Here is a 224779-nt window from a genome sequence, read left to right on the forward strand (position 1 = left end):
GTTGATAGGCCGGATCTGGAAGCCAGGTAACTGGTGGAGGTGACCGGTACTAATAGGCCGAGGGCTTGTCCTCATTTGCTCGCGTCCACTGTGTTGGTTCTGAAACCACGAACAGCCCCGTTTAACAGCGGTCTGGTTGTCTGTTTCATAGTGTTTCGGTGGTCATAGCGTGAGGGAAACGCCCGGTTACATTCCGAACCCGGAAGCTAAGCCTCACAGCGCCGATGGTACTGCAGGGGGGACCCTGTGGGAGAGTAGGACGCCGCCGAACTCCTTTTTAGAGCTCTGGCTCTTGGGCTGCATGCCCAAGAGCCAGAGCTTTTTTGCGTTGAGGTAAGGTCAGGGGGCAAAGTTGCTCGTTTCCCACCACAGGAGGCCCCCGGGTGGAGGTCCAGGAGACCCGCGTCCAGACGGATCGGGTACTCACCATCCCGAACATCCTCAGCATGGCGCGTCTCGTCGGCGTACCCGTCTTCCTGTGGCTGATCCTGAGGCCCGAGTTCGGCGGGCCCAAGAGCGACGGCTGGGCCCTGCTGGTGCTCCTCTTCAGCGGCGTCAGCGACTACCTGGACGGCAAGCTGGCCCGGCGCTGGAACCAGATCAGCAGCCTCGGCCGGCTCCTCGACCCTGCCGCGGACCGGCTCTACGTCCTGTCGACGCTGCTGGGCCTCACCTGGCGCGAGATCCTGCCGCTCTGGTTGACGGCCGCGCTCCTGCTGCGCGAACTGATGCTGCTGGTGATGGTGGGCATCCTTCGACGGCACGGCTACCCCCCGCCCCAGGTGAACTTCCTGGGCAAGGCCGCCACCTTCAATCTCATGTACGCGTTCCCGCTCCTGCTGCTCAGTGACGGTACCGGCTGGATCTCGTCACTCGCTGCAGTTTTCGGATGGGCGTTCGCCGGATGGGGTACAACCCTCTATTGGTGGGCAGGAGTGCTTTACGTGGTGCAGGTCCGCCGTCTGGTTCGTGCGGACGCCACAGCCGATTGAGCTCGGCGATTGTCCGGACGTAGTGGCTCTCGATTCCTCTCGATGGCCCGCAGCGCAAAAGTGCGGGACAATCTTGACGGGTGAAGTCGGCTAGACCGTCATCTCTTAGAGGAGGACGCTTCCGACATGAAGGCCGTCGTGATGGCCGGTGGTGAAGGCACACGCCTTCGCCCCATGACCTCCAGCATGCCCAAGCCGCTCCTTCCGGTCGTCAACCGGCCGATCATGGAGCACGTGCTGCGGCTGCTCAAAAGGCATGGGCTCACCGAGACCGTGGTCACCGTGCAGTTCCTGGCATCGTTGGTCAAGAACTACTTCGGTGACGGCGAAGAGCTCGGCATGGAGCTCACCTATGCCAACGAGGAGAAGCCACTCGGTACCGCCGGAAGTGTCAAGAACGCCGAAGAGGCGTTGAAGGACGATGCTTTCCTTGTCATCTCCGGCGATGCACTGACCGACTTCGACCTCACCGAACTGATCAACTTCCACAAGGCGAAGGGCGCGCTCGTCACGGTGTGCCTGACGCGTGTGCCCAATCCACTGGAATTCGGCATCACCATCGTCGACGAGGAAGGCAAGGTCGAGCGCTTCCTGGAGAAGCCGACCTGGGGCCAGGTCTTCTCCGACACGGTGAACACGGGCATCTACGTGATGGAACCCGAGGTGTTCGACTACGTCGAGGCCGACGTTCCCGTCGACTGGTCCGGCGACGTCTTCCCGCAGCTGATGAAGGAAGGCAAGCCGATCTACGGCTACGTCGCCGAGGGCTACTGGGAGGACGTCGGCACGCACGAGTCGTACGTGAAGGCGCAGGCCGACGTCCTGGAGGGCAAGGTCGACGTCGACATCGACGGCTTCGAGATATCGCCCGGCGTCTGGGTCGCCGAGGGTGCCGAGGTGCATGCCGACGCCGAACTGCGCGGGCCGCTCTACATCGGCGACTACGCCAAGGTGGAGGCCGGCGCCGAGCTCCGGGAACACACCGTCGTCGGATCCAACGTCGTCGTCAAGAGCGGTGCCTTCCTGCACCGGGCCGTCGTCCACGACAACGTGTACGTCGGGCAGCACAGCAATCTGCGGGGCTGCGTCGTCGGCAAGAATACCGACATCATGCGGGCCGCCCGGATCGAGGACGGGGCGGTGATCGGTGACGAGTGCCTGATCGGCGAAGAATCGATCGTTCAGGGCAACGTCCGGGTCTATCCGTTCAAGACCATCGAAGCCGGCGCGTTCGTCAACACGTCGGTGATCTGGGAGTCGCGCGGGCAGGCGCATCTGTTCGGCGCCCGCGGTGTCTCAGGGATCCTGAACGTCGAGATCACGCCCGAACTGGCCGTGCGGCTGGCCGGCGCGTACGCGACGACCCTGAAGAAGGGCTCCACCGTCACGACGGCCCGTGACCACTCCCGTGGCGCCCGCGCGCTCAAGCGGGCGGTCATCTCGGCGCTCCAGGCCAGTGCCATCGACGTACGGGACCTGGAGAACGTGCCACTGCCCGTGGCGCGGCAGCAGACCGCCAGGGGCAGCGCGGGTGGCATCATGATCCGGACCTCGCCCGGGGTACCGGACTCCGTCGACATCATGTTCTTCGACGGCGCGGGCGCGGACCTGTCGCAGGCCAGCCAGCGCAAACTGGACCGGATCTTCGCGCGGCAGGAGTACCGGCGCGCGTTCCCCGGTGAGATCGGCGACCTGTACTTCCCGGCCAGCGTCTTCGACTCGTACACGGGCGCGCTGCTGCGGAACGTCGACACGACCGGGATCCTGGAATCGGGCCTCAAGGTCGTCGTGGACGCCTCCAACGGCAGCGCGGGCCTCGTCCTGCCCAGCCTGCTCGGCAAGCTCGGGGTCGACTCGCTGACCATCAACCCCGGTCTCAACGAGGCCAGGCCCACCGAGACGGCCGAACAGCGGCGAGCCGGTATGGTGCGCCTCGGTGAGATCGTGGCGTCCTCCGGAGCCGCGTTCGGGGTGCGGTTCGACCCGGTCGGCGAGCGGCTGTCCCTGGTGGACGAAAAGGGCCGCATCATCGAGGACGACCGGGCACTGCTGGTGATGCTGGACCTGGTCGCCGCCGAGCGGCGCAGCGGCCGGGTGGCGCTCCCGGTCACCACGACCCGCATCGCCGAGCAGGTGGCCGCCTACCACGGCACCCAGGTGGAGTGGACGACGACCTCTCCGGACGACCTCACGCGCGTGGGCGGTGAGGAAGGCACCATCTTCGGTGGTGACGGCAAGGGCGGGTTCATCGTCCCCGAGTTCAGCAGTGTCTACGACGGTACGGCGGCCTTCGTACGCCTCATCGGTCTGGTGGCGCGGACACAGCTCACACTCAGCCAGATCGACGCGCGTATCCCGCGGGCGCACGTCCTCAAGCGGGACCTGGCGACGCCGTGGGCTGTCAAGGGCCTGGTCATGCGGCGTGTCGTCGAGGCGGCCGGTGACCGGTTCGTGGACACCACGGACGGCGTGCGGGTCGTCGAGACCGACGGGCGCTGGGTGATGGTGCTGCCCGACCCGGCCGAGGCGGTCACCCACCTGTGGGCGGAGGGGCCCGACGACGCCTCCGCGCAGGCCCTGTTGGACGAGTGGGCGGCGATCGTGGACAGCGCCGGACGGTAGAGCGGCCGCACGCGCGCGTGCCGGACAAGTGTCCCCAAGGGGGCCTGTCCGGCACGTCGGTGGGGCCGTTCGGAGGTACTGGTCGCGACATGCGACGATGTGCGGCATGCCGCAGCAACCCCCCGTTCGGAGCAGCGTCCCCCGGCCGCAGCGCCCGGACGCCTCCATGTCGTTGATCACCAACGTCATGGATCACAGCCTCGACGACGGTTACGCCGAGGCGGCGGCCCGGAAGCGGGCCCGCGGGGAGGGCGCCGGTATGCCCAGGACCCTCCGGGCCAGGCTGGGGCTCGCGGGCGGTCTCGTGCTGGCGGCGCTCGTGGTGACCGTGGGAGCGGCGCAGGCGCGGGTGACGGCGCCCGTCGTGGCCAAGGAGCGCCAGGAGCTCATCGACCGCATCGACCGTGAGACGGCGGCCGCGGACAAGCTGGAGAGCGACGTCGACGCGTTGCGGGACGACGTCAGCTCCCGGCAGCGGTCGGCACTGAAGGCCAGCGGTGGCAGCGGGCAGGCGGACCTGGTGGGCGTCCTGTCGGGCGCCACCGCCGTGCACGGCCCCGGTGTGAAGCTGGTCGTGAACGACGCCAAGGAAGCCTCGTCGGGGGGCGACGCCGGCAATCCCCGGGAGACCTCCGGGTTCTCCGACACCGGCCGGGTACGCGACCACGACCTGCAGCGGGTCGTGAACGGGCTGTGGGCCTCCGGTGCCGAGGCGATCGCCGTGAACGGTCAGCGGTTGACCGCCCTGTCCGCGATCAGGGCCGCCGGGGACGCGATACTGGTCGACAACAGGCCGCTTGTGCCGCCGTACACGGTGCTGGCGGTGGGGGACGGGAAAAGGCTCGGCTCCAGGTTCCAGGACAGTCCGGACGGGCTGTATCTGCATGCCCTGGAGGACAACTTCGACATCCGGGCGACCATCGCCACGGAGGGCGACGTCCGGCTTCCGGCCGCACCGAGCGTGATCGTACGTACTGCACAGCCGTACACCGAGAAGACTGAGAAGGGCACATCGTGATCGCCGTACTTGGCCTCGTCGTGGGCATCGTGGCCGGACTGCTGGTCCGTCCTGAGGTTCCGGCGGTCGTCGAGCCGTATCTGCCGATCGCCGTCGTCGCGGCGCTCGACGCCGTCTTCGGTGGTCTGCGGGCCATGCTCGACGGGATCTTCGACGACAAGGTCTTCGTGGTGTCGTTCCTGTCCAACGTGGTGGTGGCCGCGCTGATCGTCTTCCTGGGCGACAAGCTGGGCGTCGGCTCGCAGCTGTCCACGGGTGTCGTGGTGGTGCTCGGCATCCGCATCTTCTCCAACGCCGCGGCGATCCGACGGCATGTCTTCCGGGCGTGAGCGGCATGGGTGAACACGAGGAACGGCCGGAGCACCGGCTGCGCAGGGAACTTCCCGCTGAGATGCCCCCGGCGGAGCCGGTGGCCGGACCGGCCACCGAGCCGGAGCCGGAGACCGGGCTGACCGGTCGGCAGCGGCTGGTCCAGGGGCTGTGGCCGCCACGGGTCAGCCGGGCCCAACTGATCGTCGCGCTGCTGCTGTTCGGGCTCGGATTCGGGCTCGCCGTGCAGGTGGCGTCGAACAGCGACAGCGACAGCGCGCTGCGCGGGGCCCGGCAGGAAGATCTTGTCCGCATCCTCGATGAACTGGATGACCGCACGCAGCGTCTTGAGGACGAGAAGACAGGACTCGAAAAGCAGCGGCAGGAGTTGCAGAGCAGCTCCGACCAGGCCGCGGAGGCCCGTCGGCAGACGGCCGAGAAGGAGAAGCAACTCGGCATTCTGGCGGGGACCGTGGCTGCGCAGGGTCCTGGCATCACGATGACGGTCGACGACCCGAAGGGGACGGTACAGGCGGACATGCTGCTCGACGCGATACAGGAGCTGCGCGCGGCCGGTGCGGAGGCGATCCAGGTCAACGGGGTCCGGGTGGTCGCGGGCACCTACCTCACGGACTCCGGCAAGAGTGTCAGCGTCGACGGGAACAAGATCACCCAGCCCTTCGTTTTCAAGGTGATCGGTAAACCGCAGGACCTCGAACCGGCTCTCAACATCCCCGGAGGCGTGGTGCAGACCCTGGAGAAGGAACAGGCGACTGTCAGCGTCGAGCGGTCGTCCGGGATCGTCGTGGACGCCTTGCGACCGGCGAAGCAGCCTGACTACGCTCGGTCGTCCTCACAGTGAACCAGTGGTGCATGGGGGACGTCCGGCGAGGGCATGAGGATGCGGGGGGTCGGCGCACCGGGGAGCCGGTGCGTGGTGGAAACTGTTTGGTGGATACGGACGTTGTGAGGTTGTCCGGGTCGGCCGGTTCATTCAGTCAGGGTTCGTCCTGCCCCACGGGCGGGTCTGTTTCGGTCAAGGGGAATCGCCCGTGAAGTTGTTTGCGAAGTTGTTCGGCAAGAGCGCGCGAGAGGGCGGCGAAAACGCGACCGCCCGCCATCGCGCACAGCCCGACGCGGAGGGTCAGCGTCCTCTGTTCCGGGACCAGGTGACTGGTCCGGCGGGTGACATTTCGGGAGGTCAGGGCGCGCCGTCAGTTGACCCGTCCCAGTCCGGCGGCATAGGTTTCGGGCAACCGTCAACCTCAGGTGCGGGTGGAGGGTTCTCCTCCGGCCCGTACGCGTCCAACGCCCCGGCGGGGCAGCCGCGGCAGGAGGATCCGTCCATGTCGGCCCTGGTTTGTACGAGGTGCGGTAACCGCAACGCGGAGAACGCGCGGTTCTGTTCCAACTGCGGTGCCCCGCTGCGCGCGGGTGCCGTTCCCGAGCGTGCGTCCGAGACGACGTCCACGATCTCGATCTCCGGTCTGGAGGCCTACGACGCCGAGGTCACCGGTCAGACCCAGGTGCCGGCGCTCTCACCCGAGGCGCAGGCGGCCGTCGACGCGCTGCCGCTCGGTTCCGCGCTGCTGGTGGTGCGCCGTGGCCCCAACTCCGGCAGCCGGTTCCTGCTGGACAGTGACCTGACCACGGCCGGCCGGCACCCGCAGAGCGACATCTTCCTGGACGACGTGACGGTCTCGCGCCGCCATGTGGAGTTCCGCCGTCACCAGGACGGTTCGTTCACGGTGGCCGACGTGGGCAGCCTCAACGGCACGTACGTCAACCGGGAGCGGATCGACCAGGTCGCCCTGGCCAACGGCGACGAGGTCCAGATCGGCAAGTACCGGCTGGTCTTCTACGCGAGCCGGCAGGCCGTCTGACCCGCCGGACCTCGGCTGGGGGACCCCAGGGAAGAAGGTCCATGCCGCACACACCGAGCGGCGGTGCCGGACAGGGCGCCGCCGCCACGGAAACCGGGCTGATGAGCATCGGCACGGTGCTGAACGTGCTGCGCGACGAGTTCCCCGAAGTCACCATCTCCAAGATCCGCTTCCTGGAGTCGGAGGGGCTCATCGAGCCGCGACGGACTCCCTCCGGGTACCGCAAGTTCAGTGCCGGGGACGTGGAGCGCCTCGGACACGTCCTGCGGATGCAGCGGGACCACTATCTGCCGCTCAAGGTCATCCGGGAGCACCTGGACGCCATGGAGCGCGGGGAGGCCGTACACCTTCCCGTGCTGGGGCGGCAGCGTGACGGCGAGGCGGTGCCGATGGTGCCTGAGGCGCCCACGGTGGCGCGGATCGGCCGCGAGGAGCTGCTCGCGGCCGCCGGGATCGACGAGGACTGCCTCGCGGAGTGGGAGTCGTACGGGCTGATCGCTCCTCTGGAGGACGGTGTCTACGACGCGGAGACGGTCACGGTGGCCTCGCTCGTGGCCGAGCTGGGGCGGTTCGGGATCGAACCGCGCCATCTGCGGCTGATGAAGGCGGCCGCCGAGCGTGAGGCGGGTCTGGTGGACCAGGTGGTGGCCCCGCTCCGGCGCCACCGCAATCCGCAGACCAGGGTCCATGCCGAGGCCCGGACGAAGGAGCTGGCGGCGCTGACGGTGAAGCTGCACGCCGCGCTGGTGCAGATCGCACTCGGGGTGCGGCTGCCGTGACCGAAGTGACAGGCCCCGGGCGGAGGCCGGATCGGGCGCGCGTTGTCGGCCCGACTACCCAAACATCCCGGGCACGGCCTAGGGTTGCTGTGTGAACGAGCTCGATGTCGTAGGTGTCCGGGTGGAAATGCCCTCCAACCAACCGATCGTGCTCCTGCGCGAAGTGGGAGGCGACCGTTACCTCCCCATCTGGATCGGGCCGGGGGAAGCGACGGCGATCGCCTTCGCCCAGCAGGGCATGGCCCCCGCGCGACCGCTGACCCACGACCTTTTCAAGGACGTGCTGGAGGCCGTCGGCCAGGAGCTCACCGAAGTACGCATCACGGACCTGCGTGAGGGCGTCTTCTACGCGGAGCTGGTCTTCGCCAGCGGCGTCGAGGTGAGCGCCCGTCCGTCCGACGCCATAGCGCTGGCGCTGCGCACCGGGACGCCGATCTTCGGCAGTGACACGGTGCTGGACGACGCGGGGATCGCGATCCCGGACGAGCAGGAGGACGAGGTGGAGAAGTTCCGCGAGTTCCTCGACCAGATCTCCCCCGAGGACTTCGGCACCAGCAGTCAGTGAGAACAGGTCGGCGAGAACAGGTCGGCCCGTCGCCTGCCGGAAGGCCGGTGGCGGGCCCGCCCACGGCCCGGCGCGGCCGAACTCACGGGCAATTGCCAGCGGCCACTGAGAGCGTCCTACGGCCTTGCGCCAGAGCATTCGGCTAGCCTTTCCCCGCGGTGGGGCACGGGAAACCACTCCTAGGGTGATTATCACTCGGCGTGCCGAGTGTGGCGATCGTTGACGCACCCCTGGTGACTGCCTACCGTCGAGAAGGCAGGTCAAGGACGGAGGTCGGCGTGAGAAGCAGCGGCGACGGTACGGCTGGGGGTGCCCCCGGACACGGTTTCGGGGAGAGCGGTCCATACCCGCTTCACAGCAGCGCAGCCGGTCACGCCCCGCAGCGGCCGACGGCAGTGCCGAGCGGCGGAGGGGCGGCGTCCATGGCCACCGAGGAGATCGGCTACCGCGGGCCCACGGCCTGCGCCGCGGCCGGCATCACCTACCGGCAACTCGACTACTGGGCCCGCACCGGCCTGGTCGAGCCCAGTGTCCGGCCCGCCTACGGATCGGGCACGCAGCGGCTGTACAGCTTCCGGGACGTCGTCGTCCTGAAGATCGTCAAGCGGTTCCTGGACACGGGGGTCTCCCTCCAGAACATCCGCAGCGCGGTCCAGCACCTCAGGGAACGCGGTTTCCGCGACCTGGAGCGCATGACGCTCATGAGCGACGGCGCCACGGTCTACGAGTGCACCTCGTCGGACGAGGTGCACGCCCTGCTCCAGGGCGGTCAGGGCATCTTCGGGATCGCGGTCGGCGTGGTCTGGCGGGACGTGGAAAGCGCGCTCTCCCAGCTGCACGGTGAGCGCGTCGACACCGGCGAGACCCTCGTCGGGCACAATCCCGCCGACGAACTGGCCAGGCGGCGCAACAAGGCGGTCTGACCTCCCGGCGCGTTGTCAGTGCCGTGGTGCAGCATCGGAGATGTGAGAAACGCGCCCACGATCCTCCATCTCGACATGGATGCCTTCTACGCCTCGGTGGAGCAGGCGTCCAAGCCGAGTCTGCGCGGGAAGGCCGTGGTCGTGGGCGGGCTCGGACCACGGGGTGTGGTGGCCACCGCGTCGTACGAGGCGCGGGTGTTCGGGGTGCACTCCGCGATGCCGATGGCGCAGGCACGCAGGCTGGCGCCGAACGCCGCGTACCTGGTGCCGCGGTTCACGCTGTACCGGTCGATCAGCGAGCAGGTCATGGCGCTGCTGCACGAGCTGTCGCCGCTGGTGGAGCCGCTCAGCCTGGACGAGGCGTTCGTGGACCTGGAGGCCGGTGGGACGGCCTGGGACGCGGCGTCGGCACAGTTGGCCGGGGAGCGGCTGCGCGCGGACATACGGGCCGCCACCGGGCTCTGCGGGTCCGTCGGGCTCGCCGCGTCCAAGATGCTCGCGAAGATCGCCTCCGAGCAGGCGAAGCCGGACGGGCTGGTGCTGATCGAGCCCGGCACGGAGCGGGCGCTGCTCGGGCCGATGCCGGTGCGCACCCTGCCGGGGGTGGGGCCGGCGACGGGGGACCATCTGCGGCGGGCCGGGATCACCACGGTCGACGAGATCGCCGAGGCAGGTGAGGACGAACTGGTGCGGCTGCTCGGCAAGGCCCATGGGCACGCGCTGTACGCGATGGCGCTCGCCCACGACGAGCGGCCTGTGGTGGCCGAGCGCGAGACCAAGTCGGTGTCGGTCGAGGACACCTACGACGTGGACATCCACGACCGGCTGAGAGTGGGGACGGAGGTGCGGCGGCTGGCGGACCGGTGCGTGCGGCGGCTGCGGGAAGCCGGGCTGTCCGGGCGGACCATCGTCCTGAAGGTGCGGCGGTACGACTTCTCGACGCTGACCCGCTCGGAGACGCTCAGGGGACCGACCGACGACCCGGCGGTCGTGCGGGAGGCCGCCGCACGGCTGCTGGACTCGGTGGACACGACAGGGGGCGTGCGGCTGCTGGGGGTGGGGGTGACGGGGCTGGCCGACTACACCCAGGAGGACCTGTTCGCGCAGGCGGCGGGCGAGGCGGCGGAGACGGTCCCGGCCGAGGACGACGTCGCGGCGCCGTCGGCGCCGCAGGAGACGGTCACCGAGCGGCGGTGGCCCGCGGGACACGACGTGCGGCACGCGGAGTACGGACACGGATGGGTGCAGGGCAGCGGGCTCGGCAGGGTGACGGTGCGGTTCGAGACGCCGGGGGCGGTGGCGGCGGGGCGGGTGCGGACCTTCCGGATCGACGACCCCGAGCTGGAGCCGGCGGATCCGCTGCCGCTGGTGGAGGGAGGACGGGGCGTGCGGGTGGACAGGGCCGGCGGATGACCGGGGCGAGGGCGGGGCGAGGGCTGGGCGGGGCGTGGTGGCCGGTCGGCGCCACCGGGCCGGGCGCTATGCCCCGGCGTCCTCCGTGCCCGCCAGCTTGCCGAAGTCGTGGTCCGGGTGGGGGCGCGGCGGGACAGGGGTGTCCAGGCCGTAGTGGTGGTAGAGCTGGAGCTCCTGCTCGGGCGACAGATGGCGGCCCACGCCGAAGTCCGGGGCGTCCTTGATCAACGCCCGGTCGAAGGGGACGTGCAGGGTTCCCTCGACCAGTTCGCTGGGCTCCAGGGGCACGAACGCGTCCCGGGAGAACAGGCCGGTGCGTATGGCCGCCCACTCCGGCACGCCCGTCGCGTCGTCGAGGTACACCTCGTCGATCGTGCCGATCTTCGTACCGTTGCGGTCGAACGCCTTGCGGCCGATCAGGTTGCGCGGATCGATGTCGGTCTGCACGGGCCCTCCTCTTGGTCGCACCTCATCCGTAAGCACTACAAAAGAGCACATTCAATGCGGCGGCCACTCGAAGACCCGTGCGCTGCCCCCGCTGGTAGGCTGGCAAGCGGCTGCTGACCCCGTGCGGGAGAGTCCTTCGGGCAAACCGGAGGCGCCGAAGGAGCAAATCCTCCCCGGAATCTCTCAGGCCCACGTACCGCACGGACGAGGTCACTCTGGAAAGCAGGGCGGACGTCGACGGTGTCCGCCCTCACCGACGGTGCAAGCCGGAGCCCTCGGGCGTCCGGCGAAGCTCTCAGGTTGAGATGACAGAGGGGGAGGCCGTCGGGGTACCCGTGCCGGGGTGCCCCTCGAAGGTCGCGTCAGACCAGGAGGCCTCCGCAATGACCGCCCACCGCCCCACGCTCTCCGAACTCGAACAGGGGATTCCCTTCGAGCAGCGTCACATCGGGCCCGACCAGGAGGCGCGGGCCAAGATGCTCGCGCAGGTCGGCTACGGCTCGCTGGACGAGCTGACGGCAGCCGCCGTGCCGGACGTGATCAAGAACGCCGACCGCCTGGAGCTGCCCGGTGCCCGCACCGAGGCCGAGGTGCTGGCCGAGCTGCGCTCGCTCGCCGACCGCAACCAGGTGCTCGGCTCGATGATCGGCCTGGGCTACTACGGCACCTTCACCCCGCCCGTCATCCTGCGCAACGTGATGGAGAACCCCGCCTGGTACACGGCCTACACGCCGTACCAGCCGGAGATCTCCCAGGGCCGGCTGGAAGCCCTGCTGAACTTCCAGACCGCGGTCGCCGACCTCACCGGGCTGCCCACCTCCGGCGCCTCGCTGCTCGACGAGGGCACGGCCGCCGCCGAGGCCGTGGCCCTGTCGCTGCGCATGGGCAAGAACAAGAAGGGCGTCTACGTCGTCGACGCGGACGCGCTGCCGCAGACCATCGCCGTGATCCGGACCCGGGCCGAGCCGACGGGCCTGGAGGTCGTGGTCGCCGACCTCGCCGACGGCATCCCGGCGGACCTCGCCGCGCGTGAGATCAACGGCGTGCTCGTCCAGTACCCCGGCGCCTCCGGTGCCGTACGCGACATCAAGCCCGTCATCGAGCAGGCGCACGAGCTCGGCGCGCTCGTCACCGTCGCCGCCGACCTGCTCGCGCTGACCCTGCTGGCCTCGCCGGGCGAGCTGGGTGCCGACATCGCCGTCGGCACCACCCAGCGGTTCGGCGTGCCGATGGGCTTCGGCGGGCCGCACGCCGGCTACATGGCCGTCCGCGAGAAGTTCGCGCGCAGCCTGCCCGGCCGCCTCGTGGGCGTGTCCGTGGACGCCGACGGGAACAAGGCCTACCGGCTCGCGCTGCAGACCCGTGAGCAGCACATCCGCCGGGAGAAGGCCACCAGCAACATCTGCACCGCCCAGGTGCTGCTCGCGGTGATGGCCGGCATGTACGCGGTCTACCACGGCCCCGAGGGGCTCAGGGCCATCGCCCGGCGCACCCACCGGTACGCCACCGTCCTCGCCGCCGGGCTCACGGCAGGCGGTGTCGAGATCGTGCACGGCGCCTACTTCGACACCCTCACCGCCCGGGTGCCCGGCAAGGCCGCCGAGATCGTCGCCGCCGCCCGCGAGAACGGTGTCAACCTGCGGCTCGTCGACGCCGACCACGTCTCCATGGCCTGTGACGAGACCACCACGCGCGCCCAGCTGGCCGCCGTCTGGGCCGCCTTCGGAGTCGAGGGCGACGTCGAGGCGCTCGACGCGGTCGCCGAGGACACGCTGCCCGAGGCACTGCTGCGCACCGAGGGCTACCTCACCCATCCCGTCTTCCACGACCACCGTTCCGAGACCGCGATGCTCCGCTACCTGCGCAGGCTCGCCGACCGGGACTACGCGCTGGACCGGGGCATGATCCCGTTGGGCTCCTGCACCATGAAGCTCAACGCGACCACCGAGATGGAGCCGGTCACCTGGCCCGAGTTCGGCCAGCTGCACCCCTTCGCCCCCGCCGAGCAGGCACAGGGCTATCTGACGCTCATCCGGGAACTGGAGGAGCGGCTCGCCGAGGTCACCGGGTACGACAAGGTGTCCCTGCAGCCCAACGCCGGGTCGCAGGGCGAGCTCGCCGGGCTGCTCGCCGTACGCGCCTACCACCGGGCCAACGGCGACGCGCAGCGGACCGTCTGCCTGATCCCGTCGTCCGCGCACGGCACCAACGCCGCCAGCGCCGTGATGGCCGGGATGAAGGTCGTCGTCGTGAAGACCGCCGGGGACGGCGAGATCGACGTCGAGGACCTGCGGGCGAAGATCGAGCAGCACCGGGACGAGCTCGCGGTGCTGATGATCACCTACCCGTCCACCCACGGTGTGTTCGAGGAGCACGTCGCCGACATCTGCGGCCAGGTCCACGAGGCCGGCGGCCAGGTCTACGTCGACGGCGCCAACCTGAACGCCCTGGTCGGGCTCGCCAAGCCGGGGCACTTCGGCGGCGACGTGTCCCACCTGAACCTGCACAAGACCTTCTGCATCCCGCACGGTGGCGGCGGCCCGGGCGTCGGTCCGGTGGCGGTACGGGCCCACCTGGCGCCGTACCTGCCGAACCACCCGCTCCAGCCGGCCGCCGGGCCCGCGACCGGGGTCGGGCCGATCTCGGCCGCGCCCTGGGGCTCCGCGGGGATCCTGCCGATCTCGTGGGCGTACGTCCGGCTCATGGGCGGCGAGGGACTGAAGCGGGCCACCCAGGTGGCCGTGCTCAGCGCCAACTACGTCGCCAAGCGCCTCGAGCCGCACTTCCCCGTGCTCTACACCGGCCCCGGCGGACTGGTCGCGCACGAGTGCATCATCGATCTGCGGCCGCTGACCAAGGCGACCGGGGTGAGCGTCGACGACGTCGCCAAGCGGTTGATCGACTACGGGTTCCACGCACCCACGATGTCGTTCCCCGTCGCGGGCACGCTCATGATCGAGCCGACCGAGTCCGAGGACCTCGGCGAGCTGGACCGGTTCTGCGACGCGATGATCGCCATCCGCGCGGAGATCGACAAGGTCGGGGCGGGACAGTGGCCCGCCGACGACAACCCGCTGCGGGGCGCTCCGCACACGGCCGCCGCGCTCGGCGGGGAGTGGGAGCACGCCTACTCCCGGGCTGAGGCGGTGTTCCCGGCCGGGGTGTCGCCCGCCGACAAGTACTGGCCGCCGGTGCGCCGCATCGACCAGGCCTTCGGCGACCGGAACCTGGTGTGCTCGTGCCCGCCGCTGGACGCGTACGAGGACTGACGCACAGGGTGTGAGGAAGGCCCCGCTTCGGCGGGGCCTTCCGCGTTCACGCCGGGTACGCGTGCGTCTGGCTCGCCTTGACCGTGGCCCAGACCGCGGCTCCCGGATGCAGGTCGAGTTCGGCCGCCGAGACCGTGGTGAGGTCGGCGGCCAGGGGGAGTCCGCCGGTCAGTCCGGCGCGGATCTGGTCGCCGTGCGTCTCCAGGCCGGAGACTTCGCAGCGCCAGAGGTTGCGGGCGCTGGTGCCCGTGGGGCGGTCCCGGAAGAGGGTCACCGCGCTCGGCGGGAACGCGACGAAGACGTCACCGGTCAGCTCCTCGGCGATGGTGATCGCGGGGCCGTTCGCGGTCTTCACGGTGTGGCCCTCGGCCCGGCCCCGGTAGAGGTTGAGGCCGACCAGGTGGGCGATGTAGTCGGTGCGCGGGTGACGGGCGATGTCGGCCGGGCTGCCCTGCTGGACGACCCTGCCGTCCTCGATCACGATCAGGCGGTCGGCCAGCACCATGGCGTCCAGCGGGTCGTGCGTCACCAGAACCGCCACGGCCTCGAACTCGGCGAGATGCCGGCGGAGCTGGGAGCGTACGTCCAGGCGGGTGCGGGCGTCGAGGGCCGCGAGGGGTTCGTCGAGGAGGAGCAGCCGCGGGCGGGTGGCCAGTGCGCGGGCCAGGGCGACACGCTGGGCCTGGCCGCCGGAGAGGCGGCGGGGTTTGGTCCCGGCGTGGTCGGCGAGCCCCATCCGGTCCAGCCAGGCGGCCGCCAGCGCGCGGGACTCGGCCTTCGTCGCACCCTGGCAGCGCGGACCGAAGGCCACGTTGTCCAGGGCCGTGAGGTGGGGGAAGAGGAGGTAGTCCTGGAAGACGACGCCCACCGGACGGGATTCGGGGGAGGTGCGGTCCAGCCGCTCACCGTCCAGGCGGAGATGGCCGGCGGTGAGGTCGGTGAGACCGGCCAGGGCGCGCAGGGCGGTGGTCTTGCCCGCTCCGTTGGGGCCGAGGAGGGCGACGACCTCGCCGGGGGCGGCGGTGAGGGTGATGTCCAGGTGGAAGGCGGGGCGGGTGACGACGAGGTGGGCGTCTAGACCGGTGTCGGCCGCGGGCCGCGGCGGAGTGGTCATGGTGCTGTCATCCAACGGTCGCGCAGGCCCGCCAGGACCGCGATCGACACCGCCAGCAGGACCAGGCTGAGGGCGATCGCCGCGTCGGGGTCGTTCTGGAGGGCCAGGTAGACCGCCAGGGGCATGGTCTGGGTGCGGCCCGGGAAGTTGCCCGCAAAGGTGATCGTCGCTCCGAACTCGCCCAGCGCGCGTGCCCAGGCCAGGACCGCGCCCGCCGCGATGCCGGGCGCGACGAGCGGGAGCGTGACCCGGCGGAACGCGGTGAAGCGGGACGCGCCCAGGGTGGTCGCCGCCTCCTCGTAGCGCGGGTCGGCGGCGCGGAGCGTGCCCTCCACGCTGATCACCAGGAACGGCATGGCCACGAAGGACTCGGCGATCACCACCGCGGTCGTCGTGAACGGGAGCGTGATGCCGAACCAGGCGTCCAGCCACTGGCCGACGACCCCGTTGCGACCGAGTGCCAGGAGGAGGGCCACACCGCCGACGACCGGGGGCAGGACCAGAGGGAGGGTGACCAGCGCTCGGACGAGACCCCGGCCGGGGAACCGCGTACGGGCCAGCAGCCAGGCCAATGGCACGCCGAGGACCAGGCTCACCCCCGTCGCCGCCGTCGCGCTGAACAACGAGAGCTGGAGGGCCTGCCAGACGTCGGGGCTGGTCAGCAGGGCGGGGAGGCTGCTCCAGGGGGCACGGAGCAGGAGCGCCACCAGGGGCAGCAGGAGGAACGCCAGGGCCACCGCTCCGGGGAGGAGGAGCGGTAGCGGTACGGCGGTGCGGACGCGTCGGCTCCGCGGGCGGCCGGTTCGGGGGCCGACCGCGGCACCGGACTCGTCGGCCCTCGTCACGGCTTGAGGAACCCGGCCTGGTTCAGGACCTGCCGGCCCTCGGCGGAACGCACCAGTGCGATGAACGCCTGGGCCACCGACGGGTTCGGGGCGTTCTTCAGCAGGGCGATCGGATAGTCGTTGATCGTGCTCGCGGACTCCGGGAACTCCACGCCCTGCACCTTGCTGCCCGCGGCCCGCACGTCGGTCTTGTAGACGACGGCCGCGTCGGCCTCCTTGAGCACCACCTTGTTGAGGGCGGACTTGACGTCCTCCTCGTAGGAGACCGGGGTGAGCTTGAGCTTGCTTGCGGCCAGGGCCTTCTGGGCGGCGGCTCCGCAGGGCACCGTCCGGTCGCAGAGCACGACCTTGAGACCGGACCTCGTGAGGTCCTTGAGGGAGGAGACCCGGTCGGGGTTGCCCGGCAGGGTGGCGATCTCCAGCTGGTTGCGGACGAAGGTGGCCGGCGTGGTGGCGGTGTCCTTCTTGTCCGTCACGATCGCCATGGTCTTGGTGCTCGCGGCGGCGAACACGTCGGCGGGCGCGCCGCTGGTGATCTGTGCGGCGAGGGTGTCGCTGCCGCCGAAACTGAAGTTGACCGTGGTACCCGGGTGGGCCTTCTCGAAGTCGGCCTTCAGTGTCGTGAAGCTCTCCTTGAGGGAGGCCGCCGCGAACACGGTGATCGAACCCGACAGCTTGGGCGACGCCGACGACGAGGTGTCCGACGTGGTCGTCGCGGACGAGTCGGCGGCGGAGGTGGAGCAGGCGCTCAGGGTCAGCAGGGCCGCGATCGAGACACCGGCCACCCGGAAGATCCGCCGGGTCCGTCGCGCGGAACGGGTCATCACGAGTGAACTCCTCTGAGTCTTGTGAGAGCACTGTCGCGCCCTGCTGCGACCGGCCGAGGCCGCGTGATGATGATACTGCCGCATGTGCCAGGCGTAAGTCCCCTGTCGCATCGCATGAGCTGCACATCTCTGTCCTGTGCCTGGCATGTGCGTTCGTACGGGGGTGCGGTGCCCGGCGGCCGCCCGGACCGCGCGTGGGGCCGGTCAGACGCGGTCGATGTGCACGTTCGTCGACTTCACCCGGGCGGTGGCCTCCATGCCGACCTCCAGGCCGAGTTCCTCCACGGCCTCCCGGGTGAGCAGGGAGACCAGCCGGTGCGGGCCGGCCTGGATCTCGACCTGGGCGGCGACGTCACCGAGCTTGATCGCGGTGACGATGCCGGGGAACGCGTTGCGGACCGAGGTGTGGGAGGCGTCCTCCTCGCCGGCGCCCGCCTTGGCCAGCTCCACGGAGAACGCCGCGAGGTCCGTGCCGTCGATGAGCCGCCGGCCGCCCTCGTCGCGATGGGTGGCCATCCGGCCCGCGTCGGCCCAGCGGCGGGCGGTGTCCGGGCTGACGCCGAGCAGCCGTGCCGCCTGGCCGATCGTGTAGGAAGGCATGCGCTCACCATAGGGCCGGGTGGCGGGGGGTGCGGACGAGGGGCGGCGGTCAGCCGAGCCCGGACGCCTCCAGGACCGCGCGGGCGTTCGTGTCGTCGATCTCGTGGCCGAGGCGAGCCAGCACCTCGGTGCCCCGGCGCAGGGTGCCGCGCTCCAGGGAGCGCCGGACACCGGTGTCGAGCTCGTGCCAGAGCAGGGGGTTGGCGTGCAGGACACCCGGGTCGAGTTCCAGCCGGTTGCCCAGGGTGTCGCGCAGGACCAGATGCGCGGCGACGTCGCCGTACTGGCCCACGGAGACGAGGGAGTCGGTGCGGACCGTACGGCGGCGCAGCGGGCCGCGAACCGCGAGCCAGCCGGGCCCCGCGGTGACGCGGGCCGGCAGCAGCATGCCGAGGACGGTGGCCGAGAGGGTCACCCAGAGCAGCGCGCGGGCCGGGGTGAGGCTGCCGGCGTCCCAGTCCACCCCGACCGTGAGGCCGCCGAAGCCCGCGGCACAGCAGACGGCCAGGCGTGCGCTGCCGCGCCAGGTGCGGTCACCGGTCGCCCGGCCACCGGGTCCTCTGTCCTCCATGAGGCCGACGGTAGGGGCCGGTGGGCGCGGCGGAGCGACCGCTGACGGGGTTCTTATGCGGACTGACCGGTTATTGACGGGATTCTTACGACCTGGGGCGGGGGAGCCGGGGTGCCGGCAGGGAGCGGGTCAGCCCGTGTGGACGCGCGGGCGTCGGGCGCGGTCCGGCTCGGCCTCGCGCAGCACCTCCCGGGTGACCGGGGCGACCTCGCCCTGGCCGAAGAGGAAGAAGCGCAGGAAGTTCGCGAACGGGCCGCCCTCGGTCCACTCGAAGTAGATGTGCGGGATGACGCCGGTCGTGTCGCGGACGTGCAGCAGCAGGGCGGCCAGGGCGTTGGGGATGGAGGCCGACTCCAGGGTCAGCACGCGGTAGCGGCCGTGCAGGACCTCGCCCCGGACGGTGAGACTCGCCTCGAACTCGGAGGGGTCGGTGACGGTGACCTCGACGAAGACGAAGTCCTCCTGTTCGGGCATGTCGTTGTCGGCCCGGATCTGGTCGATCTTGTCGCGGTACTCGGCCTTGTCACGGGCGTCCGGCTCGTTGGCGATGAACCGGATCCTGCGGCTGGCCATGTCCCTGATGAACCGCTCCGCCATGTCGTCGAGGGTCACGCTCGTCACGCGCAGCTCGAAGGCCCGGGCCAGCCGCGACAGCAGCGACACCAGGATGATGCCGACGATGAAGCAGGCGCCGATCTTCACGCCGTCCGGGCGCTCGATGACGTTCACGACCGTCGTGTACAGGAACACCGCCGAGATCACCGCGAAGGCGACGGCCCACTTGTGCTGTCCGGCCTTGCGGGCGGCGATGGTCACCGCGATGGCCGCGGAGCTGATCAGGACCAGCACGCCGGTGGCGTAGGCGCCGCCCTGCGCGTCCACGCTGGCGTCGAAGATCCAGGTGACCAGGAAGGCGATCAGAGTGAAGACGATGACCATCGGACGCACGGCGCGGGCCCAGTGCGGGGCCATGCCGTAGCGGGGCAGGTAGCGGGGCATGAGGTTGAGCAGCCCGGCCATGGCGGAGGCGCCGGCGAACCACAGGATGCAGATCGTGGAGACGTCGTAGACCGTGCCGAAGGCGCCGCCCAGGTACTGGTGCGCGAGGTAGGCGAGGGCACGGCCGTTGGCGGCGCCGCCCGGCTTGAACTCGTTCTCCGGGATCAGCAGCGTGGTGATGAAGCTGGTCGCGATCAGGAAGACGCTCATGATCAGGGCGGCCGTGGTGAGCAGCTTCTTGGTGTCCCGGATCCGGCCGGTGGGCTGCTCCTCGGTGTCGCCCGGGTCGCCCTTGACGTGTGGCATGACGGCGACACCGGTCTCGAACCCGGACAGGCCGAGGGCGAGCTTCGGGAAGACGATCAGGGCGACGCCGACCATGACGAAGACGTTGCCGTGTTCCGCGGTGAGGGCGCTGGTCCAGTCGGTGACGACGTGCTCGGCGGTGACGACGTGCCAGAAGCCGACGATCACCACCACGACGTTCAGCGCGAGGTAGACCCCGACCAGGGCGACCGCGACGCCGATCGCCTCCAGGAAGCCCTTGAGGAACACCGCGCCCAGCAGAGCCACCAGGAACAGCGTGATGATCATCTGCTTGCCGTGCAGGAAGTCGGTCAGGTGCGGGTTCTCCACCAGGTGGGTGGAGGCGTCGGCGGCCGAGAGCGTGATCGTGATCAGGAAGTCGGTGGCGGCGAAGCCGAGCAGGGTCAGCACGAACAGCTTGCCCTGCCAGAAGGAGAGCAGGCGCTCCAGCATGGCGATGGAACCCTCGCCGTGCGGACTCTCCTCGGCGACGCGCCGGTAGACCGGCAGGGCGCCGGCCAGCGTGACGATCACGAGCACGATGGTCGCGATCGGCGAGAGCAGGCCGGCCGCGAGGGCGGCGATGCCCGGCTGGTAGCCGAGGGTCGAGAAGTAGTCGACACCGGTCAGACACATCACCCGCCACCAGCGCTGGCCCTGGTGCGGGGGTTCGGGCTGCGCGTGGGGGCCCGTGTGGCCGCCGCCCTTGCCCATGTCGGACAGCCCCTCCAGCATCCAGGCGCGCAGGCGGCTGGGAGAGGGGTGCTCGGTCGTGGCCATCGGGCGGGCTCCTGGGGTCCGGCGCGGTGTGGTGCGGGGGGCGGTTCGATTTCCGGCCATCACGCGGACGGCGGCACCAGCGTATGCAGAGAGTGACGCGTGGGCCCACGGATCAGTGGTGCCTGAGGCGTCAAGCTTGCGTTAAGAATGGCCTGGCGGGCGGGGGTGGGCAGCAGGAAAGGGGTGCCCGGAGGCCGGAACGGCACGTTCGGCTGTACGGGGGGCGGCGGCCGGGCGCGCGGGGCCGGACACCGAGCGTTATCCGTACGACTACGACACCTGCTTCGAACTCAGCGGGAGGTGCCAGCTGTTGCGCCGGTGTGCGGCCGCCAACGTGCGCTCCAGGGGCGAGGGCGGGACGGCCAGGACGGGGCAGCGCGCGTGGCGGAGGCAGTAGGCGGCCACCCGGCCCGAGAAGGCCCGGCGCCAGCCGCGCCTCCCGGTGCCGACGACCAGTACGTCCTCGTCCCGGCCGGCCAGCTCCACCAGGGCCGGCCCCGGGGCGCCGCGTACGACGAGGCCGTGCACCGGTGCGCCGGGGCCGGCGTCGCCGAAGACGTCCGACAGCACTGTGCGCAACCGGTGCCGGGCCAGCCGGTCCCACTCGTCGACCAGCAGTGTCGAGGCCGCGGACCGCCGCGCCGCCAGTTCGCCGCCCGGCGGCTCCCAGGCCAGTACCGGCCACAGCTCCGCGCCACGGCGCCGGGCCTCCGCCGCCGCCCGGCACAGGGCTGTGACGCTGCCCAGCGAACCGCTCACTCCGACCACGACCCGACCGGGCCCATGGGCGTGGTCACGGGACATGGACTCCACCGTTCCTCCACAGCTGCCCCGGGCTTCTCCCAGCGGAAGGTCGGGTACCCCGGCCCGTGATCCGTCACACTCCCCGTCAGATCCCCGTGGAGGTCGCCGCGTTCGGCGCGTTCGGTGCGGAACATCGGAGGGCTGCAGCCTCTCTCGTAAAGTTCGCCAATCTTGCCGAAACTTTCGGCATAAGGGTTCGACGGGTCCCGTCGACCGCGCGATGGTTCCCGCCCGCGCGGCACGACTTCGCCCGCCGCCCTCCCGTGCGCCGCTGCGGGCGCCCGCCGCCGATGCGTCCGCCCGGCTTCTCGCGGTCGAGACGTCCGACGGCTTCGTCCGGCAGGTCGGACGGGACGGTCCATCCGTCCGTCGAGGTGGCGGGCGCCTCCACCAGCCGGGCCGTCGCCACGGGCGCCGCCGGGGGCCGGGCCGCCCCCGGCTGGTTCGCCCACATGCCCATCAGCTGTTGCGCGACACCTTGACGCTCCTGATCCGCCTTTCTAGAGTCGCCGTTCGGAACGTTCGAGGAATATGCCGAATGTTTCGAAGATGCAGGGCGGGCACGGCCTCCAAAAGTTTCGAAGTTCCAGAGAACCATCGAACCAGGACGGCGTCGGTCGTCCCGTACCCCGAGGAGCGCATCATGGGCGACCCGGCACTGTCCCGTCGCGGTTTCCTGGCGGCCACCGCGGCTGCCGGCCTGGGTATGACCGCCCTCAGCGGCTGTGGCTCAGGCGCGGACGGAGGGTCGTCGGGGACCACCACCATCGAGTGGTGGAACATCTCCACGACCAGCCCGACGAAAGGCGTGTGGGCGGCCCTCGCCAAGAAGTTCGAGGCGCAGAACCCCAAGGTCAAGGTAAAGATCGTCCAGCTGGAGAACGACGCCTACAAGTCGAAGATGACCGCGCTGACCGCCTCGGGCAAGCTCCCCGACATCTTCCACACCTGGGGCGGCGGGGTCCTCCAGCAGCAGGTCGCCGCGGGGCTCGTGAAGGACCTCACCGACGCCACCAAGCCCTGGGCCGGCGGGCTGCTCCCGGTTGCCAAGGAGCCGTACCTCATGGACGGCAAGACCTACGGCATCCCGTTCGACATCGGCATGATCGGCTTCTGGTACAACAGGGCGCTCTTCAAGCAGGCCGGGATCAGCGCACCTCCCACCACCTGGAGCGCTTTCCTGGACGCCGTGAAGAAGCTGAAGGCCGCCGGTGTCACCCCGCTCGCCCTGGCCGGCAAGGAGAGTTGGACCGGCATGTACTACTGGGCGTACCTCGCCATGCGGACCGCGGGGATCGACGCCCTCAAAAAGGCCAACGACGACAAGGACTTCACCGGCGCCGGGCTCGTGCAGGCCGGACAGCACCTGAAGGACCTGGTCCAACTCCAGCCGTTCCAGAAGGGGTTCCTCGGCGCCGCGTACTCCAGCCCGACCGGCCAGGCCGCCACCGTCGGCAACGGCAAGGCCGCGATGGAGCTGATGGGCCAGTGGGCGCCGGTCGTGGAGGCCGACGCGGGCAAGGGCATCGGCGCGAACCTCGGGTTCTTCCCGTTCCCGGCCGTCGAGGGCGGCAAGGGCAGCATCACGGAGGTCTTCGGCGGCGGCGGCGCACACGCGCTGCGTGCCGGTGCCCCGCAGGCCGCCGTCGACTTCCTGAAGTTCTTCGCCTCCGAGGCCACGGACACGGAGCTGGTCAAGAAGACCGGCGTGATACCCGTCGTACCCGCTGCCGAGAGCGCGCTGACCGACCCCAACCTCAAGCTCGTACAGGCCCAGTTGAAGGCCGCCACCGGCTTCCAGCTCTACCTCGACCAGGCCTACGCACCCGCCGTGGGCCAGCAGGTCAACGACAGCGTGGCCGGCCTGATCGCCGGGTCCAAGTCGCCCGAGGACGTCACCCAGGCGATCACCAAGGCCGCGAAGGAAGAGCAGTAGGCCACCCGATGACCTCGACCTACCTGCCGGACATGAGGTCCGGACCGGACGCCGCGCCGCAGTCCCGGGTGACACCGGCCCGGGCGCGCTCCCGGCGGCGGCTGCTGCACTGGCTCACGGCGATGGGCTTCCAACTACCCGCCCTGGCGCTGTTCGGCGTCCTCGTCCTGCTGCCGATCCTGTTCGCGCTGTACGCCTCGTTCTTCCGCTGGGGCGGGTTCGGGATGCCCTCCGACTACACGGGCACCGACAACTTCACCCGGCTCTTCCAGGACGACGTCTTCCTCGGCGACCTCTGGCGCTGCCTGCTGCTGGTCCTGCTCTCGCTGGCGCTGCAACTGCCGTTCGCGCTCGCCATGGCGGTTCTGCTCAACCAGAGGATCCGCGGCCGTGCCGTCTACCGGATGCTGTTCTTCGCGCCCTACGTGCTCTCCGAGGCCATCACCGGTGTCCTGTTCGGCATGATCTTCGCCCCGGACCAGGGGCTCGCCGACCACGTGCTGGGCGCGATCGGACTGGACGGGCTCGGCGGGGAGTGGTTCTCCGACCCCTCCACCGTCATGGCCACCCTGTTCCTGGTCATGACCTGGAAGTACTTCGGCTTCCACATGATGCTCTACCTGGCCGGGCTCCAGTCCATCCCGGCCGAGCTGACGGAGGCCGCGACCGTCGACGGCGCCTCGCCCTGGCAGCGCTTCCGGCACGTCACCCTGCCGCTGCTCGCGCCCACCCTGCGGATCAGCGTCTTCCTGTCGGTGATCGGCGCCATCCAGCTCTTCGACCTGGTGTGGGTGGTCACCGCGGGCGGCCCCGACCACCACTCGGAGACCATGGCCGTGACGATGTTCCAGTACGGGTTCAAGCGATACCAGGTCGGCTACGCCAGTGCCATCAGCGTGGTCATGTTCGCCATCAGCCTCGTCTTCGGCCTCGCCTACCAGCGTTTCGTGCTCCGCCGCGACCTGGCGGGCGCCACCACGAACATGCGGGGGGACGGCGCATGAGCGACAGCCGCAAGACCGTACGCACACTTCCGCTGCACCTGGTCCTCGTCGTGGTCGGCGCCCTGATGGTCGTACCCCTGCTGTACGCCCTGCTGTCCGGGTTCAAGACGACGAGTGAGCTGTCCCGCAACCCGGTCGGGCTGCCCGAGTCCTGGGTCACCTCCAACTACACCGGCATCCTCGGCTCCGGCGCGTTCTGGCGGCTGGTCGGCAACAGCACGCTGATCGCGGTCGCCACCACCGTGCTCGTGGTCGCGGTGTCGGCGCTGGCCGCCTTCTCCTTCGCGCGGTTCGCGTTCCGCGGGCGGGAAGTGCTGTTCACCGTGTTCACGATGGGCCTGATGTTCCCCTTCGCGGTGGCCGCCCTGCCCCTCTTCCTGCTGCTGCGCTCGATGCACCTGCTGGACAACCCGCTGGGCGTGATCCTGCCGCAGGCCGCGTTCGGGCTGCCGATGACCATCATCATCCTGCGCGGCTTCTTCCGGGAGATCCCCGGGGAGCTGGAGGAGGCGGCCACCCTCGACGGCTGTGGGCCGTTCGCCTTCTTCTGGCGGATCCTGCTGCCGATGGCCCGGCCGGCCCTGGGCACGGTCTCCGTGCTCGCGGTCGTCACCAGCTGGAACAACTTCTTCCTGCCCCTGCTGGTCTTCACCGACTCCACGTGGTGGACCGTCCCCATCGGCGTGCAGCAGTTCCAGGGCCAGTACGCCACGGACTACGCCCGTGTGTTCGCTTACCTGGTCCTCGCCATGGTGCCCGCCCTGGCCTTCTACTCGGTCGCCGAACGCCAGCTGGTCGGCGGCCTCACCGCCGGCGCCACCAAAGGCTGAACACCCCTTCCACCCACAGGAGTCGTACGATGTCACGCACACGTCTCAGACTCGCCGGTGCCCTCGCGGCCGTGCTCGTGGCGGCCGGGATCGCCACCGGACCCGCCGCCCAGGCCCACGACCGGCAGCCCACCCTCGCCGAGCTGGCCCAGCGCCACGGCCGTTACTTCGGCAGCGCCACCGACAACCCCGAACTCACCGACACCGCCTACACCAGGCTGCTCGGCTCCGAGTTCGACATGATCACGCCAGGCAACGGCATGAAGTGGTACGCCACGGAGCCCCAGCAGGGCGTCTTCGACTGGACCGACGGCGACCAGATCGTGAACCTCGCCCGCGAGCACCACCAGCGGGTCCGCGCCCACACCCTGGTCTGGCACAGCCAGCTGCCCGACTGGCTCACCTCCCGCACCTGGACCGCCCCCGCACTGCGGGCGGTGCTGAAGAAGCACATCCAGACCGAGGTACGGCACTATCGGGGCAAGGTCTACTCCTGGGACGTCGTGAACGAGGCGTTCAACGAGGACGGCAGCTACCGCGAGACCATCTGGTACAAGACCCTCGGCCCCGGCTACATCGCCGACGCGCTGCGCTGGGCCCACCAGGCCGACCCGGGCGCCAAGCTGTACCTCAACGACTACAACATCGAGGCCGTCGGTCCGAAGAGCGACGCCTACTACACGCTCGCCCGCGAATTGAAGGCCAAGCACGTGCCGTTGGACGGCGTCGGCTTCCAGGCCCACCTCGCCCTCCAGTACGGCTATCCCGGCACGCTGGAGGAGAACCTGCGCCGTTTCGCCCGCCTCGGCCTGGACACCGCGCTCACCGAGGTGGACATCCGGATGCAACTGCCCGCGACCGACGAGAAGCTGGCCGAGCAGGCGACCTGGTACGCGGACCTGACCACGGCGTGCCTGGCGGTACGGCGGTGCGTGGGGATCACGATCTGGGACTGGACGGACAAGTACTCGTGGATCCCGGCCGTCTTCCCGGGAGAGGGTGCGGCCCTGCCCTGGGACGAGCAACTCGCCCCCAAGCCCGCCTACTTCGCGCTGCGCGCAGCACTCGGCCACAGGGAGTGACGGACCCCGGACGCACGTCGGGGCCGGTGCGCACCAGGTGTGCGTCCGGCCCCTTCATTGTCACCGGGCGGAGCGGCGGGGCCGCCCGGGGGTGGTGCGGTGTTCGCTCAGGCCGCGGTCATCACGCTGCCGGCACCGAGCGGGCGGTGCGGGGCGATGATCTGGCCGTCGGGCAGGAGCTCACCGGTGTCCTCGAAGAGGAGAACGCCGTTGCACAGCAGGCTCCAGCCCTGCTCCGGGTGGTGCGCCGTGAGGCGGGCGGACTCCCGGTCGGCGGATTCGGCGGTCGGACACGGCGGTTGGTGCTGGCACATGGGTGGGGTCTCTCGCTTTGTCGTGGTCATGTCGGTCCCCCGTGGTGACGAGTCGGTCGTGAACCAGTGTTGCCCTCCGGGCGTTGTTCCGCAGGGATTTCGCGGCACCGCTTCTCACAGGTTTCAGACGCGTCACCCGGCCGGACGGTTCATCTCCACCGGCTTGTCCCTTCGGATGGTTTTCCATGGCCGGATGGGGCTAGTTCTTCTCTTGCGAGCGGTGAATTGCTCGTACGAGCAATTCACCGCTCGCAAGAGAGGCGGTCTCTCAGGCCGGTGTGATGAGCAGGGGTGCCGGGGTGACGCGGTCGGTGAGCACCGGCAGCAGTTCGGCCACCAGGTGGGGCCGGTGGGCCGCGATGCCGGGCGGGGCGGGTGCCAGCGGGACGAGCAGGTCGGTGTCGGCCGGGTGGCCTTCGGCGCCGTCCGCCGTGCAGTCGCCGTGCAGCCACAGGGTGAGCATGTACAGGCCGGGTAGGGACAGCAGACGGGGCTGGTACGTCCCCGGCAGGGCCTCCGCCTGGTGCAGGGCCCGCTCGGTGGAGGTGATGTAGGGCCCCTCGAAGAAGTGCGAGAAGGCCCAGCCGTCAGGGGTGAGCATCGTCTCGGCCGCGGCCACCGCCCGGTCGCCGCAGCGGATCAGGAAGCGCCAGCCGGCCAGCCGGGTGGCGGACATGCCCTCCGGGGTGATCCGGTCCAGTACATGCACGGGCAGCGGCAGTTCGGGGGTCACGGGACCCTGGGCGGTGCGCAGGGAGGGGGTGCGGGCCTCGTCGACCGCGGTGGGGGAACCGAGGGCGGTGAGAACGGAACGCAGTGCGGGCGCGGGGGCAGGAGGGACTAGCAACGGCATGGTGGGTCGCCTCTCATTCGACAGGCGCGGTGGCGCGAGGGCGGGGGCGGACGGCGCTGTCAGCTCACAGGGGGTCAGAGAGGCGGCGGCCCGGTTCGGTGAAAAGAGGTGCGGACGGTGCCGGCCGCACGCGCTCGGACGGCAGGAACCAGGACCGTGGGCGCCAGCCTTCTGCCTTGTTCGCGGAGTTTATACGACACGTGTTCAGGTGGTGTTTCACCAGGCGGTTGCGCAGAACAGAACAAGGTGCAATTCGGTCATTGATTCGTGGGGAATCCTCCCGATTTACCGCCTGCCGCGACCCCGCTGGCCTCGGAATCCGAGGCTCTCGCGGTCGGCCGAATGTCGTCGGCGTTTTTCACGAGGAGAACGGGGAACCCGCAGTTGCGTGATGCCCCATGCCGCGTGAATGTGCCGCAGGACACATTCCAACAGAGTAGCGGGTGTCCGTCCTGCGCGCGACGTTATCGATCGCCCGGGCTGGGCATCATCCCACCTGGACCCGGGACACCGGCGGCCGGAACTCGGTCCGCCCATTCGAGGAGGGACACTTCGATGGGGGAGAAGGTCGTGGCGGGCCGGTTCGACCTGTCCGATCGCCAGCGCTACCGCGAAAAGCTCCAGGACTGTCTGTCGGGGCTGGAGCGGCTGCTGGTGGAGAAGCAGTTCGACCGCCCCAAGAACCTCATGGGTGTCGAGATCGAATTGAATCTCGCCGGTGCCGACGGTATGCCGAGAATGCTGAACGGGCAGGTGCTCGAACGCATCGCGAGCCGTGATTTCCAAACAGAACTCGCCATGTTCAATCTGGAAGTCAACATCGCTCCACACCGGCTCGGCGGCCGGGTATTCGACCGGCTCGCGGAGGAACTCCGCACCTCCCTCGCGTACGCGGACCGCAAGGCGCGCGAGGTGGACGCCGGCATCGTGATGATCGGCATCCTGCCGACGCTGGAGCGGGACGACCTGGTCTCCGCGAACCTCTCCGAGGTCGACCGTTACACCCTCCTCAACGACCAGATCGTGGCCGCCCGCGGGGAGGACTTCCGGCTCGACATCGAGGGCGTCGAGCATCTCGTGTGCACGTCCAAGTCGATCGTCCCGGAGGCCGCGTGCACGTCCGTGCAGCTGCACCTCCAGGTCACCCCGGGCCGCTTCGCGGACGTGTGGAACGCGGCGCAGGCGGCCGTCGCCCCGCAGATCGCCGTGGGCGCCAACTCCCCCTTCCTCTTCGGCCGCGAACTGTGGCGGGAGTCGCGGCCCCCGCTGTTCCTCCAGGCCACCGACACCCGCCCGCCCGAACTCCAGGCACAGGGCGTACGGCCGCGCACCTGGTTCGGTGAACGTTGGATCAGCTCCGCGTACGAACTGTTCGAGGAGAACCTGCGCTTCTTCCCGGCGCTCCTGCCGATCTGCGACGAGGAGGACCCGCTGGCCGTGCTCGACGCGGGCGGGGTGCCCAAGCTCGCCGAACTCGTCCTGCACAACGGCACGGTGTACCGCTGGAACCGGCCCGTCTACGGCATCGCCGACGGCGTCCCCCACCTCCGGGTCGAGAACCGGGTCCTGCCCGCCGGCCCCACCATCACCGACGTCGTCGCCAACGCGGCGTTCTACTACGGTCTGGTCCGCGCGCTCGCCGAGGAGTCCCGCCCGGTGTGGACGCGGATGCCGTTCTCCGTCGCCGAGGCCAACTTCGACGCGGCGTGCCGGGACGGGATCGACGCCCGGCTGGTCTGGCCGCGCCGGGCGCGGTACGGCGGCGGTACGGCGGAGGTGGACGCGGTCACCCTGGTCCGCGACGAGTTGCTGCCGCTGGCGGCGGCGGGGCTCGACGGGTGGGGGGTGGAGCCGGCCGACCGGGACTTCTACCTGGGTGTGATCGAGGAGCGTTGCCGACGGCGGGTCAACGGGGCCTCCTGGCAGGCGGCGACCTTCCACCGGGCGCTGGAGCGGGGACTGCCGAGGGATGTGGCGCTGGCCGGGATGACGCGGCGCTATGCCGAGCTGATGAACGCGGGGGAGCCCGTGCACACGTGGCCGGTGGGGTTATTGGAACCGGCGCTGACGGTGTGAGCGGTACGCGGACACCGTGACGGGCCCGCTTTCCGTGACGGGCCCCCTCCCTCCAGGGGGCCGCCCGTGCCTCCTCGGTCTCCATCGGGCAAGCTGTGACGACCCACGGCGTGGGATTTGCTCGACTGGAGGCAGGTGTGCAGGTGGAGGCGGGTTCAGTGGCCGGTTCTTACCCCGTGGAACGGCCCTCGCAGCGCATGTTCAGGGACGAGACGCTGCTGGTGCTGGGGCTGTCTCTCGGGGCGAGCGGCGTGTCGGCGCTGATCAGCTTCATCGGGTCGGTCACCAAACCGGGCGGGCTCAAGGACCAGGCGGCGACCCTCAACGCGTCCGCCGCGCCCGGCCGCCCCTGGCTGGACCTCGCCTGGCAGCTGTTCGGCATCGCCAGCGCGCTGGTCCCCGTCCTCCTGGTGGCCCACCTGCTGCTCCGTGAGGGCGCGAGCCTGCGCACCCTCGGCTTCGACCGGACCCGCCCCTGGCCCGACCTCGGGCGCGGCGCGGGCGTCGCGGCGGTGATCGGCAGCACCGGAATCGCCTTCTACCTGGCCGCACGCGGACTCGGGTTCAACCTCACGGTGGTGCCCGAGGCGCTGCCCGGCGTGTGGTGGAAGTACCCCGTACTGATCCTGTCCGCGATGCAGAACGCCATCCTCGAAGAGGTCATCGTCGTCGGCTATCTGCTGCGCCGCCTGGACCAGTTGGGGTGGACCGCCGGTACGGCGCTGGTGGCCAGCGCCGTTCTGCGCGGGTCGTACCACCTGTACCAGGGGATCGGCGGCTTCATCGGCAACATGGTGATGGGCGTCGTCTTCGTCTACCTGTACCGGCGGTGGGGCCGGGTCGGCCCCCTGGTGGTGGCGCACTCGCTGCTCGACATCGGCGCGTTCGTGGGGTACGCGCTGCTCGCCGGCAAGGTGGGCTGGCTGCCTACGGCGTGAGCAGTTCCCCGTCGATGACGGTGACCGCGCGCCCGGTGAGCAGGACGCGGTCACCGCGCAGGCCGGTGCGGACGAGTCCGGTACGGCGGGAGGCCTGCAGCCCGGTCAGGTCGTCGCTGCCGAGCCGGGCCGACCAGTGCGGCGCGAGGGCGGTGTGCGCGCTCCCGGTCACCGGGTCCTCGTCGATGCCGACGTTGGGGAAGAAGCAGCGGGAGACGTAGTCGTAGCCCCCGGCCGGGTCCCCGGCCCGTGCGGTGGCGATGATCCCGCGCTCCGAGTAGGCGCCGAGGGCCCGGTGGTCGGGGGAGAGCCCCAGCACCGTCTTCTCGTCGGCGAGTTCCACGAGCAGGTCCCCCACGTTCGGGCCGGTGTCGAACACGGCGACCGGTTCGGAGCCGAGCGCCTCGGCGACCCCGTCGGGGGTGTCGACGCGGGTGAGCGGTGCGGTGGGGAAGTCCAGGGTGATCGAGCCGTCCGCGCCGGGGGTCGCGATCAGCACGCCGCTTCGGGTGGCGAAGCGCACGGCTCCCGGGTGCGCCCCGGTCGTGCTCAGCACATGGGCGGTGGCGAGCGTGGCGTGACCGCACATCGCGACCTCCGTGACGGGGGTGAACCATCGCAGCGCCCAGTCGGCGTCCGCGCCCTCGGGCAACGGGTGCGCGAAGGCGGTCTCGGCGTGGTTCACCTCCATGGCGACGTTCTGCATCCAGCCGTCGTCGGGGAAGGTGTCCAGGAGGACGACCCCGGCCGGGTTCCCCGCGAAGACCCGCTCGGCAAAGGCATCGACGATTCGAATCCGCATGCCCCAGACGCTAGGCCCGCTGCCCTGCGGCCACCCAAGGCCAATTCACGGCTCCTGGCCCGATTCCCCCCAGGAGGCCGAACCGGTTCACCCGGCCGGGTCGGTGCGGGGCTTTCGGGGCGGGGATTGTTTCGTGGTTCCTCCGGCAGGCTTCGGCCGGGGCACCGCCAGCACCCCAGACCGCGACGGTGCTTCGTGGGCAGCGCCGGGGATCGCGCGGCGACCCACGACGGTGCCGCGGTGGGCACTCGGTCGCCTGGCACGACGGCGCTTCGCGGGGGCGCGGGGAACTGTGCGGGCACGCACGGCGGTGCCGCACCCGACGCCCGACCCTCCGCCCGCAGCCCCTGTCGCCCGCGCCGCCGGACCTGGAAGAAGGGCCGACCCCCTGAGGAGTCGGCCCTTCTCGAACGTGTCGCTCAGTCCGTGCCCAGCTCCATGGCGGCCCGGTCCAGCAGCTCGTCGGCGTCCGGCGCCGCCTCCCCGCGGGACGCGATCGCCTCGGCGCCGCCCTCCGGCATGGTGCCGATGAGACCGGTCGCCGCGGCCTGTGCGGCCCCGATCGCCGGGTTGGCGGAGCCGATCAGACCGAGCCCCGCGTACTGCTCCAGCTTCGCGCGGGAATCGGCGATGTCGAGGTTGCGCATCGTGAGCTGGCCGATCCGGTCCACCGGACCGAACGCGGCGTCCTCGGTGCGCTCCATCGAGAGCTTGTCGGGGTGGTAGCTGAAGGCCGGCCCCGTCGTGTCGAGGATCGAGTAGTCCTCGCCGCGCCGCAGCCGCAGCGTCACCTCACCGGTGACCGCCGCGCCGACCCACCGCTGGAGCGACTCCCGGATCATCAGCGCCTGCGGGTCCAGCCACCGGCCCTCGTACATGAGGCGTCCGAGCCGCCGGCCCTCGTTGTGGTACTGCGCGAGGGTGTCCTCGTTGTGAATCGCGTTGACCAGCCGCTCGTAGGCGGCGTGCAGCAGCGCCATGCCCGGCGCCTCGTAGATCCCGCGGCTCTTCGCCTCGATGATCCGGTTCTCGATCTGGTCCGACATGCCGAGCCCGTGCCGGCCGCCGATCGCGTTCGCCTCCATGACCAGCTCGACGGCGGTCCCGAACTCCTTGCCGTTGATCGTCACCGGCCGGCCCTGGTCGAAGCCGATGGTCACGTCCTCGGGCAGGATCTCGACCTCGGGGTCCCAGAACCGCACGCCCATGATGGGGTCGACGGTCTCGATGCCGTTGTCCAGGTGCTCCAGGGTCTTCGCCTCGTGCGTGGCGCCCCAGATGTTGGCGTCCGTGGAGTACGCCTTCTCCGTGCTGTCCCGGTACGGCAGCCCGTGCGCGAGCAGCCACTCGGACATCTCCTTGCGGCCGCCGAGCTCGGTCACGAAGTCCGCGTCCAGCCAGGGCTTGTAGATCCGCAGGTGCGGGTTGGCGAGCAGCCCGTACCGGTAGAACCGCTCGATGTCGTTGCCCTTGAAGGTCGAGCCGTCGCCCCAGATCTGGACGTCGTCCTCCAGCATCGCCCGCACCAGCAGGGTGCCGGTGACCGCCCGGCCCAGCGGGGTGGTGTTGAAGTACGCCCGCCCGCCCGAGCGGATGTGGAACGCACCGCAGGTCAGCGCGGCCAGGCCCTCCTCGACCAGCGCGGCCCGGCAGTCGACCAGGCGCGCGATCTCGGCACCGTAGGTGTGCGCACGGCCGGGCACCGACGCGATGTCGGGCTCGTCGTACTGACCGATGTCGGCGGTGTAGGTGCACGGGACGGCGCCCTTGTCGCGCATCCACGCGACCGCGACCGAGGTGTCGAGCCCGCCGGAGAAGGCGATGCCGACGCGCTCGCCGGCGGGAAGGGAGGTGAGGACCTTGGACATAGGAAGAGTATGCATGAGACCGCATGGTCATGCAACGTCCCTGTTGGGGCTGCTGCCGTCAGTCGGCAGGGGTTGTCAGGCGAGCGGTTGCGATATATCGTTGAGGCATCGCGAACGATACGCGACAGATCAACGATGGAATGGAGTGATTCCCATGCGTTCCCACGGATTCGAGCGTGGACACGGACACGGACGCGACGACCGCCGCGCGGCGTTCGGGCCCTTCGGTCCCGGCGGTCCCGGCTTCGGCCCCGGTGGGCCCGGTTTCGGGCCGGGCCACTGGGGGCCGCGAGGGCGCGGCGGACCCAGGGGGAGGGCGCGGCGCGGTGACGTACGGGCCTCGATCCTGGCCCTGCTGAAGGATCGCCCGATGCACGGCTACGAGATGATCCAGGAGATCGCCGAGCGAAGTGGCGGTGCGTGGAAGCCCAGCCCCGGCTCGGTCTACCCCACCCTCCAGTTGCTGGAGGACGAGGGTCTGATCGCCAGTGAGAGCGAGGGCGGCAAGAAGCTGTTCTCCCTCACCGACAGCGGCCGAACCGCCGCCGACGAGGGCCCGGAAGCCCCCTGGGAAGAGGCGTCCCGCGGGGTCGACTTCGAGGCGCTCGGGGAGATCCGCCAGGCCGGCTTCGGCCTGATGGAGGCCTTCGGGCAGGTCTGGAAGACCGGCACCAAGGAACAGCGCGAGAAGGCGCTGGCCGTCATCAACGAGACCCGCAAGAAGCTGTACCTCATCCTCGCCGACGAGGACTGACCGGCAGCGGGCCGGCGGCGCACCGGGCGCCCCGCGGACCTCCGCGGGGCGCCCCGCGCGTGCGGAGGCGACGTGTGCGGCCCGGCTCAGGCCACCAGGGTGCCCAGCTTGCGCAGCGACTCGTTCAGCGCCGCCGTCGCCGAGTCCTTGAGCTTGCCCGCCATCAGCGACACGGCCGCGCCCGTGAACTCGCCGTCGATCCGCACCCCCGTAGCCTCCCCGTCCGGGGTCAGTGTGTAGCGCGTCGCGACGGTCACCGCCATCGGGCCCTTGCCGCGGATCGCCAGCACCCGGGCCGGCTCCAGTTCCTCGATGGTCCACTCGACCTCCGCCGGGAAGCCCATCAGCTTCATGTTCTCCTGGAAGGTGCCGCCCACCGCCAGGGTCTCGGGGCCGCCCTTGGGGAAATTCGTGTGGGTCGTGTTCCACTCTCCGTACGCCGGCCAGTCGGTGAGCTGGGCCCACACCTTCTCGGCCGGTGCCTGGATGCGTGCCTCCGCGCTGACTTCGGCCATGGGGCCACCCCTTCGTGTCGGGCTACGGTGCGCGGAACGTAGCCGCAGGACCTCGAACATTCAATACTGATGAACCGTCAGAAAATGTCGCGGTCGCGGGTGCGGTCGTGTCCGAACCGGCCTGATCTCATCCGTAAGGAGGAGATTCCGGCGCCCGCCGTCCACTCTGCGTGGGACGCGAGAATGCTTCCCCCCGAGGATGACGCGGACGCCCGGGATTGATGAGGTGGAGGAGTGCAACCCCGTATTCCCCGCCAGCCCGCACAGGACCATGGCGGCATCCACGCGGACGACGACGCCGGACTCGGTGCCGAACTGGCAGCGGTGGTCGCCGGTGCGCGGCGCCGGGCCGTACGGGACGGGGACCGCCAGGTCGACACCGCCCACCTGCTGCACTCCCTGATCGAGAACGACCCCGAGGTCCGCGGCGTCATCGGCGACGCGCAACTCGCCCGGCTGCTCGGCTACCTGGTCCAGCGCAGCATCGGCTACGGCCTGCGCTGGCAGGGCGGGATCGAGGACTCCGGCGCGCTGCCGGCCCTCACGTCACCCGAAGGCAAGGGGGACGGCGGCTGGTCCCCGGTGGCGGCGGCCGCCGTCGAGTACGCCCGCAGCCGCGCCCGGCGCCGGGGCGGCGTCCGCGCCCACGGCGTCGACCTCCTCGCGGGCCTGGTGGGCGACCCGCGGTCGCGGGCCGTCGAGGTCCTGGAGCGGGCCGGGGTGGCCGCCCGGGAGCTGGCCGTGCGGATCGACGGGGACGACGGGCTGCGGGACCCCAGGCTGGAGAACCGCACGTCCAGCCGTTGAGACAGGTGCCACAGGGGGTGACGCTCATGTCGCCCCCTGGCATCATGTGCCGGTGCGGACCACTGACAGCAGCCACCACGGAAAGAGCCTCGGCCTCTTCCTCGCCTTCGGTTCGGCGCTCTCCTTCGGCGGCTCGGGCGTCGCGGCCAAGCCCCTGATCGAGGCCGGGCTCACGCCGCTGCACGTGGTGTGGCTCCGGGTGGCCGGTGCCGCCCTGGTGATGCTTCCGCTCGCCGTCCGTCACCGTGACCTGCCGCGCCACCGGCCCGCGCTGCTCGCCGGGTTCGGCCTGCTGGCCGTCGCGGGCGTCCAGGCCTGCTACTTCGCCGCGATCTCCCGGATACCCGTGGGGGTGGCGCTGCTCGTGGAGTACCTCGCTCCCGCGCTGGTGCTCGGCTGGGTCCGGTTCGTGCAGCGGCGGCCGGTCACCCGCGCCGCCGCGCTCGGTGCGGTCCTCGCGGCGGGCGGCCTGGCGTGCGTCGTGGAGGTGTGGTCCGGGCTGCGCTTCGACGCGCTGGGACTGGCGCTGGCGCTGGGCGCGGCCTGCTGCCAGGTGGGGTACTTCGTGCTCGCCGACCACGGTGGGGGCGACGGGGTGGACGCGCTGGGCGTGATCGCGTACGGCCTGCTGGTCGGCGCGGGGCTGCTCACCGTGGTGGCCCGGCCCTGGGAGATGGACTGGTCGGTGCTGGGCGGCTCCGCGCGCATGAACGGGGTGGCCGTGCCGGCGGTGGCGCTGCTGGGATGGATCGTGCTGGTCGCGACGGTCGTCGCGTACGCCACCGGTGTGCTGTCGGTACGGCGGTTGTCCCCGCAGGTGGCGGGGGTGGTCGCCTGCCTGGAGGCGGTGGTGGCGACCGTGCTGGCCTGGGTGCTGCTGGGGGAGCGGCTGGCGGTGCCGCAGGTGGTGGGAGGGGTGGTCGTGCTGACCGGGGCTTTCATCGCGCAGTCGTCGGCTCCCGTACCCGAACCGGTGGTGGGTCCGGTCGCCGCCGGCGTGGAGGTGCGGGCGCGTGGGGGCTTGGCGCGCCCACGCGGCGGTGACCGCAGGTCCGACACGGTCCCGCGCCCCTGAAGGGGGCGCGTCGACCCACTGCTGCCCGGATCAGGCGTTGTTCAGGTACGACGGGACCGCGACGTCCGCCGGCAGGTCGTCGTTGGCGATCGGTGCGTCGTAGCCCTTGCGCAGCGGCACCACGCCCGCCCAGTACGGGAGGCCCAGGTCCTCGGGATCGTCGTTGGCGCCGCCCGTCCGGGTCTTCGCGGAGACCTCGGTCAGGTCCAGGCGGATCACCGCGGTCGCGGCCAGTTCCTTCCTGTTCGCCGGGCGGGAGTCGGCGGATCGCCCCGCCACGACGTGGTCGACCAGGGCGTCCAGGGCGAGGCGCCGCTCCTCTGGGTCGGTCACCTGGTGGGCGATGCCGTGCACCACCACCGAGCGGTAGTTGATCGAGTGGTGGAAGGCCGAACGGGCCAGCACCAGACCGTCGACGTGGGTGACCGTCACGCACACCGGGAGCCCGGGGTCGGTCTCCCCGGCCATACGCAGCGGGCGCGAGCCCGTCGACCCGTGCAGGTACAGCACCTCGCCGACCCGCCCGTAGAGCGTCGGCAGCACCACCGGCGCGCCGTCGCGCACGAAGCCGAGGTGGCAGAGGTAGCCCTCGTCGAGGATCGAGTGCACGAGCTCCCTGTCGTACGACGCCCGGTCCGCGGAGCGGGTGGGAACGGTGCGGTCGGTCCTGGGGTAGGCGGCGGGCTGGTGCGGCACGGTTCCCTGGGCGGCGGTCTCCATTGCGCTCCTTCATTGTACTAGTGCATAATCTGCTTTGTGCTAGGAGAATATCCGATCGAAGGGCGTGGCGCAGCGGAGATTGCGGCCAGCGTCGAGCGCGCGGTGGGTGCCGGGGCGCTGGAACCGGGGCAACTGCTGCCCCCGATGCGGGAGTTGGCGTCCCGCCTCGGGGTGAATCCCAATACGGTGGCGGCCGCGTACCGCATCCTGCGCGAGCGCGGGGTCATCGAGACCTCCGGCCGACGCGGCAGCCGGGTCCGGCCCAAGCCGGCCACCACCGGCCGCGACCAGATCGGCGCGGACCTGCCGGCCGGGGTGCGTGACCTGTCCTCCGGCAACCCCGACCCCGCGCTGCTGCCCGCCCTCGCGCCGGCCCTGGCGGCCGTGGCGGCGGAGAGCGACCGTGCGCCGGTCCTCTACGGCGCCGACCCGGTCGAGCCGGAGCTGGAGCGGATGTCGCGTGCCGCGTTCGCCGCCGACGGCGTGCCCTATGGCCCGGTCACCGTCGCTTCGGGCTCCCTCGACGCCGTCGAGCGTGCGCTGCTGGCCCACCTCAAGCCGGGGGACGCGGTCGCCGTCGAGGACCCCGGCTGGGCCCGCATCCTCGATCTCGTTCCCGCGCTGGGCCTGCGGGCCGTCCCGGTGGCGGTGGACGACGAGGGGCCGCGTCCCGACGGACTGCGCCAGGCGCTGGCTTCGGGGGCCCGGGCCCTGATCGTCACGGCGCGGGCCCAGAACCCGACCGGCGCCGCGGTGAGCGCCCCCCGCGCGCGTGCCCTCCGTGCCCTCCTGCGAGAACACCCGCACACCCTGCTGATCGAGGACGACCACGGGCACGGCATCGTCGACCTCCCCCCGCACCCCCTGGTGGGCGGCACCCACCACTGGGTCTTCCTCCGCTCGGTCGCCAAGGCCTACGGCCCCGACCTGCGCCTGGCCGTCATGACCGGCGACGAGGTCACGGTCGACCGGGTGCGGGGCCGACAGCGCCTGGGGCCGGGCTGGGTGAGCCACCTGCTGCAGCGCACGGTGGTCCGGATGTGGGCCGACGGCGCGATGGACGGGCCGGAGGTGGCGGCGGCCTACCGGGCCCGCCGGGAACTGCTCGTCGACGCTCTCGCGGACCACGGCATCGAGGCCCACGGCCGCAGCGGCATGAACGTCTGGGTCCCGGTTCCGGACGAGACGGGGGCGGTGGCCCGGCTGCTGCACGAGGGGTGGGGGGTGTCCCCGGGGGCGCGCTACCGGATGGCGACCCCGCCGGGCATCCGCATCACCGTCTCCACGCTGACCCCCGCGGAGACCGGACGCCTGGCGGCGGCGGTGGCGGCGGCGGTGGAACCGGGGAGGGGGCGGGTGCTGGCCTAGCTACTGTAGGGCGTGTTGCGAAAGTCCCGTCTGCCGCGCGACGCCATGCACGCTCCCCCAGCCTCCGGCCGGGGGGACCCCCGGAGCACGCACCTGACGCCGCGCGGCCCGCCCTCCGGGCGGACGACGGGGCTTTCGCAACACGCCCTGGCGGCCGCCCTCCTCAGGAGACCCTCCCCTTGGGGCGCATCTGGGTGAGCGCGGCCCCGGCCAGTACCACCACCGCTCCCACCGGCGTGCTCCACCGCAGTGACTCGCCCAGTACCGCGACGCCCGCCGCCGTGGCGATGACCGGGATGAAGTACGTGACCATCTGGGCCGTGGTCGGGCCCACTTCGGCGACCAGCCCGTACTGGACCAGCACCGCGAGACCGGTGCCGAGCGCGCCCAGCGCGGCGATCGCCAGCAGGGGCAGCCATGAGACGTGCCGGGGGAAGGAGGTGAACACCGGCGTCACCACGGCCAGCTGAACTGACGCGAGCAGCAACTGCGCACCGGTCATGGACAGATGCGAGCTCCCGGTGCCCGCCAGTGTCCGCCGCACGTAGATCCAGCCGATCGGATAGCTCAACGAGGCCAGCAGCGCCATCGCCGTGCCCGTGACGTCCAGGCCGTGGAACCCCTGCCAGGCACCCAGCACCGTCAGCACCCCGAGGAAGCCCAGGCCGAGCCCGGCGAAGCGGATCCGGGTCGGCCGGTCCTCCGACAGGGCGACCAGCGACAGGGCCATGCCCCACAGCGGTGAGGTCGCGTTGCAGATGCCGGCCAGGGTGGACGGGATGGTCAGCTCGGAGTAGGCGAAGAGCGAGAACGGCAGCGCGTTCAGCAGGAACGCGGCGACCGTCAGATGGCCCCAGGTGCGGGCCCCGCGCGGCAGCCGCTCCCGCTTCCACGCCATCGCCGCCGCCAGCACCGCGGTACCGAACACCAGCCTGCCCAGGGTGACCTGGAACGGGGCGTAGCCCTGCGTCCCCACCTTGATCAGCAGGAAGCTGAAGCCCCAGATCAGCGAAAGGGCACCGAACCGCAGGCGCCAGTCCAGGCGGGGGCGGGAACGGTCGCCGGAGAGCGTGGGCTCGGCGGCAGCGGCAGTGGTTGTCGTCACGGTGGTCATACGCCCACCATGCTGGAGTCGACGTCGTAGCACAATCGAGATTTCGACTGCGGTATCTCTTAGAATCGCTTACATGTTGAACCTGGAGCGCCTGCGCACCCTCGACGCCCTCGCCCGGCACGGCTCGGTCAGCGGGGCCGCCGAGGCCCTGCATGTCACGACGTCGGCGGTCTCGCAGCAGCTGGGCAAGCTGGAGCGCGAGGTGGACCAGCAGCTCCTCGCCAGGAACGGCAGGGGCGTCCGGCTCACCGACGCCGGCCGGCTGCTCGCCGAGCACGCGGGCCGCATCCTCTCCCAGGTGGAGCTGGCCCAGTCCGACCTGGAGGCGCACCGCGGCCAGGTCGTCGGAGAACTCAGGCTGTCGGCGTTCCCGACGGCCGCCCGGGGGCTCTTCCCGGCCGCGCTGGCGGACCTGCGCACCCGGCACCCGGCGCTGCGCGTCCGCTCCAGCGAACTGGAACCGGAGAGCGGTATCGCCGGGGTGGTCCGCGGCGACCTCGACCTGGCGGTCGTGCTGGACTGGTACAACAAGCCGATGCCGCTGCCCGAGGGCCTGGTCAAGGCGCCCCTGCTGGACGACCCCGCCGACGTGGCCCTCCCGGTCGGCCACCGGCTCGCAGGCCGGGACGAGGTGGACCTGGGGGAGTTCGCCGAGGACGAGTGGATCACCTGGGGCGAGGGCGAGTTCTGCCACGAGTGGCTGATGTTCACGCTGCGCTCGCGCGGAGTCGAACCGATCGTCGGGCACCGCGCCGCCGAGACGCACACCCAACTCAACCTGGTGGCCGCCGGGCTGGGAGTCTGCATCGCCCCGCTGCTCGGCCGGCACCCGGTGCCCGAGGGCATCGTGACGGTGCCGCTCAAGCAGCGGGTGCGCCGCCATGTGTACGTCGTCTGGCGGGCGGACGCCGACCGCCGCCCGTCGATCCGGGCGGCGGTACAGGCCCTGCGGGGCGCGGCCGAGACGATCTCCTGAACCGTCCGCGCTCTCCCGACCGCCCTGCGCGGAGCCTACGCGGAGCCGAGCTTGCGGAAGTCCCAGGAGGCGGTCTTCGTCGGGGTCAGCCGGGCCCAGGCGTGCCTGCCGTCGTGCGGCATCTCGTCAAGGCCGAAGTTCTTGCGGGCGAACAGGGTCTCCACGTAGTCGAGTTCGGCGACCAGCTCGCCGGTGCGCGGGACCTCGCCCACGAACTCGACGGACCCTCTCAGCTCGACACCGCGCAGACTGTCGTACTCCTCACCCGAGTCGACCACGACGGCCACCCGCGGGTCGCGCGTCAGGTCCTTCCAGCGCTGGCTGCGCACCACCGAGTACAGCCACAGCGACGTGCCGTCCCACGCGAACCACAGCGCGCTCACGTGCGGCGCGCCGGACGCCGAGACGGTCGCGACCCGGCAGGTGCGCTGCGTGGTGAGGAAATCGTCCAGCTCTCCGGGCGTCATCATGATCTTGCGGCCCCGGCGCTGAGTGACGGTCATGCGGCCCCTCTTCTCTTCTTCCGTTCCCGCGCGATGGCGGTTAGTGTCACCCGCCCCGCACCAAGGCGGAAGGGGGCGTCATGCCGTCGTCGTACGAACGTCTCGCGGAACTCCTCGAGCCCACGAGCACCGTGCTGCTCACCGTCGAGTGCCAGCAGGGCGTGGTCGGCCCGGACGGCGCACTGCCCGAACTCGCCCGCGAGGCCCGCGCGTCGGGGGCACTGGCCAACGTCGCCCGGCTGGTCGCCGCGGCGCACGACACCGGCGTCCAGGTGATCCACGCGATCGCCGAACGCCGCCCCGACGGCCGGGGAGCGAACCGCAACGCGCGGCTGTTCCGCGCCGCCGGGCGGCTGCCCGTCCAGCAGCTGTCCGGCACGGCGGCGGTACGCGTCGCGCCCCCCATCGAGGTCTCGGAGGAGGACCTCGTCGTACGACGGCTGCACGGCCTGTCGCCGATCCAGGGCACCGACGTCGACCCGCTGCTGCGCAACCTCGGCTGCCGCACCCTGGTCGTCACCGGTGTCTCGGCCAACGTGGCCGTGCCCAATGCGGTGTTCGACGCGGTGAACCGGGGCTACACGGCCGTCGTACCGGCCGACGCCATCGCGGGGGTCCCCTCCGACTACACCCCCGCGATGATCCGCAACACCCTCGCGCTGGTCGCCACGATCGCGACCACGGACGAGGTGCTCGGCTGCCTCAGACGCCCGCGCCGGCGAGCCTGAGCCTCAGGCCAGCGAGATCTGGTCGCCGGCGACCGTGATCTTCGCCGGGGTCAGGCCGGTCGTCGCCGGACCGTGCTTCACGCTGCCGTCCGCGATGGCGAACTTGCTGCCGTGACAGGGGCAGACGATCTCGCCGTTGGCCACGCTGCTCACCGCGCAGCCCGCGTGCGGGCACTTCGTGGAGAACGCCTTGTAGGCGCCGGACGTCGGCTGGGTGACGACCACGGCCTGGTCCTTGTAGATCGTGCCGCCGCCCTCGGGGATGTCCGAGGTCTTGGCGAGCGCGGTGCCGCCGGCCGCCGCGGTGGGCGTGCCCGTCGAACCGCCCGTGCCGTTGCTGTTCTGGTTGGTGGCGCCAGCGCCCGTGTTGTTCGTGGTGGTCGACCCCGAGTTGTCGTCCGACGAACCGCAGGCGGTCAGCGCGGCGGCGAGCCCCGCCGCTCCGGCCGCCGCCATGACGGTACGGCGGCCCGGTGCGGCTGAGGGGTTGAGCGGTGCGCTGGTCATGTGAGGGGTTCCCTTCCGCGGAGCTTCTCGTTGATCCGTCCAGGGGTACGGTCTTCCGGCACCACCTGTTCAGACGGCATCCAGATAGTGACCACCTCGACATGAGCCTGCGGTGAAAGGGCGCTGTCGGTTCCCTGTCAGGCGGTCGCCAGGGCCACCTCGGTCGACTTGATCAGCGCCACCACCGGGGCGCCGGACGTCAGGCCGAGGTCGGTGACCGCGTCCTTGGTGATCGCCGCGGTGAGGTCGGGACCGCCGTCGACGGCGACCTTGACCGTGGCCATCGCCCCGCCGGTGGCGACGTCCCGGACCGTGCCGGGCAGCCGGTTGCGGATGGAGACCCCCGCGACCGGGCCGGTGGCCAGCGCGACCTCGGTGGACTTGACCAGGGCGCGCACGGCCGAGCCCGCGGTGAGCCCCAGGTCCTCGACCGCCTCCAGGGTGACCGCGGCGGTGAGGTCCTGACCGCCGTCGAGGCGCACCTTCACGGTCGCCATCACCTCACCGGCGGTGACCGCGACCACGGTGCCGGGGATCTGGTTGCGGATACTCAGGCTCATGAAGGGCCACCTCGCAGATAGGGAAAAGGTGATGTGCCATGACGTGCGACGATCGTGGCTCCACAAGTTAGCGGTTCCACGGCGGCTCCCGAATGCCGTTGCCGCAGGTGTCGTGGCTGGTTAGGTTCGGGCCATGGCTGATGACGAACCCACCCGTGCCGCGCGCCTGATCGACGCCCAGGCCAAGGCCGCCCTGCTGTTCGCGGAGATCGAGGAGCGCGGACTCGTCGCCGCCGGGGAGCGGGAGCGGGCGGTCAGCGACCGGGTTCGTGACCTGGCGAACGAGATGTTCGGGACCACCCGGCACTGGCACAAGCGGATCGTGCGCTCCGGCCCGAACACCCTGCTGCCGTACAAGGAGAACCCGCCGGACCGGGTGATCGCCGCGGACGACATCGTCTTCGCCGACTTCGGGCCGATCTTCGAGGAGTACGAGGCCGACTTCGGCCGTACCTTCGTCCTCGGCGACGACCCGGTCAAGCAGCGGCTGCGGGCCGACCTGCCCGAGGTGTTCGCGGCCGGCCGGCGCTCCTTCGAGGCCGACCCCCGGATCACCGGTGCCGCGCTGCACGCCGAGGTCGCGCGGCTCGCCCGCGAGGCCGGCTGGGAACTGGGCGGCTGGCACGCCGGACACCTGGTCGGGGAGTTCCCGCACGAGAAGATCGACGGCGCGGACGTCGAGTCGTACATCACCCCCGGCAACGACACCCCCCTGCGCCGCACCGACAGGGCGGGCCGTGCCTGCCACTGGATCCTGGAGATCCACCTGGTCGACCGGGAGCGGGGCTTCGGCGGGTTCCACGAGGAACTGCTCACCCTCTGACGGCTTTTCCGTGCGCGATCACCCTTGGTTACTATGCTGCTCACCCACTTCCGGGAACCGGTCGTGGATCGCACGGTGAACGAGACGGGTGGCCTGGGAAAATGCTGAAAGCGGTCACCGCGACCCGCTACATCACCCCCCTGCGCGAGGGCGGATCGCTGCCGGGGCTCGTCGAGGGCGACGACTTCGGGACCTACGTCACGAAGTTCACCGGCGCCGGTCAGGGACGCAAGACGCTGGTCGCCGAGGTCGTCTGCGGGGAACTCGCCCGCCGGCTCGGGTTCCGGATGCCCCGGCTGGTCACCGTCGAACTCGACCCGGTGCTGGGGCTCGGCGAACCCGAGCAGCAGGTGCAGGACCTGCTGCGCGGCAGCGGCGGCAGCAACCTCGGCATGGACTTCCTCTCCGGCGCCCTCGGCTTCGATCCGCTCGCCTTCTCCGTGAGCTCCGAGGAGGCCGGGCGGATCGTCTGGTTCGACGCGCTGGTCAACAACGTCGACCGCTCCTGGCGCAACCCCAACCTGCTGGTGCACCGCGGCGACCTGTGGCTCATCGACCACGGCGCCACCATGATCTGGCAGCACAACTGGCCGTCGGCGGAGGTCTCCGCCGCCCGCCCGTACGACGCCGCCGACCACGCGCTGAGCGGCTTCGCGCCCGATGTCCGGGCGGCCGCCGCCGAGCTGGCCCGGCTGGTCACCGAGGACCTGCTCGCCGAGGTCACCGCCGAGATCCCGGACGTCTGGCTGGCCGGCGAGCCCGGCTTCGACACGCCCGACGACCTGCGGCGCACCTACGCCCGGCCGCTGCTCGCCCGTGCCGCCGTCATCCATGAGCGCATCACCGGCATCGAGGGGACCACGTGAGCGAGACCCACATCCACATGGCCGGACATGTGGCCGAGCGCCACATCACCCGGGCCGGCCAGGGCGGCGACCGGGACGTCTTCGAGTACGCCCTGCTGCGGGTCGTGCCCCGGGTGGAGCGCGGCGAGTGCATCAACGCGGGCGTGATCGTGTACTGCCGGGCCAAGGCCTACGTCGGTGCCCGCACCCACCTCGACGAGGCCCGGCTGCTGGCCCTGGACCCGGAGGCGGACGTCGCCGGGGTGCGGGCCGCGCTCGGGGCCGTGGAAGGGGTTTGCGCGGGCGGCGACGCGGCGGGACACGCGGCCGGTGACGACCCCGGGCGCCGCTTCCGCTGGCTCGTCGCGCCCCGGTCGACGGTCGTGCAGCCCGGACCGGTGCACACCGGTCTGACCCTCGACGCCGCCGCCGAGACACACCGGTTGCTGGACCTCCTGGTGAGGTAATGGATCACACCGCGCGGTGTGGCGTTGACACCGCGTGCCAGGGCTTCTAGCGTCACGTCTGTCGAAGGTACTAAGCGGTCGCTCACCGCGGCGGGAGGTCGGCAGCGGCCCCCGCGACCAGGTTCTCTCAAGGGCGAGGAGAAACAGCAATGTCCAGCACTGAGCAGCGGGTGGCCGTCGTCACCGGTGCCGCACGCGGGATCGGCGCCGCCACCGCCGTACGACTGGCCGCCGAGGGTCGGGCGGTCGCCGTGATCGACCTCGACGAGGCCGCCTGCAAGGACACCGTCGAGAAGATCACCTCGGCCGGCGGCAGGGCGATCGCGGTCGGCGCCGACGTGTCCGACGAGGCCCAGGTCGCCGCGGCGATCGCGCGGGTCGTCGAGGAGCTGGGCGCCCCGACCATCCTGGTCAACAACGCCGGCGTACTCCGCGACAACCTGCTGTTCAAGATGTCCGTGTCCGACTGGGACACCGTCCTGAACGTGCACCTGCGCGGCTCCTTCCTGATGGCCAAGGCCGTCCAGCAGCACATGGTCGAGGCGGGCTGGGGCCGGATCGTCAACCTGTCCTCCTCCTCGGCGCTCGGCAACCGCGGCCAGGCCAACTACTCCGCGGCCAAGGCCGGTCTGCAGGGCTTCACCAAGACCCTCGCCATCGAGCTCGGCAAGTTCGGCATCACCGCCAACGCCGTCGCCCCCGGCTTCATCGCCACCGAGATGACCAAGGCCACCGCCGACCGCGTGAAGATGGGCTTCGAGGAGTTCAAGGCCGCCGCCGCCACCCAGATCCCGGTGCAGCGCGTCGGCGAGCCCGAGGACATCGCCAACGCCATCGCGTTCTTCACGAACGAGGCGGCCGGCTTCGTCTCCGGCCAGGTCCTGTACGTGGCCGGCGGACCGCTGGACTAGGGCCGGCGCACCGAGGCCACCCGGGACTACTGAGGATCTGAGGATCACGGACATGACTGAACTGCCCGAGCTGTCCGGCAAGGTCGCCGTCGTCACCGGCGCCAGCCGTGGCATCGGTTACGGCGTCGCCGAGGCGCTGCTCGCCCGCGGCGACCGTGTCGCCATCACCGGCCGCAACGAGGACGCCCTCAAGGAGGCCGTCGAGAGCCTCGGCTCCGAGCGGGTCATCGGCATCGCGGGCAAGGCCCACGACGTCGCCCACCAGAGCGAGGTCGTCGACCGCGCCATGGAGGCCTTCGGCCGCGTCGACTACCTGGTCAACAACGCCGGAACCAACCCGGTGTTCGGCCCGATCGCCGACGTCGACCTGGACGTCGCCCGCAAGGTGTTCGAGACCAACGTGGTCTCGGCCCTCGGTTTCGCCCAGAAGACCTGGCACGCCTGGCAGAAGGACAACGGCGGCGCCATCGTCAACATCGCCTCCGTCGCAGGGCTCTCGGCCTCGCCGTTCATCGGGGCCTACGGCATCAGCAAGGCCGCGATGATCAACCTGACCCAGCAGCTGGCGCACGAGTTCGCGCCGGGCGTGCGGGTCAACGCGATCGCCCCCGCCGTCGTCAAGACCAAGTTCGCGCAGGCCCTGTACGAGGGCCGGGAGGCGGAGGCCGCCGCGGGCTATCCGCTGGGGCGGCTCGGTGTGCCCGCCGACATCGGCGGCGCCGCCGCGTTCCTCACCTCGGAGCAGTCCGACTGGATCACCGGCCAGACGCTCGTCGTCGACGGCGGCATCTTCCTCAAGGCCGGCGTGGCCTGACAGCGCCTCAGCCCGTCCGGTCCGCCCGGGCGTCGTCTTCGTCACAGACATTTCGTCACAGGAGCGACGGAAGCGACGCCCGGGCGGCTGTGCGACATCTGCACGGCGAGCTGACAACGTCGTCATAGCACATTCGATCAACGCCCGTGTTTCCGGGGTGGTTCACGGCGCGCAACGCTGCGGTATGGTCTGCCGCCGACCCCTGGTACGGCGGATCGAGGAGCGTGCGCGTGTTCAACCGGAACCGAGGCCTGCGAAGAGCCGCCGCGGTCGTGTCCATGTCCCTGGTGGCCGGGTGCGGCGTCTTCGCCGGCAGCAGCGCGGCCGGCAGCGGGCCGATCGTCGTCGGTACGACCAGCGCTCCCAGCACGCTCGACCCGGCCGGATCGTGGGACGGCTCCTGGGAGCTGTTCCGGAACATCTACCAGACGCTGCTCGCCTACCCCGACGGTGCCACCACCCCGCAGCCCGACGCCGCCCGCAGCTGCGGCTTCACGGACTCCGGCAACCGCACCTACCGCTGTGAACTGCGCTCGGGCATGAAGTTCGCCGACGGCGACCGCCTCGACGCGGCCGCCGTCAAGTACTCCATCGACAGGATCCGGTCCATCGACGCCCCCAGCGGTCCGGCCGGACTGCTCGGCAGCCTCGACCGGGTACAGGCGGTCGGCGACCGCGAGGTGGTCTTCCACCTCGGCAAGCCCGACGCCACCTTCCCGTTCGTGCTCGCCACCCCTGCCATGTCCATCGTCGACCCCGACGACTACCCCGCGCACTCCCTGCGCAAGGACGACTCGGTATACGGCTCCGGGCCGTACACCCTCAGGTCGTACGAGGACCAGAAGCGGGCCGAGCTGGTCCGCAACGACAACTACCAGGGCTTCGCGGACCGGCAGAACGACGCGGTGACCATCCGCTACTTCCAGGACTCCGCCACCATGGTCAAGGCCCTGCGCTCCGGGGACATCGACGTCACCTACCGTGGTCTCGCCGCCTCCGACATCGTCGCCCTGGAGGCCCACGGCTCCACCGACCTGCAACTGGTCGACGGCGCCGGCACCGACATCAGCTACCTGGTGTTCAACCCCAAGGACCCGTGGGCCAAGATCCCCGCCGTGCGCAAGGCCGTCGCCCAGCTCGTGGACCGCGCAGCGATCGCCCACACCGTCTACAAGGACACCGTCGACCCGCTGTACTCCATGGTCCCGGCCGGTCTGACCGGCCACACCACCGGCTTCTTCGACGACTACGGCGACCCCAGCACCTCCAAGGCCCACAAGATCCTCGCCGACGCCGGCATCACCCGGAAGGTCCCGCTCACCCTCTGGTACACCACCGACCGCTACGGCTCCGAGACCGCCCGGATGTTCCAGGAGCTCAAGCAGCAGCTGGACGACTCCGGCCTGTTCACCATCACCCTCAGGAGCCGGCCCTGGAAGACCTATGTCGTCGGTTACGAGAAGGGCGAGTACCCGGTGTTCGGGCGCGGCTGGTTCCCGGACTTCCCCGACGCCGACAACTTCATCGCGCCCTTCGTCGGCGAACAGAACGCCCTCGGCACGCCGTACCCGTCACCGGTGATCACCGGCAGGCTGCTGCCCGACTCGCGGGGCGAGAGCGACCGGGCGGCGGTCGTCAAGGACTTCCAGCAGGCCCAGCAGATCCTGGTCAACGACGCCCGGCTGATCCCGCTGTGGCAGGGCCGCCAGTACGTCGCGGCGAGCGACGACATCTCCGGCGGTGAACAGGCGCTCGACCCGTCGACGATCATGATGATGTGGGAGCTGCACCGCAAGACCAGCTGGTGAACCGGTCGGCGGCACGGGTTGTCAGTGGTCGGCTGTAGGTTCTTGGGCATCGGCAGGAACCGCAAGTGACCGCAATTCGTGAGGACGTTGACGTGACCGACATCGCCATGCTGCCCGAGTCCTGGCGCGGGGTTCTGGGTGACGAGCTGCAGCAGCCCTATTTCAAGGAGCTGACCGAGTTCGTCGAGGAGGAGCGGGCGAACGGTCCCGTCTACCCGCCCCGTGAGGAGGTCTTCGCCGCGCTGGACGCGACGCCGTACGACCAGGTCAAGGTACTGATCCTCGGCCAGGACCCGTATCACGGCGAGGGCCAGGGCCACGGCCTGTGCTTCTCCGTCCGCCCCGGCGTGCGGACCCCGCCGTCGCTGCGGAACATCTACAAGGAGATGAAGGAGGAGCTGGGCCTGGAGGTCCCGGACAACGGCTACCTGATGCCGTGGGCCCGGCAGGGCGTGCTGCTGCTCAACGCGGTGCTCACGGTCCGCGCCGGTGAGGCCAACTCGCACAAGAACAAGGGCTGGGAGAAGTTCACGGACGCGGTGATCCGCGCGGTCGCCGACCGGCCCGACCCGGCGGTCTTCGTCCTCTGGGGCGGCTACGCCCAGAAGAAGCTCCGGCTGATCGACGAGAGCCGGCACGTCGTGATCCAGGGCGCCCACCCGTCCCCGCTGTCCGCGAAGAAGTTCTTCGGCTCCCGTCCGTTCACCCAGATCAACGAGGCGGTCGCGGCACAGGGGCACGAGCCGATCGACTGGCGGATCCCGAACCTGGGCTGACGGGGCGGGCCGGAGGCGACCGTCCGGCACTCGGTGGGGACACGGCGGGCCGGGTGCCGATGAGCCCGGGGAAGCCGCCGGGGGCGGTTAGCGTCGGGAGAGACGGTCGAGGAGTGCGGAGGGCGCCGTGACGGACCGACAGGAGCAGACGGCACCGGATGCCGTACTCACGCGGATCGGGCAGGTCGTGATGCTGCACCACGCCGGTGACCGTGAGGAGGCCCGCGGACGCCTGCTCGACCTGTGGGCGGAGATCGGCGAACACGGCGACCCGCTGCACCGCTGCACCCTCGCCCACTACCTGGCCGACACCCAGGACGACCCCGCCGACGAACTCGCCTGGGACCTGCGGGCGCTGTCCGCGGCGGACGAGGCGCGGGAGGTGAGGGGTGAGAGCGAGGGGGACGCCGCGCAGGAGCGGGCCGAAGCGGCGGAGGTGCGCGGTTTCTACCCGTCCCTGCATCTCAACCTCGCCGCCGACTACGTCAAGCTCGGCCGCACCGAGGCCGCCCGCACCCACCTGCGCCGGGCCCGCGGAGCGGCCGCCGCCCTCGCCGACGACGGTTACGGCGACGGCGTCCGGGCCGCCATCAGCCGCCTGGAACTGCGCCTCGGCGACGACGACCCGGACGCCGACTCGTCCTGGGGACCCCCGCGGCAACGTCCGAGCTAGGCCCTGTCGTCACATTCCCGCCTGCCCCGCGACGCCATGCACGCTCCCCCAGCCTCCGGCCGGGGGGACCCCCACTCGCCGCACCGGGCCCAGACCCAAGTACATCCAGTACGTGGGCCAGGGCCCGGCACTCCCCAGCCTTCGGCCGGGGGGACCCCCAGAGCACGCACCTGACGCCGCAGGGCCGCCCTCCGGGCGACGACGGGAATGTGACGACAGGGCCTAGGGCCCTAGGGCCGGTCGGGGTGGGCCTCAGTGTCCGTACGTCTGTTCGCAGATCTTGGCCTGTGGGCTGTCCGCGCGCCAGGCGCCGTACTGCTTGCCGAGGGCGCACACGTCCGGGGCCTTCGGTGCGGTACGGGTGACGTCCGGGATGTCGACGTGTGGACTCCGTGTCCGGTGCGGATGCGGCTGTGAGGGAGAACGAGGATGCCCGGCGGCCGCGTGGGGGAGCGGCGTCCGGTGGTGGGGCTCGGCGAGAGGCGGCGGGGCGTCGTGCGGGGCCGCGGACGGGGGACGGTCGCGGGTCCGGCGCGGGCCGACCAGCTCCAACGCCTCCTTGGCCGGGGCCTGCACCACCTTCGGCTCGGTGCTGCCGTCCGGACGGGGCACCGACGGCAGCGAGGGCGCCGTACCCGGTGGCGGGCCGGGCACGGCCGGACGCTGCACCGTCACACAGCCGGACAGGGCCGAGACGGTCACGGTGACCAAGAGCGCTGCGGTCGTCGTCGTTCGATGCACGCGGGCAACTCTGCTGGCTCGGAGCGGGAGTTGATACCGCCGACCGGAGTTCGGTGCCCCGCACGGGTGATCTCGTGCCCCGTACGGAGGACGGGTGATCGCGAGGCTGACGTCAGTCGCCGGTCGCGCCGTCGATCCGCTCCCGGATCAGGTCGGCGTGACCGTTGTGCCGGGCGTACTCCTCGATCATGTGGGTGTGGATCCAGCGCAGGCTGATGTACTTGCCGGTACGCCGGTGGCGGCCCTTGGAGAGATCGTCGAGGCCGAAGTCGGCCGCGACGGCCCGGGCGGCCTCGATCTCGGCCTGCCAGGCCGCGTACGCCTCCTCCCAGGTGTCCCCCTCGGTGAGGTGGAACTCCCCGTCGGGATCCTCGTCGCTCCAGTACAACGGCGGAGCCTCCGCCCCCGCGAGCACCCTGCGGTACCAGGACCGCTCCACGTCCGCCATGTGCCGTACCAGCCCCATCAGGGACAGCGGGGACGGCTCCACCGAGGCGGTCCTGAGCTGGGCGTCGGTCAGGCCCTCGCACTTCACCGCGAGGGTCTTCCGGTGGAACTCCAGCCAGCCCTCCAGCATGGTGCGTTCGTCGGCGTCGGTCTCGGGCAAACGGCGTTCGGTCGTCATCCCGGCATCCTCTCCGAGTCCGCCCGATCCCACCACGGATTATCGGCCCGTATGCTTCCGCACAGACATGCGTGGGCATCCGCGCGGGCACACGGCGGAGGAGCGTCAGTGAAGGTCGGCTGCATCGGACTCGGTGACATCGCGCAGAAGGCGTACCTGCCGGTGCTGGGCACGCGCCCGGGGCTCGAACTGCACCTCCAGACCCGCACCCCCGCCACCCTCGACCGGGTCGCCGACACCCTCCACCTGCCGGCCGCCCGGCGGCACGCGACCCTCGACGACCTCCTCGCCCAGGACCTGGACGCCGCCTTCGTGCACGCGCCGACGGGGGCCCACCCCGAGATCGTCACCCGGCTCCTGGAGGCGGGCGTACCGACGTACGTCGACAAGCCGCTGGCCTACCGGTTCGCCGACTCGGAGCGGCTGGTGGCGCTCGCCGAGGCGCGGAACGTGTCGCTGTTCGTCGGATTCAACCGGCGCCACGCCCCCGGCTACGTGCAGTGCGCCGACCATCCGCGCGAGCTGATCCTGATGCAGAAGAACCGGGTCGGGCTGCCCGAGGAACCCCGCACGATGATCCTCGACGACTTCATCCACGTCGTCGACACCCTGCGCTTCCTCGCCCCCGGACCGGTCGACGACGTCACCGTCCGCGCCCGGGTCGTCGACGGACTGCTCCACCACGTGGTCCTGCAGCTGTCCGGGGACGGCTTCACCGCCCTCGGCGTGATGAACCGGCTCAGCGGCTCGGCGGAGGAGATCCTCGAGGTCTCCGGGCAGGACACCAAGCGCCAGGTCCTCAACCTCGCCGAGGTGATCGACCACAAGGGGCAGCCCTCGGTCCGGCGGCGCGGCGACTGGGTGCCGGTCGCCCGTCAGCGCGGCATCGAACAGGCCGTGTTCGCCTTCCTCGACGCCGTCCGGGCCGGGAAGGTGCTCAGCGCCCGGGACGCACTGGCGACTCACGAACTGTGCGAGCGGGTGGTACGAGAGGTTCGGCGGCACCCCGGCGCAGCCTGACCGCCCGCACCCCCTCGCTCAGGCAGAACCCGGCGAGCACCAGCAGCGCACCGTCCACCGCCCAGTCGCCGAACCGCACGAACGGGGTGACACCGTGCGCGACCGGCACCCGGTAGACCCGGGCCTCGCTCGCGTCCGTGCCCAGCCACGGGCCCAGGCGCGCCCCGTCCGGGCCGTACACGGCGGACACCCCGGTCAGCGTGGCGTGGACCATCGTCCGGCCGGTCTCGGCGGCTCGCAGGGCGCCCAGTGAGGCGTGCTGCGCGGGCGCCCAGCTGTGCTGGAACGAGGAGGTCGAGGACTGGCCCACCAGCACCTCGGCGCCGTCCTGCGCGAGATGCCGGCTCATGTCGGGGAACGCCGTCTCGAAGCAGACCATCGGGCCGACGCGCAGACCGTGGCCGACGTTCATCACCACCTGCTCGGTACCGCGCCGCCGGTCCTCACCGGCCGCCTTGCCCACCGAGGTGGCCCAGCCGAGCAGTGAGCGGGCCGGTATGTACTCGCCGAAGGGCACCAGCCGCATCTTGTCGTACCGCTCGCCGGTCGGCCCGTCGGCCCCCACCAGCAGGGAACTCTTGTAGATGCCGGGCCGGTCCGAGCGCCGGGCGTCGACGTTGACCAGGATGTCGGCACCGGTCACCCGGGACAGGGCGGCGATCCGGCGCGCGAGGTCGGGCCGGTCGCCGAGGTCGAAGCCGACGCTGCTCTCGCCCCACACGATCAGGTCGGGGTGCTGCCCCGCCAGCTGCCGCGTCAACTGCTCCTCCCGGTCGAAGCGCCGGTCGCCACTGTCGGAGCCGTCGACGATGCCGGGCTGTACGACGGCGATCCGCACGTGCCCGTCGACGTCCGGTCGCGGTGCCCACACCCAGGCGGCGGACGTCGCGGCGGCCGTGGCCACCAGCGAGGCGACCGCCGGTACCCGGGCCTCGCGCACCGAGACGAGCCCGGCGACGGCCACGTTCACCGCCACCACCAGGAAGCTCAGCAGCCACACCCCGCCCACGGAGGCCAGCCGCAGCGCCGGGGACACCTGCCACTGGGTCGCGCCGAGCATGCCCCAGGGCCCGCCCAGCCCCTGCCAGGACCGCACCAGCTCCACCATCAGCCAGCCCGACGGCAGCACCAGCACCGCGGCCGCCGCCCGGCCCGGCGACGGCACCCCGCCCAGCAGCCGGCGCGTCAGCCAGCCCCAGGGCGCCCAGAACACGCTCAGCAGCCCGGCGATCAGGAAGATGAAGACGTGCAGACTCGGCAGCAGCCAGTGGTGCACGGCCACCATGAACCCGAAGCCCCCGCACCAGCCGTCGTACGCCGCGCGCCGCCCGGTCGGCGCCGAGCGGGCCAGTAGCAGCCACGGGACCAGCGCGACGTAGGCGAACCACCACAACGACGGTGCCGGAAAGGCCAGCACGGGCAGCGCGCCCGCGAACGCTCCGACACAGGAACGCCGCCACGGTGAGGTGAGCCAGCGTTCTACGGTCCTCATGCGTCGCCTCCTGCCTGCGGGTCCTTCCAGTGTGCGGGACCGGCCGGGAGCTTCGACAGGGGGCATGGACGCGGGCTCAGCCGGGCACGGCCGCCGGGCGCGGGCCGGGCAGCACGCGCCACCGTTCCTCGACGACCACCGTCCGCAGCCGCCAGCCCTCGCCGGTGCGCAGGAACGCGAAGGAGTAGCGGCCGCCGCACACGAAGTCCGGGCCGGTGGCCGCCCCTTCGCCGCCGTCGCCCTCTTCGCCCCCGGCGAACCGCATCGGGTTCACGTAGTCGGCCTGGACATGGGCGGTGTCACCGGTGTCGTGCTCCAGGGTCCCGAAGCGCACCCGGCGGTTGACGATCAGATGCTGCCGCATCGAGAAGAGGGCCAGGTTCTCCGAGAGCCACCCGGCGACCTGTCCCGCGCCCCCCTCGACCCCGCCGGCGGAGCGGTAGTCGGCCCGCCCGTCCGCGGTGAACAGGGCCAGGTACGCCGCCCAGTCGCCGTCGTCGACGGCGACCGCGTACGCGGTGACCACCTCGTCCACGGCCAGCCGGTCCATCACGGTCGCGAGCTCCACGCGCTGCGTCATCGGCTCAGTGTTGGGCACGGACCGCACCCAGCCAAGGGGCGGGAGCGATATTCCGCGCCGTTCGTGCCGGTGCGACCGCGGACCGTAGGATCGCCGCCTGATCGTTCTGAGGAGGCTCGTCATGGCACGTCCCGTCACGGTGGTCACCGGTGGCAGCCGCGGTATCGGTGCCGCGACCTGTCTGCGGCTCGCGGCGGACGGGCACGATGTCGTGATCGGCTACGTCCGGGACGCGGACGCCGCAGCGACGGTGGCCGAGGGGGTGGCGAAGGCCGGGGCGCGCTGCGTCGTCGTACAGGTGGACACGGCGGTCGAGGCGGATGTGGAGCGGCTGTTCGACACCGCGGAGCGGGAGCTGGGGGCCGTCACCGGGCTGGTCAACAACGCCGGTGTGACGGGGCCGTTGGGGCGGCTGGCGGATGCCGGTACCGCCGATCTGCGCAAGGTCGTGGAGGTCAACCTGCTGGGGACGCTGCTGTGTGCGCGGCGGGCGGCCCGGCAGATGGCCCGGCGGGGCACTGGAGCGATCGTGAACGTGTCCTCCGGGGCCGCCACCCTCGGCAGCCCCGGCGAGTTCGTCCACTACGCGGCGACGAAGGCGGCCGTCGACGCCCTGACGGTGGGCCTCGCCAAGGAACTCGGCCCGGACGGGGTGCGGGTCAACGCGGTCGCGCCCGGCGCCGTCGACACCGAGATGCACGCGGCGATGGGCGACCCCGACCGGGCCCGGCGGATCGGTGCCGCCGTGCCGTTGGGACGGGTGGGGCTGCCGGAGGAGATCGCCGCCGCCATCGCCTGGCTGCTGTCGCCGGAGGCCTCCTACACGACCGGCACGGTCCTGCGGGTGGCCGGCGGGCGGTGAGCGCCGGCCCTCAGGCCGCCTCGATGATCTGCCCGCGGATCGCCGCGGCCCACTCGACCACCAACAGCTCGTACTCCGACCGCTCCTGCGCCGACAGCGATCCACGCGCACGCAGCCACAGCGCCCGGATGTGCTCGTTGACCTCGGCAGCAGAACGCACGGAACCAGGGGTTCGGGAATCGGGGGACATGAGCAACAGCGTAGGGGCAGGACCTGACCGTGCGCTACCGGACCGCTACGGGGACCGTATGGGGTTGGTCACGGGCGGCACGGCGTACCGGCGGCCGGGCCTCGGCATGTGCCGGGCGGGTGGTCGCGCCGTGGACCCGGCCGTGATCCCGGGGGCGGCCCTTCGCCCTCGCCGGAGCGTGTACGCCCGCATCTGACCGCAGGGAACGGGCGGCTGCCGAGGGTTGGCCGAGATGAGCCGCCATACCGGGGCGTGTCGCGGGTGGGCGGCGTTCGTGACGGCGGGTCAGGTCGTGTGGAGCGTGGCGGCGAGGAGTGCGAGTTTCTCCGCGCTGTCGCTGCCCGGTTCCGGATGGTGGACGACGAGCGTCTGGCCCGCCGTGCCCGCGATACCCAGCCGCTCCCGGTTCAGCCGCAGGCGCCCGACCTGAGGGTGGTCGAGGTGCTTGGCCGTGCCCTCGCAGCCGGCCACGTCGTGGCGGGCCCAGAGCCGGCTGAACCGCGGGCTGGCCAGGGACAGTTCCCCGACGAGTTCGATCACGCCGGGGTCGTCGACGTCGGCGCCGACGGACCGGCGGAATCCGGCGACCATGCCGGCCCCGGCGTTCTCCCAGTCCGGGTGCAGGGCTTGTTCGGCGGGGTCGAGGAAGGTGTCCCGGAGCCGGTTGGCGCCGACCGTGAGGCGGGGCGACAGCGCGGTCGCGAGGGCGTTGACGGCCAGCACGTCGAACCGGCGGCCCTCCACGTACGCGGGGAGCGGGAGGGCGGCGACGAGTTGCGCGATGCCGGGCGGCACGGCCTCCTTCCGGGCCCGGCGCCGACGCCGGCGGGGCGCCGCGGAACCGAGACCGAGCAGGTACGCCGTGGCCTCCTCGTCGAGCCTCAGCACCCGGGCGATGGACTCCAGGACCTGGGCGGAGGGATTGCGGTCGCGGCCCTGCTCCAGGCGCAGGTAGTAGTCGGCGCTGATGCCGGCCAGCATCGCGACCTCCTCGCGGCGCAGTCCGGGCACCCGCCGCACGCCGAGCACGGGGATGCCGACCTGCTCGGGCGTGACCAGCTCGCGGCGGGCCCGCACATACGCGCCCAGCAGGTTCGGTTCGTCGGTCATCCCCCCACCGTAAGGCGGTCCGCCTCGCCCGTGCCTGGTCCTGTCACCCCCAGGACCACCGGGGCTCTGCCCCGGCCGGCGCCGGGCCGGAAGCGTGCTCGGTGACAGCCGGGACAACGGTCCGAGGAGGACGACATGTCGACGTATCTGCTGGTGCACGGTGCCTGGCACAGCGGGGAGTGCTGGGAGAGGGTGGTGCCGTTGCTGACGGCGGCCGGACACCGGGTGTACGCGCCCTCGCTGACCGGCTTCGGGGACAAGGCGGGGCTGCTGGGTCCCCACGTCGGCCTGGACACCCACGTCGACGACGTCGTCGGGCTGATCGAGGACGAGGGGCTCACCGATGTCGTACTGGTGGGGCACAGTTACGCGGGGCTGGTCGTCTCGTCCGTCGTCGACCGGATCCCCGAGCGGATCGGTCACCTCGTCCATCTCGACGCGATGGTTCCGGAGCACGGCGAGACCGCTGCCGACGTCCAGCCGGCGACCCAGGGTCTGATCGACCGCGCGCTGGCGTCCGACAGCGGCTGGCGCGTTCCGCCGCTGCCCGAACTGCCGCCGCCGTACGGTCTGTTCGGGGTCACCGAGGCGGCGGACCTGGCCTGGCTGCGTTCGATGCTGTCCGACATGCCGGTGCGTTGCCTCCAGCAGCCGGTGCGGCTGGACAACACGGCCGGGCACAGGGTGCCCCGCACCCACATCCATTGTGTCGGCGCCGTACCGCCGGGCATCGTCCGCCGTCCGGTGCCGACGGGCCGGCCGGTGTGGGAACTCCCCACCGGCCACGACTGCATGATCACCATGCCGGCCGAACTCGTCGAACTCCTGCTCAAGGTGGGGTGAGCCCGCGGCGAACTCGCTCCGCGCGGGCGGCGCGACCGCCTAGGCTCCGGGTATGACGGACGTGACGGACGAGGACGAGCGGGCGGTGCGGGCGGCGATCGACGGGGAGCTACGACTGCTCGACCCGGCGGTGCGGGCCGATCCGGCCCTCGTCCTGGAGCTGCTCGACCCGGAGTTCACCGAGGTGGGGGCGTCCGGCCGACGCTGGGACGCGACCTCCATCCTGACGGTGACCAGCGGCGGATCGGTGTCTTCCGAATCGCCGGTCGAGGTCACCGACATGTCGGGGACGGTCCTCGCCCCGGGCGTCGTGCTGCTGCGGTACTTCGGCGACAACCAGGGGCGGCGCGTCTGGCGCAGCTCCGTGTGGCGGCTCACCGCGACGGGCTGGCGGCTCTACTACCACCAGGGCACCCCGGCCGCTTCCTAATGGTGATGTCAACGGCCATCACCGAGGGGCCTGGGACCGGTCCCGTCGGTGATCTGCGGATCCCGTCATGGCGCGCCCGCCACAGCGTGGATGCCCCACCCCCGGAAGGAGGGCAGGGCATCCGTGGACTGAGGTGTTCAGCCAACGTGGTAGACGGTGATGGTCACCTCTCCGTCCGGACCGGGGATGGTGTACGCGCCAGGGCCGTGGAAGGGCTCGCAGCCCTGGGCGAGGATGTCGTCGGCGTTGTACCCGGTGTCGTCCTCACCCACGTCGGCGCACACCTCGGTGATCAGGTGGTCGGCGAACCTGTGCGTGGCACCGGCCTCGGGATAGCGCGGCACGGTGGGGGTGTTGATGTCCAGGTCCGGGTGCTCCCACAGGGTCGTCTGCCGCAGGCCGAAATCCTTCACGAAGACTCGGCCGTAGGGTTCGGGCAGGTTGTTGTCGTCCTTCTCCTGAGGGTTGGAGAACTCGATCGAGTAGGTGATGAGCCCACCGGGGTACCTCGCCTGCGCGGGCGACTGTGCCTGAGCCGATCCGGCACTCACCACTCCGGTCAGCAGCAGGCCCATCGAGGCGACGGCCGCCAGTCGGCCCATGGACGTCGGACGCATCCCTGATCCCCTTTCACTCAACGTAGTCGCACGACTACTCTTCGAAGGTAAGGCAGGTCATCCGGGCGATCGGTGGGAGCTCTGGGCAAACCACCCCGCCGGATGGTGCCGATGCTCTCCGGACATGGCCCAGTGCGCCGGGTGGCCAACCCGCCTTCGGCCATGAAGAGAAGAGCCGCCTCCCGATCAATCGCGGCCGCGGAGCCCCAAGCGCTGCCAGCCGGTCCCCGCGCACTGACCTGTACAGCTCCCTCGTCGTCCCATCGGGGCGAGGGCACTTGAGCGCACAGCGGTCAGTCGGGTGCCCGCCCGAGCAGCTCCCGTTTGCGCGGGGCTGCGTCAGACCGAGCCGGTGCCACTACCTGACATCGACGGAGAGGCGACCTGGTAATGCCTCCGGTCCCGGATCAATGCCCACATGACGTTGACACGCCGCCGGGCGAGCGCGAGCACGGCCTGGACGTGCTTCTTCCCCTCGGCCCGCGTGCGGTCGTAGAACTTCCGCGAGTTCGGGTCGTATCGAACGCTGACCAGCGCGGAGGTGTAGAACACCCGCTGGAGCCGACGGTGGTAAACGACCGGCCGGTGAAGGTTCCCGCTGACCTTGCCGGAGTCTCGTGGTCTCGGAGCGACGCCGGCGAAGGCTGCCAGAGCGTCCGGGGAGTCGAACCCGTCGAGGCTGCCGTCAACGGCGGCGAGGAATTCGGCGCCGAGCACAGGACCCATGCCGGGAACGCTCAAGACGATGTCCGCGAGTTCCTGCTCGCGAAATCGGCCCTCGATGTACTTGTCCAACTCGGAGATCTGCGCCTTGAGCGCCATGACCTCTTCAGCGAGGGTACGCACCGACATCGCGGCGGCCCTCTCCCCAGGGACGGCTGTGTGCTGACGCTCAGCGGCCTCAACTGCCACCTCGGCCAACGAAGTAGCGTTACGGACCTTGTGCTCGGCCAGCCACGCAGCCAGCCTGTTCGTACCCTCACCGCGGATCGCGGCCGGGGTCTGGTATCCCGTGAGCAGCTTGAGCGGACCGATGTTGGCCAGGTCCAACGCTCGTTCCAGCGCGGGAAACATACGCAGCAAGATGCCGCGCAGCCGGTTCACCACACGCGTACGGTCCTGGACCAGATCAGCGCGGCGTCCGGGGAGCGACTTGAGTTCCACGCCGGCTTCGTCGCCGGGGCGGATGGGCCGCAGGTGCGGCGCATCCTGGCCTGGTCGGCGATGACGTAGGCGTCTCGGGCATCGGTCTTGCCCTCGCCCCGGTAGCCGTCGGATGCCCCGTTCACCAGGCGCCCGGGGATGTACAGGACCTCCTGAGCGTGGTTGACCAGCAAGGCCAGCAGCAGCGCAGGCTCTCCGCCGGTCATATCGATTGCCCAGGTGACCTGACGGCCGTCGGCCACGTCGAAGACGTCGCCGATCAACTTCAGCAGCTCGGGCTCATCGTTGGCGACCCGCCGCGACAGCAAAGTCTTGCCGTCGGCGTCCAGGACGAGGCCGTGATGGTGCCCCTTGCCGCTGTCGATCCCTGCCCATATCCGGCTCATCGTGCTCCTGACGCGCGCTCGTGCTGTTCGTGCTGTTCGTGCCACGGACGACCTCGCCGGCATTGCTCTACACAGCGACTTGTTCGCACTTCCTAATCGGCGGCCGAGTCGTCGTGGGGCGCTGAGCAGCGAAGCGAGGGAAACCACAAAGCGGCAGCCGCCTGATAGCCACACCCGACGCCCCTGGGCAACCCAACACAGTAGAGCCGCCTGATCAGGCCGTCACTCGAAACGAACCGCCCCGACCCGGTTCAGCCTCCGAGGCGGTGCGCAAGGTGGAGCAGATCTGCCAGGTGCAGCACCCGCCCCTCGAATCCTGGGAGAGGTACATGGAGCGGCTGGGTCCAGCGGACTGGGATTGCGTCCAGCCCGTAGTACGCCCCCGCGAGGCCGCCTGTCACCGCGGCGACGGTGTCCGTGTCACCGCCGAGGTCGATCGCCGCGCGTATCGCGTCTTCGAAACTGGTGGTGGTGCGCACGGCCCAGACGGCGGAGCCCAGGCAGGGCCAGACGGCACCGTTGAACTCGGTCGCCTGATCGGGGTGCCAGTCGGGTGCGAGGACTGCGGCGTAGCGGCCGCGGTGGTCGGGGTGAACTACAGCCAGGATGTCCGGGAGCGCGGCGAGGAGGTCGGTGTCCTCGAACGTGACACGGATGAGTTCGTGGAAGATCGCGGTGCCTTCCCAGGCCGCACGGTCACCGTGGGTGAGGGCAGCGATCCGGCGGGCCGCGTCCATGGTGGCTTCCTGGCCGGAGGAGGCGAAGTAGACCGCGGAGGTCGATGCCCGCATCAACGAGCCGTTTCCCGCTGCTCGTTGGTTGACCTGGAAATGGATCGCGGCGGCGAGGTCCCAGGGCATTCCGTTGGTCAGGACGTCTTCGGTCTGCAAGCCGATGTCCTTCGGGTCTGATGCCGCCCACCGCTGGAAGCGTGCGAAGATGTCCGGCAGGTCCAGTCCGCCCCGCTCCAACAGCGACTCCGCGACCAGGACGGCCATCTGCGTGTCGTCAGTGGCCTCTCCGGGGTCCCACCCACCGCCTCCGCACATCTCGCCACCGGCACCAGGCGCGGGAAACCGCGCGGAGAAAGCTCCCTGGGGACCGAACTCGAATGGACCGCCCAGTGCGTCACCCACCGCTGCCCCGACGACCGCGCCGGCGGCCCGCTGAATCCGCTCCATCTGCGCAGGCTATCTGGGCCGCGCCGACGGCCGCGCGGCCCTACTTCCTTCTGGGGCTCCCGACCCATCGGCGACGAACGTGTCTCGTCTACAAAGGTGCGCCGCCTGAGACACCATGGGGCTGAGACGCCCGTACAGGTCACATAACGCCGTCCAGGACCGTTCCGATCGGCAGATCGTGCAGCTCGTCCAGGACCTCCGGGGCCATCGCGCCAAGGTCGCCTCCCTGCTGGAAGTACAGGACGGGACGGTGTTCCTCGAGGACGCCGGCGACGGCCCGCCACCCGTCGGCCTTGACCTCATAGCGGGTCTGGGCGCCCGGCCAGTGGTCCTCGGCACGAAGGTCCCGCGCGGTGACAGGGCGGACGACATCGACGGGCGGGCGCACGGGGACATCCTCGTGGGCCATGGCCTTCAGCGCACCGGACGAGCGCTCCGCACCGGGTGTGACGCGCGGGGAGCAGAAGCAAGATCCACCGGTTGGCCGTGCCGGGGTGGACCGGTCGCGGAGAGCGTCGTCGTGGAGGCTGTTCGGGCAGGATGGCCTCATGGGGACATGGCACGTCACGATGCGGTTCGGGCCGAGCGTTCCGGCCGTGGAAGGCATCTGGACCGACGCCGCGGTGGCGTTGGGCAAGTTCCGCGGCTGGCTGGGGGTACACGGCAGCCGTGACGGGGTGCCCATTGTCTTGGCGGAGGAGACCGGCGCGGAGCGCGAGTCTTTGCGAACGTGGACGAAGGAGCGGGGGGTCATTCCACCGCGTCACGTAACGCATCCGGCCCCCGCGACATGATGTCGAAGGCGTCGGCGTTGGTAGCGGGGACATGATTTGAACCTGCGACCTCTGAGCGGAAGGACGCCGACGCGCCGACCGCCTCGGAGTCGGCGCTGGAGGACTTCTACCCCCGCTTTGAGCTCCCTCACGACAAGAGCGCGGAGATCATCGAGCCCGGCTCCGTCTGAGCCGCCGCGGGCGTTGGAGGCCGCCACGTGGCGACCAGTCGTGTCGCCTCCGCCTGCTACACCCGTCGCTTCACCCAGGTGCCCCTTCTGAAGAAGGTGCCGCGGGGGCCGACCCTGCGGACCGCAATCCGGCAAGCCCTGGCGACCCGGCACCTCTGTCGGCGTCCCTGGTGTCCCGATCGTGTCTTCTGGGAGCGCCACCCGGCATCCCTGCACAGGTGAGTCCTCCGAAGGCATTGTGTGCGACGCCAGTGCACTCCCTGCCGGGATCAGATCCCGACATGTCTCCCGCACATCCGGCCCGACCATCTCGCCGACCCACCCACCCGTCGCCACATGACGAGTCTGGCCCTGCCGCTCAGCGGCAGGGCCAGAACCCAAGATCTCCAGCAACCCCATAGGCGGGTGCGTCCCGCCTCCCAGGTGGGAGACGAGTGGGAGATGATCATGGCGTGGTGATGCATTCAGGCGCTAGGAAATGCTAGATGGCGCCGCCCTCCCGCCTCTCCGGCGACGCGCCTAGGTCGCCGATTCGGCAGCATGAGGACTGATCACATCGGCGCTGACCAGGGCGATGATGACGACGCCCAGGGCGATGCGGTACCAGACGAACGGCATGAAGCTCTTGTTGGAGATCCACTTCATGAACCACGCGATCACCGCGTACCCGGACGCGAACGCGATCGCCGTCGCGAACAGGGTCGGCCCCCAGGCCACGTCGCCCCCGCTCACCGAGTCCTTCACCTCGAAGACGCCGGAGGCCAGTACCGCGGGGATGGCGAGCAGGAAGGAGTACCGGGCCGCCGCCTCCCGCCGGTAGCCCATGAACAGGCCGCCGCTGATGGTGGCTCCGGAGCGGGAGACGCCGGGGATCAGGGCGCAGGCCTGGCAGAGGCCGAAGACCAGGCCGTCCTTGACCCCGAGGTTCTCCAGGGTCTTGCGCTGCTTCGGCGCCCGGTGCCTGCCGCCGGTCTCGTCGCGGGCGGCGAGCCGGTCGGCGATGCCGATGACGACGCCCACGACGATCAGCATCGTCGCCGTGATCCGCAGGTCGCGGAACGGCCCCTCGATCTGGTCCTTCAGCGTGACACCCAGCAGCCCGATCGGTATCGAGCCGACGATCACCAGCCAGCCCATCTGCGCGTCGTGGTCACGCCGCATCGCCTTGTCGAACAGCGACCGGAACCAGGCGGAGACGATCCGTCCGATGTCCTTGCGGAAGTAGATCAGCACCGCGGTCTCCGTGCCGATCTGGGTGATCGCCGTGAAGGCCGCACCCGGGTCCTCCCAGCCGGAGAAGGCCGCGGTCAGCCGCAGATGCGCGCTGGAGGAGACGGGCAGGAACTCGGTCAGCCCCTGGACGAGTCCGAGGATCAGCGATTCAAACCAAGACATGAAGGTACGGCGTCCCAGGGGTGAGGAAGGGGCGGACGGCGCGCGGGCGCGCGTGATCATGCGTGTGCAACGGCAGCGTAGCGGGCCGGTAAGAAAGTAAGAACACAGGGGGCTGGGAGGTGGGCGGGGGCGACGGCGGCGCGGGGGTGTTGACCGGTCAGGGCACCGACGCTTACGTTTCCCCAGGAGAAAGCGCTTGCTCCCGCACATCGGGGTGCGTGTGCGGCGCACTCGGGCGGAGGTTCGCGCCCGTCGTCGGTACACGCCCCGAGGAGTGCTGATCACGTCCATGCCCCGCTCGCCCCGCCCCCCAGCCCCCTTCGCCGGCCGGCGCATCCGGGCCGCCGTCATCGGCGCCGGCGCCATCGGGCGCGGTTCGCACCTGCCCGCGCTCGCGCAGCTGGCCGCGGAGGGCGAGACCGAGGTCGTCGCCGCCGTCGACATCGATGCCAGAGCCGTCGAGGCGATGTGTGCCGACGCGGGCATTCCGCACGCCTACACGGACCTGGACCGGATGCTCGCCGAGCAGCGGCCCGACCTGGTCACCATCGGCACCCCGCCGACCCTGCACCGGGACCAGACCGTCGCCGCGCTGCGGGCCGGTGCCTGGGTGTGGTGCGAGAAGCCGCCCGTCCCGTCCCTCGCCGACTTCGACGCGGTGGAGGCGGAGGAGGGTGTCGACGGGGGGCCGTACGCCTCGATCGTCTTCCAGCACCGGTTCGGCTCCGGCTCCACCCACGTGCGTCGGCTGCTGGCCGGGGGAGCGCTGGGCCGCCCGCTGGTCGCCCACTGCCAGACCACCTGGTACCGGGACACCGCTTACTACGCGGTGCCCTGGCGGGGCCGCTGGGCGACCGAGGGCGGCGGCCCGGCGATGGGCCACGGCATCCACCAGATGGACCTGCTGCTCGACCTGCTCGGGCCCTGGCAGGAGGTGCGCGGGATGGCCGGGCGGCTGGTGCACGACGTGGAGACCGAGGACGTCTCCACCGCGCTGGTGCGGTTCGTGAACGGCGCTCTGGCCACCGTGGTGAACAGCGTGCTCAGCCCCGACGAGACCAGCCGCATCCGGATCGACTGCGAGCGCGCCACCGTCGAGCTGACCCACCTGTACGGCCACAGCAACGCGAACTGGCGCATCACCCCGGCCCCCGGCGTCCGAGCCGAGGAGGCCGCGGCCTGGCAGGACTTCGGCCCCGACGTGCCCAGCTCGCACCTGGCCCAGCTGCGCGAGCTGGTCGCGAGCATGCGCGCGGCACGGCGACCGCGCAGCAGCGGCGCCGACGGGCGCACCAGCCTGGAGCTGATCACCGCGCTGTACAAGTCGGCGTTCACCGACACGACCGTACGTGCGGGCGAGATCGGTCCCGGAGATCCTTATTACACGGCCCTGCACGGGGGCGCCCCGGGCTGGGCGCCGGTCGAGCACGAGGAGGTGTCCGCGTGAGCGGCGAGCTGCGGATCACGCACACCCATGGTGACCGGGTCACCGTGACCGAGCCGGTGACCGGCGTGCCGCTCTTCGCGTACGTCTACCGGCCCGAGGCCGCCTGGGAGGCCCCGCGGCCCTACCTGCACCCGCTGCGCACCCTCGCCGGGGACGTCGTCACCGACTACCGCCCCAACGACCACCGCTGGCACAAGGGCCTCTCCCTGACCTCCTCGCACCTGTCCGGCGCGAACCTGTGGGGCGGCAACTCCTACGTCCACGGCCAGGGTTACCTCGCCATCCCGGAACGGGTCGGCTCGATGCGGCACGTCGGCTTCGACGAGCTGTCGTCCGACGGCGGCCGGCTCGTCATCGCGGAGCGGCTGACCTGGCATCCCCACGACGGGACGCTGTGGGCACAGGAGCGGCGGCGGATCGAGGTCCATGACGTCGACGCCGACTCCGGCTCCTGGGCGCTCACCTGGAGCAGCGCGATCACCAACCGCCGCGACGAGCCCCTGCTGTTCGGCAGCCCGACCACGGCGGGCCGGGAACAGGCGGGCTACACCGGCCTGTTCTGGCGCGGCCCGCGGGCCTTCCGGGACGGCCGGATCATCGGCCCGGACGGCGAGGGCCCGGGCCTCATGGGTTCCCAGTCCTCCTGGCTCGCCCTGTCCGGGGAACACGACGGCACCGACGGCCATGCCACCGTAATCTTCGAACACGCCCCGGAGAACGACCACTCGGGTGCGGACGGCGCCCATCCCGCGCACTGGTTCGTGCGCAACGACCCGTTCGCCGGCATCGCCCCCTCCTGGGCCTTCCACGACGAACTCGAACTGGCCCCCGGCGACACCCTGACGCGCCGCTACCGGGTGGTCGTCGCCGACGGTGCCTGGGAGCGCTCGGACATCGCCAAGTACCTGGAGGCGCATCCGTGGTGAGCGGCGGGGAGACCACGTTCACCGGGCTGCCCGGCGGGGTCGCGGTCTCCCGGCTGTGCGTGTACGACTGGCCCGCGGCCGACGGCCTGCGCGGCGGAACTCCCCATGTGCACCTGGCCTGTTCGGAGGCGTACGTCGTCACCGGCGGCCGGGGCGCGGTACAGACGCTCACCACCTCCGGGTACGAGGTCACGCCCCTCGTGCCCGGCACGGTCGCCTGGTTCACGCCCGGCACGATCCATCGCCTCGTCAACGAGGACGAACTGCGCATCACCGTCCTGATGCAGAACAGCGGCCTCCCGGAGGCCGGGGACGCGGTGCTGACGCTGCCGCCGGAGTACCTCACCGACCCGGAGACCTACGCGGCGGCGACCACCGTCCCGGCCGACGCGCCGGAGGCCGAGCGGGAGCGGATCGCCCGCGCTCGCCGTGACCTGGCCCTGGAGGGGTACCGGGCGCTGCGCGCGGCCACCGGCCCAGAGCCGCTGGCCGCCTTCCACCGGGCCGCCGCCGCGCTGGTACGGCCCCGGATCGCCGAGTGGTGCGAGCGCTGGCGGCGCGGGGCGCAGGCCGCCGCCACGGCCACGGGGGACCAGCTCGACCGGCTCGCGCGGGGCGACGCCGGCCACCTCTCCGATGCCGTCGTGCAGGCGGAACAGCCCTGTGAACAGGGACGGTTCGGCATGTGCGGCCGGCTCGACGTGTACCGGCAGGGGCGTTAGCGGACGGCTCAGGTCGCCGCGGGTCCCGCCACCGTCCATCCCGGGGCCTGCGGGTGGGCCGTCAGGTTCTCGTGGCGTACCGGGTCCCCGCAGGCCGCGCAGACGACGACCGGGGTCAGGTCCTTGCCGCAGCTGTGCTCGATCACCATGGGACGGTCGCCCTCCGCGTGGAGGTGGCGGTCGCCCCAGGCCATCAGGGTCATCAGGACGGGGTGCAGCTCCAGGCCGGCCGGTGTGGCCCGGTACTCGAAGCGCTGCGGGCGCTCGCTGTAGACGCGCTTGGTGAGGATTCCGGCGTCGACCAGGCGGCGCAGCCGGGTGGCCAGGATGTCGCGCGGGGCGCCGATGTTGCGGACCAGCTGGTCGAAGCGGCCGTTGCCCAGGAGCACCTCGCGCAGGACCAGCAGGGAGTACTTCTCGCCGACGAGCGCCAGGGTGTCGGCGATCGAACACGGGCGGGGGTCCTTGGGGGTGGCCATACACGTCAGTGTAGGGGCACTCCACGGGAGGGTTTGATTTTCCAACTCTGAGCGTTATGGTGAGTTCGGATTTCCTACTCACCGGTAATCGGTCCTGGCAATCGAGGTCCCCTGATGCGTGACGCAGTCATCGTCGAAGCCGTACGCACACCCGTCGGCAAGGGCAAGCCGAACGGCTCCCTGGCCCACGTGCACCCCGTGGAACTCCTGGCCCACACCCTGCGCACCCTCGTCGAGCGCTCGGGGGTCGACCCGGCCCTCATCGACGACGTGATCGGCGGCACCGTCGACCAGGTCGGCGAGCAGGCCATGAACACCACCCGGTACGCCGTCCTCTCGGCGGGCTTCCCGGAGACGGTCCCCGCGACCACCGTCGACCGCCAGTGCGGCTCCTCCCAGCAGGCGGTGCACTTCGCCGCGCAGGGGGTCATGTCCGGCGCCTACGACATCGTGGTGGCCTGCGGCGTGGAGTCGATGAGCCGGGTGCCGATGTGGTCCAACGTGCCGCCCGGCAAGGACCCCTTCGGGCCCGGGGTCGCCGCGCGCTACCCGGAGGGGCTGGTCCCGCAGGGCATCAGCGCCGAGCTCATCGCCGCCAAGTGGTCGATCGGGCGCGCCGAGATGGACGCGTTCGCGGTCTCCTCGCACGCGAAGGCGGCGGCCGCGTGGGAGGCCGGGCTGTTCGACGCCGAGGTGGCGCCGCTGGCGGGGGTGGGCCGTGACGAGTCCGTACGGCCCGGCACCACCGCGGAGATCCTGGCCGGGCTCAAGCCCGCCTACTACGACCCCGCCTTCGCCGAGCGCTTCCCGGCCATCGAGTGGAACGTCACGGCGGGCAACGCGAGTCCGATCAACGACGGGGCGTCCGCCGTGCTCGTCATGGCGGGGGAGACCGCGCAGCGGCTCGGGCTGCGGCCGCTGGCCCGGCTGCACGCGTTCGCCGTGACCGGCTCCGACCCCCTGCTGATGCTGACCGGCGTGATTCCGGCGACCGAGAAGGTGCTGCGCAGGGCCGGGCTGGGGCTCGGGGACATCGACCTCTTCGAGGTGAACGAGGCGTTCTCCAGCGTGGTGCTCGCCTGGCGGCAGGAGACCGGTGCCGATCTGGGCAAGGTGAACGTGCACGGCGGGGCCATCGCCCTGGGGCATCCGCTGGGGGCGAGCGGGACCCGGCTGACCACGACGCTGGTGCACGCGATGCGGGAGCGCGGCGCCCGCTTCGGATTGCAGACGATGTGTGAGGCGGGCGGGCTGGCGAACGCGATGATCCTGGAGGCGGTGCGTTAGGCCCGGGTGTCAAGTCCCGAATTCGAGTCACGTGACCGGGGTGGGGCGGCATGTCCCAAATGGAGGCATGAGGTCGCACGGAAACGGCGGCGGCCCACTCGCCTCACTCAAGGAGAACTCCCATGTCGCGTTTCACTCGCATCGCCGTCCTGACGGCTTCGACCGCGCTGGCCGCGGGCGGGGCACTGATCCCCACCAGCGCGTTCGCCGCCCCGGCGCACACCGGCGCCGTGAGCATGGCCCCCAGCCATCACCACCACGGAAACGGGGGCGGGGGCGCGGTCAACAATGTGCCGATCTTCAACAACGGAAACGGCGGGGGCGCCGTGAACAACGTGCCGATCTTCAACAACGGAGGCGGCGGGGGCTCCGTGAACAACATTCCCATCTTCAACAACTGAGCGGCGTCGTGCGACCGAGCCGGGCATCGTCTCGGCCGCACCTCGCTCTGTCAAGCCCCGAATTTCCGGAGCATGACCTGGGCCGCCCGTCCTGGCCCCATGGAAACACAAGCCTCATTCGCTCATCCGTTGAAGGAGAACCACCATGACCCGCACGCGTACCCGACGTCTGGCGATGTTCACCGCGACGACCGCCCTGGCCGCCGGCGGGGTGCTGCTGCCGACGAGCGCGTTCGCCGCCCCGGCGCACTCGGGTGGCGGCGGTCACTACGGCTACAGCCACTCCGGCGGGCACAGCCACTACGGCGACTCCGGTCACTACGGCCACTACGGCGACAGCGGGCGCCAGGAAGGCGGCCGTGGGAGCGGTCAGGGGGGCGGCAGCGTCATCATCATCAACAACAACATTCCCATCTTCAACAACATCGGCGTCGCCCCGGCCGGGAACACCCCCGCCAACGGCACCCAGTGAGCGGTACGGACCGCGCGCGGACGGGGGAACCCGTCCGCCTACCGCGGGCCGCGCAGGTGGTGGCGTTTCCGCCAGGCGACCACAGCGCCCGCCACCGCCGGGACGACGATGGCCGCCACCGAGATCAGGAACACCGGGGACGTCGGGGTGGAGGCGCGGGCGCCCGCCACCACGTAGGCGGCCACGTTCGGGATCGAGCCGAGGGCCGTTGCCAGCAGGAACGGGGCGTACCGCATGCGGGAGACGGCCGCGGCGTAGTTCGCGGCCCAGAACGGAACCCCGGGGAACAGGCGTACCGCCAGCATCGAACGGAAGCCGTGTCTGCTGAACTGGTTGTCCGCCGCCTTCAGCAGACGACCGCGCAGGAGCGGACGCAGGGCGTCCTGGCCGAGCATCCGGCCGAGCGCGAAGGAGATCCACGCGCCGAGGACGGTGCCGGCCATGGCGGCGCCCATGCCGAGGGCCGAGCCGAAGAGCGCGCCGGCCGCGAGGTTCAGGAAGGGCCGCGGCACGAACGCCACGGTGACCAGACCGTACGCCACGACGAAGATCACCAGGGCGGTGCCGCCCCGGGCCTGGGGCGGCCAGCCGTGGGTCATGAGCTTCTGCGGCTCGAAGAGCAGCACCGACGCCCCGCCCGCCGCGAGCAGGGCGACCAGCAGGGAGAGCCGTGACCACGGCGAGAGCAGCACTCTCGTGCAGCGGGTCGTGAAGCCCGGCGGAGGAACGGCGACGGCGTGCTCCGTGGCGGTGGCCCGGGGAGGGGCGGTGGCGGTGCCAGAGCGGTTGGCATCGAGCATCAGGCGACCCTAGCCGACGCGTGTGTGTGATCGCCGTACGGTCGCTGACTGTTGGACGGACCGGGGGCGCGGAAAACCGTTCGACGTGCGGCGACGCATCGGCAATGATCTGCGTCATGTTCCGGTACGCCTTCCTCGTCGCGGCGTCCGCAGTCGCGGACGCGCCGAAGGCTGCCGTCCTGTTCCTCACGGCCGCTGCCGACGGCGCCCGAAGCTGACCCTCCCCGGAACGTCCGGCGGACCCCGCAGGGGGAGGGTCGGCGAGTTCCCCGGGGTCCCCGCGTCTCGCGTCCGACGAGGCGTCTCTCCGTACCGAAGAGGCTTCGAGGTACAGCCATGCCCAAGACGGCGTACGTCCGCACCAAACCGCATCTCAACATCGGCACGATGGGCCATGTCGACCACGGCAAGACCACCCTGACCGCCGCCATCACCAAGGTCCTCGCCGAGCGCGGCACCGGCACCTTCGTGCCGTTCGACCGCATCGACCGGGCCCCGGAGGAGGCCGCCCGCGGCATCACCATCAACATCGCGCACGTCGAGTACGAGACGGACACCCGGCACTACGCCCATGTGGACATGCCGGGCCATGCCGACTACGTCAAGAACATGGTCACCGGAGCCGCGCAGCTGGACGGGGCGATCCTCGTCGTCTCCGCGCTCGACGGGATCATGCCGCAGACCGCCGAACACGTGCTGCTCGCCCGGCAGGTGGGCGTGGACCACGTGGTGGTGGCGCTGAACAAGGCGGACTCGGCCGACGAGGAACTGGTGGAACTCGTCGAGCTGGAGGTCCGCGAACTGCTCGGCGCGCACGGCTACGGCGGTGACTCGGTGCCCGTCGTGCGGGTCTCCGGGCTCAAGGCGCTGGAGGGAGACCCGCGTTGGACGGCCTCGATCGAGGCGCTGCTCGACGCGGTGGACACCTATGTGCCGATGCCGGAGCGGTACCTGGACGCGCCGTTCCTGCTGCCGGTGGAGAACGTGCTGACCATCACCGGACGCGGGACCGTGGTGACCGGGGCCGTCGAGCGGGGCACCGTACGGGTCGGGGACCGGGTCGAGGTGCTCGGCGCGGACGTCGAGACCGTCGTCACGGGTCTGGAGACCTTCGGGAAGCCGATGGACGAGGCGCAGGCCGGGGACAACGTGGCGCTGCTGCTGCGCGGGGTGCCGCGGGACGCGGTGCGGCGGGGGCACGTGGTCGCGGCGCCGGGGAGCGTGGTGCCGGCGCGGCGGTTCTCGGCGCGGGTGTACGTGCTGTCGGGGCGTGAAGGGGGTCGTACGACTCCGGTCTCGACGGGGTACCGGCCGCAGTTCTACATCCGTACGGCGGATGTGGTCGGGGACGTCGACCTCGGCGAGGTGGCTGTCGCCCGGCCCGGGGACACGGTGGAGATGACCGTGGAACTGGGGCGGGAGGTGCCGCTGGAGACGGGGCTGGGGTTCGCGATCCGGGAGGGGGGCCGGACCGTGGGGGCCGGGACGGTGACCGCTGTCCAGAGTTCGTAGGCGGTTGCGGTACGTGGGGGACTGCGCGGGCCGGCGGAGACCGGTCGCGCGGTTCCCCGCGCCCCCCCGGGCGGGCCCGCGCATCGCACAATGGAGAAGTGAACGATTCCATACCCGTCGTGCGTGTCACCGAGTACGGCACCGCCAAGTTGATGCCCGACGTCGATCGGGAGCGGGCCTGGTTGCTGACCGTGGACGGGGCGCCGCAGTCGTACGTCGACCTGGACGAACCGACGTATCTGGAGTTCGAGTACGCGCGGCGGCTCGGGTACGTGCTGGATGCCGTGGCCGAGGCCGGGGCGGCTCTCGACGTGCTGCACCTCGGCGGTGGCGCGCTCACCCTGCCCCGGTACGTGGCGGCGACCAGGGCCGGCTCCCGGCAGGACGTCGTGGACGCCGACCGGGGGCTGCTCGACCTCGTCACCGAGCATCTGCCGCTGGCGGACGACGCCGGGATCGCCCTGCACGCCGCCGACGCCCGGGGCTGGCTGGAAGGGGCGCCCGGGGATTCGGCCGACGTGATCATCGGCGATGTCTTCGGCGGCTCCCGGATCCCCGCGCACCTGACCTCGATGGGCTACGTGCGGGAGGCCGAGCGGGTGCTGCGCGCCGACGGGGTGTACCTGGCGAACCTCGCGGACTCCGCCCCCTTCGCCTTCCTGCGCTCCCAACTCGCCACGTTCTCAATGGTTTTCGAGGAACTGGCAGTGATCGCCGAGCCAGGGGTGCTGCGCGGCCGGCGGTTCGGGAACGCGGTGCTCATCGCCTCGCACCGGCCGATCGACGCCGGTGCGCTGGCCCGTCGCACGGCCGCCGACGCCTTCCCGGCGAGGGTCGAACACGGGCCCGCGCTCAGGGAGTTCGTGGGGGGCGCCCGGCCGGTCGGGGACGCGGACGCGGTGCCCTCACCCGAGCCCCCCGGCGGAGCGTTCGGCATCGGGTGAGGCGGTGGTGGGCTGCGCGGTCACCGGGATCGTACGGCGGGTGAGGTTGCGGACGTCCGGGACGAGCAGCACCGCGGCCGTGACGACGACGATCACGATCGCACAGCCCCACAACGCCGGGCCCAGGCCGAAGGCCTCCTCCGCGGGGCCCGCCAGCGCCGTCGCCAGCGGCAGCAGGGAGACCGAGCCGAACCAGTCGTACGCCGAGACCCGGGAGAGCTTCTCCTCGGGTATCTCCTGGTGCAACGCGGTCATCCAGGAGACGCCGAAGACCTCCACCGTGGTCCCGGCCGCGAACATCACCAGGTAGAGGACGCCCACCGGCACCGGTACCGCCAGGGCCGCGGAGGGCAGGGCCAGCGGGAAGACGCACAGCGTGCCGACGAACAGCAGCCGGCGGGGCTTCCAGCGGGTCATCAGGAGGGCGCCGGCCGCGGTGCCCGCGCCGAACGCGCCCAGGGCGAGACCCCAGGGCCCCGGGCCGCCGAGGCTGTCGCGGGCCACCAGCGGGCCGTAGACCGCGTCGGCGGCGCCGAGCACCGCGTTCGCGATCGAGAACTGGACGACGATGCCCCACAGCCAGGGGCGGCCCGTGAACTCACGCCACCCGTCCCGCAGGTCCGCCAGCATCCCGCCGCCCGGTGCCCGCGGCGGGACATGGCTGACGTCGAGGAACGAACGCAGCGTCCCGGCGACCGCGAACGCCGCCGCGTCCACCGCCAGCACCCAGCCGGGGCCCACCGCCGCCACCAGCGCGCCGCCGAGGGCCGCGCCGCCCAGGGCGGCCCCCTGCATCGCCATCCGGAACACGGCGAACGCCCGGCCCGCCTGCTCCCCGCTCACCGAGGACAGCAGCATCCCCTCCGCAGCCGGGCTGAAGAACGCCTGGCCGGTGCCGCCCAGCGCGGTGAGCAGCATCATCTGCCACAGCCGGGGCTCGCCCGCCAGGACCAGGGCGGCGAAGGCGCCCTGCGAGAGGAAGTTCAGGGCGTTGGCCGCGACCATCACACGATGGCGCGGGAAACGGTCCGCCACCGCGCCCCCGACGAGCAGGAACAGCACCAGGGGGAGGGTGCGGGCGGCGGCCACCAGGCCGACGTCCCCGGCGTCGCCGCCCGCGTCCAGCACCGCGAACGCGGCGGCGATCAGCGAGCCGTTGGCGCCCAGGCTCGTCACGATCGCCGCCGCGGTCAGCAGGCTGTAGTTGCGGCCGGCCCAGACGGGTGCCCGCAGGCGGGCGGGGTTGCCGGGGGAGTCGGAGGTGGAGGTCACCGCCCGACTATCCCCGGCCGGGACGGGGCTTGCCAAACCAATAGGCCGTCGTCAAGCCCGGGATCCGGTCAGCCCCCGGTCGGGGTGCCGTGCAGCCGGACCGTGCTGAGGATCTTCATGATCGTCGCTGTCGGGACCTCGCCGCTGACGCCCTTGGCGCCGTAGAAGTCCCAGGACACCAGGTCCCCGGCCGAGTTCTCGAACCCGAACGTGATCGCCTTGCCGTCACTCGCGCACTTGCCCTTGGCCGGGGTGTCGGTCGAGCGGGCCCAGGCGTAGGCGCCCTTGAGGCCCGACGCGGTGGTGTAGGCGGTGGCCTTCTTGTCGTAGCCGATGCTCTTCTTGTCCGGATACGTGTAGCCGCCGTACACCCACCAGGGGACCTCCCTGACGGCCGCGTCGCCCGGGGTCTTCGCGCCGCTCTCGCCCTTGGTGCCGACCGCCGCCAGGGCGGTGTCCTCGGTACGGCCGTCCTTGTCGTCGTCGCTGGTGCACCACTTCGACTTGTACTGGGCGGGAGCCGACATCGTGATGATCGGCTTGCCCGCCTTGTCCTCGAAGCCGACGGAGGTGCCCGAGGACAGCACCTCCCAGTCGGCGGGCACGTCGAAGGCCGTGCCCCACTTGGGGTTCACGACGGTCTTCCAGCCCGCGACCGTCGGCTTCTCGCCGGTGCCGTCGCCGCGCGGGTTGTCGTCGCCGGAGGAGGCCGAGGCGGACGCGGTCCCCGAAGGCGACTGGCTCGCCCCCTGGTTCTTGCCGCCGTCCGCCTTGTCGTCCTTCGTGCCGCCGAGCACCAGGAAACCGGTCACCCCGGCCGCCACCACGACGGCCGCGGCCGCGACGATCGCGACCACCTTGGTGCGGTTGCCCCCGCCCCCGCCCTGCGGTCCCCGCGGCGCGCCGGCGGGTCCCGGCGGACCCCACTGCGGCTGTCGGCCGTACCCGCCGGGCGGCGGCTGCTGCCCGTACCCGCCCGGCTGCGGATACTGCTGGTAGCCGGGCTGCTGGTACGGATTCGGCTGCTGGTAACCCGGTTGCTGGTACGGGTTGTTCTGCGGGTTCTGCTCGCCCCCTGGCGGCTGCTGTTCTGGCCACATGGCTGGTAACCCTAGTGCCGCCCGGCACACGGCACCGCCCCGGCTCTGGTCAGGGCGAGCTACCCGTGAGTAACATGCGGGTATGAGCACAGACCAGATGTCGATCGGCGAGATGCTCGCCGCCACGGTCCCGATGGTGCGGACCCTCAACCTGGAGTACCTGGAGACGACTCCGGAGCGGGCCGTGCTGTCGCTTCCGGACCAGGGCGAGTTCCACAACCACATCGGCGGCCCGCACGCCGGTGCGATGTTCACCCTCGCCGAGTCCGCCAGCGGAGCGGTCGTCCTCGCCGCCTTCGGCGACCAGCTCTCCCGGGCCGTGCCGCTCGCGGTCAGCGCCGAGATCGCCTACCGGAAGGTCGCCCTCGGCCCGGTCACGGCCACCGCCACCCTGGGCCGCCCGATCGCCGACGTCGTCGCGGAACTGGACGCGGGCGGGCGGCCGGAGTTCCCGGTCGCCGTCGCCATCACGCGCGAGGACGGCGCGGTCACGGGTGAGATGACGGTCGTCTGGACCCTGCGCCCCAACGGCTGACCCCGGCGTCGGACGCCGGACGGGGTGCGGGCCGCCGGGCCCGCACCCCGTCCTTCACGCGGGGCCGCTCAGGCTGCGCGGCGCTCTTCCCGCCCGGCCCCGTCCTCCTCCGCCAGACCCGCCACGAACTCCTTGAGCCACGCCGTGAACTCGGGCCCCAGATCGGGACGTTCGCAGGCCAGCCGGACCACCGTGCGCAGGTAGTCGCCCTTGTCCCCGGTGTCGTAGCGCAGTCCGTCGAAGACCACGCCGTGCACCGTCCCACCGACCGCCAACTCCTGGAGTGCGTCGGTCAGTTGGATCTCACCGCCCCGACCGGGCGCGGTCCGCTCCAGCACCTCGAAGACCTGCGGGTCGAGGACGTAGCGGCCGATGACCGCGTAATTGCTCGGGGCGTTCTCCAGGGACGGCTTCTCCACCAGTCCGGTCACCCTCACCACCCCGTCCTCGCCGGTGGCCTCGACGGCGGCGCAGCCGTAGAGGTGGACCTGCGAGGGGTCGACCTCCATCAGCGCCACGACACTGCCACGGAAGCGGTCGCGGACGTCCAGCATCCGGCTGAGCAGGGTTTCACGGGCGTCGATCAGGTCGTCGCCGAGGAGTACCGCGAAGGGCTGGTCGCCCACGTGGTGCCGGGCGCACAGCACCGCGTGGCCGAGACCGAGCGGGTCGCCCTGGCGGATGTGGTGGATGTCGGCGAGCCGGGCCGGGTCGCGTACCGCGTCCAGGCGGACGGTGTCGCCCTTGGCGGCCAGCGCCTGTTCCAGTTCGAAGGCGTTGTCGAAGTGGTCCTCGATGGCCCGCTTGTGCCGTCCGGTGACCATGAGGATGTCGTCCAGTCCGGCCTTCGCGGCCTCCTCGACGACGTACTGGATGGCCGGCTTGTCCACGACCGGCAGCATCTCCTTCGGTGTCGCCTTGGTGGCGGGCAGGAAGCGGGTGCCGAGCCCGGCGGCCGGGACCACGGCCTTGCGTACCGGCCGGGGGGACGCGGGGGCGGGGGAGGAGTGGGGGGCGATCATGCGGCACATCGTGGTGCACCGGGATGAGAGCGGGCCGAGAGAAACGTGTCAGAGGGCTGTGGAACGCCGGCCGCCGTCCGCTGCACCGGCGGACGCCGCGGAGTTGAAGATTTCGTGTCCCATCCGGTCCGTGGCGCACACAAGTTGAACCTGTGCGACCGCTGAATCCAATCAAGACGGGGATACCGCCGGTAACTTATCTGAATTGCCGCGCCTTTGAACTTCAGTCATCCCGACTTCTTGTTTCCTGTGAGCGGCGTGTGCGAAGGTGAGCCTTCCCGCGGGAGGGCCCACAGGCCTGCACGGCCGTCAGGCCGGTCCTTATGGGCTCCACAAGGTACGCACCAATCAGGCACTGCATTCCCCAGGGCGCCATTTCGCATGCCGTCCTGCGGGTCGGAAGGAAATGGTTCAGTGCACTCCCCCCACCCCCCACGCCCGCCCTACCCGCCGCGCCCCGGTTCGACGCCAGGGGAGTCCGACCGCGATCTCGTCGCCCAGCTCACCGCGGACCCGGCCGCCCGGCACCACGCCGTCGCCCTGCTGCTGGCCAGACACTGGCGCGCCACCTGCGAGTACGCCGTCGTCTGCCTCGCCTCCGCCACACCCGCCGCGCAACTGGTCGCCAGCGCGGCCTTCGAGCGGGTCCTCGGCCGGCTGGCCGGCGGCGCGGTCGGCGGCGCCCTCCGTCCGCAACTGCTCGTGGCCGTAAGGGAGACGGTTCGCGCGTGGGCCGCCGACGAAGCCATTACCGTGGTCGTACCGGAACTGCGCAGAACCACCGGCGGTCGCGGACTCAGCGCCGCGAAGCCCGGAACCCCGGAAAGGCGGCAACTCGCCGAGCGTGCTTTCCGGGCGCTTCCCGCGGCCTCGCAATGCCTCTTGTGGCACACCGAGGCGGAAGCCGAACCCATAAACATACCCGCTGGTCTGCTGGGTGTCGACGTGCCTACCGCGACGGCCGCCCTCGACCAGGCGCGCGAGCAATTCAGGACCGGCCTGGTGCGCGCCCACCGGGAACTCGCGCCCTCGAAGGAATGCCGTTTCTACAACCGTCTCCTCGACGTCCCCATGCGCCGGGGCGGCTCGCTGCTCCCCGATGTGCAACGGCATCTCGCCGAGTGCCGGTACTGCCGGCACGCCGCCGAGCAGCTGAGCCACTTCGACGGCGGCCTGGAGTTCCTGCTCGCCGAGACCGTGCTCGGCTGGGGAGCCCGCCGCTATCTCGACACCCGCCCCGGCCGGGGCGCCGCCGTCGAGGCGTGGCCGACCGGCGCCCCACCGGAGCGGCGGGCCACGCCGGGCGGACGGCACCGCACGGTGCCGGAGGGCGGCCGGCGCAAGGCGCTGGCCGTCGGGATCGGCGTCGGCCTGGCCTCCCTCGTGCTGCTCGCGACCGTGCTCGCGGTCAAGGGCTGGTCGGACGACAACGGCGTCGCACACCCCGGCGCCCCCCCCTGGGGCGCCCCGGTCGTCGGCGTCACCCGGCCCGGCCCCGGCGCTCACCCGCCCGCCACGGCCTCCCCGTCGCCGGCCTCGGTGGGCGCACCCGCCGAGACCGCCCACGGCCGACTGCGCAGCCTCGACGCCGGGCTCTGTGTCGACGTGCGCGGCGGCCTCGTGCGGGCGGGCGCCGAACTACGCCTCGGCACCTGTTCGGACGCCGGGTCCCAGCAGTGGTCCTACCAGGAGGACGGCATGCTGCGCAGCGTGCCGGACCCCACCCTGTGCCTCACCGCCGATCCCGGTACCCGCAGCGTGGTGGTCTCCGGCTGCCTGGTGCACGCGGGCGAGGTGTCGTACGACCTCACGGTGCGCGGTGAACTCCTGCTCCGCTGGGACAAGGGCCTCGCGCTGGCCGCGGACGCCACCCATGTGGTGGTGGTCCGCCGCGACGGGGCGGTCGGGCAGCGCTGGGACCTGGGACCGGCGGGCGACGACGCGGCGGTGCCGTCCGTGGCCACCCCGGCCGTGACGCCCCCTGCGCGGCGGGGCGGGTCCTCCGCGTCCCCGGGGGCCCGGGCCCCGGCGGGGAAGGCGCCCGGTGCGCCACAGGAGCCGTACGGCACGCGGGTCGCGCAGGCCGGGGCCCCCGGCCGTCCCGTCGCCGTCGTTCCGGCCGCGCCCGTCGGCGCCGCCGGGCAGGCGGAGCCCGCGGGGGCCGTGGGGTCGCTCACCGCGGCGGGCGGTGACGTGCTGGGCTCCGTCCCGAAGCCCGTGACGGACGCCGCGCGCGGGGCGGGGAGCCTGCTCGTCGGCGCAGCCGGCGACCGTACGGGTCGCGGCGTGCCCGCTCGGCGCTGAATCCGCGTCGACGAACGGTCGGCGAGCGGGAGCTCTCCGACCGTTTACTTCAAGGGTTTACGAGAATTTTTCCGACCGCGCGTTTCAATTGCAGCAATGCGGTTGGAGTCAGGTTTTTGTCAGGCTTGGTGCAGGGTTCGTGCAGGACCGTCCGGTTCGGGTTTCCGGTGTGCCACGATCGAGCCAGCGGGCCTTGGACACCCCGAATTTACAGAGCTCGGCGCCACCGCCCCGTACGTTGCGCCAGGGTGAGGGCGCGATGAATCGCCCGGGTGCTTTGACGGGCTTGTGGCGGTGTGACGCCGGCGCTCCGGACGGCTCGCGGCCCCTGGTCGGCAGGGGATTGCTCGGATTTTCGGCTCTTGCGGTGAATTCCCCCCGCTGGCCGAATCAATGCCACCCCGCTTGATAGCGCCGCCCCGTTATTGACCCGCGAGTAATGAACTCGCTAGTTTCCGGTGGCCTCACCCGGATCTCTCCGCCGCACAAGTCCCCCACCGTGCTGTCCTCCCGATTATTCGGAGCATCATGACGTCCTCTGTGCGTGCCGTCGACCTGATCATCTGCATCACCCCTTTCGGGGAACCCGACGCCAGGCTCGCCACGGCGGTCTGCGCCGCCGGCGGACTCGGTGTCCTCGACCTCGGCCGCGGTGACCGAAGAACCCGGGAGGCGCTGGCCCGGCTGAGCCGTGCGGCGCCCGGGCCGTACGGCGTGCGGGTGGGGTCGGGCTGTGCGCTCGGCCCGGACGACCTGCACCCGGCCCCCGACACGGTGGTCCTGGCCGCCGACGCGCCCTGGGGTCACGCGCCCCGGGACATCGCGCAACTCGCCCCGCACAGCAGGGTCCTCGCCGAGGTCACCGATCTGGCCGCGGCGCGCGCGGCGGTCGCGGCCGGCGCGCACGGGCTCATCGCCCGAGGGGCGGAGAGCGGTGGCCGGGTCGGTGCGCTCAACACCTTCGTCCTCCTGCAACAGCTGCTCTCAGCACCGGAGTTGGACGTTCCGGTGTGGGCCTGCGGCGGCATCGGGCCGCGTACGGCGGCGGCCGCCGTGGCGGGCGGCGCGGCCGGGGTCGTCCTGGACAGCCAACTCGCCCTGCTCGCCGAGTCCGGGCTGCCCGAGGCGACAGCGGCCGCGCTGCGCTCCCTGGACGGTTCCGAGACGGTGGTCGTGGCCGGGCACCGGGTCCTGCACCGGCGCGGCCCGGACACCGTGCGCCCGCCCGCCGACGACCCGGCCGCGGTCGCCACGCTGCTCGGCGCCGAGGACCCGCGCAAGCAGCTCCTCCCGGTGGGCCAGGACGGCTTCCTCGCCGCCCGGTTCGCCGACCGATGGCGCGACGCCGGGCGCACGGTGCGGGAGTTGCGGGCGGCGATACGGGAAACCGGCGAGGAAGCGGCCGCGGCGCTGCGGCCCGCGACCTCCGCGATGAGCCGCGCCCTCGGCACCCGGCTGCCCGTCGCCCAGGGCCCGATGACCCGGGTCAGCGACCGGGCCGCCTTCGCCGCGGCCGTCGCCGACGACGGGGCCCTGCCGTTCCTGGCGCTGGCCCTCGCGGACGGCGCCCGCACCCGCGAACTGCTGACCGAGGCCAAGGCGGAACTGGACGGGCGGCCCTGGGGCGTCGGCGTGCTCGGTTTCGCCCCCGAGGAACTGCGGAGCGCCCAGCTCGAAGCCGTACGCGAACTGCGGCCCAGCCACGCGATCGTCGCCGGCGGCCGGCCCGCCCAGGCGGAGGCGCTGGAACGGGCCGGGATCAGCACCTTCCTGCACGTGCCCTCGCCGGGACTGCTGCGGCAGTTCCTGGAGGCAGGGGCCCGGAAGTTCGTGTTCGAAGGCTCGGAGTGCGGCGGCCACGTCGGGCCGCGCGCGAGCTTCCCGCTGTGGGAGGCCCAGCTCGCCGTGCTGGAGGACTTCCCGGACGCCGAAGGACTTCAGGTGTTTTTCGCGGGCGGCATCCACGACGAGCGCTCCGCCGCGATGGTCGCCGCGCTCGCCGCGCCGCTGACCGCCCGGGGCGCGGCCGTCGGCCTCCTCATGGGCACCGCCTACCTCTTCACCGAGGAGGCGGTGGACCGGGGAGCGATCCAGCCCCTCTTCCAGCGCCAGGTCAGGGCCGCCGCCTCGACCGCCCTCCTGGAGACCGCCCCCGGACACGCCACCCGCTGTGTGCCCAGCCCCTTCACCCTCGACTACCACAGGCGCGAAGCCGAGCTACGGGCCGGCGGAGTCCCGGACCGGCGGCTGTGGGAGGAGCTGGAACGCCTGAACGTCGGCCGGCTGCGCATCGCCAGCAAGGGCGTCGACCGCTCCGGCACCGGCGAGCTGACAGCCGTCGACGAGCAACGCCAGCTCAACGAGGGAATGTTCATGGCCGGGGACGTCGCCGTCCTGCGCTCGGCGACGACCACCGTCGCCGCCCTGCACCACGCCGTCACCGACGGGGCGGCCGGCCTCCTGGCGGGCCGCCCGGCGCCCCGGCAGCGCACCGAACCGCCCGTGCCCGCCCCGCTGGACATCGCGATCGTGGGCATGGCCTGCATGTTCCCGCAGGCTCCCGACCTCGCCACGTTCTGGGCGAACGTGGTGGCCGGCCACGACGCGGTCACCGAGGTGCCGCCCGAGCGCTGGGACCCGGCCGTCCACCACGCGGACGGGAGCACCACGTCGAAGTGGGGCGGCTTCCTGCCGCCCATTCCCTTCGACGCGCTGTCCTACGGCATCCCGCCCGCCTCCCTCGGCCACATCGAGCCGGTCCAGCTGCTGTCCCTGGAGGCCGCCCGGCGCGCCCTCGACGACGCCGGATACGGCGACCGGGGCCGGGAGTTCGACCGGTCCCGCACCTCCGTGGTCTTCGGCGCCGAGGCGGGCAGCGACCTGTCCAACGCGGGCACCCTGCGCGCCGTGCTGCCCTCCTACTACGGCAAGGTGCCCGACGGGCTCGCGGACCAGCTGCCCCGGCTGACCGAGGACTCCTTCCCCGGCATGCTCGCCAACGTCATCTCCGGCCGGATCGCCAACCGGCTCGATCTCGGCGGCGCCAACTACACCGTCGACGCGGCCTGCGCGTCCTCGCTGGCCGCCGTGGACGTGGCCTGCAAGGAACTCACCGCGGGCACCAGCGACGTGGTGCTGTGCGGGGGTGCCGACCTGCACAACGGCATCAACGACTACGTGCTCTTCTCCTCCGTGCACGCCCTGTCGCCGACCGGTCGCTCCCGCGCCTTCGACGGCTCCGCCGACGGCATCGCCCTCGGTGAGGGCGTGGCGTGCGTCGTGCTGAAGCGGCTGGCGGACGCCGAGCGCGACGGCGACCGGATCTACGGTGTGATCAAGGGGCTCGGCTCGTCCAGCGACGGCCGCTCCCTGGGGCTGACCGCGCCGCGTCCCGAGGGACAGCGGGCCGCCCTGCTGCGCGCGTACCGCAACGCCGGGATCTCGCCGGCGCGGGTGGGCCTGGTCGAGGCGCACGGCACCGGGACCGTCGTCGGCGACCGCACCGAACTGACCATTCTCGGAAAGGTGTTCGCGGAGGCCGGCGCGGCCGGCGGCTGTGCGCTCGGGTCGGTCAAGTCACAGATCGGGCACACCAAGTGCGCGGCCGGACTCGCCGGGCTGATCAAGACCACCCTCGCCCTGCACACCGGCGTCAAACCGCCCACCCTGCACCTGGAACGGCCCAACGCGGCCTGGCAGGAGGACGACAGCCCGTTCGCCTTCCACACCGAGGCCCGGCCCTGGGCCGCACCGCCCGCCGAACGGGTCGCCGGAGTCAGTGCGTTCGGGTTCGGCGGCACCAACTTCCACGTGGTGGTCGGCGCCTACGACAGCCCCGTGCCGCCCGAGCAGGGGCTCCAGGCCTGGCCCGCCGAGCTGTTCGTGTTCCGGGGCCGGGACGAGAAGGCCGCGCACCGGGGCGTCGAGGAGATCCTGCGGGCCGCCGAGTCCGGGTTCTGGCGGTTGCGCGACCTGGCGCTGGCCGCCGCCCGCCGTGCGGACGCCGCGTACGAGCCGGTGCGGGCCGCGGTGGTCGCGCGGGACGTGAGCGGACTCGCCGGACGACTGCGCCGGGTCCTCGCCGGGGAGCACGACCCGCGCGCCGGGATCCACCTGGCCGACGGGGCCCCGGACGGCGAACAGAAGGTGGCGTTCCTCTTCCCCGGCCAGGGCAGCCAGCGCCCCGGCATGCTCGCCGACGTCCTGATCGCGTTCCCCGAGCTCCAGCACTACCTGCGCCTCGGCCGCGCCCACGCCGACGCCCTCTACCCGCCCACCGCGTTCGACGACGACGCCCGTGAGCGCCGCCGGGCCGCCCTGACCGACACCCGGGCCGCCCAGCCCGCCCTCGGCATCACCGGCCTCGCCGCCCACGCCCTGCTGACGGCGGCCGGAGTGCGCCCCGACATGGCGGCGGGACACAGCTACGGCGAACTCGTCGCCCTCGGCGCGGCCGGCGCCCTCGCCCCCGAGACGCTCCTGGAACTCAGCGCCGAACGCGCGGCGGCGATCCTGGCCGCCGCGGGCGACGAACCGGGCACCATGGCCGCCGTGTCCGCCGGGGCGGACGACGTCGCCCGCGCCCTGCGCACCGCGAAGGCGCCGCCCTCGGTCGTGCTCGCCAACCACAACTCCCCCCAGCAGACGGTGATCTCGGGTCCCACGCCGGACGTGGCCGAAGCCGTGCGGTTGCTGCGGGACGCCGGGTTCGGCGCGAAGCGGATACCGGTGGCCTGCGCCTTCCACAGCCCGGTCGTGGCCGGGGCCGGGGAGCGGTTCGCGCACGTCCTCGCCGACAAGGCCGTACGACCGCCCGAGTTCCCGGTGTGGTCCAACCGCACGGCGGCCCCCTACCCGCGGCACGCCGACGCCGTACGCGCCGAACTGGCCGCCCAGATCGGTTCGCCCGTCGCCTTCGCGGCGGAGATCGAGGCGATGTACGAGGCCGGGGCCAGGGTCTTCGTCGAGGCGGGGCCGGGGACGGTCCTCAGCCGGCTGGTCGGCCAGATCCTCGGCGAGCGGCCGCACACCGCGGTGGCCCCCGAACCCCGCCCCGACAGCGGCCTGCCGGGCTGGCTCGACGCACTCGCCCGGCTGGCCGTGGCCGGGGTGCCGGTCCGTACCGCCTGGCTGCTGCGCGGCCGCGACGCCGTGGACGCGCTGCGCACCCCGGCACCGAAGCGGCCCGGCTGGACGGTCGACGGCCAGCTGGTGCGCACCGCTGACGGAGACCTGCTGCCCGGTGCCCTCGCACCGGCCCGACGAGTCGTGGAGACGACGACTGTGACGACGAACCAGCCGCACGGCGCCCCGGTCGACCGGGACGCGCTGCTCTCCGAATACCTGCGCACCAGCCGGGAGATGATCGCCGCGCAGCGCGATGTGCTGCTCACCTACTTCGGGGCGGCCCAGGCGCCCGCGGCGCCCGCGCCCGGCCGGCCGCCGGCCGCCGAAGCGGTCGTACCCGAACCGTGGGCGGCGGCGCCCTCCGTGGTCGCGGCCGAGGCCGTACCCGTAGCCGCCGCACCCGAGGAGCCCGCCGACGTCGAGCGGGTGGTGCTGGAGATCATCAGCGAACGCACCGGCTACCCCCTCGACATGATCGAGCCGGACCTCGACCTGGAGGCGGACCTCAGCATCGACTCGATCAAACGTGCCGAGATCGCGGGTGAGTTGGCGAAACGGCTCGGGATCGCGGGCGGTACCCGGACGCTGGACGACAGCGAGCTGGAGGAACTGGCCAAGGCACGCACGGCGGCCGCGGTGACGGGCTGGCTCGCGGCACGCGTCGAAGGGGCCGGCGGGACGGTGACCGCCGGGGCCGCCGCGTCCGAGGAGCCGGTCGAAGAGGCCCCGGCGCCCGAGGAGGCCCTCGCCGCAGTGGCGCCCCAGCGCTACGAGGTGCGGCCCGTGCCCCTCGCGCCGCCGGAAGCGGGGGCCGACCCGGCCGCCGTCCTGTCCGGGAAGCGGTTCTTCGTCCTCGGGGACGGCGCACCGCTGGCGGAACGGCTCCGCGCGTACGGTGCCGAGACCGTGACCGTCGCACCGGACCACCTGCTTGGGGAAGCGGACGGGGCCGTGGACGGCGTGCTGTACCTGGGCGCGCTGCCCGGCGCCGGGGACACGCCGGTGCTGCCGGACGCCTTCCCGGTCCTGCGGGCCGCCCTGGCCCGCGGCCCGCGCTGGCTGCTGGCCGCCAGGCCCGCCGACGGCGACGACGCGGCGCGCTCGGCCGGCCTGCACGGGCTGTTCCGTACGGTCGCCAGGGAGTACCCCGACACCGTCGCCCGGGTCGTGACCCTGGCGAACGCGGAACCGGCCGCCGTCGCCGACGCACTGCTCACCGAGCTGCTCGCTCCCGGCCCGGCGCCCGTCGTGCTGCGCACGGCCGCCGGCCGACAGGGCCTCGAACCGGTGGAGGCGCCGCTGGGCGCGCTCGGCAGCACCGGTGCCGGACCGGCGGGGGAGGGGGCCGCCGAGGCCGCTGCGCTGGGCCTGGACCGGGACTCCGTGGTGCTCCTTGTCGGCGGGGCCCGGGGCATCACCGCGAAGTTCGCGGCCGCCCTGGCCACCGCCTGCCGCTGCCGCCTCGAACTGCTCGGCCGGACCCCCGCGCCCACCGGGCCCGAGGCCCCGGACACCGCCGCCGCGCGCACCCCCGCCGAGCTGCGCGCGGCCCTTGCCGCCAGGGGCGGCCTGAGACCCGCCGAGGTCAACCGCGAAGCCGAACTCCTCCTCGCGCAAAGGGAGATCGCCGCCACCCTCGACGAACTGGCCGCGCTCGGCAGCGAGGTCCGCTACCACACCGTCGACTTCCGCGACCGGGACGCCGCCCTCCAGGCGGTCAAGGAGATCCACGCCGACCACGGACGCCTGGACGGAGTCGTCTTCGCGGCCGGGGTGATCGAGGACCGGCTGATCGCCGAGAAGACCCCCGAGTCCTTCCAGCGGGTCTACGGCACCAAGACGACCGGCGCCGCGACCCTGCTCGCCGCACTGGAGGAACTCCCCGGCGGCCCTGCCTTCGCGGTGCTGTTCGGCAGCGTATCCGCCGTCCTCGGCAACCGGGGCCAGGCCGACTACGCGGCCGCCAACGACACGCTGGAGAGCCTCGGCGCCGACTGGGCGCGGCGCACCGGCAACCGGGCCCTGACCGTGCACTGGGGCCCCTGGGCCCCCACCGGCGGCCACACCGGCATGGTCAGCCCGGAACTGGGGCGCGAGTACGCACGGCGCGGGGTACGGCTGATCGACCCCGACGAGGGCACGGCCGCGCTGCTCCGGGAGCTCGCCTGGGGCGCGGAGACCACGCGCGCCGTCGTCTACACCGCGTCGGGCTGGTGAGATGACCGACGACAGCCGGCCTTCGACCGGCGCGGGCGACGAGGGCCCCGTACCGGCCCCCGCGGACGACGGCGGACGTACGTCGGCCGACGCGGACGGCGGGCAGCGGGCACCGGGCGGTGTGGGGGGTGGGCGGCAGGTGCCGGTTGCGATTGTCGGGATGGCGGTCCTGCTGCCCGGTGCCGCGGACCTCGACGCGTACTGGCGGAACCTGCGCGACGGCGTGGACGCCATCGGCGAGGTGCCGCAGGGACGCTGGGACGCGGACTACTACCGGCCCGGCTCGGCCACCGGCCCCGCCGCCCCCGACCAGGTGTACTGCCGGCGCGGCGGCTTCGTGGACGGGCTGGCCGAGGTGGAGGTCACCCGGTACGGGATCATGCCGAACTCCGTCGCCGGCACCGAACCCGACCAGCTGATCGCGCTGGACGTGGCGGCCGCCGCCCTCGCCGACGCGGGCGGCGCGGACCGGCTGCCCGAGCGGCACCGGATCGGCGTGGTACTGGGCCGGGGCGGCTATCTCACCCCCGGCCTGGTCCGGCTCGATCAGCGGGTCCGCACGGCCGGCCAGCTCGTGCGCACACTGGGCGAGTTGGTGCCCGGCCTCACACCGGACCAACTGGCGCGCGTACGGGACGCGTTCACCGAGCGCCTCGGCCCCGCCAGTCCCGAGTCCGCGATCGGCCTGGTGCCCAACCTCGCCGCCTCCCGGATCGCCAACCGCCTCGACCTGCGCGGCCCCGCCTACACCGTGGACGCGGCCTGCGCCTCCTCACTGGTCGCCGTCGACCAGGCGGTCACCGAACTCACCGCCGGGCGCTGCGACATGATGCTGGCCGGGGGAGTGCACCACTGCCACGACATCACCCTGTGGAGCGTCTTCTCCCAGCTCCGCGCCCTCTCCCCGAGCGAGCGCATCCGCCCCTTCCACCGGGACGCCGACGGCATCCTCATCGGCGAGGGCACCGGGGTCGTCGTACTCAAGCGCCTTGCCGACGCCGAACGGGACGGCGACCGTGTCTACGCCGTGATCCGCGGCACCGGCGTGGCCAGCGACGGCCGTACCGCCGGACTCGTCAACCCCGACCCCGGCGGCCAGGCGCACGCCGTACGGCAGGCCTGGCGGGCCGCCGGACTCGACCCCGCGGCACCGCACTCGGTCGGTCTGCTGGAGGCGCACGGCACCGCGACCCCGGCCGGCGACTCCGCCGAACTCGCCACCCTCGCCGAGGTGTTCGGCCCCGCCGAGGAACGCGCGGTGCTCGGCTCCGTGAAGTCGATGATCGGCCACACCATGCCGGCCGCCGGAGTGGCCGGACTGGTGAAGGCCGCCCTCGCGCTGCACCACGCGACCCTGCTGCCCACCCTGCACTGCGACGACCCCCACCCGGCCCTCGCCGCCACCCGGTTCCGCACCCTGGACCGGGCCCGGCCCTGGGAGACCGTCCCGGACCAACCGGTGCGCCGGGCCGGGGTGAACGCCTTCGGGTTCGGCGGGATCAACGCGCACGTGGTGCTCGAAGAGGCGCCGGGCAGACACTCCGCCCCGGCCGCCGCCCCGAGGGGAACACCCGGCGAAGGCGCCACCGCCGCCCGGGTCACCGAGCCCGAGCGGATCCTCCTCCTCGCCGCCGACACCCCCGAGCGGCTCGCCGCCGCCCTCGACGCGGACGACTCCGCCGTCCTGGCCGCCGGTCTCGCCCCGGAACGGACGCACCCGGGGGCCGGACCGGTGCGCCTGGGCATCGTGGACCCCACCGCCAAGCGGCTCGCCCTGGCCCGTCGCGCGGTCGGCAGGGGCCGCCCCTGGCAGGGCCGCAACGACGTGTGGTTCCGGCCCGCCCCGCTCCTCGGCACCGGCAAGCTGGCCTTCGTCTTCCCCGGGCTGGAAGGCGAGTTCACTCCCCGCGTCGACGACATCGCCACACATTTCGGCCTCCCCACCGTCACCGCACCCGCTACCGGGCACATGCGGGTCGGCGACGTGGGCCGTCATGGGTTCGGTGTCGTCGGCGTGGGGCGGCTCCTCGACGCGGCGCTGCGCCGGATGGGCGTGGTCCCGGACGCGGTCGCCGGGCACAGCGTCGGGGAGTGGACGGCGATGGTGGTCGCGGGACTGTACTCGGGAGTCCAGGTGGACGCCTTCATGGCCGAGTTCGATCCCGACGCGGTCACCGTCCCGGGTCTCGCGTTCGCCGCGGTCGGCGCCCCCGCCGAACGGGTCGTCGCCGTCCTCCGCGACGGCTGGGCGGACGCCGGGATCGTCCTCTCCCACGACAACGCGCCGGGCCAGTCCATGGTGTGCGGCCCGGACCGGGCGGTGGCGGGCTTCGTCCGCGCCTTCCGGGCCGACGGTGTGCTGTGCCAGGTGCTGCCGTTCCGTTCCGGATTCCACACGCCGATGCTGGAGCCGTACCTGAGCCCGATCAAGGAGGCGGCCGAGCGCTTCCGGCTGTACCGGCCGGCGGTCCCGGTCTGGTCCGGCACCGTCGCGGCGCCCTTCCCGGAGGGCGAGACGGAGGTACGCGAGCTGTTCGTCCGGCACCTGCTGGAACCCGTCCGCTTCCGGCAGCTGATCGAGGCCATGTACGCCGCCGGGCACCGCGCGTTCGTCCAGACCGGGCCGGGCCAACTCGCCTCGCTGATCGGTGACATCCTCGGCGAGCGCGACCACCTCGCTGTCGCCGCCAACTCCCCGCACCGCTCCGGGATGGCCCAACTCCGCCGGGTGGCGACCGCGTTGTGGACGGCGGGCGCACCGGTGGCGGCCGCGGTCCGGGACGAGGACTGCGCATCGGTCACGGGGGCCGCCCCGGCACCAGGCACCGCGACCAAGCCCGTCCACCGCCGCCGCCCGGTACGCCTGGACCTGGACGGCGCCCTGGTGTCACTGGAGGCCCCGACCCTCGCCGCACTGCGCACCGAACTGCGCACGGCCACGCGACCCGAGGCGAGCGGAACCGCGTGGACCGAGGCCGGTCGACTGGCGCACGCCGAGTGGAGCAGACCGGCGCGGACCGTGGCGGGCGCCGTTGCGCGACCCGAGGCGGATGGGAACGCGCCGGCATCGGGCGCCGCCCGCCCACCGGCCGCGGGCTCGTCCCCGCTGGACGACCTCGCCGCCCGGATCCCGGCCGCCGCCGAACTGAGCGCACTCCTGCGGGACACCGCCGACTCGGCCGTCGCCGTCCTCACGGCGCGCCACACACCGCCCTCGCCCCCGGCCGCGCCCACCCCGCCCTCCCGTACCACCCCCGCACCCGCTCCACCCGCCGCCCCCGCCGCAGGCCACGTCCCGCCCACCCCCACCCCGGCCTCCCGTACCACCACCCTCCGGGTCTCCCCCGAGGCGATGCCGCATCTCCTCGACCACTGCTTCTTTCCGCAGCGTCCCGGCTGGCCCGTGGTGGAGGACCGGTGGCCGGTCGTCCCGGCGACCACCATCGTGCGGCACATGATGGACGCGGCGGAGGCCGCCACCGGCCTGCGGGCGGTCGCCGTGCACGGAGCCCGTTTCGACCGCTGGCTCACCGCCGCACCTCCCGTCGACGTCCCGGTCACCGTCACCCCCGAGGAACCCGGCCGGGTCTCGGTCACCTTCGGCCCCACCGCCCGCGCTGTCGTGGACGTCGCCCCCGCGCACCCGGCGCCCCCCGCCGCCCGCACGCGCCCCCCGGCTCCCGAACGCACCCCCGACCACACCGCCGCCCAGCTCTACTCCGAGCGCTGGATGTTCCACGGCCCCGCCTACCAGGGCGTCTCACAGCTCACCGCGATCGGTGACCGGCACGTGCGCGGAGTGATCACCACCCCCGCCGCCCCGGGCGCCCTGCTCGACAACGTCGGCCAGATCCTCGGCTACTGGATCATGTCCACCCGCACCGAGCGCACCGTCGTCTTCCCGGTGCAGATGCGGGAGATGCGCTTCCACGGCCCGCACCCCGCCCCCGGTACCGAGGTCGACTGCCTGGTGCGGATCACCTCGCTCACCGACACCGTCCTGGAGGCGGACGTGGAGCTCACCGTCGGCGGACGGGTGTGGGCGCGGATCGGCGGCTGGCAGGACCGGCGCTTCGACAACGACCCGGACACCCGCCCCGTCGAGCGCTTCCCGGAGCGCAACACCCTCTCCGAGGGCCGTCCCGGCGGCTGGGCGCTGGTCCACGAACGCTGGCCGGACCTGGCCTCCCGCGAGCTGATCATGCGCAACTCGCTGGCCGGGGTGGAGCGTGCGCGGTACGCCGAGCACGCCCCGCGCGGCCGCAGGCAGTGGCTGCTCGGCCGGATCGCCGCCAAGGACGCGGTACGGCAGTGGCTGTGGCAGCACGGCGAGGGACCTGTCTACCCGGCCGAACTCCAGGTGGAGAAAGACGAGTTGGGGCGGCCCTACGTGATCGGTGTCCACGGGCGGACGCTGCCCGAACTGGACGTCTCGCTCGCCCACCGGGCGGAGGCGGCGGTGGCGATCGTACGGCCGCACACGCCCGGACCCGGCCCGGGCATCGACATCGAAGAAGTCACCCGGCGTGATCCGGCCGCCGTGGAGGCCGCCCTCGGCGCGGACGAACTGCGGCTGCTGTACGGCCTCGGGCCGGACACCGCCCTGTGGTTCACCCGCTTCTGGGCCGCCAAGGAGGCCGTCGCGAAGGCCGAGGGCACCGGATTCGGCGGCCGGCCCAGGGACTTCACCGTGCTGGAGGCCGCCCCGGACGGCAGCCGGCTGCTGGTCTCGGGCCGGCTGGAACGCGCCTACCCGGTGCGCTGTGCGCCGGTCCGCAATCCCCCCGCACTGCCGGACCGCGCCTACGTCGTGGCCTGGACGACCGGACCGGCAGCCGCAGACATCGAGGAGGACCCGCGATGAACCCCACCGAGCCCGAAGTCCGCGCCGACGAGGAGACCGTCCTCGCCGACCTGACGCGGATGCTGCACACCCTCCTGGAGGAGTACGGCGACGACGACGCCGAGATCGGCATGAGCACCACCTTCAACCGCGACCTGGAGCTCGAGTCCATCGACCTGGTCACCCTCGCCGGTCTCCTGGAGGAGCGCTACGGGAAGCGGGTCAACTTCGCCGAGTTCCTGGCCGGGATGGAGTTCGACGAGATCATCGAGCTCACCGTGGGGCGGCTCGTGGAGTACGTGGTGTGGAGCCTGAAGGCCACGGAGGCGGGCTGAGCCATGGCGATGGTCGACACCGCAGACGTCCGGCTGCACGTACAGCGCATGGGTCCCGCGGAGGGCCGTACGGCCCTCGCCACCGTGGTCCTCGTCCACGGGCTGCTCACCGACAGCCTGGCCAGCTACTACTTCACGGTGGCCCCGGCCTTCGCCGCCTCCGGCCTGGACGTGGTCATGTACGACCTGCGCGGTCACGGCCGCAGCGAGCGTCCCGCCGCCGGCTACACCCTGGACCACAACATCGACGACCTGGAGGCCCTGCTCGACCGTCTCTCGGTCACCGGCCCGGTCCACCTCGTCGGCAACTCCTACGGCGGCACCATCGCCTTCGGCTGGGCGGCCCGGCATCCCGAGCGCGCCGCCAGCCTCACCCTGATCGAGTCCGAACCCGCCACCGCCGCCTGGGCGGAGAAACTCGGCGGCATCCTGCGCCGGGTGGTCGCCGAACTCGCCCACAACGAGCCGGACGCCATCGCCTGGATCACCGCGAACCGCGGCCACAACACCGCCCGGCTGGCCAGGGGCGCGGCCCGGCTCGCCCGCGAGACCAGCCTGGGCCGGGACATCCCGGCCAGCCGGGTCCTCACCGAGGACCAGATCAGCGCCGTACGCTGCCCGGTCCTCGGGGTGTACGGCGGTGACTCCGACCTGGTGGAGGTGGTGCCGCTGAAGAAGACCCTGCTGGCGGACTACCGTTCGGTGGTGCTGCCCGGGCACGAGCACTCCGTGCTGGTCGAGGCGTCCGGCACGGTCGGGGGACACATCCTGGAGCTGATCCACTCGGTCAGCCGGACACGGGCGGCCGGGATCCGGTGAGCGGCTTCCTGTTCGTCGTACCGCCCCTGGTCGGGCACATCAACCCGGCCGTCGGGGTCGCGGCCGAACTCGGCGCCCGTGGCCACCGGGTGGCCTGGGTCTGCCCGGACGCCGATCTGGTCCGGGCACTGGCGGGACCGGACGCCACCGTCTTCCCGTGCGCGGGCACCGCCGCGGGCGAGCGGCCGGCCGACCTGCGGGGCGCGGAGGCGCTGAGGTTCCTGTGGGAGTGGTTCCTGGTGCCGCTCGCGGACGCGATGGCCCCCGGCGTACGGGCGGCCGTCGACGCGTTCCGCCCCGCCGTCGTGGTCGCCGACCAACAGGCCTTCGCGGGCGCCCTGGTGGCCGAGCGGCTCGGGTTGCCCTGGGCGACCTCCGCCACCACCTCCGCCGAGTTCACGGGCGCCTACGACGGTGTCCCCAAGGTCGCCGCATGGCTCGGGGACCGGCTCGCCGAACTGCGGGAGCGCATCGGGGATCCGGACTCCACCGCCGATCCCCGGTTCTCGCCGCATCTGACCCTGGCCTTCACCACCCCCGAACTCGCGGGCCCCACCGACCGGCCCGCAATCCGCCACGTCGGCCCGTCGATCTCCGCGCGGCCGGCGGCCGGGGGCTTCCCCTGGCAGTGGCTGGACCCGAGCCGGGACCGGGTCCTCGTCTCCCTCGGCACCGCGAACGCGGACGTCGGCGGGCGGTTCCTCGCCGAGTGCGTCAGCGCCCTGCGCGAACGCGCCGACCGGGTCCAGGGGCTGATCGCCGACCCCGGCGGCACCCTGCCCCCGGTACCGGACGACAAGGACCTCCTGATCCTGCCCGCCCTGCCCCAACTCCCGCTCCTGGAGCGGGTCGACGCGGTCATCTGCCACGCCGGCCACAACACGGTCTGCGAGGCGCTGTGGCACGGCGTCCCCCTGGTCGTCGCGCCCATCCGCGACGACCAGCCCGTGATCGCCGGACAGGTCGTCGACGCGGGCGCGGGCATCCGGGTGCGGTTCGGGCGGGTCACGGCCCCGAAGCTGGGCGCGGCCCTCGACACCGTCCTGCACGAACCCGCCCACCGCACGGCCGCGGCCCGGATCCGCACCGCGTTCCGTGCAGCGGGCGGCGCGCCGGTCGCGGCAACCCACCTCGAAGCACTCGCAGCTGAGGAGACCCGATGAGCAAGCCGAGCGAGATCGAGGCGCTGCGCCCCGGCTACCGGAAGGACCTGGCCGACGGCGTCGACCGCTTCTTCGAACCCCGGCGCACCACCTGCCCCTGGTGCCGGTCCGGCCGGCTCACCACCCGCCTGCGCACCACCGACCTGCTCCAGCACAAACCCGGCCGGTTCGTCCTCGACCAGTGCCAGGACTGCCGGCACACCTTCCAGAACCCCCGCCTCAACGAGACCGGCCTGGAGTTCTACTACCGCGACTTCTACGACGGCCTCGGCGAACAGAAGATGAGCGGCACCTTCGGCGGCCGCACCACGATGTACCGGGGCCGCGCCGAGTCCATGGTCCCGCACGATCCGACCCCCAAGAACTGGCTCGACGTCGGCACCGGGCACGGCCACTTCTGCGAGGCCGCCCGCGAGGTGCTGCCCGGCACGGCCTTCGACGGCCTCGACTTCACCGACGGCGTCCAGCTCGCCGCCCGCGAGGGCCGCGTGGAGCACGCCTACCGGGGCGCCTTCCCCGACCTCGCCCCCGACCTCGCCGGCCGCTACGACGTCGTCAGCATGTTCCACTACCTGGAGCACAGCACCGACCCCGACCGCGAACTGCGCGCCGCCCACGAGACCGTACGCCCCGGCGGCCACCTCCTCATCGAGGTCCCCGACCCCGAGAGCCGCTACGCCCGGCTGCTCGGCCGCTGGTGGCTGCCCTGGCTCCAGCCGCAGCACCTGCACTTCATCCCGGTGGCCAACCTCCGCGAACGCCTCACCGGCCTGGGCTTCACCGTCGTCGCCGAACAGCACGCCGAGGCCCACGACCCCGTCGACCTGCTGGCCGCCGTCTGGCTGGCCCTCGACCACACCGCCCCGCCCGAGGACGCCCCCTGGCTGCCGGCGGCGCCCGGCACCCTGCGCAGGACCCTGCGCGCCGCCCTGCTCATCGCCGGCATCCCCGCCCTGGTCACCGGCACCCTCCTGGACCGCTTCGCCGTACGGCCCCTGGCGCACCGCCTGCGCGTCTCCAACGCCTACCGCATCGTCGCCCGCCGCGACTGAGGGCGGCTCACAACACCTTCGCCCGGATCAACGCCGACAGCACCAGGGCGCCCGGGAGCAGCGGCAGCCAGTCGGTCAGCACCCGGTAGCCGATGACGGTCGCGGTGGCCACCGCCAACGGTGCACCGAACGCGGCCAGCGTGAACACCAGCGCCGCGTCCACCGCGACCCCTCCGGGCACCGGTACCGCCCCGCCCGCGGTGCCCGCCGCCAGGTACGCCAGGATCACGTCACCCCACGACAGGCCCAGCCCGAGCGCCTCCCCGGTGCAGGCCAGCACACCCGCCTGCACCAGCGGCAGCGCGGTCGCCCCGCCCCACAGGGCCAGCGCCCGGGACGGCCGGGCGTGCACCACCCGGGCGTCCGACAGGGCACACCGCACCAGCCCGGTGACCGGCCGCCGCAGCGGTCGTACGACGGCCGCCGCCACGCCCGCCAGCGTCACCACGCCGACGACCGGGACCAGCACCATGCCGTCGGGCACCAACTCGCCCAGCCGCCGCCAGGCCGGCGACGACAGCAGGAACACCACCAGCACCACGGTCTTGGCGCCGGACTTCGCCACCGAGTACAGCGCGATCGAGGCCGTGGCCCGCTCCAGCGGGACGCCTCGGGTCCGCAGGAAGCGCACGGTCACGGCGTGCGCGCCGAGCCCGGCGGGCAGCGCGTGGTTGGCGGCCCCGGCGGCGAACTGCGAGGCCAGCAGCAGCCCGGGCGGCAGCCGGTCGGGCACCGCGCCCTGCCGGATGCAGGCGGCCACCACCCAGGTCAGGCAGGTGAGACCGCCCCCGGCCAGCAGCCACCCCGGCTCGGCGCGGGCGAGCCGGGCGACCCCCTCGTGCAGCAGCGACCGGTTGCTCAGGCCCCAGATCACGGCGATGAGCAGGGGCGACAGGCACAGGGCGAGCCGGAGCGGTCGGCCGGCCGCCGAAAGGACCGGCCGGGGGCGTACGGGAGGTGCCTCGGAGCCGGACGCGGGCAGTGCGGAGGGCAGTGACGACAGTGAGGACACGGGGACGTTGTCCTTCCACGGGGGCCCGGGGTGGGGAGCCACGGGCGAGTGGTACCGCGGGGGAGCCTTCCCGTCCCGCATGACACCCGGATGTCCGAAAACCGAAGGCCGGAGGGCGGGCGGGTGCCGCGGACGCCGCCCCGCCCCGGCGAACCGGTAGCCTTCCCGGGGAAGGCGCACGCGACAGGGGAGGAACCGGCGGTGCACGTCCAGGAATGGCTCGACTCGGTACCGGCGGTCGCCGTCTACGCCGTGGTGGCGCTCGTCATCGGCCTGGAGAGCCTGGGCATCCCGCTGCCGGGTGAGATCGTCCTGGTCTCCGCCGCACTGCTGTCCTCACAGCACTCGGACATCAACCCGGTCGTCCTCGGCGCGTGCGCCACCGCGGGCGCGGTGATCGGCGACTCCGTCGGCTACGCGATCGGCCGCAAGGGCGGCCGCCCCCTCCTCGCCTGGCTCGGCCGGAGGTTCCCCCGGCACTTCAGCGAGGGCCACGTCGCCACCGCCGAGCGGTCCTTCGAGAAGTGGGGCATGTGGGCGGTCTTCTTCGGCCGCTTCATCGCCCTCCTGCGCATCTTCGCGGGCCCCCTGGCGGGCGTCCTGCACATGCCGTACTGGAAGTTCCTGACCGCCAACCTGCTCGGCGGCATCTGCTGGGCGGGCGGCACGACGGCGGTCGTCTACTACGTCGGCATCGTCGCCGAGGACTGGCTGAAGCGCTTCTCGTACGTCGGCCTGGCGGCGGCGGTACTGGTGGGCGTGGCGTCGATGCTGATCGTCCGGCGCAAGGCGAAGAAGGTCCCGGTCACCGAGAGGGAAGCCGAACCTGTCAGCGCCGGTGAGTAGACCCACCCGCACCCGCCGTACGCCCTACTCGTGCACCCCGCGATGCGCCTTGCCCAGCTCCGCGTACAAGGTCCCGTTGAGGGTGACCCCCTGCCGTTCCTCCTCCGACAGCTCCCTGCGCACCTTCGCCGGCACCCCCGCCACCAACGACCCCGCCGGCACCACCATCCCCTGCGGCACCAACGCCTGCGCGGCCACCAGCGACCCCGCCCCGATCACGGCCCCGTTCAGCACGGTCGCCCCCATCCCGATCAGGCAGTCGTCCTCCACGGTCGCCCCGTGCACCACCGCGTTGTGCCCGATGGACACCCGCTCCCCGACGCGCACCGGAAACCCCGGATCCGCGTGCAGCGTGGCGTTGTCCTGCACGTTCGCCTGCGCCCCCACGGTGATCTTCTCGACGTCGCCGCGGATCACCGCCCCGTACCAGACACTCGCCCCGGCCTTCAGCGTCACGTCCCCGATCACCGAGGCCGTCGGCGCCACGAACACCTCGTCCTCGATCTCCGGCTCGCGCCCGCCGATCCCCACGATCAGCGCCTCGTGCGTCATCACCGTCTCCCCTCGTCGTCGGTCCTCCGCGCAACCTACGCCACCGCCTGGGGCGAAGATCACAGCAGCCCGCCCTCTTGCCGGCGCGCCCCGCTGAGTACCGTGACCCCCGTGCCGAAGCCCAAGAACACGTTCTCGTCCATGCGCCGCCGCCTCGCCCAACGCGCAGTGCACGCGGCCTGGGCCTGGGTGCAGCGCACGGGATCCGTCACCGCGGACCGCCCCGGCCGCTTCCGTTTCGGCGCCCTCGGCGAAGCCACCCGCCTCGCCTTCCCGCTCGGCACCGTCTTCGGCGAACCCTGGATCCACCTGGGCTCGCACTGCATCGTCGGCGAACAGGTCACCCTCACCGCGGGCCTGATGCCCGACCTCGACCTCGGCCCCGACCCGATCCTGCGCATCGGCGACGGAGTGGTCCTCGGCCGCGGCAGCCACGTCATCGCGGACACGACGGTCACGATCGGCAGCGACTGCTACTTCGGCCCGTACGTGTACGTCACCTCCACCAACCACTCCTACGACGACCCGCACGAGCCCATCGGCAAGCAGTGGCCGCGCATGGAGCCGGTGGAGATCGGCCCGGGCTGCTGGATCGGCACGGGCGCGGTGATCCTGCCCGGTGCGCGCGTCGGCCGGAACGTGGTGGTGGCCGCCGGCGCGGTGGTCCGGGGCACGGTGCCCGACCACGCCGTGGTGGCGGGCGCCCCGGCCAGGGTCGTACGCCACTGGACTCCCGAATCCGGCTGGCAGCCCCCGCTGCGCACCCCGGCGCCGGTGCCGATCCCCGCCGGCATGACGCCGGAGCAGCTCCGGGCCCTGGCGGAGCTGGACGAGGAGGACGTGGCGCGGCTCGCCGAACTGGAGACCGAGGGCTGAGCCCGGTCGCGGCCGGCGTCCGACCCCGGGCTCCCGAAGCCGGGTGAGGTGTCGGACCGGGGGACCGGGGCACCGGCGAGGTATGGATGCACAGGCATGGACACTGCGGGGACGCGGCCAGGCCGCCCGGGCGGCGCACAGTCACGCGCTGGCCGTGGCGGCACGGGCAGGGTTCGCCGCCCGCGGGCTGATCTACGTACTGGTGGGCGTGATCGCCCTGCGGATCGCGTTCGGACAGGGCGGCCACGGCGGGCAGCAGGCCGATCGCGGCGGTGCCCTGGAGGAACTGGCCGCCCGGCCCTTCGGGGCGGCGCTGCTGGTGGTCCTGGGAGTGGCGCTCGCGGGCATGGCGCTGTGGCGCCTGTCGGAGGCGGTGTTCGGCGGAGCGGGACCCAAGGGTGCCGAGCCGTCCAAGCGCGCGGCCGCGGCAGGCCGGTGCGTCTTCTACGTCTTCGCCTGCTACTCGGTGCTGACGTACGCGGCCGGGGAGCGGGGCAGCGGCAGCGGGTCATCGGACCGGCAGACGCACGACGTCACCGCCACGGTGCTGGGCTGGCCGGGCGGTCAGTGGATCGTGGGCGTCGCCGGGGCCGTGGTGGTGGCCGCCGGGCTGTGGATGGCCGTGCGGGCCGTCCGGCTGAAGTTCCGGGAGAAGCTGCGGACCGCCGCCATGTCCCCGCGGGCCAGGCGGTTCACCGATGTCTTCGGCGTGGCCGGGGGTACGGCACGCGGGGTCGTCTTCGCGGTCGCCGGGGTGTTCGCGGTCGTCGCGGCCGTCAGGCACCGGCCCGGCGAGGCCAAGGGCATGGACGACACCCTGCGCACGTTCCGCGATCTGCCCGCCGGTCCCTGGTTGCTCGCCGCGATCGCGCTCGGCCTGGCGGCCTTCGGCGTCTTCTCGTGGTGCAACGCCCGCTGGCGCAGGATCTGATGCCGGAAACGGCACCCCCGCGCAGTACAGTTCGGTGGACGAACAGCGGGCCGCGATGCCCTCGACGATGGACGGAACGTGTCGGACCTCGACCTGCTGACCCAGTCCCTGGCCCGTAACGTCAAGCACTGGCGTGCCGTACGCGGGTTCACCCTGGACGTGCTCGCGGCCCGGGCCGGGGTCAGCCGCGGCATGCTGATCCAGATCGAGCAGGCCCGCACCAATCCGAGCATCGGCACGGTCGTCAAGATCGGCGACGCGCTCGGCGTCAGCATCACCACCCTGCTCGACTACGAGCAGGGCCCGAAGGTCCAGATCGTCCCCCCGGAGAAGGCGGTACGGCTGTGGCACACCGAGGCCGGCAGCTTCAACCGCCTGCTCGCCGGCACCGAGGCGCCCGGCCCGCTGGAGATGTGGGACTGGTACCTGATGCCGGGGGAGAGCAGCCTGTCCGAACCGCACCCGAGCGGCACCGTGGAGATCGTCCATGTGACCGCCGGGGAGCTGACCCTCACCGTGGACGGGGTCGACTACCGGGTGCCGACGGGCGCGAGCGCCTCCTTCGAGGCGAACGCGGCCCATGTGTACGGCAACACCGGGGACGTCCCGGTGGAGATGGTCATGACGGTGTCCGTGCCGCCGGTGCCCTGAGCCGGCCGGCGGCGGGCTGTTAGCGTGCCGGCATGCGCGCACCCATCGGAGACTTCGACACCGCCACCCCCGCTCCCGACTGCCTCGACGAGCTGATCGCCCCGGTCGCCGACGCCGTACGCGACTGGTCCGGAGCCGTTCCGGCGGAGCAGTTCCTCTACGTCGAGACCGACCCGCGGTGGGCGGACACCGCCGTCTTCGTCGAGCACTACGGGCGGGACCTGCTGGAGCGGTCCGCCAACTGCGTCGTCGTGGCGGGCAAGCGCGGCGGTGCGACCACGCTGGCGGCCTGCCTGGTCCTGTCCACCACCAAGGTAGACGTCAACGGGGTCGTGCGCCGCCAACTGGGCGCCCGCAAGGCGTCCTTCGCCTCGATGGACACCGCGACCGGAGAGACCGGCATGGAGTACGGCGGCATCACCCCGATCGGACTCCCCGCGACCTGGCCGCTGTTGGTGGACCCGGCGGTCGTCGACCTCCCGTGGGTGCTGGTCGGCAGCGGCCGCCGCCGCGGCAAACTCCTGGTCCCGGGAAAGGCGTTCGCGCACCTGCCCGGCGCGGTCCTCGTGGAAGGGCTCGGCGCCTGAGGCACGCGCCGGAAGCGGTCAGGACGGACGGCGGGCTGGCGGGCGCCGGCCGACGGACGGACCCCAGTGGACTCGGGCCCCGGCCGTGGCAGCGGACCGGCGCAGCAGGTCGAGGGCGGAGGCGGCAGCGGAGGGAGCGGCAGGGCGGCGGCGGGCCGGGCCCCTGTGCCACGTACCTGCCCCCCCGAACAGACGCTGACCTGCGCGAACCCGCCCACCCGATCACGCGTCCCGAAGCGCGATGCCCCTTATGGTGGCTTTCGGTGTGCTGGCTCGGTGATGGGACGGAGTGGAGCCGTGGCGTGCGCGGAGTCGGCCGGGGGTGAGGCGTCCCGGGGGCGGCGGGCCTGGGTGCCGTTGCTGGCGGTGTGCGCCGGGTACTTCATGGTGATCCTGGACGTGACGGCGCTCAACGTCGCCGTGCCGGTGATCGGCCGGGAACTGTCCGCCTCGCTCACCGGCATCCAGTGGATCACCGACGGGTACACCCTCGTCTTCGCCGGGTTCCTGCTCACCGGCGGCGCGCTGGGCGACCGGCTGGGCAACCGCCGGGTCTTCTGCTCGGGCGTCGCGGTCTTCACGCTGTCCTCGGCTGCCTGCGCACTCGCGGCGAGCGCCCCGCTCCTGGTCGCGGCCCGTCTCATGGAGGGGCTGGGCGCGGCGCTGATCGTGCCCGGCTCCCTGGCCCTGCTCCAGCAGGCCTACCCGGAGCCGGCCGCGCGCTCCCGGGCCTTCGGCCTGTGGGGTTCGATGGCGGGCGTCGCGGCCGCCGCCGGTCCGCTGCTGGGCGGGCTGCTCGTCTCCACGCTGGGCTGGCGCTGGGTCTTCCTCGTCAACCTGCCGGTCGGCGCGGCCTGCCTGCTGCTGACGCTGCGCCATGTGGCCCGCTCGCCCCGGCGCGCCGCCCGCGCCCTGGACTGGCCTGCCCAGTGCGCGGTGGTGGCGACGGCGGCACTGCTGACCGCTGCCCTCAACGAGGCCGGACGGCGCGGCTGGTCGGATCCCGCTGTCCTCGCCATGGCGGCCCTGGCCGCGCTGGCCGCCGCGGGGTTCGCGGTGCGCGAGCGGCTGGCCCGCGCGCCCGTCCTGCCGCCGAGCCTGCTGCGCTCCCGCGCGATGGGCGGTGGTGCCGTCATCGGCCTGCTGTTCAACTTCGGCTTCTACGGCATGGTGTTCACCGCCAGCCTGGAGTTCCAGCACCAGCGCGGCTTCAGCGCCCTCGGTACCGGACTCGCACTGTTCCCCGCGGTGGCGATGACCATGTTCGCCTCCGTCCTGTCCGGACGGCTGGGCCGCCGCACCGGCGATCGTCCGCTGGTGGTCTCCGGCATGCTCCTCGCCGCCCTGGGGCTGGCCGGCTGGGCCGCGGCGGGACCGGACCCCGCCTATCCGCTGCTGGTGGCCCCGATGATGGCCGCGGGGTTCGGTACCTCCTTCGCCCTCACCGGGGCGACCGCCACCGTGATGGGCGCGGCGCCCGCGGGGTACTCGGGCGCGGCCTCCGCCCTGTTCAACACCACCCGCCAGATCGGCAGCGCCACCGGCGTCGCGCTCGGCGGCAGCCTGCTCGCCACGGCCGCCGACTACGGCACCGGTCTGCGGACCAGCATGGCGGTGGGCGCACTCGCCTATCTGGCCGCCGCAGGCCTCGCGTGCCTGTGCGTGCCGCCCTTGCCGAAACAGGCCCGGGAGGAGCCGGCCTAGAAGGCTCAGGGCGACACGGAGTGGTGCGCCAGTGCCAGGTGCGGGTCCGCCTCGCCGGGACCCGGAGCCGGATCCGCGTGCACCAGGGCCGCCGTCAGCCTCGGTACGACGTGCAGCAGCGCATGCTCCGCCTCGACGGCGATCGCGTGCGCCTGCCGTACGGTCGCCTCGCCGTCGACCACCACCGCGACCTCGGCGCGCAGCCGGTGCCCGATCCACCGCAGCCGCAGCTCACCCACCGCACGCACCCCCGGCACCTCGCGCAGCGCCCGCTCGGCCCGGTCCACCAACTCCGGGTCCACGGCGTCCATGACCCGCCGGAACACCTCGCGCGCCGCGTCCCGCAGCACCAGCGCGATCGCCGCGGTGATCGCCAACCCGACGAGTGGGTCCGCGAGGTGCCAGCCCAGCGCCGAACCGGCGGCGCCCAGCAGCACGGCCAGCGAGGTGAAACCGTCGGTACGCGCGTGCAGCCCGTCGGCGACCAGCGCGGCCGATCCGATGTCCCGGCCCACCCGGATCCGGTAGCGTGCCACCCATTCGTTCCCGGCGAATCCCACCAGCGCGGCCACTGCTACGGCCGGCAGATGCGCCACGGGGCGCGGGTCCAGCAGCCGTTCGGCCGCCGTCCAGGCGGCGAAGGCGGCCGACGCGGTGATCGTCAGCACGATCGCGAGGCCCGCGAGATCCTCCGCCCGCCCGTAGCCGTAGGTGAAACGGCGGTTCGCCGTGCGCCGCCCCAGCACGAAGGCGATCCCCAGCGGTACGGCGGTCAGCGCGTCGGCCGCGTTGTGCACGGTGTCCCCGAGCAGCGCGACCGAGCCGGAGGCGACCACGACGGCCGCCTGGACGAGCGCCGTCGCGCCGAGCACGGCCAGCGACACCCAGAGCGCCCGCATGCCCCGCGCCGAGGACTCCAGTGCCGGGTCGAGCTTGTCGGCCGTCTCGTGGGAGTGGGGGGTGAGCAGGTGCGCGAGACGGTGCCGCAGGCCACGGGGGGAGGGGTGGGAGTGGCCATGCCCCGTCCCATGACCATGACCATGGGCGTGGTCGTGCGGCTGCCGGTTGTCCGCGGATGCGTGCGCCTGCGCGTTGTCGTGTTCGTGTTCGTGCCGGTCGCTCATGCGGCTCCCCTCTCCGGTGGGCGGGGCGTGGACAGACCGTGCCCTCGGCGCCATTATGTGCGTATGAGCGCACGCACGCACCTATCACCTGCGCATCATGCGCATCCGCGCAGCCCGGGCGAGGAGCAGTTCGCGCTCGCCGCCGAACTCCTCGCCCTGCTCGGCGACCGCACCCGGCTCACCCTGCTGCACGCGCTGACCGCGGGGGAGGCGGACGTCACCACGCTCACCGAGGTGTGCGGCGCCGCCCGGCCCGCCGTCAGCCAGCATCTGGCCCGGCTGCGGCTCGCCGGTCTGGTGGGTACGCGCAAGGAGGGGCGGCGGGTGGTGTACTCGCTGCGCCACGGTCATCTGCGCCGGCTGGTCGACGAGGCGCTGAAGGTGGCCGACCACCGGCTCACCGAGACCGCCGCCGAGGATCGCCCGGGAGGGGCTCAGTAGGCGGCGGCCGAACCGAGGTACTGCTCCGCGAAGGACGTCGCCGCCGCGCGTGAGGTGAACAGCCTCCGCAGCCGGGCCAGCGTGGTCCCGGCCAGGAAGGGATCGCCGGAGGCGGTGCCGTGGTAGATGCCGGACAGGAACCCGGAGAACTCCTGGTAGTCCCAGACCCGGCGCAGGCAGGCGTGGGAGTACCCGTCCAGGCCGGTGTCGTCGCCTCTCAGGATGTGCGCGACGAGCGCGTCGGCCAGCAGGAAGGCGTCGTGCAGGGCGAGGTTCAAGCCCTTGGCCGCGATCGGCGCGGTCAGGTGCCCGGCGTCGCCCGCCAGGAGGAGCCGGCCGAAGACCAGGGGTTCGACCACGTAGTCGTGCATGTCCAGTACGCGCTTCTCCAGCAGCCGCCCCTCGGTGAGCGGCGGCGCCCCGGCCGCGCCGAGCCGTTGGCGCAGTTCGTGCCAGACCCGGTCGTGGGACCAGTTCTCCGGGTCGTCGCCCGGTGGGCACTGGAGGTAGTAGCGGGTCATCTCGGGACTGCGGGCCATGTGTCCGGCGAAACCGTTCGGATGGACGCCGAACAGCACGCAGTCCGAGGACGGCGGCGCCTCGGCGAGCAGCGCCAGCCACCCGACGCCGTAGTCCCGGCGCGAGATCCGCACCCGTCCGTCGGGTATCGCGTCCCGGGTCACCCCGCGCGCGCCGTCGCAGCCGGCGACGAACTCGCAGCGCAGCAGGTGCCGTTGCCCGGTGGCCGGGTCGGTGTACGAGACGGCGGGGCGGTCCGTCTCCAGATCGTGCAGCCGGACGTCCCGCACTCCGAACCTGACGTCCCCGCCGCGCACGTCGGCGTACTCCCGCACCAGGTCGGTCACGAGCAACGGCTGCGGGTAGACGTAGTGGTGATGACCCGTCAGCTCGGCGTAGTCGAAGCGGAACCGCTCGTCGGCGAAGCGGAACTCGCAGGCGTCGTGGACCTGCGCGCGGGCCGACAGGGCGTCGGCCAGACCGTGCTCCCGCAGGCCGCGCACCACCTGCTCCTCGATGACCCCGGCCCGCGGCCGGGTCTCGACGAACTGCCTGCTCTCGGTCTCCAGGACCACGCAGTCGACGGCGGCGGCCCGCAGGATGTTCCCGACGGTCAGCCCGGCGGGCCCGGCGCCCACGACGACGACCGTACGGTGTTCCTCTGACGGGGAATTGGGATTCACCCCCACATTATGACGGGGTCCCGTCAGCCACGGCAGTGCCACCGTGGCTGACGGGACGCAGGGGGTGTGCCGGGTCAGTGCACCGGGGCGTCGGTGACCACGACCTCGTCGATGCTGCGCTCGATGTCCTCCGTCGCGGAGGCGGTCGCCTTGGCCCAGTAGTAGATGACGACCGAGAAGGCGGCGATGACCAGGATGTCCCACCACAGGGCGATGTGCCCCTGGCCGCCGAAACTGCCCTGCCAGGAGATCAGGCCCATGCCGACCAGGTAGACGGGCAGCCACTGGGCGGCCTTGAAGTCCAGCCTGGGCGCGTCCGGCAGGTTCTTGTTGACCGCGTAGAGCGCGTAGCCGCCGAGCAGCAGGTAGCCGAGGACGATCGCGATGCCGAGCCGCCACAGGGTGCCCCAGCCCGACCAGTAGATGATCAGGTTGGCGACCACGAACGACACCGGGGAGATCACCTTTCCGAAGGGCAGCCGGTACGGACGCTCCAGGTGCGGCAGCTTGTCGGTGAAGACGCCGTACGCCAGCGGCGCACCGGCGTACATCAGCACGCTCGCGGAGGTGATGAAGCCGACCAGCTGCTGCCAGCTCGGGAACGGCAGGAAGCAGATCACGCCGGTCACGAAGGACATGATCAGACCGAACCACGGCACGCCCCGGGCGTCGGTCCTGCTGAAGAGCTTCGGCGCGTAGCCGTTCTTCGCCAGGCCGTAGGAGACGCGCGAGGTGGCGGTGGTGTAGATCAGGCCGGTGCCGCCGGGGGAGATGATCGCGTCGAGGTAGAGGACCCACGCCAGCCAGCCGAGGCCCACCAGGCTGGCGAGTCCGGCCCACGGGCCGCTGATGCCCTTGTAGGCCAGGTTGGCCCAGCCGTGCGCGAAGCTGGCGTGCGGCAGCGCGGCGATGAACACGACCTGGAGCAGGACGTAGATGACGGCGCCGATCGCGACCGAGCCGAGCGTGGCGCGCGGCAGGTCCTTCTTGGGGTTGCGGCTCTCCCCGGCCAGCTGGATGGCCTGCTCGAAGCCCAGCAGCGCGAAGATGATGCCGCTGGTGCTGATCGCGGCGAGGACACCCTTGGCGCCGAACGGGGCGAAGCCCTCGGAGTGGAAGTTGGACGGGTGGAAGTTGCCGACCGCGATGATGAAGATCGCGGCCAGCGGCACGGCGATCTTCCACCAGGTCGCGGCGCTGTTGGTGTGCGCGAGCACCCGCACGCCGAGGAAGTTGACTCCCACGAACAGGGCCATCAGCACGACCGCCACCAGCAGACCGGTGTGGGTCAGGGTTCCGTTGGCGTGCTGCAGGTGCTGTGCCCACTTCCAGTGACCGGCGTAACCGATCATGGCTTCGACCTCGATCGGGGCCACGGTCGCGGCCTGCAGCCAGGAGAACCAGCCGAAGGACATGCCGGCCAGCCCGCCGAAGGCGTAGTGCGGGTAGCGGGCCGTACCGCCCGCCACCGGGAACATGCCGCCGAGTTCGGCGTGCACCAGGGCCAGCAGTACGATCGCGATGGCGCCGATCACCCACGAGATGATCGCCGCGGGGCCCGCCTCCACGACGGCTTTCTGCGCGCCGTAGAGCCAGCCGGATCCGATGATCGAGCCCACCGAGGCCCACATCAGGCCGATCAGGCCGACGTCCCGCCTCAGCCCGCCCGAAGGCCGGGTGTCCTCCGTCGCGGGTTTCTCGACACTCACCATGTCAAGTGGCCTCTCAGTTTCTGAACGCAGATTTAACGAGCAAGAGGGCACAACTTAAGGGCGGGCTCCGGAACGACAGAAGAGCCTTGTAGAAAATTTGACCCTCGATCTTGCCTGTCTTGGCCAAAGCTTTTGCGCAGGTGAGCGAGGGTCACGGAATGTCCGTATTCAGGTGCGGATTGTGAGAAGAGGGTAAGACAGAAAGCTCAGATCAAGCTCAAATCCCGCTCAGTCGCGGAATTTCGATGGCCGGGCAGCGGTCCATGACCATGTCCAGCCCGGCGGCCCGTACCCGCCGGTACGCGGCCTCGTCCACCACCCCCAGCTGGAACCAGACCGCCTTCGCGCCCTTCGCCACGGCCTCGTCCGCCACCGCCCCGGCCTGCTCGCCGTTGACGAAGACGTCCACCACGTCGACGTCGAAGGGGATGTCCGCGAGCGACGCGTAGCCCGGCTCGCCGTGCACCGTCTCCGCCTTCGGGTGGACCGGCACGATCCGCTTGCCGAACCGCTGCAGCACCTGCGCCACCCCGTACGCCGCCCGGCCCCGGTTGGACGACAGGCCGACCACCGCCCAGGTGTCACCCGTACCGGTCAGGATCCTGGTGACCGTCTCTGTGTCGCCGTACACCGGCTGCCTCCTCTGCTCGGGGACCGTCTGCCGTGGCCAACCCCCTGCGGCGGACCCTGATTCCCCGGCGCGAGGCGGTCCCGGTGACATGGGTGGGCGTCGCATGTCCCGTATGTCCCGCCACGGTGACCGGAATCGTCGCAAGGTGCCTGCGTACGGTCCTCCGCACGCCTACGCTCAGCCCGTGCTGCGCATTCTCGACGCCAAGACCGGTGAGACCGTCCCCGCCGCCCCCGTCCGACGTGCCCTGACCCGAGTCGAGGCCCATGTCCCCGGGCGCGACCTGACCGGGCTGCGGGTCCTGCTCACCACCGACCTCCTGCTGCGCGCCCTGGAACTCGGCGGCACCCCGGTCCTGCCGCTGCTCACCGCCGACCGCCACCAGGCGGAACTGCACGCCGCCGCCACCGCCCTCGGCATCCGCCCCTTCGAGGACGGTCGCGACCTCGCCTCCGGGCTCGGCGAGGCACAGGTCATCCACGTGACGGCGCGGGACGCGCCCGTGCCCGGCACCGGGGTGACCGTGGCAGTCGCCCCCGCCGGCGGACCGGACGCCGACGCCCTGAACGGGCTCGCCGACCCCGCCGCCCTTCGGCTCGCCCTGCTCGACGCCCCGCGCCGCACGGCCGTCCACCTCGCCGCCGGCGCCCTCGACGAGGCCGGACGGCGGCTCGGGCGGTTGCGGCAGTCGGTCGCCGGATGGGCGCGCAGCCCCTCCCGGCCGGTGCCCGAGAAGGTGCGGGGGCGGCTGCGGGACGCCTGGGAGGACGACCTCGACGTACCCGGCGTCCTCGGTGTGCTGCGTTGGATGGAGAGCCAGGCCGAGATCCCGGACGGCGCCCGCTTCGAGACCTGTGCCTACGCCGACCGGCTGCTCGCCCTCGACCTCACCCGCGACCTGGGGAGGCCGGCGTGACCGCCCGGGCGGGCGCGGGCCCGCTGCGCCGCCTGGTCGTCCTGCGGCACGCCAAGTCGTCCTGGCCCGAGGGCGTCCCCGACGAGCTGCGCCCGCTCGCGGCGCGCGGCCGCCGTGACGCGCCCGCGGCCGGCCGGGCCCTCGCCGCCTCCGACTGCCTGCCGGACCTCGCCATCTGCTCGACCGCGGTGCGTACCCGGCAGACCTGGGAGCTGGCGGCCGGGCAGTGGGGCACACCGCCGCCGGTCCGCTACGACGGCCGGGTCTACGCGGCCGACGTGCCCGAGCTGCTGGAGGTCGTGCGCGAGGTGCCGGCCGAGGTGGAGACGCTGCTGCTGATCGGGCACAACCCGGGGCTCGAGGAGCTGGTCCTGGAACTGGCGGGGGGCGGCCTGGACGACACCCTGGACCAGGTCCGCGCGAAGTTCCCGACGTCGGCGATCGCGGTCCTCGCCTGGCACGGGACGACATGGGCGGAGCTGGGTCCGGGAGCCGCGCTGCTGACGGAGGTGACGGTGGCCCGGGGGACAAAGGCCTGACCTGGTGCACGCACCCCTGACCGCGGTCCACCGGCCGCCGGGGCGGCCCGGGTGGGCCGGATGGCCGCATAGGCTGGGCGGATGCAGGACGAGTACCGCACAGTCGCCCGCGCGGGCGTGCACGAGACCGAGGTCAACCGTTCCCGTTTCCTGTGCGCCCTCGCCCCGGCGGCCGACGAGCGGGAGGCCCAGGACTTCGTCGCGGCGATCCGCAAGGAGCACGCCGACGCCAGCCACAACTGCTGGGCGTACGTCATCGGCGCCGACGCCTCCGTCCAGAAGGCGAGCGACGACGGCGAACCGGGCGGCACCGCCGGGGTCCCCATGCTCCAGATGCTGCTGCGCCGTGAGATGCGTTACGTCGTCGCCGTCGTCACCCGGTACTACGGCGGCGTCAAGCTCGGCGCGGGCGGCCTCATCCGTGCCTACGGCGGTGCGGTCGGCGAGGCCCTCGACGAACTCGGCACGCTCACCCGCCGCCGCTTCCGGCTGGCCACGGTGACCGTCGACCACCAGCGCGCCGGCAAGGTCCAGAACGACCTGCGGGCCACCGGCCGCGAGGTCCGCGACGTGCGCTACGGAGAGGCGGTCACCATCGAGATCGGCCTCCCCGACGCCGACGTCGACACCTTCCGCGGCTGGCTCGCCGACGCCACGGCGGGCACGGCGAGCCTGGAGCTCGGCGGGGAGGCCTACGGCGACGCCTGACGGCGCCCGGTCACCGTTTCTGGCCGGTGACGCGCTGGCGGACCAGGGCGAAGACGACGACGCCCACCGCCACCAGGGTGGACAGGACGACCTGGTCACGGCCGCCGCCCGCGCTCGTGTCGGTGAGCATGTAGCCCAGCACGAAGGTGATCAGGGCGATGGTGGCCCACGTCAGGTACGGGTAGAGCCACATCCGCACGACGAGCTTCTCCGGCTCCTCGGCCTGGATGATCTTCCGCAGGCGCAGCTGGGAGAAGCAGATGACCAGCCAGACGAACAGGGCGATCGCGCCGGAGGAGTTCAGCAGGAACTGGAAGACGGTGTCCGGCCAGAGGTAGTTGAAGGCGACGGCGACGAAGCCGAAGACCACCGAGGCCAGGATGGCGCTGCGCGGGACCCCGCGGTCCGTGGTGCGCGCGAAGGCCGCCGGGGCGTCGTTGCGACCGCCGAGCGAGAACGCCATCCGGGAGGCCGTGTACAGACCGGAGTTGAGACAGGACAGCACCGAGGTCAGCACGATCGCGTTCATGATCTGCGCGGCGTGCGGGATGCCGATCGAGCTGAGCGCGGCGACGTACGAGCCGTCCTTGAGGATCGCCGGGTCGTCCCAGCGCAGCAGCGACACCACGATCAGGATCGAACCGAGGTAGAAGACGGCGATACGCCAGATGACGCTGTTGGTGGCCTTGGCGACCGCCCCGCGCGGGTCGGCCGACTCGCCGGCCGCGAGGGTGACGATCTCACTGCCCATGAACGAGAAGACCACCATCAGGACACCGGTGAGGATCGCGCCGGGGCCGTGCGGCAGGAAGCCGCCGTGGGCGGTCAGGTTCGAGAACCCCGAGGCCGGGTGGTCGGAGCCGGGCAGCAGGCCGAACAGGGCCAGACCGCCGACGACGATGAACGCGGCGATCGCCACGACCTTGATGCCCGCGAACCAGAACTCGAACTCGCCGTACGAGCTGACCGAGGCGAGGTTGCTGGCCGTCAGCACGAGCATCACGATCAGTGCCCAGCCCCACTGCGGGACCGCCGGGATCCATCCGGCCAGGATCTTCGCCCCGGCGGTCGCCTCGACGGCGAGCACGACGACCCAGAAGAACCAGTACAGCCAGCCGATGGTGAAACCGGCCCAGCGCCCGAGGGCCCGGTCGGCGTAGGCGGAGAACGAGCCGGAGGTGGGGTTGGCGGCGGCCATCTCGCCCAGCATGCGCATCACCAGCACGACGAGGACGCCGACCAGCGCGTACGAGATGAGGATGCCGGGGCCGGCGGCGGCGATGCCGGACCCCGAGCCGACGAACAGGCCGGCGCCGATCACCCCGCCGATGGCGATCATCGACAGGTGGCGGTTCTTGAGCCCGGCCTTCAGACCGGGCTCGGTGGGCGGGCTTGCGGGGAGGGTTGTGGTCATCTCGACATCCATGGGAGTGCGGACCAGAGCGGTCACGAAAATTAGTTCACGACGATCCAAAAAAACAGTCTTGTTTAAATGTTCACCTTGCTCTATTTTTCGCTTCAGCGTTGGGCTGCGTCCGCAAGGTCGCCGTTAGGGTGGCGTCGTGGTGAATACAGGGGGCAAGTTCGGCCCCTACAGCGGGCCGGGCCCCGTACGGCCCGGAGCGGAGCTGGTCCGTTCCCGGATCGCCCTGCGGGTACGCCTCAAGTCCGAGGCGCCGGGGGACCGGCTGCCGGACGCCGGGGTCCTCGCCGAGGAGCTCGGCATAGGTGAGATCACCGTGCGCCGCGCCCTGGAGGGCATGTGCCAGGACGGCCTCCTGGACCGTCGCAGGGGCAGGTCCGGCGGCACCTTCGTGGCCCGGGAATGGGACTCCGTCGCCGCCGTCCTGCACGATCCCGCGGAGGGGGCCGCCCTGGACGCCTTCCACCTGCTCCTGGAGTGCGGCCTGGTCTCCCACGCGGCCGGCGAGATCCCGGACGGCGGCCTGGACGGGCTGCGCGCCCTCGTCGAGGAGATGGACCGCGCCGACGCGCCGGACCGGCTGCCCGAACTGGAGGCCCGCTTCCACCTCGAACTGGCGCAGACGCTCGGCGGCCCCGGGATCCGTGAGTTCGCCGCCGACCTGCTGGGCCGGCAGTGCCTCCTGCTGCCCGCCCCGGAACCCGAGGTGGTGAGGGCACGCAACCGCCATCACGCCGACCTCCTGAAGGAACTCGCCCGCGGCGACATGGCCCTCGCGGTGGCCGCGGTCAAAGCGCACCCGCACGCCGGCCCACGCTCCGGGCCCGCCTGACCCCGCCGCCCCGCCCAGTCCCGCAACCGCTCGAAGACCGTCCCCGAAGGAGCTGGCGTCATGTCCGATCCCGCGTCCGCCGCCGGGTCCCCGTCGGCCTCGGGCCCACCGGGCCGCCCCACCCCGCAGCGACTGCGCGGCGGCGTCCTCGGCATGGCCGACATCGCGGCCGCCACCATGGCCAACGTGGGCCCGGCCATGAGCTTCTTCTTCGGCTTCGCCTTCCTGGCCACGACCGCGGGTGTCGCCTCGCCGCTGACCATCGTCGCCGCCGGGGTCGCCGTGGCCCTGCTCGGCAACACGCTCGCCGAGTTCTCCCGGGCCCACCCGTCGGCGGGCAGTTTCATCACCTTCGTGGGCCGGACCTTCGGGCCGGTCAGCGCCGTGACCACCGCCCTGCTCGCGGGCCTCGGCTACATCGTCGCCATGGCGTCCGTCATCGCGATCTCCGGCGGCTTCGTGCAGATCACCCTGCACCACTACACGGGCCTCGACCTCCCCTGGATCATCTGGACGCTGCTGCTGACCGGGGCGGCCGTCCTGCTGATGCTGCGCGGGATCGTGGTCTCCACGAAGTGGGCCGGCTACTTCTTCGCGGTGGAGATGCTCGTCCTCGCCGTCGTCTCCGTCGCCGCGATCGCCGGACACCACGGCGCCCTGTCCGCCGCCCCGTTCCTGCCCGGCCACATCACCAACGGCCTCAGGGGCCTGGCCGCGGGCTTCCCGATCGCGGTGTTCCTCTTCGTCGGCTGGGAGAACTCCGCGGCCCTCGCGGAGGAGACCGAGAACCCGCGTCGCAACGTCGGCCGCGCGGTGTTCTCCTCCGTCGCCATCATGACCGTCAGCTACATCCTGTTCGCCTACGCCACCGTCACCGGCTTCGGCTACGACGTGCGGCGGCTCGGCGCGTCGCCCATCCCCTTCATCGACGTCGCCCAGGACACCCTCGGCGTGCTGGCCGCCCTCGCCTACGTGGGCGGCCTCACCTCCACCCTCGGGGTGCTGATCGCCGGCATCAACTCCCAGGCCCGGCTGATCTTCAACGCCGGCCGGGAGGGCCTGCTGCCGTCCTTCTTCGGCTACGTCCACCCGACCCGCCGTACGCCGAACAACGCGATCGTCACCTTCACCGTCACCGCGCTGCTGATCATCGGCGGCTGGGGCCTCGGCCACGTCCTGGGCGGCGGTCCTATGGACCCCGTGGTCTTCTTCACCGAGGCCTCCAGCCTGGGCGCCATCCTGATCCTGCTGGTCTACCTGGCCTCGAACATCGCCCTGCCCCTGTACTACCGCCGGTACCGCCCCCAGGAGTTCCGCGTCCTGCGACACCTCGTCCTGCCGGCGGCCGGCACCCTGGCCATCCTCGTGCCCCTCTACTACCTGGCGAAGCCCGGGCAGCCGGCCCCGTACAGCTGGTTCCCGTACGTGGCCCTGGCCGCCCTGCTCGCCGCCGTCGGCTACGCCACACTCCTGGTCCGCCGTGAACCGCACCTCGCCGAACGCGTCGGCTCGGTCGTCGCCGACGTGGAGTGAGCGCACCCTCCGCCCGCGCACCCTGCGCACGGCTCGGGCCGCTCCGCCCGGTCAGGCCGACAGCAGGGAGTCGTCCTCCGTGCGGGCGCCGGGGAGCCGGTGCCGGGCGGCGATGAGAGCGGCGTCGATGTCCTTGGTACCGGTCGCCACGCAGAGCGTGTAGGCGACGTCGGCCATCCGGGAGCGCACCTCCTCGGACCCGTCGTCCGCGTTCAGGACCCGCAGCGTCTCGTACTGCTCGACCAGGTTCATCAGCACGGCGGGGTGGGCCATGAGCATCGCAAGCCTCCTGCGTCATCACGCTTCACATGGGTCGTACAGCGCCCCGTGTGCCCCGGCTTCCGCCGCTCATTCCCCTCGTCCGGGCCGGTGTACCCGGCGCGGCGAAGAGCGGCCTTGTCGCGGTGGGCGACCGTCAACCGTCCCCGTCGGCACCGTAGGGGCCGAGTCCCGGCAGCACGTCGTCGAAGAGCGCGAGCCGGGCGGTGACGCGTTTGCCCACGGGCTCCCGGTGCGCCTCGAAGCCCTGCACCACCGCCAGCACGATCTCCAGACCGTGCTGGCCGACCCGCCCGGCGTCCGCCGCTCTGGCCAGCGGAAGCGTCGGATCGCTGTCCCACACCTCGATCTCCACCGCACCCCCGGCGATGCCCAGCCGCAGCATCACCGGCCCCGGCGCGTACTTGAGCGCGTTGGTGACCAGCTCGCTGACCACCAGTTGCGCCAGGTCCATGGTCCGGGCCGTCACCGGAAGTCCGTGCGCGGACTGGGCCCGCGTCAGGAACTCCGACGTCCGGTGGCGGGCGCCGGCGATACAGCCGTCCGCCCCGTCCAGTGCGAAGGTGACGTCGTCAGGTGCGGCTTCCGGCATCCGGGAACACTCCTCGGGCGGGACAGGCTCCCTGCCGACGATCTGCAATACCCCGTTCATGGGCGCGCGTTTACCCGGTGATGGCCTGCACTACTCCCGGGTCGGCGAGAAAACTGCGCCGTCTCGTGCATCACGTTCCGCTTCCCGGGGCAGCGTTGGCTACGGAGAATCCCAGCCCGGACCGAGAATGCGCAGGTCGCAGGTGACAGACAACGAGGAAGCAAAGAGCCGGGGACGGCTGGCCGTGACCCGTGCCGACGCCGACGGCATCACCGTTCTCACCCTCCGCGGGGAGGTCGACTACGAGAGCGCGGGCGCCCTGGCCCGCGCCACACCGCCGGCCGACCCCACGGCCGCGGCGCGGATAGTCGTCGATCTGAGCGGGGTCACGTTCATGGACTCCAGCGGCATCAACGCCCTGGTCGCCGCCTATCAGACGACCCGGGCCGCCCAGGGGTGGCTGCGCATCGCGGGAGCCCGGGGCCCTGCGCTGCGCATCGTGCAGATGGTGGGGCTCGACGCCCTCGTCACCTGCCACCCGACCGTCGAGGACGCCATCGCTGCGTGACGGCCCCGCGTTTCAAAAACCCTCCGTGTACCCCGATCCGGCGCCCTCATGCCGCCCTCGCCACCCCTGATTTTCGGCCGTCCGGTAAGGCCGCTTTCGAGGGTTCGCGGGCTTTGGCCGCTGGCAGTTCCGTGCGTTAATCTGCGACCGATTTCCCATCTGCCGGACCCGTCGAACACGGAATTCCCGCTGGTGGGTGGGGCTTGTGGCCCTGGTGTGGTTCCGGGTCCTCGGGGTGGGGACTCCTGGGGAGTGGAACGAGGGTGTGCATGAGCGGCACGAAGGTGGGCGCCCAGGTGCAGGGGCCGGGTGAGCAGGAGCTACGGCAACTGCTGGCCGGGCTGACGGCCGTGCGCGACGGGGACTTCGGCACCCGGCTGCCTGCCGACGGACCGGGGCTGCTCGGCGACATCGCCACGGTCTTCAACGGCATGGTCGACCAGCTGTCCCTCTTCACGTCGGAAGTGACCCGCGTGGCCCGCGAGGTGGGCACCGAGGGCACCCTGGGCGGTCAGGCGGAGGTACCCGGTGTCTCCGGTACCTGGGCCGACCTCACCGACTCGGTCAACGCCATGGCGGGCAACCTGACCACGCAGGTCCGCGACATCGCCCAGGTGGCGACCGCGGTGGCCAAGGGCGACCTGTCACAGAAGATCGACGTGCCCGCGCGCGGGGAGATCCTGCAGCTGAAGGAGACCGTCAACACGATGGTCGACCAGCTGTCCGCGTTCGCCGACGAGGTCACCCGGGTCGCCCGCGAGGTCGGCAGCGAGGGACGCCTCGGCGGCCAGGCGCAGGTGCCCGGCGTCGGCGGTGTCTGGCGCGACCTGACCGATTCGGTCAATTTCATGGCCGGAAACCTCACCTCCCAGGTCCGCAACATCGCTCAGGTGACGACCGCCGTGGCGCAGGGTGACCTGTCGCAGAAGATCACCGTGGACGCCCGCGGCGAGATCCTGGAGCTGAAGAACACCATCAACACGATGGTGGACCAGCTGTCCGCGTTCGCCGACGAGGTCACCCGGGTCGCCCGCGAGGTCGGCACCGAAGGACGCCTCGGCGGCCAGGCGGACGTCAAGGGCGTCAAGGGCACCTGGCGCGATCTGACGGACTCCGTGAACTTCATGGGCGGCAACCTCACCGGGCAGGTCCGCTCCATCGCCCAGGTCGCCACCGCGGTGGCGCAGGGTGACCTGTCGCAGAAGATCACCGTGGACGCCCGCGGCGAGATCCTCGAACTCAAGGACACCATCAACACGATGGTGGACCAGCTGTCCGCGTTCGCCGACGAGGTCACCCGCGTCGCCCGCGAGGTCGGCACCGAGGGGAACCTCGGCGGCCAGGCGATCGTGCGGGGCGTGTCGGGAACCTGGAAGGACCTCACGGACAACGTCAACGTGATGGCGTCCAACCTGACCGGGCAGGTCCGCTCCATCGCCCAGGTCGCCACGGCCGTGGCGCGCGGCGACCTCTCGCAGAAGATCACCGTGGAGGCCAAGGGCGAGGTCGCCGCCCTCGCGGACGTCATCAACACCATGGTCGACACGCTGTCCGCGTTCGCCGACGAGGTCACCCGGGTCGCCCGCGAGGTCGGCACCGAAGGCCGCCTCGGCGGCCAGGCCCACGTGCCGAACGTGGCCGGCACCTGGAAGGACCTCACGGACAACGTCAACTCCATGGCGAACAACCTCACCGGGCAGGTCCGCAACATCGCCCTGGTGACGACAGCCGTGGCCAACGGCGACCTGTCGAAGAAGATCGACGTCGACGCCCGCGGCGAGATCCTCGAACTGAAGACCACCATCAACACGATGGTCGACCAGCTGTCGTCCTTCGCCGCCGAGGTCACCCGCGTCGCCCGCGAGGTCGGCAGCGAGGGCCGGCTGGGCGGACAGGCCGAGGTGGAGGGCGTCGAGGGCACCTGGAAGCGGCTGACGGAGAACGTCAACGAACTGGCCGGGAACCTCACCCGGCAGGTCCGTGCGATCGCCGAGGTCGCCAGCGCCGTCGCCGAGGGCGACCTGACCCGCTCGATCACGGTGGAGGCCTCCGGCGAGGTCGCCGAACTCAAGGACAACATCAACTCCATGGTGGGGTCGCTGCGCGAGACCACCCGGGCCAACCAGGAACAGGACTGGCTCAAGACCAACCTCGCCCGCATCTCCGGCCTCATGCAGGGCCACCGCGACCTGCCGGTCGTGGCCGAGCTGATCATGGACGAGCTCGCGCCCCTGGCGGCGGCCCAGTACGGCGCGTTCTACCTCGCGGAGGACACCCCACGCGGTCACGAACTGCGGCTGGTGGGGTCGTACGGCTACCCGGACGACGCGGACCGGCCCACCCGCATCCCCGTCGGACGCTCCCTCGTCGGGCAGGTCGCGCGCAACCGGCGGCCCATCACCGTGGAGGACCTGCCCGAGGGCTACGTGACCATCTCCTCCGGTCTCGGACAGGCGGTGCCCAGGGCGCTGATGGTGCTGCCCATCGTGGTCGAGGAGCAGGTCCTCGGGGTCATCGAACTGGCCTCGCTGACCGGCTTCACCCAGATCCACCAGGACTTCCTCACCCAGCTGATGCCGACCATCGGCGTCAACCTCAACACCATCGTGGCCAACGCCCGCACCGACGAACTCCTCGAGGAGTCCCAGCGGCTGACCTCCGAACTCCAGGCCAGGTCCGAGGAGTTGCAGGTCCAGCAGGACGAACTGCAGCGCTCCAACGCCGAACTGGAGGAGAAGGCCTCCCTGCTGGCCTCGCAGAACCGCGACATCGAGGCGAAGAACCTCCAGATCGAGCAGGCCAGACAGGAACTGGAGACCCGGGCGCAGCAGCTGGCGCTGGCCTCCAAGTACAAGTCGGAGTTCCTGGCCAACATGAGCCACGAACTGCGCACCCCCCTCAACAGCCTCCTGATCCTGGCCCAGTTGCTGGCGCAGAACCCCTCGCGCAACCTCACCCCCAAGCAGGTCGAGTACGCGGGCATCATCCACTCGGCGGGCTCCGACCTGCTCCAGCTGATCAACGACATCCTCGACCTGTCCAAGGTGGAGGCGGGCAAGATGGACGTCGCCCCCGAACGGGTGCCGCTGCGCCAGCTCCTGGAGTACGTCGAGGTCACCTTCCGGCCGATGACCACCCAGAAGAGCCTGGAGTTCACGGTGGCCACCGCCGCGGGGACCCCGGCCGACCTGCTCACCGACGACTCCCGGCTGCGGCAGATCCTGCGCAACCTGCTGTCGAACGCGGTCAAGTTCACCGAGGAGGGCGGCGTCCAGCTGCTCATCGAACCGGCGGCCGACCGGGAGGTGCCGCCGGAGGTCCTGCGAGGCGGTCCTGTGGTGGCCTTCCGGGTCGTCGACACCGGCATCGGCATCCCGCACCAGCAACTGGAGACCATCTTCGGCGCGTTCCAGCAGGCCGACGGGACCACCAGCCGCAAGTACGGGGGCACCGGACTGGGCCTGTCCATCACGCGGGAGATCGCCCATCTGCTCGGCGGCGCCGTCACGGTCGACAGCACCCCCGGACAGGGCAGCACCTTCACCCTGTACCTGCCGGTCGCCCGCGCGGACTTCGAGGAACTGCTGGAGAACGGCGGCCGGCCGGGGGAACATCAGCACGCCCCCGCCGGCGAGGTCACCACCGGGGACGCCGCCGCGTCCCTCGAACTGCCGGAGGCCGTCCCGGCCGCCGGACAGCACCGCAGGCGACGGCTGCTGGTGATCGAGGAGCGCCCGCGCGGGCTGCTCACTCTGGTCGCCGAACGGGCCGTCGGTGACCTCGCCCAGGAACCCGGTGACCCGCACGGGGCGATCGACCTCATCACCGCCGTCGGCGCCCAGGAGGCGGCGAGCACGCTGGCGGCCGAGCCCTGCCACTGCGTCGTCCTGGAACTGGGCATGCCCGGCAAGGAGGGCGCGGACTTCCTGGAGGCCATGCGCGGCGACTCCGCGCTGGCCAGCGTGCCCGTCCTGGTGCACACCGGGCACCGGGTGGAGCTGGCGCAGGAGCAGGCGCTGCGCGCCCTCGCCGGGGGGCGTCCGCTGGACTTCCTGTCCAGCCTCGACGAGCTGCGCGAGCGCATCACCCTGCACCTGTCCGCCGAACAGCCCGGGGACGTGCTGTCTTTGGTCCGCACCGAGGAGCCGCACCGGCCGGCCGCGCAGATCGTCGACGACGCCTTCCGCGGCCGGACGGTCCTGGTGGTCGACGACGACGCGCGCAACCTCTTCGCCCTCAGCGGGGTGCTGGAACTGCACGGGTTCCAGGTCCTGCACGCCGACAACGGCCGCAAGGGCATCGAGATGCTGCTCGCCCACCCCGACGTCTGCCTGGTCCTGATGGACGTGATGATGCCGGAGATGGACGGGTACGCCGCGACCGCGGAGATCCGGGCCATGTCCCAGTACGCGGAGCTGCCCATCATCGCCGTCACCGCGAAGGCGATGCCGGGCGACCAGGAGAAGAGCCTCGCGTCCGGTGCCAACGACTACGTCACCAAACCCGTCGACACGGGCGACCTCATGGCCCGTGTCCGACGCTGGCTGTCACAGTGAGCGTGCGCGGCCCGCGTGACGTCCAGCGGAGGAACAGGAACACCGTGAGCGATCTCCGTCAACCCCCCGAGCCCCTCACCTCCGGCGCCTCGGCGGGCGACCACGCCGCGACGGGAGTCCCCGACGCGGCGGACGGCTCCGCCGCGGCCGAGGGCGCGGGCCCGGCGGACGGCCGGACTCCGGTGGGCGGCGCGGCGTCCGTCGCCGTCGTGGAGCAGGGCGACGGGCCCGGCGGAGACGAGGACGGGGCGGGGGAGCGGTCCCCCGTCGGGCGGCTCGCGGCGACGGTCGAGCGGCTGCGGCGTGAGGTGCGGGCCGCGCAGGCCGAGGCCGACGGGCGTGCGCTGATCGAGATGGCCAAGGGCATCCTGGTGGAACGGCTGGGCTGCGGCCCGGCGCAGGCGGCCCGGCAGCTGGCCGAGCTCGCCGAGCAGGCCGGGGTGACCCCCCTGGAGTTCGCGGTCGACGTCATCAACCAGGCCGCACGGGACCGGTTCTCGGAGGTCGCCGCCGAATTCCTCACGGTCACCGCGGCCCGCACCGACACCTCCGGGTCGGCGAGCGTACGGCTGCGGGCCGCCGAGAGCGGTGCGCTGGCCGCCGACGACACCCAGGCCGTGGCCGACGCCCTGCTGGAACACGCGCTGGTCCCGCTGGGCGCGGAGGCCGTGGCGATCTGGGCCCTGGGCACCGACGGCTCGCTCACCCTGGCCGGGAACGCCGGCTTCTCCTCCGCCGAGGCGGGACGCTGGCGGCACGTGCCCCCGGGCGTCGCGACCGTGGCCCGCCGGGGCCTCACCGAACGCGCCGGCCACTGGATCCACAGTCTCGCCGAGACCGGCCTGCCCTCCATCGGCCAGCACCACCATCCCGAGGGCGGCCGGGTAGCCGTACCGGCCGGGACCGGCGGCCGTATCCACGGTGTCCTGGAGATCGCCTGGCCCACCCCCCTCGACACCCCCTCCCCGCCGATCGTCCGGCAGGTCGAGGCGCTGGCCGAGCTGTGCGCGCACACCCTGGAGACCTACACTCCCCGCACCTTCGACGGCGACTCCGTCGCGCGCGCGGTGCCGGCCGTCACCGAGCTGATCGACCTCGCCGAAGGACTCCACGACCCGGCCCTGGTCCTGGTGCCGCACCTGGACGCCGACGGGAACCTCGTCGACTTCCGCATCCACCACGTCAACAGCCGTTTCCTGGACCCCGCCGGCCGGCCCCGGAGCGTCATCAACGACGCCCTGCTCCTGGAGGCGTACCCGATGGTCGCCGGCCACAGCGAACTCTTCGACCGGATCGAGCGCGTCTTCGCCACCGGCGAGCCCTACCGCGCCCGCCGCATGCGCCTCACCGCCCTGGTCGACGACGTCCCGCTGGCCGCGGTGGCCGACTTCAACATCAGCCGGCACGGCGGCAGCGTGCTGCTCATCTGGCGCATCGAGGACGAGACCGCCCGCCTGGCCAGCCTGCTCAAGCACGCCCAGCGGCTGGGCCGCATCGGCGGCTTCGAGGAGAACGTCCTCACCGGCGAGATCACCTGGAACGGCCAGCTCTACGACCTCTACGGCCGGCCCGCCTCCGCACCCCCCGTGCCGCTGGAGGACATGCCCGCCCACGCCCACCCCGACGACGCCGTCACCATCGGCCGTTTCCTGCGCACCCTCCTGCACCACCACCGGCCGGCGTCCACCGCGTTCCGTCTGCAGCGACCCGACGGGGTCACCCGCCACATCCGGGTGGTGGCCGAACCGGTCCTCGACTCCGGCGGCCAGCTGTACGGCGTACGCGGCGCCTACCAGGACATCTCCGCACACCACTGGACTGAGGTCGCCCTCGCCGCCACCCGCGACCGGCTCGCCCACACCGAGCAGCAGGCCAGCGAACGCAACCGGCTCACCCTCCAGCTCCAGCACGCCATCATGCCGCCCGCACAGGCCCCGCTGGCGGTCCCCGGCCTGGACCTGGCGGTGCGCTACCGGCCCGCGGAGACCCAGAACCTGGTCGGCGGCGACTGGTACGACGCGGTCGTGCTGCCGTCCGGACTGGTGCTGCTGTGCGTGGGCGACGTGGCGGGACACGGCATCGAGGCGGCCACCAGCATGGTCGTCCTGCGCAACGCGCTGCGCGGCCTCGCCGTGACCGGCGCGGGCCCGGGGCAGCTGCTGACCTGGCTGAACATGGTGACCCACCACCTGACCGGCTCCGTCACCGCCACCGCCGTGTGCGGTCTGTACGACCCCGACCACCACACCCTGCGCTGGGCCCGCGCGGGCCACCTGCCGCCGGTCCTGGTACGCGGCCCCGAGGCGGAAGCGCTGCCGCTCGTCCAGGGCCTGCTGCTGGGCGCCGTGCCCGAGGCCGCCTACCAGGAGCACGAGGTGCAGCTCGCCGTCGACGACACCCTGCTGATGTTCACGGACGGCCTGATCGAACGCCGGGACCGGTCCGTCGAGGAGTCCCTGGCGCAGCTGCTCACCGCCGCCCGCGCGGTCCCCCGGACCCTGGAGCAGCGGCTGGACCGCCTGCTGACCCACAGCAGGTCCGACACCGACGACGACACCTGCATCGTCGGCATCCGCGTGGTGCCCTGACCCGGGCGCCCCGCGCCGTGCGTCAACCCCGGGTTCAGGGGGTACCCGCACAGCCGGAGGTGGGCGATGTTCGAAGCAGGCGACATCCGCGAATGGCGCGGTCATGACGTGGTGGACCCGGGTGGTCACAAGATCGGTGTCCTGGAGTCGGTCTATGTCGACACCGCGACCGACAGGCCGCTGTACGCCACCGTCACGGTCGGGCTGCCGACCCGTCGTCGGCTGGTGTTCGTCCCCCTCGTGAAGGCGACCGTCGGTCCGGGCTACCTGAAGGTGGCCTACGACAGGGGTGTGGTCAAGAAGGCCCCTGCGATCGACACGGACGGCGAGCTCCTGGCCGCCCAGGAACCCGCGGTCTTCTCGCACTACGACCTCGACTACACCCCCGGCGCCGGCGGTGAGCGCCGGCTCGCCCGGCGCTGACCGGGCCGAAGCGGCAGGAGAGCCGATGACCCTGTTTCTGCTCCTGATCCTCGTGGCCCTGGTCCTGGGCATCATCGGGTTCGCCGCCCACGGACTGTCCTACCTGTTCGTCATCGGCGCCGTCGTCCTGGCCGTCGACCTCGTCTACGCCGCGCTCCGCCTGCGGCACGGCGGCCGGCACCACCGCATCGTCCGCTGACCCTGCCGGAGGCGTATCTCTGGCGGCGCGGCGGAGTATCGCGCAGCGTGGGGGTGAGGGGGACCGCTGGGCGGCGTGCGCGCCGTGGGAGAGGTGGGACCGATGGACAGGGAAGTCGCCGTGCCCAGAGTCGTGGTCGGTGTCGACGGGTCGTCGTCCTCGTACGGCGCCCTGCGCTGGGCGGTCCGGTACGCCGGCCTGGTCGGCGGCACCGTGGAGGCGGTGTCCGTGTGGGAGCTCCCGGGGCTGTACGGCTGGTCGGGGCCCGCGGTGGACATGGACGTGGACCAGGAGGAGGCCCGGGACCGGATGCGGCAGGAGCTGACGGAGGCCCTCGGCGAGGACGCGCGGTCCGTCACGACCCATCTGGTGCACGGCAACGCCGCCGACGTGCTGGTGAGGGCCTCGGCGGGGGCCGAGGCGCTGGTCGTCGGCAGCCGGGGCCGGGGCGGGTTCGCCCGGGCGCTGCTCGGTTCCGTCAGCATGCAGGTGACGCAGCACGCCGACTGCCCGGTGGTGGTCGTGCGCTCCCACGAGACGTGAGCCGGCGCCTCGCCCTCCCGGTCAGACGCTCGTGCCCGCGCCATAGGGGGCGTACAGGTTCAGGAGCCGGGTACGGGCCGCGCTCAGACGGTGGCCGACCACCTGCCCCACCCACTGGCTGACGGCGGCGCCCAGCTCCGCGTCCTCCTGGCACAGGGTGAGCACCGTCGCGGCGTCGAACTCGTACGCCCGGACCGGCGTGGTGGCCTCGGCGCCCAGGTGCCACACATGGGGCGCGAACAGCCAGGACCAGCCGACCAGTTCGCCCGGCCCCAGACTCTCGATGGCGGCCGCCCGCCGACCGGGCACCCGCATGTCCAGCTCGACCCGGCCGGTGCGCACGATCCAGAACCGGTCGGCGTGGCCGCCCTCCTCGAAGAGCCTGGCCCCCTGGGCGAAGGAGACCTCCCGGGCGAAGCGCATCAGCCGTTGCCGCTGACCGGCGGGCAGGGCGCGCGGCATGCTGAGGGACGGCGGGGCGTTCATGACGGGCCTCCTGGGGACGCGCGGGAGAACTCCTGACTTCTGCTGCCAGCGTGCGGGTCCGGCCCCGGGCCCGCCATGGGCCGAGCGGTCCCCGTGACCGGGACCTTGGGCACCTCTGCGGCGCCCGCTGCCGGTGGCCGGTCAGTTCTGCGCGGCCGCCCACTCGTGGTACGCCGCCATCGCCGTCGGCAGGGTCGGGAAGATGCGGTCGGGGCCCACCGCGTCGGCGAGGCCATAGGCCCGGAGGTCGTCCAGGAGTTCCTGTTTGACGCGGGCCAGGGCGAACACGACGTCCCGGGCGGTCAGTTCGCGGCGAAGCTCGTCGACCGCGTCGAGGGCGGTGATGTCGACCTCCACGTTGGCCTCGGTGTTGAGGACGAACCACCGGACGGGGTCGGTCTGTTCGCCGACGGCGGCCAGCGCCCGGCGCCGGAAGTTCTCCGCGTTGGCGAAGAACAGGGGCGAGTCGTAGCGGTAGACGAGAAGCCCGGGGATCGTCCGGGCGGCGGGGTAGTCGTCGATGTCGTGCATGCCGGCCAGACCGGGCACCAGGCCCTCGACCGCGTCGTGCGGACGGGCCACCCGGGTGAGCAGCTCCGCGACGGACAGGCCGACGGCGACCAGCACGCCGTACAGGATGTCCAGGGTGAGGACCCCGGCCAGGCAGCCCAGTGCCAGCAGGAGTTCGCGACGGCGGAAGGCGGCCAGGCGGCGGAAGCCGGCCAGGTCGATCATGCGCAGGGCCGCGTAGACCACGAGGGCACCGAGGACCGCGGACGGCGTGCGGGTCAGCAACGGGCTGAGCAGCAGCAGGACCGCGAGGACGAGGGCCCCGGCCACCAGGGAGTACGCCTGGCTGCGGGCGCCCGACGAGGCCGCGAGGGCGGTGCGGCTGGCGCTGCTGCTCACCGGGAAGCCGTGCACGGCGCTCGCGCCGAGGTTGGCCGCGCCCAGGGCCAGGAACTCCTGGTCCGCGTCGAGGGTGGGCTCCTCGTCCGGGCCGGCTCCGGTGAAGGCGCGCGCGGTGAGGATGAAGTCCGTGTAGGCGACCAGGAGGACGCCCAGCGCGGGCAGGACCAGGCGGGGGATCGCGCCGAGGTCCGGCAGGGCGAGATCCGGCAGGCCGGAGGGGACCGTGCCGATCACCTTGATGCCGTAGCGGTCGTCGAGGCCGAACACGACGACGGCCGCCGTGGCCAGGGCCACCACCAGCAGCGGGCCGGGGAGGACGGGCACGTACCGGGCGATGAGCAGGAGCACCGTGAGGGACAGTGCCGCGAGGACGACGGTGGGCGGGTGCACGTCTCCCAGACGGGTGAGGAAGGACCACAGCTGAGGGAAGAACGCGGTGCCGGCCGTCGGGACCCCGGTGAGCTTGGTCAGCTGGTCGACCATCATGATCAGGGCCACGCCGGTCAGATAGCCGATGAGGACCGGGCGGGACAGCAGGTCGGCGAGGAAACCGAGGCGTATCGCCCGCGCGGCCAGGCAGAGCAGGCCGACGGTGGCGGCGAGGGTCGCGGCCAGCACGGCGTACCGGGCGGGGGCCCCGGCGGCGAGGGGGCCGACCACGGTGGCCGTCATCAGCGCGGTCGTCGACTCCGGGCCCACCGAGAGCAGCCGCGAGGAGCCGAACACCGGGTACAGGGCCAGCGCGGGCAGGATCGCCCACAGCCCCGCGACCGGCTGCAGGCCGGCCACCTCCCCGTACGCCATCACCTGCGGCACCAGGTACGCGGCGACGGTCGCGCCGGCCAGCAGGTCGCCCTTCAGCCAGGTACGCCGGTAGCCGAGCAGCAGGGCGAGTCCGGGCGCGAGCCGGTGCCATCCCACGTGTTCGTCGCCGCCCCGGTCCATGCGCCGCCTTCCGCCGTGTGATCTCCCAGCATCCACCGGACGGTACCCGCCCGCCCCGCAGGCGCGCGGCACCTCGCCAACGGCCAGGTCGCAGGGACCGGTTCGACGGCCTCACCCCGGTTCGGCATGGGCCGAACGGCACGGGTGCGGGACCACCGGGCCCTGTCGCCGGCCGCCTCGGCGCAGCAGGCTGGATCCCGCTTCCGGGGGATCCGGCGTCCGTCGCGCACGCCGGTCGCCCGGCCGGCCGACCTTCGAGGAGCAGCAGACATGGACCCAGCGGTCGTACGGGGCTTCGGCTGCCCTCGCCGGAGCCGGTTACAGGCTCGCGGCGTGGTCGGGGACGTAGGTCTGCAGGTCACGCGGCGGGCGCTGGTACCCCGTCGGCGCGGGCCGCTCGGGCAGTTCCAGCACCGGTGGCGGCACGTCGTGGTACGGCACCGTCGAGAGCAGGTGGGCGATCATGTTCAGCCGGGCCGCCCGCTTGTCGTCGCTCTCCACGACGTACCAGGGCGCGTCGGAGATGTCGGTGTGCACCAGCATCTCGTCCTTGGCCCGGGAGTACGCCTCCCAGTGGGTGATCGACTCCAGGTCCATCGGCGAGAGCTTCCACCGCCGCAGCGGATCCTGCAGCCGTTTGCGGAACCTGTCCTGCTGCTCGGTGTCGCTCACCGAGAACCAGTACTTGCGCAGCAGGATCCCCGACTCGACCAGCATCCGTTCGAAGATCGGGCAGTGCCGCAGGAAGAGCTGGTACTCCTCCTTGGTGCAGAAACCCATCACGCGCTCGACCCCGGCCCGGTTGTACCAGGACCGGTCGAACAGCACGATCTCCCCGGCGGCCGGCAGCTGCTCGACGTACCGCTGGAAGTACCACTGGGTGCGCTCGCGCTCCGTCGGCTTCGGCAGTGCCGCGATCCGGGCGATGCGCGGGTTGAGGTGCTCGGTCACCCGTTTGATCGTGCCGCCTTTGCCTGCGGCGTCCCGGCCCTCGAAGATCACTACAAGACGTGCACCCGTGGCCCGTACCCACTCCTGCACTTTCACCAATTCGGTCTGCAGGCGCAGCAGTTCCGTCTCGTACACCTTGCGCGGCAGCTCCGCCGCCTTCTTGCCGGCCATGCCGCCTCCGCCACCCGATGATCTACCGATGGAGCCATCCGATGTCCAAGGTCGAACACCAGGACGCCACCGTACTGTCCGACGACGAGCTGCGCACCCTCGACGCCCACTGGCGTGCCGCCAACTATCTGGCCGCCGGCCAGATCTACCTGATGTCCAACGCGCTGCTCACCGAGCCGCTGCGCCCCGAGCACATCAAGCCGCGGCTGCTCGGCCACTGGGGCACCTCGCCCGGCCTGAACCTCGTGTACACCCACCTCAACCGGGTGGTCCGGGCGCGCGGCCTGGACGCGGTGTGCGTGTGGGGGCCGGGGCACGGCGGCCCGTCCGTACTGGCCAACTCCTGGCTGGAGGGCAGCTACAGCGAGACCTACCCCGACGTCCCGAGGGACGGGGAGGGGATGGCGCGGCTGTTCCGGCAGTTCTCGTTCCCCGGGGGCGTGCCCAGTCACGTGGCCCCGGAGACGCCGGGCTCGATCCACGAGGGCGGTGAACTCGGCTACTCCCTGGCCCACGCCTACGGCGCCGCCCTGGACCACCCGGACCTGCTGGTGGCCTGTGTGATCGGCGACGGCGAGGCGGAGACCGGCCCGCTGGCCGCGTCCTGGCACTCCAACAAGTTCCTCGACCCGGTGCACGACGGTGCCGTCCTGCCGATCCTGCACCTCAACGGCTACAAGATCGCCAACCCGACCGTCCTGTCCCGCCTGCCCGAGGCCGAACTGGACGCCCTGCTGAGGGGGTACGGTCACGAGCCGATCCACGTCACCGGCGACGACCCGCACGAGGTCCACCGGGCCATGGCCGCGGCGATGGACGACGCCCTGGACCGCATCGCCGTCATGCAGCGCTCGGCACGCGAGGACGGCAGCACGCAACGCGTGCACTGGCCGGTGATCGTGCTGCGCACGCCCAAGGGCTGGACCGGCCCCGCCGTGGTGGACGGCGTGCCCGTCGAGGGTACCTGGCGGGCCCACCAGGTACCGCTCGCCGCCGTGCGTGAGAACCCCGAGCACCTGCGGCAGCTGGAGGTCTGGCTGCGGTCGTACCGGCCCGAGAAGCTGTTCGGCCCCGACGGCCGGCCCGTCGCCGACGTGCTGGCCTGCGTCCCCGACGGCGCGAGGCGGCTGGGCGCCTCGCCGTACGCCAACGGCGGCCTGCTGGTCCGGGACCTGCCGGTCACCGATCTCGACGAGTTCGCGGTCCCCGTCGACAAGCCCGGCACGACCCTGCACGAACCCACCCGGGTGCTCGGCGACCTCCTCGCGCGGATCATGAAGGACACGCGACTGCGCCGGGACTTCAGGCTGGTCGGCCCGGACGAGACCGCCTCCAACCGGCTCCAGGCCGTCTTCGACGTGAGCGGCAAGGCCTGGCAGGCCGGGCGGCTCCCGGTCGACGAGCACCTCGAACCGCACGGCCGGGTGATGGAGATCCTCTCCGAACACCTCTGCCAGGGCTGGCTGGAGGGCTACCTCCTGACCGGCCGGCACGGCCTCTTCTCCTGCTACGAGGCGTTCGTGCACATCGTCGACTCCATGGTCAACCAGCACATCAAGTGGCTGAAGACGTCTCGTCGCCTGCCCTGGCGGGCGCCCATCGCCTCCCTCAACTACCTGCTCACCTCGCACGTGTGGCGCCAGGACCACAACGGCTTCTCCCACCAGGACCCGGGCTTCGTCGACCACGTCCTCAACAAGAGCCCCGAAGTCGTCCGCGTGTACCTCCCGCCGGACGCCAACACCCTCCTGTCCGTCGCCGACCACGTGCTGCGCAGCCGCGACTACGTGAACGTGATCGTGGCCGGCAAGCAGCCCTGCTTCGACTGGCTGTCGATGGACCAGGCCCGCGTCCACTGCGCCCGCGGCGCCGGGATCTGGGACTGGGCCGGCACCGAGAACGGCTCCCGTGAACCGGACGTCGTGCTGGCGTGCGCCGGCGACGTCCCGACCCAGGAGATCCTCGCCGCCGCCCAGTTGCTCCGCCGTCACCTGCCCGAGCTGGCGGTACGGGTGGTGAACGTCGTCGACATGGCCCGCCTCATGCCGCACGAGGAGCACCCGCACGGGATGACCGACTTCGAGTACGACGGCCTGTTCACCACCGACAAGCCGGTGATCTTCGCCTACCACGGCTACCCCTGGCTGATCCACCGCCTCGCCTACCGCCGCACCGGCCACCGGAACCTGCACGTCCGCGGATACAAGGAGTCCGGGACCACCACCACCCCGTTCGACATGGTGGTCCGCAACGACCTGGACCGCTACCGCCTCGTCATGGACGTCATCGACCGCGTCCCCGGCCTCGCCGTCCGTGCCGCCGTGGTACGCCAGCAGATGGCCGACGCCCGCACCCGCCACGAGGCCTGGATCCGCGACCACGGCACCGACCTGCCCGAGGTGGCCAACTGGAGCTGGGCCGGCTGACCGGACCCGGCCCGTCCGGCGGTGGACGGGGGCCGGTCGGCCCAAGCGGCCGGTTCCCGGCCGGTGCAGGCTGGATCCGTGAGGTGGCGGGCACACCCGCTCCCGCAGCGGGCGCGCACACCTCCCCCCAGGGCGGCGACGGCCGAGGCCTCCGGACACCATTGGAGCCCGGTACCGGGACCGGGCGCCGTCTCCGGGCCCCGGGCCCCGGGCCCCGGGCCCCCGGGCCCCCGGGCCCCCGGGCCCCCGGGCCCCCGGGCCCTTCGTCGGCCCGGCCGGGACCGTTGGCCCCTGGACCCGCCCCTGACCGGCGGCGCAGGCTGACAGGACCCGGTGTCCCAGGACGGTGGTACCGCAGGACGAGAGACGAGGCGGCCGATGTACTCCCATGACGGATTCCGCGAACTGGACCGTGGCGAGTGCCTGCGCCTGCTCGCCGGGGTGCCCGTCGGCCGGATCGTCCACACCCGGCACGCGCTGCCCGCCGTGCTGCCGGTCAACTTCGGTCTGGACGGGGACGGCGCCGTGCTGCTGCGGACCTCCGCGGCCTCGGAACTGGTGCACGCCATCGACGGCTCCGTGGTGGCCTTCGAGGCCGACGAGGTGGACGCGGACAGCCGGTCCGGCTGGAGTGTGGTCGTCACCGGTGCCGCGACCGTGGTGCACGACCCGGCCGAGCACGAACGGCTGGTCCGTGACGGCCCGCGCTCGTGGGTGCCGATGCCGCAGGAGGTCTTCGTGCGCATCGAGCCGGACCTGGTCACCGGACGGGAACTGACCGGCTGAGGAACCGATCACCTGCCAATCTGCTCATTCCCGGCAATTCATCCCGGAACCGGCCGATGGGCCGAGTCCCGTGGTGGAGCAGGGGTCCGCAGGGGTTAGCGTGGTGGGCGCTGACCGTCGGCCCCTGCCGACGGGCGTCGGTCGTGAGGGGCGGAAGGGCGGGACATGCGGGTCGGGGCGGTTTCGTGAGATTGCTGCACACGTCCGACTGGCACCTCGGCCGCTCCTTCCACCGGGTGACCATGCTCGACGCCCAGGCCGACTTCATCGGCCACCTCGTGCGGACCGTACGCGAGCGGGCCGTCGACGCCGTGCTGGTGTCGGGGGACGTCTACGACCGCGCGGTCCCCCCGCTCGCCGCGGTCGAGCTGTTCGACGACGCGCTGCACCGGCTCGCCGACCTGGGCGTGCCCACGGTGATGATCTCCGGCAACCACGACTCGGCCCGTCGCCTCGGCGTCGGCGCCGGCCTCATCGACCGCGCGGGCATCCACCTGCGGACCGAACCGTCCGCCGCCGGTACCCCGGTCGTCCTCGCCGACGCCTTCGGCGACATCGCCTTCTACGGGCTGCCCTATCTCGAACCCGCCCTCGTGAAAGACGAGTTCGGGGTCGAGAAGGCCGGTCACGAGGCGGTGCTGGCCGCCGCCATGGACCGGGTCCGCGCCGACCTCGCCACCCGTGCCCCCGGCACCCGCTCCGTCGTCCTCGCGCACGCGTTCGTGACCGGAGGCGAGGCCAGCGACAGCGAGCGGGACATCACCGTCGGTGGGGTGGCCGCCGTCCCGGCCGGTGTCTTCGACGGCGTCGACTACGTGGCGCTGGGGCATCTGCACGGCTGCCAGACCATCACCGAGCGCGTCCGCTACTCGGGCTCCCCGCTCGCGTACTCCTTCTCGGAGACCGACCACCGCAAGAGCATGTGGCTGGTCGACCTGGCCGGTGACGGCACGGTCACCGCCGAGCGGCTGGACTGCCCGGTCCCGCGCCCCCTGGCCCGCCTCCGGGGCACCCTGGACGACCTGCTGGCCGACCCCGCCCTCACCCGGCACGAGGACGCCTGGATCGAGGCCACCCTCACCGACCCGGTCCGCCCCGCCGACCCCATGGCCCGGCTCGCCGACCGCTTCCCGGGCACCCTCAGCCTGGTCTTCGCCCCCGACCGCGCCCCGGACGACCCGGACGTGACCTACGCCCGCCGCCTCGCCGGCCGCACCGACCGGCAGATCGCCGAGGACTTCGTCGCCCACGTGCGCGGCGCGGGCCCGGACGAACGGGAACTGGCCGTCCTCGGCGAAGCCTTCGACGCCGTCCATGCGGACGCCGCGGCCCGCGAGGTGTCCCGGTGACCGCCCGTACCCGCAGCACCCCGCCCGCCTGCCCGCACACCGCCGGGGCCGGCCGCCCGCGCGGTGCGGTGACGGCGGGCCCGGGACGGCCCGGGGAGGGCGTCCAGTGAGGCTTCACCGGCTCGATCTCACCGCCTTCGGGCCCTTCGGCGACACCCAGAGCGTCGACTTCGACGCGCTCTCCACCGCCGGGCTCTTCCTGCTGCACGGCCCGACCGGTGCCGGCAAGACCTCCGTTCTGGACGCCGTCTGCTACGCGCTCTACGGCAGCGTCCCCGGCGCCCGTCAGGGCGGCCAGGGCCTCACCCTGCGCAGCGACCACGCCGCCCCGGCCGTCCGCACCGAGGTCCGCCTCGAACTCAGCGTCGCCGGACGCCGCCTGGAGATCACCCGGCAGCCGCCCTGGGAACGCCCCAAGAAGCGCGGCTCGGGCACGACCCTGGACAAGGCCCAGACCTGGCTGCGCGAGTACGACGCGAAGGGCGCCGCCTGGAAGGATCTCAGCCGCTCCCATCAGGAGATCGGCGAGGAGATCACCCAGCTGCTCGGTATGAGCCGGGAGCAGTTCTGCCAGGTCGTGCTGTTGCCCCAGGGCGACTTCGCCCGTTTCCTGCGCGCCGACGCGGGAGCCCGCGGCCAGTTGCTCGGCCGGCTCTTCGACACCCAGCGCTTCGCCGACGTCGAGAAGCGCCTCGCCGAGCGGCGGAAGTCCACCGAGGCCCGGGTACGGGACGGTGACGCCGCGCTGCTGGCCGACGCGCACCGGATGCAGCAGGCCGCCGGTGACGCGATGGAGCTGCCTGACCTGGCCCCGGGCGACCCCGGCCTCGCCGAGGCCGTCCTGACCGCCGCAGCGGTCGCCCGCAGCACCGCACGGGAGCGCCGCGCCCTCGCGAACTGCCGCCTCGACCTGGCCGAGTCCGCCCAGTTCGCCGCCGACCGCGCGCTGGCGGACGCCCGTGAACTGGCCCGGCTGCAAGGCAGGTTCGCGCAGGCACGGCAGCGGGCGGCCCGGCTGGCGGAGGGGGCCGGGGCCCACCAGGAGGCGCAGGCGCGGATGGCGCGGGCGCGGAAGGCGGAGGCGGTGGCGCCGGCGCTGGAACTGCGCGAGGCGGCCGAGTCCGCGCACCGCGCGGCGGCCGCGGCCGAGGCACGCGCACGGGCGCTGCTGCCGGACACCTTCGCCGGAGCCGGTGCGGCAGGGCTCGCGGGCGCTGCCCGCCGGGCCGCCGAGGAGCTGGGCGGCCTGGAGTCCGCGCGCCGGGCCGAGCGACGGCTCGCCGAGGTCGTCGACGAGCGCGGCCGCCTCGACCGGCAGGAACGCGAGGACGAGGACGTCCTGCGGGAGACCGACGGCTGGCTCGCCGACTGGGACGCCACCCGTGCCGCCCTCCAGTCCCGTATCGACGCCGCCCAGGAGGCCGCGACCCGGGCCGAGCAACTCGCCGTGCGACGCGAACCCGCGCGGCAGCGGCTGGCGGCGGCCCGGCTGCGGGACCAACTCGGCCGGGACACCGACGAAGCCCAGCGCGCCGCCCTCGCCTCCGGCGCGCTGGCCCTGGAGGCGAAGGCGCACTGGCTGCGGCTCAAGGAGCAGCGCCTGGCCGGCATCGCCGCGGAGCTCGCCGCCCGGCTCACCGCGGGCGAGCCCTGTGCCGTCTGCGGGTCCACCGAACACCCCGCGCCCGCTCAGAAGTTCGCGGGCCATGTCGACGCGGAGGCCGAGGAGCGCGCGGAAGCCGACCACCAGCGCGCCGAGGCGCGGCGCGCCCAGGACGAACGCCGCCTCGCCACCGCACGCGAGGCACTGGCCGCCGCCACCGCCGCGGCCGGGGACACCCCCACCGACCGGCTGGCCGCCCAGACGGACGAGCTGGAGCAGGAGTACCTCCTGGCCCGGGGCGCCGCCTCCGACCTGCACCCGGCGCAGGAGGAGCTGCGGCTGGCCGAGCGGGAGCGCGAGCGCCGGCTGACCGACCGCCGGCAGGCCGAGGTCCGGGCCGCCTCCCGGGTCGCCCGGCGCGACGGCCTCGATGCCGAACACGCCTCGCTCGAAGCCGAGTTGACCAAGGCCCGGGGGAGTGCGGACAGCGTGGCGGCGCGGACCGCGCAGCTGGAGCGGCAGGTGGCGCTGCTCACCGAGGCCGCCGACACCGCGCGCGCCGCCGAGGACACCGCCCGGCACCTGAAGGACGCCGACGCCCGGCTCGCGGACGCCGCCTACCGGGCCGGTTTCGAGACGCCGCAGGCCGCGGCCGCCGCGCTCCTCGACGACACCGCCCACCGCGAGCTGCAACGACGCCTGGACGAAAGGCAGTCGGAGGAGGCGGCGGTCCGTGCGGTACTGGCCGAGACGGACACCGCGGCCGCCGCGCAACAGCCGCCCGCCGACCTCGACGCGGCCGAACGCGCCGCCGCCGCGGCGGCCCGGGCGGTGCGTGAGGCCGCGTCGGCACGCGACCGGGCCGACCACTGCTGCACCGAACTCGACCGGCTGTCCGCCCGCGCCACCGCGCAGGCGCGCCGGCTCGCCCCGCTGCGCGAGGAGTACGACCGGGTCGCCCGGCTCGCCGCCCTCACCGCGGGCACCTCGGCCGACAACGAACGCCGGATGCGCCTGGAGTCGTACGTCCTGGCCGCCCGGCTGGAACAGGTCGCCGCCGCGGCCACCGTCCGCCTGCAGCGCATGTCGTCCGGCCGCTACACCCTGGTCCACTCCGACGACCGCACCGGACGTGGTCGCAGCGGCCTCGGACTGCACGTCGTCGACGCCTGGACCGGACGCGAACGCGACACCGCCACGCTGTCCGGCGGCGAGACCTTCTTCGCCTCCCTCGCCCTGGCCCTCGGCCTCGCGGACGTGGTCACCGACGAGGCCGGCGGGGTCCGCCTCGACACCCTCTTCATCGACGAGGGCTTCGGCAGCCTCGACGACCAGACCCTGGACGAGGTGCTCGACGTCCTCGACTCGCTGCGCGAACGCGACCGCAGCGTCGGTATCGTCAGCCACGTCGCCGACCTGCGCCGCCGCGTCCACGCGCAGCTGGAGGTGGTGAAGGGCAGATCGGGGTCCGGGCTGCGGCAGCGGGGCGTCTAGGCCCTGTCGTCACATTCCCGCCTGCCCCGCGACGCCATGCACGCTCCCCCAGCCTTCGGCCGGGGGGACCCCCAGAGCACGCACCTGACGCCGCAGGGCCGCCCTCCGGGCGACGACGGGAATGTGACGACAGGGCCTGGGGCCCTAGGTGCCGATCGCCCGGCGGGGCAGGGGCGAGGAGTAGACGACGCTCGTCGTCACCGAGCCCAGGGTGCCGATCCTGCCGGAGATCTCCTCCAGGTGGCGCATCGAGCGGGCGGTGACCTTGATGACGAAGCAGTCGTCGCCCGTGACGTGGTGGGCCTCCAGGATCTCGGGGGTGGCGGCGACCAGGTCGTGGAACGGCTTGTAGCGGCCGTTGGGGTAGCGGAGGCGGACGAAGGCGAGGATCGGCAGGCCGAGGCGTTCCGGGTCCACCACCGCCGCGTAGCCACGGATCACGCCCGCCTCCTCCAGGCGGCGCACGCGTTCGGTCACCGCGCTCGGGGACATCGCGACGGCACGCGCCAGCTCGGCGAAGCTGGCCCGGCCGTCGCGCTGGAGGACGTCGAGGATGCGCCAGTCGGTGGCGTCCGGGGAAAACGCGGTCATGGCGGATGGATAACAGGGAATCCCCGGCCGGACAAGGCCCGGGCCGGGAATCGCGCCTTCAGGGTGGCCGGTCACCGGCCGTAGATTTCCGGTCATGGAGATCCGCCGCACCGGCGGTCGCAGGGAAAGGCCCGACATGACCGAGACGTTCGTCACCGCCCCCAACCCCGTGCTGCGCGTCGCCCCGGCCGCCCCCGCCGAGGCCGCCGCCCACTTCCGCGCGAGCCTCGCCTGGCACGCCGACGTCTCCGACGTGGCCGCCGCCCTCGCCGGCGCCGCCGACCCCGGCTTCGTCCTCCTCGACTCCCGCTCCACCGCCGCCTGGGACCAGGGCCACATCCCGGGCGCCGTCCACCTGCCCACCGCGCTCGTCCCCGAGCAGGCCGCCGGGCTCCTCGACCGGGACGTGCCCGTGGTGACGTACTGCTGGGGTCCCGGCTGCAACGGCGCCACCCGTGCCGCCCTGGCCCTGGCCGAACTCGGCTACCGGGTCAAGGAGATGCTCGGCGGCTTCGAGTACTGGGTGCGTGAGGGCTTCGAGTTCGAGACCTGGCAGGGGCGCGAACGCCGGACCCCTGACCCGCTCACCGCGCCCGCCCAACAGGGCGACTGCGGTTGCTGATTCCCGAAGGCGAACCTGCGCGGTCGCCGTACGTGTAGGTTCGGCCCATGACTCGTTATGCGGATCCAGGCGTGATGGAGTGGGTGGAGTCGGGCGGGGGTCCGCTCGTGGTGGTCCCGGAGACGGTCCTGCCCTTCTGGGCCGGCGCGGACAGCGCGGACCTGGCCACCGACTACGACCGTGCCTGCGAGGTCGACGGCTTCGTCGGACTGCTCCCGGTCGGGGACAGCGCCGCCCTGGTCCTGGGCGACGAGCCCGCCTCGACGTCCTTCCTGCCGGACCACGGCACCTTCGTACGGTGGTCCGCCGCCGACTCCGAGGACGAACTGCTGGCCCAGGTCCCGGCCGCGCTCGACACCGCCGTGTGGGAGAAGGAACTGCGCTGGCGGGTCCCCGGTCCCGTCGTCCTGTTCGACTCCGCCTGGCCGGGCGGCGAGGCCGAGGGCGGGGAGCACCTGCGCGTCCCGCTGGAGCCCGGCACCTACGCGGTGCGCGCCGCCTACACCAGACCCGGCCCGGAAACCTGGCTGGGACTCGTGCAGTTGCGCAAGGTCGACGACTGACCGACCGTCACCTCACCCCGTCCACGGCGATGCCGAGATGCCGGGGACCGCGCAGCACCGCGTTCCGACGGTACGGGGGCGGGTCCTCGACCAGCCGGGGATTGTCGAGCCGCCGGGCCAGCTGGGACAGCGCCAGCTGCGCCTCGATGCGGGCCAGCGGGGCACCGAAGCAGCTGTGGACGCCGCTGCCGAAGCCGAGGTGCTGGATGTCCTGGCGGTCCGGGTCGAACCGGTCGGGGTCGGTGAACCGGTGCGGGTCCCGGTTGCCCGCGCCCAGGACCAGCCAGATCCGCGCACCCTTGGGAATGGTCACCCCGTGCACCTCGACGTCGGTGATGCAGGTGCGCTGGGGCAGGAGCTGCACCGGCGGCTCGTAGCGCAGCAGTTCCTCCACGATCCGCACCGACAGACCCGGGTCGTCGCGCAGCCGCTGCAGGACCTCCGGGTACCGCAGCAGCGTGAGCATCCCGTTGGTGATGAGGTTGACGGTCGTCTCGTGGCCCGCGATGAGCAGCAGCACCGCCGTGCTGAGGACTTCCATGGTCGTCATGGCGCCGTCCGGGCCGCGGCTGTGCACCAGGTCGGACAGCATGTCGTCGCGGGGTTCCCGGGCGCGCTGCTCCACCAGGCCGTTCAGGTACATGCCGAGCTGCAGCCGGGCCTCCTGCGCGGCCTTCTCCGAGTCGGCGGCGGTCCGGGTGTCCGGGTCCAGACCGGCCACGATCGGGTCGACCCAGGCCCGGAACCGGGGTTCGTCCTCCCGCGGTACGCCGAGCAGCCGGCAGATCGCGGTCACCGGGAAGGGGTAGGCGACCTGGTCCACGAGGTCGAACTCCCGCGCGTCGCCCAGGCCGTCGATCAGCTCGGTGATGATCTCCTCCAGCTGGCCCCGCATGTTCTCGATCCGGCGTGGCCGGTGCGGCGGTCCGAAGGAGCTGTTGGCGATCCTGCGCAGCCGGTCGTGCTCCGGCGGGTCCATCCGGATGAAACTCGGCGGCAGCCCGGTCGCCTCCGGACCGGACAGCTCGTCCGCTCCGAGGGCGGCCAGGTTGGTGGCGTCGGAGCTGATCCGCGGGTCGTGCAGCAGTGCCTCGATGTCGTGGTAAGTGCTGACGAGGTACGGGCCGTCCTCCTCGTGCCACACCGGCGTCTTGCGCAACTCCTCGTACACCGGGTAGGGGTCGGCGCGGTTGGCGAAGTCGGTGATCTGCCGCAACATCGACGTCTGCGTCATGACAGGTCCTTGGAACGTCGGGGCCGGCTCACGGTCAGTGGCGGGCGGGGTGAAAGACCAGCTGCTGGTCGGTCGGCGAGTAACCGCTGAGGGTCACCATCGGGGCGTGCGTCGGCAGCGCCGGGTCCGGGAAGTCGGCGTCCACCGGCACCCGCCCCTCGGGACGCCGGTCCACCGTCGGGAACTCCACCGGGAACGGCGCGCCCCGCTCGATCTGGCGCTGGTAGAACTCCAGCCACCGCGTGTTGTCGAAGCTCACCGCGGCGATCGTCCTGCCCTGGTGGCCGTAGACACCGACGAACCGGCGTTCGGCCAGCGAGCCCTGCGTGATCATGATCTGGTCGCCCATCGGCGGCACCCCGACCGACTTGATGTTCACCCCGAACTGCGACGACCAGAACGCCGGCACCCACAGATGCGGCCTGCGCTCCGCGCTCGAACTGACCATGTTGTGGGCGGCGGTCTCGGCCTGCGCGACCGCGTTGCCCCAGTGCTCCAGGGAGAGGAACTGGTAGCCGAACAGCGCGTGCGGGGACCGGGCCACATCGCCGGCGACGAAGACGTCGTCGGTCACGATGCCCCGGAAGTCGAAGGCGCGGCAGCCCGCGTCACAGGCGATGCCCCGCGGTCCGGCGCCCAGCCCGGAGCCGGTCAGCCAGTCGGTGTTGCGGACCGCGCCGAGCCCCACGACCACCACGTCCGCCTCGACGACGCTCTCGTCGGACAGATGGACCGCCCGCACCCGCCCGGCCAGGTCACCCTCCAGCGCGGTCACCATGACGCCGGTCCGCAGGTCCACCCCGTGCTCCCGGTGCATCTCGGCCGCGACCGCGCCGATCACCCCGCCCAGCGCACCCACCAGCGGCGCGCCCGCGCGTTCCGCCACGGTGACGGGGATGCCCTGTTCCCGGCAGGCCGAGGCGATCTCCGAACCGGTGAATCCGGCGCCGATCACGAACACCCGGCGCGGCCCGGCCTTCAGCCGCCGCAGCAGCGCGGCCGCGTCGTCCCGGGTGCGCAGCGTGAAGACGCCGTCGAGGCGGGCCTCCTCCTCCTTCGGCCAGGGCCGGGCCCGCACCCCGGTGGCGATCAGCAACCGGTCGTACTCCACCTCGTCGCCGTCGGCCAGCCGTACCCGCCTGGCCTCCATGTCGAGGCCGGTCGCCGCGACCCCCAGCCGCCACTTCGCGTCGATCTCCAGGCGGTGCGGCAGCTCCGTGTGGTGCGGCTCCGCCTTGCCGAGCAGCACACCCTTGGACAGCGGCGGCCGGTCGTAGGGCTCGTACGGCTCGTCGCCGATCATGGTGAGTTCGCCGGCGAAGCCCTCGGCGCGGAGCGTCTCGGCACCCCGCAGCCCGGCCAGTGAGGCCCCCACGATCACGATCCGGCCCTCGCGCCGCAGCCAGTCCACATAGTCAGTGGGCGGCATCCGAGGCCCCTCCCGCGGCTCCGCCCAGACCATCGGCGGTGATCGCCTGCACCGGGCAGGCGGCGACCGCGCGGGCCAGTCGCTCCCGCTGCTCCTCCTCGGCACGCGGGTTGTAGACGAGCGACTCCTCGCCGTGCATGGCGAAGACGTCCGGAGCGAGGAACGCGCACTGCGCGTATCCCTGACATCGGTTGAGGTCGACGACAAGGCGCATCATGGCTCCGCCCTTCGGTGGCCAGGTCCGGTGGGTACCGCCGGTCCGTCGTCCCAGTGTCGGACCCGTGCGAACTCAGCGCACTCCGGCACGGGAGCGCGTGGCACGGCGGAAGCTCTCCGCGACGATGTACACGCTGATCAGCAGCGACCAGGCCGGGAACACCAGTTCGGCCCACGGCACGGCGGACGACACGAACAGCAGTGACACGGTGGCCAGCAGGCCCAGCACCGTGAGCCAGCGGGGCAGGACGCCCAGCCGGTGCCCGATCACCGAGGTGGAACAGGTGAAGACGGCCGCCATCCGCATCGCGTACCCGGTCATCAGCGTGTACGCCATGTGCTGGCCGAAGTCCCAGACCGCTCTGGAGGGTGAGGTGCCCGCCGGATGCGCGGTGTCGAACACCGCCGTGGCCGTCGCCGCGGCGCCGAACATCGTGGCCGTGAAGACCAGGCCGCTGCCGAGGAAGACGGTGGCCAGGAACCGGTCCTCGCCCTCACCGACATGGGCGCGTACCGCGCCCGCGAACCACAGGAAGCAGATGCCCGCGAACGGCACCAGCAGCAGCGCCGCGTGCACGGCGCTGCGCTGGGCCGCATCCGGCCGCTGGGCCACGACCGCGTCGGCACCCTGCGGGATCCCCAGCCGGATCAGCACCATCGCGGCGGCGAGCAGCAGCGCGAAGACGATCCCGGCCACGCCCGCCGCCCGGGGGGTCTCCAACGGCTCCCGTCGGGGCTCGGAGGTCTGCATGCGCGGCTCGCTTCCTGTGTCCGGTGGCCCCCTGGCACCAGCAAGCCGGGTCCTCCGGACCGGCGCCACCGGAACACCCCCGAACGGCAGACACGGCCGGTACGCCGGCCGGGCCGCCGGTCGGTCAGAGCCGGGACAGCTCCTCCACCAGGTCGTCCAGGCCCAGGGAACCCTGGGACAGGGCCGCCATGTGCCAGGCCTTCAGGTCGAAGGCGTCGCCCTGCCGCTCCCGGGCCTTCTCCCGGCCCAGCAGCCAGGCCCGCTCGCCCAGCTTGTAGCCGATGGCCTGGCCCGGCATCGACAGGTAGCGGGTCAGCTCGCTCACCACGAAGTCCGCGGGGCGGCTGCTGTGCGCGGCGAAGAACTCCTGCGCCAGGTCGGGCGTCCACCGCTCCCCGGGGTGGAAGGGGGAGTCGTCCGGGATCGTCAGCTCCAGGTGCATGCCGATGTCGATGATGACCCGCGCCGCGCGCATCATCTGCGCGTCCAGGTAGCCGAGCCGGCGCTCCGGGTCGGTGAGGAAGCCCAGCTCGTCCATCAGCCGCTCCGCGTACAGCGCCCAGCCCTCGGCGTTGGCGCTGACCATCCCGACGCTGGCCTGGTAGCGGGAGAGGTTCTCGGCGATGTGCTTCCACTGCGCCAGCTGGAGGTGGTGGCCGGGCACCCCCTCGTGGTACCAGGTCGACACCAGGTCGTAGACGGGGAACCGGGTCTGGCCCATCGTCGGCAGCCAGGTGATACCGGGGCGGGAGAAGTCGTCCGACGGCGGCGTGTAGTACGGCGCCGCCGCACTGCCGGGCGGTGCGATCCGGGACTCCACCCGGCGGACCCGCTCGGCCAGGTCGAAGTGGGTGCCGTCCAGCTTCTCGATGGCCTCGTCCATCACGGACTGCAGCCAGTCCCGCACCTCGTCGACGCCCTCGATGTGCGTGCCCTGCGCGTCCAGGTGCGCCAGCGCCTCCCAGGGCGTGGCCGCGCCGGGCAGGATCTTCTCCGCCTCGGCCTTCATCTCGCCCAGCAGCCGGTGGTACTCGGACCAGCCGTACGCGTACGCCTCGTCCAGATCGAGGTCCGTGCCGTTGAAGTAGCGGACCCAGCGGGCGTACCGCTCGCGGCCCACCACGTCCGGCGCGCCCTCGACCGCGGGCTCGTACACGTCCCGCATCCAGTCGCGCAGCGCCACGACCGCCTCGGTGGCGGACCGGGCCGCCGCGTCCAGTTCGGTGCGCAGCGCCTCGGGCCCGGCCGACGCGAACTGCTCGAACCAGCCCCTGCCGTCGCCCGTGTCGGCCCATTCGCCGAGCTGCCCGACGAAGGTGGCGGTGGCCCGCGGGCCCGCGTAGAGCTTCCGCTCCAGGCCCAGTGCGAGGGACTGCCGGTAGCCCTCCAGCGCGGCCGGCACCGCGCGCAGCCGCTCGGCGACCGCCGCCCAGTCCTCCTCGGTGGCGACGGGCGTCACGGTGAACACCCCGCGCACCGAGTGCGCGACCGAGCTCAGGTTGCTGACGGCACGCAGGCTCTCGTCCGCCTCGTGGACGGCGAGGGAGGCGGTGAGCCGCTCACGCAGCAGACGGGCGCAGCGACGCTCGATGTCGCTGTCCGCACCGGGCTGCCGCTCGGCCTCGTCGAGCTTGGCGAGCGTGGCGCGCTGGAGCTGTGCGACCGCTTCGTCACCGGCCGGCGAGGTGTCGGGCAGCCGGCCCGAACTCTCCTTCACGCCGAGGAACGTACCGGTGATCGGATCGAGGGCGATGAGTTCGTCGACGAAGGTGTCGGCGACCTGACGGGGCAGCGGGCTGTTCGTCTGTGACATGCGGTCCATCCTGATACGACGGCCGCCGCGCGTCACTGGGATTGAGCTGACGGCGTAGGCGGGAGCAGCGGTCCGCAGTCCCACCGCTGGAAGATCAGCCGGGTCTCCACCCGGGCCACCTCCCGACGGGACGTGAACTCGTCCAGGACCAGGCGTTGCAGGTCCGTCATGTCCGCCACGGCCACCTGGACCAGGTAGTCGTCGGGACCGGTCAGGTGGAACACCGTACGCGACTCCGGCAGCGCCCGGATCCGCTCCACGAACGGGCCCACCAACTCCCGCCGGTGCGGCCTGACCTGCACCGAGAGCAGCGCTTCGAGACCGCGCCCGAGTTTGGCCGGATCGAGTTCCAGCCGGTGCCCGAGGATCACCCCCGAGCGGCGCAGCCGCGCCACCCGGTCCAGGCAGGTCGACGGCGCCACGCCCACCTGGGCGGCGAGATCGCGGTAGGTGGTCCGGGCGTCGTTCTGAAGCAGCCGCAGCAGATGCAGGTCCACCGGATCCAGTACGACGGAATCGGCCATGTGCCGAACGTAGCACGGCGTTCGGCATGATCGGCCCGCCTCCTGTTCACCCTTCCGTCATGGACACAGCAAGTACGGACACAGCATGCATGGGAACGGCGGCCACGGCGGCGGCCCGCCCCCGCCGCGCCCTGGCCACCGAGGCGGTGCACGCCGGCCGCGACGACCTCGCCCGCCAGGGACTGCACACCCCGCCGATCGACCTGTCCACCACCTACCCGTCATACGACAGCCGTGCCGAGGCCGCCCGCATCGACGCCTTCGCCACCGACGGCGCGGACCCCGTCGGACCCCCGGTCTACGGGCGGTTGGGCAACCCGACGGTCGCCCGCTTCGAGACCGCCCTGGCCCGCCTCGAAGGCACCGCGTCCGCGGTGGCCTTCGCCAGCGGCATGGCCGCCCTGTCCGCCGTCCTGCTCGCCCGCGCCTCCGCGGGCCTGCGCCATGTCGTCGCCGTACGGCCCCTGTACGGGTGCAGCGACCACCTTCTCACCGCCGGTCTGCTCGGCACCGAGGTCACCTGGACCGACCCGGCCGGCATCACCGACGCGCTGCGTCCCGACACCGGCCTGGTACTGGTCGAGTCCCCGGCCAACCCGACGCTGGCCGAACTGGACCTGCGCGCCGTCGCCCACGCCTGCGGCACGGTCCCGCTGCTCGCCGACAACACCTTCGCCACTCCCGTCCTGCAACGCCCCGCCGAACTCGGCGCACGTCTGGTGCTGCACAGCGCGACCAAGTACCTCGGCGGTCACGGCGACGTGCTGGCCGGGGTGGTGGCCTGCGACGAGGAGTTCGCCGGGCAGCTGCGCAAGACCCGGTTCGCGACCGGCGGCGTGCTGCACCCGCTGGCCGGCTATCTGCTGCTGCGCGGCCTGTCCACCCTCCCGGTACGGGTTCGCGCCGCCTCCGCCAACGCCGCCGAACTCGCCCGCCGGCTCACCGCCGACCCCCGGGTGGCCCGCGTCCACTACCCACGGCTCGGCGGCGCGATGATCGCCTTCGAGGTGCACGGCGACCCCCACGAGGTCGTCTCCCGGGTAGGGCTGATCACCCCGGCCGTCAGCCTGGGCAGCGTGGACACCCTCATCCAGCACCCGGCGTCGATCAGCCACCGCGTCGTGGCCGCGGGCGACCGCAGAGCGGCCGGCGTGAGCGACCGGCTGCTGCGCCTGTCGGTGGGCCTGGAGGACGTGGACGACCTGTGGTCCGACCTGGACCGGGCCCTGGGGCGGCGGTAGCACCCCGCCCGGGGCGCCGGAGTGCCCCCAGCCGAAGGCCGGGGGCGGCACCGCGGTCCCCCCGGCCCCTACGGCGCTTCGGCCCTCCCCGTCTCACCCGCACCGGAGAGCCACGTCGCGACCCCTACGGCATCCAGCCGAGCGGTGATCACCAGCGTCCCCTCCTCGACCTGGTAGTCGAGCGGCAGCCCCAGTGCCCGCATCGCGGCCACCATCCCGGTGTTGGACGCCTGCGTCACCGCGTACACGCTCTCGCAGCCCGCCTCGACCGCCATCCCCACCAGCCGGCTCAGCAACTCCCCGCCGATGCCCCGCCGCTGCCAGTCGTCCTCGACGAGCAGCGCCACCTCCGTCTCGTCCCCGTCCCAGAGCAGGTGCCCGAGTCCCACGATGCGCCCCGACGCGGTCCCCACCGCCAGCGTCCGGCCGAACCGGGGGCTCAGCAGGTGGTTCAGATAGCGGTCCGCGTCCCCTACGGGACCGTGGTACCGCAGTCCCAGGGTCCGCGCCGAGCAACGCTCGTGCATCGCCTTGGCCGCCTCCAGGTCACCCGTGTCGGCCCGGCGCACGGTGATCGCTTCCCCCTCCGGCAGCGTGAGCACGTCCTGGCCGTGCGGGATGCGCGGCCCGAGCCGGGCGTCCAGTTCCACCAGCGCCCGCGCCCGCGCGAACTCGGTGGGTGTGAAGGGCAGATACGGCCGCTCCACGGTGATCACTCCGCCTTCCGGCGCACGCAGCCGCATCACGGTGTCCTCCAGCACGCCCTCGACGGGAACCGCCTCGGGGCGCCGGGCCCCGCCCACCGGATGGGCGGGGAGCGAGCGGATCGTGCACCGTCCCAACAACTGCCGGAGTGCCAGCGGAAGTTCCGCGGCGTCCAAGGCCGTGCGGGTCGCCAGACCCAGCACCCGGGTCGGGGCGTCCACCAGATCGTGCGTGTCGGCCCGCTCGATCCAGGTGTCCGTGCCCCCGGCCAGCGAGAGTGCCCGGGTGATCTCACCCGCGGTCAGCTCGCCGGGGCCCCGCAGCAGGAACTCGTCCACGGTGCCGTCGGCCAGCGGATGCGTCTGCAGGCTCAGGATGTCCACCCGGTGCGCGGCCAGCGCGGTGCACAGCGCGGCCAGCGAACCGGGTTCGTCCCGCACCGTCGTGCGCAACCGCCACAGCGTGGCGGGCGTCCCCCCGGCCGCCGGGGCCTGCGCCTCGGGCCCGGCCTGCCCCGTCGCGTCGACGGTCGGCCGGGCGCCGGTATCGGTGTCCGGCACCGGCGGTGCGTGACCTGGGCGCCTCGCCCACCAGACGTGGAAGCCCGCGGTCGCCGCCAGCACCAGCGCCGACACGACCAGCAGCACCGGACCGTCCGGCCCGTGCCCGACCAGGTTGGCCACCCCGTCCGCGACCGCCACCGCCGTGAACAGCGCGGCCAGTTCGACGACGTCCCGTCGCCAGTGGTGCACGGGGCGTCCGTTCCTCGTGCGTGTCACATCAGACATGTCTCGATTCATGCAGCCACTGTGAAGGAAAGGTGTTGCGTGATCGCGAACGCCCTGTGACCGATCGGTAAAGCATGCTTATGTTCCTTTTGTTGATGTTTTTACTACCGCTCAGGGACCGCTCGGCGCACTCGGCGGCAACGGAGAGCAACTCCCCGAGCCCACGCGCCGAGCCGGAGGCCCCCGCGGTCGCCAGATCGACGAGCAGGACGGGCAGGGCGTGCCGGAGCATCTCCCACAGGGGCGCGTTCGCCCCGGTGGCCGCCGCCGTCCGCGCCGACTCGGCCGGCCGCAGCCCTCGGGGTGTCGGGTGCCCAGGCCTTAGGCCACGCACGGATGCGTGCTCTCGCCTGCCGTGCCGCCGGCCTCGGCGAGCAGCGGGAGTCGCGCAGGCGCTGCTGCGGGTGCGGCGCGAAGAGCGCTCTGCTGAGAATGCGGCAGGGCCGCGCCCCGGGGGATGACGCCGGAGCGCGGCCCTGCGAAGAGCGTACGGGAGTTACTGGCCGACCCGGCCCGGCTGCAGCGTCCGGGTGAACAGCACCGTCCCGTCGTACTCGCGCAGACGCACCGTCAGCTCGCCGGAGTCGCCGTCGATGTCGACCTCGCCGAAGAACTGGTAACCCTCGGCCGGGGACACGTTCGAGGCGGTCGGCGCCTTGACGAACACCCGGTCGGGGCCGAACGTGCCGTCCAGCGCGTTGGCAGGGAAGGCGCCGGCGTTCAGCGGACCCGAGACGAACTCCCAGAACGGGGCGAAGTCCTTGAACGCGGCCCGCGACGGGTCGTAGTGCTGGGCCGAGGTGTGGTGGACGTCGGCCGTCAGCCACACCGTGCCGGTGATCCTCCGGTGCTTGATGTACCGCAGCAGCTCCGCGATCTGCAGCTCACGGCCGAGCGGCGCGCCCGGGTCGCCCTGGGCGACGGCCTCGAAGTTCGGCTTGCCCTCGACCGGGTCGGGCACGACCAGACCGAGCGGCATGTCGGCGGCGATCACCTTCCACACCGCACGCGACCGGGACAGTTCCCGCTTCAGCCACTCCAGCTGCTCGGCGCCGAGGATGCCCTGCGGGTCGGTCGTCTGGTCGTCGGGCGAGTTCGCGTCGCGGTAGGTCCGCATGTCCAGCACGAAGACGTCGAGGAGCGGGCCGTGGTGGTGGACCCGGTAGATCCGGCCGTCGGGGCGCCCGCTGATCGTGGAGATCGGGAAGTACTCGGAGAACGCCTGCCGCGAGCGCGCCGCCATGTCGTTCAGCCTGGTGCCGGCCGGGTAGGGGGTGCCGGTGCCGATGACCTCGCCCGGGTACCAGTTGTTGCGGACCTCGTGGTCGTCCCACTGGATGACGTTCGGGACCTGGGCGTTGAACCTGCGCAGCGCCTGGTCGAGCAGGTTGTAGCGGAAGTTGCCGCGGAAGTCGTCCAGGGTGACCGCGACGTGCGACTTCGCCTCACTGGTGACGTTGCGGTACAGGCTGCCGTCGGGCAGCGCCTGCGTCGAGGGGATCACGCCGTCGGCGTAGATGTTGTCGCCGCTGCACAGGAAGAAGTCGGGGTCCAGCTTCGCCATCGCGTCGAAGATGCGGTAGCCGCCGATGGACTCGTTGATGCCCCAGCCCTGCCCGGCCAGGTCGCCGGACCAAACGAACCGCACGCCCTGGCGGCGGCGCGCGGACGCGGTGCGGAAGGTGCCGGTGACCGGCTCGCCGGTGCGGCGCGGGTCGTCGGGGTCGGCGAGCAGCACGCGGTAGTGGATCTGCTCGCCGGACGGCAGGCCGTGCAGCCGGGTGGTGCCGGTGAAGTCGCTGCCCGCGCCCAGCAGCGGGCCGTGCCACCTGCGGGCGCCCCGGAACGACTCGGTGGCGGAGGTCTCCACGATCATGCGGGCCGGCCGGTCCGAACGGACCCACACCAGACCGGAGTCGGCCGTCACGTCGCCCGCCTGCACGCCCCAGTCGGCGCGGGGCCGCCCGGACAGTGCGAACGCCGGCGCCGAACCGAGCGCGGTGGGCAGGGCCAGGGCCGCCGACGCGGCGAGGGAGCCGCGCAGCACGCTGCGACGGCCGGGGAGCGGAAGGGACATGGGAAGGGCCTCCAGGGCGGGATCCGGCCAATGTGCACCGCCACAACTACTGGTGCGCCGCAGCGCACACGGAAACCGCGGGTGAACACTGGCCGGGCCCCGGACGGCACCCACCGGGAACCGGCCGCCACAGCCGGGGTCCGGATGCGGGTGGGATGCGGGCTTTTTCGGGGGCTCGTTCGTCAGCGGCTGCCGTCCAGGATGACCCGGGCGACCAGCGCGGGGTCGTCGTTCATCGGGCAGTGGCCGCAGCCGGGCAGCCGGATCAGCCGGGCCTTGGGGATGATCTGCGTGGCGCGGACGCCCTGGCGGCGCACCAGCAGCAGGTCCCGGGTGCCCCAGCCCACCGTCACCGGGACGCCGGGGATGTCGTCGGTGAACTGGACCAGGGAGCCCGCCCGCAGGGTGTCGGCGAACCCGGTGGCCCGTGCGAGGGCGAGGGTCTCGGCGACCACGGCCTCGGGTGAACGGCGCGCCGGACGGGCGTAGATGGTGCTCGTCAGGGCCGTCCGCCCGGCGGCCGTCCGGGACAGCCGTTCGACGAGCGGCAGCGGCAGACGCTCCGCGATCCGCCGCATGGCGATGAGCACCCCGAAGGCGTAGCGCCGCTCGGCCTGCGACCAGAACCCGGCGGGTGAGAGCGCGGTGACGGACCGTACGAGCTTCTCGCGGCCCAGTTCCAGCGCCAGCAGCCCGCCGAGCGAGTTGCCCGCCACATGGGGCCGGTCCAGCCCCAGCGCCTCGAACAGGGCGCCCAGCACCACGTTGGTCGTCGGCAGGTCGTACGTGAGGCCGTCGGGCAGGCCGGGGGAGGCGCCGAAGCCGGGCAGATCCACGGCGATCACGTCCCGCTCGGTCGCGAGGATGTCCACCACCGGGTCCCAGGCCTGCCGGTGATGCCCTATCCCGTGGATCAGGACCAGGGGTTCACCGCGGCCCACGCGCGCGTAGGCGACGGTCACGTCCCGCTGACCGTGCGGGGTCGCGACCTTGAAGGAGACGGTGGCGGACATGGAGGCTCCTCGTCTGGCGGGGCTGGCGGCTTCGTCGACTCCGTAGACAGCTTGTCAGCAATTGCTACCGGCGGGTAGACCCCGGTGGGGTGTGTCGCGTCTTCGTGGCCGCCGCCCCCGTGCCCCGCGGACCATTCTGGGCGCGGCGCCCGCCGGACGGTCCGATCACGGCTGGACAGGCCGGGGACGTGTCGGATGGGATGGGGGCCGTGACCGCCGACACCCTCACCGACGTCTTCGAGGAACACCGCCCTGTGCTCATGGGAGTCGCCTACCGCATGCTCGGCCGGGTGGCGGACGCGGAGGACGTGGTCCAGGAGGCCTGGCTGCGCTGGTCCGGCGGCGACCGCGGCGAGGTCCGCGAACCGCGCGGTTACCTGGTGCGCGTCACCACCCGGCTCGCCATCGACCGGCTCCGCCAGATCCAGGCGCGCGGCGAGACCTATGTCGGCCCGTGGCTGCCCGAGCCGTACGTCACCGACTTCGGCAGCGCCGCCCCCGACGCCGCGGAACGTGCCGAACTGGCCGACTCCGTATCGCTCGCCGTCCTCGTCGTCCTCGAATCCCTGTCGCCCCTGGAACGCGCCGTGTTCGTGCTGCGCGAGGCCTTCGGTTACCCGCACGCCGAGATCGCCGCCATGCTCGACCGGGGCGAGGCCGCGGTGCGCCAGCTCGCCGGACGCGCCCGGCGCCACGTCGACGAACGCCGGCCGCGCTACGAGGTCGACCCTGCGCAGCGCCGGGACCTGACCGAACGGTTCCTCGCCGCGGCGGCCGAGGGTGACCTGGAGGGGCTGATGTCCCTGCTCGCGCCGGACGTCCGCCTGGTGAGTGACGGCGGCGGCAAGGTGACGGCGGCGCTGCGCGTCGTCGTCAGCCCCGCGAAGGTGGGCCGGTTCGCCGTCGGCGTGGCCCGCAAGCGGATGACGGGGCTGTCCTTCCGCTTCCTTGAGGTCAACGGCGGCCCGGCCGTGCTCCTGCTGGCCGGGGACGAGCCGGTCGGCGTGGTCCAGCTGGACGTCGCCGACGGCCTGGTCCGGACCGTCCACATCATCAGCAACCCCGACAAACTACGGTCGGTCACGCTTCGCTGAACCCGCGTGTCACTCGCTCCCGCACTGCGACGGGAGCTTTGCCGCCATGTCACGAGAACCACCCCGTGCGAACCCCTCGTGAACGCTCCGCGGCGTCGTCGCCGTGCGGTGGCCGGGGATCGAGGATTGGTATTGACCAAGGGTGTCCGCCGCCCTATGGTCGCAGATAAGTGCAACAACCTTTAATAAACAAGGGCGCTAAAACGCCGCCGGACCACGGCGATTGCGGAGGACAGGGTGGGGACCACGCAGCTGGAAACGGTGCCGGAACCGAAGTACTGGCATCTCAAGACCGTGCTCAGTGAGGCACTCGACTCGGAGTTCTCGGTCGGCGAGATCCTGCCCAACGAGCGCGACCTCGCCGCCCGTTTCGGAGTGGCCCGTGCCACCCTCCGCCAGGCCCTCGAACAGCTCGAACTGGAGGGCCGCCTCCAGCGTCGCCGTGGTGTCGGGACGACCGTCGCACCGCCGCGCGTGGGCGTGGCGGTGGGCACCGACCAGCCCGCCTGGCCGGGCGCTCCCGACGATGCCTGGCAGCCCGTCGACTGCACCCTCGCGCCACCGCCGGCCGCCGTCGCCGCGGCCCTGGACGGCGGCGCCGACGAACCCGTGCACGTCGTGCGGCGCTCCCGGGTCTCCCACGGGCAGCCCGTCGCCGCCGAGCTGCTCTACGTCCCGGCGTCCTCGGTCCCGGACCTGACGGCGATCGACGCGCCCGCCGGATCGGCACGCGCGCGTGCGGTGCTGCGCGAGCTGCAGCGCCTGGAGCTGGAAGGCCGGGACAGCGCCGTGGAACTCGGGTCGGCCCGCGCGGACGACGCCAAGGAACTCGACCGTCTGCCGGGCGCCCCGGTCCTGGTCGTGACGACCCGCTTCCTCGCGGCCGGCCGCACCGCCGCCCTGTCCGTCGCCACCTACCGCGCGGACACCTGCCGGCTCACCTTCGGCGACTCCGGCGGCGTGGAGATCCACCACGGTCCGGAACGCCAGGCCTCCTAGCGACAGCTCCCAGAACGACCCGTCGCGCCCCGGAACCCTTCCGGGGCGCGACGCGTTCCAGGGCACCCGCCCGCCGTCCCCCTGCTGTTCACCGCCGGGCGGTGACCGTGCCGTCGACGGCGAAGAGCTGTTCCTCCACGTGGTCCAGGGCGAGCCGCAGCGCGCCGGTCGCGACCGCCGCTTCACCGAGGACGGAGAGGGCCACCCTGGGCGGGCGCAGGCAGTAGCGGGCGAGTTCGCGGCGCAGCGGCTCCAGGACGCCGTCGAGCCCCGCCGCCCAGCCGCCGATCACCACCAGCTCCGGATCGAGCGCCAGCACCAGCGCGGCCACGTCGTGGACCAGCCGCTGTATGAACCGGTCGACGGCGGCCCGTGCCCGCGCGTCCCCCTTCCGGGCCAGCGCGAACACCTCGGCGACCGCCTGCTCGTCCAGGGGGTGCAGCGGTTCGTCGGTGGTCGACAGCAGCGTCTCCGGGGTCACCTCGCGGCCCAGCAGATGCAGCGCGCCGATCTCCCCGGCCGCACCGCCGTAACCGCGGTGCAGCCGCCCGCCGATCAGCGAACCGGCGCCCGGACTGAGCCCGGCCAGCACCATCACCACGTCGTCGGACTCGGTGGCGGCACCCTTCCAGTGCTCGGCCACGGCCGCCGCGTTGGCGTCGTTCTCCACGAGGACCGGGCACTTGAAGGACCGGCTGAGCCGCTCGCCGAGCCGCAGCCCCGTCCACTCCGGCAGCGCGGTGCCCAGCCGCACCCTGCCGTCCGCCTCGACGATCCCCGGCGTGCCGACCCCGACGGCGCGCAGCGAACTGCGCGGCACCCCGGCCCGGCGCAGCAACTCGGCGACCGCGGTACGCAGCCGTTCCAGGCGCTCGTCCGCGTCGGCCGTCTCGTCGACCTCCTTGGCCTGGGCGCCCAGCACCCGGCCGTCCAGGTCGGCGAGGAGCGCCGCGACGCGGTGCGGGCCGATCTCCAGGCCGAGCAGGTGCCCCGCCTCGGCCCGGAACCGGAACCGCCTGGCGGGCCGCCCCTGCCGTCGTGCGGCACCCTCCTCGGCGGCCTTCTCCACGACCAGACCGGCTTCGATCAGCCCCTCGACCACGCCCTCCACCGTCGGCCTGGACAGCCCGGTCACCCGGGTGATCTCGGTGAGCGTCGCGCAGTCCGTGGCCCGCAGCGCGTGCAGCACCACCGCGGAATTGATCCTGCGCAACAGAGACGGATCACCGCCGGTCAGCCCCGCCAACGTCCGTCCTCCCAGCTAGCTCCGCGTGTTGGCCGGATCGTACTTCCCCACCACCGACCCCGGCGAGTGCCCGACCCCCGGCCCGCGAAAGACGCACCCTCACCGCGACGCCACGAACCCCCACCCGGACGCGCCTGCGACGCCGCGGAAGTCAACGGCCGGGGGCTGGTTTCCGTCGCGAGGGTGGTTTGGCGGTTCGGGGTGGGGGCGTGCGGGGTGGCGTCGGGACACTGGGGCGTGGGGGCGGTCGCGGGGGCCGCTGGGGAGGGTGGGGGACGCATGGCCGACAGTCGGATTCTGGTCGCGGTGCCGGAGCATCCGCGGAGCGAGGGCGCCGCGGCCGAGCAGTTACGGAAGATCCGGGACGCGATCGAGGCGGGCGGCTTCGAGGTCCGCTGGGCGGTGACCGCCCAGGACGCGGACGCGGTGCTGCGCACCGAGGCCGGTCTGGCGGGGGCGGTGGTGGCCTGGGACCTGCCGTGCGTCGCCGGTGACGGACCCGGCACCGCGCTCGCGGCGCCGCGCGGCGCGCTCGTCCGGCCGGGCGCCACCTTCGACGGAACCCCGGGCGGCGGCGCCGTGCTGCGCCGGATCGGCCGTCGGTACCGGGACCTGCCGGTCTTCCTGGTGATGGCCGACGACCAGGCCTGGGACCTGCCGCTGTGGGTGTCCGAGTCGGTCGTGGGGTACGTCTGGCCGCTGGAGGACACCCCCGGTTTCATCGCGGGCCGGGTCACCGCCGCCGCCCGCGCCTACCGGGAGTCCGTACTGCCGCCGTTCTTCCGGGCGTTGCGCCGCTTCGACGACGCCCACGAGTACTCGTGGCACACGCCGGCCCACTCCGGCGGCGTCGCCTTCCTCAAGTCGCCCGCGGGACGCGCCTTCCACGACTACTTCGGCGAGCGGCTGCTGCGCAGCGACCTGTCGATCTCGGTCGAGGAACTGGGCTCGCTGTTCGAGCACACCGGCCCGATCGGCGAGGCGGAGCGCAACGCGGCCCGGGTGTTCGGCTCCGACCTCACCTACTTCGTGCTGCACGGCGACTCCACGTGCAACCGCCTGGTCGGCCACTTCAGCGTCACCCGCGACGAGATCGCGCTGGTCGACCGCAACTGCCACAAGTCCGTCCTGCACGGCCTGGTCGTCTCCGGCGCCCGGCCGGTCTTCCTGGTCCCCACCCGCAACGGCTACGGCCTGGCCGGGCCACTGCCCCCGGCCGAGATCGCCGCGGACGCGGTGGCCGCCCGGATCGCCGCGCACCCGCTCACCGACGGCGCGGTGTCCTCGCACCCGCAGTACGCGGTGTTCACCAACTCCACGTACGACGGCCTCAGTTACGACGCCGTACCCACCGCCCGCGCGTTCGCCGGCAGCACGCCCCGGGTGCACTTCGACGAGGCGTGGTTCGCGTACGCCCGCTTCCACCCGCTCTACGCGGGCCGGTACGGCATGTCGGTGGACGAGGAGTCCTTCCCCGGCCTGGACCGACCCACCGTGTTCGCCACCCAGTCCACGCACAAGCTGCTGGCGGCGCTCTCGCAGAGCGCCATGGTGCACGTCCGGTCGGCGCCCCGGGCGCCGGTGGAGCACGACCGGTTCAACGAGGCGCTGATGATGCACGGCACCACCTCGCCCCTCTACCCGATGATCGCCTCGCTCGACGTGGCGACGGCGATGATGGACGGCCCGCAGGGCGAGTGGCTGATCGACGAGGCGGTGACCGAGGCGATCCGCTTCCGCCAGGAGACGGTGCGCCTGGGGCGGCGGATCGAGAGCGCCGGGGACCGGCCGCCGTGGTTCTTCGGGGTGTGGCAGCCGGACACGGTCACCGACCCGGCGACCGGCGACCGGATGCCGTTCGAACAGGCACCCCTGGAGCTGCTTCGCACCCACCAGTCCTGCTGGCTGCTGGAGCCCGGCGCCGACTGGCACGGCTTCCCCGGGCTGACCGAGGGGCACTGCATGCTGGACCCGGTCAAGGTCACGCTGACCTGCCCGGGGATCGACGCCACCGGTGAGATGGCCGAGGAGGGCATCCCCGCGCGGGTGCTCACCGCCTATCTGGCCACCCGGAAGATCGTGGTGGAGAAGACCGACAGCTACACCACGCTGATCCTGTTCTCCATGGGCATCACCAAGGGCAAGTGGGGCACTCTGCTGGACGCCCTGACCGATTTCAAGGCCCTCTACGACGCCGAGGTCCCGCTGGAGCGCGTCCTGCCCGAGGTCGCCGCCGCGCACTCCCGCCGGTACGCGGGCCTGACCCTGCGCGGGCTGTGCCAGGAGATGCACGAGCAGTTGCGCTCGGTACGGCTGGTGGAGCTGCTGGACACGGCGTTCCAGCGGCTTCCGCAGCCCGTGGCGGCACCGCGGCACTGTTACGAGCGGCTGGTGCGCGGCGGTACCGAGCGGGTCCGGATCTCGCAGGCGGCGGACCGGGTGGCCGCCGCCATGGTGACGGTCACCCCGCCGGGCATCCCGGTCCTGATGCCCGGCGAGTCGACCGGCTCCCCCGACGGCCCGCTGCTGCGCTACCTCACCGCCCTGGAGTCCTTCGACCGCCGTTTCCCCGGCTTCCGCAGCGAGACCCACGGCGTGACCCTGGACGAGGACACGGGCGACTACCTGATCGAGTGCCTGTCACCCGAGGGACCCTAGTCCTGTGCCGCGTCCCGCAGCCGCGCGAACTCCTCCGCCATCGTCGCCGCGGTCCAGTGGGCGTTCAGCCCGCTGGGGTTCGGCAGCACCCACAGGCGCGTGTCCCCGATCGTCCGCTCCTGCGGGCCCACCCGGGCCCCGCGGTCGGCGAAGGCCGCACGGTAGGCCGTGACACCCACCACCGCCAGCCAGCGCGGGCGGGTTCGCGTCACCTTCGCCGTCAGCAGTTGCCCGCCCGCGACGTACTCCTCGGCCGTCAGCTCGTCGGCGCGCGCGGTGGCCCGCGCCACCACGTTCGTGATGCCGAGCCCGTACGACAGCAGCTCACCCTGTTCCGCGGGCTTCAGCAGCCGCGGGGTGAAACCGGAACGGTGCAGCACCGGCCAGAAGCGATTGCCGGGACGGGCGAAGTGGTGGCCGGTGGCCGCCGTCATCAGGCCCGGGTTGATGCCGCAGAACAGCACCTGGAGACCGTCCGCGATCACGTCCGGGACGAGCCGGTCGCGGGCGGCCTCCAGCTCGGCCGCGGTGAAGCGGGGGGAACGGCCGGTCAGAGGATCGCCCCGGGGGCGTAACCCGCGGCCTCCGGGTGCTGCTTGACGATCTCCTCGACGCGGCCGACGACGACACCGACCTGGGCGGCCGCCGCGCCGGTGAAGGACAGCTTGTCCGCCATCAGGGCCGCCAGCCGCTCACGGTCGAGCGGCAGCCGCTCGTCGGCGGCCAGCTTGTCGAGCAGGTCGTTGCGCTCGGCGCCCTGCTCGCGCATCGCGAGCGCGGTGGCGACCGCGTTCTCCTTGATCGCCTCGTGGGCCACCTCTCGGCCGACCCCCGCCCGCACCGCGCCCATCAGCACCTTGGTGGTGGCGAGGAACGGGAGGTAGCGGTCCAGCTCGCGCGCGATGACGGCGGGGAACGCCCCGAACTCGTCGAGGACCGTCAGGAAGGTCTCCAGGAGGCCGTCGAGCGCGAAGAAGGCGTCCGGCAGGGCCACCCGGCGCACCACCGAGCAGGACACGTCGCCCTCGTTCCACTGGTCGCCCGCCAGCTCACCGGTCATCGAGGCATAGCCGCGCAGGATCACCATCAGGCCGTTGACGCGCTCGCAGGACCGCGTGTTCATCTTGTGCGGCATCGCGGAGGAGCCGACCTGGCCCGGCTTGAAGCCCTCGGTGACCAGCTCGTGCCCGGCCATCAGGCGGATCGTCTTCGCGAGCGAGGAGGGGGCCGCCGCCAGCTGCACCAGCGCGGTCACCACCTCGTAGTCGAGGGAGCGCGGGTAGACCTGGCCGACGGACGTGAACGCCTGCGAGAAGCCCAGGTGCCGGGCGATCCGGTCCTCCAGCTCCGCCAGCTTCGCCGCGTCCCCGCCGAGCAGGTCCAGCATGTCCTGGGCGGTGCCGACCGGGCCCTTGATGCCGCGCAGCGGGTAGCGGCCGAGCAGCTCCTCGACCCGGCCGTACGCCACGAGCAGTTCGTCGGCGGCGGTCGCGAAGCGCTTGCCGAGGGTGGTGGCCTGCGCGGCGACGTTGTGGGAGCGGCCGGCCATCACCAGCTCGGCGTACTCGCCGGCCAGCCTGCCCAGCCGCGCCAGGACGGCCACCGTACGGTCGCGCACCAACTCCAGCGAGAGCCGGATCTGCAGCTGCTCGACGTTCTCGGTGAGGTCGCGGGAGGTCATGCCCTTGTGCACGTGCTCGTGCCCGGCGAGGTCGTTGAACTCCTCGATCCGCGCCTTCACGTCGTGCCGGGTGACCTTCTCGCGCTCGGCGATCGAGGCCAGGTCGACGGTGTCGAGGACTCGCTCGTAGTCGGCGATCGCCTCGTCCGGCACCTCGATGCCGAGGTCCTTCTGGGCCCGCAGCACGGCGAGCCAGAGCTGCCGCTCCAGCTTCACCTTCTGCTCGGGCGACCAGAGCGTGGCGAGCTCGGCGGAGGCGTAGCGTCCGGCGAGGACGTTCGGGATGCGGGGCTTGGCGGCTGCGGCAGAGGTCACGTGTACGGATTCTACTGGTCGATTCATGCAGGCCAGCGCCACGGCCCCGGTCGTGCGAAGCTACGAGAGCCACGTCACGGCTGGGGCAGGTCGGCGAGTTCCGCCAGCACGTCCGCGTGGCACTGCTCCGGCGCGCACCAGCACGCCAGCGTCTTCCCGCGCAGTTCCGCCACGAGTTCCAGCAGTTCGGGCCGCTCCAGCAGATGGGCCCGGTACATCGCCATCACCTCGGCGCGGGTGCCGTCCCGCTTCCGCTTCGGGGTGTCGTAGGCGAAGGGGTTGCGGAGCGGGTGGCCGGGCAGATCCCAGCCGCCCATGCTCCAGCGGCGGCCGACGTGGACGACGTCCGCGGGGGCGTCCTCGAGCCGGGGGCCGAACTCGTGGATCCGGCCCCTGACACTGATCACCCGCGTGCGCACAGGACCGACGCTACGCCTCGAACGGCAGCAGCTCCGGCCGCTTCGGCACGCGGCCGTCACCGGAGGAGCGGCCGGAGAGCCTGCGGCCTATCCACGGCAGCAGGTGCTGCCGGGTGAAGCGGACGTCCGCGACCCGGCGCGCGACCCAGCCGGGCGGCGCGGAGGCCGGTATCGGCGTACGCCATTCGGTGTCCTCGGGGTCGTAGCCGAGGGTCTGCCAGACCGCCTCGGCGACCCTGCGGTGCCCCTCGGCCGTCAGGTGCAGGCGGTCCACGTCCCACAGCCGGGGGTCGGCCAGGGAGGGCGCGCCGTACAGGTCGACCACGAGGGCGCCGTGCCGCTCGGCCAGTTCGTCCACGCAGGCGAACAGCTCCTCCATGCGCGGCCGGAACCGATCGAGGACCGGGCCCTGGCGGCCCGGGCTGCGCATCAGCACCAGCTGTTCGCAGGCCGGTGCCAGCCGCTCCACCGCCTCGGTGAGCAGATCCCGGACCCGGGCCATGTCGCACTTGGGGCGGAGGGTGTCGTTGAGGCCGCCGACCAGGGTGATCACGTCGGGCCGCATCGCGACCGCCACGTCCACCTGCTCCGCGACGATCTGCGCGATCAGCTTGCCGCGCACGGCGAGGTTGGCGTAGCGGAAGCCGGGGGTCTTGGCGGCCATCCGGGTGGCGAGCACATCGGCCCAGCCCCGGTAGGAGCCGTCGGGCAGCAGGTCCGACATGCCCTCGGTGAAGGAGTCGCCGACCGCGACCAGGCTGGAGTGTGCGGGAGGCACAGGGTTCGTCTGCATGGCGACAGAAATGGTATCCCGAGGCCCATACCCGTCGGTCGGTCGGTCAGTCAGTCAGTCGGTCCGGTCCGGCGCCGGCTCACGCGTGCTGGCCGAACAGCTCCCGCAGCACGTCCTCCATGGTCACCAGGCCCGCCATCCGCCCGTCGTCGCCGAGCACGCCCGCCAGATGGGTGCGGCTGCCGCGCATCGCGGTGAGCACGTCGTCCAGCGGTGTGTTCTCGCGCACCCGTGCGATGGGCCGCATGTCCCGCAGCCGGAACGGCACGTCCTGCGACGGGGCGTCCAGTGCGTCCTTGACGTGCAGATAGCCGACGATCCTCCGCACCTCGTCGACCACGGGGAAGCGGGAGAACCCCGACTCGGCCGACAGCCGCTCCAGCTCCACCGGGGTGACGCCCACGCGCGCGTACACGACGCGTTCCAGCGGTACGACCACGTCCCGTACGGGCCGACGGCCCAGTTCCAGGGCGTCGTGCAGCCGCTCCTGCGCCCGGTCGTCGATCAGGCCCGCCTCGCTGGCGTCCTTGACGATCTCGGCGAGTTCGGCGTCCGTGAAGGTCGCCGAGACCTCGTCCTTGGTCTCCACGCGGAGCAGCTTGAGCAGGGTGTTGGCGAACGCGTTGATCGTGAAGATCACCGGTCGCAGCGCCCGCGACAGGGCCACCAGCGGCGGGCCGAGCAGCAGCGCGCTGCGCACCGGCTCGGCCAGTGCCACGTTCTTCGGCACCATCTCGCCGAGCAGCATGTGCAGATAGGTCGCCAGGGCCAGCGCGATCACGAAGGACACCACGTGGCCCGCGCCCGGGGGCACGCCGACCGCGTGGAACACCGGCTCGAGCAGATGCGCGATCGCCGGTTCCGCGACCACGCCCAGTACCAGCGTGCACAGCGTGATGCCGAGCTGGGCGGCGGCCAGGAGGGCGGAGACGTGCTCCAGACCCCACAGCACGCTCTTGGCCCGCCGGTCGCCCGCCTCGGCGTACGGCTCGATCTGGGAGCGGCGCACGGAGATCAACGCGAACTCGGCGCCGACGAAGAAGGCGTTCACCACCAGGGTCGCCAGACCGATCAACAGCTGTACGGCGGTCATCGCCCGGCCCCCTGCTCCGTCTCGTCGTCCAGCGGCGCGTGCAGCAGCACCCGGGACGCCCGTCGCCCCGCCGCGTCCACCACGTCCAGCCGCCAGCCGGCGACCTCCACACTGTCCCCGGTCTCGGGTATCCGGCCGAGCTGGGCCGCGACGAGACCGGCCAGCGTCTCGTAGGGCCCCTCGGGCGCCTTCAGGCCCACGCGCGTGAGCTGGTCCATGCGGGCCGCGCCGTCCGCCGAGTACAGGGCGCGGCCCTGGTCGTCGGCGCCCGCGGGGGCGAGATCGGGGGTCTCGTGCGGGTCGTGCTCGTCGCGGACCTCGCCGACGACCTCCTCGACGATGTCCTCCAGGGTCGCGACACCGGCCGTACCGCCGTACTCGTCGATGACGACGGCCATGGTGCGCCGGCCGCCGAGGCGGTCCAGGAGACGGTCGACGGTGAGGGACTCGGGGACCAGCAGGGGTTCGCGCATCACCTGGTCGACCTGGACCCGGGCCCGCTCCTCGGCGGGCAGTGCCAGGACGTCCTTGATGTGGGCGGTGCCGACGACCGCGTCCAGGGTGTCCCGGTAGACCGGGAACCGGGACAGGCCGGTCGCGCGGGTCGCGTTCGCCACGTCCTCGCAGGTCGCCCGGACCTCCAGGGCGACCACCTGGACGCGCGGGGTCATCACGTTCTCGGCGGTGAGGTCGGCGAGGTTCAGCGTGCGCACGAACAGCTCGGCGGTGTCCGGCTCCAGCGCGCCCTGCCTGGCGGAGTGCCGGGCCAGCGCCGCCAGCTCCTGGGGCCCGCGCGCGGAGGCCAGCTCCTCGGCCGGCTCCACGCCGAAGCGCCGGACCACCCGGTTCGCGGTGTTGTTCAGATGGGTGATGAAGGGCCGGAAGGCCGCACTGAACCAGCGCTGGGCGTTGCCCACCCGCTTCGCGACGGACAGCGGCGAGGAGATCGCCCAGTTCTTGGGCACCAGCTCGCCGACGACCATCAGGAACACCGTGGACAGCGCGGTGCCGATCACCAGTGCGACCGAGCTCGCCGCCGAGGCCGGGACGCCGATCGCCTCCAGGGGACCGGCCAGCAGTTTGGCGATCGAGGGCTCGGCGAGCATGCCGACCACCAGATTGGTGACCGTGATGCCGAGCTGTGCCCCGGAAAGCTGGAATGTCAGGTTCCGTACGGCCTTGAGGGCGCCCGCGGCTCCGCGTTCGCCGCGCTCCACGGCACGCTCCAGCTCGCCGCGCTCGACCGTGGTCAGCGAGAACTCGGCCGCGACGAAGGCACCGCAGGCGAGTGACAGCAGGATCGCCACCAGCAGGAGGAGCACTTCGGTCATCGGGTCACCTCCGTCCCAGGATCGGACAGGGGGGACGGGACCGCGCGGTGTTGCCGGCGCTGCGCACTGGGAGGCTCGCCCATGGGCGGACGCTCACGCACCTTTCATGGAGAAACGGGACGACCCCTCAAGAGTAAAGGATCGGCAAAGCGTTTCACTCGGTGGCCTCGGCCAGCGGCTTCACCCACCGACGCCACCTCTCCTCGGGCGCGTACCCAGCCGCGCGCCAGGCATGGTGGGCGGTCTCGTTGCGCACCAGCACCATGGCGTCCCCGCGCCGCCCGCCGAGCCGTACGAAGCGTTCCTCGGCGGCCGCCAGCAGCGCCGAGCCGACACCCCGGCGGCGCCGCCCCGGATGCACCGCCAGTCGGTACAGGTGGCAGCGCCAGCCGTCGAAGCCCGCGATCACCGTCCCCACCAGTTCGCCGTCGAGTTCGGCGAGGAGCAGTGCCCCGGGGTCCCGGGCGACCAGGCGGTCCGCCCCGGCACGGTCATCGCTGATGCTCGTGCCCTCGGCCGCCGTCTTCCAGAAGGCGAGCACGGCGTCCAGGTCGTCGGGCGCGGCGGCCCGTATGCGCAGATCGGTCATGCGCCGATCCCACCACCGCGGTCCTCGCGCGCCCGGCAATTCCAGTATGCGGACGCACCCGCCGGGGCGCCTCAGTCGTGCGCGATGGCGGCGAGCACGTTCATGCGGGACGCGCGCAGCGCCGGCAGCAGCGCGGCCACGATGCCCACGACCGCCGAGCCGATCACGACCGCGACGATCGTGCCCCACGGGACGGCCAGCGCCTTCATGCCCTGCAGCGCCAGCACCCGCTGCGTGCACACGCCCCACACCAGGCCGAGCGCCAGCCCCAGAACGGCGCCGAACACCGCGATCACCACCGACTCCAGCCGGATCATCCGGCGCAACTGCCGCCGGGCCAGTCCGATCGCGCGCAGCAGCCCGATCTCCCGGGTGCGTTCCACCACGGAGAGGGCGAGGGTGTTGACCACGCCGAGCACCGCGATCACGATCGCGAGGCCGAGCAGGGCGTACACCAGGTAGAGCAGCACGGAGATCTGGTCGTGGACCAGCTTCTTGTAGTCGGCCTGGTCGCGGACCTGCACCTGCGGGAACGGGGCGAGGGCCCGCTCCAGGTTCGCGCGGAGCCGGTCCGCGCTCGTGCCGGCGGTCCGGTTCACGTACAGCGACGAGTCCTGGCCGTCGGGGACGTACTTCTCCACGGTGGCGATGCCGAAGAACAGCCCGCCCTGGGTCCCGAAGCCACTGCCGCCGTCCTGGTCGGTGAGGGCACCGACCCGCAGCTCGGTGGTCCTGCCGCCCGGGAACTCGACGTGGAGCTCACTGCCCAGCCGGACCCCGTGGTCCTCGGCGAAGCCGACGTCCATGCCGAGACCGCCGTCGGCCAGCGCCGCCGCGGTGTCGCCGCCCCGGTAGACGACATGGGCGACCCGATCGACCCCCGGGTCGTACCCGGCGGCGGTGGTGGTGACCCGCTTGCCGTCCGGCAGCCGGACCGCCACCGGCGCGAACCGCTGCCGCACGACGAGGCCCACGCCCTCGGTACCGCGGACCTTGTCGGTGATCTCCTTGGTGAACGGCAGGAAGTTGCCGTTCTGGATCACGAAGTCGGCACCCAGCGTCTTGTCGATCTGCTGGTCGAACGACCTGGACATGGAGGCGCTGGCCACCGACATCCCGCCGACCAGGGCGAGGCCCACCATCAGCGCGGCGGCGGTGGCGCCGGTCCGGCGCGGGTTGCGCAGGGCGTTGCGCTGGCTCATCCGGCCCACCGGGCCGAACAGCGCGGGGAAGGCCGCGCCGAGGACCCGGATCACGGGCCGGACCAGCAGCGGTCCGGCGATGACCGTCGCGATCAGGGTGAGGACGACGCCGAGACCGAGCAGCGAGGCGGCGGAGGCGGTCCTGGTGGCCGCCGCACAGCCCGCGAGGGCGGCCGCCCCGAGCGCCCCGACGACCGAGCCCACGACCGCCCGCGCCTTCAACGGCTTGCCCACCCCGGCGATCTCGGCGTCCGCGAGCGCCGCCATCGGCGACACGGCGGCCGCGCGCCGGGCGGGCAGATACGCGGCGACGAAGGTGACCCCGACGCCCACGACGTACGAGGCGACCGGTGTGGCCCAGCCGATGACCATCTCGGTGGCCTTGAGGTTCATACCGAACGCGGTCATCAGCCCGATCAGTCCGAACGCCAGACCGATCCCGGCTCCGAGCCCCAGCGTCGAGCCGACCAGCCCGAGCAGCGCGGCCTCGGTGAGCACCGACCGGCGTACCTGCCGCCGGTCCGCGCCCAGCGCGCGCAACAGGCCCAGCTCCCGGGTGCGCTGGGCGATCAGCATGGAGAAGGTGTTGACGATCAGGAACACGCCGACCAGGGTCGCGATCCCGGCGAACCCGAGCATCACGTACTTGATGACGTCGAGGAAGCCGCCGAGGTCCGCCGCCGAGGACTTCGCCTGCTCGTCGGCGGTCTTCAGGTCGTACGTCCCGGTGCCGATCGCCGCGCCGATCCGCTGTTTGAGCACGGCGTCCGGCACGCCCTTCGCCGCGTCCACCGAGATGCTGGTGGCCCGGCCGGAGGAGCCCAGCAGTTCCCTGGCCGCGACCGCCGGGTCCAGGTAGACGAGGGCGGCACCGGGGTTGGTGGTGGTGAAGGTGGCGATGCCGACGATCTCGACCTCGAAGCTGCCCGGCCGCGCCTGCACGGTCAGGGTGTCGCCGATGCGGACGTGCTTGCGGTCGGCGGTGTCCGCGTCGAGGAGGGCCTGCCCCGCGCCCCGCGGGGCGTGCCCGGAGGTGAGTCTCACGGGACTGCGGTGGGTGAGGAACCAGTCGGTGGCGATGGTCGGGGCGCCGGTCGTGGGGCCGACCGACCTGTTGTGCCGGTCGACGACCACGATGTTCTGCACCGACACGTCCGCGTGCGCCGCGGCGACCCCGTCGACCTCGGCCACCCGGTGCGCCAGCGCGGCGGGCACGGTCTGGACGGCCCCTGTCGGCACCGACGACTTGAGGTCCTCCTTCGGCCGCACGGACACGTCGGCGGAGGTGGAGGCGAACAGCCGGTCGAAGGTGCGCGTGACGGTGTCGGAGAAGATCAGGCTGCCCGCGACGAACGCCACGGACAGGACGATGGCCAGCGCGGACAGCAGCAGCCGCCCCTTGTGGGCGAGGAAGCTGCGCAGGGTTGCCTTGAGCACCGGCTCACTCCTTTTCGGGCCGCGGGGAGAACAGCCGCATCCGCTCCAGCACTGCCTGCGCGGTGGGACTCTCGATCCGGTCCACCAGACGGCCGTCCGCGAGGAAGAGCACCAGGTCGGAGTGGGCGGCGGCGCTCGGGTCGTGGGTGACCATCACGACCGTCTGACCGAGCCGGTCGACCGCCTCCCGCAGGAACCCCAGCACCTCCAGGCCCGCCCGGGAGTCCAGGTTGCCCGTGGGCTCGTCGGCGAAGATCAGCTCCGGGCGGGAGGCCAGCGCCCGGGCACAGGCCACCCGCTGCTGCTGACCGCCGGAGAGCTGGGCCGGCCGGTGTTTGAGCCGGTCCCGCAGCCCGAGCGTGTCGATGACCTGGTCCAGCCACTCCTGGTCGGGCTTGCGGCCCGCGATGTCCATGGGCAGGGTGATGTTCTCGGCCGCGTCGAGCGTCGGGATCAGGTTGAACGACTGGAACATGAACCCGATCCGGTCCCGGCGCAGCCGCGTCAGCTCGCGGTCCTTCAGCCCCGTTATCTCGGTGCCGCCCAGCCACACCTGACCGGCCGACACGCTGTCCAGCCCCGCCAGGCAGTGCATCAGGGTGGACTTGCCCGAGCCCGACGGGCCCATCACCGCGGTGAAACGGCCGCGCGCGATGTCCACGTCCACCGAGTCCAGCGCGAGCACGGCCGTCTCACCCGCCCCGTACGCCTTGGTCAGTCCGCGTGCGCGCGCCGCGATCCCGTCGGCCGCGGGCGCCTTCGCAACTGCTGTGGACAAGTCTGCCTCCCCCGGTCGCGACCTCTTTGCCCGGGGCGAGCGTAGTGTGACCCGCCGCACTGGCGATATCACATTTCGGTCCCGATGCGCGCTTGCCGTTGCTAGCGTTCCGGCGCTAGCTTCGAGGTATGGCTAAGACCCAGCTGAACGTGCGGGTGGACGAGGGCACCGCCAGGGCGGCCCGCGAACGCGCCCTCGCGCGCGGCATGAGTGTCAACCGCTACATAGAGGAACTGGTCATGCAGGACACGGGTGAAGCGGGCCGGACCTTCGTCGAGGCCGCCGCCGACTTCATGAAGCAGTACGAGTCCGTCTTCGCCGAGGAGTTCGGCGAGACGCACGGTACCGACACCTCTGACAAGACCGAAGGCCGTCACTGATCCCTTGAGCGACCTGACCATCGACCTCGCCTGGCTCCTCATGCTCGCCGAGCAGAAGACCCCCGGTGACCCGCAGGTCACCGACTGGGGTGCACTGATCGCGGCCGTGGCCCGGCACCAGGCCGAGATATTCGACGTCCCCGTCTACGACACCCCGCACGCCCGCGCCGCGGCCCTGCTGCAACTCCTCATCCACGTCCCGGCGCTGGAGCGCTCGAACGCCCTGTTCGCGTCCTCGGTCGCGTACGCCTACCTGGTCGCCAGCGGCCTGAAGATCGCCACCTCGCCGGAGCAGGTCCGCGACCTGGCCCGGCTGGTCAAGACCGGCGGAGCGAGCGTCGCCGACATCGCCGAGGAACTGCGCAGCTGGAGCCTGTGAGCGGCTGAGCGGTTCTCACGCCCCGGGCTCCGGAGGGCGCCGCGCGACCCCCAGCACGCAGTACGAGGACGGCAGCCGCGGCCCGGTCTCCGGCACCGACAGCCGCCGGTACGGGCCGAGTTCGAACCCGGCGGCGCGCAGGGCGGCGACCGGCTCGCGGGACAGCCGGCAGCCGCCGGCCAGCATCGGCCACACCGTCCGGTCCAGGGCCCGCTGGGTGAACCGCATCGCCGGGCCGCCACCCCGCCCGTGCTCGAAGAACCGCAGCTCCCCGCCCGGCCGCAGCACCCGCCGTACCTCCGCGAGCGCCCGCGGCACGTCCCGGACGCTGCACAGCACCAGCGACAGCACCGCCGCGTCGAAGGCCTCGCTCTTGACCGGCAGTGCCTCCGCCGCGCCCGGCACCACGTCCACCGGCACCTCGGCGCGCACGGCGGCCCGAACCGCCAACAGCCGCAGGGCGCGCTCCGGTTCGATCGCGACCACCTCCGCCACCGAACCCGGGTACTTCGCGAAGTTCAGCCCGTTGCCCGCGCCGATCTCGATCACCCGCCCGGACAGCCCCGACAGCAATCGCTCCCGGATCGCGGCCATCCCCAGGCGGGTCTCGGCGCTCACACTGCACCGGGCGTAGACACGGGCGAACAGCGGGTGGTGGACGGGATCGCGCACCGGTGTCCCGGCACTGGCGGACATCAGCCGCATGACGACCTCCCGGACGGAAGGAAGCAGGTCTACGGTGATTGTCCCCCGAAGGAGCCCGTCGCACCCCCCGCTGCCCGCGGCGGCTCAGGAGATGAAGGCCCGCACCTGCTCGTACACGCCGTGGTCGTTGTTCATGTCGGTGTGCGAGATGCACCCGACGTCCACGTTGGTCGCCCCGCTCAGCTCCGCCGAGGAGTTCGGGACGACGGCCGCGTCGCAGTCCGACCAGTACGCCGCGTAGGAGACGCTGCCCGGTGTCTCGTCACCGGAGTTCAGGGCGGTCAGGAAGGAGCTGCCGGTCTGCATCTCCTTGCAGGACGTGTAGAGCCACCCGCACAGCGAGGCGATGCTCGTCCCGTGGTTCACCCCGGCGACCGACACGAAGTGGTCCACGTACGAGGTCCCGCCGAGGTTCTTCAGGTAGTAGCGGCTGTTGAGCGCACCCATGGAGTGCACCACCAGGTCGACCTTCGAGGCGCCGGTTTTGGAGAGGACGGACTGGATGTACGTCGCCAGCGTGGAGGCGGTGGTGACGTTCGACTTCGTCCAGTCGTACGAGATCGCATACAACTCGGAGGACGAGTAGCCGTCCGCCTCGAAGTCGGCGATCCAGTCGTTCCAGCTGCTGGAGTCGCCGCTCAGACCGTGCACGAACACGATCGGGTCGTGGCTCGCCGCCTGCGCGGGAGTCGCGGCCAGGGGGAGTGACAGAAGGAGCGAACCGGCTATCGCCGACAGAGCCGTTGCGATGCGACGCTTGGCGCGTTGCATGATGCCTCCTGAAACGGGTGGGGTTGGTCAGGAGTGTCGGGACGGGTCTACGCGCGCCGCATCGGCGAAGTCGCCAGTCTTTACGAGTCAACTAACTCGCCAGTAACGTCATTCGTGTGGTGATACCGGTGAACCCCCCACCTCTGGACCGCACTTCGCCACCGGGGACCACCGACGCGGGGCCGGGCCCGGCTTCGGCGCTCCCCGAGGGCGTACGCGCCCGGGTACGGCGCGTCGTGTACGAGGACCAGCGCGCCGTGGCCGAACTCGTGCCACGCCTCACCGAACGTCAGGCCGCGGGAGCCGACCCGCTGCCCGTCGAACCGGCCGAACTGGCACCGCGGTTGCTGGGCATCCTGCGCCGGGAGATCCGCGCCCTGCCGGACGACACCCGGTCGCTGCTGCTCCTCGCGGCCGCCGACCAGTACCCGGTCACCACCCACGCCTTCCTGCGCGCGGTCACCGCCGTCCGGGTCGACACCCGCCCGCTGGAGGCCGCCGAGACCGCCGGGATCGCGCACGCCGGCGCCGGCGGGGTGTCCTTCCGCGACGCCTGGACCCGGATCGCCGCCTACGAGACCGCCTCACCGGCCGACCGGCGCGCGGCCCACCAGCTGCTCGCCCGGGTGCTGGGCGGCAAGGCGGAGACGACCCGCCGCACCTGGCACCGGGGCGCCGCCGCGCTCGGCCCCAGCGCCCGGCTCGCCGCGGAACTGCGCCTGGCCGCCGACCGGGCCCGCGCCGAGGGCAGACCCGCGCTCGCCCGCGCCCTCGCCGAACGCGCCGCCGAACTCAGCCCGGACCCGGTCGTGGAGGCCAGGCTGCTCGCCGCGGCCGCCGCCGACGCCTGGCGCTGTGGCGAACCCGACCGGGCGAGACGGCTCGCCGCCCGCACCGACAACCCCGCCCTGGGCGGAGTCCTCGCCCTCAGAGCGGGCAACGCCGCCGAGGCCTTCGACGCCCTGCTCACCGCCGCCGTCCGGCAGGAACGTTCCGCTGATGCCGCGGCCCTGCTCGCCCTCGCCACCGAGGCCGCCGTGTACACCGGCGACCTCGGACGCTGCCACGAGGCCCAGGCCGTGGCCCACTGGCTGGGACTGGCACCGTCCGGCATCCTCGCCGGACTCGCCGCCGCAGTCGCGGGCCGCTACGACGAGGCCCGGGTCTTGCTGAAGGGCACCGCGGGAGGCAGCGGGCCCGGCGGCGACCCCGGCCTGCTGATCCACTCCGGCATCGCCGCCCTGCTGCTCGGCGACCCCACCCGGGCCGTCGCCGCCACCCTCCGCGCCGCCGCCTCGGCCCGGGCCCGCGGCACCCCGGGGACCGTCGTGCAGGCCATGGAGTTCCGCGTCTACGCCGACTTCTGGACCGGCCGTACCCGGTCCGCCGAGGCCGCCGCCCAGGAGGCCCTCGCCCTGGCCCACGCCACCGGGCAGGACAACGGCGCCTGCCATCTCCGGGCCGCCCTCGCCATGTTCGCCGCGGTCAGGGGCGACGAGGAGGCCTGCCGGGAGCGCGCGGCGGCCGTCCGGTCGTACGCCGTGGCCCACGGGCTGGGCCTGGCCGCCGCCCTCGCCCAGTGGGCCCTCGCCTTCCTCGACCTGACCCACGGCCGCTTCCCCGCCGCGGCCGCCCGGCTGCGGGCCCTCGCGGGCTTCGGCCCCGGCCACGGCCACCGGGCGATCCGGCACCTGGCCACCCCGCACTACGTCGAGGCCGCCGTCCGCACCGGCGACACCCGGGTGGCCCGTGCCGCGCACGCCGACTACCACCGGTGGGCCACGGCCGTCCGCAGCCCCGACGACCTCGCGCTCAGCGCCCGCTGCCGGGCCCTGCTCGCCCCCGGCGCCGAGGCGGTCCCGCACTACCGCGCCGCGCTCGACCTGCACGCCCGCGGTACGCGTGACTTCGAACGCGCCCGCACCGAGCTGCTGTTCGCCGGTGCGCTGCGCCGGACCCGGCAGCGCGCCGAGGCCAGGGACCGGCTGCACAGCGCCCTGGAGGCCTTCGAGTCCTTCGGCGCCCCGCACTGCGCCGCCCAGGCCCGCGCGGAACTGCGCGCCCTGGGAACGCCGTCCACCCCGAACTCCGGCGCCGACCCGGCGGCCGTCCTCACCGCGCAGCAGCTGACGGTCGCCCGGATGGCGGCGGACGGCGCCACCAACCGGGAGATCGGCGACCGCCTCAACCTCAGCCCGCGCACCATCGACCACCATCTGCGAGGCGTCTTCGCCCGGCTGGGCATCCGGTCGCGCATCGAACTGGTCCGGCTGCTCGGAGAGTCGCCGTAGGCGGCGGTTCCGCGATCCGGGCAAGCCACGATGGCGCCGCACCCGACCCGCGGCCCCCCTCCTACACTGCCTCCCGTGCCCGGAATGCCTCGGCGTCCCAGCTGCCGTCCAGGCGGGGCGACAGCCAACTCGGCGCCACCGCACGGAAGTCGGCGGGGGCCAACGCCCCGGCCCCAGCGGGCAGGGCGCCGAGCAGCGGCACCCCCGCCACGTCCGGCAGATCGGCCACATTGCACCGCGAGGCCAGATCCGGGGAGTCCGGCCAGCTGCCGATCACCACGCCCAGCAACTCCAGCTCACGCGCCTGCAGTTCACGGGCCGTCAGCTCGGTGGTGTTGAGGGTGCCGAGACCGGCCGACGCCACCACGAGCACCGGCGCGTTCAGCAGCCGGGCCACGTCCGCCAGCGTGCCGCCGGCCTCGTCGAACCGGACGAGCAGCCCGCCCGCCCCCTCGACCAGTACCAGATTGTGCTCGGCGGCCAGTCTGGCGGCCGCCTCCGCCACGTCCTGCGGGCGCACCGGGGGCAGCCCCGCCCGCCTGGCCGCCGTCCCCGGCGCCAACGGCTCGGGGAAACGGGCGACTTCGGCCGCCGTCACGGCGCCCGCGAGCCGCGCGACCTCGTCGGCGTCCCCGCGCTCGTCCGGTCGTACCCCGGTCTGCGCGGCCTTCAGGACCGCCACCGAGCGGCCGGCCGCGACCGCCGCGGCGGCGACCGCCGCCGTGGTGACGGTCTTGCCGACCTCCGTGCCCGTCCCCGTGATCACCAGGATCGGCATGTTCATCCCTCCCGCGCCGCGGCACACACCGCGCGCGCGATCCGTGCCACGTCCGCGTCACCGGTGACGTACGGCGGCATCGTGTAGACCAGGTCGCGGAAGGGGCGCAGCCATACGCCCGCGCGCACCGCGGCCGCCGTCGCGGCCTTCATGTCGACGTCGTGGTCGAGCTGGACGACCCCGATGGCGCCGAGGACCCGGACGTCCCTGACCCCGGGCAGGTCCTGGGCCGGCGCGAGCCCCTCCCGCAGGCCCGACTCGATCCGCTTGACCTCCGTGAGCCAGTCCTGCCCCAGCAGCAGCCCGAGCGAGGCGCAGGCCACGGAAGCGGCGAGCGGGTTCCCCATGAACGTCGGCCCGTGGGCCAGTACCGGCACCTCGCCCCGCGAGATCCCCTCGGCCACCCGGGACGTGCACAGCGTGGCCGCCATGGTCAGGTAGCCGCCGGTCAGCGCCTTGCCCACGCACATCACGTCCGGCGTGACGGCCGCGTGGTCCGCCGCGAACAGCGCCCCCGTGCGTCCGAAGCCGGTCGCGATCTCGTCGAACACCAGCAGCACGTCGTGCGCGTCGCACACCTCGCGCAGCACCCGCAGGTAGGCGGGGGAGTGGAACCGCATCCCGCCCGCCCCTTGGACCACCGGCTCCACGATCACCGCGGCCAGTTCGTGCGCGTGCCGTTCGACCATCGACCGCAGCCGGTCGGCGTACCGCTCGTCGTACTCCGCCGGGGGCGCGTCGGCGAAGAGCTGGCGGGGCAGTACCCCGGACCACAGCTCGTGCATCCCGCCCTCGGGGTCGCACACGGACATCGGCTGCCAGGTGTCGCCGTGGTAGCCGCCGCGCCAGGTCAGCAGGCGCTGCTTCGCCGGACGGCCGAGGGAACGCCAGTACTGGAGGCACATCTTGATCGCGACCTCGACGGACACCGAACCGGAGTCCGCCAGGAAGACGTGCTCGAGACCGTCGGGAGACATGTCGACAAGGAGCTTCGCCAGCCGGACGGCGGGCTCGTGGGTGAGCCCGCCGAACATCACATGGCTCATCCGGCCGAGCTGGTCGCGCGCGGCCTCGTTGAGCACGGGGTGGTTGTAGCCGTGGATCGCCGACCACCAGGACGACATGCCGTCGACCAGTTCACCCGAGCCGTCCGCGAGCCGCAGCCGGACCCCGCTCGCCGACTCCACGACGAGCGGTTCGGCCCGGCCGGGCATCGGACCGTACGGATGCCAGACGTGCCGCCGGTCCAGTTCCAGCAGCTCGCCCAGGCTCAGGTCAGGCATTGGGCGCGAGGTCCGTTCCGGCCCCCCGGCGGCGGACGGCGACCAGGTCGGTGCGGGGCTCGTTGGCGACGGCGGTACCGCACACGTCTGCGTGGGAACCGGAACCCTCGTGGGAACCGCACCCCGACCCGCACCCGGCGTCCGCCCCGCACCCGGCGCCCGCGTGCGCCCCGGGGACCGCGTCCCTGGCCTCGGCCCGGTGCCGGGGCAGCGTCGTCTCCTCGGACCCCTCCACCACGAACCCGGCGTCCGCGATCATCTCCAGGTCGGCCTGGCCGGCCTGGCCCTCGGTGGTCAGGTAGTCGCCGAGGAAGATCGAGTTGGCCAGGTGCAGGGCGAGCGGCTGCATGGTGCGCAGATGCACCTCACGGCCGCCCGCGATGCGCACCTCGACGTCGGGGCAGACGAACCGCACCATCGCCAGGATGCGCAGACAGCGCTGCGGGGTGAGGTTCCACTCCTTGGCCAGCGGAGTGCCCTCGACCGGGATCAGGAAGTTGACCGGCACCGAGTCGGGGTCCAGCTCGCGCAGCGAGAAGACCACGTCGACCAGGTCCTCGTCCGTCTCGCCCATGCCGGCGATCAGCCCGGAGCACGCCGAAAGGCCGGCCGCGTGCGCCTTGTTGACGGTGTCCACCCGGTCGGCGTACGTGTGCGTGGTCGTGATGTCCCCGTACGTCCCCTCGGACGTGTTGAGGTTGTGGTTGTAGGCGTCCGCGCCCGCCTCGCGCAGCCGCTCCGCCTGGCCGTCGGAGAGCAGTCCGAGGCAGGCGCACACCTCGACGCCCTCGTTCTGCTCCTTGATCGCCTTGATGGTGCCGGCGACCCGGTCGACGTCCCGGTCGGTCGGACCGCGCCCGGAGGCCACCAGGCACACCCGCTTGGCGCCCCCGGCGAGGCCCGCGGCCGCCGCCTTGGAGGCCTCGTCGGGTTTGAGCCAGCTGTACTTCAGGATCCCGGTCGAGGAGCCGAGGCGCTGCGAGCAGTACGAGCAGTCCTCCGGGCACAGGCCCGACTTGAGGTTGACCAGGTAGTTGAGTTTCACGCGCCGGCCGAACCACTGCCGGCGCACCTTGCCCGCCGCGGCCACCACGTCCAGCACGTCGTCGTCGGAGGTCGCCAGCACGGCGAGCGCTTCCTCGCGGGTCGGCAGCTCGCGCCGAAGCCCCTTGTCCACCAGCGTGTTCAGCAGGTCCATGAGAGCCGATCCTGTACCAAGAGGCTGCTCCGGGCCAAGGAGAGTTCGCACAACCCTGGCAGATCGACATGTGGGTATCGCCACACAGTGGGCGGCCGACGGTCCCGCTAGGGTCTGTCCACTGCCTACAAAAGCACCGGAGGGGCCATGGCGTTCGGCTGGATCGACGAACAGGCGGAACTCCGCCGCCGCGCCGGACTCGTACGGACCCTGCGCCCCCGTCCCGCCGACTCACCGCTGCTGGACCTGGCGAGCAACGACTACCTGGGCCTCGCCCACCATCCCGAGGTCGCCGAGGGCGCGGCCGAGGCCGCCCGGACGTGGGGCGGTGGCTCCACCGGCTCCCGGCTGGTGACCGGCACGACGGAGCTGCACACCGAGCTGGAGCGCGAGCTGGCCGGGTTCTGCGGGTTCGAGGCGGCCCTGGTCTTCTCCTCGGGCTACGCGGCCAACCTCGCCGCCGTCACCGCGCTCGGCCCGCACGGCTCCCTGATCGTCTCCGACGCCCTCAACCACGCCTCCCTGATCGACGGCTGCCGGCTGGCGCGGGGGACCACCCAGGTCGTCGGGCACGCCGACCCGGACGCCGTGCGCAAGGCGCTCGGCACGCGCGAGGGGCCCGCGCTGGTCGTCTCCGACACGGTGTTCTCGGTCGACGGCGACGCGGCGCCGCTCGCCGCGCTGGCCGAGGCGTGCCGGGAGCGCGGCGCCGGACTGCTCGTGGACGACGCCCACGGACTCGGGGTCATCGGGGACGGCGGGCGGGGCGCGCCGTACGCGGCCCGTCTCGCAGGCGCCGACGACGTGGTGGTCACCGTGACCCTGTCCAAGTCGCTGGGCAGCCAGGGCGGGGCCGTGCTGGGGCCTGCCCGGGTGATCGACCACCTGGTGAACGCGGCGCGGACCTTCATCTTCGACACCGGTCTGGCGCCCGCGGCCGCGGGCGCGGCGCTGGCGGCCCTCAGGCTGCTGCGGCGCGAGCCCGCCCGCGCGGCCCGGGCGCGCGAGGTGGCCGCCGAACTGCACGCACGGCTGACCGCCGCGGGCCTGTCGGCGGTACGACCGGACGCCGCGGTGGTCTCCGTGCGGGCCCCGTCCCCGGAGGAGGCCGTGCGGTGGGCGGCCGACTGCCGGTCGGCAGGCCTGGCCGTGGGCTGTTTCCGTCCGCCTTCCGTGCCGGACGGCGTCTCACGGCTCAGGCTGACCGCCCGTGCCGACCTCTCCGGGGCCGAGATCGAACGCGCTGTACGTGTGATCGGCGAGACACGACCATGAGTCGGCGTGACACGGCCGGGCCTTGCGCGCATGCGGATACGGAATCGGTTACCGGCTGATCAGCCGGTGAACGTGGCCACGAAACCCGCCCAGCTCTCGGGGGAGAAGAGCAGCGCGGGCCCGGCGGGGTGCTTGGAGTCGCGTACGGCGAGCAGCCCGGCCGGTGGGCCGGAGTGCGGCCGTGCCGTCTCCACGCAGTTGTTCGCTCCGGTGCTGTAGCTGCTGCGCAGCCATCGCACACCGCGCAGATCCGTACTTGAAGGTACGTTCCGAGGCAGTGCAGTCATGGTGCCTCCTTACGCGCCGTCACCTATCCCGGCGATGTAATCCAACGAGTCCTCGGGTGAAAGGGCGTGGATCTGAAGGGTGTTGAAGGCCTCCGCGTAGGCCTGGAGGTCTTCTTTCCGTTCGAGGTAAAGGCTACTCGTCAACTGGTCGAGAACAACCACGTCCAGATCAGAAGTGCTCGGAAATGAGAAGATTACGAAAGGACCGGTGATGCCGATATGCGCCCCCGCCGCGAACGGCAGCACCTGGAGCCGCACCTGCGGCAACCGGGCCGCCTCCGTCAGCCGCCGCAGCTGGCGGGCCATCACCCCCGGGCCGCCCACCTCCCGCCGCAGCACCGCTTCGTCCAGGACCGCGCTCAGTTTCAGCGGCGGATCGCCCCGCAGCACGTCCTGCCTGGCCAGACGCACCTCCACCAGGGCGTCGAGGGCCTGGTCGTCGAGCCCGTCGGCGGCCACCCGGGTCACCGCGCGGGCGTACTCGGCGGTCTGCAGCAGCCCCGGCACCACCGAGGTCTCCAGCGTGCGCATCGCGCCCGCCTGCGACTCCAGGCTGATGAAATCCCGGTAGGCGGGCGGCAGCACCCCCCGGTAGGCGTGCCACCAGTGATGTCGTCCCGCGGTGTCCTCCGACCCCGCCAATACCAGCAGCAACTCGCGCAGTTGCCCCTCGGCCACCCCGTAGGCGTCGAGGAGTAACCGCACATCGGCCGGTTTCACACCGCTGGCGCCGGTCTCGATCCGGCTCACTTTCGACTGGTGCCAGCCCACCAGGCGGGCGGCCTCGCCGCTCGTGAGACCCGCGCCGGTGCGCAGCGTGCGCAGTTCGGCGCCCAGTTTCCGGCGGCGTACCGCGGGACCGTTCTGCATGGGCTACTCCTTACTCAATCTGGCCGCCCATATACGGTCCGGTGTCGCAGAGTTCACCGCTTCGAGCGACAGATATATGCACATCTTGGTGGATCGCTCCCCGTGACCGGCCCCGTAATGGCAGTCTGGCGGAGAAGTACCAGTCCGGGACCGTACTCGAACCATCCCCACCGTGCCGGACTCCGGTCCCGAGGAAGTCGGACTCCGGTCCCGAGGAAAGGGACGACGTCGCCATGGCAGACCACCTGGAAGCATCCGTCACCCTGCCGAGCGAACCCGCCTCGGTCGCCGCGGCCCGGGCGTATGCGCTGGACACCCTCGCGGAGTGGGGACTGCCACCGGAGACGGACACGGCGGACACCATCCGCCTCATCGTCTCCGAACTCGCCACCAACGCCGTGCAGCACACCTTCGGGCAGTCGCCCACCTTCACGCTGGACCTCGTCCTCGACCGTGACGAGCACCTGCGCATCGGCGTCACGGACAGTCATCCGCGCTTCCCCAGGAGACTTCCCGCCGCGGTCCAGCAGGACAACGGCCGCGGCATGGTCATCATCCGCTGGCTCACCGCCGAGTACGGCGGCAGACTCCGGGTCCGCCCCACCCGGGAGGGAGGCAAGACGGTCTTCGTCGAACTGCCCTGGACGGTTCCGGCCCACCCCGTCACCGCGGCCGGCCAGCAGGAGCCGTAGCCCTGAGCTCCCGCCGGCCGGTGCGCGGCGGGGTCAGCTGACCCGGCCGTACCAGACGCTCTTCGTCCAGATCTTCTGGAGCTTCACCACGTCCCCGGTCTTCGGGGCGTGCCAGATCTTTCCCTTCCCGGCGTAGATGCCGACGTGGTACACGCTGGAACCCGAGTGGAAGAAGACCAGGTCCCCGGCCTTGCGGCTGCCGGCCGAGATGTGACGGGTCTTGTTGTACTGCTGGGCCGCCGTCCGCGGCAGGGTCTTGCCCGCCTTCTTGAACGAGTACAGCGTGAGCCCGGAGCAGTCGAACCTGTTCGGTCCGGTGGCGCCCCACCGGTAGGGTGAGCCCTTTTTCGAGGCAGCGACCTGCAGTGCCTTCGTCGCCAGCGTGGCGGCCGAGGCGTCGGAGGCGACACCAGGGATCACGATCGAGCCGCCCACGGCGGCGATCGTCAGCGCCGAGGCCGTACCGGCCCGGGCCATGAGCGACGGAACCCGATTGAGCGCAGTCATGCGCAACCCTTCGTCAGCCGCCTGTGAAGGATGACCTGTCGGATTCGGGCTGGCGAAGTTGCCCGGCCGTGTTGCCACGGCTTCACCCCAAGGGCTGCTCGGTCCGGTCATGGCGTGACCGTTCCGGCGACCCGTCGTGCTTGGGTCCTCCACTCCTGCCGATGCACTGCTGTCGACGTCATCCGGGCGGCGGCAGGACTCGGCGTCCGCCCGGACCGCCCCGCCGTGGTGGCGGGGGCTTGTCGTCAGACAGGGATCTTCACGCACTCGTGTCCGAAAATCCCAACGGAACCGGGGATTTGTGGGGTTACTCACCACCCACCCGTTCGGGTGGACAACCCTGTGTTCGATTATCCGTCAACTCCACTGCGTAGCCCCGGACCTGCGCCGAAGCCCTCCACGACCACCCTGGCGCAGGCGAGTCGAGCGGCTTTTTCGGTCAGGTAAAACCACGCCACACTCCGCCGAACGGCGGTAACCCCTTTGGGTCGTTTCAACTCCGGCCCGGGCGTGGCGTCGACACATCGGACCGGACTCCTGCGGAGGTCACCGTACGCAGTCGGGCGGGAGTGCGACGCGAGCGGTCCGGCGCTCGCCGTCGAGCACCCGCAACGCCCGTGCCAGCGTGTCCCCGTGCAGCTCCGTCTCGCCCCGTCGATGCATCAGGGCCAGCGCGTCGCGCAGCTCGGACGCCGCGCGCACCAGCGCCTGCGCGGCGCGCAGACCGCGGTAGGTGTCCTCGTTCTGCGCCGGGTTGATGCGGCCCAGCAGGTCGACCACGTCCAGGTAACGGTCGATCAGCTCACCCTCCGCGCGGGTCAGCGCGGGCAGCGGCGGCAGCTCCGGTGGCAGCATCGGCGGCTCACCCCGCGTGCGGCCGGCCGAGCGGGGGCCGGTGCGTGGGCATGACCCGGTCCGCCAGCCCGTACGCCACCGCCCCCGGCGCGTCCAGGACCAGGTCCCGCTCCAGGTCCCGCTGGACCTGCTCGAGGGTGCGCCCGGTGTGCCGGACGAGCATCTCCTCCACCATCCCGCGGGTCCGTTCCCACTCCGCCGCCTGGATGAACAGATCGCTCGGCCGGCCCTGCACCGGTTCCGGCAGGGCCGGTTGCTGCAGCACGATGCGGGCGCCGGGCAGCACCGACCGTTTGCCCGGGGTGCCGGCCGCGAGCAGCACCGCGGCCGAGGCGCCGGCCTGCCCCAGGCAGACGGTCTGCACCTCGCAGGTGACGTAACGGAGCGTGTCGTAGATCGCGGCCATCGCGCCGAACGACCCGCCCGGGGAGTTGATGTACAGCGCGATGTCCCGCTCCGGAGCCGCGTACTCCAGGTACATGAGCTGCGCCAGCACGTCGTTGGCCGAGGTCTCGTCGACGGGGGCGCCCAGGAAGACGATCCGCTCCTCCAGCAGCTTGGAGTACGGGTCCAGGGTGCGCTGACCGGCGGTCGTTCGTTCGGTGAACTCGGGCAGGACGTAACGGGCGGACGGTCGGGTCATGGCAGTACCACTCCTCGCGGCTGGGCGTCTCGACGGCCGAGCAGACGTAAGAAACGTACAGGACGTACAGATATCAGGGTGGGGATTCCGCTGTCGCCGAACAAGAGGTGTCGCCGCGGGCGCCCCGTAAGCTGGGGTGTATGGCCTACGAGATTCCGGTGACGCAAGCCAGGGCTGAGCTCGCCGAACTGATCAACCGGGTGGTGTACGGCGGTGAGCGCGTGGTCGTGACACGGCACGGCAAGCCGCTGGTCGCCCTCGTCTCCGCCGCCGACCTCGAGCGCCTCGAAGAGCTCCCCGAAGCCACCGAGAGCCAGGTGGTCAGCTCTGTTTCCTCCGTGCGCGAGACAGCCGCCGTACGCCCGGAGCGCGGCCGCTTCGGCATCGCGGCGGAGCACCGCGGGGCCACGGGCTCCTAGGGTGTGTTGCTCTGATCCACGTACTGGATGTACTTGGGTCAGGGTCCGGTGCGGCGAGTGGGGGTCCCCCGGCCGGAGGCCGGGGGAGCGTGCATGGCGTCGCGCGGCAGGCGGGACTTTCGCAACACGCCGTAGCCGCCGGCAGCGCGGCCGGCGCGGTGGTCGGTACCGGCATCGGCCCTCCCCGGGGTGTCCGGGTGAGGGCCGATGGCGTGTGCCCGGCGTGCGGTGGTCACCCGGACGGCCGTGCGCGGGGCGGCCGGTGCCGGGATCACCCGTTCGGCCCAGCCGTGCGCCCCCATGCGCCGGTCATGACGTGATCAAGGTCCGGTTAACGTCACCGAAACTCCGGCAAACTAGCCTGCCGATCCATGCCACCAGCGGTTTTCCTGGCCGGATCGGGTTCGCGGGCCCGATCCGCCGCGGTGGCCGCGGCAACCGGACCCCGCACGGTCCGGAGCGAGGACTGTGAGGTGGGACGTGCAACTGACCCCGCACGAGCAAGAGCGGCTGCTGATCCATGTGGCGGCCGACGTGGCCGAGAGGCGCCGGGCCCGCGGACTGAGGCTGAACCACCCCGAGGCGGTCGCCCTCATCACCGCGCACATCCTCGAAGGCGCACGTGACGGCCGTACCGTCGCCGAACTGATGGCCTCCGGGCGCAAGCTGCTCACCCGGGACGACGTCATGGAGGGCATCCCCGAGATGATCCATGACGTACAGGTCGAGGCGACCTTCCCGGACGGCACCAAGCTCGTCACCGTCCACGACCCGATCGTCTGAGAGGCCGCCGATGATTCCCGGAGAGATCCTCTTCGCCGACGGGCCGGTCGTGTACAACGAGGGCCGCGAGGCCACCTCGCTGACCGTCCTGAACGCCGCCGACCGGCCCGTCCAGGTCGGCTCCCACTACCACTTCGCCGAGGCCAACCCCGGGCTGGAGTTCGACCGGGCGGCGGCGCGCGGCAAACGGCTGAACATCGCCGCAGGCACCGCCGTCCGCTTCGAGCCCGGCATCCCCGTCGACGTCGAACTCGTCCCGCTCGCCGGCGCCCGTGTGGTGCCCGGGCTGCGCGGGGAGACCGGAGGTGCCCTCGATGCCTGAGATCTCCCGCGCCGCCTACGCCGACCTGTTCGGCCCGACCACCGGCGACCGGATCCGGCTCGCCGACACCGACCTGCTCGTGGAGATCGAGGAGGACCGCTCCGGCGGCCCCGGGCTCGCCGGTGACGAGGCGGTCTTCGGCGGCGGCAAGGTCCTGCGCGAGTCCATGGGCCAGTCCCGGGCCACCCGCGCGGAAGGCACCCCGGACACGGTCGTCACCGGCGCGGTGATCATCGACCACTGGGGCGTCGTCAAGGCCGACGTCGGCATCCGCGACGGCCGCATCACCGGCATCGGCAAGGCCGGCAACCCCGACACCATGGACGGGGTGCACCCGGACCTGGTGATCGGGCCCGAGACCGAGGTCATCGCCGGCAACGGGCGGATCCTGACCGCGGGCGCCATCGACGCCCACGTCCACTTCATCTGCCCCCAGATCGCCGACGAGGCGCTGGCGGCGGGCGTCACCACCCTGGTGGGCGGCGGCACCGGCCCCGCCGAGGGATCCAAGGCGACCACGGTCACCCCCGGGCCCTGGCACCTCGCCCGGATGCTGGAGGCGATGGAGCAGTACCCGCTCAACATCGGCTTCCTCGGCAAGGGCAACACCGTCTCGCACGAGGCGATGCTCTCCCAGATCCGGGGCGGCGCCCTGGGCCTGAAGCTCCACGAGGACTGGGGCTCCACCCCCGCCGTCATCGACGCCGCCCTGACCGTCGCCGACCGGACCGGCATCCAGGTGGCCATCCACACGGACACCCTGAACGAGGCCGGGTTCGTCGGGGACACGCTCGCCGCGATCGGCGGGCGCGGCATCCACGCCTACCACACCGAGGGCGCGGGCGGCGGACACGCGCCGGACATCATGACCGTCGTCTCCGAGCCGCACGTGCTGCCGAGCTCGACGAACCCCACGCGCCCGTACACGGTGAACACCGCCGAGGAACACCTCGACATGCTGATGGTGTGCCACCACCTCAACCCGGCGGTGCCGGAGGACCTGGCCTTCGCCGAGTCCCGGATCCGGCCCTCGACCATCGGCGCCGAGGACATACTCCACGACCTCGGCGCGATCTCCATCATCTCCTCCGACGCGCAGGCCATGGGCCGGGTGGGCGAGGTGATCCTGCGGACCTGGCAGACCGCCCACGTCATGAAGCGGCGGCGCGGCGCCCTGCCGGGCGACGGCCGGGCCGACAACCACCGGGTACGGCGGTACGTCGCCAAGTACACGATCAACCCGGCGCTCGCCCAGGGCCTGGCCCGGGAGATCGGTTCGGTGGAGACCGGGAAACTCGCCGACCTCGTGCTCTGGGAGCCCGCGTTCTTCGGGGTCAAGCCGCACCTCGTCCTCAAGGGCGGCCAGATCGCCTACGCGCAGATGGGCGACGCCAACGCCTCGATCCCGACGCCCCAGCCGATCCTGCCGCGTCCCATGTACGGGGCGATCGGACGGGCCCCGGCCGCCAACTCCTTCAACTTCGTCGCCCCGCTGGCGATCGAGGACGGACTGCCCGAGCGGTTGCAGCTCGGCAAGCGGTTCGTCGCCATCGACTCCACCCGCGGTGTGACCAAGGCGGACATGCGGGAGAACGACGCGCGGCCCAGCGTCCGGATCGATCCCGACAGCTTCGCCGTGCACATCGACGGAGAGCTGGTGGAGGCCGTACCGGCCGCCGAACTGCCCATGGCCCAGCGTTACTTCCTCTTCTGAGAGTCGAGGTCCCTGATGTCCCGGGCAGCGTTGCTGGTGCTGGCCGACGGCCGCTTCCCCGCCGGAGGCCATGCGCACTCGGGTGGCGCGGAGGCGGCCGTGAAGGCCGGACGGATCACCGGGGCGGCGAGCCTCGAGGAGTTCTGCCGTGGCCGCCTGCACACCACGGGGCTGGTGGCGGGTGCGCTCGCCGCCGCCGCCGTACTCGGTGTCGAGGTGGGGGAGTTGGACGCCGCGGCCGACGCACGGACCCCGTCGCCCGCGTTGCGGGGCGCCGCGCGGCGCCTCGGGCGGCAGCTGCTGAGGGCCGCGCGGGCCACCTGGCCGAGCACCGAACTCGACGCGGTCGCCGAGAAGTTCCCCAAGGGTGCGCACCAGCCGGTGGTGCTGGGCGTGGTGGCCCGGGCGGCGGGTCTCTCCGCTCAGGACGCCGCCCACTGCGCGGCGTACGAGTGCGTCAGCGGGCCGGCCACGGCGGTGGTGCGGCTGCTGAGCCTGGATCCGTTCGAGGCGACGGGTGTGCTCGGGCGGCTGGCGCCCGAGGTGGACCGGGTGGCCGACCGGGCGGTGGAGGCGGCGCGCAGAGCGGTCGGGGACGGCGCCGGGACACTGCCGGCGGCGTCCGCGCCGCTGCTCGAGATCGGCGCCGAGTGGCATGCGGGGTGGGCGGTGCGGTTGTTCGCGTCGTAGCCGTCTCCACCCGCACCCGCCCCGACGGGAGCGTCCCGGACGGGCTGACCCGCAGAAACTGCTGAACAAGGAGCCGTACATGCACCTCGACCACGATCACCGGCACGGTCCCGTCGCCGTCAGCGCCGACGCCCGCCGGCCCGACGGGTCCCGGCGCGCCCTGCGGATCGGACTCGGCGGGCCGGTCGGATCCGGCAAGACCGCCACCGTCGCCGCCCTGTGCCGGCTGCTGCGGGACGAACTGTCCCTCGCCGTCGTCACCAATGACATCTACACCCGCGAGGACGCCGAGTTCTTGCTGAGGGAGGCCGTGCTGCCCCCCGAGCGGATCGCCGCCGTCGAGACGGGGGCCTGCCCGCACACCGCGATCAGGGACGACATCTCCGCCAACCTCGAAGCCGTGGAGGACCTGGAGGACGAAGTCGGGCCGCTGGACCTCATCCTCGTCGAGTCCGGCGGGGACAACCTCACGGCCACCTTCTCCAGGGGACTCGTGGACGCGCAGATCTTCGTGATCGACGTGGCCGGGGGCGACGACATCCCCCGCAAGGGCGGACCCGGTGTCACCACCGCCGACCTGCTGGTCGTCAACAAGACCGACCTGGCGCCGTACGTGGGGTCCGACCTGGCCCGGATGGCCGCGGACGCCAAGGCGCAGCGCGCCGAACTGCCGGTGGTCTTCCAGTCGTTGCGCGGTGAGACCGGGGTCGGCGACGTGGCCGGCTGGGTGCGGGAGCGGCTCGCCGCGTGGACGGCGTGACCGCCACCGGCGTGCGTGCGACCGCGAGGATGGTCGCACGGGACGACGGGCGGGGCGGCACCTCGCTGCCCGTGCTGGAGGGCGAGGGGCCGCTGGCCCTGCGGCGTACCCGGGGGAGCGGTGCCGAGGCCCGGGTGATGGTCGTCGGGGCGATGAGCGGGCCGCTCGGCGGGGACCGGTTCGCCGTCGAGGCCACGGTGGAGCGCGGCGCCCGGCTGCGGGTGGGGTCGGCCGCCGCGACCATCGCGCTGCCGGGACAGGCGAAGGGCGAGGCCCGGTACGACGTCCGGCTCGACGTCGCCGACGGCGGTGAACTGCACTGGCTGCCCGAGCAGTTGATCTCGGCCAAGGGGAGCGAGCTGTACGTCACCACCCGGGTCGACGTGGGTGCGGGCGGCCGGCTCGTGCTGCGTGAGGAGCAGGTGCTCGGACGGGCCGGGGAGACGCCGGGACGGCTGGGCAGCCGGCTCACCGTGCGGGTCGCCGGGAGCGTCGTACTCGATCAGGAACTGGCCTGCGGGCCCGGCGCACCCGGCGGCTGGGACGGCCCCGCCGTCCTGGCGGGACACCGGGCCGTCGGGCAACTCGTGCTCGTTCGACCGGAGTTCGCGAGCGAGCCGGTGCGGGCGCGGATGCTGGGGGAGTACGCGGCGCTCACTCCGCTGGCAGGGCCCGCGGTGCTGGTGAGCGCGGTGGCGGCGGACGCGCTGCGGCTCCGGCGGGTGTTGGACGCGGCCCTGGGTGAATGGGGAGCGTGATCCGCTCAGCGGGACCACGCCATCCGGATATCGGATTGGTAAAGAACGGCTGACATGCCTTGTGCACAGCAGAGTCACAGCCGGAAAGATCCTCCCTGACCATTCGCAACTATGTACGGGGAGGGGCCCACTTGAGGGACAACTTCAGATCGAGGAGCCGGACGCTGGCGCTCGGTTCGGCGGGCGCGCTCGTCACCGCGAGCCTGATCACCGGGGCGCTCGCGGCCCCCGCGGCCGGCGCCGAGGCCCGGCACGGCGGCCAGGACCGGCAGCAGCGCGGCGCGGCGATCGCCGCCGCGCGGGCCGCCAAGGCGGGTATCGACTGGGCGGACTGCCCGGCCGACTGGGGCTTCGCCAAGCCCGTCCAGTGCGGCTGGGTCACTGTGCCGCTCGACTACACGAAGCCCGACGGCAAGCAGATCCGGCTCGCCGTCGACCGAATAGCCAGCACGGGGACGAAGGCGGAGCGCCAGGGCTCGCTCGTCTACAACCCCGGCGGCCCGGGCGGCTCCGGGATGCGCTTCCCGCTCCGGGTCGTCAACAAGAACCCCCTGTGGGTCAACGCCTCCAAGGCGTACGACTTCGTGGGCTTCGACCCCCGCGGCGTCGGCCACTCCGCGCCCATCTCCTGCATGGACCCGCAGGAGTTCGTGAAGGCGCCCAAGGCCGACCCGGTGCCGGACACCGAGGCCGACAAGACCGCCCAGCGCAAGCTCGCCAAGGAGTACGCGGACGGCTGCGCCGAGCGCACCGGCAAGGCGATGCTCCAGCAGATGACCACCCCGAACACCGCCCGTGACCTCGACGTCATCCGGGCCGCGCTCGGCGAGAAGAAGCTCAACTACCTCGGTGTCTCCTACGGCACCTACCTCGGCGCCGTGTACGGGACGCTGTTCCCGGGTCACGTCCGCCGGCTGATCGTGGACAGCGTCGTCAACCCGTCGCGCGAGAACATCTGGTACGAGGCCAACCTCGGCCAGGACATCGCCTTCGAGGGCCGCTGGAAGGACTGGGAGGACTGGGTCGCCGCCCACGACTCCGCCTTCCACCTGGGCACCACGCGCGACGCCGTCCAGGCCAAGTGGCTCCAGCTGCGCGCCACCGCCAAGGCGAACCCGATCGGCGGGGTCGTCGGCCCGGCCGAGCTGATCTCCTTCTTCCAGAGCGCCCCGTACTACGACTCCTCGTGGGTCCCGGTCGCCACGGTGTTCAGCAAGTACGTCGCCGGTGACACCCAGGCGCTGGTCGACGCCGCCGCCCCGGACCTCTCCGACACCGCCGGCAACATCTCCTCGGAGAACGGCAACGCCGTCTACACCGCCGTCGAGTGCACCGACGCCAAGTGGCCCACCAGCTGGCACAAGTGGGACCGCGACAACACCGAGCTCAACAAGAAGTACCCGTTCATGACCTGGGCCAACGCATGGATGAACCTGCCCTGCGCCACCTGGCCGGTCAAGCAGCAGACCCCGGTGGACGTCACCACCCACAAGGGCCTGCCGCCGGTGCTGATCGTGCAGTCCACCCGTGACGCCGCCACCCCGTACCAGGGCGCCGTCGAACTGCACAAGCGCTTCAAGGGCTCCCGCCTGATCACCGAGCAGGGCGCCGGCTCGCACGGCGTGACCGGCCTGGTCAACCCGTGCATCAACAGCCGTGTCGACTCCTACCTGCTCACCGGCAAGCTGGACGGCGCGGACGTCACCTGCGCACCGCACGCCACACCGCAGCCGTAACCCTTCGCGCACCGCGGTGCGGGGCGGCGGGAGCGTTCCCGCCGCCCCTTCCCGCCGTCCCTCCCGTCGTCCCTTCGCTGTCCGGCCTCAACTCAGCGGCGCGCGCGGGAACCTGCGCTCCTTCTCGCCCTTCGCCGCCGTCTGCTCCGCCTTGACGACCGCCGCGTACTGGTCGACGTACTCCTGCCCGGAGAGGTTCAGGATGGCGTACATGATCTCGTCGGTGACGGCGCGCAGGATCGCCTTCTCGCTCTCCATGCCCGCGTAGCGCGAGAAGTCCAGAGGCTTGCCGAAGCGGATCACGACGGGGTGCAGGGTGGGGACGACCTTCCCGGGCGGCTGCGCCTCGAAGGTGCCGATCATGGCGCACGGGATCACCGGGACACCGGCGCGCAGCGCCATCACGGCGACCCCGACCTTGCCCTTGTAGAGACGGCCGTCGTGCGAGCGGGTGCCCTCCGGGTAGATGCCGAGCAGCTCGCCCTTGGCCAGCACCCCGAGCCCCTCGCGGATCGCCGCCTGGCCGGCCTCCTTCCCCGAGCGGTCCACCGGGATCTGTCCGGCGCTGCGGAAGAAGAACGCGGTCAGCCTGCCCTTGAGACCCGGTCCGGTGAAGTACTCCGCCTTGGCCAGGAAGGTGATGCGCCGTTTCAGGACGGCCGGCATCAGGAAGTGGTCGGAGAAGGAGAGGTGATTGCCGGCGACGATGGCCGGCCCCGACGCGGGCACGTGCTCCAGGCCCTCGATCCGGGGCCGGAACACCACGCGCAGCAGCGGCCCGAGCAGTACGTACTTGAGCAGGTGGTAGAACACGGCTCTCTCCTCACTTCTGCCGGTCCCCGCCGGAACCGGCGGCCTGCCGAGTCGGCTCGTCCTCGGCGGGCCCGGGGTGATGTGCGCCTGTCGTCATCTGTGGCCATGTCCGGTCGGTCTCATGCCCACCGGGTGCCGGTGAAGGCACGCAGCGGGTCGGACACCGTCTCGTTGGATTTCACCACGCCGGCGCCCGAGTCGTCGCCCGTCCTGGTTCTTCCGTGGGCCGGGGGCAGCCGGTCCGGGACCACCCTGCCCGGCCCCCTCCCAGCTGACCGCCTCCCGCCGTTCCCTGCTCCTCGGCCGCGAACTCGTCCTCCACCGCGCCGAGCTGACGGACCCCGAGTCCGTCCGCCGCCGCCTCGGCGACCTCACCGGCTGACGCCGGCGCCCCCGCGCGTCCCCGGCGGTACCCGTGCGGGGCCGCTCTCAGGGCATGCGTAGGATGACCCCGATGCGTCCGACCGAGCCGCCCCCGAAGCGACCGCCCCACCGGCGGTGGCGAGCGCTGCTCGTCCTCGGGCTGCTGGCCGGGCTGTTCGGCATGCACGCGCTGGCCCCCGGCGGTGTCGTGGGACACCACGGCGCACCCGCTCGGGCCGTCCCGCACACGGCGGTCATGGTCACCGCCTCCGACGGCTGCTCCGACGACGACGGTCACTGCGGCCACGACCACGCGCACCACGCCGACGCGACCTGCGCCTCCGGAGCGCTCAGCGGTGGCCCCGCGCTGCCCGCCCCGGCCCCGGACCCGGTGCACGTCCCCGTGCCGGACCGCACCGCCGCCTCCCGGGCGGCCACGGCACCCGACGCCGCCCGTGCCCCACCCGATCTGGCCGAACTCCAACTCCTGCGGATCTAGCGGCACCCGAGCCGGCCGCGCGCGTGCGGCGCGCCGGTCGCGCTCCCGCGTGCCCACTCACACCCATCGCAGGAGATCCAGCATGACCACCACGCGTACCCGTGCCGTCCTCGTCGCGCTCACCGCGACCGCCGCCCTCACCCTCACCGCCTGCGGCGGCGACGACAGCGCCGGCAGCGCGCACGCGTCCCACTCGGCGGCGGCCGGCGCGACAGCATCCGCATCCGCCTCCGCCGGGACGCACAACGCGCAGGACGTGTCCTTCGCCCAGACCATGATCCCGCACCACCAGCAGGCCCTGGAGATGGCCTCCCTCGCCGCCGACCGGGCCTCCTCCGCGCAGGTGAAGGACCTCGCCGCCCGGATCGAGAAGGCCCAGGACCCGGAGATCAACACCATGACCGGCTGGCTGAAGGCCTGGGGCGAGGAGGTGCCCATGGCGGGCATGGACCACAGCGGTCACAGCGGCATGGCCGGGATGATGTCTGACAAGGACATGACCATGCTGAAGCAGGCCAAGGGCAAGGACTTCGACACGATGTTCCTGACCATGATGGTCCAGCACCACCAGGGCGCCGTCGAGATGGCCGGGACCGAGAAGGCCAAGGGCGCGTACGCCCCGGCCACGAGCATGGCCGGTTCCATCGTCACCGGGCAGAACGCCGAGATCAAGGAGATGAACAAGCTCCTCGGCAAGGGCTGAGCAGCAGCGGCGGCCGCGCCGGTGGGCGCGGCCGCCGTCCGCTCAGACCGCCAGCACCTTCTCCAGCGCCCCCAGCGCCGAGCGCAGTTCGTCGGCCGTGACGGTCAGCGGCGGGGCCAGCCGGATCGTGGCGCCGTGGGTGTCCTTGACCAGGACGCCCTCGCGCATCAGACGCTCGCTGATCTCGCGCCCGGTGCCGATCGCCGGGTCCACGTCGACGCCGGCCCACAGCCCGCGCGCCCGGAAGTCGATCACGCCCCTGCCGACCAGCGCCGCCAGGCCGTCCCGCAGGACGGCACCCAGCTCGGCCGCCCGGCGCTGGAACTCGCCGCCCTCCAGCAGTTCCACCACCGCCGTGCCGACGGCCGCGGCGAGCGGGTTGCCGCCGAACGTCGAGCCGTGCTCACCCGGATGCAGCACGCTCATCACCTCCCGCCGGGCCACCACCGCCGACACCGGCACGATCCCGCCGCCCAGCGCCTTGCCCAGCAGCAGCACGTCCGGGACGACGTCCTCGTGGTCGACGGCCAGGGTGCGTCCCGTGCGGCCGAGACCGGACTGGATCTCGTCGGCGACGAACAGGCAGTCCGCGCGCCGGGTCAGCTCCCGGACACCGGTCAGATAGCCGTCGTCGGGGATCAGCACCCCGGCCTCGCCCTGGATGGGCTCGATGAGCACGGCCGCGGTCGTCCCGTCGACGGCCGCCTCCAGCGCCGCCAGGTCGTTGTACGGCACGACCCGGAAGCCCGGTGTGAAGGGGCCGAAGCCGGCCCGGGCGGTCTCGTCCGTGGAGAAGCTGACGATCGTGGTCGTACGGCCGTGGAAGTTGTCCGCGGCGACGACGATCGTGGCCCGGTCGGCGGGGACGCCCTTCACGTCGTAGGCCCATTTGCGGGCCACCTTGATGCCGCTCTCCACCGCCTCCGCGCCGGTGTTCATCGGCAGCACCATGTCCAGCCCGGTCAACTCCGCCAGCCGCCCGGCGAATTCGGCGAGCCGGTCGTTGTGGAAGGCGCGGGAGGTGAGGGTCAGCCGGTCGAGCTGACGGTGCGCGGCCTCGATCAGGGCGGGGTGCCGGTGGCCGAAGTTGAGCGCCGAGTAGCCGGCCAGCATGTCGAGGTAACGGCGGCCCTCGACGTCCTCCACCCAGGCGCCCTCGGCGCGTGCCACGACGACGGGCAGCGGGTGGTAGTTGTGCGCGAGGACCGGTTGCTCCGCCTCGATCAGTTCGGCGGAGGTGCGCGTGCGTGCGGGTGCGGTCATGAGGGGATCTCCTGGTCCTCAGCGGATTTCCTGGGTGCAGCACTTGATGCCGCCGCCTGCCTTGTGGAACTCCGACAGGTCGACGGGGACGGGCTCGTAGCCCTGGTCGGCGAGCCGGGCGGCCAGCGCCTCGGCCTGCGGCGCGATGAAGACGTGGCGGCCGTCGGAGACCGAGTTCAGCCCCCAGGACAGCGCGTCGTCACGGGTGGCGAGCACCGCGTCCGGGAACAGCCGGCGCAGCACGTCCCGGCTGCCGGGGGAGAAGGCCTCCGGGTAGTAGACGACGTTCTCCTCGTCCAGGACGAACAGCGCGGTGTCCAGGTGGTAGAAGTACGGGTCCACCAGCGTCAGGCTGATCACCGGGTGGCCGAAGAACTCCTGCGCCTCCCGGTGCGCCTCCCGGGACGTCCGGAAGCCGGTACCGGCCAGCAGGTACCGGCCCGTCCAGACCAGGTCGCCCTCGCCCTCGACCACCGAGCCGGGACGGTGCACGTCGTAGCCCGCGGTCTTGAACCACAGGTCGTAGTGGCCCGACTCGGGGCGCCGCTCGGGGGCGTGGAACAGCGAGCCGAAGACCCGCCCGCCGACGACCACCGCCGAGTTCGCGGCGAAGACCATGTCGGGCAGGCCGGGGACCGGGTCCAGCCGCTCCACGCTGTGGCCGTGGGCGCGGTAGGCGTCGATCAGCGCCGTCCACTGCTCCTGGGCCAGATCGACATCGACCTGGGTGTCGGGGTTCATCCAGGGATTGATCGCGTACTGCACGGCGAAATGTCTGGGTTCACAGACGAGGAAGCGCTTGAGGCGCGGCACACGGCTTTCGGACACAGAGGGGTTCCTCCGCTTTCCCGCGGTGTCGACTGAGGGTTGACACCAAGGTAGAAAGCGCCGGATACGGGCGACAAGAAACGAATGCTGCGCGTCTGCGCAGGAATCCTGCGTGTCCGGTCATACAAACGCAGCGTCGATGCGTTTACTCCGGAGCCGCCGCCGTCGCCCCCGCCTCCGGGCTCTCCGGCAGCAGATGCGACAGCACCATCACGCTGATCGTCTTCCGGATGAACGGCTCGACCCGGATCCGCTCCAGCACCTCCTCGAAGTGGTCCACGTCCCGGGCCCGCACGTGCAGCAGCGCGTCCGCGCCACCGGTCACCGTCATGGCGGCGGTGATCTCCGGATGGTTGCGCACCACCTCCGCGAGCCGCCGGGGCGGCGCCGCGCCCTCGCAGTACACCTCGACGTACGCCTCCGTGCGCCAGCCGAGCGCCGACGGCTTCACGGTGGCCGTGAACCCGGTGATCACACCGGTCCCGCGCAGCCGGTCGACCCGCCGCTTCACGGCCGTCGCGGAGAGCCCGACGGCCGCGCCGATCTCGGCGAAACTGGTCCGCGCGTTCGCCATCAGCGCGGTGGTGATCTTCCGGTCGAGATCGTCGAAAGGGGCGGTGCCGCTGTTCATGTCCGCACTGTAACCACGCGGAACGGCACTTCGGGAACACCGCTTCGTCCGGCGCGAACGACGACGTCCGCGACATGTCCAGCGCCCCGCCCCGCCGCCTACACTCCGTTCATGCTGCGCGCTCTCGCCGTCGACGACGAACGCCCCTCGCTGGAGGAGCTCCTGTACCTGCTGCACGCCGATCCGCGCATCGGCAGCGTCGCGGGCGCCGGGGACGCCACGGAGGCGCTGCGCCGCATCACCCGCGCCCTGGAGTCGGGGCCCCGGGGACCCGAGGCCGTCGACGTGGTCTTCCTGGACGTCCAGATGCCCGGCCTGGACGGGCTGGAGATGGCCCGTCTGCTCACCGGATTCGCCCGGCCGCCGCTGGTGGTGTTCGTGACCGCCCACGAGGACTTCGCGGTGCGGGCCTTCGACCTCAAGGCCGTCGACTACGTCCTGAAGCCGGTCCGCAAGGAACGCCTGGCGGAGGCGGTCCGGCGGGTGGCCGAACTGCGCGGCACCGAACCGCGGATACCCGTCCACGAACCCGACCCCGACCACCTCCCGGTCGAACTCGGCGGCGTCACACGGTTCGTGGCCGTCGACGACATCACCCACGTCGAGGCCCAGGGCGACTACGCCCGGCTGCACACCGACCGCGGCAGCCACCTCGTCCGCATCCCGCTCTCCACCCTGGAGGACCGCTGGCGCTCCCGGGGCTTCGTGCGCATCCACCGCCGCCACCTCGTCGCCCTCCGGCACGTCGGCGAACTCCGCCTGGACGCGGGCACGGTGAGCGTCCTGGTCGGCGGCGAGGAACTCCAGGTCAGCCGGCGCCACGCGCGCGAGCTGCGGGACCTGCTGATGAGGAGGGCCTGAAGGTGCCCGGCGAGCCCGTCGAGCGCCGGGTCACCGTCACGGGACCGCCCCGCCGCGGCCGCCGTGCCTCGGGCTACTACCGGCCGCGCACCGAGATCGACGAGCAGACCACCCTCGGCCACACCTACGTCCGCTCCCTCATGCGCTCCCAACTGCGCGCCGCCCTCGCCGTCCTGGCGGTGCTCGTGCTGCTGGTCGGCCCGCTCCCGCTGGTGTTCACGGCCGCCCCCGAGGCGCGCCGACTGGAGTGGCTGGTGCTCGGCTTCTGCCTCTACGCCCCGCTGATCCTGCTCGCCCGCTGGTACGTGCGCCGCGCCGAACGCAACGAGGAGGACTTCGTCCGTCTCGTCGAGGACCGATGAACTCCCGTCGCGACGAGGTGAGATGAACTCCAGCTATGCCGTACCGGCCGTGGCCCTGGTGGTGGTCGCGACCGTCCTCGTCGGCGCCTTCGGGCTGCGCATCTCCCGGACCACCTCCGACTTCTACGTCGCCTCCCGCACCGTCGGCCCCCGCCTCAACGCGGCCGCGATCAGCGGCGAGTACCTCTCCGCCGCCTCCTTCCTGGGCATCGCCGGGCTGGTCCTCGTGCAGGGCCCCGACATGCTCTGGTACCCGGTCGGCTACACCGCCGGCTACCTCGTCCTGCTGCTGTTCGTCGCGGCCCCGCTGCGCCGCTCCGGCGCCTACACCCTCCCCGACTTCGCCGAGGCCCGGCTCGCCTCGCAGCCGGTACGACGGCTGGCCGGCGCGTTCGTCGTCGGCGTCGGCTGGCTCTACCTGCTGCCCCAGCTCCAGGGGGCCGGGCTGACCCTGGCGGTCCTCACGGGCGCGCCGGACGCGCTCGGCGGCCTCATCGTGGCCGTGGTCGTGGTGGCCACGGTCGCCGCGGGCGGCATGCGCAGCATCACCTTCGTCCAGGCCTTCCAGTACTGGCTGAAACTCACCGCCCTGCTCGTCCCCGCCCTCTTCCTCGTCCTCGCCTGGCAGGGCGCCGGCGCCCCCACCCACGCCTTCGACGAACCGGCCGCCTTCCGCGACCGGCGCACCGTCGACGTCCAGGACGCCCTCGCCCTCAGGCTCGACCGCCCCCTGACGGTCACCGTCACCGGCACCGTCGACGGCCGCCCGTACCGGGACACCAGGGTGACCCTCCCCGAGGGCAGCCACCGCATCGCCGCCGGCACCCGTCTGACCTTCGCCCGGGGCACCCGGGTCCCCGCCACCGAGCGCGGCACCAACGGCGGCATGTCCACCTCGCTCGCCGAGAGCCGCGAGGAACGCCCGCTCTACGCCACGTACGGACTGATCCTCGCCACCTTCCTCGGCACCATGGGCCTGCCGCACGTCGTCGTCCGCTTCTACACCAGCCCGCACGGCGTCGCCGCCCGCCGCGCCACGGTCGCCGTCCTCGCCCTGATCGGCCTCTTCTACCTGCTGCCCCCCGTCTACGGCGCCCTCGCCCGGCTCTACACCCCCGAGCTGACCCTCACCGGCGACGCGGACGCCGCCGTGCTGCTGCTGCCGGACCGCGTCGTCGGCGGCCTCGGCGGCGAACTGCTCGGCGCCCTGGTGGCCGGCGGCGCCTTCGCCGCGTTCCTCTCCACCGCCTCCGGCCTGACCATGGCGGTCGCCGGCGTCCTCACCCAGGACGTCCTGCCGTCCCGCGGGGTACGGCACTTCAGGCTCGGGACCGTGCTGGCGATGGCCGTACCGCTCGCCGCCGCCGTCCTGGTCGGCGGACTGCCGGTCGCCGACGCGGTGGGGCTCGCCTTCGCCGTGTCGGCGTCCTCCTTCTGCCCGCTGCTGGTGCTCGGCATCTGGTGGCGGCGGCTGACCCCGCCCGGCGCGGCCGCCGGGATGCTCGTCGGCGGCGGCTCGGCGTTCTGCGCGGTGGCCGCGACGATGGCCGACTTCCCGGGCACCGGTGACCTGCACGCCCTGCTCGCCTGGCCGGCCCTGTGGTCGGTGCCGCTGGGCTTCCTCACCATGATCCTGGTGTCCCTGGCGACCGCGAGCCGGGTGCCCCCGGGGACGGCGGCGATCCTGGCCCGCTTCCACCTGCCGGAGGAACTGCGGGCGGAGGCCAAGGCGTGACCGGCTTCCTCGCGGGCCTGTGCGTGGCCGTCCTCCCGCTGCTGGCCGCCGGTTTCTGGCTGGGCCGCCGCACCGCACGCCCCGAGAGCCTCGGCGGCCTCGGCACCCCCGTCGAACACGCCACCTTCGAGACCCTGCACACCGCGTCCCTCGCCGCGCCCCCACTGCGCGCGGGCCTCACCGAGGAGACCGCCCGCCGCTCGGCCCGCCGGCTGCGCACCCTGCTCGGCACCGACGCCCTCTGCCTCACCGACCACGAGAACCTGCTGGTCTGGGACGGCGCCGGCGGCCACCACCGCACCGAGATCCTGGAACGCCTCACCGGCCCCCTGGAGTCCGGCCGCGGCGAGGCCTTCCGGCTGCACTGCGAGACCCCGGACTGCCCGGTCCGCTGGGCCGTGATCACCCCGCTGACCGTCGACGACCGCGTGCACGGCACCCTGGTCGCCTGCGCCCCGCGCGAGTCCGCCGTCCTGGTCCGCGCGGCCGGCGAGGTCGCCCGCTGGGTCAGCGTCCAGCTGGAACTGGCCGACCTGGACCGCTCCCGCACCCGGCTCATCGAGGCCGAGATCCGCGCCCTGCGCGCCCAGATCTCCCCGCACTTCATCTTCAACTCGCTCGCGGTGATCGCCTCGTTCGTGCGCACCGACCCCGAACGCGCCCGCGAGCTGCTCCTGGAGTTCGCGGACTTCACCCGCTACTCGTTCCGCAGGCACGGCGACTTCACCACCCTCGCCGACGAACTGCACGCCATCGACCACTACCTGGCGCTGGTCCGGGCCCGCTTCGGCGACCGTCTCACCGTCACCCTCCAGATCGCCCCCGAGGTGCTCCCGGTCACCCTGCCCTTCCTCTGCCTCCAGCCGCTCGTGGAGAACGCCGTCAAGCACGGCCTCGAGGGCAAGACCGGCACCTGCCACATCCACATCACCGCCCAGGACGCGGGCGCCGAGGCGCTGGTCGTCATCGAGGACGACGGCGCGGGCATGGACCCGGCGCTGCTGCGCCGCATCCTCTCCGGCGAACTCAGCCCGTCCGGCGGCATCGGCCTGTCCAACGTCGACGACCGGCTCCGCCAGGTCTACGGCGACGACCACGGCCTCGTCATCGAGACCGCCGTCGGCGCGGGCATGAAGATCACCGCCAGGCTGCCCAAGTACCAGCCCGGCGTGCACCGGGCCGCCCCCCTCGCCACGGACTGACCGGTCAGCCGCTCTGCCGGGTCATCACCATCGCCAGCGTGAGCAGCCCGAGCACCACCCAGCCGAACCACAGCCAGCCGTTGCTGCCGAGCGCCACCGTGTAGGCGGTCACCACCACCAGGCCGCCCACGGTCAGCACCCCCATCGCCTTGGTGGAACCGTTCGAACCGTTCGCAGAACCGGGCATCGCGACACCCTCCTCGTGGTCCGTCCCCCTCCATGGTGCCCCCTCCATGGTGCCCCGGATCAGCCCTTGCGGGCGTTGAGCGAAGCCAGATAGGCGTTGTAGGCCTCCAGCTCCTTGTCGCCGTCCCGGTCGGCGGCCCGGTCCGTGCGCCGCGCCTGGCGCTGCTCGGAGCCGTACCACTGGAACAGCAGTGCGATCAGCACCAGCACGGACGGGATCTCACTGAACGCCCAGGCGATCCCGCCGGCCGCGTTCTGGTCGGAGAGCGCGTCGATGCCGAGCGAGGCGGGCGGGTTCTTGAAGGTCTCCACCATCGGCTCGGACGCCATCATCAACGCGATGCCGAAGAACGCGTGGAACGGCATGCCGGCGAACAGCTCCAGCATCCGCATGAGGTGCCCCGGCCGGTGCGGTCCCGGGTCGACACCGATGATCGGCCAGAAGAAGACGACGCCGACGGCGAGGAAGTGCACCATCATCGCGACGTGCCCGGCCTTCGACCCCATGAGGAAGTCGAACAGCGGGCTGAAGTAGAGCGCGTACAGGCTCGCGATGAACAGCGGGATGGTGAAGGCGGGGTGGGTGATGATCCGCATGTACCGGCTGTGCAGCAGGGCCAGCAGCAGCTCGCGAGGCCCCTTCCGCCCCCTCCCGGCGACCGGCAGCGCCCGCAGCGCGAGCGTCACCGGGGCGCCCAGCAGGATCAGGATGGGTGACAGCATGCTGATGACCATGTGCTGCACCATGTGCACGCTGAACATGACCATCCCGTAGTCGTTCAGCCGGGTGCACATCACGAGCACGACGGTCAGCACGCCGACCCCGAACGACGCGGTGCGCCCCGCGGACCAGGAGTCCCCGCGTCGCCGCAGCCGCACCACACCCCACGCGTACAGCGCGAGCCCCGCGACACAGGCCACGAGGAAGAACGGATCGGCCGACCACTCCAGCCCCCGCCCCAGCGTGAACGGCGGCAGATCCATGGTCATGCCGTGCCCGCTGTGATCCATCCGGCGGCTCCTGATTCGTGGGGGGTTGTGCGGTTTCTCTCGGGCCCCACCTTAGAACCGTCCCCGGGCGCCCCTGCGACCGGGGCACCGGAGCGCCCCGTCAGGGGCGCGGGGAACTGCGCGACCAGCCACAGCTCACCCGCGGGCAACACACGACCACGACCCTCACAGCACGGTCTCCGCCTCGTCGTACCGCTCCGAAGGAACCGTCTTCAACGTCTCCACCGCCTCGGCCAACGGAACCATCACGATGTCCGTCCCCCGCAGCGCGGTCATGTTTCCGAACTCCCCGCGGTGCGCCGCCTCCACCGCGTGCCACCCGAACCGCGTCGCCAGCACCCGGTCGTACGCCGTGGGCGTGCCACCCCGCTGGACGTGCCCGAGGATCACCGGCCGCGCCTCCTTGCCGAGCCGCTGCTCCAGCTCGACGGAGAGCTGCCGGGCGATCCCGGCGAACCGCTCGTGCCCGTAGATGTCCTTGCCGCCCTCGTCGAACTCCATGCTGCCGGCCTTCGGCTTCGCCCCCTCCGCCGCGACGACGATGGCGAACCGCTTCCCGGCCTCGAACCGCTCGCCGACCCGGCGGGCCAGCTCCTCGATGTCGAAGGGCCGCTCGGGCACGACGATGGCGTGGGCGCCGGCGGCCATACCGGAGTGCAGAGCGATCCAGCCGGTGTGCCGCCCCATGACCTCCACGACGAGCACCCGCTGGTGGGACTCCGCGGTGGTCTTCAGCCGGTCGAGGGCCTCGGTGGCGACCCCCACGGCCGTGTCGAAGCCGAAGGTGACGTCGGTGACGGCGATGTCGTTGTCGATGGTCTTCGGGACGCCGACGATCGGCAGGCCGGCGTCCGACATCAGCCGGGCCGCCTTCAGCGTGCCCTCACCGCCGATCGGGATGATCGCGTCGAGGCCGAGCTCGGCGACGTGGCCCTTGGCCCGCTCCACGCCGTCCCGCAGGTGCGAGGGCTGGACCCGGGAGGACCCGAGGATGGTGCCGCCGCGGGCCAGGATGCCGGCCACGGCGTCGAGGTCGAGCTTGAGGTAGTCGCATTCCAGGAGGCCCTTCCAGCCGTCCCGGAAACCGATGACCTCGTCGCCGTGGTCGACGACGGCACGGTGGACGACGGACCGGATGACGGCGTTCAGGCCGGGGCAGTCGCCGCCGGACGTGAGGACACCAATGCGCATAGCCCGAAACAACCTTCTCCACGTGGGCCGGAGACCGGACCACGCTGTCCGGCTGTCATCGCCGTCACCCTACCCGCGCGAGGGGGTCCCTCCGCACCGGGCGTCCGCCTGCTGGACGTGCCCGCACATGTGAGCGGACACCCTGTCAGGCGGGCCCGGAACCGGCCTCTCCGACCCAGCTCAGGCGGGCTGCTGGGCGGACGCGATGCGCTCGGTGCGGAGCGCCTCGTACCACCGGTCGTCGATCGGCGGCAGCGCGTTGACGTCGAGCGCCAGCTTCAGCAGCAGGTCGGCGATGAGCGGGTTGCGGGCGAGCACGGGCCCGTGCATGTACGTACCGAAGACGGTCTCGTTGTACGCGCCCTCCGTGCCGTCCCCGGTGCCGTTGCCCCGGCCCAGCTGGACCCGGGCGAAGGGGCGGGCGGTGGGGCCGAGCTGGGTGACGCCCTGGTGGTTCTCGAACCCGGTGAGCTGGGGCAGCCCCAGGCGCGGGTCGATGTCCGCGAGGACGTCACCGACGCACCGCTCGCCGGTGCCGCGCACGGTCGTCACGTCCAGCAGGCCGAGTCCCGGCTCCCGCTGCCCCAGGTCGTTGATGAACTCGTGCCCGAGGATCTGGTAGCCGGCGCAGACGGAGAACACGATCGCGCCGTTCTCCACCGCCCGGTACAGGTGCCCGTCACGGCGCAGCCGCTCCGCGGCGAGCCGCTGCGGACGGTCCTCGCCGCCGCCGATCAGGTAGATGTCACCGGAGGTCGGGATCGGCTGGTCACTGCGCACGTCCAGCCGGGCCACGTCGAGACCGCGCTGCCGGGCCCGGCGCTCCACCACGAGGGCGTTGCCCTGGTCGCCGTAGGTGCTGAGCAGGTCCGGGTAGATCCACACCAGCCGCAGTTGGTTGTCGCTCATGAGGTGATCGTTCCTTCGGGGGTCAGTCAGTTGCCGACGCGGCGGCGCAGGTCCTGGAACGCCGTGTAGTTCGCGATGACCTCGATACGGCCCGGCGGGCACATCTGCACGGCCTGGTCGAGGGAGTCGCAGACCTGGAAGTGCTGGCCCGCGACCTCCAGACGGACGGCCAGGTCGAGCTTGCGGTCACCGAGCACGAAGATCGGGTGGCCGGTGAGGCGCGTGTAGTCCACGTCCCACAGCCAGGAGGTGTCGGTGCCGTCCGCGCCGCGGGCGTTCACCGAGAGGATCACCGGGGTCGGCGGCGGGTCGATCAGCGAGAACGTCTCCAGCCAGCCGGCCGGGTTCTTGGCGAGGAGCAGCCGCAGGTCCCGTCCCTGGAACTGCACGACGTCGTACCGTCCCGCGACGGCCTGCACCTGGTACATCCGTTCCAGGGCGACCTGCGGCGGCACCCCGAAGACGGCGGCCACGGCCGCCGAGGAGGCGGCGTTCGCCTTGTTGGCACGGCCCGGGAGCTGGAGGTGGATGGGCCAGGCGGACCCGTGCGGGTCGAGCACGTGGTCCCCGGACAGCACCCAGCTCGGCGTCGGCCGGCGGAACCCGCACTCGCCGCAGAACCAGTCGTCGCCCGGCCGCTGCATCACGCCACCGCAGGACGGGCAGGACCAGGCGTCGTCCTTCCACATCTGCCCGGCGGCGACCCAGACCACGTTGGGGGAGGAGGACGCGGCCCACACCACCAGCGGGTCGTCGCAGTTCGCCACGATGACGGCCTTCGACCCGGCCAGGCCCTCGCGCCAGTTCTCGGCGAGCATCCGGGTCTCGGCGGCGCGGTCGAGCTGGTCGCGGGAGAGGTTGAGCAGGGCGATGCACTTGGGGTCGGTGTCCCGGGCCACCCCGGCCAGGTACTTCTCGTCGACCTCGATGACACCGAACTTGGACTCCGAGCCGCCCGCGAGCGCCGACGTGATGCCGGCCGGCATGTTGGCCCCGAGCGCGTTGGACACGACCGGCCCCGCGGCCTTCAGCGCCTCGGCGATGAGCCGGGTGGTCGTCGTCTTGCCGTTCGTCGCCGAGACGAGCGTCACGTCCAGGTTCTGAGCGAGCCGGGCGAGAAGGTCGGGGTCGAGTTTGAGCGCGACCCGGCCCCCGATCACGGATCCGCTGCCGCGCCCCGCTGCCCGCGATGCCGCCGCGACCGCCTTGCCCGCGGTCACGGCCAGCTTGGCCCGCGGCGTGAGCGGGTCCGAGTTGCCTGCCATCAGTTCTCGATCCTCCTTGCGTACGCGCCGCGCCTCAGCCATCCGGCAACGTGGTGTGAGGCAAGCCTATCGAGATCCGTTCGCACACCCGAATTGCGGCCCTCGCCAGCGCGGCGGGCAGGGGCTGATTCGAACCGTACCCTTGCGGCCATGCGACACGGTTCCATTCCGGGCGCCCACGGGCGGGTCCGGCCCCTCATCCTGCTCGGCGACCCCGTCCTGCACGCCCGTTGCGCGGAGGTCACCGACTTCGGCCCCGAACTCTCCCGTCTGGTGGAGGACTTGTTCGCGACGATGTACGCGGCGGAGGGGGTGGGCCTGGCGGCCAACCAGGTGGGGGAGTCGCTGCGGGTGTTCGTCTACGACTGCCCCGACGACGAGGACGTCCGCCACCTGGGCCACGTGGTGAACCCGCGCCTGGTCTTGACGGACGGCGTCACGCTGCGCGGCCCGGAGGGCTGCCTGTCCCTGCCGGGCCTGGAGGCGGGCACGGAGCGCTACGACCACGCGGTGGTCGAGGGCTTCACCGCCCAGGGCGACCCGGTCACGATCGACGGCACGGGCTTCTTCGCGAGATGCCTCCAGCACGAGACCGACCACCTGGAGGGCCACGTCTACGCCGACCACGTCACGGGCTGGCGCAAGCGCAGACTGATGCGACAGGTGACGAAATCCTCTTGGCACCGGTGAGCGGACACGCCCCGAAGGGGGCGCGAGGAACTGCGCGACCAGCCCTCATCGGCCGTGCGACGACACACGACCCTCAGAACCCGGGACCCCCCACTCTGTCCCCCGCCGCGGCAAGCCGCCCCCACAGCAGGTCGGCCAGACTCTTCACCAACTCGTCACGAGAACACGGCCGTTCCCCCAGCCACCAGTCCCCGGCCGCGTGCATCATCCCGACGATCCCGTGCCCCCACACCCGGGCCAGCTGCTGGCTGTTCGGCCCCAGGTCCAACCGGTCCTCGATGACCTGCGCCAGCTCCTCGCCCATCCTGCGCAACAGCGGCGCCGAGTGCTTGCCGACATCGAACCCCTGGTCCGCCCCGGTGCCGCCCTCGGCGGGGTGCATCAGGAACCGGTACACCTGCGGCCGCGCCTCGATCGCCGCGAGGTAGGTGTCCAGCGTCGCCTCGACCCGCTCCCGGCGGTCCGCGGGCGCGTCCAGCGCCGCGCGCAGCGAGTTCAGCAGCGCGTCGGTGTGCCGCTTGGCCAGCGCCGCGTAGAGCCCGCTCTTGTCGCCGAAGTGCCGGTACAGGATCGGTTTGGTGATGCCGGCCTCCGCCGCGATCGCGTTCATGGAAGCCTGTGGGCCGTCGCGCAGCACCACCCGGTCGGCGGCCTCCAGCAGCTCACGCCGTCGGCGGTCGGCGGACCGCTGCTGTTCGGTCCGCTGTGTGGTGTCCATCTGCTCTCCCCACCCGTGCTGTTTCGCTGACGCCTGCGCAAACTAACACCTGACAGCCGCCCCGTATCGAACTGGCTGCCGAGGTGACCTCGGGAGTTGACTTTTCCTACTGACCAGTAACAGACTTGGGTTACCGCTAGTAACACATTATGCGCCGCCGCTGGAGGGGTCATGGCCGAGTTCACCATGGAGCTCAACGACGAACAGAAGGAGGTCCGGGACTGGCTGCACGGTTTCGCCGCCGACGTCATCCGTCCCGCCGCCGCCGAATGGGACGAGCGTGAGGAGACTCCCTGGCCGGTCATCCAGGAGGCCGCGAAGGTCGGCATCTACTCCCTCGACTTCTACGCGCAGCAGTACTTCGACCCCACCGGCCTCGGCATACCGATGGCCATGGAGGAGCTGTTCTGGGGCGACGCGGGCATCGCCCTGTCCATCGTGGGCACGGGTCTGGCCGCCGTCGGCGTCCTCGCCAACGGCACCGAGGAGCAGATCGGCACCTGGATCCCCCAGATGTACGGCGACCCGAACGACGTCAAGGTCGCCGCGTTCTGCTCCTCCGAGCCGGACGCCGGCTCCGACGTGGCCTCCATGCGCACCAAGGCCGTCTACGACGAGGCCAAGGACGAGTGGGTGCTCAACGGCACGAAGACCTGGGCGACCAACGGCGGTATCGCCAACGTCCACGTGGTCGTCGCGGTCGTCGACCCGGAGCTCGGCTCCAAGGGCCACGCGTCCTTCATCGTGCCGCCGGGGACGCCCGGGCTCGCCCAGGGGCAGAAGTTCAAGAAGCACGGGATCCGCGCCTCGCACACCGCCGAGGTCATCCTCGACGACGTCCGGGTGCCCGGTTCCTGCCTGCTCGGCGGCAAGGAGAAGCTGGACGAGCGGCTGGCCCGGGCCCGGGAGCGGGCGAGGTCGGGCGGCGAGCGCGTCAAGAACGCGGCGATGGCCACGTTCGAGGCGAGCCGCCCCGCGGTCGGTGCCATGGCGGTCGGCACGGCACGTGCCGCCTATGAAGTCGCCCTCGACTACGCCAGGACCCGTGAGCAGTTCGGGCGGCCGATCATCGACAACCAGGGCGTGGCCTTCCAGCTCGCGGACATGCGTACCGCCATCGACGCGGCCCGGCTGCTGGTGTGGCGGGCGTCCTGGATGGGGATCAACGGGAAGCCGTTCACCGCGGCCGAGGGGTCGATGTCGAAGCTGTTCGCCAGCGAGACGGCGAAGCAGGTCACCGCGCAGGCGATCCAGATCCTCGGGGGCAACGGGTACACACGGGAGTACCCGGTGGAGCGGATGCACCGGGACGCGGCCATCTACACGATCTTCGAGGGCACGAGTGAGATCCAGCGGCTGGTGATCGCGCGGACGCTGGCGGGGATGCCGATCCGGTAGCGCCGTAGGGGTGCGGGTGCGTCGCGGGCTCGCGGTGCGTCGTGGTTGCTCGCGCAGTTCCTCCCCCGGCCTTCGGCCGGGGGTACCCCCAGCGCCCCTGGGCACATCTCCTCACCTGTGCTTCAGCGGTGTCAGTTGCTCGATGTCGTAGCGCCTGCGGAGTTCCTCGATCGCCTCGTGATCGGGTGGGCCGCCGCTCCCGAGGATCTCCAGCAGCTCCTCGAAGTAGCGCTCGTGGTCCGGTGGCGGGGATGCCTGGAAGAACATCTTCGCCGGGGTGTCCGTCGGGTTGGCGAAGGCGTGCGGGCAGCCCGGGGGGACGGCGATCACCGTGCCTGGGGTCGCCCGCACCACTCTCGAACCCGAACTCGACTCCCAGCGCTGCCAGTTGTCGGGGGTGCGGATGCGTGGCTCGAAGGCGAGGACGTCCAGCTCGCCTTCGAGGACGTAGAACAGCTCCTCGCTGCGGGTGTGCACATGGGCGCCCACGTCGAAGCCCGGCGGGACCTCCACCTCGAAGGTGGAGGCCATCCGTGAGTGCGCGCCCGTCACCTTGAACGTGACACGCTGGGCCGGCGTGTGGACCACGCGCCCGTGGCCCGGCGGTACGAGAAGTCCCTCGGTCGTCGTCATGGGCCGCTCACCAGGTCACCGGAAGGGCCTCGGGTCCCCGGATCAACGCGCCCTTCCGGAAGGGCACCTGCTCCGGGGGCACGGCGAGCCGCAGTCCGGGCAGCCGGTCGAGGAGGGCGTCGACCAGCAACTCCTCCTCCAGTCGGCCGAGCTGGCCGCCGGGGCAGTAGTGCGGGCCGAACCCGAAGGCGAGGTGGGGGTTGGGGCTGCGGGCGAAGTCGATCGTCTCCGGGTCGGGGAAGACGTCCGGGTCGCGGTTGGCGGCCAGGTACGAGACGTAGACCGGGTCGCCCGCGCGGATCAGAACACCCTTGATCTCCACGTCCCGCGCTGCGATCCGGGACAGCCCGACCGCGCTGCGGTGCGGGATGTAGCGCAGGAGTTCGTCGATCGCCCGGGGACGGATCTCCGGCTCGGTGCGCAGCCGGTCGAGGAGGTCGGGGCGGGTCAGCAGCAGGTAGAACATCTGCCCGCTGTTGTTGGTGACCGCCTCACCGCCGATCTGGAGCAGGACGGCGAGACCGACCGCCTCCTCCAGCGTGACCTCGCCGCGGCCCACCGCGGCGCCGAGCAGCGACGTCACGTCCTCGCCGGTGCTGTCCTCGCGCAGCGCGATCAGATCGCCGAAGTAGGCGCTCATCTCACGCTTGGCCTTCTCGCTGACCTCCTTGCCGTGGCTGGAGGACAGGATCAGCTGGGTCCAGATGTGCATGCTGTGCCGGTCGGCGGCCGGTACCCCCATCACCTCGCAGATCACCGCGATGGGGAACGGGCTGAGGACCGTCGCCGTGAGGTCCGCCGGCGGGCCGTCCCGGACGAGTTCGTCGACGATCTCGTCCAGCATCCGGCGCGCCTTCTCCCGGACCCGCTCCACCCCCTTGCTGGTGAGCGCGGGGGCCACCGTACGGCGCAGCCGGGTGTGGTCGGGCGGGTCGAGGAAGCCGACCGCGCCCCGGTCCGGGATGAAGTGCGGGGCGAGCCGGGTGACCGGCTGATCCGCCACCGCCTCGCGGCTGAACCGGAGGTCGTTGGCCACCATGCGTACGTCGTCGTACCGGGTGACCAGCCACGCCCAGCCCTCGCCGTTCGGCAGCTGGATCCGGGTGACCGGGCCCTCGCGCATCAGCTCGGCCAGGGTGGGGTCGAAGTCCACCCCCGCCAGGTCCGGCACCTCCCAGTGCCGGACCGGGCAGGCGGCCTCCACGGGCACCGCGCCGGGTGCCTCGTCGGCCGGGTCGAGTGGTTCGGTGAGCGTCATCTCGGTCAGGCCGCCTCTGCGTCCGAACGCCGCCAGCGACCCAGCGACATCTCCGCGGTGATGCCGGGACCGAACCCGGCGAGCAGGCCGCGCGCCCGGTGCTCGGCGCCGCCCTCGTCGAACATCCGGCGCAGCGCGTCCAGGACGACGGCGCTCGCGATGTTGCCGTACTCGGTGAGCGTGGACCGGCTGAACCGGAACGCGTGCGGATCGACCTCCAGGAACTTGCTCAGGTCGTCGAGGATGCGGGGGCCGCCCGCGTGGACTATGTAGAAGTCCAGGTCGGCGGCGTTCCAGCCGTGCAGTCCCGCCAGGTCCTGGAGGGCCGGCGCGAGCGGCTCCATCGTCGCGGGCACCCGCTTGTCCAGCAGGAAGTGGAACCCGGTGGCCCGGACGTCGTACATGATCCACTCCTCGGTCTTCGGGATCAGGTACGAGCCGTTGCGTTCGAGCTCGACGCCCGTGCCGCCCTTGCCGCGGACCACGGCGGCGGCGATGCCGTCACCGAACAGGCCGTTGGAGAGCAGCGAGCCGACGCCGAGGTCGGTGGGCTGGTAGCACAGCGAGCAGAACTCGCAGGCCACGATGAGCGCGTTGGCGTCCGGGTACGCCGAGCAGAAGTCGTGCGCCCGGTTGATGGCCGCTCCGCCGGCCGCGCAGCCCAGCTGGGCGATGGGCAGCTGACGGGTGGTGGAGTCGAAGTCCATCTCGTTGATCAGCCACGCGGTGAGCGACGGCATCATGAAGCCCGTGCACGAGACGTAGATGATCACGTCGATGTCGGTGGTGAGGAGTTCGGCGTCGTCGAGCGCACGCTGGATGACTGCGGGGACCCGAGCCTTGGCCTCGGCCTCGTAGAGCTTGTTGCGCTCCTCGAATCCGGGATGCTTGAGGGTTTCCTCGATCGGCTGCACGATGTGCCGGGTGCGAACGCCCGTGTTCTCGATCAGTCTCAGCGCCAACGGCAGCTGCGGGTGGTTCTCGTGGTGGGAGCGCGCCAGTTCCAGCGTCTCCTCCATCGTGATCACGTACTCCGGGACCGACACTGAGGGTTTGCACAAAGTCGCCATGAACCGTGCCTGCTTTCAGCCTTCCGGCGGGTTTGGGCCCGCCGGTTGGAAGGTGGTTCACCTCAGGAGGTGGTCCCCTCACGATCACCCGAGAGGGCGACGATCTCGCGTCGGACTACTCCGAACCGGTGACCCCGTGTCAGGGTCGAATCACCGCAGAGATACCCCCGAGGAGCAGGACACGCCGTCCGGCCCGGCCGCGGAAAGGCCGAATAAGACCAGGTCAGGGCAGTCGCGGTAGCGTCGCGCGCTGCCGGACCGCCCCCGCTTCGCCGCGAACCCGCCGGACTACCCCCCCTGCCCACTGCTGTGGGCGATGCAGGCCACGTCGATCCGGTCGGCCAGCTTCGCGAGCTCGATGGTCAGAGCGGCCACCGTGTCCTCGTCCAGCCCGCCTTCGTCGGCCTCGACAAGACGCAGCCACCGCGCCCCCAACGTCCGCAACAACTTACTCACGTCGGCCGCGGCCACCTGCAAGGTACCGCGGTCGTCGACGATCAGAGGCAGGGTCACTTCGCGGTTCACACCCGGGATCGTAACCGCGCGACCGTCACGCACCCTGCCAAACGGTGGTGATGTTGCAGAACTCCCGGATTCCGTGCCCGGACAGCTCACGGCCGTATCCGGACCGCTTCACACCCCCGAAGGGGAACGCGGGGTGGGAGGCGGTCATGCCGTTGACGAACACACCGCCCGCCTCCAGGTCCCGCACGAACCGGTCCACTTCGGCCTCGTCACGCGTCCATACGTTCGAACTCAGTCCGAAGGGGGAGTCGTTGGCGATGAGGACCGCCTCGTCCAGGTCCCCGGCCCGGTACAGCGTGGCCACCGGACCGAACGCCTCCTCGCGGTGGATCCGCATGTCCCGGTGGATCCCGGCGAGCACGGTCGGCGGGTAGAACCAGCCGGGCCCCTCCGGCCGCTCCCCGCCGCACAGCACCTCGGCGCCCGACCGCTTCGCGTCCTCGACGAGTTCCTCCAGGTCCGCGCGCCCCTGCTCGCTGGCGAGCGGGCCGACGTCCGTCCCCTCGTCCATGGGGTCGCCGACCGTCAGCGCCCGCATGCCGGCCACGAACCTCTCGACGAACGCGTCGTACACGTCCGTGTGGACGATGAACCGCTTCGCGGCGATGCACGACTGCCCGTTGTTCTGCACCCGCGCGGTCACCGCGACGCTCGCGGCCCGGTCGACGTCGGCGGACGGCATCACCACGAAGGGGTCGCTGCCGCCCAGTTCCAGCACCGTCTTCTTGATCATCTCCCCGGCGGTGGCCGCCACCGCCCGGCCCGCGGGCTCACTGCCCGTGAGCGTCGCCGCCTTCACCCGGTCGTCGCGCAGGATGTCGTCGACCGCGCCGGAACCGATCAGCAGGGTCTGGAAGCAGCCCTCGGTGAAGCCCGCCCGGTGGAACAGGTCCTCCAGGTACAGCGCGGTCCCCGGGACGTTGGACGCGTGCTTGAGCAGGCCCACGTTGCCCGCCATCAGCGCCGGCGCCGCGAACCGGACCACCTGCCAGAGCGGGAAGTTCCACGGCATCACGGCCAGCACCGGCCCGAGCGGGCGGTAGCGCACCCGCACCCGGGACGCGCCCGACTCCTTCACGTCCGTCTCGGCCGGCTCCTCGTCGGCCAGCAGCTCCTCCGCGTGGTCCGCGTACCAGCGCATCGCCTTCGCGCACTTCGCGGCCTCCGCGCGGGCCTGCTTCAGCGGCTTGCCCATCTCGGTGGTCATGGTGCGGGCGATGTCGTCCTGGTCCGCGTCCAGCAGCTCGGCGGCCCGGTGCAGCAGCCGGGCGCGCTCGGCGAAGCTGCTCGTGCGGTACGTACGGAACGTCGCCTCGGCGAGTTCGAGCCGGCGTTCGAGCTCGTCCTCGTCCATGGGCTCGAACGTTTCGAGCGTCTCGCCGTTCGCCGGGTTGACCGTGGCGATGGGCATGGCTGACCTCCCTGGGAGCGGGCTTGCTACGACCTTCCCGCGCGGTCCGGGCGACCGCAACGCGTAGGCCCCTGTTCAGCCCGAGTGCTCCGCCAGCCGGTCGAGAAACGCGGCCTGGGCGGGAATGATCACCTCGCGGGCGCGGTCCGGGGCGAACCAGGCCACCCGGTCCAGCTCCGGGAACTCCTGGATCCGGCCCGAGCGGGGCGGCCACTCCATCGTGAAGGTCCCGGGGACGATCGTCGCCGGGTCCAGGTCCGCCTCGACCGCCCACGCCGTGACGATCTTGCCGTTGGCCTGCCGGACCTCGCCCAGGGCGATCGCCTCGCCGTCCGGCGGCGCCAGGCCCAGCTCCTCCCGGAACTCGCGCCGGGCCGCCTCCCAGGCCGGTTCACCGGGTTCGTACTCGCCCTTGGGGACGCCCCACGCCCCCGCTTCCTTCTTCGCGTAGTACGGGCCGCCCATGTGCCCGAGCAGCACCTCGACGCCCTCACCCGTGCGCCTGAACAACAGCAGTCCCGCGCTCCGCTTCGGCTCCGTCAACGCCGTACCTCCGGATGGGCGGCCAACAGGGCCTCCACCGTATCGGCCTCCTGAGGCCGCTTGTCCTCGCGATAGCGCACGACCCGCGCGAACCGCAGGGTGACGCCGGCCGGGTAGCGGGTGGACCGCTGCAGGCCGTCGTAGGCGATCTCGACCACGAGTTCGGGGCGTACGGTCACCACCCGGCCGTCGTCCGAGACCTCCAGCTCCTTCAGCCGGGCGGTCTGCCACTCGAGCATCGCGTCGGTCATGCCCTTGAAGGTCTTGCCGAGCATGGCCAGGGTGCCGTCCCGGTTGAGCGCGCCCAGGTGGAGGTTGGAGAGCCTGCCGGTGCGCCGGCCGTGGCCCCATTCCGCGGCCAGGACGACCAGGTCGAGCGTGTGCACCGGCTTGACCTTCAGCCAGGCGGCGCCCCGGCGGCCCGCGCTGTACGGGGCGTCCAGGGCCTTGACGACCACCCCTTCGTGGCCGCGGTCGAGGGTGGCGGTGAGGAACTCCTCGGCGGCCGTCGTCTCCTGCTCCCCGGCCACCAGTGCCCGGCGCACCCGCATCGGCTCGGGGACGAGGCGGGCCAGCTCCGCGTGGCGTTCGGCGAAGGGGAGGTCCAGCAGGTCGTGGTCGCCGACCCGGAGCGCGTCGAAGAAGACGGGCGACACCGGGACCTCGCGCGCCACCTTCGCCACGTCCGTGCGGGAACCGACCCGGCCCGCCGTCTCCTGGAACGAGCGCGGCCGGCCGGCCGCGTCGAAGGAGATCACCTCCCCGTCCAGGACGAACCGGTCGCCCGCCAGCTCCCTTGCCGCGCCGGTGACTTCGGGCAGCCGGTCGGTGATGTCGTCCAGTGTGCGGGTGAAGACGCGCACCGTGTCCCCGTCGCGGTGGACCTGGACCCGGATGCCGTCCAGCTTCTCCTCGACCGCGCAGCCGCCCAGCTTCCGCACCGCCTCGCCGACCGAGGCGGCGGTGTGGGCCAGCATCGGATGGACCGGGCGGCCCACGGTGAGCCGGAACCGGGCGAGGGCCGGCGGACCGTCGGCGAGCAGCGCCTCGGCCACCGCCTGGAGCGACCCGGCGAGCATCACCGCGCGCCGCACGTCGGCCGCGTCCGCGCCGGTCGCCTGGGCCAGTCCCTCGACGGCGACCGCGTCCAGGGCGCCCTGCCGGACCTCCCCGGTGATCAGGCCGAGCAGGAACCGCTGCTCGTCCGCGGTCGCCGCGCCCATCAACGCGCCCACGATCCGGACCCGTTCGGCCTGCGAACCGGCTCCGGAGACCTTGCCGAGCTCGCTCAGCCGGGCATCGGCCTCGCGGACCGTGAGGGTCGGTTCGGCGGCGGGCTCGACGGGCCGGCTCAGCACCTTCCAGCCGACGCCGAGGCGGCCCTGCGGGAGCCGCCCGGCCAGATAGGGGATGACGACCGGTACGTCGTCGGGGGCCGTCTCCCGGAAGAGCTCGGCGAGCAGGGCGGTCTTGCGGGACCGGGCCGCGGTGGCGGCCACCTCCCGGGACACTTCGGCGAGCCGGGTCAGCAGCATGCAGCCATAGTGCTCCGGATACGGCCCGTCGACACCCCGTGCCGGTGCCGGTGCCGGGGTCATGCCGGGGCGGTCGCGTACACCTGCCGGGTGTTGGGGCGCGGCGCCGGTCGGTGGCGGGCCGCCGGGCCCTCGGCGAAGGCGCGCAGCAGGTTCTCCGTGGTGCGGGTGACGAAGACACGGGTGGCCGCGTCCATGCCGTGGTGCCGGGCGCCGTCGGCGGTGGCCGCCATCAGCGCCTCCACCCAGCGCATGGTGCCGGACGCGAAGACCCCGGCACCGCCGGCCACGGTGTAGTACGCCGAGTCGCTGTGGCTGCTCCGCCCGGTGCACACCAGCGGGGAGTGGGCCGTGATCTCCAGCGGACCCGGGGCGGTCGTACCGGGCGGGACCCGGTCGTACTCGACGCCCACCAGATGACCGAAGCCCTGGCCGGCGCGGACTGCGGTGCCCTCGTACAGCCAGTGGTCCGGCGCCGTGACGACGTAGGGGGCGTCCACCGGGTAGCCCTCGTAGAGCACTCCGGTGAGGGAGGACTCCGGGTCGGCACCCGGAGCGGCGCGGAAGTCGGTGGTGACCAGGGCGGGGCGCGCGGGGAAACAGGGGTCGGCGGTGTACGAGGACTTGTAGCAGACGACGGTACGGCCGGGACCGGTGTCCGAGGCCTCCAGCCGGATCCGGCGGAAGCAGGTGTTCGCGCCGAGGAAGGCGATGTTGGTGCCCGCGTCCCGGGCGGCCGTGACATGGCGGCGCTGCTCGGGCGTCCAGTACTCGTCGTGGCCCAGGCAGACGACGGCGGCGGCCCCGGCCAGCACGCCCGGGTCGGCGTGCACGTCCGTCCCGGTGGTGTAGGCGAGGGGTATGCCCAGGCGTTCGGCCAGCACGACCGCGGCCCACTCGTACACCAGGAACTTCTCCGCGCCGCTCAGGTCGTAGGGCCGGTCGAAGGTGACGGCCAGCGAGCGGCCCGCGTAACCGCCGTCGGCACCGGCGTAGAGGCTGAGCCCGCCCCACCTGTTGTACGCCTGCCAGGTCGCCGGGGCGTGCAGCAGGACGGTACGGCCGGCGCCGTGCGTGGAGCGGACGATCAGCGGCACGTACTGCTGGTGGCCGCTCTCGGCCTCCAGGCGCAGCAGGTAGGCCCCCTCCGGCCAGCCGGTGGTGTCCACGGTGAGCGTGCGCGGCCAGCCGGCGCGCACGGTGCGGGTGGCGGCGAGGATGCCGGGGGCCGGCTGGGCGCGGCCCGGGATGCGGGGCGAGTGCCAGACCCGCCGGGCCCGCTTCCCGCCGTACCAGCCGACCCGCAGCGCCGAGATCCGGAACGCGGCGGCCGTGGTCGACACGGACAGGCCGAACGGTTCGCCCGGCGTCACGCTCACCCGGTCGGTGTAGCCGGCGATCGCGTCGGGCGCGCCGAGGGACCCGATGCGCCAGTCGGCGGTCCCCGGACGCTCGCGCTCCGCCTCGGGCAGCCGGGCGTCCGGCGCGGCGGGCGGGCGGGCCGGGGCGGCCCGCTCGCAGGCGGCCGCCGTCCCCAGTCCGACGCCCGCGCACAGACCGAGGAACCGCCTGCGGGCGGTTCCGGAGCCGGGCACCGGGGGTGCCCCCCGCCGTTCTCGACCGTCCACGCCGTCTCCTCGGCCCCCGCTCGTCGGCACGGTCCGGGAAGCCCCGGGACCGGTTCTCCGGCGCGGTTCCGGTCGCCCTGGCGGGTGGCCGGGTGCGCTCCGGCGACCGTAACCCCGGTGGGCCGGCCGCGCACGGCGCGCCGCTGCGGGATTGACAAACCGCTTTGCCGAAACTGCAATGCCCGCATGACCACCGACGACGTTCTCGCGGGCGTGGGGCCACGCCTGCGCCGGCTCCGCAAGGAGCGTGAGGTGACCCTGGCCGCCCTGGCCGAGACCACCGGCATCTCGGTCAGCACCCTCTCCCGGCTGGAGTCCGGGCTGCGCAGGCCCAGCCTGGAGCTGCTGCTGCCGATCGCGCAGGCCCACCAGGTGCCTCTGGACGAACTGGTCGGCGCCCCGCCGGTCGGCGACCCCCGGGTGCGGGCGAGGCCGATGGAGCGGCACGGCCGCACCTTCTATCCGCTGACCCGGCAGCCGGGCGGCCTCCAGGCCTTCAAGGTGGTCGAACCGGAACGCAACCTCGAACCCGACCCGCGCAGCCACGAGGGCTACGAGTGGCTCTACGTGCTGGCGGGGAGGCTGCGGCTGGTGCTCGGCGAGCACGACGTCGTCCTCGGGGCGGGCGAGGCGGCGGAGTTCGACACCCGGGTGCCGCACTGGTTCGGGTCGACGGGGGAGGGGCCGGTGGAGTTCCTCAGCCTCTTCGGACCGCAGGGGGAGCGGATGCACGTCCGGGCGCGCCCCAAGAGGTGAGGCTGTTGCCCAGGACACTGTTCCCCCGGTGGCAAGCGACCGCTTAGTATGCGGTGGACCCGACGAAGCAGTCCCTGGAGGCACCGCATGCAGGCATGGCAAGTGCACGAGAACGGTGAACCGAGCGAGGTGATGCGGCTCCAGGAGGTGGAGCGGCCCACCCCCGGCGACGGCCAGGTCCTGCTGAAGGTGCGCGCCGCCAACGTCAACTTCCCGGACGTGCTGATGTGCCGGGGCCACTACCAGGTGCGCCCGCCGCTGCCGTTCACCCCCGGTGTGGAGATCTGCGGGGAGACCGAGGACGGACGCCGGGTGATCGCCAACCCCGCGCTGCCGTACGGCGGTTTCGCCGAGTACGCGGTCGCGGACGCCGCCGCCCTGCTGCCCGCGCCGGACGCGCTGGACGACGCCGAGACCGCCGCGCTGCACATCGGCTACCAGACGGGCTGGTTCGCCCTGCACCGCCGGGCGGCGCTCCAGGCCGGCGAGACGCTCCTCGTGCACGCCGCCGCGGGCGGGGTCGGCAGCGCGGCCGTGCAGCTCGGCAAGGCCGCCGGGGCGACGGTCATCGGTGTCGTCGGCGGCGCCGACAAGGCGGCCGTGGCCCGCGAACTGGGCTGTGACGCCGTGATCGACCGGCGTTCCGAGGACGTCGTCGCCGCCGTGAAGGAGGCCACCGGCGGCCGGGGCGCCGACGTGGTCTTCGACCCGGTCGGCGGCGAGGCCTACGCCCAGTCCGCCAAGGTCGTCGCCTTCGAGGGACGGATCGTGGTCGTCGGCTTCGCGAGCGGCACCATCCCCAGCCCGGCGCTCAACCACGCCCTGGTGAAGAACTACTCGATCCTCGGCCTGCACTGGGGCCTCTACGCCACCAAGAACCCCAAGCTGATCGCGCACTGCCACGAGCAGCTCACCCAGCTGGCCGCGACCGGCGCCATCAAGCCGCTGGTCAGCGAGCGGGTACCGCTGACCGAGGCCGCGGCGGCCGTGCAGCGGGTCGGCGACGGAGTCACCACCGGCCGGGTCGCCGTCGTACCGAAGGGAGCCGCGGCATGACCGACGCCGCCGAACTGAAGCGCCGCACAGCCGAGTTGCTGGCCGTCCACCCGCCCGCCTCGACGGACAGGCTCGACTTCCTCAGGGCCCGCTTCGACGCGGGACTCGCCTGGGTGCACTTCCCGGAGGGGCTCGGGGGTCTCGGGGCTCCGCGCTCCCTCCAGGCCGTCGTGGACGCCGAGCTGCAAGCCGCCGGCGCCCCCGACAACGACCCCCGGCGCAACGGCATCGGCCTCGGCATGGCCGCGCCGACCATCCTCAAGTACGGCACCCAGGAGCAGAAGCAGCGCTTCCTGCGGCCGCTGTGGACCGGCGAGGAGGTCTGGTGCCAGCTCTTCAGCGAGCCGGGCGCCGGTTCCGACCTCGCCGCGCTCGGCACCCGGGCCGTGCGCGAGGGTGACGCGTGGGTGGTCAACGGCCAGAAGGTGTGGACCTCGGGCGCGCACAACTCCCGGTGGGCCATCCTCATCGCCCGCACCGACCCGAACGTGCCCAAGCACGCGGGCATCACCTACTTCGTCTGCGACATGACCGACCCCGGCGTGGACGTGCGCCCGCTGCGCCAGATCACCGGCGAGGCCGAGTTCAACGAGGTCTTCCTGACCGACGTCCGCATCCCCGACGCCCACCGTCTCGGTGAGGTCGGCGACGGCTGGCGGGTCGCCCAGACCACGCTGAACAACGAGCGCGTCGCCATCGGCGGCATGCGGCTGCCCCGCGAGGGCGGCATGATCGGCCCGGTCGCGAGGACCTGGCGCGAACGCCCCGAGCTGCGCACCCACGACCTGCACCAGCGGCTGCTGAAGCTGTGGGTCGAGTCCGAGGTCGCCCGGCTCACCGCCGAACGCCTGCGGCAGCAGCTCGTCGCCGGCCAGCCCGGCCCCGAGGGCGCCGGCATGAAGCTCGCCTTCGCCCGCCTCAACCAGGAGATCAGCGGCCTGGAGGTGGAACTGCGCGGCGCGGAAGGCCTGTTGTACGACGACTGGACCATGCGCCGGCCCGAACTGGTCGACTGCACCGGCCGTGACGCCGGCTACCGCTACCTCCGCGCCAAGGGCAACAGCATCGAGGGCGGGACCAGCGAGGTCCTGCTGAACATCGTCGCCGAGCGCGTCCTGGGCCTGCCCGCGGAGCCGCGCACCGACAAGGACGTCGCATGGAAGGACCTGGCCCGATGAGCACACAGCCCGACCTGCTGTACTCGGAGGAGGAAGAGGCGCTGCGTTCCGCCGTGCGGGACCTGCTCACCGACCACTGTGACGCCCCCGGCGTCATCGCCCGCACCGAGTCGGACGCCCCGCACGACCTGGCGGCCTGGAAGGCGCTGGCCGACGGCATGGGCCTGGCCGGTCTGCTGGTGCCGGAGGAGCTGGGCGGCCAGGGCGCCTCGCACCGGGAAGCCGCCGTCGTCCTGGAGGAGCTGGGGCGGGCGGTGGCGCCCGTGCCGTACCTGACCAGTGCCGTGGTGGCGACCGAGGCACTGCTGGCCTGCGGGGACGCGGAGCTGCTGGGGCGACTCGCGTCCGGGCGGACGATCGGGGCGCTGGCCGTCGGTCTGCACGTGGCGCCAGGCGCCGCGTTCGACGCCGCACGGGTCGAGGACGGGCTGCTGCACGGCGAGCTGACCGGGATCGCGGACGCGCTCGCCGCGGACGTGCTGCTGGTGCCGGGGGACGACGGCGGCCTGTACGCGGTCGAGGCGGCGGCGGTGACCGTCACCCCGCAGCCGGCCCTCGACCTCACCCGGCCGCCGGCCACGGTCACGCTCGACGGGGCCGCGGGGCGTCGCCTGGGTGACGCGGAACCGGCCGTACGGCGTGCGCTGCGGGCCGGGGCCGGGCTGCTGGCCTCGGAGCAGTTCGGGGTCGCCGAGTGGGCGCTGACGGAGACCGTCCGCTACCTGAAGGAACGCAAGCAGTTCAACCGGCCGGTGGGCGGGTTCCAGGCGCTCAAGCACCGGTTGGCACAGCTGTGGCTGGAGGTCGTCAACCTGCGCGCCGCCGCGCGGGGCGCCGCCGACGCGCTGGCCTCCGGTGAAGACACGGATGTCCTGGTGGCCGTCGCCCAGGCGTACGCGGGGCCGGTCGCCGTGCGCGCGGCCGAGGAGGCGTTGCAGCTGCACGCGGGGATCGGAATGACCTGGGAGCATCCGATCCATCTGTACCTGAAGCGGGCCAAGGCGGATTCGATCGCCTTCGGGACGGCGGGGGCGCATCGGGAGACGCTTGCCGGGCTCGTCGATCTCCAGGCGCCGTGACGCGGCGGCCGTCACACCGGTAACACCACTCGAACGGGGGACGTGTCAGCTGCGCGGGCCGACCCTCCGCTACGCCACACTTGCGGCCGAACGCCCCGGACAGGGCGTGGCGGAGGAGGTTCGCGATGGCCGTTTCCATCTCTGTGGTGCTGCTGCTCCTGTTCGTGGCCGTGCTCTTCATGCGCCAGGGCGGGCTGAAGATCTCGCACGCCCTGGTCTGCATGGTGCTCGGCTTCTTCCTGGCCAGTACCAGCATGGCGCCCACCATCAGCACCGGGCTCACCGCGACCGCCGACCTGGTCAGCAGCCTGCGGCCGTGAGCCGACGGCCCCCGCCGTCGGCCCACCACCGGTCAGGGTTTCCAGAACACCCCGATGCCGTTCGCCACGGCGCGTTCCGGGCTGTCGGTCGGGTGGTTGAGCACGCGCACCGTCTTCGCCCCCGCCGTCCTGGCCACCATGGTCGTGGAGCCGCCGCCGTCCAGGCTGAACGCGTCGGTCGCGCCCAACGCCCGCATCTCCGAGGCGACTTCCGCGATCGTCATGCCCTTGCGGTAGGCGGTCGCGCCGTCGAGAGCGAGCAGGAGGAGCCTGCGTCCGCCGCTCGCGTATCCCACCGCCGTACGCACGGCCGAGACGTTGTCGTCCAGACCGGGCAGCGGCTCGCCGGCGCGCAGCACCGGGTAGCCGCCCACCGCGAAGCGGTAGGGGGTCCTGGCGCCGGACGCCAGCAGCCGCCCGCGGACCGTGACCGGTTCCCCCCGGACGAGCCGACGCAGCCGGTCCGCGCCCGCCTCCCGGCCCAGCAGGACGGTCGTCCCCGCCGCGATCGGGCCGCTGCCCGGGGCCCGGGAGGTGCCGACCACCTTGCCGTCGCGGACCCGGACCTCGAAGGTGTCCCTGCTGCACCCGGCCGCCCGGTCGGTGTCCGAACCGCAGGTGGCGCGTCTGCGGGAGACCGACCCCCAGGCGGCGGTGTAGACGCCCACGCTGCCCTGCGCCAGCGCGTACTGGTTGAGCCCGCGCAGCGGGAGGCTCCCGGCGGGGGTGCGTACCGTGCCGGTGAACACCAGCCGGTCGAGCCGGGCCCGGCGGTCCACGCCCACGCCGAAGACGTCGGTGGTGGCGGTGCCCGGCGGCAGCGACGGACCGAACCGCTGGGCCGTGGGCACCGCGGCCTTGAGCACCCTGCCGTGGGCGATCGCCGGGCCGACGCTCGCCCCGGTCGCCTCGACGCCCGGATGCTGGGTCTCGGTGATGTCGAAGAAGTCGCCGTTCACGCCCGCGACGGCACCGGCCGCGTCGGCCATGGCGGACACCCGCGCACGGGCGGCCACCGCGCCCGGGGTGAGCAGGTCCACCCGGACGTGCGGGTCGGTCAGGTCGACGGTCAGCACGTGGGCCCGGACCGTGCCCCGGACCGCCGGGACGTCGAACTGCCGGTAGGTGATCCCGGACGGGATCCGGCCGGCCCCCGGCACGGCGCCGGCCGGTGCCGCTCCCGTGAGGGCCGCACCGGCCAGCACGCCGGACGTGGTGAGAATCGTGAACAGAGTTCGGGTCGTCGCTGCCGGTCGTCTCCGACGATGCGTCACCGCACCCCCTGATGTCTCGTCAAGTTCCACAGGACACAGGGAAGTGCAGCAGACGCGGGTGACCTACGAGGCCGCTAGCCGTCGACTACGCGAGAACGGGTGAGAAAACGCACCCCCTCGGGCGCCTCCAGCGAGAATCCGCTACCGCGTCCGGGGACCACGTCCACGATCAGGCGGGTGTGGCTCCACGCCTCGTACTGGCTGCGGGACATCCAGAAGGTGACCGGCTCCGCGACGCCGTCCACCGCGAGTTCGGCCAGCAGCACGTCCGAGCCGCCGGTGCGGAACTCGCCGTCCGGGTAGCACATGGGCGCGCTGCCGTCGCAGCAGCCGCCCGACTGGTGGAACATCAGCGGACCGTGTGCGGCGTGCAGTCGGCGCACCAGATCGGCGGCCTGCGCGGTGAGCTCCACACGCGGCGGAGCTGTCGTCTCGTCCATGGTCACCGTCCTGGCGGCAGGGGTGTCGGATCCCCTCAGTCTCACGCTTCGCCATCCGGCCGTCCAGCGGCGGTCGTCGGTCCGCGCCGGGCCCGCGGGCACGGCACGCTCACGGTGCAGGCGCTCGCGTGGCGGGCAGCAGATCCGTGACCTTCCGCTCCAGGAACGGCAGAGCGCGCTGACTCCGGACCGCCAGCGCGATCGACGCGGCCACCGTGGTCAGGGCCGCCGGGCCCAGCGGGGTGCAGCCGAAGAAGTGGCTGACCGCCGGCGTCTCGATGAGAGCGATCAGCACCGCCGCCGAGCCGAGCGCGGTGAGCCGCACCAGCGGGCTGTCACGGCGGTCCAGCAGTGTCTGCACGAGCTGGGTGCCGACCACCGCGGCCAGCGCCATCGTGCTGGAACGGCGGGCCGTTCCCGGCGTGGCCCGGCCGGCGAGCCAGGCCAGGAGCGCGCCCACGCTGGTCGTCAGCGCACGGTGCCGGATCTGCCGCAGCAGCGGCGCTCCGAGCGCGGCCGACGGCGAGCCGGGGTCCTCCCGCTCGGCCGGCGCCTTCGGGGTGACGGCCACCGCCATCGCCGGGAACAGGTCCGTGAGGAGGTTGACCAGCAGCATCTGCCGGGTGGACAGCGGAGCCCGGCCGGCCAGCAGGGTGCCGAGCACACCGAAACCGACCTCGCCCGCGTTGCCGCCGATGAGGATGGCCACGGCGTCCGCGACCCCGTGCCACAGCGACCGACCCTCCCGCACCGCGTCGATCAGCACCGTCAGATCGTCATCGGTCAGGACGAGGTCGGCGGCGTTGCGGGCGGCGGCCGAACCGCGGGTGCTGATGCCCACGCCGACATCGGCGGCACGGATCGCCGCCGCGTCGTTGGCGCCGTCCCCGACCATGCCGACCACCCGTCCCGCGTCCCGCAGCGCCTCGATGACCTGTAGTTTCTGCTCCGGCGCGACACGTGCCACCACACCGGCGTCGCGCAGCACCCGGGCCCTGCCCGAACGGTCGGCGGCCGCGAGGTCGTCGCCGGTCACCACGACGGTGTCCGCGGGCCAGCCCAGTTCGGCGGCGATCGTCCGCGCGGTCCCCGGATGGTCGCCGGTGAGCATCACCGGTCGTACGCCCTCCTCCCGCAGACCGCGCACCAAGGCGGTGGAGGTCTCGCGCGGGGTGTCCGCGAGGGCAAGCAGGCCGACGAACTCAAGCTGCTCCAGAGGCTGTTCGAGGACGCCCGAGACGTCCTCGGCGTCGTCGAGCCGACGTTGGGCGACGGCGAGGACCCGCAGGCCCTCGGCGGCCAGCGACTGCGCCGTCGCCGAGGCGGCTTCGGGGCGGCCGGAGCAGGCCGGCAGAACGGTCTCCGGTGCGCCCTTCACCACCAGCAGCGGCGGTCCGTCGCCGGACCGGCCGACGGCGGCCGCGTACCCGCGGGCCGCCTCGAACGGGAGTCCCTCCACCTGCACCCAGTCGGGGTCGGGTTCGGCCGCCTCCAGGACCGCCGCGTCGGTGACGTGAACCGGCGGCTTGTCGCCGTTGCCGACCTGGGGGCAGGCCCGGGCCGCCACCCGCAATGTGCCGGCCACGCGTTCGTCGCCCGCCGGGTGGCCGTGTCCCTCGCCGTCGGTCACCCGCGCCAGGCGCAGGGTGTTCTCGGTGAGCGTGCCGGTCTTGTCGAAGCAGACGGTGTCCATCCGGCCCAGCGCCTCCAGCGCGCGGGGCGCCCGGACCAGCACCCCGTCCCGGCTCAGCCGCCGGGCGGCGGCCAGTTGGGCGACCGTCGCCACCAGCGGCAGCCCCTCCGGCACGGCGGCCACGGCCACTGCGACACCGCCGCTGACCGCCTCCCTGATCGGGCTGCCCCGCAGCAGTGCGAGACCGGTGACCGCGGCGCCGCCACCCAGTGTCAACGGCAGGGCCTGCGCGGTGAGTTCGTGCAGCCGGGCCTGGACTCCGGCGGCCGGGGGCGTGCGCGCGGCCAGGTGGACGGCGCGCGCGGACTCGGTGCGCTCGCCCGTGTCCACGACCACCGCGCGCGCCTGCCCCGCGGCCACCGTGGTGCCTTCGAAGACCATGGAGTGCCGGTCCGCCACCGGCACGTGCGGGGTCGCCGCGGTGTGCTTCTCCGTCGGCACCGACTCGCCGGTCAGCGCGGACTCGTCCACCTCCAGGCCGTCCTCCGACAGCACCCGGGCGTCGGCCGGCACCACGTCGTCGGTGTGCAGGTCGATCACGTCGCCCGGCGCCAGGCGCGCCGCGTCGACGGTGTGGGTGTCCGGTTCGTCGGGGGAGTCCGCCACCCGCGCCTGCCGCTTCTGCTCGGCGAGCAGCCCGGACACGGCCCGTTCGGCCCGCAGTCGCTGGATGCCGCCGATCAGCGCGTTCAGGTCGAGCGCGCCGACCACCAGCAGGGCGTCCACCACCGAGCCGACGATCGCGGACGCGGCCGAGCCGACCGCCAGCACCGGGGTCAGCGGGTCGTCCAGTTCGCTGCGCACGGCACCGGCGAGCCGCAGCGTCCACCGCACCGGGGTGAGCAGCGGGTTACGGGACGGCTCCGCGGCCCGCTGCCGCTCCTCGGGCGACACCGGCTCCCGTTCGTGCTCCAGGCGCTCCAGGGTCTCCCGCGCGCCCAGTTCGTGCCAGTGCACCCGGGCCCTGGGGTGCGGCGCGCCGGCCCGTGCCACCCGCAGCGCCTCCCAGGTCCCCGACAGCAGGGCCGTCGCGGCGGCACCGTCCACCGGCGCGTGCCGCATCCCGGGCAGCGCGGCCAGCCGGCCGCGCCCGCTCCTCGACTCGCCGACGGCCACCAGCAGCCCGGACAGCGCGGCCCCCGACCGGGCCAGGATCTGCGAGCGCCGGCCCACCCGGCGCGCGGCCGGTACCGCGGTCAGCAGCCGCCACACGTCGGGCAGTCCGTGCAGGGCGAGGGCGTCGGCACCCCAGACGACCGTGCTGCCGGCGTCGGCGAGCGCGAGCGCGATGTCCCCGGCGAGCAGCCCGGCCAGCAGCCCGTGGTCCCGCTCCGACCACAGCCGGGCCACCGTGATCACCGCGCCCGAGTCCTCGGGCAGGGAGCACACCACGTCGTCCAGCGGCCGTCGGGCGTCCACCACCTGGTCGGCGAGGCCGGTGTAGTCCTCCAGCGCCGGGTCGTCCACCAGGACGACCCGCAGCCCGGCGCGCCGGGCCGCGTCCAGCACCGGCTCCGTCCAGGGATCGGCCTCCCCGTCCGCGCCCCGGACCGCGCTCGGATGCAGCACGAGGGTGCCGGCGAGTTCCAGCTCCCGCAGCCGCTCGGGGTCGCGGACCAGCAGCCCCGAACGGGCCAGTACGGCACCGAGGACCGCCTCGAAGGCGGTCGGCCCGTACCGGGCGGCCTTCGGCGAGGCCGCGAGCACCGCCTCCGCCGCCTCGGTGACGTCGTGTTTGACCAGCAGGGTGGCGGCTGCCCCCAGGACGCCGCCGGCGAACGCGTGGTTGGCGTAGTCCGCGGACGGGGGGGTGCGCAGGGGCGGGCGTGGGCGGCCGTCGTCTCCGGTGCTCGGCCGGTCCGGGTTGCACAGTTCGTCGTGGAACAGCTCGAAGGCGGCCGCCCGTGCCATCGTGTCGGCGAGCCGGCAGCCGCGCAGGGTTCCGTCGAGCAGCAGCGCCGCGGGGGTCTGCCCGGCTCCGTGGGCCGCCGCGTTCGCGCACGTCAGCAGCAGGTCCATGGCGTCGGCACCCAGGTGGTCGCGGAGCAGGCCGCGGAAGCGGGGGTTCTCCCGCAGGACGGTCACCACCGCGGTCACCACCCGCGGCGACGGCGGCAGCCGCAGCGTGTACGCGGCGACGCCCACGCCGGTGCCGACCAGGTCGGCCGCGAGGGTCGCCAGGGCCGCCCGGATCCCCCGCCGGTCCGCCGGGTGCGGGATGTCCTCGGGGCCGGCGTCGTCCGCCACGAGACCGGAACGGACGGCGAGATCGCTCGCGTACTCCAGAACCTCGTCGGTGACCGCCTCCTCGGCCGCGGCCACCACCAGGCGCCCGAGCCCCTCGTCCCAGTAGGCGAAGAGCACGTCCGGATGCTCGGCCAGCTCGGCGGCGACCTGCACGGCGAGCCGGCGCACCCCGCCGGCCCTGCCGGCCCGCGCCGGATCCGCCGCCCGCAGCGCGAGGTGCGCCCGGGCGCCGGAGCGCCACTGCCGTTCGGCCCCGAGCAGCGCGTTGCGTGCCGCACGCGTCATGCGGGTGGCCATGTCCAGGCTCCGGACACCGGCCCGCGCGGTCCCGGCGGCGGCTCCGGCGGCCGCGCCGATCCCCGGCGCGGCCGCCCTGGCCAGCAGTCCGGGCGCCGTGGACACCGCCCGCACGGCCAGGGACGGCACTCTCGGCAGTCCGAACGCCATCACGCACCCCCGGCCCGCATCAGCCGGCGGGCGGGGCGGTCGGGTCGGCCGGCGGTGCGACCACGTGCGGGGGATCGTCGTCGTCGGCGGGGGCCGGTGCGGTCGATCCGGTGGGCGGGGCGAGCGGGTCGTCGTACGGATCGGGGTCGTGCGGTTCGGCGGGCGTGCCCGGTCCGGCTGCCGATTCCTGCTCGTCGGACCCGCCGAGACCAGTCGCTGTGTCCTGTTCGGCGGGTGTGCCGAAGTCAGCCGTCGTGTCCTGTTCGGCGGGTGTGCTCGGTCCAGCCGTGGCGTCCTGTTCGGCGGGTGTGTCGAGGTCGGTGGACAGGATGTCGAGGTCGGTGGACAGGAGCTGTCCGGTGGGCCTGTCGAGGTCGGCGGGCGCGGGCCGGCCGTGGGGTGTCGCGGCCGGTCCGTCCGGTCCGAGGACGGCAGCCGCGGCCGCGGTGGTGGCGGGCCCGGCCGACGCTGCGGCCGGGCCGTCCGGCATCTCGTCCCCCCGCAGCGGGCCCGGACCCGCCACGCCCGCGCCCGGGCCGGGCTCCGTCACGGCGTCGCCCATCGCCACATAGGCGCCGTGGCCCGCGCTTTCCGTCGTCTCCCGGGCCGGCGCGTTCATGGCCGCGCTCTCGCCGCTCGGCCCCGGCCGCGGCTGGGTCAGCCAGGCCACCGCGGCGCCGGTCAGCGCGACCGGCCACTCCACGACTCCGGTCACCCCCAGCACCCCGGCTCCCGCGTACACCGCCATCCGGCGGCCTCGGGGCGACACCGCACCGATCTTGTCCAGCGTTCCCTCCGCGGCCTTGGTCACGGCTCCGGCGCCGGGTACCTTCCGCACCGCCGAGGCCGCGTTCCGCAGGGGCGCGGTGAGGGCCGAGGACGACTTCTGCTCAGCCATGACTACTCCTCGTCACTGCCGGGATCGCTCCTTCTGCCTGCTGAGTGCCCCGGAACATGCAGGCCCATCCGGTACTTACCGAACATTTCGGGAGCGAGTGGCGCGTCGATGGTGGCACCCGTGTACGCGCACCCACTGACCTGCGATCGTCCGCCAGAGGGAGGCGGTCTGCGACCACTGGGGCTTCCGGGACTTCAAGCCGAAGGGCGGGGCCCTCACGGGCGCCGAGGAGGTCAAGGCCGTACAGGCGCTGAAGGAGCGCTTACGCAGGGGTCCTCGGCGTAGGCGAGGGTGCCGAGCAGCAGCCGGCACAGTTCGACGGCCTCCCGCAGCGACCACGCCCCGGGCGCGAGATCCTCGCCGAGTTCCGCCGGGCCACCGGGCTGCCCACCGCGACCAACATGATCGCCACCGACCGGCGGCACCTCACCCACGCCCTCGCCCTGCAGTCGGTGTCGATCACGCTCGCCGACCCACACTTCTGGACCCTGCGCGGCTCGGTGCGGGTGGCCCAGCCATGCCATGGCCCACTGCTGCGCCGCCGCCCCCGGCGAGTACAACGCCCTGGACACGCACTGGATCTGGCAGGAGGGCCAGGAGCGGCTCACCGTCGAGCCGCCGAGGGGTCGTCGGGGCGAGGTCGCGGTCACCGACGCCCCCGGTCTCGGTGTCCGCCTCGACGTGGGCCGCCTGCTCGCAGGCCCACGCCCTCCACCAGGAGCGTGACCTCGGCGCGGGCCCGGGCGACGCGACCGGGATGCGGTACCTGGTGGAGGGCTGGACCTTCGACGCCAAGCGGCCCTGCATGGTGCGGTGAGCGGGTAGCGGCCGTGCCGTCCGTGAACCGGGTGAACCGGCGGCGGTCGTACCCGTGAGCCGGCAACCCCCGATGTGTCCGCGCCGTCACGCGTCCTGTGCGACCTGGGCGTTCTTCTCCTTCGCGGGGGGTTCCGCTCCGGCCGTCCGGAGCGTGCGCTGCTGCCGGGGCGTGCGCAGCAGTACCGCCGCGACCAGGGCGGCCAGCACCGTGAGGCTGCCCGCCGTGATCAGGCACAGCCGCATCCCGTCCAGGAACGCGTCGCCGAGCGCACCCATCGCCTGTCCGGTCCGCGCGCCCAGGTCCAGCCCGGCGACCGCGCCGAGACCGTCCGCCCGCGCGACGGAGACGATCCGGTCCTGGGCCGCGCCGGTGACTCCCGCGTCGGTCAGGTGACCGGGGAGTGCGTCGATGGCTCGGGTGGTGAGCAGGGCGCCCAGGACGGCCGGGCCGAGAGCCCCGCCGACCTGCCGGAAGGCGTTGTTGCCCGCCGCGGCCATACCGGCCAGGTGGTGGGGCACGGAGGCCACCGCGGTCGCCGTCATGGGCGTCATCACCAGCCCCATGCCGAGGCCCAGCAGGACGAGCCGCCAGGCGGCCGAGCCGAAGGAGGTGTCGGCGGCGAGGCCGGTCAGCGCGAACTGCGCGGCGGCGACCATCAGCAGACCGCAGGTGATCATCCAGCGGGCCGAGAGCCGGTGCATCAGCCGCCCGGCCGGTCCGCCGACGAGCAGGGCTGCCCCGGTGACCATCAGCAGCCGCCAGCAGGCCTGCAGGGTGTCCAGCCGCTGCACCATGCCGAAGTAGAGGCTGAGCACGAAGAAGAACCCGATCAGCGCGAGGAAGCTGGTCAGCGCGACGAGCGTGGTGGCCGTGAAGGCCGGACTGCGGAACAGGCTCAGGTCCAGCATCGGGCTGGCGCTGCGCCGCTCCGCCAGCACGAAGGCGACACCGGCGACCACCGCGGTGAACAGCGCCACCATCACCTTGACGTCGGTGAACGAGCCGGCGCCGCCCTCGATCACGCCGTACACCAGCGCGGTGATCGCGAGAGTCGCGGTGATCTGGCCGGGCCAGTCCAGCCGGCGCCCGTGCGGGGCGCGGGAGTCGGTCAGCTGCCCGGCCGCGATCGCGACCGAGAGCAGCGCGACGGGCACGGACGGCAGGTAGATCCAGCGCCAGGAGAAGTGCGCGACGACGACACCGGCGATGACCGGGCCGACCGCCAGCGCCGTCATCAGGCAGGTGGCCCAGATGCCGATGAACTTCCCACGCTCCCGGTGGTCCGGCACCGCGTGGCTGATCAGCGCCAGTGTGGTCGGCAGCAGCGCCGCCGCGCCGATTCCGGCCAGGGCCTGTCCGGCCCAGACGACCTCGATGGAGTGCGCGCACAGCGCGGTGACCGCGCCCGCCGCCGAGAAGAGCAGCCCGGCCTGGAACACCTTTTTGCGCCCGTGCACGTCGCCGAAGACACCGGCGGTGAGGATGAACGCGGCCATCGGCAGTACGAAGGCGTCCTGCACCCAGGACAGTTGGGCGGTCGAGGCGTTCAGCGCCGCTTGCAGGGCGGGCAGGCTCACGGCGACGGTGGTGACCGGCAGATAGGCGACGAAGACGCCCAGGCAGGCCATCACGATCGTGGCCGTCCGACGCTCGACCGGCCCGTTCGCCGGTGTCGTGAGATTCACGGGGACACTCCTTCGCGGCGCACGGCACCGCGCTCGAAGGCCGCCGGCATGTGCGGCGGCCCGCTGACGTCCGGGCCGCCGAGGGGAGACCCGCCGCCACAGCATCCGGCCGGAGGCCGCGCAACCGCCACACACATCCCCGCCGACCTACGAAAACCTCCATATCCGCTGCGCCCGATGGCAGACTTCCACCATGCTCGACTCCGTGGACAGAAAGATCCTCCGCGCCCTGCAGTGCGCGCCCCGGCTGCCCTTCCGCCGGATCGGCGAGGTGGCCGGAGTCTCGGAGCAGACCGCGGCCCGCCGGTACCAGGCGCTGCGGCGTTCCGGCGCCCTGCGGGTGCTGGGCCTGGTCAACCCGCGGGTGTACGGCACCGCGGAATGGGTTACCCGCATCCGCTGCCGCCCCGACCTGGTCGGCCCGCTCGCCGACGGCCTCGCCCGGCGCCCCGACATCGCCTATGCCCATCTGGCCTCGGGCGGTTCGGAGATCTTCTGCATCATTCGGGCGCCGTTCGACATGCAGCGCGACGACATCCTGCTGCGCCGGCTGCCGCGGGCCGCCGCGGTCCTGGACATCGCCGTCGACCTGCTCATCCACGCCTACGGGACGCCCGGCAGCAGCGAGTGGACCGGCTACGGGGACGACCTCACCGACGAGCAGGTACGGCAGCTCACCGCGCAGCGGCCGACGCCCGCTCCCGTGCCGCCGACGCCCCCGGCCCAGGAGGACGCCCCGCTCCTCGACGCCCTCGCCGAGGACGGCCGTACCACCCACACTCGGCTCGCCGAACTCACCGGCTGGTCGCTGTCCCGGGTGGCCCGGAGGCTGGAGGCGCTGGAGAGTTCCGGCACCCTCACCTACGACGTCGAATTGCTCCCCGAACCGCTCGGCTTCCAGCTCAACGCCATCGTCTGGCTGCGGGTCGCCCCCGCCGGGCTGGAACGGGTCGGTGAGGCGGTCGCCCGCCACGCGGAGGTCGCCTTCGTGGGAGCCGTCAGTGGCGAGTACAACCTGATGGTCATCGTCATCGCCCGGGACGCCGAGGACTTCTACCAGTACCTGACCACGAGCATCGCGGCGATCGAGGGCATCGACGGCTACAGCGTCAGCATCCGGGTCCGCCGCCTGAAACAGGCGGCCTCCCTCATCTCCCGCGGCCGGCTGGTACCACCGCCGACGCTCTAGCCGCGCGCCGCGCACCGCGCGGCTCTCTCCGGTGGTCGCCCCGTTCCATGGCGTTAACCTGTCGTTATGTGCCCGAACCGCCCGGAGGGGGACGAAACCGACCCGGTCGTGAGGGCGCGGGACAAAGCGCTGGCCCTGGCGCTTCGGCAGGCGGTGGCGGGCGTCGGAGGCCAGGGCGCCCTCGTCCACCGCTGGGACCCCGGCACGCGCCGGCTCGACCTGGTGGCGGCGGAGGGTGTCAGCGCCGAGGCCGCCCGGCCCTGGCACGTGCTGCGCGAGGAGCAGGACGTGCCGCCGTCCTGTGCGCTGCGGCGCGGTGTCCTCGTCCGCACGGCCGGGGACCGCCTCGCGACCGGCGCCGCGGGCACCGTGGCGGTGCCGCTGGTCGGGGCCGGCGGCCCGATCGGCGCCCTGACGGTCATGCTGTCCGGGACGGACGGACCCGACGACGTGGAGCTGTCCTTCCTCCATGCCGTGGCCGCCTGGACCGCCGAGCACCTGGAACGCCCCGGCGGCCGGCCCCCGCAGAGGGACTCCGTGCCCGGACACGAGCGGACCGCCAGGGCGGCGGAGCTGACCTCGGCGCTCGCCGAGGCGGTGACGGTCCAGGACGTCGTACGGGCCGTGGCCGAACACGTCCTGGCCCCCTTCGGCGCCGAGGGACTGATCGTCTCCGTGTTCGAGAACGGCCGGCTCACCAGGGTCGGCCAGGTGGGCTACCCGGTGGACTACCTGAAGCGGTTCGAGGGCCCGCTCCACGCGGGCCTGCCCGTCACCGACGTGCTGCGGTCCCGCAGTCCGCTGTTCCTGGAGTCACCGGCCCAGATCTACCAGCGCTACCCCGCGGTCACCGACCGGATCCTGATGGGCACCTCGCCGAAGATGGCCTGGGCGTTCCTGCCGCTGGTCGCCTCCGGGCGGGCGGTGGGGATGGCGATCCTGTCGTACAGCCGGCCGCACTCCTTCGGCGAGGCGGACCGCACCCTGCTGACCACGTTCAGCGCCCTGGTCGGCCAGGCCCTGGAGCGGGCCCGGCTGTACGACCTGGAGCACGCCCGCGCCCAGGAGCTGCAGAGCGCCCTGCTGCCCCGCACCCTGCCCAGGCCGCCCGCCGCCGTCGCGGCCGCCCGGTACCTCCCAGCGGGCCGCGGCGAGCAGGTCGGCGGCGACTGGTTCGACGTGATCCCGCTCTCCGGCGACCGGGTGGCCCTGGTGATCGGCGACGTGATGGGCCACGGCATCGCCGAGGCGGCCACCATGGGCCGGCTGCGCACCGCCGTACGCACCCTCGCCGACCTCGACATGGCCCCCGACGAACTGCTGGGCCATCTCAACGACCTGGTCAGCGACTTCGGCGAGGACTTCTACGCGACCTGTCTGTACGCCGTGTACGACCCGGTCGGCCGCAGGTGCGGCTACTCTCTGGCCGGTCATCCGCCGCCCGTCTTCGTGTACCCGGACGGCACCGTCCACAGCCCCGTGCTGAGCCCCGACCCACCGCTCGGCGCCGCCACGCCGCCGTTCGCCGCGCACGACCTGCCGCTGCCCGACGGGAGTCTGGTGGTCCTGTGCACCGACGGGCTCATCGAATCCGGCGCCCAGGACGCCGAACAGGGACTGACCCGGCTGCTGAGCGTGCTGTCCAAGGCCGCGGTCGGCCCGGCCCGCTTCACCGGCCTTGACGAGGAGGCGGACGCGCGGGGCCTGGAGGACCTGTGCGACACGGTCGTCTCGGAGCTGCTGCCGGACCGGGACCACACCACCGACGACGCGGCCCTGCTCATCGCCCACACCCGGGCCATGCCCGCCGACGACGTCGCCTCCTTCGGCCTGCCCGACGACCCGCGGGCGGCCGGCCAGGCCCGGGATCTCGTCCGCGACCAGCTCTCCCGCTGGGGCCTCGACGAACTGACGACGACCACCGAACTCCTGGTGAGCGAGCTGGTCGGCAACGTGATCCGGCACGCCAAGGGGCCCATGCGGCTCCGGCTGCTGCGCAGCCGCAGTTTGACCTGCGAGGTCTACGACGGCAGCCTGAGCACCCCGCGCATCCGGCACGCCACCTACACCGACGAGGGGGGCCGCGGCCTCCAGCTGGTCGCCGCCCTGTCCCGGCGCTGGGGCGCCCGCTACCTCAGAGACGCCAAGTGCATCTGGACGGAACAGGACATCCCCGACGGTCTCG

205 protein-coding genes, 1 rRNA gene, 2 pseudogenes and 2 riboswitches (1 of these 210 cut by a window edge) are annotated in these 224779 nt (G+C 72.4%); of the genes and pseudogenes, 109 read left to right on the forward strand and 99 right to left on the reverse strand.

Features of this window, described 5'->3' with window-relative positions; genetic code table 11:
• Positions 1–154 precede the first annotated feature (154 nt).
• The 11 genes from rrf to ACZ3KP_RS00055 all read left to right on the forward strand — a co-directional run bounded on the left by rrf (position 155) and on the right by ACZ3KP_RS00055 (position 10504).
• Positions 155–271: ribosomal RNA gene (gene rrf / locus ACZ3KP_RS00005) — 5S ribosomal RNA — on the forward strand.
• 112 nt (positions 272–383) lie between these two features.
• On the forward strand, positions 384–992 hold the full coding sequence (locus tag ACZ3KP_RS00010; protein ID WP_132887712.1) for a CDP-alcohol phosphatidyltransferase family protein: 609 nt from the start codon (positions 384–386) through the stop codon (positions 990–992).
• A 126-nt stretch (positions 993–1118) separates the two neighbouring features.
• Positions 1119–3614, forward strand: coding sequence for a mannose-1-phosphate guanyltransferase (locus tag ACZ3KP_RS00015; RefSeq protein WP_358986394.1), 2496 nt, complete (start codon positions 1119–1121; stop codon positions 3612–3614).
• A gap of 106 nt (positions 3615–3720) precedes the next feature.
• Positions 3721–4632, forward strand: coding sequence for a DUF881 domain-containing protein (locus tag ACZ3KP_RS00020; RefSeq protein ID WP_467494991.1), 912 nt, complete (start codon positions 3721–3723; stop codon positions 4630–4632).
• Positions 4629–4961: a small basic family protein gene (locus tag ACZ3KP_RS00025; RefSeq protein WP_132887715.1), complete on the forward strand. Its 333-nt coding sequence runs from the start codon at positions 4629–4631 to the stop codon at positions 4959–4961. Before ACZ3KP_RS00020 ends, ACZ3KP_RS00025 begins: the two co-directional genes overlap by 4 nt.
• A gap of 5 nt (positions 4962–4966) precedes the next feature.
• Complete coding sequence (locus ACZ3KP_RS00030) at positions 4967–5803, forward strand: DUF881 domain-containing protein (protein ID WP_467496716.1); 837 nt, start codon at positions 4967–4969, stop codon at positions 5801–5803.
• A gap of 190 nt (positions 5804–5993) precedes the next feature.
• On the forward strand, positions 5994–6824 hold the full coding sequence (locus ACZ3KP_RS00035; protein WP_358986387.1) for an FHA domain-containing protein: 831 nt from the start codon (positions 5994–5996) through the stop codon (positions 6822–6824).
• Positions 6825–6865: 41 nt separating this feature from the next.
• Positions 6866–7603 (forward strand): transcriptional regulator FtsR, encoded by a 738-nt coding sequence (ftsR, locus tag ACZ3KP_RS00040; protein ID WP_467494993.1) that lies wholly within the window; start codon positions 6866–6868, stop codon positions 7601–7603.
• Positions 7604–7694: 91 nt separating this feature from the next.
• A complete protein-coding gene (locus ACZ3KP_RS00045; protein ID WP_037684412.1) occupies positions 7695–8168 on the forward strand; it encodes a bifunctional nuclease family protein in 474 nt (157 codons plus the stop codon).
• Positions 8169–8446: 278 nt separating this feature from the next.
• On the forward strand, positions 8447–9091 hold the full coding sequence (locus ACZ3KP_RS00050) for a MerR family transcriptional regulator (protein WP_358986381.1): 645 nt from the start codon (positions 8447–8449) through the stop codon (positions 9089–9091).
• A gap of 42 nt (positions 9092–9133) precedes the next feature.
• A complete protein-coding gene (locus ACZ3KP_RS00055; RefSeq protein ID WP_467494996.1) occupies positions 9134–10504 on the forward strand; it encodes a DNA polymerase IV in 1371 nt (456 codons plus the stop codon).
• Between the two features lie 66 nt (positions 10505–10570).
• Here ACZ3KP_RS00055 and ACZ3KP_RS00060 read toward each other — a convergent pair whose 3' ends face one another.
• Positions 10571–10951 (reverse strand): PRC-barrel domain-containing protein, encoded by a 381-nt coding sequence (locus ACZ3KP_RS00060; RefSeq protein ID WP_207921654.1) that lies wholly within the window; start codon positions 10949–10951, stop codon positions 10571–10573.
• Between the two features lie 114 nt (positions 10952–11065).
• Positions 11066–11160, forward strand: a riboswitch (glycine riboswitch).
• Positions 11161–11334: 174 nt separating this feature from the next.
• Here ACZ3KP_RS00060 and gcvP point away from each other — a divergent pair.
• A complete protein-coding gene (gene gcvP, locus ACZ3KP_RS00065) occupies positions 11335–14220 on the forward strand; it encodes an aminomethyl-transferring glycine dehydrogenase (protein ID WP_358986378.1) in 2886 nt (961 codons plus the stop codon).
• Between the two features lie 46 nt (positions 14221–14266).
• Here gcvP and ACZ3KP_RS00070 read toward each other — a convergent pair whose 3' ends face one another.
• From ACZ3KP_RS00070 to ACZ3KP_RS00100, 7 genes are all read right to left on the reverse strand, one after another.
• A complete protein-coding gene (locus ACZ3KP_RS00070; RefSeq protein WP_467494999.1) occupies positions 14267–15334 on the reverse strand; it encodes an ABC transporter ATP-binding protein in 1068 nt (355 codons plus the stop codon).
• Entirely contained in the window at positions 15331–16179 is an 849-nt protein-coding gene (locus tag ACZ3KP_RS00075; RefSeq protein WP_467495001.1) for an ABC transporter permease, read from the reverse strand. Before ACZ3KP_RS00075 ends, ACZ3KP_RS00070 begins: the two co-directional genes overlap by 4 nt.
• Positions 16176–17003: a molybdate ABC transporter substrate-binding protein gene (gene modA, locus ACZ3KP_RS00080; RefSeq protein ID WP_467495003.1), complete on the reverse strand. Its 828-nt coding sequence runs from the start codon at positions 17001–17003 to the stop codon at positions 16176–16178. Before modA ends, ACZ3KP_RS00075 begins: the two co-directional genes overlap by 4 nt.
• Before the next feature lie 207 nt (positions 17004–17210).
• The gene (locus ACZ3KP_RS00085) at positions 17211–17606 is read right to left on the reverse strand and encodes a TOBE domain-containing protein (RefSeq protein ID WP_358986367.1); all 396 of its coding nucleotides are present in this window, start codon (positions 17604–17606) and stop codon (positions 17211–17213) included.
• Between the two features lie 49 nt (positions 17607–17655).
• Complete coding sequence (locus ACZ3KP_RS00090; protein WP_467495005.1) at positions 17656–18177, reverse strand: hypothetical protein; 522 nt, start codon at positions 18175–18177, stop codon at positions 17656–17658.
• Positions 18178–18306: 129 nt separating this feature from the next.
• A complete protein-coding gene (locus tag ACZ3KP_RS00095) occupies positions 18307–20262 on the reverse strand; it encodes an APC family permease (RefSeq protein ID WP_467495007.1) in 1956 nt (651 codons plus the stop codon).
• 270 nt (positions 20263–20532) lie between these two features.
• Positions 20533–21066, reverse strand: a complete 534-nt coding sequence (locus ACZ3KP_RS00100; RefSeq protein ID WP_358986358.1) for a universal stress protein — start codon at positions 21064–21066, stop codon at positions 20533–20535.
• 643 nt (positions 21067–21709) lie between these two features.
• Here ACZ3KP_RS00100 and ACZ3KP_RS00105 point away from each other — a divergent pair.
• From ACZ3KP_RS00105 to ACZ3KP_RS00120, 4 genes are read left to right on the forward strand one after another with little or no spacing between them, the layout of a single operon-like run.
• Entirely contained in the window at positions 21710–23002 is a 1293-nt protein-coding gene (locus tag ACZ3KP_RS00105) for an extracellular solute-binding protein (RefSeq protein WP_467495009.1), read from the forward strand.
• Between the two features lie 8 nt (positions 23003–23010).
• Complete coding sequence (locus ACZ3KP_RS00110; RefSeq protein ID WP_467495011.1) at positions 23011–24006, forward strand: carbohydrate ABC transporter permease; 996 nt, start codon at positions 23011–23013, stop codon at positions 24004–24006.
• Complete coding sequence (locus ACZ3KP_RS00115; protein WP_467495013.1) at positions 24003–24836, forward strand: carbohydrate ABC transporter permease; 834 nt, start codon at positions 24003–24005, stop codon at positions 24834–24836. The genes ACZ3KP_RS00110 and ACZ3KP_RS00115 overlap by 4 nt, the downstream gene beginning before the upstream one ends.
• Positions 24837–24865: 29 nt before the next feature.
• Positions 24866–25918, forward strand: coding sequence for a glycoside hydrolase family 10 protein (locus ACZ3KP_RS00120; RefSeq protein WP_467495015.1), 1053 nt, complete (start codon positions 24866–24868; stop codon positions 25916–25918).
• Positions 25919–26025: 107 nt separating this feature from the next.
• Here ACZ3KP_RS00120 and ACZ3KP_RS00125 read toward each other — a convergent pair whose 3' ends face one another.
• Together ACZ3KP_RS00125 and ACZ3KP_RS00130 are read right to left on the reverse strand one after the other, a co-directional pair.
• Positions 26026–26232 carry a DUF5999 family protein gene (locus ACZ3KP_RS00125; RefSeq protein ID WP_046727224.1) on the reverse strand — a complete coding sequence of 69 codons (207 nt, stop codon included), beginning with the start codon at positions 26230–26232 and terminating at the stop codon, positions 26026–26028.
• Positions 26233–26500: 268 nt separating this feature from the next.
• Positions 26501–27085: a hypothetical protein gene (locus ACZ3KP_RS00130; RefSeq protein WP_467495017.1), complete on the reverse strand. Its 585-nt coding sequence runs from the start codon at positions 27083–27085 to the stop codon at positions 26501–26503.
• A 555-nt stretch (positions 27086–27640) separates the two neighbouring features.
• Between ACZ3KP_RS00130 and ACZ3KP_RS00135 the strand changes: the two genes are divergently transcribed.
• Positions 27641–29161 carry a glutamate-cysteine ligase family protein gene (locus ACZ3KP_RS00135; protein WP_467495019.1) on the forward strand — a complete coding sequence of 507 codons (1521 nt, stop codon included), beginning with the start codon at positions 27641–27643 and terminating at the stop codon, positions 29159–29161.
• Between the two features lie 137 nt (positions 29162–29298).
• Entirely contained in the window at positions 29299–30099 is an 801-nt protein-coding gene (locus ACZ3KP_RS00140; RefSeq protein ID WP_467495021.1) for a CPBP family intramembrane glutamic endopeptidase, read from the forward strand.
• Here ACZ3KP_RS00140 and ACZ3KP_RS00145 read toward each other — a convergent pair.
• Both ACZ3KP_RS00145 and argG read right to left on the reverse strand, forming a co-directional pair.
• Positions 30089–30901: a PhzF family phenazine biosynthesis protein gene (locus tag ACZ3KP_RS00145; protein ID WP_467495023.1), complete on the reverse strand. Its 813-nt coding sequence runs from the start codon at positions 30899–30901 to the stop codon at positions 30089–30091. The two genes, ACZ3KP_RS00140 and ACZ3KP_RS00145, sit on opposite strands and share 11 nt — an antisense overlap.
• Positions 30902–31320: 419 nt before the next feature.
• Positions 31321–32769, reverse strand: a complete 1449-nt coding sequence (gene argG, locus ACZ3KP_RS00150) for an argininosuccinate synthase (RefSeq protein ID WP_358986397.1) — start codon at positions 32767–32769, stop codon at positions 31321–31323.
• A gap of 154 nt (positions 32770–32923) precedes the next feature.
• Between argG and ACZ3KP_RS00155 the strand changes: the two genes are divergently transcribed.
• Positions 32924–33523 (forward strand): PadR family transcriptional regulator, encoded by a 600-nt coding sequence (locus ACZ3KP_RS00155; protein ID WP_358986335.1) that lies wholly within the window; start codon positions 32924–32926, stop codon positions 33521–33523.
• A gap of 86 nt (positions 33524–33609) precedes the next feature.
• Here the strand turns inward: ACZ3KP_RS00155 and ACZ3KP_RS00160 are convergent, their stop codons facing one another.
• Positions 33610–34038: a type II toxin-antitoxin system Rv0910 family toxin gene (locus tag ACZ3KP_RS00160; protein ID WP_467495026.1), complete on the reverse strand. Its 429-nt coding sequence runs from the start codon at positions 34036–34038 to the stop codon at positions 33610–33612.
• A gap of 234 nt (positions 34039–34272) precedes the next feature.
• On the opposite strand from ACZ3KP_RS00160, the gene ACZ3KP_RS00165 reads away from it, so the two are divergent.
• Together ACZ3KP_RS00165 and ACZ3KP_RS00170 are read left to right on the forward strand one after the other, a co-directional pair.
• The gene (locus ACZ3KP_RS00165) at positions 34273–34845 is read left to right on the forward strand and encodes a peptidase (protein WP_467495028.1); all 573 of its coding nucleotides are present in this window, start codon (positions 34273–34275) and stop codon (positions 34843–34845) included.
• Positions 34846–34891: 46 nt separating this feature from the next.
• Entirely contained in the window at positions 34892–35920 is a 1029-nt protein-coding gene (locus ACZ3KP_RS00170; protein WP_467495030.1) for an EamA family transporter, read from the forward strand.
• 30 nt (positions 35921–35950) lie between these two features.
• Here the strand turns inward: ACZ3KP_RS00170 and ACZ3KP_RS00175 are convergent, their stop codons facing one another.
• Positions 35951–36640: a pyridoxamine 5'-phosphate oxidase family protein gene (locus ACZ3KP_RS00175; protein WP_467495032.1), complete on the reverse strand. Its 690-nt coding sequence runs from the start codon at positions 36638–36640 to the stop codon at positions 35951–35953.
• Positions 36641–36676: 36 nt separating this feature from the next.
• Here ACZ3KP_RS00175 and ACZ3KP_RS00180 point away from each other — a divergent pair, with 36 nt between their 5' ends.
• A complete protein-coding gene (locus ACZ3KP_RS00180; protein ID WP_467495034.1) occupies positions 36677–38008 on the forward strand; it encodes an aminotransferase class I/II-fold pyridoxal phosphate-dependent enzyme in 1332 nt (443 codons plus the stop codon).
• A gap of 163 nt (positions 38009–38171) precedes the next feature.
• Here ACZ3KP_RS00180 and ACZ3KP_RS00185 read toward each other — a convergent pair whose 3' ends face one another.
• The gene (locus ACZ3KP_RS00185; RefSeq protein WP_467495036.1) at positions 38172–39122 is read right to left on the reverse strand and encodes a DMT family transporter; all 951 of its coding nucleotides are present in this window, start codon (positions 39120–39122) and stop codon (positions 38172–38174) included.
• A 73-nt stretch (positions 39123–39195) separates the two neighbouring features.
• Between ACZ3KP_RS00185 and ACZ3KP_RS00190 the strand changes: the two genes are divergently transcribed.
• Positions 39196–40098 carry a LysR family transcriptional regulator gene (locus tag ACZ3KP_RS00190; protein ID WP_467495038.1) on the forward strand — a complete coding sequence of 301 codons (903 nt, stop codon included), beginning with the start codon at positions 39196–39198 and terminating at the stop codon, positions 40096–40098.
• 35 nt (positions 40099–40133) lie between these two features.
• On the opposite strand, the gene ACZ3KP_RS00195 is transcribed toward ACZ3KP_RS00190, so the two are convergent.
• Positions 40134–40601: a pyridoxamine 5'-phosphate oxidase family protein gene (locus ACZ3KP_RS00195; protein WP_467495040.1), complete on the reverse strand. Its 468-nt coding sequence runs from the start codon at positions 40599–40601 to the stop codon at positions 40134–40136.
• A gap of 80 nt (positions 40602–40681) precedes the next feature.
• Here ACZ3KP_RS00195 and ACZ3KP_RS00200 point away from each other — a divergent pair, with 80 nt between their 5' ends.
• Positions 40682–41329: a cysteine hydrolase family protein gene (locus tag ACZ3KP_RS00200; protein ID WP_467495042.1), complete on the forward strand. Its 648-nt coding sequence runs from the start codon at positions 40682–40684 to the stop codon at positions 41327–41329.
• A 3-nt stretch (positions 41330–41332) separates the two neighbouring features.
• On the opposite strand, the gene ACZ3KP_RS00205 is transcribed toward ACZ3KP_RS00200, so the two are convergent.
• Together ACZ3KP_RS00205 and ACZ3KP_RS00210 are read right to left on the reverse strand one after the other, a co-directional pair.
• Positions 41333–41836, reverse strand: coding sequence for a Rieske (2Fe-2S) protein (locus tag ACZ3KP_RS00205; RefSeq protein ID WP_358985032.1), 504 nt, complete (start codon positions 41834–41836; stop codon positions 41333–41335).
• Between the two features lie 137 nt (positions 41837–41973).
• Entirely contained in the window at positions 41974–42396 is a 423-nt protein-coding gene (locus tag ACZ3KP_RS00210) for a TOBE domain-containing protein (RefSeq protein WP_467495045.1), read from the reverse strand.
• 133 nt (positions 42397–42529) lie between these two features.
• On the opposite strand from ACZ3KP_RS00210, the gene ACZ3KP_RS00215 reads away from it, so the two are divergent.
• From ACZ3KP_RS00215 to ACZ3KP_RS00250, 8 genes are all read left to right on the forward strand, one after another.
• Complete coding sequence (locus tag ACZ3KP_RS00215; protein WP_467495047.1) at positions 42530–43219, forward strand: M24 family metallopeptidase; 690 nt, start codon at positions 42530–42532, stop codon at positions 43217–43219.
• A gap of 101 nt (positions 43220–43320) precedes the next feature.
• Positions 43321–44085 carry a HipA family kinase gene (locus ACZ3KP_RS00220; protein ID WP_358985023.1) on the forward strand — a complete coding sequence of 255 codons (765 nt, stop codon included), beginning with the start codon at positions 43321–43323 and terminating at the stop codon, positions 44083–44085.
• Between the two features lie 17 nt (positions 44086–44102).
• Complete coding sequence (locus tag ACZ3KP_RS00225; protein ID WP_132888139.1) at positions 44103–44531, forward strand: DUF3037 domain-containing protein; 429 nt, start codon at positions 44103–44105, stop codon at positions 44529–44531.
• A 149-nt stretch (positions 44532–44680) separates the two neighbouring features.
• Entirely contained in the window at positions 44681–45442 is a 762-nt protein-coding gene (gene fabG / locus ACZ3KP_RS00230; RefSeq protein WP_358985020.1) for a 3-oxoacyl-ACP reductase FabG, read from the forward strand.
• Between the two features lie 52 nt (positions 45443–45494).
• Positions 45495–46256: an SDR family oxidoreductase gene (locus tag ACZ3KP_RS00235; RefSeq protein ID WP_467495050.1), complete on the forward strand. Its 762-nt coding sequence runs from the start codon at positions 45495–45497 to the stop codon at positions 46254–46256.
• A 230-nt stretch (positions 46257–46486) separates the two neighbouring features.
• Positions 46487–48064 (forward strand): ABC transporter substrate-binding protein, encoded by a 1578-nt coding sequence (locus tag ACZ3KP_RS00240; protein ID WP_467495052.1) that lies wholly within the window; start codon positions 46487–46489, stop codon positions 48062–48064.
• Between the two features lie 92 nt (positions 48065–48156).
• Positions 48157–48840, forward strand: coding sequence for a uracil-DNA glycosylase (gene ung / locus ACZ3KP_RS00245; protein WP_132887755.1), 684 nt, complete (start codon positions 48157–48159; stop codon positions 48838–48840).
• Positions 48841–48967: 127 nt separating this feature from the next.
• Positions 48968–49513 carry a hypothetical protein gene (locus ACZ3KP_RS00250; RefSeq protein WP_467495055.1) on the forward strand — a complete coding sequence of 182 codons (546 nt, stop codon included), beginning with the start codon at positions 48968–48970 and terminating at the stop codon, positions 49511–49513.
• 252 nt (positions 49514–49765) lie between these two features.
• Here the strand turns inward: ACZ3KP_RS00250 and ACZ3KP_RS00255 are convergent, their stop codons facing one another.
• A complete protein-coding gene (locus tag ACZ3KP_RS00255; RefSeq protein WP_467495057.1) occupies positions 49766–50254 on the reverse strand; it encodes a hypothetical protein in 489 nt (162 codons plus the stop codon).
• A gap of 112 nt (positions 50255–50366) precedes the next feature.
• Positions 50367–50879: a DinB family protein gene (locus ACZ3KP_RS00260; protein ID WP_467495059.1), complete on the reverse strand. Its 513-nt coding sequence runs from the start codon at positions 50877–50879 to the stop codon at positions 50367–50369.
• 108 nt (positions 50880–50987) lie between these two features.
• On the opposite strand from ACZ3KP_RS00260, the gene ACZ3KP_RS00265 reads away from it, so the two are divergent.
• The gene (locus ACZ3KP_RS00265; protein WP_358985003.1) at positions 50988–51899 is read left to right on the forward strand and encodes a Gfo/Idh/MocA family protein; all 912 of its coding nucleotides are present in this window, start codon (positions 50988–50990) and stop codon (positions 51897–51899) included.
• Here ACZ3KP_RS00265 and lnt read toward each other — a convergent pair.
• Together lnt and ACZ3KP_RS00275 are read right to left on the reverse strand one after the other, a co-directional pair.
• Positions 51817–53391 carry an apolipoprotein N-acyltransferase gene (lnt, locus tag ACZ3KP_RS00270; protein WP_467495061.1) on the reverse strand — a complete coding sequence of 525 codons (1575 nt, stop codon included), beginning with the start codon at positions 53389–53391 and terminating at the stop codon, positions 51817–51819. The genes ACZ3KP_RS00265 and lnt overlap by 83 nt on opposite strands.
• Before the next feature lie 76 nt (positions 53392–53467).
• Positions 53468–53971: a nuclear transport factor 2 family protein gene (locus ACZ3KP_RS00275; RefSeq protein ID WP_467495063.1), complete on the reverse strand. Its 504-nt coding sequence runs from the start codon at positions 53969–53971 to the stop codon at positions 53468–53470.
• A 121-nt stretch (positions 53972–54092) separates the two neighbouring features.
• Between ACZ3KP_RS00275 and ACZ3KP_RS00280 the strand changes: the two genes are divergently transcribed.
• A complete protein-coding gene (locus tag ACZ3KP_RS00280; protein WP_467495065.1) occupies positions 54093–54833 on the forward strand; it encodes an SDR family NAD(P)-dependent oxidoreductase in 741 nt (246 codons plus the stop codon).
• A 10-nt stretch (positions 54834–54843) separates the two neighbouring features.
• Here the strand turns inward: ACZ3KP_RS00280 and ACZ3KP_RS00285 are convergent, their stop codons facing one another.
• Together ACZ3KP_RS00285 and ACZ3KP_RS00290 are read right to left on the reverse strand one after the other, a co-directional pair.
• Positions 54844–55023 (reverse strand): hypothetical protein, encoded by a 180-nt coding sequence (locus tag ACZ3KP_RS00285; protein ID WP_132887763.1) that lies wholly within the window; start codon positions 55021–55023, stop codon positions 54844–54846.
• Between the two features lie 285 nt (positions 55024–55308).
• Positions 55309–56133, reverse strand: a complete 825-nt coding sequence (locus ACZ3KP_RS00290; protein ID WP_467495067.1) for a helix-turn-helix domain-containing protein — start codon at positions 56131–56133, stop codon at positions 55309–55311.
• Between the two features lie 135 nt (positions 56134–56268).
• On the opposite strand from ACZ3KP_RS00290, the gene ACZ3KP_RS00295 reads away from it, so the two are divergent.
• Together ACZ3KP_RS00295 and ACZ3KP_RS00300 are read left to right on the forward strand one after the other, a co-directional pair.
• A complete protein-coding gene (locus ACZ3KP_RS00295) occupies positions 56269–56976 on the forward strand; it encodes an alpha/beta fold hydrolase (RefSeq protein WP_467495069.1) in 708 nt (235 codons plus the stop codon).
• Positions 56977–57028: 52 nt separating this feature from the next.
• Positions 57029–57406 carry a nuclear transport factor 2 family protein gene (locus ACZ3KP_RS00300; RefSeq protein WP_467495071.1) on the forward strand — a complete coding sequence of 126 codons (378 nt, stop codon included), beginning with the start codon at positions 57029–57031 and terminating at the stop codon, positions 57404–57406.
• Between the two features lie 137 nt (positions 57407–57543).
• On the opposite strand, the gene ACZ3KP_RS00305 is transcribed toward ACZ3KP_RS00300, so the two are convergent.
• From ACZ3KP_RS00305 to ACZ3KP_RS00325, 5 genes and pseudogenes are all read right to left on the reverse strand, one after another.
• A complete protein-coding gene (locus tag ACZ3KP_RS00305; protein ID WP_467495073.1) occupies positions 57544–58023 on the reverse strand; it encodes a hypothetical protein in 480 nt (159 codons plus the stop codon).
• 339 nt (positions 58024–58362) lie between these two features.
• Positions 58363–59636, reverse strand: a pseudogene (locus ACZ3KP_RS00310) (IS110 family RNA-guided transposase).
• A gap of 188 nt (positions 59637–59824) precedes the next feature.
• The gene (locus ACZ3KP_RS00315; RefSeq protein ID WP_467495075.1) at positions 59825–60754 is read right to left on the reverse strand and encodes an ADP-ribosylglycohydrolase family protein; all 930 of its coding nucleotides are present in this window, start codon (positions 60752–60754) and stop codon (positions 59825–59827) included.
• 139 nt (positions 60755–60893) lie between these two features.
• Positions 60894–61163, reverse strand: coding sequence for a hypothetical protein (locus ACZ3KP_RS00320; protein ID WP_467495077.1), 270 nt, complete (start codon positions 61161–61163; stop codon positions 60894–60896).
• A 1074-nt stretch (positions 61164–62237) separates the two neighbouring features.
• Positions 62238–63113 carry an undecaprenyl-diphosphate phosphatase gene (locus ACZ3KP_RS00325; RefSeq protein ID WP_467495079.1) on the reverse strand — a complete coding sequence of 292 codons (876 nt, stop codon included), beginning with the start codon at positions 63111–63113 and terminating at the stop codon, positions 62238–62240.
• A gap of 289 nt (positions 63114–63402) precedes the next feature.
• On the opposite strand from ACZ3KP_RS00325, the gene ACZ3KP_RS00330 reads away from it, so the two are divergent.
• Genes ACZ3KP_RS00330 through ACZ3KP_RS00340 form a run of 3 tightly spaced genes read left to right on the forward strand, consistent with a single transcriptional unit; the run spans position 63403 to position 66208 of the window.
• Entirely contained in the window at positions 63403–64560 is a 1158-nt protein-coding gene (locus ACZ3KP_RS00330; RefSeq protein ID WP_467495081.1) for a Gfo/Idh/MocA family protein, read from the forward strand.
• A complete protein-coding gene (locus tag ACZ3KP_RS00335; RefSeq protein WP_467495083.1) occupies positions 64557–65486 on the forward strand; it encodes a DUF6807 domain-containing protein in 930 nt (309 codons plus the stop codon). The genes ACZ3KP_RS00330 and ACZ3KP_RS00335 overlap by 4 nt, the downstream gene beginning before the upstream one ends.
• Complete coding sequence (locus tag ACZ3KP_RS00340; RefSeq protein WP_467495085.1) at positions 65480–66208, forward strand: cupin domain-containing protein; 729 nt, start codon at positions 65480–65482, stop codon at positions 66206–66208. Before ACZ3KP_RS00335 ends, ACZ3KP_RS00340 begins: the two co-directional genes overlap by 7 nt.
• Before the next feature lie 8 nt (positions 66209–66216).
• Here the strand turns inward: ACZ3KP_RS00340 and ACZ3KP_RS00345 are convergent, their stop codons facing one another.
• Positions 66217–66687: a winged helix-turn-helix transcriptional regulator gene (locus ACZ3KP_RS00345; RefSeq protein WP_467495087.1), complete on the reverse strand. Its 471-nt coding sequence runs from the start codon at positions 66685–66687 to the stop codon at positions 66217–66219.
• Between the two features lie 114 nt (positions 66688–66801).
• On the opposite strand from ACZ3KP_RS00345, the gene ACZ3KP_RS00350 reads away from it, so the two are divergent.
• From ACZ3KP_RS00350 to ACZ3KP_RS00360, 3 genes are all read left to right on the forward strand, one after another.
• Complete coding sequence (locus ACZ3KP_RS00350; protein ID WP_467495089.1) at positions 66802–67974, forward strand: thiolase family protein; 1173 nt, start codon at positions 66802–66804, stop codon at positions 67972–67974.
• Positions 67975–68096: 122 nt separating this feature from the next.
• Entirely contained in the window at positions 68097–68375 is a 279-nt protein-coding gene (locus ACZ3KP_RS00355) for a hypothetical protein (RefSeq protein WP_467495091.1), read from the forward strand.
• Between the two features lie 145 nt (positions 68376–68520).
• Positions 68521–68847 (forward strand): hypothetical protein, encoded by a 327-nt coding sequence (locus ACZ3KP_RS00360; RefSeq protein ID WP_358984951.1) that lies wholly within the window; start codon positions 68521–68523, stop codon positions 68845–68847.
• A gap of 38 nt (positions 68848–68885) precedes the next feature.
• Here the strand turns inward: ACZ3KP_RS00360 and ACZ3KP_RS00365 are convergent, their stop codons facing one another.
• The gene (locus ACZ3KP_RS00365) at positions 68886–69647 is read right to left on the reverse strand and encodes a TVP38/TMEM64 family protein (protein WP_467495094.1); all 762 of its coding nucleotides are present in this window, start codon (positions 69645–69647) and stop codon (positions 68886–68888) included.
• Positions 69648–69983: 336 nt separating this feature from the next.
• Here ACZ3KP_RS00365 and tuf point away from each other — a divergent pair, with 336 nt between their 5' ends.
• On the forward strand, positions 69984–71159 hold the full coding sequence (gene tuf, locus ACZ3KP_RS00370) for an elongation factor Tu (RefSeq protein WP_360565517.1): 1176 nt from the start codon (positions 69984–69986) through the stop codon (positions 71157–71159).
• Between the two features lie 98 nt (positions 71160–71257).
• Entirely contained in the window at positions 71258–72103 is an 846-nt protein-coding gene (locus ACZ3KP_RS00375; RefSeq protein ID WP_467495097.1) for a spermidine synthase, read from the forward strand.
• Here the strand turns inward: ACZ3KP_RS00375 and ACZ3KP_RS00380 are convergent.
• Both ACZ3KP_RS00380 and ACZ3KP_RS00385 read right to left on the reverse strand, forming a co-directional pair.
• On the reverse strand, positions 72065–73375 hold the full coding sequence (locus ACZ3KP_RS00380; RefSeq protein ID WP_467495099.1) for an MFS transporter: 1311 nt from the start codon (positions 73373–73375) through the stop codon (positions 72065–72067). The two genes, ACZ3KP_RS00375 and ACZ3KP_RS00380, sit on opposite strands and share 39 nt — an antisense overlap.
• A gap of 68 nt (positions 73376–73443) precedes the next feature.
• Positions 73444–74475, reverse strand: a complete 1032-nt coding sequence (locus ACZ3KP_RS00385; RefSeq protein ID WP_467495101.1) for a DUF8017 domain-containing protein — start codon at positions 74473–74475, stop codon at positions 73444–73446.
• 97 nt (positions 74476–74572) lie between these two features.
• Here ACZ3KP_RS00385 and ACZ3KP_RS00390 point away from each other — a divergent pair, with 97 nt between their 5' ends.
• Positions 74573–75010, forward strand: coding sequence for a DUF4442 domain-containing protein (locus tag ACZ3KP_RS00390; RefSeq protein ID WP_467496718.1), 438 nt, complete (start codon positions 74573–74575; stop codon positions 75008–75010).
• 68 nt (positions 75011–75078) lie between these two features.
• Here ACZ3KP_RS00390 and galU read toward each other — a convergent pair whose 3' ends face one another.
• A complete protein-coding gene (gene galU / locus ACZ3KP_RS00395; protein WP_358983207.1) occupies positions 75079–76032 on the reverse strand; it encodes a UTP--glucose-1-phosphate uridylyltransferase GalU in 954 nt (317 codons plus the stop codon).
• A 414-nt stretch (positions 76033–76446) separates the two neighbouring features.
• Between galU and ACZ3KP_RS00400 the strand changes: the two genes are divergently transcribed.
• From ACZ3KP_RS00400 to ACZ3KP_RS00430, 7 genes are all read left to right on the forward strand, one after another.
• Positions 76447–78336 (forward strand): RICIN domain-containing protein, encoded by a 1890-nt coding sequence (locus tag ACZ3KP_RS00400; RefSeq protein WP_467495104.1) that lies wholly within the window; start codon positions 76447–76449, stop codon positions 78334–78336.
• A 528-nt stretch (positions 78337–78864) separates the two neighbouring features.
• Positions 78865–85680 (forward strand): SDR family NAD(P)-dependent oxidoreductase, encoded by a 6816-nt coding sequence (locus ACZ3KP_RS00405; RefSeq protein ID WP_467495106.1) that lies wholly within the window; start codon positions 78865–78867, stop codon positions 85678–85680.
• Between the two features lie 160 nt (positions 85681–85840).
• Positions 85841–90544 carry a type I polyketide synthase gene (locus tag ACZ3KP_RS00410; RefSeq protein ID WP_467496720.1) on the forward strand — a complete coding sequence of 1568 codons (4704 nt, stop codon included), beginning with the start codon at positions 85841–85843 and terminating at the stop codon, positions 90542–90544.
• Positions 90541–90858: an acyl carrier protein gene (locus tag ACZ3KP_RS00415; RefSeq protein WP_132887784.1), complete on the forward strand. Its 318-nt coding sequence runs from the start codon at positions 90541–90543 to the stop codon at positions 90856–90858. Before ACZ3KP_RS00410 ends, ACZ3KP_RS00415 begins: the two co-directional genes overlap by 4 nt.
• Positions 90859–90861: 3 nt before the next feature.
• A complete protein-coding gene (locus tag ACZ3KP_RS00420; protein ID WP_358983199.1) occupies positions 90862–91677 on the forward strand; it encodes an alpha/beta fold hydrolase in 816 nt (271 codons plus the stop codon).
• Positions 91674–92840, forward strand: a complete 1167-nt coding sequence (locus tag ACZ3KP_RS00425) for a glycosyltransferase (protein WP_467495109.1) — start codon at positions 91674–91676, stop codon at positions 92838–92840. Before ACZ3KP_RS00420 ends, ACZ3KP_RS00425 begins: the two co-directional genes overlap by 4 nt.
• Entirely contained in the window at positions 92837–93892 is a 1056-nt protein-coding gene (locus tag ACZ3KP_RS00430; protein ID WP_467495111.1) for a class I SAM-dependent methyltransferase, read from the forward strand. Before ACZ3KP_RS00425 ends, ACZ3KP_RS00430 begins: the two co-directional genes overlap by 4 nt.
• Positions 93893–93899: 7 nt before the next feature.
• Here ACZ3KP_RS00430 and ACZ3KP_RS00435 read toward each other — a convergent pair whose 3' ends face one another.
• Complete coding sequence (locus tag ACZ3KP_RS00435; protein WP_467495113.1) at positions 93900–94904, reverse strand: lysylphosphatidylglycerol synthase transmembrane domain-containing protein; 1005 nt, start codon at positions 94902–94904, stop codon at positions 93900–93902.
• Between the two features lie 201 nt (positions 94905–95105).
• Here ACZ3KP_RS00435 and ACZ3KP_RS00440 point away from each other — a divergent pair, with 201 nt between their 5' ends.
• Entirely contained in the window at positions 95106–95750 is a 645-nt protein-coding gene (locus tag ACZ3KP_RS00440; protein ID WP_467495115.1) for a DedA family protein, read from the forward strand.
• 24 nt (positions 95751–95774) lie between these two features.
• Here the strand turns inward: ACZ3KP_RS00440 and ACZ3KP_RS00445 are convergent, their stop codons facing one another.
• The gene (locus ACZ3KP_RS00445; RefSeq protein ID WP_467495117.1) at positions 95775–96302 is read right to left on the reverse strand and encodes a gamma carbonic anhydrase family protein; all 528 of its coding nucleotides are present in this window, start codon (positions 96300–96302) and stop codon (positions 95775–95777) included.
• Between the two features lie 111 nt (positions 96303–96413).
• Between ACZ3KP_RS00445 and ACZ3KP_RS00450 the strand changes: the two genes are divergently transcribed.
• The 5 genes from ACZ3KP_RS00450 (at position 96414) to ACZ3KP_RS00470 (ending at position 101051) form a co-directional block, all read left to right on the forward strand.
• On the forward strand, positions 96414–97178 hold the full coding sequence (locus tag ACZ3KP_RS00450) for an acyltransferase (protein ID WP_467495119.1): 765 nt from the start codon (positions 96414–96416) through the stop codon (positions 97176–97178).
• Positions 97179–97260: 82 nt separating this feature from the next.
• The gene (locus tag ACZ3KP_RS00455) at positions 97261–98109 is read left to right on the forward strand and encodes a DUF1206 domain-containing protein (protein WP_467495121.1); all 849 of its coding nucleotides are present in this window, start codon (positions 97261–97263) and stop codon (positions 98107–98109) included.
• Between the two features lie 78 nt (positions 98110–98187).
• Positions 98188–98760: a helix-turn-helix domain-containing protein gene (locus tag ACZ3KP_RS00460; RefSeq protein ID WP_132887791.1), complete on the forward strand. Its 573-nt coding sequence runs from the start codon at positions 98188–98190 to the stop codon at positions 98758–98760.
• Between the two features lie 32 nt (positions 98761–98792).
• On the forward strand, positions 98793–99347 hold the full coding sequence (locus ACZ3KP_RS00465) for a YbaK/EbsC family protein (protein WP_467495123.1): 555 nt from the start codon (positions 98793–98795) through the stop codon (positions 99345–99347).
• 297 nt (positions 99348–99644) lie between these two features.
• Positions 99645–101051, forward strand: coding sequence for an MFS transporter (locus ACZ3KP_RS00470; protein ID WP_467495125.1), 1407 nt, complete (start codon positions 99645–99647; stop codon positions 101049–101051).
• A gap of 5 nt (positions 101052–101056) precedes the next feature.
• Here ACZ3KP_RS00470 and ACZ3KP_RS00475 read toward each other — a convergent pair whose 3' ends face one another.
• Positions 101057–102175: a cation diffusion facilitator family transporter gene (locus ACZ3KP_RS00475; protein WP_467495127.1), complete on the reverse strand. Its 1119-nt coding sequence runs from the start codon at positions 102173–102175 to the stop codon at positions 101057–101059.
• Positions 102176–102238: 63 nt separating this feature from the next.
• On the opposite strand from ACZ3KP_RS00475, the gene ACZ3KP_RS00480 reads away from it, so the two are divergent.
• Positions 102239–102616 carry an ArsR/SmtB family transcription factor gene (locus ACZ3KP_RS00480; protein ID WP_358983179.1) on the forward strand — a complete coding sequence of 126 codons (378 nt, stop codon included), beginning with the start codon at positions 102239–102241 and terminating at the stop codon, positions 102614–102616.
• On the opposite strand, the gene ACZ3KP_RS00485 is transcribed toward ACZ3KP_RS00480, so the two are convergent.
• The 3 genes from ACZ3KP_RS00485 to ACZ3KP_RS00495 all read right to left on the reverse strand — a co-directional run bounded on the left by ACZ3KP_RS00485 (position 102610) and on the right by ACZ3KP_RS00495 (position 106161).
• Positions 102610–103824, reverse strand: coding sequence for a 4-hydroxybenzoate 3-monooxygenase (locus ACZ3KP_RS00485; protein ID WP_467495129.1), 1215 nt, complete (start codon positions 103822–103824; stop codon positions 102610–102612). The two genes, ACZ3KP_RS00480 and ACZ3KP_RS00485, sit on opposite strands and share 7 nt — an antisense overlap.
• Before the next feature lie 68 nt (positions 103825–103892).
• The gene (locus tag ACZ3KP_RS00490; RefSeq protein WP_358983176.1) at positions 103893–105530 is read right to left on the reverse strand and encodes an APC family permease; all 1638 of its coding nucleotides are present in this window, start codon (positions 105528–105530) and stop codon (positions 103893–103895) included.
• A 217-nt stretch (positions 105531–105747) separates the two neighbouring features.
• Positions 105748–106161, reverse strand: coding sequence for a CoA-binding protein (locus tag ACZ3KP_RS00495; protein ID WP_467495132.1), 414 nt, complete (start codon positions 106159–106161; stop codon positions 105748–105750).
• Between the two features lie 184 nt (positions 106162–106345).
• Here ACZ3KP_RS00495 and ACZ3KP_RS00500 point away from each other — a divergent pair, with 184 nt between their 5' ends.
• The 3 genes from ACZ3KP_RS00500 to ACZ3KP_RS00510 all read left to right on the forward strand — a co-directional run bounded on the left by ACZ3KP_RS00500 (position 106346) and on the right by ACZ3KP_RS00510 (position 108324).
• Positions 106346–107077 carry a hypothetical protein gene (locus ACZ3KP_RS00500; RefSeq protein WP_467495134.1) on the forward strand — a complete coding sequence of 244 codons (732 nt, stop codon included), beginning with the start codon at positions 106346–106348 and terminating at the stop codon, positions 107075–107077.
• On the forward strand, positions 107074–107616 hold the full coding sequence (locus tag ACZ3KP_RS00505) for a SixA phosphatase family protein (RefSeq protein ID WP_467495136.1): 543 nt from the start codon (positions 107074–107076) through the stop codon (positions 107614–107616). Before ACZ3KP_RS00500 ends, ACZ3KP_RS00505 begins: the two co-directional genes overlap by 4 nt.
• 81 nt (positions 107617–107697) lie before the next feature.
• A complete protein-coding gene (locus ACZ3KP_RS00510) occupies positions 107698–108324 on the forward strand; it encodes a YigZ family protein (RefSeq protein ID WP_358983168.1) in 627 nt (208 codons plus the stop codon).
• 10 nt (positions 108325–108334) lie between these two features.
• Here ACZ3KP_RS00510 and ACZ3KP_RS00515 read toward each other — a convergent pair whose 3' ends face one another.
• The gene (locus tag ACZ3KP_RS00515) at positions 108335–109738 is read right to left on the reverse strand and encodes an amino acid permease (protein WP_467495138.1); all 1404 of its coding nucleotides are present in this window, start codon (positions 109736–109738) and stop codon (positions 108335–108337) included.
• A 148-nt stretch (positions 109739–109886) separates the two neighbouring features.
• Between ACZ3KP_RS00515 and ACZ3KP_RS00520 the strand changes: the two genes are divergently transcribed.
• Positions 109887–110579 carry a FadR/GntR family transcriptional regulator gene (locus ACZ3KP_RS00520; RefSeq protein WP_358983165.1) on the forward strand — a complete coding sequence of 231 codons (693 nt, stop codon included), beginning with the start codon at positions 109887–109889 and terminating at the stop codon, positions 110577–110579.
• Positions 110580–110639: 60 nt separating this feature from the next.
• Complete coding sequence (locus ACZ3KP_RS00525; RefSeq protein WP_467495140.1) at positions 110640–112112, forward strand: APC family permease; 1473 nt, start codon at positions 110640–110642, stop codon at positions 112110–112112.
• Positions 112113–112163: 51 nt separating this feature from the next.
• Here ACZ3KP_RS00525 and ACZ3KP_RS00530 read toward each other — a convergent pair whose 3' ends face one another.
• Both ACZ3KP_RS00530 and ACZ3KP_RS00535 read right to left on the reverse strand, forming a co-directional pair.
• Positions 112164–112391 carry a DUF5133 domain-containing protein gene (locus ACZ3KP_RS00530; RefSeq protein ID WP_132887805.1) on the reverse strand — a complete coding sequence of 76 codons (228 nt, stop codon included), beginning with the start codon at positions 112389–112391 and terminating at the stop codon, positions 112164–112166.
• A 136-nt stretch (positions 112392–112527) separates the two neighbouring features.
• Positions 112528–112983, reverse strand: coding sequence for an ATP-binding protein (locus tag ACZ3KP_RS00535; RefSeq protein WP_467495142.1), 456 nt, complete (start codon positions 112981–112983; stop codon positions 112528–112530).
• 202 nt (positions 112984–113185) lie between these two features.
• Here ACZ3KP_RS00535 and ACZ3KP_RS00540 point away from each other — a divergent pair, with 202 nt between their 5' ends.
• The 6 genes from ACZ3KP_RS00540 to ACZ3KP_RS00565 all read left to right on the forward strand — a co-directional run bounded on the left by ACZ3KP_RS00540 (position 113186) and on the right by ACZ3KP_RS00565 (position 121860).
• On the forward strand, positions 113186–113551 hold the full coding sequence (locus ACZ3KP_RS00540) for an STAS domain-containing protein (protein ID WP_467495144.1): 366 nt from the start codon (positions 113186–113188) through the stop codon (positions 113549–113551).
• Positions 113552–113820: 269 nt separating this feature from the next.
• Complete coding sequence (locus ACZ3KP_RS00545) at positions 113821–118107, forward strand: HAMP domain-containing protein (protein WP_467495146.1); 4287 nt, start codon at positions 113821–113823, stop codon at positions 118105–118107.
• 44 nt (positions 118108–118151) lie between these two features.
• Positions 118152–120695 (forward strand): SpoIIE family protein phosphatase, encoded by a 2544-nt coding sequence (locus tag ACZ3KP_RS00550; RefSeq protein WP_467495148.1) that lies wholly within the window; start codon positions 118152–118154, stop codon positions 120693–120695.
• Positions 120696–120761: 66 nt separating this feature from the next.
• Positions 120762–121118 (forward strand): PRC-barrel domain-containing protein, encoded by a 357-nt coding sequence (locus tag ACZ3KP_RS00555; RefSeq protein ID WP_360565553.1) that lies wholly within the window; start codon positions 120762–120764, stop codon positions 121116–121118.
• A gap of 25 nt (positions 121119–121143) precedes the next feature.
• Positions 121144–121317 carry a hypothetical protein gene (locus ACZ3KP_RS00560; RefSeq protein WP_467495150.1) on the forward strand — a complete coding sequence of 58 codons (174 nt, stop codon included), beginning with the start codon at positions 121144–121146 and terminating at the stop codon, positions 121315–121317.
• Between the two features lie 102 nt (positions 121318–121419).
• On the forward strand, positions 121420–121860 hold the full coding sequence (locus tag ACZ3KP_RS00565; protein ID WP_467495152.1) for a universal stress protein: 441 nt from the start codon (positions 121420–121422) through the stop codon (positions 121858–121860).
• Between the two features lie 21 nt (positions 121861–121881).
• Here ACZ3KP_RS00565 and ACZ3KP_RS00570 read toward each other — a convergent pair whose 3' ends face one another.
• The 3 genes from ACZ3KP_RS00570 to ppk2 all read right to left on the reverse strand — a co-directional run bounded on the left by ACZ3KP_RS00570 (position 121882) and on the right by ppk2 (position 125325).
• The gene (locus tag ACZ3KP_RS00570; RefSeq protein ID WP_467495154.1) at positions 121882–122346 is read right to left on the reverse strand and encodes a cyclic nucleotide-binding domain-containing protein; all 465 of its coding nucleotides are present in this window, start codon (positions 122344–122346) and stop codon (positions 121882–121884) included.
• Positions 122347–122487: 141 nt separating this feature from the next.
• On the reverse strand, positions 122488–124203 hold the full coding sequence (locus ACZ3KP_RS00575) for a SulP family inorganic anion transporter (protein ID WP_467495156.1): 1716 nt from the start codon (positions 124201–124203) through the stop codon (positions 122488–122490).
• 318 nt (positions 124204–124521) lie between these two features.
• The gene (ppk2, locus tag ACZ3KP_RS00580; protein WP_467495158.1) at positions 124522–125325 is read right to left on the reverse strand and encodes a polyphosphate kinase 2; all 804 of its coding nucleotides are present in this window, start codon (positions 125323–125325) and stop codon (positions 124522–124524) included.
• 41 nt (positions 125326–125366) lie between these two features.
• Between ppk2 and ACZ3KP_RS00585 the strand changes: the two genes are divergently transcribed.
• The 4 genes from ACZ3KP_RS00585 to ACZ3KP_RS00600 all read left to right on the forward strand — a co-directional run bounded on the left by ACZ3KP_RS00585 (position 125367) and on the right by ACZ3KP_RS00600 (position 132983).
• A complete protein-coding gene (locus ACZ3KP_RS00585; protein WP_467495160.1) occupies positions 125367–127751 on the forward strand; it encodes a phosphoketolase family protein in 2385 nt (794 codons plus the stop codon).
• Between the two features lie 378 nt (positions 127752–128129).
• Positions 128130–128537: a pyridoxamine 5'-phosphate oxidase family protein gene (locus ACZ3KP_RS00590; RefSeq protein ID WP_358983140.1), complete on the forward strand. Its 408-nt coding sequence runs from the start codon at positions 128130–128132 to the stop codon at positions 128535–128537.
• A 185-nt stretch (positions 128538–128722) separates the two neighbouring features.
• Entirely contained in the window at positions 128723–129886 is a 1164-nt protein-coding gene (locus tag ACZ3KP_RS00595) for an exonuclease SbcCD subunit D (protein ID WP_467495162.1), read from the forward strand.
• A gap of 106 nt (positions 129887–129992) precedes the next feature.
• Positions 129993–132983 (forward strand): AAA family ATPase, encoded by a 2991-nt coding sequence (locus ACZ3KP_RS00600; protein WP_467495164.1) that lies wholly within the window; start codon positions 129993–129995, stop codon positions 132981–132983.
• A gap of 144 nt (positions 132984–133127) precedes the next feature.
• On the opposite strand, the gene ACZ3KP_RS00605 is transcribed toward ACZ3KP_RS00600, so the two are convergent.
• Complete coding sequence (locus ACZ3KP_RS00605) at positions 133128–133574, reverse strand: Lrp/AsnC family transcriptional regulator (RefSeq protein ID WP_467495166.1); 447 nt, start codon at positions 133572–133574, stop codon at positions 133128–133130.
• 136 nt (positions 133575–133710) lie between these two features.
• Here ACZ3KP_RS00605 and ACZ3KP_RS00610 point away from each other — a divergent pair, with 136 nt between their 5' ends.
• A complete protein-coding gene (locus ACZ3KP_RS00610) occupies positions 133711–134196 on the forward strand; it encodes a rhodanese-like domain-containing protein (RefSeq protein WP_467495168.1) in 486 nt (161 codons plus the stop codon).
• A 47-nt stretch (positions 134197–134243) separates the two neighbouring features.
• Positions 134244–134759: an immunity 21 family protein gene (locus tag ACZ3KP_RS00615; protein WP_467495170.1), complete on the forward strand. Its 516-nt coding sequence runs from the start codon at positions 134244–134246 to the stop codon at positions 134757–134759.
• Between the two features lie 7 nt (positions 134760–134766).
• Here the strand turns inward: ACZ3KP_RS00615 and ACZ3KP_RS00620 are convergent, their stop codons facing one another.
• The 6 genes from ACZ3KP_RS00620 to ACZ3KP_RS00645 all read right to left on the reverse strand — a co-directional run bounded on the left by ACZ3KP_RS00620 (position 134767) and on the right by ACZ3KP_RS00645 (position 140726).
• Positions 134767–135993 carry a cytochrome P450 gene (locus ACZ3KP_RS00620; protein ID WP_467495172.1) on the reverse strand — a complete coding sequence of 409 codons (1227 nt, stop codon included), beginning with the start codon at positions 135991–135993 and terminating at the stop codon, positions 134767–134769.
• A gap of 34 nt (positions 135994–136027) precedes the next feature.
• Positions 136028–137422 (reverse strand): NAD(P)/FAD-dependent oxidoreductase, encoded by a 1395-nt coding sequence (locus ACZ3KP_RS00625; RefSeq protein WP_467495174.1) that lies wholly within the window; start codon positions 137420–137422, stop codon positions 136028–136030.
• A complete protein-coding gene (locus ACZ3KP_RS00630) occupies positions 137409–137636 on the reverse strand; it encodes a ferredoxin (protein ID WP_467496722.1) in 228 nt (75 codons plus the stop codon). Before ACZ3KP_RS00630 ends, ACZ3KP_RS00625 begins: the two co-directional genes overlap by 14 nt.
• Positions 137637–137711: 75 nt before the next feature.
• Positions 137712–138389, reverse strand: a complete 678-nt coding sequence (locus tag ACZ3KP_RS00635) for a hypothetical protein (protein WP_467495176.1) — start codon at positions 138387–138389, stop codon at positions 137712–137714.
• A 124-nt stretch (positions 138390–138513) separates the two neighbouring features.
• A complete protein-coding gene (locus tag ACZ3KP_RS00640) occupies positions 138514–140202 on the reverse strand; it encodes a DUF885 domain-containing protein (RefSeq protein ID WP_358979680.1) in 1689 nt (562 codons plus the stop codon).
• A 32-nt stretch (positions 140203–140234) separates the two neighbouring features.
• Positions 140235–140726 carry an Lrp/AsnC family transcriptional regulator gene (locus ACZ3KP_RS00645; protein ID WP_132887826.1) on the reverse strand — a complete coding sequence of 164 codons (492 nt, stop codon included), beginning with the start codon at positions 140724–140726 and terminating at the stop codon, positions 140235–140237.
• 89 nt (positions 140727–140815) lie between these two features.
• Here ACZ3KP_RS00645 and ACZ3KP_RS00650 point away from each other — a divergent pair, with 89 nt between their 5' ends.
• Positions 140816–141967 carry a trans-sulfuration enzyme family protein gene (locus tag ACZ3KP_RS00650; protein WP_467496724.1) on the forward strand — a complete coding sequence of 384 codons (1152 nt, stop codon included), beginning with the start codon at positions 140816–140818 and terminating at the stop codon, positions 141965–141967.
• A gap of 68 nt (positions 141968–142035) precedes the next feature.
• On the opposite strand, the gene ACZ3KP_RS00655 is transcribed toward ACZ3KP_RS00650, so the two are convergent.
• From ACZ3KP_RS00655 to ACZ3KP_RS00665, 3 genes are all read right to left on the reverse strand, one after another.
• Complete coding sequence (locus tag ACZ3KP_RS00655; RefSeq protein WP_467495179.1) at positions 142036–143424, reverse strand: GNAT family N-acetyltransferase; 1389 nt, start codon at positions 143422–143424, stop codon at positions 142036–142038.
• Between the two features lie 532 nt (positions 143425–143956).
• Positions 143957–145537: an alkaline phosphatase D family protein gene (locus ACZ3KP_RS00660; protein WP_467495181.1), complete on the reverse strand. Its 1581-nt coding sequence runs from the start codon at positions 145535–145537 to the stop codon at positions 143957–143959.
• A gap of 182 nt (positions 145538–145719) precedes the next feature.
• Positions 145720–146550, reverse strand: a complete 831-nt coding sequence (locus ACZ3KP_RS00665) for an alpha/beta fold hydrolase (protein WP_467495183.1) — start codon at positions 146548–146550, stop codon at positions 145720–145722.
• Between the two features lie 209 nt (positions 146551–146759).
• On the opposite strand from ACZ3KP_RS00665, the gene ACZ3KP_RS00670 reads away from it, so the two are divergent.
• A complete protein-coding gene (locus ACZ3KP_RS00670; RefSeq protein ID WP_467495185.1) occupies positions 146760–147644 on the forward strand; it encodes an RNA polymerase sigma-70 factor in 885 nt (294 codons plus the stop codon).
• Between the two features lie 237 nt (positions 147645–147881).
• Positions 147882–148643 (forward strand): GntR family transcriptional regulator, encoded by a 762-nt coding sequence (locus ACZ3KP_RS00675; protein ID WP_467495187.1) that lies wholly within the window; start codon positions 147882–147884, stop codon positions 148641–148643.
• Between the two features lie 88 nt (positions 148644–148731).
• Here the strand turns inward: ACZ3KP_RS00675 and ACZ3KP_RS00680 are convergent, their stop codons facing one another.
• Positions 148732–149889 carry an ROK family transcriptional regulator gene (locus tag ACZ3KP_RS00680; RefSeq protein ID WP_467495189.1) on the reverse strand — a complete coding sequence of 386 codons (1158 nt, stop codon included), beginning with the start codon at positions 149887–149889 and terminating at the stop codon, positions 148732–148734.
• A 279-nt stretch (positions 149890–150168) separates the two neighbouring features.
• On the opposite strand from ACZ3KP_RS00680, the gene ACZ3KP_RS00685 reads away from it, so the two are divergent.
• Positions 150169–152547 carry an Orn/Lys/Arg family decarboxylase gene (locus tag ACZ3KP_RS00685; RefSeq protein ID WP_467495191.1) on the forward strand — a complete coding sequence of 793 codons (2379 nt, stop codon included), beginning with the start codon at positions 150169–150171 and terminating at the stop codon, positions 152545–152547.
• Here ACZ3KP_RS00685 and mug read toward each other — a convergent pair.
• From mug to ACZ3KP_RS00730, 9 genes are all read right to left on the reverse strand, one after another.
• Entirely contained in the window at positions 152544–153032 is a 489-nt protein-coding gene (mug, locus tag ACZ3KP_RS00690; RefSeq protein ID WP_467495193.1) for a G/U mismatch-specific DNA glycosylase, read from the reverse strand. The genes ACZ3KP_RS00685 and mug overlap by 4 nt on opposite strands.
• A 65-nt stretch (positions 153033–153097) precedes the next feature.
• Positions 153098–154570 (reverse strand): adenylosuccinate lyase, encoded by a 1473-nt coding sequence (gene purB, locus ACZ3KP_RS00695; RefSeq protein WP_361340125.1) that lies wholly within the window; start codon positions 154568–154570, stop codon positions 153098–153100.
• Positions 154571–154617: 47 nt separating this feature from the next.
• On the reverse strand, positions 154618–154962 hold the full coding sequence (locus ACZ3KP_RS00700) for a DUF4326 domain-containing protein (RefSeq protein WP_467495195.1): 345 nt from the start codon (positions 154960–154962) through the stop codon (positions 154618–154620).
• A 10-nt stretch (positions 154963–154972) separates the two neighbouring features.
• Positions 154973–155755 carry an SGNH/GDSL hydrolase family protein gene (locus ACZ3KP_RS00705; RefSeq protein ID WP_467495197.1) on the reverse strand — a complete coding sequence of 261 codons (783 nt, stop codon included), beginning with the start codon at positions 155753–155755 and terminating at the stop codon, positions 154973–154975.
• Positions 155756–155834: 79 nt separating this feature from the next.
• The gene (locus tag ACZ3KP_RS00710) at positions 155835–156848 is read right to left on the reverse strand and encodes a hemolysin family protein (protein ID WP_467495199.1); all 1014 of its coding nucleotides are present in this window, start codon (positions 156846–156848) and stop codon (positions 155835–155837) included.
• Entirely contained in the window at positions 156845–158179 is a 1335-nt protein-coding gene (locus ACZ3KP_RS00715) for a hemolysin family protein (RefSeq protein ID WP_467495201.1), read from the reverse strand. Before ACZ3KP_RS00715 ends, ACZ3KP_RS00710 begins: the two co-directional genes overlap by 4 nt.
• A 154-nt stretch (positions 158180–158333) precedes the next feature.
• Entirely contained in the window at positions 158334–158768 is a 435-nt protein-coding gene (locus tag ACZ3KP_RS00720; protein WP_467495203.1) for a GNAT family N-acetyltransferase, read from the reverse strand.
• A 71-nt stretch (positions 158769–158839) separates the two neighbouring features.
• Positions 158840–161407 carry an ABC transporter permease gene (locus ACZ3KP_RS00725; RefSeq protein WP_467495205.1) on the reverse strand — a complete coding sequence of 856 codons (2568 nt, stop codon included), beginning with the start codon at positions 161405–161407 and terminating at the stop codon, positions 158840–158842.
• Positions 161408–161411: 4 nt separating this feature from the next.
• Positions 161412–162185 (reverse strand): ABC transporter ATP-binding protein, encoded by a 774-nt coding sequence (locus tag ACZ3KP_RS00730; protein ID WP_467495207.1) that lies wholly within the window; start codon positions 162183–162185, stop codon positions 161412–161414.
• A gap of 128 nt (positions 162186–162313) precedes the next feature.
• Here ACZ3KP_RS00730 and ACZ3KP_RS00735 point away from each other — a divergent pair, with 128 nt between their 5' ends.
• Together ACZ3KP_RS00735 and ACZ3KP_RS00740 are read left to right on the forward strand one after the other, a co-directional pair.
• Positions 162314–162565, forward strand: coding sequence for a toxin-antitoxin system HicB family antitoxin (locus tag ACZ3KP_RS00735; RefSeq protein WP_467495209.1), 252 nt, complete (start codon positions 162314–162316; stop codon positions 162563–162565).
• A gap of 4 nt (positions 162566–162569) precedes the next feature.
• Complete coding sequence (locus tag ACZ3KP_RS00740; protein WP_132887845.1) at positions 162570–162944, forward strand: fic family toxin-antitoxin system, toxin component; 375 nt, start codon at positions 162570–162572, stop codon at positions 162942–162944.
• Between the two features lie 15 nt (positions 162945–162959).
• On the opposite strand, the gene ACZ3KP_RS00745 is transcribed toward ACZ3KP_RS00740, so the two are convergent.
• Together ACZ3KP_RS00745 and ACZ3KP_RS00750 are read right to left on the reverse strand one after the other, a co-directional pair.
• Complete coding sequence (locus ACZ3KP_RS00745) at positions 162960–163649, reverse strand: class I SAM-dependent methyltransferase (RefSeq protein WP_467495211.1); 690 nt, start codon at positions 163647–163649, stop codon at positions 162960–162962.
• 84 nt (positions 163650–163733) lie between these two features.
• Positions 163734–164420, reverse strand: a complete 687-nt coding sequence (locus ACZ3KP_RS00750) for an esterase/lipase family protein (RefSeq protein ID WP_358979720.1) — start codon at positions 164418–164420, stop codon at positions 163734–163736.
• Positions 164421–164539: 119 nt separating this feature from the next.
• On the opposite strand from ACZ3KP_RS00750, the gene ACZ3KP_RS00755 reads away from it, so the two are divergent.
• Positions 164540–166711: a helix-turn-helix transcriptional regulator gene (locus ACZ3KP_RS00755; protein ID WP_467496726.1), complete on the forward strand. Its 2172-nt coding sequence runs from the start codon at positions 164540–164542 to the stop codon at positions 166709–166711.
• Between the two features lie 61 nt (positions 166712–166772).
• On the opposite strand, the gene bioD is transcribed toward ACZ3KP_RS00755, so the two are convergent.
• Genes bioD through bioB form a run of 3 tightly spaced genes read right to left on the reverse strand, consistent with a single transcriptional unit; the run spans position 166773 to position 169970 of the window.
• The gene (gene bioD / locus ACZ3KP_RS00760) at positions 166773–167489 is read right to left on the reverse strand and encodes a dethiobiotin synthase (protein WP_467496728.1); all 717 of its coding nucleotides are present in this window, start codon (positions 167487–167489) and stop codon (positions 166773–166775) included.
• Positions 167490–167491: 2 nt separating this feature from the next.
• Positions 167492–168772 carry an adenosylmethionine--8-amino-7-oxononanoate transaminase gene (locus ACZ3KP_RS00765; RefSeq protein ID WP_467495213.1) on the reverse strand — a complete coding sequence of 427 codons (1281 nt, stop codon included), beginning with the start codon at positions 168770–168772 and terminating at the stop codon, positions 167492–167494.
• A complete protein-coding gene (bioB, locus tag ACZ3KP_RS00770; RefSeq protein ID WP_467495215.1) occupies positions 168765–169970 on the reverse strand; it encodes a biotin synthase BioB in 1206 nt (401 codons plus the stop codon). The genes ACZ3KP_RS00765 and bioB overlap by 8 nt, the downstream gene beginning before the upstream one ends.
• Positions 169971–170117: 147 nt before the next feature.
• Between bioB and ACZ3KP_RS00775 the strand changes: the two genes are divergently transcribed.
• Complete coding sequence (locus ACZ3KP_RS00775; protein WP_467495217.1) at positions 170118–171245, forward strand: 8-amino-7-oxononanoate synthase; 1128 nt, start codon at positions 170118–170120, stop codon at positions 171243–171245.
• A gap of 59 nt (positions 171246–171304) precedes the next feature.
• Here ACZ3KP_RS00775 and ACZ3KP_RS00780 read toward each other — a convergent pair whose 3' ends face one another.
• Entirely contained in the window at positions 171305–171532 is a 228-nt protein-coding gene (locus ACZ3KP_RS00780) for a DUF397 domain-containing protein (protein ID WP_467495219.1), read from the reverse strand.
• A gap of 9 nt (positions 171533–171541) precedes the next feature.
• Positions 171542–172402 carry a helix-turn-helix domain-containing protein gene (locus ACZ3KP_RS00785; RefSeq protein WP_467495221.1) on the reverse strand — a complete coding sequence of 287 codons (861 nt, stop codon included), beginning with the start codon at positions 172400–172402 and terminating at the stop codon, positions 171542–171544.
• Positions 172403–172635: 233 nt separating this feature from the next.
• On the opposite strand from ACZ3KP_RS00785, the gene ACZ3KP_RS00790 reads away from it, so the two are divergent.
• Complete coding sequence (locus ACZ3KP_RS00790) at positions 172636–173094, forward strand: ATP-binding protein (protein ID WP_467495223.1); 459 nt, start codon at positions 172636–172638, stop codon at positions 173092–173094.
• Between the two features lie 33 nt (positions 173095–173127).
• On the opposite strand, the gene ACZ3KP_RS00795 is transcribed toward ACZ3KP_RS00790, so the two are convergent.
• The 3 genes from ACZ3KP_RS00795 to ACZ3KP_RS00805 all read right to left on the reverse strand — a co-directional run bounded on the left by ACZ3KP_RS00795 (position 173128) and on the right by ACZ3KP_RS00805 (position 175099).
• Complete coding sequence (locus ACZ3KP_RS00795; protein ID WP_132887856.1) at positions 173128–173601, reverse strand: C40 family peptidase; 474 nt, start codon at positions 173599–173601, stop codon at positions 173128–173130.
• A 3-nt stretch (positions 173602–173604) separates the two neighbouring features.
• A riboswitch (cyclic di-AMP (ydaO/yuaA leader) is annotated at positions 173605–173789 on the reverse strand.
• Between the two features lie 358 nt (positions 173790–174147).
• Positions 174148–174456, reverse strand: coding sequence for a hypothetical protein (locus tag ACZ3KP_RS00800; RefSeq protein ID WP_046730013.1), 309 nt, complete (start codon positions 174454–174456; stop codon positions 174148–174150).
• 7 nt (positions 174457–174463) lie between these two features.
• A complete protein-coding gene (locus tag ACZ3KP_RS00805) occupies positions 174464–175099 on the reverse strand; it encodes an ATP-dependent Clp protease proteolytic subunit (RefSeq protein WP_467495226.1) in 636 nt (211 codons plus the stop codon).
• Positions 175100–175239: 140 nt separating this feature from the next.
• Between ACZ3KP_RS00805 and ACZ3KP_RS00810 the strand changes: the two genes are divergently transcribed.
• From ACZ3KP_RS00810 to ACZ3KP_RS00845, 8 genes are all read left to right on the forward strand, one after another.
• Entirely contained in the window at positions 175240–175518 is a 279-nt protein-coding gene (locus ACZ3KP_RS00810) for a type II toxin-antitoxin system Phd/YefM family antitoxin (RefSeq protein WP_467495228.1), read from the forward strand.
• Between the two features lie 480 nt (positions 175519–175998).
• Positions 175999–176301, forward strand: a complete 303-nt coding sequence (locus tag ACZ3KP_RS00815; RefSeq protein WP_360564506.1) for an urease subunit gamma — start codon at positions 175999–176001, stop codon at positions 176299–176301.
• 10 nt (positions 176302–176311) lie between these two features.
• Positions 176312–176623, forward strand: a complete 312-nt coding sequence (locus tag ACZ3KP_RS00820) for an urease subunit beta (protein WP_467495231.1) — start codon at positions 176312–176314, stop codon at positions 176621–176623.
• Positions 176616–178337, forward strand: coding sequence for an urease subunit alpha (locus ACZ3KP_RS00825; RefSeq protein WP_358979741.1), 1722 nt, complete (start codon positions 176616–176618; stop codon positions 178335–178337). The genes ACZ3KP_RS00820 and ACZ3KP_RS00825 overlap by 8 nt, the downstream gene beginning before the upstream one ends.
• A 15-nt stretch (positions 178338–178352) precedes the next feature.
• Entirely contained in the window at positions 178353–179027 is a 675-nt protein-coding gene (locus ACZ3KP_RS00830; RefSeq protein WP_467495233.1) for an urease accessory protein UreF, read from the forward strand.
• A gap of 79 nt (positions 179028–179106) precedes the next feature.
• Positions 179107–179787, forward strand: a complete 681-nt coding sequence (gene ureG, locus ACZ3KP_RS00835) for an urease accessory protein UreG (protein WP_132887862.1) — start codon at positions 179107–179109, stop codon at positions 179785–179787.
• Positions 179775–180545: an urease accessory protein UreD gene (locus ACZ3KP_RS00840; protein ID WP_467495235.1), complete on the forward strand. Its 771-nt coding sequence runs from the start codon at positions 179775–179777 to the stop codon at positions 180543–180545. The genes ureG and ACZ3KP_RS00840 overlap by 13 nt, the downstream gene beginning before the upstream one ends.
• Before the next feature lie 131 nt (positions 180546–180676).
• Positions 180677–182281, forward strand: a complete 1605-nt coding sequence (locus ACZ3KP_RS00845) for an alpha/beta hydrolase (RefSeq protein ID WP_467495237.1) — start codon at positions 180677–180679, stop codon at positions 182279–182281.
• 87 nt (positions 182282–182368) lie between these two features.
• Here ACZ3KP_RS00845 and ACZ3KP_RS00850 read toward each other — a convergent pair whose 3' ends face one another.
• Positions 182369–183094, reverse strand: a complete 726-nt coding sequence (locus ACZ3KP_RS00850) for a lysophospholipid acyltransferase family protein (RefSeq protein ID WP_467495239.1) — start codon at positions 183092–183094, stop codon at positions 182369–182371.
• A 454-nt stretch (positions 183095–183548) separates the two neighbouring features.
• Here ACZ3KP_RS00850 and ACZ3KP_RS00855 point away from each other — a divergent pair, with 454 nt between their 5' ends.
• Positions 183549–183956, forward strand: coding sequence for a DUF6153 family protein (locus tag ACZ3KP_RS00855; RefSeq protein ID WP_467495241.1), 408 nt, complete (start codon positions 183549–183551; stop codon positions 183954–183956).
• Positions 183957–184038: 82 nt separating this feature from the next.
• Positions 184039–184659, forward strand: a complete 621-nt coding sequence (locus tag ACZ3KP_RS00860) for a DUF305 domain-containing protein (RefSeq protein ID WP_467495243.1) — start codon at positions 184039–184041, stop codon at positions 184657–184659.
• A gap of 42 nt (positions 184660–184701) precedes the next feature.
• Here the strand turns inward: ACZ3KP_RS00860 and rocD are convergent, their stop codons facing one another.
• The 3 genes from rocD to ACZ3KP_RS00875 form a co-directional block, all read right to left on the reverse strand.
• Positions 184702–185922 carry an ornithine--oxo-acid transaminase gene (gene rocD, locus ACZ3KP_RS00865; protein WP_467495245.1) on the reverse strand — a complete coding sequence of 407 codons (1221 nt, stop codon included), beginning with the start codon at positions 185920–185922 and terminating at the stop codon, positions 184702–184704.
• Between the two features lie 18 nt (positions 185923–185940).
• Positions 185941–186750 (reverse strand): dimethylargininase, encoded by an 810-nt coding sequence (gene ddaH, locus ACZ3KP_RS00870; protein WP_467495247.1) that lies wholly within the window; start codon positions 186748–186750, stop codon positions 185941–185943.
• 145 nt (positions 186751–186895) lie between these two features.
• Positions 186896–187381: an Lrp/AsnC family transcriptional regulator gene (locus ACZ3KP_RS00875; RefSeq protein ID WP_467495249.1), complete on the reverse strand. Its 486-nt coding sequence runs from the start codon at positions 187379–187381 to the stop codon at positions 186896–186898.
• Between the two features lie 111 nt (positions 187382–187492).
• Here ACZ3KP_RS00875 and ACZ3KP_RS00880 point away from each other — a divergent pair, with 111 nt between their 5' ends.
• From ACZ3KP_RS00880 to ACZ3KP_RS00895, 4 genes are read left to right on the forward strand one after another with little or no spacing between them, the layout of a single operon-like run.
• Entirely contained in the window at positions 187493–188242 is a 750-nt protein-coding gene (locus ACZ3KP_RS00880; RefSeq protein WP_467495251.1) for a LytR/AlgR family response regulator transcription factor, read from the forward strand.
• 2 nt (positions 188243–188244) lie between these two features.
• On the forward strand, positions 188245–188604 hold the full coding sequence (locus ACZ3KP_RS00885) for a hypothetical protein (protein ID WP_467495253.1): 360 nt from the start codon (positions 188245–188247) through the stop codon (positions 188602–188604).
• A gap of 22 nt (positions 188605–188626) precedes the next feature.
• On the forward strand, positions 188627–190339 hold the full coding sequence (locus ACZ3KP_RS00890; RefSeq protein WP_467495255.1) for a sodium/solute symporter: 1713 nt from the start codon (positions 188627–188629) through the stop codon (positions 190337–190339).
• On the forward strand, positions 190336–191541 hold the full coding sequence (locus tag ACZ3KP_RS00895; protein WP_467495257.1) for a sensor histidine kinase: 1206 nt from the start codon (positions 190336–190338) through the stop codon (positions 191539–191541). Before ACZ3KP_RS00890 ends, ACZ3KP_RS00895 begins: the two co-directional genes overlap by 4 nt.
• A gap of 4 nt (positions 191542–191545) precedes the next feature.
• Here the strand turns inward: ACZ3KP_RS00895 and ACZ3KP_RS00900 are convergent, their stop codons facing one another.
• The 5 genes from ACZ3KP_RS00900 to ACZ3KP_RS00920 form a co-directional block, all read right to left on the reverse strand.
• Complete coding sequence (locus ACZ3KP_RS00900; RefSeq protein WP_132887874.1) at positions 191546–191728, reverse strand: hypothetical protein; 183 nt, start codon at positions 191726–191728, stop codon at positions 191546–191548.
• 59 nt (positions 191729–191787) lie between these two features.
• Positions 191788–192738, reverse strand: a complete 951-nt coding sequence (locus ACZ3KP_RS00905) for a cytochrome c oxidase assembly protein (protein WP_467495259.1) — start codon at positions 192736–192738, stop codon at positions 191788–191790.
• Positions 192739–192903: 165 nt separating this feature from the next.
• A complete protein-coding gene (locus tag ACZ3KP_RS00910; RefSeq protein WP_467495261.1) occupies positions 192904–193929 on the reverse strand; it encodes a 6-phosphofructokinase in 1026 nt (341 codons plus the stop codon).
• 180 nt (positions 193930–194109) lie between these two features.
• Positions 194110–194838, reverse strand: coding sequence for a type 1 glutamine amidotransferase (locus ACZ3KP_RS00915; protein WP_132887877.1), 729 nt, complete (start codon positions 194836–194838; stop codon positions 194110–194112).
• Positions 194839–194864: 26 nt separating this feature from the next.
• Positions 194865–196103 (reverse strand): MurT ligase domain-containing protein, encoded by a 1239-nt coding sequence (locus ACZ3KP_RS00920; RefSeq protein WP_132887878.1) that lies wholly within the window; start codon positions 196101–196103, stop codon positions 194865–194867.
• 150 nt (positions 196104–196253) lie between these two features.
• On the opposite strand from ACZ3KP_RS00920, the gene def reads away from it, so the two are divergent.
• Positions 196254–196793 (forward strand): peptide deformylase, encoded by a 540-nt coding sequence (def, locus tag ACZ3KP_RS00925; protein ID WP_467495263.1) that lies wholly within the window; start codon positions 196254–196256, stop codon positions 196791–196793.
• A gap of 73 nt (positions 196794–196866) precedes the next feature.
• Here the strand turns inward: def and ACZ3KP_RS00930 are convergent, their stop codons facing one another.
• Positions 196867–197511, reverse strand: a complete 645-nt coding sequence (locus ACZ3KP_RS00930) for a TetR/AcrR family transcriptional regulator (RefSeq protein WP_132887880.1) — start codon at positions 197509–197511, stop codon at positions 196867–196869.
• Positions 197512–197682: 171 nt separating this feature from the next.
• On the opposite strand from ACZ3KP_RS00930, the gene ACZ3KP_RS00935 reads away from it, so the two are divergent.
• The gene (locus tag ACZ3KP_RS00935) at positions 197683–198909 is read left to right on the forward strand and encodes an acyl-CoA dehydrogenase family protein (protein WP_467495265.1); all 1227 of its coding nucleotides are present in this window, start codon (positions 197683–197685) and stop codon (positions 198907–198909) included.
• A 111-nt stretch (positions 198910–199020) separates the two neighbouring features.
• Here ACZ3KP_RS00935 and ACZ3KP_RS00940 read toward each other — a convergent pair whose 3' ends face one another.
• The 8 genes from ACZ3KP_RS00940 to ACZ3KP_RS00975 form a co-directional block, all read right to left on the reverse strand.
• Positions 199021–199542: a cupin domain-containing protein gene (locus ACZ3KP_RS00940; RefSeq protein WP_467495267.1), complete on the reverse strand. Its 522-nt coding sequence runs from the start codon at positions 199540–199542 to the stop codon at positions 199021–199023.
• Between the two features lie 7 nt (positions 199543–199549).
• A complete protein-coding gene (locus ACZ3KP_RS00945) occupies positions 199550–200809 on the reverse strand; it encodes a cytochrome P450 (protein ID WP_467496730.1) in 1260 nt (419 codons plus the stop codon).
• Positions 200806–201870 (reverse strand): type III polyketide synthase, encoded by a 1065-nt coding sequence (locus ACZ3KP_RS00950; RefSeq protein ID WP_467495269.1) that lies wholly within the window; start codon positions 201868–201870, stop codon positions 200806–200808. The genes ACZ3KP_RS00945 and ACZ3KP_RS00950 overlap by 4 nt, the downstream gene beginning before the upstream one ends.
• Before the next feature lie 288 nt (positions 201871–202158).
• Entirely contained in the window at positions 202159–202395 is a 237-nt protein-coding gene (locus ACZ3KP_RS00955) for a DUF6213 family protein (RefSeq protein WP_132887885.1), read from the reverse strand.
• A 25-nt stretch (positions 202396–202420) separates the two neighbouring features.
• Positions 202421–203806: an NADP-dependent succinic semialdehyde dehydrogenase gene (locus ACZ3KP_RS00960; protein WP_467495271.1), complete on the reverse strand. Its 1386-nt coding sequence runs from the start codon at positions 203804–203806 to the stop codon at positions 202421–202423.
• 75 nt (positions 203807–203881) lie between these two features.
• On the reverse strand, positions 203882–204349 hold the full coding sequence (locus tag ACZ3KP_RS00965) for an NUDIX hydrolase (protein WP_358979788.1): 468 nt from the start codon (positions 204347–204349) through the stop codon (positions 203882–203884).
• Complete coding sequence (locus ACZ3KP_RS00970; protein ID WP_467495273.1) at positions 204346–205884, reverse strand: ATP-dependent DNA ligase; 1539 nt, start codon at positions 205882–205884, stop codon at positions 204346–204348. The genes ACZ3KP_RS00965 and ACZ3KP_RS00970 overlap by 4 nt, the downstream gene beginning before the upstream one ends.
• Positions 205885–205943: 59 nt before the next feature.
• Positions 205944–207512, reverse strand: coding sequence for a N,N-dimethylformamidase beta subunit family domain-containing protein (locus ACZ3KP_RS00975; protein WP_467495275.1), 1569 nt, complete (start codon positions 207510–207512; stop codon positions 205944–205946).
• Positions 207513–207698: 186 nt separating this feature from the next.
• On the opposite strand from ACZ3KP_RS00975, the gene ACZ3KP_RS00980 reads away from it, so the two are divergent.
• The 5 genes from ACZ3KP_RS00980 to ACZ3KP_RS01000 all read left to right on the forward strand — a co-directional run bounded on the left by ACZ3KP_RS00980 (position 207699) and on the right by ACZ3KP_RS01000 (position 211901).
• Positions 207699–208268, forward strand: a complete 570-nt coding sequence (locus ACZ3KP_RS00980; RefSeq protein WP_467495277.1) for a helix-turn-helix domain-containing protein — start codon at positions 207699–207701, stop codon at positions 208266–208268.
• A gap of 87 nt (positions 208269–208355) precedes the next feature.
• Positions 208356–209324: an NADPH:quinone oxidoreductase family protein gene (locus ACZ3KP_RS00985; protein ID WP_467495279.1), complete on the forward strand. Its 969-nt coding sequence runs from the start codon at positions 208356–208358 to the stop codon at positions 209322–209324.
• Positions 209321–210502, forward strand: coding sequence for an acyl-CoA dehydrogenase family protein (locus tag ACZ3KP_RS00990; RefSeq protein ID WP_467495281.1), 1182 nt, complete (start codon positions 209321–209323; stop codon positions 210500–210502). The genes ACZ3KP_RS00985 and ACZ3KP_RS00990 overlap by 4 nt, the downstream gene beginning before the upstream one ends.
• Entirely contained in the window at positions 210499–211581 is a 1083-nt protein-coding gene (locus ACZ3KP_RS00995) for an acyl-CoA dehydrogenase family protein (RefSeq protein ID WP_467495282.1), read from the forward strand. Before ACZ3KP_RS00990 ends, ACZ3KP_RS00995 begins: the two co-directional genes overlap by 4 nt.
• Positions 211582–211706: 125 nt before the next feature.
• Positions 211707–211901 (forward strand): hypothetical protein, encoded by a 195-nt coding sequence (locus ACZ3KP_RS01000; RefSeq protein ID WP_132887893.1) that lies wholly within the window; start codon positions 211707–211709, stop codon positions 211899–211901.
• A gap of 32 nt (positions 211902–211933) precedes the next feature.
• Here the strand turns inward: ACZ3KP_RS01000 and ACZ3KP_RS01005 are convergent, their stop codons facing one another.
• The 4 genes from ACZ3KP_RS01005 to ACZ3KP_RS01020 all read right to left on the reverse strand — a co-directional run bounded on the left by ACZ3KP_RS01005 (position 211934) and on the right by ACZ3KP_RS01020 (position 218900).
• Positions 211934–213106, reverse strand: coding sequence for a phosphodiester glycosidase family protein (locus ACZ3KP_RS01005; protein WP_467495285.1), 1173 nt, complete (start codon positions 213104–213106; stop codon positions 211934–211936).
• A gap of 143 nt (positions 213107–213249) precedes the next feature.
• Entirely contained in the window at positions 213250–213615 is a 366-nt protein-coding gene (locus ACZ3KP_RS01010; protein WP_467495287.1) for a DUF779 domain-containing protein, read from the reverse strand.
• Positions 213616–213724: 109 nt separating this feature from the next.
• Positions 213725–218002, reverse strand: a complete 4278-nt coding sequence (locus tag ACZ3KP_RS01015) for an HAD-IC family P-type ATPase (RefSeq protein ID WP_467495289.1) — start codon at positions 218000–218002, stop codon at positions 213725–213727.
• 19 nt (positions 218003–218021) lie between these two features.
• A complete protein-coding gene (locus tag ACZ3KP_RS01020; protein ID WP_467495291.1) occupies positions 218022–218900 on the reverse strand; it encodes a hypothetical protein in 879 nt (292 codons plus the stop codon).
• Positions 218901–219042: 142 nt separating this feature from the next.
• Between ACZ3KP_RS01020 and ACZ3KP_RS01025 the strand changes: the two are divergent.
• Positions 219043–219717, forward strand: a pseudogene (locus ACZ3KP_RS01025) (enolase C-terminal domain-like protein); the annotation flags it as partial.
• 86 nt (positions 219718–219803) lie between these two features.
• On the opposite strand, the gene ACZ3KP_RS01030 reads toward ACZ3KP_RS01025, so the two are convergent.
• Entirely contained in the window at positions 219804–221405 is a 1602-nt protein-coding gene (locus ACZ3KP_RS01030; protein WP_467495293.1) for an MFS transporter, read from the reverse strand.
• Between the two features lie 193 nt (positions 221406–221598).
• Here ACZ3KP_RS01030 and ACZ3KP_RS01035 point away from each other — a divergent pair, with 193 nt between their 5' ends.
• On the forward strand, positions 221599–222594 hold the full coding sequence (locus ACZ3KP_RS01035) for an Lrp/AsnC family transcriptional regulator (protein ID WP_467495295.1): 996 nt from the start codon (positions 221599–221601) through the stop codon (positions 222592–222594).
• A gap of 66 nt (positions 222595–222660) precedes the next feature.
• On the forward strand, positions 222661–224779 hold the 5' portion of the coding sequence (locus tag ACZ3KP_RS01040; RefSeq protein WP_467495297.1) for a SpoIIE family protein phosphatase. It continues 38 nt past the right edge of the window; only the first 2119 of its 2157 coding nucleotides appear in the window; it begins with the start codon at positions 222661–222663; its stop codon lies off the right edge, out of view.

The organism is Streptomyces sp. NPDC020958 (assembly GCF_055562175.1).

Bases quoted from the DNA above. Each gene is read 5' to 3' on its own strand.
- ACZ3KP_RS00015 (WP_358986394.1), top strand. From the start codon at position 1,119: ATGAAGGCCGTCGTGATGGCCGGTGGTGAAGGCACACGCCTTCGCCCC.
- ACZ3KP_RS00020 (WP_467494991.1), top strand. From the start codon at position 3,721: ATGCCGCAGCAACCCCCCGTTCGGAGCAGCGTCCCCCGGCCGCAGCGC.
- ACZ3KP_RS00030 (WP_467496716.1), top strand. From the start codon at position 4,967: ATGGGTGAACACGAGGAACGGCCGGAGCACCGGCTGCGCAGGGAACTT.
- ftsR (WP_467494993.1), top strand. From the start codon at position 6,866: ATGCCGCACACACCGAGCGGCGGTGCCGGACAGGGCGCCGCCGCCACG.
- gcvP (WP_358986378.1), top strand. From the start codon at position 11,335: ATGACCGCCCACCGCCCCACGCTCTCCGAACTCGAACAGGGGATTCCC.
- ACZ3KP_RS00070 (WP_467494999.1), bottom strand. From the start codon at position 15,334: ATGACCACTCCGCCGCGGCCCGCGGCCGACACCGGTCTAGACGCCCAC.
- modA (WP_467495003.1), bottom strand. From the start codon at position 17,003: ATGACCCGTTCCGCGCGACGGACCCGGCGGATCTTCCGGGTGGCCGGT.
- ACZ3KP_RS00085 (WP_358986367.1), bottom strand. From the start codon at position 17,606: ATGCCTTCCTACACGATCGGCCAGGCGGCACGGCTGCTCGGCGTCAGC.
- ACZ3KP_RS00090 (WP_467495005.1), bottom strand. From the start codon at position 18,177: ATGGAGGACAGAGGACCCGGTGGCCGGGCGACCGGTGACCGCACCTGG.
- ACZ3KP_RS00095 (WP_467495007.1), bottom strand. From the start codon at position 20,262: ATGGCCACGACCGAGCACCCCTCTCCCAGCCGCCTGCGCGCCTGGATG.
- ACZ3KP_RS00100 (WP_358986358.1), bottom strand. From the start codon at position 21,066: ATGTCCCGTGACCACGCCCATGGGCCCGGTCGGGTCGTGGTCGGAGTG.
- ACZ3KP_RS00105 (WP_467495009.1), top strand. From the start codon at position 21,710: ATGGGCGACCCGGCACTGTCCCGTCGCGGTTTCCTGGCGGCCACCGCG.
- ACZ3KP_RS00110 (WP_467495011.1), top strand. From the start codon at position 23,011: ATGACCTCGACCTACCTGCCGGACATGAGGTCCGGACCGGACGCCGCG.
- ACZ3KP_RS00115 (WP_467495013.1), top strand. From the start codon at position 24,003: ATGAGCGACAGCCGCAAGACCGTACGCACACTTCCGCTGCACCTGGTC.
- ACZ3KP_RS00120 (WP_467495015.1), top strand. From the start codon at position 24,866: ATGTCACGCACACGTCTCAGACTCGCCGGTGCCCTCGCGGCCGTGCTC.
- ACZ3KP_RS00125 (WP_046727224.1), bottom strand. From the start codon at position 26,232: ATGTGCCAGCACCAACCGCCGTGTCCGACCGCCGAATCCGCCGACCGG.
- ACZ3KP_RS00130 (WP_467495017.1), bottom strand. From the start codon at position 27,085: ATGCCGTTGCTAGTCCCTCCTGCCCCCGCGCCCGCACTGCGTTCCGTT.
- ACZ3KP_RS00135 (WP_467495019.1), top strand. From the start codon at position 27,641: ATGGGGGAGAAGGTCGTGGCGGGCCGGTTCGACCTGTCCGATCGCCAG.
- ACZ3KP_RS00145 (WP_467495023.1), bottom strand. From the start codon at position 30,901: ATGCGGATTCGAATCGTCGATGCCTTTGCCGAGCGGGTCTTCGCGGGG.
- argG (WP_358986397.1), bottom strand. From the start codon at position 32,769: ATGTCCAAGGTCCTCACCTCCCTTCCCGCCGGCGAGCGCGTCGGCATC.
- ACZ3KP_RS00155 (WP_358986335.1), top strand. From the start codon at position 32,924: ATGCGTTCCCACGGATTCGAGCGTGGACACGGACACGGACGCGACGAC.
- ACZ3KP_RS00160 (WP_467495026.1), bottom strand. From the start codon at position 34,038: ATGGCCGAAGTCAGCGCGGAGGCACGCATCCAGGCACCGGCCGAGAAG.
- ACZ3KP_RS00175 (WP_467495032.1), bottom strand. From the start codon at position 36,640: ATGGAGACCGCCGCCCAGGGAACCGTGCCGCACCAGCCCGCCGCCTAC.
- ACZ3KP_RS00185 (WP_467495036.1), bottom strand. From the start codon at position 39,122: ATGACCACCGTGACGACAACCACTGCCGCTGCCGCCGAGCCCACGCTC.
- ACZ3KP_RS00190 (WP_467495038.1), top strand. From the start codon at position 39,196: ATGTTGAACCTGGAGCGCCTGCGCACCCTCGACGCCCTCGCCCGGCAC.
- ACZ3KP_RS00195 (WP_467495040.1), bottom strand. From the start codon at position 40,601: ATGACCGTCACTCAGCGCCGGGGCCGCAAGATCATGATGACGCCCGGA.
- ACZ3KP_RS00200 (WP_467495042.1), top strand. From the start codon at position 40,682: ATGCCGTCGTCGTACGAACGTCTCGCGGAACTCCTCGAGCCCACGAGC.
- ACZ3KP_RS00205 (WP_358985032.1), bottom strand. From the start codon at position 41,836: ATGACCAGCGCACCGCTCAACCCCTCAGCCGCACCGGGCCGCCGTACC.
- ACZ3KP_RS00210 (WP_467495045.1), bottom strand. From the start codon at position 42,396: ATGAGCCTGAGTATCCGCAACCAGATCCCCGGCACCGTGGTCGCGGTC.
- ACZ3KP_RS00215 (WP_467495047.1), top strand. From the start codon at position 42,530: ATGGCTGATGACGAACCCACCCGTGCCGCGCGCCTGATCGACGCCCAG.
- ACZ3KP_RS00220 (WP_358985023.1), top strand. From the start codon at position 43,321: ATGCTGAAAGCGGTCACCGCGACCCGCTACATCACCCCCCTGCGCGAG.
- ACZ3KP_RS00225 (WP_132888139.1), top strand. From the start codon at position 44,103: ATGGCCGGACATGTGGCCGAGCGCCACATCACCCGGGCCGGCCAGGGC.
- fabG (WP_358985020.1), top strand. From the start codon at position 44,681: ATGTCCAGCACTGAGCAGCGGGTGGCCGTCGTCACCGGTGCCGCACGC.
- ACZ3KP_RS00235 (WP_467495050.1), top strand. From the start codon at position 45,495: ATGACTGAACTGCCCGAGCTGTCCGGCAAGGTCGCCGTCGTCACCGGC.
- ACZ3KP_RS00260 (WP_467495059.1), bottom strand. From the start codon at position 50,879: ATGACGACCGAACGCCGTTTGCCCGAGACCGACGCCGACGAACGCACC.
- lnt (WP_467495061.1), bottom strand. From the start codon at position 53,391: ATGAGGACCGTAGAACGCTGGCTCACCTCACCGTGGCGGCGTTCCTGT.
- ACZ3KP_RS00275 (WP_467495063.1), bottom strand. From the start codon at position 53,971: ATGACGCAGCGCGTGGAGCTCGCGACCGTGATGGACCGGCTGGCCGTG.
- ACZ3KP_RS00280 (WP_467495065.1), top strand. From the start codon at position 54,093: ATGGCACGTCCCGTCACGGTGGTCACCGGTGGCAGCCGCGGTATCGGT.
- ACZ3KP_RS00285 (WP_132887763.1), bottom strand. From the start codon at position 55,023: ATGTCCCCCGATTCCCGAACCCCTGGTTCCGTGCGTTCTGCTGCCGAG.
- ACZ3KP_RS00290 (WP_467495067.1), bottom strand. From the start codon at position 56,133: ATGACCGACGAACCGAACCTGCTGGGCGCGTATGTGCGGGCCCGCCGC.
- ACZ3KP_RS00295 (WP_467495069.1), top strand. From the start codon at position 56,269: ATGTCGACGTATCTGCTGGTGCACGGTGCCTGGCACAGCGGGGAGTGC.
- ACZ3KP_RS00300 (WP_467495071.1), top strand. From the start codon at position 57,029: ATGACGGACGTGACGGACGAGGACGAGCGGGCGGTGCGGGCGGCGATC.
- ACZ3KP_RS00305 (WP_467495073.1), bottom strand. From the start codon at position 58,023: ATGCGTCCGACGTCCATGGGCCGACTGGCGGCCGTCGCCTCGATGGGC.
- ACZ3KP_RS00315 (WP_467495075.1), bottom strand. From the start codon at position 60,754: ATGGAGCGGATTCAGCGGGCCGCCGGCGCGGTCGTCGGGGCAGCGGTG.
- ACZ3KP_RS00320 (WP_467495077.1), bottom strand. From the start codon at position 61,163: ATGGCCCACGAGGATGTCCCCGTGCGCCCGCCCGTCGATGTCGTCCGC.
- ACZ3KP_RS00325 (WP_467495079.1), bottom strand. From the start codon at position 63,113: ATGTCTTGGTTTGAATCGCTGATCCTCGGACTCGTCCAGGGGCTGACC.
- ACZ3KP_RS00330 (WP_467495081.1), top strand. From the start codon at position 63,403: ATGCCCCGCTCGCCCCGCCCCCCAGCCCCCTTCGCCGGCCGGCGCATC.
- ACZ3KP_RS00345 (WP_467495087.1), bottom strand. From the start codon at position 66,687: ATGGCCACCCCCAAGGACCCCCGCCCGTGTTCGATCGCCGACACCCTG.
- ACZ3KP_RS00350 (WP_467495089.1), top strand. From the start codon at position 66,802: ATGCGTGACGCAGTCATCGTCGAAGCCGTACGCACACCCGTCGGCAAG.
- ACZ3KP_RS00355 (WP_467495091.1), top strand. From the start codon at position 68,097: ATGTCGCGTTTCACTCGCATCGCCGTCCTGACGGCTTCGACCGCGCTG.
- ACZ3KP_RS00360 (WP_358984951.1), top strand. From the start codon at position 68,521: ATGACCCGCACGCGTACCCGACGTCTGGCGATGTTCACCGCGACGACC.
- ACZ3KP_RS00365 (WP_467495094.1), bottom strand. From the start codon at position 69,647: ATGCTCGATGCCAACCGCTCTGGCACCGCCACCGCCCCTCCCCGGGCC.
- tuf (WP_360565517.1), top strand. From the start codon at position 69,984: ATGCCCAAGACGGCGTACGTCCGCACCAAACCGCATCTCAACATCGGC.
- ACZ3KP_RS00385 (WP_467495101.1), bottom strand. From the start codon at position 74,475: ATGTGGCCAGAACAGCAGCCGCCAGGGGGCGAGCAGAACCCGCAGAAC.
- ACZ3KP_RS00390 (WP_467496718.1), top strand. From the start codon at position 74,573: ATGTCGATCGGCGAGATGCTCGCCGCCACGGTCCCGATGGTGCGGACC.
- galU (WP_358983207.1), bottom strand. From the start codon at position 76,032: ATGATCGCCCCCCACTCCTCCCCCGCCCCCGCGTCCCCCCGGCCGGTA.
- ACZ3KP_RS00405 (WP_467495106.1), top strand. From the start codon at position 78,865: ATGACGTCCTCTGTGCGTGCCGTCGACCTGATCATCTGCATCACCCCT.
- ACZ3KP_RS00410 (WP_467496720.1), top strand. From the start codon at position 85,841: ATGGCGGTCCTGCTGCCCGGTGCCGCGGACCTCGACGCGTACTGGCGG.
- ACZ3KP_RS00415 (WP_132887784.1), top strand. From the start codon at position 90,541: ATGAACCCCACCGAGCCCGAAGTCCGCGCCGACGAGGAGACCGTCCTC.
- ACZ3KP_RS00420 (WP_358983199.1), top strand. From the start codon at position 90,862: ATGGCGATGGTCGACACCGCAGACGTCCGGCTGCACGTACAGCGCATG.
- ACZ3KP_RS00430 (WP_467495111.1), top strand. From the start codon at position 92,837: ATGAGCAAGCCGAGCGAGATCGAGGCGCTGCGCCCCGGCTACCGGAAG.
- ACZ3KP_RS00445 (WP_467495117.1), bottom strand. From the start codon at position 96,302: ATGACGCACGAGGCGCTGATCGTGGGGATCGGCGGGCGCGAGCCGGAG.
- ACZ3KP_RS00455 (WP_467495121.1), top strand. From the start codon at position 97,261: ATGGATGCACAGGCATGGACACTGCGGGGACGCGGCCAGGCCGCCCGG.
- ACZ3KP_RS00465 (WP_467495123.1), top strand. From the start codon at position 98,793: ATGCGCGCACCCATCGGAGACTTCGACACCGCCACCCCCGCTCCCGAC.
- ACZ3KP_RS00475 (WP_467495127.1), bottom strand. From the start codon at position 102,175: ATGAGCGACCGGCACGAACACGAACACGACAACGCGCAGGCGCACGCA.
- ACZ3KP_RS00480 (WP_358983179.1), top strand. From the start codon at position 102,239: ATGAGCGCACGCACGCACCTATCACCTGCGCATCATGCGCATCCGCGC.
- ACZ3KP_RS00490 (WP_358983176.1), bottom strand. From the start codon at position 105,530: ATGGTGAGTGTCGAGAAACCCGCGACGGAGGACACCCGGCCTTCGGGC.
- ACZ3KP_RS00510 (WP_358983168.1), top strand. From the start codon at position 107,698: ATGCAGGACGAGTACCGCACAGTCGCCCGCGCGGGCGTGCACGAGACC.
- ACZ3KP_RS00515 (WP_467495138.1), bottom strand. From the start codon at position 109,738: ATGACCACAACCCTCCCCGCAAGCCCGCCCACCGAGCCCGGTCTGAAG.
- ACZ3KP_RS00525 (WP_467495140.1), top strand. From the start codon at position 110,640: ATGTCCGATCCCGCGTCCGCCGCCGGGTCCCCGTCGGCCTCGGGCCCA.
- ACZ3KP_RS00530 (WP_132887805.1), bottom strand. From the start codon at position 112,391: ATGCTCATGGCCCACCCCGCCGTGCTGATGAACCTGGTCGAGCAGTAC.
- ACZ3KP_RS00535 (WP_467495142.1), bottom strand. From the start codon at position 112,983: ATGCCGGAAGCCGCACCTGACGACGTCACCTTCGCACTGGACGGGGCG.
- ACZ3KP_RS00545 (WP_467495146.1), top strand. From the start codon at position 113,821: ATGAGCGGCACGAAGGTGGGCGCCCAGGTGCAGGGGCCGGGTGAGCAG.
- ACZ3KP_RS00555 (WP_360565553.1), top strand. From the start codon at position 120,762: ATGTTCGAAGCAGGCGACATCCGCGAATGGCGCGGTCATGACGTGGTG.
- ACZ3KP_RS00560 (WP_467495150.1), top strand. From the start codon at position 121,144: ATGACCCTGTTTCTGCTCCTGATCCTCGTGGCCCTGGTCCTGGGCATC.
- ACZ3KP_RS00565 (WP_467495152.1), top strand. From the start codon at position 121,420: ATGGACAGGGAAGTCGCCGTGCCCAGAGTCGTGGTCGGTGTCGACGGG.
- ACZ3KP_RS00570 (WP_467495154.1), bottom strand. From the start codon at position 122,346: ATGAACGCCCCGCCGTCCCTCAGCATGCCGCGCGCCCTGCCCGCCGGT.
- ACZ3KP_RS00575 (WP_467495156.1), bottom strand. From the start codon at position 124,203: ATGGACCGGGGCGGCGACGAACACGTGGGATGGCACCGGCTCGCGCCC.
- ppk2 (WP_467495158.1), bottom strand. From the start codon at position 125,325: ATGGCCGGCAAGAAGGCGGCGGAGCTGCCGCGCAAGGTGTACGAGACG.
- ACZ3KP_RS00585 (WP_467495160.1), top strand. From the start codon at position 125,367: ATGTCCAAGGTCGAACACCAGGACGCCACCGTACTGTCCGACGACGAG.
- ACZ3KP_RS00590 (WP_358983140.1), top strand. From the start codon at position 128,130: ATGTACTCCCATGACGGATTCCGCGAACTGGACCGTGGCGAGTGCCTG.
- ACZ3KP_RS00605 (WP_467495166.1), bottom strand. From the start codon at position 133,574: ATGACCGCGTTTTCCCCGGACGCCACCGACTGGCGCATCCTCGACGTC.
- ACZ3KP_RS00610 (WP_467495168.1), top strand. From the start codon at position 133,711: ATGACCGAGACGTTCGTCACCGCCCCCAACCCCGTGCTGCGCGTCGCC.
- ACZ3KP_RS00615 (WP_467495170.1), top strand. From the start codon at position 134,244: ATGACTCGTTATGCGGATCCAGGCGTGATGGAGTGGGTGGAGTCGGGC.
- ACZ3KP_RS00620 (WP_467495172.1), bottom strand. From the start codon at position 135,993: ATGACGCAGACGTCGATGTTGCGGCAGATCACCGACTTCGCCAACCGC.
- ACZ3KP_RS00625 (WP_467495174.1), bottom strand. From the start codon at position 137,422: ATGCCGCCCACTGACTATGTGGACTGGCTGCGGCGCGAGGGCCGGATC.
- ACZ3KP_RS00630 (WP_467496722.1), bottom strand. From the start codon at position 137,636: ATGCGCCTTGTCGTCGACCTCAACCGATGTCAGGGATACGCGCAGTGC.
- ACZ3KP_RS00635 (WP_467495176.1), bottom strand. From the start codon at position 138,389: ATGCAGACCTCCGAGCCCCGACGGGAGCCGTTGGAGACCCCCCGGGCG.
- ACZ3KP_RS00640 (WP_358979680.1), bottom strand. From the start codon at position 140,202: ATGTCACAGACGAACAGCCCGCTGCCCCGTCAGGTCGCCGACACCTTC.
- ACZ3KP_RS00645 (WP_132887826.1), bottom strand. From the start codon at position 140,726: ATGGCCGATTCCGTCGTACTGGATCCGGTGGACCTGCATCTGCTGCGG.
- ACZ3KP_RS00650 (WP_467496724.1), top strand. From the start codon at position 140,816: ATGGGAACGGCGGCCACGGCGGCGGCCCGCCCCCGCCGCGCCCTGGCC.
- ACZ3KP_RS00660 (WP_467495181.1), bottom strand. From the start codon at position 145,537: ATGTCCCTTCCGCTCCCCGGCCGTCGCAGCGTGCTGCGCGGCTCCCTC.
- ACZ3KP_RS00665 (WP_467495183.1), bottom strand. From the start codon at position 146,550: ATGTCCGCCACCGTCTCCTTCAAGGTCGCGACCCCGCACGGTCAGCGG.
- ACZ3KP_RS00685 (WP_467495191.1), top strand. From the start codon at position 150,169: ATGGCCGACAGTCGGATTCTGGTCGCGGTGCCGGAGCATCCGCGGAGC.
- purB (WP_361340125.1), bottom strand. From the start codon at position 154,570: ATGAATCGACCAGTAGAATCCGTACACGTGACCTCTGCCGCAGCCGCC.
- ACZ3KP_RS00705 (WP_467495197.1), bottom strand. From the start codon at position 155,755: ATGCAGACGAACCCTGTGCCTCCCGCACACTCCAGCCTGGTCGCGGTC.
- ACZ3KP_RS00710 (WP_467495199.1), bottom strand. From the start codon at position 156,848: ATGACCGCCGTACAGCTGTTGATCGGTCTGGCGACCCTGGTGGTGAAC.
- ACZ3KP_RS00715 (WP_467495201.1), bottom strand. From the start codon at position 158,179: ATGACCGAAGTGCTCCTCCTGCTGGTGGCGATCCTGCTGTCACTCGCC.
- ACZ3KP_RS00720 (WP_467495203.1), bottom strand. From the start codon at position 158,768: ATGACCGATCTGCGCATACGGGCCGCCGCGCCCGACGACCTGGACGCC.
- ACZ3KP_RS00735 (WP_467495209.1), top strand. From the start codon at position 162,314: ATGGCTAAGACCCAGCTGAACGTGCGGGTGGACGAGGGCACCGCCAGG.
- ACZ3KP_RS00745 (WP_467495211.1), bottom strand. From the start codon at position 163,649: ATGCGGCTGATGTCCGCCAGTGCCGGGACACCGGTGCGCGATCCCGTC.
- ACZ3KP_RS00750 (WP_358979720.1), bottom strand. From the start codon at position 164,420: ATGCAACGCGCCAAGCGTCGCATCGCAACGGCTCTGTCGGCGATAGCC.
- bioD (WP_467496728.1), bottom strand. From the start codon at position 167,489: ATGCCGATCCTGGTGATCACGGGGACGGGCACGGAGGTCGGCAAGACC.
- ACZ3KP_RS00765 (WP_467495213.1), bottom strand. From the start codon at position 168,772: ATGCCTGACCTGAGCCTGGGCGAGCTGCTGGAACTGGACCGGCGGCAC.
- bioB (WP_467495215.1), bottom strand. From the start codon at position 169,970: ATGGACCTGCTGAACACGCTGGTGGACAAGGGGCTTCGGCGCGAGCTG.
- ACZ3KP_RS00775 (WP_467495217.1), top strand. From the start codon at position 170,118: ATGGCGTTCGGCTGGATCGACGAACAGGCGGAACTCCGCCGCCGCGCC.
- ACZ3KP_RS00780 (WP_467495219.1), bottom strand. From the start codon at position 171,532: ATGACTGCACTGCCTCGGAACGTACCTTCAAGTACGGATCTGCGCGGT.
- ACZ3KP_RS00785 (WP_467495221.1), bottom strand. From the start codon at position 172,402: ATGCAGAACGGTCCCGCGGTACGCCGCCGGAAACTGGGCGCCGAACTG.
- ACZ3KP_RS00790 (WP_467495223.1), top strand. From the start codon at position 172,636: ATGGCAGACCACCTGGAAGCATCCGTCACCCTGCCGAGCGAACCCGCC.
- ACZ3KP_RS00795 (WP_132887856.1), bottom strand. From the start codon at position 173,601: ATGACTGCGCTCAATCGGGTTCCGTCGCTCATGGCCCGGGCCGGTACG.
- ACZ3KP_RS00800 (WP_046730013.1), bottom strand. From the start codon at position 174,456: ATGCTGCCACCGGAGCTGCCGCCGCTGCCCGCGCTGACCCGCGCGGAG.
- ACZ3KP_RS00805 (WP_467495226.1), bottom strand. From the start codon at position 175,099: ATGACCCGACCGTCCGCCCGTTACGTCCTGCCCGAGTTCACCGAACGA.
- ACZ3KP_RS00810 (WP_467495228.1), top strand. From the start codon at position 175,240: ATGGCCTACGAGATTCCGGTGACGCAAGCCAGGGCTGAGCTCGCCGAA.
- ACZ3KP_RS00820 (WP_467495231.1), top strand. From the start codon at position 176,312: ATGATTCCCGGAGAGATCCTCTTCGCCGACGGGCCGGTCGTGTACAAC.
- ACZ3KP_RS00825 (WP_358979741.1), top strand. From the start codon at position 176,616: ATGCCTGAGATCTCCCGCGCCGCCTACGCCGACCTGTTCGGCCCGACC.
- ACZ3KP_RS00830 (WP_467495233.1), top strand. From the start codon at position 178,353: ATGTCCCGGGCAGCGTTGCTGGTGCTGGCCGACGGCCGCTTCCCCGCC.
- ureG (WP_132887862.1), top strand. From the start codon at position 179,107: ATGCACCTCGACCACGATCACCGGCACGGTCCCGTCGCCGTCAGCGCC.
- ACZ3KP_RS00855 (WP_467495241.1), top strand. From the start codon at position 183,549: ATGCGTCCGACCGAGCCGCCCCCGAAGCGACCGCCCCACCGGCGGTGG.
- ACZ3KP_RS00860 (WP_467495243.1), top strand. From the start codon at position 184,039: ATGACCACCACGCGTACCCGTGCCGTCCTCGTCGCGCTCACCGCGACC.
- rocD (WP_467495245.1), bottom strand. From the start codon at position 185,922: ATGACCGCACCCGCACGCACGCGCACCTCCGCCGAACTGATCGAGGCG.
- ACZ3KP_RS00875 (WP_467495249.1), bottom strand. From the start codon at position 187,381: ATGAACAGCGGCACCGCCCCTTTCGACGATCTCGACCGGAAGATCACC.
- ACZ3KP_RS00880 (WP_467495251.1), top strand. From the start codon at position 187,493: ATGCTGCGCGCTCTCGCCGTCGACGACGAACGCCCCTCGCTGGAGGAG.
- ACZ3KP_RS00890 (WP_467495255.1), top strand. From the start codon at position 188,627: ATGAACTCCAGCTATGCCGTACCGGCCGTGGCCCTGGTGGTGGTCGCG.
- ACZ3KP_RS00900 (WP_132887874.1), bottom strand. From the start codon at position 191,728: ATGCCCGGTTCTGCGAACGGTTCGAACGGTTCCACCAAGGCGATGGGG.
- ACZ3KP_RS00905 (WP_467495259.1), bottom strand. From the start codon at position 192,738: ATGGATCACAGCGGGCACGGCATGACCATGGATCTGCCGCCGTTCACG.
- ACZ3KP_RS00910 (WP_467495261.1), bottom strand. From the start codon at position 193,929: ATGCGCATTGGTGTCCTCACGTCCGGCGGCGACTGCCCCGGCCTGAAC.
- ACZ3KP_RS00915 (WP_132887877.1), bottom strand. From the start codon at position 194,838: ATGAGCGACAACCAACTGCGGCTGGTGTGGATCTACCCGGACCTGCTC.
- ACZ3KP_RS00920 (WP_132887878.1), bottom strand. From the start codon at position 196,103: ATGGCAGGCAACTCGGACCCGCTCACGCCGCGGGCCAAGCTGGCCGTG.
- def (WP_467495263.1), top strand. From the start codon at position 196,254: ATGCGACACGGTTCCATTCCGGGCGCCCACGGGCGGGTCCGGCCCCTC.
- ACZ3KP_RS00930 (WP_132887880.1), bottom strand. From the start codon at position 197,511: ATGGACACCACACAGCGGACCGAACAGCAGCGGTCCGCCGACCGCCGA.
- ACZ3KP_RS00935 (WP_467495265.1), top strand. From the start codon at position 197,683: ATGGCCGAGTTCACCATGGAGCTCAACGACGAACAGAAGGAGGTCCGG.
- ACZ3KP_RS00940 (WP_467495267.1), bottom strand. From the start codon at position 199,542: ATGACGACGACCGAGGGACTTCTCGTACCGCCGGGCCACGGGCGCGTG.
- ACZ3KP_RS00950 (WP_467495269.1), bottom strand. From the start codon at position 201,870: ATGGCGACTTTGTGCAAACCCTCAGTGTCGGTCCCGGAGTACGTGATC.
- ACZ3KP_RS00960 (WP_467495271.1), bottom strand. From the start codon at position 203,806: ATGCCCATCGCCACGGTCAACCCGGCGAACGGCGAGACGCTCGAAACG.
- ACZ3KP_RS00970 (WP_467495273.1), bottom strand. From the start codon at position 205,884: ATGCTGCTGACCCGGCTCGCCGAAGTGTCCCGGGAGGTGGCCGCCACC.
- ACZ3KP_RS00980 (WP_467495277.1), top strand. From the start codon at position 207,699: ATGACCACCGACGACGTTCTCGCGGGCGTGGGGCCACGCCTGCGCCGG.
- ACZ3KP_RS00985 (WP_467495279.1), top strand. From the start codon at position 208,356: ATGCAGGCATGGCAAGTGCACGAGAACGGTGAACCGAGCGAGGTGATG.
- ACZ3KP_RS00990 (WP_467495281.1), top strand. From the start codon at position 209,321: ATGACCGACGCCGCCGAACTGAAGCGCCGCACAGCCGAGTTGCTGGCC.
- ACZ3KP_RS00995 (WP_467495282.1), top strand. From the start codon at position 210,499: ATGAGCACACAGCCCGACCTGCTGTACTCGGAGGAGGAAGAGGCGCTG.
- ACZ3KP_RS01000 (WP_132887893.1), top strand. From the start codon at position 211,707: ATGGCCGTTTCCATCTCTGTGGTGCTGCTGCTCCTGTTCGTGGCCGTG.
- ACZ3KP_RS01010 (WP_467495287.1), bottom strand. From the start codon at position 213,615: ATGGACGAGACGACAGCTCCGCCGCGTGTGGAGCTCACCGCGCAGGCC.
- ACZ3KP_RS01015 (WP_467495289.1), bottom strand. From the start codon at position 218,002: ATGGCGTTCGGACTGCCGAGAGTGCCGTCCCTGGCCGTGCGGGCGGTG.
- ACZ3KP_RS01020 (WP_467495291.1), bottom strand. From the start codon at position 218,900: ATGGCTGAGCAGAAGTCGTCCTCGGCCCTCACCGCGCCCCTGCGGAAC.
- ACZ3KP_RS01035 (WP_467495295.1), top strand. From the start codon at position 221,599: ATGCTCGACTCCGTGGACAGAAAGATCCTCCGCGCCCTGCAGTGCGCG.